Raw genomic sequence first — 227,560 nt, 5'->3', positions numbered from 1 at the left:
TGGTGCACCGGGGGCCGTACCGGGTGGCGGTCAACCTGGGCCCCGGGGCCGCCGAGGTGCCGCTGGGCGCCGCCGGGCGGGAGACGGTGGCGTCGTTCGGCGGGTGCGGGCTCGACGGCACGGTGGCACGGCTGGCCGCCGGGTCGGTCGCGGTCGTCCGGACCTGAGCCGTCCGGCCGACCGAAGGAACCGGCTCACCGGGGAAACCGGCTCACCAGAGGAAGGTGCCGATCCGCTCCCGCAGGGAGGCGGCGTCCAGGCCGTAGGCGGCCAGGTGCTCGGGGATCGAGCCGTAGTGCCGGTGCTCCTCGCGCGGCACCCCGAGGCCCAGCACCTGGTGCGGCCGGTCGTTCAGCGCGGCGTGCGCCTCGCTGGCGGAGGTCCCGGCCAGGTAGGGCTCGACCAGCACCACGTCCGCCCGCCCGGCGGCGGCCGCGCGCAGCCCGGCCGCGTCGAACGGCCGCACCGTCGCCGCGTACAGCACCGTGACGTCCAGGCCCTCGGTGGCCGCCAGCGCGGCGTCCAGCATCGGCCCGACCGCGACCACCACGCCCGCCGAGCCCCGGCGGACGGTGCTGAAGCGGCCCGCCTCGACCGGGACCGCCGCCGCGTTCTGGTGCGCGGAGAGCCGGACGTACACATTGCGGTCGCCGTCGGCGACGGCGTGGCGCAGCAACCGCTCGGCCTCGTCGGGGTGTCCGGGCACATGGACGGTCCAGTCCGGCAGGGTGTCCAGCAGGGCGACGTCGCCGGGCGACATGTGGGTGCGGCCACCGGCCGGCCAGTCGTACGAGCCGGCGGCGCTCACCAGCACCGCGCCGACGCCCTGGTGCACGAGGTCCAACTTGACCTGCTCAAAGGGGCGTTCGACCAGGAAGCCGGCGAAGGTGTGGGCGATCGGCCGCATCCCGGCGAGCGCCAGGCCGCCGGCGGCGCCGATCAGCAGCTGCTCGCGGATGCCCACGTTGATCACCCGGTCGGGGTGGCGCCCGGCGGCCGTGGCGAAGCCGGCGGCGCTGATGTCGGCGAGCACGACGGCCAGCCGGGGGTCGTCGTCGAGCAGGCGGGTGGTGACGTCGAAGAAGCGTTCGCGCATGGTGTCCACGGGAGGTTCCCTCTCACTGGGCGGGTCGGGCCGGGCTGGGCGTTCAGGGGTGGGCGGGGCCGCTACCCCCGCGTGGAGCCGTCCTCCTTGGGCTCGACGCGGGCCACCACGACCCGCGGCCGTCCCGGGTGCCCGGCGGTGAACGCCGCGTACAGCGCCTCGTGGTCGCGGCCGTCCACGGTCTCGGCCGACCAGCCCTCGGCGGCGAACCGGGCCGCGATGCCACCCTGCCAGCCGTGCGTGGCCGAGGAGTTGTCGATCACCACGGTGTGCAGCCGGTCCAGCCCGTACGCGCCGGCGAAGGCCACCGCCTCGTGGTTGGAGCCCTCGTCGAACTCGGCGTCCCCGACCAGCACCCAGACGGCCGGGTCGGTGAGCCCCTGGGCACGCAGACCGAGGGCGGTGCCGACGGCCAGCGGCAGCCCGTGCCCGAGCGAGCCGGAGCCGATCTCGACGCCCGGGATCAGCGTGCGGTCCGGGTGGTGGCCGAGCGGCGAGTCGTAGGCGCCGAAGCCGGACAGCAGACGCGGCTCGATGAAGCCCTTGGCTGCCAGCACGGCGTAGTAGGCCATCGGGCCATGACCCTTGGAGAGCAGGAAGCGGTCACGGTCCTGCACCTCGGCGGTGGCGGGGGTGACCCGCAGCACGCGGTCGTAGAGCACCCAGAGGGCGTCCAGGGTGGAGGTGGCGGCGGGGCCGTGCTTCTCGTCGCCGGTCATCAGGGCCATCAGGCCCGGGAGGTCTTCGAAGGCGGCTTCAGCCGTTTCAGCGCTCATGCGCACGATGCTGCAACTTAAAGCCAGCTTGAAGTCAAGCGGTTACAGTGGGCGCCATGACCGCCACCGGACCGAGCCGGCACGACCTGCTCACCATCGGCCGGCTCGCCGAGCGCAGCGGCCTCGCCGCCTCCGCCCTGCGCTACTACGAGAAGCTCGGCCTGATCCACGCCACCCGCACCACCGGCGGCCAGCGCCGCTACACCCGCGCCACGCTGCGCCGGGTCGCCTTCGTCCGGGCCGCCCAGCGCGTCGGCCTCTCCCTCGACGAGGCCAAGGTCGCCCTCGACCGGCTCCCCGAACTCCGCGCGCCCACCCCCGCCGAGTGGGACGGCGTCGCCCGGTCCTGGCAGAGCCTCATCGACGACCAGATCGCCGAACTCCAGCGCCTCAAGGCCAAGCTCACCGGCTGCATCGGCTGCGGCTGCCTCTCGCTCTCCCGCTGCACCCTCTACAACGCCGCCGACCGCGCCGCCGCCACCGGCCCCGGCGCCCGCTACCTCCTCACCCGCGACCCGGACACCGGCCCCGAACCCGCCCCGGCCGAGGCCCACTCCTGCGGCGCCCCGGACGCGCCCTGAGCCCCCACCCCCGCGGAGGCCCCCACGGGCCGCGCCGTCGTCAGGCCTTGCGGGCCGCCATCCAGGCGTAGACCAGGATCCCGGCGAAGAGGAAGAGCACGCCCTGGTAGACCGCCGTGTAGCCGGCGCCGGCGACCAGCCACAGGGAGAAGGCGAAGGCGCCGAGACCGAGGGCCGCGTCCCTGGCCAGCCGGCCGGGGGCCACCCGGTCCCGCTCGCCGGCCACCAGCCAGTACAACTGCGCGGCGGCGGACAGCAGGTACGGCACGGCGGCGGTGAAGGTGGTGATCAGCACCAGGGTGTTGAACGCACCCCGGGATCCGGCGGTGAAGTTGAGGACGGTCAGCAGCGAGGCCAGGGTGACGCTGATCAGGACGCCGAAGACCGGGACGCCGCGGCGCTTCGTGGCGAAGGCGGCCGGGAAGAGCCCGTCCCGCGCGGCCGCGTACGGTGCCTGGGCCGACAGCAGGGTCCAGCCGTTGAGCGCGCCGACCATCGACACCAGCGCGGCGACCGCGATGACCGTGCCGCCCCACGAGCCGCCGAACATGACGTCGACGGCGTCGGAGAAGGGCGCGGTGGAGTGGACGAGCCGGTCGTGCGCGACCGTGCCGAAGACCGCGAGCGTCCCGAGCAGGTAGACCACAGCCGCGCCCAGTGTCCCGAGCACGCTGGCCCGGCCGACGTTGCGCTCCGGGTCGCGGACCTCGCCGGCGCTCATCGCGGCGGACTCCACGCCCAGGTAGCTGAAGAGCAGGATCGCCGCAGCGGCCGTCACCCCGCCGACCACGCCCTTGCCGGAGGCGTCGAAGGGGCCGAGGTTGGCCGGCTCGAAGAAGCCCAGCCCACCGATCGCGACCAGCGCCAGCGGGACGAGCTTCAGCACGGTGGAGACCACCTGGACGACACCCACGTAGCGGGTGCCCGCCAGGTTGGCGAGCGCGGGCAGCCACTGGACGGCCAGCGCGGCGGCGAGCGTCAGCCCGGTGGAGTGCTGGATGGGCAGCAGCACGTCGAGGTAGCCGACGGCGGCCACGGCGAGCGCCGCGTTGCTGACCACGGTGGTGATCCAGTACGACCACGCCGCGAGGAACCCGGCGAAGTCCCCGAAGGCGGCGCGGGCGTAGACGTACGGGCCACCGGTCCGCGGATCGCGCCGGGCGAGCCGCCCGAAGACCAGCGCCAGCGCGACGGCCCCCGCCGTCACCACCCCCAGGGCGACCAGGCTGACCGTCCCGTAGGGCGCGACGGCGGCGGGGAGCATGAAGATGCCGCCCCCGATGATGTTCCCCATGACCAGCGCGGTGGCGGCCACCAGGCCGAAGCGCCCGCCCCGGCGCGGGGACGGGGTGGGCACCGCGCCCCCGCCCGCCCCGGTCGTGACCGGCGCACTCGAATCGGGTGTCCGCCGGAGGGCGGCCGGGCTGGCTTGCATCAGGGTGGTGCGCCTTTCGTGGTCCTGCTCGCGCTCTGTGGAGCAGGTGCCATGGTCGCCCAGGCGGCACTTCGTACCAAAACGGAACGATTTGTTCCCGTCCGCCCGGCACCCCGCCGCAAAAACGGCGGCCGTACCGGCTCCGCACCGGCACTCGTCCTGCGACCCCGTCAGCGGCCACCACGTCCGGAACCGGGCGGAATCGGGCGAAACGCCCCCCGATCACCGGCGTGCGATCACCGGCGTGCGATCACCGCCGTCCGGTCACCGCCGTCCGGCCGGCCTGACCGGAGCCGGAGCCGAGGCCGGGCGGAAGGTGCGGCGGTAGGTGTCCGGCGGGACACCGACCACGCGGTTGAAGTGGCGGCGCAGGGTGGCCGCGCTGCCCATCCCGACCCGGGCGGCCACCTGGTCGACGCTCTCGTCGGTGCTCTCCAGCAGCTCCTGGGCGCGGTGCATCCGCTGGGTCAGCAGCCACTGCAGCGGCGTCGTCCCGGTGGCGGCGGTGAAGTGCCGGCCGAGGTTGCGCGTGCTCATGTGGACGCGGCGGGCGAGGTCGGTGACGGTCAGCGGCTGGTCCAGATGCTCCAGCGCCCAGGCCAGCAGGTCCGCGAGGGCGGGGCCGTCGTCGGCCGGCACCGGCGCGGCGATGAACTGGGCCTGGCCGCCCGACCGGTGCGGCGGCACGACGAGCCGGCGGGCCAGCGCGTTGGCGACGGCGCTGCCGTGGTCGGTGCGGACCAGGTGCAGGCACAGGTCTATCCCGGCGGCCTTCCCGGCCGAGGTCAGGACGCTCCCCTCGTCGACGTAGAGGACCCCGGGGTCGACCTGGACGCGGGGGTAGCGCTCGGCCAGCAGCCCGGTGTGCATCCAGTGGGTGGTGGCCCGGCGGCCGTCGAGCAGGCCGGCGGCGGCCAGGACGAACGCCCCGGTGCAGATGGAGGCGACCCTGGCCCCGGCCTCGTGCGCGGCGCGCACGGCCTCGACCAGGTCGGCGGGCGGCGGCTCGGTGACGTCGGAGCAGGCCGGGACGATGACCGTGTCCGCCGCGACGAGCTCGTCGAGCCCGTGCGGCGTGACGGCCTGGAGCCAGCCCCCGACCCGCACGCCGGGCGGGGCACAGACGGTGAACTCGTACCAGGGGTCGACGAGGTCGGGGCGGTCGATGCCGAAGATCGTGCAGGGAGCCGCGAGCTCGAACAGCGGCATTCCGTCGATGACGGCCAGCGCAACAGAAGCCATGTCCTTAACTGTACGCATGATGGCGTTCCGGACGCTCGTGCTCGGCGGAACCGGTCGCCAGCATGGAGGACATGACCAAGCACGTGATGACGTCCGCCGACACCTCGGCGCGTCCGCTCGACCGCCCGGCCGTCGGCGACGACCGGGCGTGGCTGCGGGCCGGGGTGGCCGTGGCGGCGGTGGGCTGGGGGGCCAATCAGTTCGCGCCGTTACTCCTGCTCTATCAGGCCAAACTGGGCCTCTCGGCCGCCACGGTCCAGGCCACCTTCGGCATGTACGCCATCGGGCTGATCCCCGGCCTGCTGCTCGGCGGCCCGGTCTCGGACCGGTACGGCCGCCGCAGGCTGATGCTTCCGGCGCTGATCACCTCCCTGCTCGCCACCGTGGCACTGATCGCCGGCGGAACGGGGCTCGGCTGGCTGTTCGCCGGGCGGGTGATCTCCGGCATCGCCAGCGGCGCGGCCTTCAGTTCCGGTACCGCCTGGATCAAGGAACTCTCGCTGGGCGGCTCCCCCCGCGAGGCCAACCCCGGCCCCCGGCGGGCGACCGTGGCGATGACCACGGGCTTCGCCGCGGGCCCCCTGGTCGCCGGGCTGCTGGCCCAGTGGGCGCCGTCCCCCACCGTGGTGGCGTATCTGCCGCACCTCGTCCTGACGGCCGTCGCCGTCCCGCTGGTCCTGGGCGCCCCGGAGACGGTGACCGGGCAGCAGGGGGGCAGCCTGTTGCGCCGGCTGCGGGTGCCGGCGGTGCGCGAACGCCGGTTCCGTACCGTGGTGGCGCCCCTGGCGCCCTGGGTGTTCGGCTCCGCCTCGATCGCGCTGGCCTATCTGCCCGCGCTGGTCAGGGAGCGCATGGGCGGCAACGCGCTGGTGTTCGGCGCCGTGGTCACCATGCTGACCGGGCTGGCCGGCATCCTGGTCCAGCCGCTGGCCCGCAGGATGGACGACGCCCGCAGGCCCCGCCTGCTCGTCATGGCGATGGCGATCGTCGTGGCCGGTCTGCTGATCTCCTCGGCGGCCGCGCAGACGACGCAGCCGGCGCTCGTCGTCGTGGCGACCCTGGTGCTCGGCGCGGGCTATGGCTGCTGCCAGGTGTGCGGGCTGCTGGAGGTGCAGCGCCTGGCCCGTACCGAGGACCTGGCCCGGCTCACCGCCGTCTACCAGGCGCTCTCCTACCTGGGCTTCGCCGTCCCGTTCGTGCTGTCCGCGCTCCAGCACTCGGTGTCGCCGAGCGTGCTGCTGCTCGCCGTGGCCGCGCTCGCCGTCCTGACGCTGGCGTGGACGGCGGCCGGGGCCACGCGCGGCCGCCGGGCCGACTCCGGCGCCCCGACCGCCCCGTGACCGCACGATGGCCGGCCCGCGACCGCGCGTCGACCGCACGACTCCCTCCTGATGACCCGTCAGCGCTGTCAACCGGACACGGTGGAGCAGTCAATTCGCCCCGGGCTACGGGACGGTGAGCGCGCGCCCGGCCTGACGCCCCGTAGCGTCCGAGAGCACGCCCCGACGCGCACCGACCACCGAAGGAGCCACCCGATGACCACCCCCGCCTCCTGGACCGTCACCCCGCCCGCCGAGGCCGACTTCGCCTCCTGGCGCGAGCTCTACCTGGGCTACGCCGAGTTCTACCGGGTCGACATGCCCGAGGAGCGGCTCAAGACGGTCTGGTCGTGGCTCCACGACCCGGCGCACGAGCTGAACGGCCTGCTGGCCCGCGACGCGGACGGCACGCCGGTCGGCCTGGCCCACTACCGGCCCTTCGCCCGGCCGCTCTCCGGGACGGTGGGCGGCTACCTGGACGACCTGTTCGTCGCGCCCGCGGCCCGGGGCGGCGGCGCCGCGGACGCGCTGTTCGACCGGCTGGGCCGGATCGCGGCCGAGCGCGGCTGGAGCGTGGTCCGCTGGATCACGGCCGACGACAACCACCGGGCGCGCTCCAAGTACGACCGGGTGGCGAAGCGCACCATGTGGGTGACGTACGACATGCCGCCGGTCGGCCAGGCGTAGCGGCACGCCCCGCCGCGCGCGGACCGACCGCGCCGGACCCGGCCCGCCCAGGGCCGGAGCCGGCGCGGTCGCCGCTTTTCGAGCGTACACAGAATTCGGAATGCCCCCCTCCGAAACACATTTTGGAAGATCACCGATATCTTCGCTGGTAGACCCCGTAATGCCCGCCCGCGCAAATCCAGGGTTGACCCATACCAATCTTTCATGGAGGATCGTCTATGTCCCCGGGCACTCCCGGGGCAGAACATCGGCGGACCGGTGCATCCGGTACGGCAACAGCGATCCGGCGCCACCAGATGTCATTTACCAGCTCCTGAGCTGTGACACCAGGGGGTATATAAATTGGCCAACTGTCAGGCCCGTTGACGCTGGCTGACCAGCCGCCAAGCGCACCGATCGGCAGCCCACCCGGGCCGGAGGACCATACTCCGGACACGGGTGACAGCCATGTCCAGCTTCTCCTCGATCCCGCCGAACAATCCGGCGCGGTCGATCCAGCCACCACCCAGGCAATTCCCTGGAATTTTGGCGGCATTCACCCGGGCGCCATTCCTGGCACCCTGCGGCGATTTCCTGCGGCCTGCCCGCCGACGCAGCAGAGGCCTGTCGTCGGCGGAGCCCGCCCCGCCGGTCCCACCATGAAAGGAATCAGAATGTACGTACGCAGTGCGGTCAAGGACGGCCAGACCCGGGAGAACAACTGCGACCTGCGGCGCATCTACCCCTGGCAGGGTGTCGTCGTTCCGCCGTGGAACAGCTCCCTGGTGTCCATCCGGCCGCAGGAATCGAGCCAGCAGCACGCCCACGCCACCGACGAGACGTTCATCTTCACCGGCGGCGAGGGTGTCGTGCGGGTCGGTGACGAGGAGCGGGTGGTCGCCGAGGGCGACGTCATCTACATCCCGCACGACAACCAGCACATCGTCACCAACACCAGCGACCGCGACCCGCTGACCTTCGTCAGCATCTACTGGCTCCAGCCGGCCCCGGCCGAGGAGTCGGCGCATGCCTGAGCCGGACAGCGCGGCCGTACGCGCCCCGCGCCAGGTCAACGTCTCGTTCTCGCCGCCGACCCCCAACGGCGACCTGCACCTGGGCCACCTGGCGGGCCCCGTGCTGGGCAGCGACGTGTGCGCGCGGTCGCAGAAGATCCTGGGCAACGACGTGGTGTACGCGTGCAGCACCGACGACAACCAGACCTACGTGGTCACGACCGCGCAGCGGCTCGGGGTGACCCCCGAGGCGCTGATCCAGGAGGCGCTCGACAGCGTCCGGGTGTCGCTGGACCTCGCCGGGGTCGACGTCGACCTCTTCGAACGGCCCGACGAGGACTACAACCGCTTCGTCCGGGACTTCTTCACCCACCTGTGGCGGCACGGCGCGTTCGACCGGCGCGAGGTCGAGCTGCCGTACGACGCCGAAACCGGGCAGTACCTGGCCGAGGCGTTCGTGACGGGCCGTTGCCCGGTCTGCCTGGCGCACGCCAGGGCGGGCGTCTGCGAGGCGTGCGGCCTGTACAACCTGCCCGGCTCGCTGCTGCCGGGCGACACGGCCACGGCGCTGCCGAGGAAGCCGGTCTCCATCTGGGTCCTCGACCTGGAGCGCTACCGGTCGCTGATCAGCAACTGGTACCGGACCTCCGACGTGCCGCTGAGGCCCGATCTGCAGAACGTCGTCACCCGGACGCTCGCCGGCCGGCTGCCCTACATCCCGGTCACCTACCCGAGCACCTGGGGCATCCCGGTGGACTGGGACGGCCCGGGCGCGCAGCCGCAGGCCATCAACGCCTGGCCGGAGATCTACGTCGGCCACCTGTACTGGCCGCAGCGGGTCCGGGCCGGACGGCAGGCCGGCTGCGACGAGTTCGTGCAGTTCATCGGGATCGACAACGGGTTCTACAACGCGTTCGTCTATCCGGCCCTCAAGCTCCTCGCGGTCAGGCACGGGCTGCCGGTCGAACTGCCGGTGACCCGCACGCTCACCAACCAGTACTTCCTCCTGGAGGGCCGGAAGTTCTCCACCAGCAAGGGGGACGTGGTCTGGGCGCGGGACTTCCTGGAGAAGGCCGGCCGGGACCGGGCGCGGTTCGTCCTCGCGCTCACCAGCCCGGAGCTCCAGCAGTCCGAGTTCACCGAGCAGGTGGCCGCCGCCACCCTGGAGTCCCGCTTCGACGCACCGCTCGCCACGATCACGGCGAGGTTCGGCGAGCAGCTGGCCGGCCGGTCCGTCGACGCCCCGCCCTCCCTGTGGTGGACGACCGCCATCGAGGCGTCCGTGCGGCGCTTCGAGGCCGCCTACGCCCTGGAGACGTTCTCCATCCGCAAGGCGGCCGAGGCGCTCGCGCTGCACCTGGAGGTGCTGGCCCTGCGCGGCGGGCACCTCCGGACCGACGACGCGGGCGACGTGTCCGGCGCGCTGCTCTTCCTGTGGACCCTGCGCACGCTCGCGTGGCCCGTCACCCCGGACCTCGCACGGCAGGTGGCCCTGGCGTTCGGCGCCGAGGCCGCCCCCGGCGACGTCCCGCTGCTGCGGGACGTCCGCACCCCGCCCGCCGGGCACTTCCGGGGCCTCTCGGGCTGATCCACCCGGCCCGGTGAGAGCCACCCGCCGGAGCCGGTGAGAACCGTCCACCGAATGAATCCAGACAGGGATACCGACATGCTGCGTACCTTCATGCGTTCGAAGATCCACCGTGCCACCGTCACCGACAGCAACCTGAACTACATCGGGTCGATCACGATCTCGCCGGAGCTGCTGGACACCGCCGACATCGGCATCCACGAGCTGGTGCACGTCGTCAACATCAACAACGGCGCGCGGTTCGAGACCTACACCATCCTCGGCGCCCCCGGCGCCAACGAGGTGATCGTGAACGGCGCCGCCGCGCGGCTCGTGGCGACCGGCGACAAGGTCATCATCATCGCGTACGGGCAGCTCAGCGATGACGAGGTGGAGAAGCACGAGCCCCGCGTCGTCCACGTGGACGACCAGAACCGGGTGCTCGAAACGGCCCCGGCCGGCGCGTGACCCATGGCAGACCAGCAGATCCACTCAGTCCTCGGGATCGGCTTCGGGCCCGCCAACCTCGCGCTGGCGGTGACCCTGGAGGAGTTCGGCTACAGCGGCACGACCCGGTTCATCGAGCGGGCCGACGGCTTCCAGTGGCAGAGCGAGCAACTGCTGCCCGGGGCCGACATCCAGAACAACCCCTTCCGTGACCTGGTGATGCCGCGCAACACGGGCAGTCCGTACACCTTCGTCAACTACCTCGCCGGCCAGGGCCGGCTGACCGACTACCTGCATCTCAACAGCAAGTTCCCGCTGCGGCGGGAGTACGCCGGCTACCTCCGGTGGGTCGCCGACTCGTTCCGCGGGTCGGTCGACTACGGGCAGTCGGCGACCCGGCTCTCCCTGGTGGACCTCGGCGGCCGGGAGGTGTTCCGGGTGGAGACGGCCGGCGGACGGCAGTACTTCGGCGAGACCGTCGCCGTGGGTACGGGCCGCTCGCCCCGGATCCCGGCCCCGTTCCAACGGAGCCTGGGGCCCACCGTGTTCCACTCCACCAGGTACCTCAGCTCCCTGCGGCGCCAGACCGGCAAGGGGCTGCGGGTGGTGGTGGTCGGTGCGAGCCAGAGCGCGATCGAGATCGTGCTCGACCTCCTCGACCGGCCCGAGGTCCACCAGGTGGTGTCGCTCCAGCGGGGCATCGGGTTCCGGCTGAAGGACACCAGCCCGTACAGCCGGCGGGTCTTCCTGCCCGACTTCATCGACTACTTCTACCCGCTTCCGAACGAGGCCAAGAACCGCATCCGGCGGGAGCTCAGGTCGATCAACTACGCGGCCTGCGACCAGGACGTGATCGACCGGCTCGCGGGCGTGCAGCACGAGTACGAGATCACCGGCTCGGACCGGTTCCGGCTCATGCCGTACTCCGAGGTGGTCCAGGTCACCCCGCACGCCCAGGGGTCGGCGAACCGGCTCACGGTGCGGGACGTCAACTACGGGACGGAGAGCGCCTACGACGCCGACCTCGTCGTCCTGGCGACGGGCTTCCGCGACTTCGGCGAGGGCCCGGACGACGAACGGCGCCACCCCCTGCTGGAAGAGGTGGCCGACCGGCTCGCCGTCAACGAGCACGGGCTGCTGGACGTGGCACGCGACTACTCGGTGCCCGTCACCGGGCAGACGTACCAGCCGCGTCCGCTCCGGCTGTACCTCAACGGCCTGTGCGAGGCGAGCCACGGCATGGGCGACGCGGGAGCCCTGGCGGTGCTGTCCGCCCGGTCGACCGACATCGCCGAGTCCATCCTGGGCAAGCCGGGTGAGTCCACCGGCCCGGAACGCCTCCCCGTCGAGGCCGTTCGGTGACCACGGGCACCCGTACCACCGTTGATGCCGCCGCCGACGTCGTCATCGTCGGCGGCGGCATCATCGGCCTGGCAACCGCCGAACGCCTCGCCGCGCACCGGCTGTCCGTGGTCGTGATCGACGAACACGGGGTCGCGGGCGGGGCGACCGGCGCCTCCGGCGGGCTGATCCGCGCGTTCGACCCCGCCGCCGGCACCGACGGCCACCCCTGGGCGGCCGAGGGACTCTCCTGCTACCTGCGGCGGGGCCCGAGCGGCCGCTGGCCCGCGGTGCGCGAGGACGGCAGCCTGGTGCTGTTCGACGCCGACGGCACCGAACGCGCGCTGGCGGGCGCGGACCAGGTCCTGGCCGCCGGGCACACCGCGCTGGTCCTCTCCGCACCGGAGATCACCGCCGCGTTCCCCGGTCTGACCGTGCCCGAGGACTTCGTCGGGGTGTACGAGCCGCGCGCCGGCTGGCTGCCGGCGCGGGAGGTCGCCGAGGCGATGCTCGGGGACGCCGACGGCGTCACCTTCCTCGGCTCGGCACGGGCCACCGAGGTGGTGACCTCGCGCGGGCGGGTGACCGGCGTCCGCACCACGGCCGGGCTCGTGTCGGCGCGCGCGGTCCTGCTCGCCGCCGGGGTCCACAGCACCGGGCTCGCACGGACGGCGGGCGTGGAACTGCCTTTGCGCACACGGGCGGTGAGCTACTGCGTCTTCACCCCGCGCGGCCGCCCCGGCGCGGGTCCGGGCACAGGCCCCGGCGCAGTCCACGGCGCAGGCCCCGGCGGGCCGTACGGGCTGCCGACCGTCGTCGACTCGACGACGGGTGCCTGGCTGCGCCGCTGGAACTCCGGCACCGGCGTGCTGGCCGGTGTGTCGTCGTCGGCGTGCGACGTCCCGCCGACCGTGACCGCGGGGGTGCCGATCGCCGAACAGCGGCGCATCCGCGAGGTCGTCCGGCACCGCCGGCCGCCGCTGGCCGACGCGAACGCCACCGGCGGGGTCACCGCCTACGACGTCCTCGGGCCCGGCGGGAAGGGCGCCGTGACCGTCTGGCCGGAGCCGTACGGGCTGGTCACCGCCACCGGGTGGAACGGCGGCGGCTTCAAACTGGCCCCGGCCGTCGGACGGCACACGGCGGCCCGGATCCGCGAGGTGATCGCATGACGCACCGGGAGGCCACCGCACGCCTCAACTCCACCGACGAGATGCTCTACAGCGCCGAACGGGAGCTCGGGTCCTCCCGGATCGTCCAGGTCCTCTGGCGGTTCCCGGTCGAGCTGTCCCCGGCCGCGCTGCGCGAGGAGTGGGAGCGGCTGGACCGCGGCAGGCTCAGCCGCCGGCCGGTACCGGCCCTGGTGCCCGGGGCCCGGCGGAAGTGGGTCGGCGCGCACAACGGGGAACCCCTGCGGGAGTACCCGGGGCGGCTGACCGACGACACGGTGACGGACTGGCTCGACGAGCAGGTCCGCGCCCCGCTCCCGGCCGACTCGACCGCGCTGTGGCGCCTCGCGGCCGCCCGGTACGGGAACGGCACGCTGCTGTCACTGACCGTGCCGCACTTCCGCTCCGACGGGCTCGGGGTGTTCACCGCGCTCGACCGGCGGGATTCCCCGGCCGCCCGCCGGGGCACCCCGGCGGGCGGCCCGATCGGCGAGGACCTCGGCGAGCTGCTGGAGCAGGGCGCACTCGCCGTCGCCGGTTCGGTCGCCCTGGCGGAACGCATCTTGACGAATCGTCAGGAGTTCGACCGGATCAGGTCGGCACTGGCCGGCCCGGCGAAGTCCCCCCGGAGCGAGGCGACTTCGGAGCCCAGGTTCTTCACCACCGCGCTCTTCACCCTCGACGCCGCGTCGTGGGAGGAGCGGGCGACGGCGTACGGCGGCACCGCGAACAGCCTGTTCGTGGAGATCGCCGCCAACCTGGTCCGCGCCAGGGTGCCGCTGGTCGACCGCGCGTCGGTCAGGGTCGGCATCCCGATGAACCTGCGTCGGCCGGACGGCGACGCCCGCGCCAACGCCCTCGTCGTCGTCCCGCTGGAGGTCCCGGCGGGCGCACCCCAGCACGAGGACCTGCGGCAGACCCGCCGGAGCACCAAGGCCACCCTGCGGGAGTCCGGCGAGCACAGCGGCACACTCGTGCCGGAGCCGCTGTGGCACCTGCTGCCCCGCCGGTACGCCGACCGTCTCAAGGCGCCCGGGGCGCAGCAGACCGACGTCGTCGCGTCCAACTTCGGCGTCGTACCGGAGGCCGCTGCGCGCTTCGCCGGCGAACAGGCGGACAGCGTCGCCCTGCGCACGATGAACGTACCGGGCCTGGTGCCGGAGAAGGCCGCCCTGCGCGCCTCACTGTGCATGGTGCGGTCGGGCGAGCGGGTGACCGTGACCGTCACCGGGATGCCCGACCACTTCGGCGGCACCGAGTCCCTGCGCCGGCTCGTCACCGACGAGTTCGCCGCGTGGGGGCTGCGGGCGCAGCGGTGGTAGCCGCCGGGTGAACGGGAATCACAGCCCAGTCGGAAGAGGGAGCACAGCACCATGACAGGAAGCACCGCATCACCGTCCGGTCTCTCCGGCCCGCCCGGGCTCTCGGAGCGCTGGTTCCGGACCACCCCCGACTCGTCCGTCCTGGACCGGCCACGCCTGCTCGCCCGGTCGCTGATCGACCTGGCCGACCTCGACGACCGGATCGCGTTCTACGAGCGGCTGCTCGGGGTGCGCGCGGATCTGCGGATGCCGATCCCCGACTTCGGCGGCCTCGAACTGGCCGCCGTGGGCACCGTTCTGCTGATCGCGAGCGAGCGGCCGTTCACCCCCGTCCAGCGGCGGACGGCGTACTCGCTGATCGTGCCCTCGCTGGCCGGCCAGCTCGATCTGCTGGGCCGCACCGGCACGACCGTGCTGGAGCCCCGCGAGGCGATCGTGCCCGGCGCGCGGGCCCGGGTGCGCTACCCGGACGGCTCGCTCGCCGAGCTGGTCGAGCACCGGCCCCGGCCCGGGGAACGGCCCGCACCTCGCCAAGTCGGGCCCGGGGACGGGGGCGTGCGCCTCCTGGTCCGGCGGGCCGTGCCGGCCGCTTCGCTCGGCGGGGCCGTCCGGTTCTACGAGACGGCGCTGGAGACGGCGTCGGCGGATCCGGGGACGGCGGCCGCGACCGGTGCCGTGCCGCCCGCCCCGGGCCGGGCGGGCGGCGCCGGATTCGCGATCGTGGGCAACCTGCTGCTGGTCGGCTCGGACGAGGCCGCCCACGAGGACGCGTCGCCGGTCCCGTTCGCCCTGCTGGCGCCGTCGGTCGAGGCGGCGGCCGCCCGGGCGGGCGCCGCCATCCGCCCGGGCTCCGGGGTGGACGGCCGTCCCGTCGTGCCGCTCCCCGGCGGGGAGTCGGCCGAGATCTGGGCCGGTCCGCCCGCCGCGTACCGGGCATGACCGGCTCCGGCCCGGAACAGCTGGGGCACCGCCTGGTCCTGACCCGCCCTCCGTCCGAAACCGCGCGGGAGAATGGCGGCCGGGCCACTCCCGGCCGGGCCCGGACGACCGGTATACCTTCTCGTGGATCTCGATGAGGGGAGTCGGCGGATGACGCCGGATTCGGCGGAGTTGCCCGGGTCCTTCTACCGGGCCGTGGGCCACGGGCGCTACGAGAGCACGGCCGCCACGGCGGGGCCGTGGAGTCCGAAGGCGCAGCACGCGGGCCCCCCGTCCGCCCTGCTCGGCCGCGCCCTGGAACGGCACGGGGCGCGGGAGGGCTTCCGGATCGCCCGCATCACGCTGGAGATCCCCCGCCCGGTGCCCGTCGGCGATCTCCAGGTCGAGGTCCGCGCCATCCGCTCCGGCGGCCGCGCCGAACTCCTGGAGGGTGAGCTCACCTCCGGCGGTCGGCCCGTCCTGCTGGCCCGGGCGTGGCGCATCGCGGCGAGCCCTCGGGAGACCCCGCCGCTCCGCCCGGAGGCGGCCCCACCGCCGCTTCCGGGCCCGCAGCCGCCGCCCGTCATGGCCGGCGCGCACCTCGGCGGGTACGTCTCGGCGATGGAGTGGCGCTTCCCGCCCGGCGGCGGCTTCGACACCCCCGGCCCCGGCACGGTGTGGGCCCGGCAGCGGATCCCCCTCGTCGACGGCGAGCCGGACACCCCGCTGACCCGCGCCCTCACCCTCGCCGACAGCAACTGGGCGGTCGCCTTCGAGCTCGACCACGTGGGCCGGCTCGTCATCAACACCGATGTCACGCTGGCCCTCCACCGCGACCCGGTCGGCTCCTGGCTCCATCTGACCGCCGCCACGGCCGCCAGCCCGGACGGCTCCGGGCTGGCCTCCGGCCGCCTCGACGACGCGGCCGGCGACTGCGGCCGGATCCTCCAGACCCTGCTCGTCGCCGACCGCTGACGCGGGAGCCCGGGCCGCCCTCGTCAGGGGGCCGGCCGCTCGCCCCGCTTCTCCCCGGCGTCCTGGCCCGGGCCGTGCGCCGGGCCGCCGGTCGAGTCGCCTGCCGGTCCTTCGGCCCGGTCGTCGGCCCGGTCGGGTGTCACCGTGGGCGGCAGCACCAGGGTGGCCACCGCGCCGCCGTCCGGGTGGTTGGCGAACGTCAGGGCCGCGCCGATCACCCGCGCGTGGCCGGTGGCTATCGTCAGGCCCAGGCCGTGGCCGCGCCCGCGCTCGCGCACGCTCGTCCGGAAGCGCTTGGGCCCGTGCCGCAACAGGTCGTCCGGGAAACCGGGCCCGTGGTCGCGGACGGTGATCCGCAGTCCGTCCACGCCCAGCCGGACCGGACCGCCGCCGTGCCGGTCGGCGTTGACGAGCAGATTGCCCAGGATGCGGTCCAGCCGGCGCAGATCGGTGCGGACCGACGTGTCGGCGGCGCCCGGCGCCACCTCGACCTCCACGTCCAGGCCGGTGAGCGTGACGGTACGGCGCACCGCCCGGTCCAGCGGCACGGCCGACAGGTACGGCGTCTCGACGTTCGCGTCCAGCCGGGACACCTCCAGCAGGTCCTCGACCAGCGAACGCAGCACCTGCACCCGGTTCTGGACGAGCTGGGTGGGCCGGCCCGGCGGCAGCAGCTCGGCCGCGGTGACCAGCCCGGTCAGCGGGGTCCGCAGCTCGTGGGCGACGTCCGCGGTGAACTGCTGCTCGTCCTCCAGTCGGCGGTGCAGCGCCCGCGACATCAGGTCGACGGCCGCCGCGAGGTCGGCCACCTCGTCCCGCCCGTCGACCAGCTCTCCGATCCGGGTGTCCGTGCGCCCGGCGGCGATCCCCCGGGCGGCCGTCGCCGCGGTGCGCAGCCGGCGGCTGATCCGGTCCGCGACCAGCACCCCGACCAGCACCGTCGTGAAGACCGACGCGACGACGGTGATCAGGATGATCCGGTCCAGGTCGGCGATCGCCGCCCGGTCCGGCTCGAAGTCGACCCGGACGGAGACCACTCCGCCCTGGACCGGGCCGGCCGCCCACATCGCCTCGCCCTGCGGACCGCCGGCCAGCAGCGATCCCCGCCGGCCGTCCGCCACGAGGGCGCGCAGCCGGGGCGGCAGCGCCGGGTCGTCCAGGCCGGCGACCTTGCCGTCGCGCGCGTAGGCGCCCAGCGCCGAGTCCAGCGCGGTCAGCGCGGAGGCCCGGGCCTGGTCGACGTGCTGGCGGATCATCGCCTGGTGGACCAGCAGGCCGACGGCCACGGCGACCAGGACGGAGATGGCGGCGACGGCGGTGGCGATCTGGCGGCGCAGGGTCATGCCGAGCGCCGCAGCTTGTAGCCGAACCCGCGGACGGTCTCGATCCGGCCGGCGCCGATCTTGGCGCGCAGCCGCTGCACGTGGACGTCCACCACCCGGGTGTCGGCGCCCCAGTCGTAGTCCCAGACCCGCTCCAGCAGGACGGAGCGCTCCAGCACGATGCCGGGCGCGGCGGTGAACTCCAGCAGCAGCCGCAGCTCGGTCGGGGTCAGCGGGACGAGCCGGCCGTGCACCCGTACCTCCATGCTCTCGGTGTCCACCTCCATCCCGTCGAAGCTGCGCACGGTCCGCGGCGCCGGTGCGGCCGGAACGGTCGGGGCCGTCTGCACGGCCGGGGCGGTCGGGGCGGTCGGGCCCGTCGGAACGGCCCGCACGGGAACCGGCGCGAGGGCCGGCGGGGCGTCCGCGGCGGGCGGCGGGGTCTCGGCCGCCGGGACCACGCGGACCCGGCGCAGCACCGTCCGGATCCGGGCGACCAGCACCGCGCTCTCGAACGGCTTGACCACGTAGTCGTCCGCACCGGCCTCCAGGCCGGACACCACGTCGACCGGATCGGTGCGCGCCGACATCATCAGGATCGGGAGCTGGCTCTCCTCGCGGATCCGGCGGCAGAGGCCGACCCCGTCGAGGAGCGGCAGCATGACGTCCAGCAGCAGCAGATCGGGGCGGACGGCGTGGAACGCCTCCAGCCCTTCCAGCCCGTCGGCGGCGGTGGAGACCGGGAAGCCGTAGCGCTCCAGGGCCATCCGGGTGGCCTCCCGGATCACCTCGTCGTCCTCGACGATCAGGATGTGCGGGTGGGTGGGTGCGGCTGCGGGGTTCATGGCTTCGCTTCCGAGAGCGCCGGGGTCGGTCGGGCGGTTGGACGGCTCGTGGGGGTGCCGGGGGCCGGTCCGGGAGGGACGGGGCTGGCCTCGCCGGCCGCCCCGGGGGTGCGGCTGACGCCCATGCCGGGGCTGACCGCCGGTCCGGTCACGCCGGCGGAGGGGCCCGTCTGTCCGGTGCCGTCGCCGGGCACCGGGACGATGCCCTCGACCTTCTGCTCCACCAGGCCGAGCCGGACCCCGTCCCAGTGGTAGTGGCTGCTGGTCCGGGCGGAGGCGGTGGTCAGCTCGTACAGCCACAGGTCGCAGCCGACGGTCTCGGCGCTGAACCCCTCCCGTGCCGTGACCTGGAGGACGGACAGGACCCGGTCGTCGGCCAGGGTGTAGACGTGCAGTACCACCGCCCCGGGGGTGGCGACGGCGACGAGCAGCTCGGAGCGCCCGTCACCGGTGAGGTCGCGGTACTCGGGGCTGCGGACCTTGCACTCGGGGCAGGAGTCGAGGGCGCGCCGCTCCTCCGGGCCCACCATGGGGTCCTTGGCGAGGACGGAGCGGACGTCGACCGCGGTGATGTCGTTCCCGGGGACGGTCACGTCGGGGACGGGGCGCGGCGTCGGCTGAGCGGTGGCGGTGGCGGGTGAGGCCGGCGACGGAGAGGCATCCAGGCCGGGCCAGAGCGGCTGGGGCTTCAGCGGCGGTGTCACCGGCTGGGACGCGCCGTGGTCCTGCAGCCCGCCGGGGGTGACACGGCCGACCGCCATGGCCACGAGGGCGGCGATGGCGATGAGGACGGCGAGTCCGGCCGCCGACACGGCGCCGGTCCGGCGGCGGGGAGTAAACGGTGCCACGGTCGGTGCTCATCCTCCTGGTCTGCGGCGATGCGCCGGGTCCGCTCCGTACCCGCCCCGGTAGTAGGTCGCGTGGACGGCTGCCGGTGGTTCCGCCCGGGCGGGTTGCCGGGCGGAACCACCGGCACCCGCCCGGCCGCCTCAGCCGGACGCGCCGTCCGGACCGGCCAGGTCCGCCAGGACGATGATGTTGTCGGTCCAGTGGCCGTCCGAGCCGATCCGCCCGCCACAGGTGATGAGCCTGAGCGTAGGCGTCGGGGTGTCACCGTAGACCGTCTGGGTCGGGAAGCGGTCCTTGGCGGCCTGCAGCAGCGTGCGGACCCTGAAGTCCACCGTGCTTCCGTCCGCGCGCTGCACCTGGATCAGCTCGCCCGGCCGCAGTTTCGGCAGACCGTGGAAGACCGCCGGGCCGTGCACGGTGTCGTAGTGCCCGATGAGGACGGCGGGGCCGGTCTCCCCCGGGGTCGGGCCGTTGCGGTACCAGCCGGTCTCCCCGGCCCGGTCGGCCGGCGGCACCTCGACCGTCCCGTCGGCGTTCAGGCCGAGGCTGGTCACCGGGGCGTCCACCCCGGCGGCCGGGATCAGCAGGCGGGTCGGCACCGAGGCCGCGAAGGGTCGCGGAGCGGTGGCCGGGGCAGCGGAGGCCGGGGCGGGCCCGGACACCGGGTTCGCCGCGGGCCCCGTGGCCTTCGCCGGGGTGTCCGCGCCGCCGTGCACCGAGGGCTCGATGCGCACCACCGGGGTGCGCTGGCCGGACAGCGCCACGGAGGCGCCGATCACCAGGCAGAGCAGACCTGCGGCACCGAAGGCGCTCCGCCGCAGTGCGCTCGGGCCGGGTCCGGCGGTGCGGGACCGCCGGTGACCGCTGCCGCGCGCGTGGCGGCGGCCGGTCGCCCGGGCGCCCCGGTCGCCGGATGCGGCCGTGTCGTCGGCGCCGGGTCTCCCGCTCTCCGGCGGGACCCCGGCGCCGCTCCCCTGCCTGGCCAGGTGCGGGGGAGCGGCGCCGGGGTGCCCGTTGGACCCGGGGCCGGTGTCAGCCGCGCGCACCGGAGCCGCGGCGCAGCAGGGCGAAGCCCAGCGCACCGGCGCCGAGGGCCGCGACGGTGCCGCCGCCGACCAGCAGCGGGCCGGAGACGGAGGTCGAACCGGATCCGTCACCGGCCTGGGCGGCACCCGCGGGCACCTCCCGGACCTGGGGCCCGGTGCCACCGGCGGTGGGCGTGGCGGTGGGGGTCCCGCCGGCGGGCGCGGCGGCGGGGGTGGCGGGGGTCGGGCGGGTGGGCGTGGCGGTGGGAGTCCCGCCGGCCGGTGCGGCGGTGGGGGCCGCGCTCGGGGCAGCCGGGGCCGAGACGCCGGCGACGCTCGGGGCAGCCGGGGCGGGGGCTCCGTCGGCCCATGCGTTTCCGCCGGTGACGGCGGTCATCAGCGCGGCCCCGGTCAGGGCACAGACGGCCAGGACCCGGCGGGCGGGCGAGCGGTGGGTACGGCTCCTGCTCATACGGTGTCTCTTCCTTCGTCGCGGACGCGGCCCGGCCGGTGCGGCCGGTGCGTTGACAGCGACGGTAGGAGGGCCGTGTCGCGGTCCCCGGCCGGTCGTGTCACGGCCACCCATCGGCTGCGTAACGACCGTGGGGTCAGCGCTCGGCACGGTCCGAACGCAGCAGGCTGTAGCGGACGATGTCGCGCCACTGCCCGTCGCGGAACACCAGGCTGCGCAGCACGCCCTCCTCGGTGAAGCCGCACTTCTCCAGCGCGCGCCGCTCGGCGAGGTTGACGACCTCGGTGTCCGCCTCCAGCCGGACCACCGGCGAATGCGCGAACAGGTAGTCCGCCAGGAGGCGTTGGGCCTCGGTGCCGATCCCCCGGCCGCGGGCCCGCGGGAGCAGCTGGATGCCGATGACCCAGTACGAGGACGCGGGCACGAGCCCCGCCCGGCGCCACTGGACGAAGCCGCACAGCTCCCCCGCGACGACCACCGCGAGCACTGAAATGTCCTCCCCCAGCAGGCCGTTCTCCGCCCACCGCCGCCGGCTTCGGCCCGGGTCCGACCACCCGAACCACTGGAGCGGCCCCACCGCCTCCGGGTCGAGCAGGAGTTGTTCGACGGTCACCAGATCGGCCTCGGAGAGAGGGCGGAGTATCACCGGTTCATCACTCATCCCGGCACTGTAACGGGCGGGTGCCGGAAGGGCTCCCGCCTCATCTCCACCGGCTGCCGGGCACCCCGGCACCCGGTCGACACCGGGTAGCGGCCGGCACGACCACGGTCAGTGATCGTCGCTGGTTCGTTTGCCAGTGCGACCAGCGGGAAGCAGAGTTAAGCGGAGGGGCCTTACCGACTCTGGAGGTCACCGTGATTATTCTCGGAGTGATTCTGCTCATCATTGGCTTCGTCGCCCACATCTCCATCCTGTGGACGATCGGTATCATCCTGGCCGTCATCGGACTGGTCCTGTGGATTCTCGGTTCCGTCGGGCACGCGGTCGGAGGCCGCCACCACTACTGGTGAGTGACCCGACGCGGGCACGGAACCGCGACCGGTCACGGTCGGTGAGCGTAGTAACAGCCCGCAGCACACGGCTGTTCTGAAAGGGCTCCGCTCCCCGGACGGGGCGGGGGCGCCCCAGGGTGCCCCCGCCCCTGCGCCACGCGACACGCGCGACACCCCGACACGGGCGACACGCCGGGCCCGGCCGCCACGACTGATCAGCACGGATGAATTACCGGCCCCTGCGGGCCCCATCCGGTATAAGCGGGCCGCCGGTCGGGTACCCGTGTCCCGTTCACCCCCAGCCCCACCCCCACACATAATCCCGCCCTCCGAACCATGTCCTGGAGATCCGCATGACCACCGGCTCCAACGCGCGCACATGCCCCTTCGACTTCGCCGACGCCCTCGAGTTCGACCCGACCCTCAGGGAGCTCCAGACACAGGAGTCAGTCTCCCGAATCCGACTGCCCTACGGCGAAGGGGAAGCGTGGCTGGTCACCGGCTACGACGACGTTCGCACCGTGACCACCGACCGGTGTTTCAGCCGCGCCGGCGTCATCGGCAAGGACTTCCCCCGGATGACCCCCGAGCCGATCGTCCAGGCCGAGGCGATCAACGTCATGGATCCGCCGGACAGCAGCCGGCTGCGAAGCCTGGTGTCCAAGGCGTTCCAGCCCGAACGCATCGAGCGGATGCGCGCCCACACCCAGCACGTGGTGGACGGGCTGCTGGACCGGATGGCTCAACAGGGCCACCCGGCCGACCTCATGGAGCACCTCGCCCACCCGCTGCCGCTGATCACGATCTGCGAGGTCCTGGAGATCCCCGAGGCCGACAGCCCGCAACTGCGCGCCCACGCCCGGACGATGATGAACGTCACGGCCCAGAACCGCCCCGACGCGGTACGGGCCAAGTCCGACCTGCGCGCCTACTTCGCCGAACTGACCGCGCGGCGCCGCCGCGACCCCGGCGAGGACCTGATCAGCGCGCTGGCCACGGCCCGGGACGGCGACATGGTCCTGGACGACAAGGAACTGACCGTCATGGCCATGGTTCTGCTGATCACCGGCCAGGACACCACGACCTACGAGATCGGCAACCTCGCCTACGCCCTCCTCACCCGGCCCGACGTGCTCGCCCTGCTGCGCGAGCGGCCCGAGATGCTCCCGCAGGTCCTCCAGGAGCTGCTGCGCTTCATCCCCTTCCGCAAGGGCGTCGGCATCCCCCGAACGGCCCTGGAGGACGTCGAGCTGGGCGGGGTGACCATCCGGGCGGGCGACATTGTGCACGTCTCCTACCTGACCGCCAACCGCGACGGCCGCAAGTTCGACCGGCCCGACGAGCTGGACTTCGAACGCACCGGCCCGCCCCACATGACCTTCGGCTGGGGCGCCCACCACTGCCTCGGCGCCCCGCTCGCGACCGCCGAACTGGAGGTCGCCATCGGAACGCTCCTGGAGCGCTTCCCCCGCCTCGCGCTGGCGAAGCCCGCCGACGAGGTGCAGTGGAACACCACCTCGATCTGGCGGTACCCCCTCGCCCTCCCCGTCGTCTGGTGACGGCCGCACCCCCGGGCGCACCGAGCCCGGGGGTACGCGCCGAACTCGCGGACGCATGCCGCCCGGCATGCGTCCGCGAGCCGTCTCCCGTAGATTGACTAAGGTGCCCAGGACCGGCCCCACCGCGGCACAGACGGCCCGTACGACGGGAACGCGGCCCTCCGGACGGCCGGCCCTCCGCCCCTCGGCTCACGCGAGGTCCACCACGCACAGGCGCGGCCGCGCAGCGTACCTCCGCAGCGGCTTCCGCCCATCGGTGGACACCGGAAGCGGTCAGGGCCGCGCCGGGACAATCGTCCGCCAGGAGGACATCTCATGGCAGTTCTGTGCAAACCGGCGATCGCCGTCCCCGAATACGTCATCACCAACGAGGAAACCCTCGAACTCGCCCGCAGGATCCACCGCGGCCACCCCCAACTCGACCTGGCCCTGCGCCTGATCGAGCACACCGGTGTACAGAAGCGGCACCTGATCCAGCCCATCGAGACGGTCCTGCGCCACCCCGGACTCGACGAGCGCAGCACCGTCTACGAAGCCCAGTCCAAGGCCCGCGTGCCCGCCGTGGTCTCCCGCGCCCTGGAGACCGCTCAACTCGAGCCGACGCAGATCGACTTGATTATTTATGTGTCCTGCACGGGCTTCATGATGCCCGCCCTGACAGCCTGGCTCATCAACAAGATGGGCTTCCGCCCGCAGACCCGCCAGATACCCATCGCCCAACTCGGCTGCGCGGCAGGCGGTGCGGCGATCAACCGCGCCCACGACTACTGCACCGCCCACCCCGACGACAATGTGCTGATCGTGGCCTGCGAGTTCTGCTCGCTGTGCTACCAGCCCACCGACCTCGGCGTGGGCTCACTCCTGTCCAACGGCCTGTTCGGGGACGGAATCGCCGCCGCCGTGGTCAAGGGCACCGGCGGCCACGGGGTCCGTCTGGAACGCAACGGCTCCTACCTCATCCCCAATACCGAGGACTGGATCTCCTACGCCGTCCGCTCCACCGGCTTCCACTTCCTGCTCGACAAGCGGGTACCGGGCACGATGGAGGACCTCAGCCCGGCCCTGCGCGCCCTCGCGGAGGAACACCACTGGAACGTCGGCAAGCTCGACTTCTACATCGTCCACGCGGGCGGCCCCCGGATCCTGGACGACCTCAGCCGCTTCCTCGACGTGCCGCGCGAGGCGTTCCGCTTCAGCCGCGCCACGCTCACCGAGTACGGCAACATCGCCAGCGCCGTCGTCCTCGACGCCCTGTCCCGCATGTTCGACGAACAGTCCGCCTTCGAAGGCCACCGCGGCCTGCTCGCCGGCTTCGGCCCCGGCATCACCGCCGAAATCGCCCTCGGCACCTGGTCGGCCCCCGGCAGCTAGGCCGCCCGCTCCGGGGCGCGGCCCCGGCGTCCTCCACGGGGTCACCACTCCACAAGTAGGCAGGCTACCTGCTAATCTTTGTCAGGTGGCCTGCCTACTTCCGCCGGGATCTCCACGGTGGGCCCGCCTGTCGCGGAGGTCCCGGAGGACGGAGTCGTGTCGTGTCTGTCGCCGGTGACACCAGTGTTCCGCAGCGAGCGGTCGGGGGCGGTCCGGCCGTGGGCGATCCCTTCGGCAGGCGCTTCGTGGCGCCGCTGTACCTGGGGGCCGCGCTCAATCCGGTCAACAGCTCGATCATCGCGACGGCGCTGGTCCCGCTTGCCGCGGCCCTGCACATCCCCGTCGGGGACACCGCGATCCTGATCTCCTGCCTCTACCTCACCAGTGCGCTGGCCCAGCCCGCCGCCGGGCGTCTCGCCGAGGTGTTCGGGCCCCGCCGGGTATTCCTCGCGGGCATCGTGCTGGTGCTCGCGGCCGGGGTCGTCGGGTCGCTGGCCCACTCGCTGCCGGCGCTGATCGGCGCCCGGGTGCTGATCGGCGCGGGCACCTCGGCGGGCTACCCGTCCGCGATGCTGCTGATCAGCCGCCGCGCACAGGGCGCCGGCCAGGACGGCCCCCCGCGCGGGGTGCTCGGCGGCCTGGCGGTCACCGGATCCGCCACCGTCGCCGTCGGCCCCGCCATCGGCGGGTTACTGGTCGGGTCGTTCGGCTGGCAGACCGCCTTCTGGATCAACATCCCGTTCGCGGCGGTGGCCCTCGTCCTGGCGCTGGCCGGGATCGCGCCGGACCCCGCTCCCGTGCGTACCGGATCGGTGCGCGCCCTGGCCACCCGCCTCGACCTGCTCGGCATGGTGGGCTTCGGCGGCGTGCTCACCGCCCTGGTGGTCCTCCTCTCCGCCCTGCCGCGCCCGGACTGGCCGGCGCTCGCCGCCACCCTCCTTCTCGCCGCGGCACTCACCGGGTGGGAGCTGCGCGCCCGCCACCCGTTCCTCGACGTCCGCCTGCTCGCCGCCAACGGCGCCCTGACCCGCACCTATGTGCGCAACGGCCTGACGCTGCTGGGCACGTACGTGATCCTGTACGGACTCACCCAGTGGCTGGAGGCCGCCCGCGGGCTGTCCGCCTACCAGGCCGGGCTGGTCCTGCTGCCGATGGGCGTGCTGTCCGCGCTGACCGCCCGGGTGGTGTCGCGGCGGGCGGGGGTGCGGTTGCCGCTGATCGCCTGCGCGGTGCTGCTGCTCGTCGGGGCGGGGGCCGTGCTCTTCGTGGACGGCGGCACCCCGATGGCCGCGGTCGTCGCCGCGAGCGCGGTGTTCGGCCTGACCTCCGGCGCCGGGTCGGTCGCCAACCAGACCGTCCTCTACCAGGAGGCCCCCGCCGCCACGGTCGGCACCGCCTCCGGACTGCTCCGCACCTTCGGCTACGTCGGGTCCATCGCCTCGGCCGCGATCACCGGCACCGCCTTCCACCGCGGCGTGGACGACAGCGGGCTGCACCACATCGCGTGGGTGCTGGTACTGATCGCCGTCCTCGTCCTCGTCCTGACCGTGTGCGACCGTCGGCTGGCCCGGGCCGACCGGCAGCAGGCGGATTGACTCCGCACCGGCCAGGGCCCGAATCCCGCCGTGCCAAGAGAAAGCAGGTTCACCGAGATGACCACCGACATGACCGCCGCCGCGAACACCGCCGCGGCAATGGACCCGGCCCGTACCGCGTTGTTGCTGATGGACTTCCAGCCCCTCGTGCTGGGCGCCGTCCCCGACCCGGAGGGTGTGCTCGCCCGCGCGGGCGAGGCGCTGGCCTGGGCCCGCACCCACGGTGTGCAGGTCGTCTTCGTACGCGTCGCGCTCACCGAGGAGGACGCCGCTGCCGTGCCCGCCCGCAACAAGACCTTCGCCCAGGTCGCCGCGGCCGGATCCCTCACTGACGGCACCTCCACGACGGCGGTGCACCCGTCCCTGGAGATCCGGGAGCAGGACCTGGCCGTGCGCAAGATCCGGTTCAGCGCGTTCGCCGGCGACACCGATCTGCGCGCCGAGCTGGGCGCGCGGGGCGTGGACACCCTGGTGCTCGCCGGGCTCTCCACCAGTGGCGTGGTGCTGTCGACCCTTCGGCAGGCGGCCGACGAGGACTACCGCCTCTTCGTGCTGGCCGACGCCACCGCCGACCCCGACCCGGAGGTGCACCGGGTGCTCACCGAGAAGGTCTTCCCGCGCCAGGCCGAGGTCGTCGCCACCGCGGAACTCGCCGCACTGAGCACGGCCGCTGAGCCGGTTTAGCGTTCGGAGTCCGCCAGCCGGTTCATGATCTCCGCAGCCCGCTGGAGCGTCCTGCGCTCCTCGGCCCGGAGCATGGAGCCGATCGCGCCGGACAGCCAGGCCTCCCGCGCCGCCGGGATCCGCTCGCACAGCTCCTGCCCGGCACGGGTCGCGCTGACCAGGGACTTGCGCCCGTCGTTCGGATCCTTGGCGGTGGCGACCAGCCCGCCGTCGCGGAGCGCGGCCAGCGTCTCCGCCATCGACTGCCGCCGGACGTGCTCGGCCTGGGCGAGCTCGCTCGCGGTCATCGGACCGTTCTGCACGATCCGGTGCAGGGTGGTCAGGTGGGACCAGTTCCACGGCAGGTCGTCGATCGGGGCCTCGGTGCGCAGCCGTGCCCGCAACCGCGTCATGGCCCGCATCAGCTCGACGGCGGTGCCCTCGGGCGGAACCGGTTCGCTACTCACCGGGCCAGCATAGGACAGGGCCCAGGCCGCCTGAGCAGGGCCGCGACCCGGGTGCCCACCCGGCCGGCCTCTCGACCGGTCACGCGACCGTGGCGAAATCTCGGGAACCGAAGTGATCGTTTCTTCGGTCGACACGACTGAAGGTGAGCTCGGTGGCAGCGCCAGAAGTCGGCCGGTCCGACTTCTGGCGCAGCGGCGCAGCGGCGCAGCGGCGCACTGCCTCGGTGGTTGCCGGCGGGGAGGCAAGGGGATGCGGGAGTCACAGGCACGGGGCGCGTCGGCTTCCTCCGCGTCGGGGTGTGGGTGGTACCTGCTGGCTCCCGCCCTCTCGGGCGTCGGTGTGTGCGTCGGCACGGTGTGGACCGTCAGGTCGTGGGCGGGCTGCCCGCTCGGAAACAACTTCAGCAACAACATCGGGCTGCAGATGATGACGATGCCTGCGGTCTGGCTCTGCATGACCCTGCTGCTGTCCCTCCTCCAACTCGCCCTGCGGAGGCGGCCCCTCCCGGGCGGGCAGGCCACCAGGTGGCTCGCGCCCTTCGCCGCCGCCGTCCTGCTGACCCTGGTGTACCGGATCGGCATGGACTGGCCGTACTTCCCGCCGGACAGCGCGTGCCTGGAGGGCTATCCGCTCTTCCCGTTCACCGGCAAGACCGGCCCGCGCTTCAGCCTGTGATACCGGGCCCGCACTTTCGGCCGTCAGGGCCGCCCGAGGGCCCGGTAGGTCCATCCGGCGGCCCGCCGGCGGACGGGGTCGAGGGTGGCCACGGCCGTCGACGATGCGGGGGACGGCGGCGTGGGCGGCGACGGCCTCCAGGACGCGTTGGCGGACGCGGGCCGAGGCTTCGGGGAGCCACTGCGCGAACTCGGCTTCGAGGCAGCGGCGTTCGGCCCGGAGGAGGCGGGTGACCGGGCCCCGAGACGGGGCCCGGGAGTCTCAGTGCCAGGTCGCCGTGACGATGCCGTGGCGTCGCAGGACGGCGTTCTGGGGCAGGGGGGTGGGCGCGGGGCCCGGCAGGTAGCGGAAGGTTGCGGCTCCCCGGTGGCGGTGGTCGCGGGCCCAACGCCGCAGCAGCGCTACGTACTCGTCCGCGAGCGCTTCGGCCCCGGGCCCGTGGGCGATCACGCCGCTCTCGAAGCCGCCGGTGTCCTCGTTCTCCCGGCGGGTGCGGTAGGCGATGCTGTCATCGCTCACCAGGGCGGGCACCCTGAACAGCGCGGACGCCTCCACCACGCCGCGCTCCACCACGTCGTTGGAAGCGTGCAGGCGGGCCGGGCTGGAAAGGTTGAGCGTGAGGTACAGCTCCAGCTCGTCGGGCAGGTCGTACGCCGCTCCGGACCAGCGCTCCAACCTGGGCGTATCCAGTGCGCGGTTCAGCGCCTGGCCGTTGAGCGGCACCCGTACCTCGTCGGTCTGCAAGGCCACGCCCTCCCGCAGCATCGCCTTGCGTTCCTCGGCTGCCCCTTCGCCCTGCATGGGCACGAACCGGGCCAGGCTGTACGAACGGCTGACCAGGCCGTCGCCATCGGGGTCGCGGTCGAAGGCGATCGAGCGGGTCGTGCCGCACAGTGTCAGCGGCACGACGAGGCGCCCGGCCGCCGTCAGCCCACGGATCCACGACGGGGGGATGTCCCACGCGGCTGCCGTCACCATGATCCGGTCGTACGGGGCGCCGCCGGGCACACCGCTCTCACCGTCGGCCAGGACCGTCCGCACCTGCGGGTATCCCGCGTCGTCCAGGCACCGCCGGGCCTGGTCGATGACGTCGCGGTCGATGTCGACGGTGGTGACCTCGCCCTGCTTGCCGACGAGTTCCTGCAGATAGGCGGCGTTGACGCCGCCGGAGCCGATTTCCAGGACCTTCATGCCGGGTTCGATGCCGGCCTGCTCCAGCATCACGGCTTGCAGGTGGGCCGCGGACATGACGCTGAGCTCCAGGCCGTTTTCGTCCTTCTTGACCGGCACGGTGCGGTGCAGGTCGTAGGCGACCTCCACGGGCGCGTCCGGCGCGAACCGGTGACGGGGCACCGTCGCGAAGGCGGCGGCGACAGGCTCGGACTTGATCCCGTCCTGGTCGCGGAGTGCACGGACCATGTCCGCGCGCAGCGCGTCGGGATCGCGGGCCGGTGAGTCATCAATGGCAGTCATCCGATTACCTGTTTCTGTCGGGAGGTTGGTGCTTGCGGCAGCCCGGCTCGACGCGGTGCTCAGCGAGGACGCTAGCCAGGGCGCCAGGCCTTGCGGGCGGATACGCGACGCCTGAAGGGGTGGCCTTCGGAGTTCGGCTGAAAAGCAGTCCCGGGATCGGGGCCCGTTCGCGTCGGGGGTGGTCGCATCCGGGTGGAACCTCGTCCCGTGCCGTGCGCCGTCAGCGCTCGGGGGCCGGCACGGGAGTGTGCCGGCCACAGCTGGTCGGGGCTCGGCGGCCTCCCGCGTCAGCGGGGGTCGTCGGCGACGGTCTCCAGGACGCGTTGGCGGACGCGGGCCGAGGCTTCGGGGAGCCACTGCGCGAACTCGGCTTCGAGGCGGCGCCGTTCGGCCCGGAGGAGGCGGGCGACCGGGGCACGGGAGCAGTGGAGGAACCACCAGTCGCCCGGGGCGTGGAGCAGCCGGAACGGTCTGCCGCGGATCATCGGTCACCTTCCGGGGCGGTCCAGCGGATGCGCAGGTGGTGAACGCTCTCGGGGAGGACCACCGGCAGCGACAGCGGGCCGGTGTGGTTGAGGTACTCGACGACGAAGCGTTCGGCGCTGGGGCCGGTGAGGTAGCGCTCGAACCACTCCCACTGGGGCCTGCCGAGAGAGCGGAACTGGAGGGAGAACCAGAGCGCGGAGAGCGCCTTGGGGAGGAGGAAGTAGATCGTCGGCGGCATGATGCCGGTGATCTCGGCCGTGACCAGGCGGTTGTCCCTCACGCGACGGCCTCCGCGCGGTCGGCCGGCGGAGCGCACTCGCACCAGACGATCTTCCCGATGGGGAAGCGGGGGCAGCATCCCCAGCGCTGGGAGAGGGACTTGACCAGCAGCAGGCCGCGCCCCGACTCGTCGTCCGCGCCGGTTGCAGCGCGAATCACCGGTTCGCGCTCCCCTCGGGCGTCGTGCACCTCGATGCGGAGGCGGAGGTCGTTCACGTCGAGCGCGAGCCAGATCTTGTTGTCGACGGGCGTGCCGTGGAGGACGGCGTTGGTCACCAACTCGCTGACCAGCAACAGCCCGTCCTCGGCGAAGCGCTGACCGCCGGGGAAGCCCGCGAGCAGCTTCTCCAGGTGACGACGGGCCCCCTCGGGCGAACGCCGGCTGCGGGGCAGCCAGCAGCTACTGCTCGCGGCGGAGGGAGTGGAGGTGGGGGTGGGGAGCTTGTGGGGGGTTTGAGGCATGGCGGAGCCACCTTCCGAAGTACAGGGAGTTGAAGGCGTGGTGAGGCCAAGCAGCAGCCCGGCCGGGGCAAAGGGATGCCCGGTCGGCGATACGCATGATCACTCAGGCGAACCGTCGGACTACTCCGTGTAGCATGCTCCGCGATGGCGTCTCCGCGCAAGCGCAGCAACGCGCAATTGCGCGACATCGCAAGACTCTTGTGATCGCAGAAGGAGGTGGCAGACTGTGACTCGACGTCAACCAAGAGGGAGCACCCAGAGTGGACAGTCCGACTGTGCTGCGGCGTAGGCTCGGCTCCGAGCTGCGACGATTGCGCGAGCGGACCGGGCTTCAGGCGAAAACGGCAGCCGACACCCTTCGGTTCAGCCCGACGAAGATCTCAAGGATCGAGTCCGGTCAAACGACGTTGAAGGAATCGGACGTTCGCGCACTGCTCGAACTGTATGGCGTCACCGATGAGGCAGAGCTACGGCAGTTCGTCGCGTTGACCCGCAGGAGCACGCAGCGCGGCTGGTGGCATGACTACGGGGACACCCTCCCCGACTGGTTCCAGACCTATGTCGGCCTGGAGGCGGACGCAGCACGTATCCGCACATACGAGACCGAGTTGATCCCCGGCCTCTTTCAGACACTGGACTACGCTCGTGCCACGTTTCTGATTTCGCTGTCGGGGCGCCACGAGGACGTTGAACCCATCGTCTCGCGTCGCGCCAAGCTGCGAATGCAGCGGCAAGAGGTCTTTCACCGGCAAGCCCCGCCAACCGTCTGGGCAATCCTCAGCGAGGCAGTACTGCGGCGTCCAGTTGGTGGCCCCGCTGTTATGCGCGAGCAGATCGCGCATCTCATCGAGCTGGCCCAGAAGCCGACGGTCACGATCCAGGTACTGCCATTCAGCGCCGGTGCTCACCCTGCGATGAGCATGGCCTTCCACGTTCTCTCCTTCTCCGATGTGCCAGGCCAGATCGTCTATGTCGAAGCGCTGACAAGCAGCCTGTACATAGAGAAGGAGTCGGACATCGCCCGCCACGAGTTCGTTTTTGAACAGTTGACGGCTTCTGCGATGAGTCCGGAGACGTCTCTGTCTTGGATGCACAAGCTAGCAACAGAGGAGTATGGCAATCATGGTTGACCTGACATGGCGCAAGAGCAGCTTCAGCGGCGGCGAAGGCGGAAACTGCATCGAGGTCGCTGACAACGTCCCGAACAACGTGCCAGTGCGAGACAGCAAGGACCCCCACGGGCCTATCTTGGTCTTCAGCGCCGACAGCTGGCAGGCCTTCGTGACTGACGTGCGAGCTGGCGAGTTCCCCATCGCCTGAGCCTTGACGCAAAGGAGCGCAGATGTTGGAGCCCAACACCCCAATCACTCAGTGGCGCAAGAGCAGCCACAGCAACGGCCAGGGCGACTGTATCGAGGTCGCCGACGGCGTCCCGAACACCGTCCCGGTCCGCGACAGCAAGGACCCCGACGGGCCCGCCCTGGCCTTCAGCACCGACAGCTGGCAGTCGTTCGTCGCCGGCATCCGCGCCGGGGACTTCCCCGGCCACCTCTGATCAGCCACCGTTCCGCAGCCCCGCGCCACGGTGGCGCGGGGCTGCTGCATGCCCTGGCCGCCCGAGGGTGAGATGATCGGCCCGACCCGGCGTGGGGCGAGGTGGAAGAGGCCTCACCCCGCGCCGGGTCGCCGCCGTCCGGACGAGGAGAGCCGAACGCGCCCGCTCTCAGCAGTTGATGTACCTCATCGAGAGCGAGGTGAAGTGCGTGCCCGACGGCGCGTAGAGGGTGAACGCGCGGGACTTCCCCTTGCCGCCCGCCCAGCCGCTGTCGACGTGGCCGTGGTTCGAGAGGTTGCCCTGCACGTAGGGACAGCGGCCGTCCGCCTTGGTGTCGTGCACGGTGCCGATGACCTTGGTGTTGTTGTTGCACCACTTTCCGCTGGCGTAGCCCTCGCCCGAGCTGATGGTCCAGTTGTTGGTGCAGGAGTCGGCGGGCGTGGCCGCCGAGGCGGCGGGGGCGCCGGCGACCGGCACCAGCAGGGCGGCCAGGGCCACGGCCCCGGTTCCGAACCTCACGAGAACAGCACGGCTCTTGGACACGAGTTCCCTCCACAGGTAGGTCGGCACGAGGCCCGACCGGCCGCGGCAGTCCCCCCGCGGATTCGTCCTCGGCACTCTTCGAGAGTGACGAGACCGACAAATGGCGTCAACACCGAAATAGAGCGGATATCCGTTTCGCGGCAACGGGCGGAAGCACCCGTTTCCCACGCAAGCCGGGAAAGTGCTCCGCACTCTCTTCGGCGCGCTCCTGTGCGATTCCGAGACGACTGGTAAAACCCAGCCCTACGCCGGGAAAAGGAACGTTCGACCGCCCGACGGGGGATGTCAGGACCCGAACAGCAGGGCCCCGGCGCATGGCCGCGCACGCTGCGGACCGCGCCGTCGGCCCATGTCGTGCGGATCATCCAGTCCGGCCTGTACTGCAAGGGCTACAGCGGCGGTGACACCGACGGCGTCTACCGCGAACGGGGCTCGGCCGCGGTGCGCCATCCAGCAGTGGATGAACGCGAAGTACGTGGGCCGGCGCAACCACTTCATCGTCCCGTGCGACGGCACCATCTCCCCAGCACCGGCGCGGCACGGCCCGCCCGTAAGCCCCCACCGGCCCTGTCCGACGCACCCGCGCGGGACAGGGCCTCGGGAGAGGTCGCTCTCAACCACCGCCGGCCCGTGCGGCCGTGAGGATCGACTCGGCTTCAGTGCTGGGAGTTGAGGCCTTGCTAGAATCATCAAGCACAACCTGGTGACATGGTCTCCCATCACGCCACCCACTGACCGCCCTGCCGCAAAGGCACTGGTCAGGAGGATAGATGGTAAGACTTGATCACCGCTTCGGAAGCCCTCGGAAGAGGGCCGGCCCTCTGCTCTCGGAGGGTGACTCCGGTAGGTGGGTTCGTCCGCATCCGGTCAAGGCGCTTGGACGATCCGCGAGTTGGCACGCCCTCGGGCTGCCGCGACGCTCAGTGGGATGGCAGTCCCGCTGAGCGTCTCGCACATCTGGACGCTTCGGAAAGACCGCCGCCGTCGACGGCAGTCGACTCGTAGGGAGAGGTGCACAAGGTCGTCTCCTGCCCTGTTCTCCTCATCACCAGTTCCTCCCGCACGGCAGGCATCGCGCGCGGCCCACGAAGACAGCCGAGGCCACACCCAGGGCCGATCAGGGGCAAGGCATGCCTCCGGCCATACCGCCTGAGTGTGCGTCATCAATCGTCCGTTACATCATAGATGACTGTTTCACCGAAGCGAGACAATCCGAGAACAGACGCGATGGCACCCGCCTGTCGAGCAAGGAGAAGTGCATGGGCCGCCCCCACTCACTCAACGAAATCTCGGGCCCTCTCGCAGAGTTCGCGAGCGAGCTGCGGGCCCTGAGAGAGGCCGCACGCCTCACGGTGGCCGAGACTCATCAGGCCACCGGCATCCCCGTCTCGACGATCTACGCCGCACTCAGCGGAACCCGAAAGCCGTCCCGGGAAGTGCTGGCAGCCCTTGTCACCGCATGGAACGGTGACCGCCAGGCATGGACGGAGCGCCGTCGCGAGCTCAATCTCGAACTCCGGATCGAATCAGGCCTGCGCGGCCTCATCGCAGCCGTGTCGGACACCTGCGAGGGCTGTGGAGGCCGGTTCGGCACGCGGAGGCCCGCCGACCGGAAGGGGAGCCGCTGCCCCGGTTGCCACGATCCCGCGCTTCGCGATCGCCGCCCGGACGGCACCACACTCGGCGACCCCGCTTCGGAGCAGCAAGCCCCTGTCCGACACGAGACCCTTACGGCGCTCCTGCTCGCGCTTCGCGAGGCCGCCGGGCAGCCACCCCTCCGCAAGCTCGCCGCAGACACCGGCATCAGCACCTCCACCCTGAGCCGCGTCCTGAGGGGCAGAGGATCACCACCCTGGCGCGTAGTTGACGCGATGGCCAGGGCACTTGACGCAAGCGCCGATGACCTGAAGGCCCTTCGGCGACTGTGGGAGGCCGACCTTGCCGAGTCGATCGGCGCGCCCGAGAGCGACGCCGATGAAACCGTGGACGCCCTCCAGGCCCGGATAACCGAGCTCAGGCATCAGCTAAGCACCGCCGAAGAGGAGTTGAAACACCTTCAGGAGAAGCCGACTGTTCCGGCGGGAGGCCTCGGCACGGCAACAGGGCCGACCCACCACTCCGCGACCGCTCCACCCCTTCCTCACGGGCCGGCAGCGGAAGCCGGGACCACGAATCCCACAGTGGCGGCGATGCTCCTGGGCGCACGCCTGCGCAGACTCCGTCTGAACCTCGATCTGAAAGCGGCCGCCGACGCTGCCGGTATGTCCGCTTCCAAACTGAGCCGTTTGGAACGCGGCCAGAGCCGCCCGCAGCTGAGCGATGTCCACAGGCTTGCCACGTTCTACCGGCTCCCTCCCGAGGAGGCCGCGGAGCTGGAATCGCTCACCGCGCAGGCGAACCAGCCCGCCTGGTGGCACGACTATCTCGACGTGACACCAGGCTGGCTGACCCGGCTCATGTCACTGGAGACCGTGGCATCCGAGCTGCGGGCCTACGAGGCGCGCGCGGTGCCCGGTCTGCTGCAGACCGAGGACTACGCAAAGGCCGTCCTGGCGCAGAGCCTCGGCGAAGCAGGCCGGACCAGGGCCAACCGCCTGGTCGAGTTGCGCATGGAACGCCAGAGGCGATTCTCGGCAGGCACCACACAGTCGGTGTTCATGCTGGACGAGAGCGTGCTGCACCGTCGGGTCGGGAATGCCGAGGTGATGGCCTCGCAGCTGCAACGGCTGATCGACACGTTCGACAGACCGGGTACGAATGTCCGGATCATCCCTCTCGACAGTGTGGTCGCTCCCTCACTGGCCTCACTCACACACCTAGTGTTCCAAGAGGCCGAACTGGCGGAGATGTTCTATCTGGAACAACCCGACTCGGCGGATTACATCATGGAGTCGGATCCGACACCGGGCCCCTATCGGGATCTCACGGCTCGAACGACACGGCCGGACTTCTACCGGGAGATCCACGTCCGGCTTCTCATGCAGGCCAGGACCAGACAGGAGAGCCTGGCCGCGCTGACGGAGGCCCGCGACCGGTTCTCCCACCAGCCGCCCTGAGCACCGCCCGAGCCGTTCGCCCCGACGGCAGGAGAGAAAGGAGTCGCCCCTCCTCCTGAGGGGCGACTCCGGTAGGGAGATCACTTACATCCGGTCAAGGCGCTTACGTGATCTCGGAGTTGGTCGACCTTCGAACTGCCGCGACGCCCGGGCCGGCTGGCAGACCGGCCGAACGCCCCGCAGCCCGCAGACGGGTCAGAGCTCGTCGAAGAACTCCGCGACGGGCGAGCGCTCATCGGTCGAGGAAGGATCATCGAGTCCGAACACGCTCTCGACGGCTCGCCAGGCCTTGTGGACCTTGTAGAGGCCGATGCCGACCCCCAGGGCTCGCCGCCCCCACCTGACCCACGCGGGCCTGGCAGATTTCGGTCCACCCGGCTTCTGCCCGGCCCCGGGGTCCGGCGCCTTCCGGCTCTCTTCGCCTTCGGGCTGCTGGTCCTCGCGTTCCGCGCGATCTGCCACGGTGGTCCCCCTTGCTATGTCGGCGGTGTACATGACTCCGACCGGCGAACGGCCGGGCCGACCGCCAGGACCGGGGTACTGGCGACCGGCTCGACCGTCCGACCGAGCAAGGACCCGGGCATCCCACAGGGGCCCCGAGGACCCCCACTCTACCGCCGCCACCGGGCTGCTTCCGCGCGCCCGGCGAGCACCGACGCAGCGATCAGCGACTTTGCTGGTCAAGATATTTGACGGTCAATCAGTTTGCCCACAACCCAGTGCGGGGGCTCACACCCGGTCCCCGTCCAGCAGTCGGGCCAGCAGGGCGGCCGGGCCCTCGGGGAGGCTGCCGTGGACGAGTTCCGTGCGGTGGACCAGACGGGGGCTGCGGACCGGGACGGCGGTGATGCCGGGGGCGGCGTCCAGGGCGGAGACGGGGAGGACGGCGAGGCCGTGGCCGGCGGCGACCAGGGTGAGCAGGCCGCGCAGGTCGGTGCCCTGGTAGCGGGTGGCGGGGCGGAAGCCGTCGATGCCGGTGGCGGCGCGCAGGCGGGCGGCGGCGGGCGCGAGGTCCGGGGCGTCGAGCCAGCGGGCGGAGGAGAGGTCGGCGAGGGCGAGCCCGGGGCGGCCGGCCAGCGGGTGGCCGGTGGGGAGCGCGACGGCGAGCGGCTGCTCGGCGACCGCCACCGTGGCGAGCGGGCCGACGTCCGGGAGCGGCAGGGGGTCGCTGGGCGCGGCCAGGCCGTCGATCAGGGCGAGGTCCACCTCGCCGGTGGCCGCCTGGGCGGGCAGCGCGCCCTGGGACAGCACCCGGACCACGAGGTCCACCCGCGGGTACACCCGGCGCACTTCGGCGAGTGCGCTCCCCAGGGCGGCGCCCATCGCGAGCGGGGTGGTGCCGAGCACCAGCCGGGCGCTCGGAGCACCCGCCAGGCGTGCGACATCGGCGCGCGCCGCGTCCAGCCGCACCAGCAGCGGACCGGCGTGCTCCAGCAGCCGCCCGCCCGCCTCGGTGGGGCCGACCGGGCGGCGGTTCAACAGGGCGACCCCGAGGTCGGCCTCCAGCACGGCGATCTGCTGGGAGACCGCGGACTGGGTGTAGCCCAGCTCCCGGGCCGCCTCGGAGAACGAGCCGAGACGGGTCACGGTGACGAAGGTGCGCAGCAGATGCGGATCCATGGCTATCAGATCCTCTGATCAGAGAGTAAGGAATCATCGTTGGCACTGATGTCGGCCCGGGAGTGAGGATAGCCGCATGGCCTACCTGACCCCCCGCATCGCCCTGGTCGGCGACCGCTCCCCCGCCGTCCGCTCGCACGCCCGCGTCCCCGGCCTGCTCGACGCGCTCGCCGAGCACGACCAGCTCGTCCTGGACGCCTACTGGATCCCCACCGAGGACGCCGGAACGCCCACCGCGCTCGACGGCTTCGACGCCATCTGGCTGCTCCCCGGCAGCCCGTACCGCAGCGAGGCGGGTGCCCTGGCCGCCGTCCGGACCGCCCGGGAGCGCGGCATCCCGTTCCTCGGCACCTGTGCGGGCTTCCAGCACGCGGTGCTGGAGTACGCGCGCGACGTCTGCGGGATCGGCGGCGCCGCACACGGCGAGTCGCACCCCGAGCGGGACGAGCTGCTGATCGTGCCGCTCACCTGTTCGCTGGTCGGGCACGAGGGCGCGGTGGAGATCACTCCCGGCTCACTCGCCGAGCGGGTCTTCGAAACCACCCGCACCCTGGAGCGGTACCACTGCGCGTACGGACTGAACGCCGACTACCTGGCGCGACTGCGCGGGCGCGGGCTGCGGTTCAGCGGTGTGGACGGCACCGGCGAGGTGCGGGTGCTCGAACTGCCCGGCCACCCGTTCTTCCTGGCCTCGCTGTTCCAGCCCGAACTCGCCGGGGACGGCACCCGCGCCCACCCCGCGATCCGCGCGCTCGCCGCAGCCGCGGTCGAGCACGCGTCCGCCGTCGGGCACGCGTCCGCCGTCGGGCACGGAACCGGCGTCGAGCACGGAACCGGCGTCGGCGTCTGACCGGAAAAGCAGGAAAACCGGAAACCCGAAACGAGCCGAAGAACCGAGGAGAGACCCGCATGACCACCGAGATCGCCGGGGTGAAGATCCCCGACAGCAAGCTCGCCACCGAGGCCACCGAACTCGTCCGCGATGCCACCACCGAACTGCTGTACCACCACTCGCGCCGGGTCCACCTCTTCGGCGCCCTCCAGGGGCAGCGGCGCGGCCTCACCTTCGACCCCGAACTGCTCTACCTCGCCGCGATGTTCCACGACCTCGGCCTCGGGCCCGAACACCGCGCCTCCGGGCGGCGGTTCGAGGTCGACGGCGCCGAGGCGGCGGCCGCCTTCCTGCGCGGGCACGGGGTGGACGAGCGACGGGTCCGCCTCGTCTGGGAGGCCATCGCCCTGCACACCACGCCCGGGATCCCGGAGTACCTGGAGCCCGAGATCGCCCTCACCACCGCCGGTGTCGAGCTGGACGTGCTCGGCATCGGCTACCACGACATCGACGCCGGCGCCCGGGACGCGGTCGTCGCCGCCCACCCCCGGCCGGACTTCAAGCGCGGCATCCTGCGCGCCTTCCACGAGGGCATCGCGCCCAAGCCGGAGACCACCTTCGGCAACGTCAAGGCCGATGTGCTGGCCCGGTTCAGCCCCGGTTTCAAACGGACCGACTTCGTCGAGGTGATCGAGCGCTCCGACTGGCCGGAGTGATCGCGGAGGCGGACAGTGCGCCACCGCGGGTGGCGCGAAAGTGCCGTGACCGTCCGTCCGCAGTCCCCGCCGCGGAGGAGTCCGGCCGGATCAGGCCCGACGCGCCTTCAGCCCGTCCCAGACCTCGGCGACCCGGGGAGCCAGGGCGTCCAGCGGGCCGCTGTTGTCGATCACCACGTCCGCGACGGCGAGCCGGCCGGCCCGGGTGGCCTGGGCGGCCATCCGGGCCCGGGCCTCCTCCTCGGCCATGCCGCGCAGGCGGACCAGCCGGTCGACCCGGACGTCGTCCTCGGCGTCGACCACGATCACCAGGTCGTACAGCGGGGCGAGACCGTTCTCGGCGAGCAGCGGGACGTCGTGCACCACCACCGCGTCCGGCGCGGCGGCCTCCTCCAGTTCGGCGGAGCGGGCCCGGACCAGCGGGTGGACGATGGCGTTCAGCGCCTTGAGCCGCTCCGGGTCGGCGAAGACCACGGCGCCCAGCGCGGGGCGGTCCAGCGAGCCGTCCGGCCGCAGGATCTCCGGGCCGAACTCGCCGACCACGGCCGCCAGGCCCGGCGTGCCGGGGGCGACCACCTCGCGGGCGATCACATCGGAGTCCACGATCACCGCGCCATGGGCGGCGAGCAGCCGCGACACCTCGCTCTTGCCCGCGCCGATGCCACCCGTCAGTCCGATCTTCAGCATGGCGCCAGGCTACCGGCGCGGGCGAGGCGGCGTCAGGCCGCCCACCGCGACGTCGGCCCGCCCACAACGGCGTCAGGCCAGATCGAGGCTCTCGCCCTCCCCCAGGGTCCGCAGCTCCGCGCCCGTCCCCGGGCCGCCGGGCCCCACCAGCCGGGTGTGCAACGCCAGGCCCACCGGGCTGAGCACCGCGTCATGGATCGGGAGCGCCTGCCGCGGGCCCGCCTCCCGGACGTAGTCGATCAGCTCGGAGATCTTGGTCCACGGCGCGGCGATCGGCAGCAGCAGCGTCTCCACGGTGTGCGGCGGCACGGTGAGCGCGTCGCCGGGGTGGAAGAGCCGGCCGTCGAAGAGAAAGCCGATGTTCTTCACCAGCGGGATGTCCGGGTGGATCACCGCGTGCCACTCGCCGTGCACCGAGACGTCGATCCCGCCGACCTGGAAGGCGTCGCCCTCGCCGACCACCGTCACCCGCTGCGCCGCACCGTCCAGCTGCGCGGCCACCGCGCTGTTGGTCCACACCCGCAGCGCCGGGTCGGCCTCCAGCGCGGCGCGCAGCCGGGCCTCCTCGAAGTGGTCCACGTGCTCATGGGTGATCAGGACGGCATCCGCCCCCGCGAGGGCGGCCGGATCGGTGAACACCCCGGGGTCGACGACGACGGTGGTGCCGCCGTGCTCCAGGCGTACGCAGGCATGTCCGAACTTGGTGATTCGCATGGCGAAAACAGTACAGCAAGGCTGTGCAGTTTTGCTGTACAACCTGACGATAGACTTCTCCTATGAGCAGCCCCCAGCCCACCGACGGCCCCGCCCCCCGCCCCGACACGCTGGAACTCGCCGCCGACCTCCGCGCCGCCATCGGCGACCTGGTCCGCGCGCTGCGCCCCGGCGACACCCTGCCGCAGAACCAGGCCGGCGTCCTCGGTCTGCTGGTCCGTGACGAGCGCGCCTGCACCGTCAGCGAACTGGCCGCCCTCCAGCGGGTCCGCCACCAGTCGATGGCCCGGACGGTCGCCCTGCTGATCGAGGCCGGCCTGGTCACCCAGCAGCCGCACGCCACCGACGGCCGCAAGCTCCTGATCACCGCCACCGACGCCGGCCGCGCCGCCCTGCACGACCAGCGTGCCCGCCGCGAGGCCTGGATCGCCGACGCCATCGAGACCCGCCTCACCCCCGCCGAGCAGCAGACCCTCCGCGACAGCGTCACGCTGCTGCGCCGGCTCCGCTGAGCGGCCGGGTCGGGGCAGCCGAGTCAGGACAACAGGATCAGGGCGTCGAGCCGACCAGCGTCTTCTTCGGCTCCGGCCGCGGCGCCGGGAGCGCGGCGGGCTCGATGGCGGGCTCGATCGCGGGCAGGTCGACGTGCTCGCTGAGCCCGAAGCGGCGGTGGAGGCGGCGCAGCGGGGCCGGGGCCCACCAGTTGAACTCGCCGAAGAGGCTCATCGCGGCGGGGACGAGCAGGCAGCGGACCAGGGTGGCGTCGACGGCCACGGCGACGGCGAGCGCGATGCCCATCTGCTTGACCATCAGCATGTCCCCGGCGGCGAAGCCGGCGAAGACGATCACCATCAGCAGGGCCGCCGAGGTGATGATCTTCCCGCTGCGCTGGACGCCCAGTTCGACGGCGCGGGTGCAGCTGTGTCCCTTGTCACGCAGCTCCTTGATCCGCGCGAGCAGGAAGACCTCGTAGTCCATGGAGAGCCCGAAGGCGAAGGCGAAGACCAGGACCGGGATGAAGGTCTCCAGTCCGCCGGTGGGGCTGAAGCCGAGCAGGCCGCTGAAGTAGCCGTCCTGGAAGATCAGCGTGAGCGCGCCCAGCGAGGCGCCGAGCGAGAGCAGGTTCATCAGCAGGGCCTTGACCGGCATCACCACCGAGCCGGTCATCAGGAACAGCAGGATCAGGGTCCCGACCGCGACCAGGCCGAGCGCCCAGGGGCCGCGGGTCAGCAGCTCGTGCTGGAAGTCGACCACGGAGGCGGCTCCGCCGGTGACGTAGGTGGTGAGCCCGCCGCGGTCGGCGCGCAGCTCCTCGACCACCTGCTTGGCCGGTCCGCCCTGGGGGTCGCCGTGCACCAGCACGTCGATGGTGGAGAGGGTGTCGGTGACCGGGGTCACCGCCCGGACCCCGCTGACACCGGGGAGCTTGGCGACCACGCTGTCCGCGTACGCCTGGGCGGCGGGCGCGCCGCTCTCGACCACCACGGTGACCGCCGCCGGCGAGACCTGCGGGAAGCGCTGGTCGATGGTGTCGGCGACCTGCCGGCCGGCCGAGGCGGCCGGCAGCACGGCGGCGCCGGAGTTGCGCATCTCGGCGTGGAGGAACGGTGCCCCGGCGGCCATCAGCAACGCGGTGCAGGCGAGTGCGACGGGCACCGCGCGCTTGCGCACCCGCCGGACGGTGCGGCTGAAGAAGCCCTCGTCGGGGACGGGCGCGGCGGGCGCCTTGATCCGGCGGCCGGCGAAGCCGAGCAGGGCGGGGATGAGGGTGAGCGCGGCGGCGACGGCGATCACCACCACGCTCACCCCGGCGGCGGCGACCGCCCCGAGCACCGGGCTGGTGAAGATGAAGAGGCCGGAGAGCGCGACGGCGACGGTCAGCCCGGAGAAGGCGACGGTCCGGCCGGCGGTGGCGGCGGTCCGTTCGACGGCGGCGTCGATGGACGCGCCCTGGCCGCGTTCCTCGCGGAAACGATTCACCATGAGCAGCGCGTAGTCGATCGACAGGCCCAGGCCCAGGACGGTGGCGATCGGCAGCACGCTGGTGTCGATGTCCATGAGCTTGCTGAAGCCGAACATGGCCAGAAGTGCGCCCCCCACCGAGGCCACCGCGCCGATCACGGGCAGGCTGGCGGCGGCCAGCCCGCCGAAGACCAGCACCATGACGATCAGGGTGAGCGGCAGGGTGACGATCTCGCCGAAGCGGGTGTCCCGCTCGGTCTGCTTCTTGACCTCGTCCTGGAGCACCAGGTCCCCGCCGACGGTGACGTGGGCGCCGTCGGCCTTGAGGTCCGCCAGCCGCTGGGTGACGGCGCCGGTCTGGGCGTCGGTGCTGGTCTCGGCCATCCGGACGGAGATCAGGCTCGCGTTCCCGTCGGCGGAGCGCAGGGCGGCGGCGGCCGGGTCGGTGCCGTAGGCGTCGGTGACCGAGGAGACCCCGGGCAGCGCGGCGATCTCGGCGGTGGCGCGGGTGACGGCGTCCCGTACCGCCTGGTCGTCGACGGGCCTGCCGTCCACCACGGCGGTGACGGTGCCCCTGACCGGATCGGCCGCGGCGACCACCGCCCCGCCGCGGTCCGCCTCGGAGCTGGCCGAGGAGGCGCCGGCCACCGAACCCGCGAAGACCCGGCCGCCGATCAGCACCCCGACCACCAGGACCACGGCCCAGAACCCGAGCACCCAGCGCCGGTGCCGGAAGCAGAACCGGCCGAGGGCGGCGAGCCGCCCGTCGACCTTGTTGTCGGCGGAGGCGGAAACAGCGGCGGAGGCGGCGGCGGGGAGGGGGGTCACTGCGGTGCTACGGCGCATATACAGGGTGCCTAGCGTGCGGGGCCGGTGAGCAGCCCGATCGGGCAACTCATCCCAAGGTAGGTCCTAGGTCCCGAACGGCACATAGTGAACAGATGAGCCCCTTATCACAAAAATCCTTCACATAAGGGACAAATAAGTGAAGAGGAAAAACAATGCGCCCCACCCGGAAATCCGGGTGGGGCGCATCGCTCAAGCGGTGTCGCTATGCGCTAGCGACCGGCAGGGTCAGAGCCTCAGCTCTGGCCACCCGCCAGCTTCTCGCGCAGGGCGGCCAGGGCCTCGTCCGAAGCGAGAGCGCCGGAGCCCTCGTCGCTGCTGGAGGAGTACGAGCCACCGGCGGCGGCGGCAACAGCGTCGCCACCCTCGGCAGCGGCCTCGGCGTCGGCCTCACGGCTCTTGATGACCTGGGCCTGGTGCTGCTCGAAGCGGGACTGCGCCTCGGCGTACTGGCGCTCCCACTCCTCACGCTGCTTCTCGAAGCCGGGCAGCCAGTCGTTCGCCTCGGGGTCGAAGCCCTCCGGGTAGATGTAGTTGCCCTGGTCGTCGTACGAAGCGGCCATGCCGTACAGGGTCGGGTCGAACTCGACCTCGGCCGGGTTGGCACCGAGGGCCTCGTTGGCCTGCTTCAGCGAGAGGCTGATGCGACGACGCTCGAGGTCGATGTCGATGACCTTGACGAAGATCTCGTCGCCGACCTGGACGACCTGCTCCGGGATCTCGACGTGGCGCTCGGCCAGCTCGGAGATGTGGACCAGACCCTCGATGCCCTCGTCCACGCGGACGAACGCACCGAACGGAACCAGCTTGGTGACCTTACCCGGGACGACCTGGCCGATCTGGTGGGTACGGGCGAACTGCTGCCACGGGTCCTCCTGGGTCGCCTTCAGCGACAGGGAGACGCGCTCGCGGTCCATGTCGACGTCGAGAACCTCGACGGTGACCTCCTGGCCGACCTCGACAACCTCGGACGGGTGGTCGATGTGCTTCCAGGACAGCTCGGAGACGTGAACCAGACCGTCGACGCCGCCGAGGTCCACGAACGCACCGAAGTTGACGATCGAGGAAACGACGCCGGAGCGCACCTGGCCCTTCTGCAGGGTGGTGAGGAAGGTCTGGCGGACCTCGCTCTGGGTCTGCTCCAGCCAGGCACGGCGGGACAGGACCACGTTGTTGCGGTTCTTGTCCAGCTCGATGATCTTGGCCTCGAGCTCCTTGCCCACGTAGGGCTGGAGGTCGCGGACACGGCGCATCTCGACGAGCGAGGCCGGCAGGAAGCCACGGAGGCCGATGTCGAGGATGAGACCACCCTTGACGACCTCGATGACGGTACCGGTGACGATGCCGTCCTCTTCCTTGATCTTCTCGATCGTGCCCCAGGCACGCTCGTACTGAGCGCGCTTCTTGGACAGGATGAGACGACCCTCCTTGTCCTCCTTCTGGAGAACCAGGGCCTCGATGTTGTCACCGACGGAGACGACCTCGTGCGGGTCAACGTCGTGCTTGATCGAGAGCTCACGGGACGGGATGACGCCCTCGGTCTTGTAACCGATGTCGAGGAGCACCTCGTCACGGTCGACCTTCACGATGACGCCCTCGACGATGTCGCCATCGTTGAAGTACTTGATGGTCTCGTCGATCGCGGCGAGGAACGCCTCAGCGTCGCCGATGTCGTTGACCGCGACCTGCGGGGTGGTGCTGAGGGAGGAGTCGGTGGGGCTCGTCATTAGGAAAAGGGCTCCGGTACGGACATGAAGTCGTAGGTAATGCCACGCGGAGGGCCCGTATCGCTCCCACCGAAAGCCGGACAGCCAAGAACACGGCGCACCGGAGGTTCCCGCACAGCGAGAAAACCGGTGTCCGTCTTGCGACCGTGGGGTCTTCGACAGATGCGAGCGCGACCTGCTCCGTCCGAGGCGCGCAGGCCCGCAGCGCAACTTGTAGCATACGGGGACGGCCAGGCACGGTCAACGCCAAGGGCGCCAAGACGGTGGAGGCCGGTATGGATCAGGCCATATCCTCCGATTGCGCACCTCATGGGTGGCGGCCGCAGGAAGCCTTCCCCGGATGCCACCGCCAGGATCCGGGCCTTTCGGGCCGGGTTCGCGGCAGCGGCGCTTCCGCAGACCACACCCTACGCGATGGGCATTATCACCGTGGCCACCACCCCCCAGTCCGACCTGCATGATCTTGACGACGACGGCGACGACGCGGTAAGGCGCGCGGCCGAGGCCGGCGAGAGCAGCCGGGCCAGCCGGCACTGGTGGGACCGCAACGCGGACGAGTACCAGGACGAGCACGGGGAGTTCCTCGGCGACGACCGGTTCGTCTGGTGCCCGGAGGGCCTGGACGAGGCCGACGCCCGGCTGCTCGGGGACGTCCGGGGGCTGGCCGTGCTGGAGCTCGGCGCCGGCGCCGCCCAGTGCTCGCGCTGGCTGGCCGGACAGGGCGCCCGCCCGGTGGCCCTGGACATCTCCTTCCGCCAGCTCCAGCACTCCCGCCGGATCGACCTCGCGCGCGGCGCCTCCCCCGTGCCGGTGGTGCAGGCCGACGCCGCCGTGCTGCCGTTCGCGGACGGCTCGTTCGACCTGGCCTGCTCCGCGTACGGGGCGGTGCCGTTCAGCGCCGACACCGCCGCGCTGATGCGCGAGGTGCACCGGGTGCTGCGGCCGGGCGGGCGCTGGGTGTTCTCGGTCACCCACCCGATCCGCTGGGCCTTCCCGGACGAGCCCGGGGTCGAGGGGCTGACCGCCGTCGCCTCCTACTTCGACCGCACCCCCTACGTGGAGGAGGACGAGCACGGCCGGGCCACCTACGTCGAGCACCACCGCACGCTCGGGGACCGGGTGCGCGAACTGACCGGCGCAGGCTTCCGGCTGCTGGACCTGGTCGAGCCGGAGTGGCCGCAGGGGCACGAGCAGGAGTGGGGCGGCTGGTCGCCGCTGCGCGGGCGGCTGATCCCGGGCACCGCGGTCTTCGTCGCCGAGCGGGACTGACGCATCGGGGAAACTGTCCGGGTGAACCCCGTCTGGCGCGAACTGCCCGTCCGTACCGCCCTGCCCGCGCTGCACCGCGCGCTCGACGAGCGCGGCACCGCCGTGCTGGCCGCCCCGCCCGGCACCGGCAAGACCACCCTGGTACCGCTGGCGCTGGCCGGGCTGGCCGGGGACGGCGGCGAGGGCGGCGGCCCGGTGCGCCGCGTGCTGGTCGCCGAGCCGCGCCGACTGGCGGTACGGGCGGCGGCCCGGCGGATGGCCTGGCTGCTCGGCTCGTCCGTCGGCGCCGAGGTCGGCTACACCGTGCGCGGCGAGCGCCGGGTCGGCCCGGACACGGTGGTCGAGGTGGTCACCACCGGCGTGCTGCTCCAGCGGCTCCAGCGCGACCAGGAACTCCCGGGCGTGGACGTGGTGGTGCTGGACGAGTGCCACGAGCGGCACCTGGACGCCGACACCGCGCTCGCCTTCCTGCTGGACGTCCGGGCGGCGCTGCGGCCGGAGCTGCGGCTGGTCTGCGCCTCGGCGACCTCCGACACCGCGGCCTGGGCCGAACTGCTGGGCGGCGGCGGGGCGGTGCCCGCGCCGGTGGTCGAGGCGCACGGGGTGTCCCACCCGGTCGAGGTGGTCTGGGCACCGCCACCGCGCGCCGTCCGGCCCGCGCACGGCACCCGGGTCGACCCGGCGCTGCTGGAGCATGTCGCGGCCACCGTCCGGCGGGCGCTGGCCGAGCGGTCCGGGGACGTGCTCTGCTTCCTGCCCGGCGTCGGCGAGATCGCCCGGGTGGCCGGACTGCTCGCGGGCGCCCCGGCGGAGGTGCTGCAACTGCACGGCCGGGCACCGCAGTCGGTGCAGGACGCGGCGCTCACCCCGGCCGCCGGGCGCCGGGTGGTGCTGGCCACCTCGGTCGCCGAGTCCTCGCTGACCGTGCCGGGCGTACGGGTCGTGGTGGACGGCGGGCTGGCCCGCGAGCCGCGGACCGACCACGCCCGCGGCCTGGCCGCCCTGGTGACCGTCCGGGCCTCGCTGGCCGCCGCCCGGCAGCGGGCCGGCCGGGCCGGGCGCGAGGCGCCGGGCGCCGTCTACCGGTGCTGGGCGGAGGCCGAGGACGCCCGGGCGGCGCGCTTCCCGACCCCGGAGCTCGCGCTCGCCGACCTCACCCCGTTCGCCCTCCAGGCCGCCTGCTGGGGCGACCCGGACGCGGCCGGGCTGGCGCTGCCCGACCCGCCGCCGGCCGGGGCGATGGCCGCCGCCCGGCAGACCCTGCTGGCGCTGGGCGCGGTGGACGCCGACGGGCGGGCCACCGCGCGCGGTGTCCGGCTGGCCCGCACCGGGCTGCACCCGCGGCTCGCCCGCGCGCTGGTGGACGGCGCCCCGGCGGTCGGTGCCCGGCGGGCCGCCGAGGTGGTGGCGCTGCTGTCGGAGGAGCCCCCGCGGGCGCTCGGGGACGACCTCGGCGCCGTCCTGCGGACCGTCCGGGAGGGGCGCGATCCCTACGCCGGCCGCTGGCGCGAGGAGGTCCGGCGGCTGCTGCGCGGGGCGGGCGACGCCCCGGCGACACCACTGCCGGACACCGCGGCGGTCGGCCTGGTGGTGGCGCTGGCCTTCCCGGAGCGGATCGCCCGCGCCCGGGTCGAGAAGCCCGAACCGGGCGCGCGCAGCCCGTATCTGATGGTCTCCGGCACGGCCGCCGAACTGGCCCCCGGCACCACGCTGGGCGCCCTGCCGTGGCTGGCCGTCGCGGTGGCGGACCGCCCGGCCGGGTCGCCGTCCGCGCGGGTGCTGCACGCGGCCGCGCTGGACGAGGAGACCGCGCGGCTGGCGGGCGCGCCGCTGCTGGCCGCCCGGGAGGAGGTGCGCTGGGACGCCCGGCGCGGCGAGGTCGCGGCCCGGCGGGTGGAGTCGCTGGGCGCCGTCGAGCTGGCCGCGGCGCCGCTGGACCGGCCGGACCGGGCGCTGCTGCGCGCCGCGCTGCTGGACGGCCTGGCCCGCGAGGGCGTGAGCGGTCTGCTCTCCTGGCCGGCCGGCGCGGCCGGGCTGCGGGAGCGGCTGGCCTTCCTGCACGCGGCGCTCGGCGAGCCGTGGCCGGACGTGGGCGACGAGGCGCTGCTGGCGGCGGCCGACGACTGGCTGGAGCCGGAACTCTCCCGGGCCCGGCGGCGGTCCGACCTGGCGCGGATCGACACCGCGTCGGCCCTCCAGCGGCTGCTGCCGTGGGCGGGCGGCGAGGCCGGCCGGCTGGACGAACTGGCCCCGGAGCGGATCACCGTCCCGTCGGGTTCGCGGGTCCGGGTCGACTACAGCGGCGAACGGCCGGTGCTGGCGGTGAAGTTGCAGGAGCTGTTCGGCTGGGCGGCGGCCCCCGCGCTGGCCGGCGGGCGGGTGCCGCTCACCGTCCACCTGCTCTCCCCGGCCGGCCGCCCGGCCGCCGTCACCGGGGACCTCGCCTCCTTCTGGCGCGACGGCTACCGCGCCGTCCGCGCCGATCTGCGCGGCCGCTACCCCCGCCACCCCTGGCCGGAGGACCCGACCACGGCGGAGGCCACCCGGCGCACCAACACGCGCAGATGAGGGCCGGGCCGCCCTGCCCCACCCGGAAGACGGCCGCGGGCGCGGACCGAGGCCCGCGCCCGCCGCCGTCCGGACGCGTGTCAGTGCGCGGCGGCCTCCCAGTCGGCGCCGACGCCGACCGAGACGTCGAGCGGGGCGCGCAGCGGGTAGGCGCCGGCCATCTGCTCGCGGACGACCGCCTCGACCCGCTCGCGCTCGCCGGGGGCCAGCTCCAGCACGATTTCGTCGTGCACCTGGAGCAGCATCCGGGAGCCCAGGCCGGCCGCGCGCAGCGCCTCGTCCACCCGCAGCATGGCGATCTTGACGATGTCGGCGGCCGAGCCCTGGATCGGGGCGTTGAGGGCCATCCGCTCGGCCATCTCGCGGCGCTGGCGGTTGTCGCTGTTGAGGTCCGGCAGGTAGCGGCGGCGGCCGAGCAGGGTCTCGGTGTAGCCGGTGGCGCGGGCCTCGTCGACGACCCGGCGCAGGTAGTCGCGGACGCCGCCGAAGCGCTCGAAGTAGGTGTCCATCAGGCCCTGCGCCTCGGCGGGCTTGATGCCCAGCTGCTGCGAGAGCCCGTACGCGGAGAGCCCGTACGCCAGACCGTAGGACATGGCCTTGATCTTGCGGCGCATCTCGGCGTCGACGGAGCCGCCCGGGACCTCGAAGACCTGGGAGGCGACGGTGGTGTGCAGGTCCTCTCCGGTGGCGAAGGCCTCCAGCAGGGCCTCGTCCTCGGACAGGTGCGCCATGATGCGCAGTTCGATCTGCGAGTAGTCGGCGGTGAGCAGCGACTCGTAGCCCGCGCCGACGACGAAGGCGCGGCGGATGGCGCGCCCCTCCTCGGTGCGGACCGGGATGTTCTGCAGGTTCGGGTCCTGCGAGGAGAGCCGGCCGGTGGCGGCGACCATCTGGTTGAAGGTGGTGTGGATGCGGCCCTGCGGGGAGACCGTCTTGAGCAGGCCCTCGACGGTGGTGCGCAGCTTGGCCTGGTCGCGGTGGCGGAGCAGGATGACCGGCAGCTCGTTGTCGGTCTGGGTGGCGAGCCAGGTGAGCGCGTCGGCGTCGGTGGTGTAGCCGGTCTTGATCTTCTTGGTCTTGGGCAGGGCCAGCTCGCCGAAGAGGATCTCCTGGAGCTGCTTGGGCGAGCCGAGGTTGAACTCGCGGCCGGCCGCGGCGTGCGCCTCCTCGACCACGCGCTGGATCTCGGCGGCGAACTGGGCCTCCAGGCCGGTGAGCCAGGCCCGGTCGGCGGCGATGCCGGTGCGCTCCATCCGGGCCAGCAGGGCGGCGATGGGCAGCTCCATGTCGCGCAGCAGTTCGGTGGCGCCGACCTCGGCGAGGCGGGTGTCGAAGAGCGCGGCGAGGTCGAGCACGGCGCGGGCCTGGAGCATCAGCGCCTGGGCGCGGGCGGCCGTGCCGTCGGTGCCGTCCTCCTCCTCGGGGGCGTCGAAGGCGAGTTGGCCGGTCTCGGCGACGGGGGCCGGGGTGAGCGAGCGGCCGAGGTACTCCTCGGCGAGCACCTCCAGGCCGAAGGTGCGCCGGCCGGGCTTCTCCAGGTAGGCGGCGAGGGCGGTGTCGGCGACGACGCCCTCGATCCGCCAGCCGCGCTCGGCGAAGGCGCGCATGACCTGCTTGGCGATGTGCAGGGCCTTGGGGGCGGCCGGGTCGGCCAGCCAGGCGGCGAAGGCGCGTTCGTCCTCCTCCGCGAGCAGGGCCGGGTCGAACCAGGCGGCGCCCTCGCCGACGGCGAGCGCGACCTCGGTGACCTCGCCGGTGCCGAGCGCCCACTGGTAGACGGCGGCGAGGGCGACCGGGGTCTTCCCCGCGGCGTGCTGCCGGAGCCAGGCGGCGAGCGTGCCCGGGTCGGTGAGCAGTTCGCCGTCGACCTCGACGCCGGGGGCGAGTTCGGCCTCGGCGGCGGGCTGCTCGGCGCCCGGGTCGATGCCGAAGACGCGGTCTCGGAAGTTGGCGTTGCGGAACTCCAGCGACTCCATCAGGGTGCCGACGGCCTCGCGGTCGAACGCGGCGCGGCCCAGGTCGTCGACGCCGAGCGGGAGTTCGACGTCGCGGACCAGCTCGGTGAGGACGCGGTTGCGCTTGACCGAGTCCAGGTGCTCGCGCAGCTTCTCGCCGATCTTGCCCTTGACCTCGTCGGCGCGGGAGACCAGTTCGTCGAAGGAGCCGAACTGGTTGACCCACTTGGCGGCGGTCTTCTCGCCGACGCCGGGGATGCCGGGCAGGTTGTCCGACGGGTCGCCGCGCAGGGCGGCGAGGTCGGGGTACTGGCGGGGGGTGACGCCGTACTTCTCGGCGACCTTCTCCGGGGTGTAGCGGGTCAGCTCGGAGACGCCCTTGGTCGGGTAGAGGACGGTGATGTGCTCGGTGACCAGCTGGAGGGAGTCGCGGTCGCCGGTGACGATGTCGACGTCGTAGCCGGCCGCCTCGGCGGCGGTGGCCAGGGTGGCGATGATGTCGTCGGCCTCGAAGCCCTCGGCGGTCAGCCGCGGGACGCGCATGGCGTCCAGCAGTTCGCCGATCAGCGGGACCTGGCTGCGGAACTCGTCCGGTGTCTTGGCACGGTTGGCCTTGTAGTCGGGGAACTCGACGGAGCGGAAGGTCTGCCGGGAGAGGTCGAAGGCCACCGCGACATGGGTGGGCCGCTCGTCCCGCACCGTGTTGGCGAGCATCGAGGCGAAGCCGTACACCGCGTTGGTGGGCTGGCCGGTGGAGGTGTTGAAGTTCTCCACGGGCAGCGCGTAGAACGCCCGGTAGGCCATCGAGTGCCCGTCGAGCAGCATCAGCCGGGGCCGCGATCCGGCCCCGCCGCCACCCGTCGCGCCCTTGTCCGTACTCTGCGTAGCCACGTCAACGTCCGTTCCTGCCGATTCCACTACCGGCCCCCGATCCTATGGCCCGGCACCGACAAAAGGGACGCCGCGCGGGGCTGGGCCGGGCGGGCGACGCGCCTGCCCGCCGCCGCGGTCGCTACCGCCCAGTAGCACGGTCGTACGATCGCAGGCAGCACGACGACGTGACCCCGAGCGGCAGGAGCTTCCCCATGACCGGCGCGACCCCCGACGCGTCCACCGTCCTGAAGGTCCCCCAGGACGTGCTGGACCACTTCGCCAAGCTGGGCGTGGAACCGGCCACCTTCTCCGGTGGCCACCTCGGCGAGAAGCTCGGCATCCGGATCGTCGAGGCCTCGGGCGACCGGGTGGTCGGCACCATGCCGGTCGAGGGCAACCAGCAGCCGTACGGGCTGCTGCACGGCGGCGCCTCGGCCGCGCTCGCCGAGACCCTCGGCTCGATCGGCGCGATGCTGCACGCCGGCCCGGGGCGGTACGCGGTGGGCGTGGACCTGAACGCCACCCACCACCGCTCGGCCACCTCCGGACTGGTCACCGGGGTCGCGACCGCCGTCTTCAAGGGGCGCACCGCCGCCACCTACGAGATCGCGATCACCGACGACACCGGCAAGCGGATCACCAGCTGCCGCCTGACCTGCATGCTGCGCGACCTCTGAAGCTGGGGAACTTTGTGATCACCGACACGCCCGCGCTCCGCCCGTTCCACGGCCTTCTGGGGCCCATCGCGGCTCATCGTCGAACGGAGCCCGATCTCATACCGCGTCGCGCGCTCATATAACTGCGCCTTGGTCAGCTGCGCCTTGGTCAGTTGTGACAGATCCTTGCGGGTGGCAAAGACCCGCCTCTTCGCCGTCGGCTTGCCGCCAGCGATGCTGGGTCGGGAGGTGCTCTTCTTTCCTCCGACCGACTTGGGGCGAAGCGGTGATGCTGGGGAGCGGTGCGGTCTCGGGCGAGGAAGCCGGGATAGTCGGCTCCCTCGCCCTACGACTGCTAGTAGAAGGCTGATGAAGATCTTGGTGTGATCGGGGCTGCCGTCATCAGGCGGCAGCCCCGATCTGCCAGGCGGTGCCCGTTGTGGGTGAGTCCGAGGTTGGTCAGGGTCCGGAGGTTGAGGGCTGCGCCCCGGATGTGGAGCCAGGCGTTGTTCTTGATCGTTCCCCGGTAGCGCAGGCGGCGGTTTCCGTGGCCGACGAGCCAGGCGACGGCGCGTTCGACCGGTGGACGCCAGCGGCGGTATGCGTCCTGCCATGCCGGTTCGGCGGCTTGCCGGCGGGCGGTTCGTCGGAGGTCGTAGCCGGGTTGGATCCGCAGGTTCCTGCCGGTCTGCGAGGTGGTGCGGCGTTCACGCAGCGGGCAGCCGGTGCAGTGGCGGCCGAAGTTCGCCGTGCGGGCGAGCGCCAGACCGCGGTCGGGTGAGAGCGGGACGGTGTGGACGGCCGGGCAGGTGGCCGTGCCCGCGATGGTGTCGATGCGGAAGTCGTCCAGGACGAAGCCGCCCGCGACGGCGGGCCGTTGGGGGACGGGCTTGAAGAACAGCCGGTGTCCGGCCCCGCCGAGGACGTGGCGGGCGGTTCCGGTGGAGCAGGCGGTGTCGCCGAACGCCTCGACGGGCTGCTCCTCCTCGGCGAGGAGGTCGAGCGCGACGGCGGCCTCGTGGTGTTCCTCTCCGGAGCCGGGCGTGAGCTCGACGTCGGTGCAGATCGTGGTCTCGGGCTCGACGGCGAGGTGGGCCTTGTAGCCGTCCTGCCGGTGGGTGCGGGTCTTGTGGATGTGCCGGGTCTCGGGGTCGACCGTGGACACGACGCGGTCGGGGGCGGTGCCCCGGGTGATGCGCCGGCGTCCGTCGCGGCCGTCGGAGCCGTCAGCGGGTTCGACGTCCTGTCCGGCGACCAGGGCCAGCAGGCCGACCGCGTTCGCAGCCCGTTCGCCCAGCGGCTGCTCGGGCAGGTGCCCGAGCAGCCGCAGCGCGTCGCCGACCAGGGCGTCCACCGGGTCGGCCCGGGTCTGCTCGTCGTTCCAGGCGATCCGGGGCTTGCCCGGATCGCGGTAGTCGTGCGCGGTGCAGCGCGCGGCCGCGACCGCACCGGCGCCGGGAACCTCGCGGATCACCGTCCGGGCGGAGCTGCCCGACCTGCTCGGTCAGTGTCCAGCCGTTCTTGCGCTCCAATGGAGCGAGCAGCCCGGTCAGGTAGTCCAGCGCCCGCGAACGGGGCTCCGACCTGCCGAAACGATGGGCGAACCGGGTATGGAACCCGGCTATTCCCTCGGACCACGACTCGACCTGCTCGACCGTCAGCTCATCAGCACACAGTCACACCAACGAGCCCAACACCACATCCGTCACGCACATGCGGTTGCAGTACTAGCCGGGCCACGGAAGGCCGCCCATGAGATGTGGAATCGGTTCCGATCTCCCACGCTTCAAGCACGGGATCGATCGGGTGGTGAACATCTGTCTGCTCAGACGGGTGGGGCCCACAGCGCACTTCGCGCCGTGGGCCCTACTGGGTTGTTCGGCAGGTCAGGGATTGACGGGGAGGGTGGGGGTCTTCAGGGCGGGGATGCTCCAGGTCTGGGCGGGGGTGGCGTTGCAGGTGAAAGCGATGAGGCGGGTGCCTGGGGTGATGTCGTTGCCGGGCAGGTCGAGGCAGTGGTTGGAGCCGGGGTTGTAGAGGCTGCCGTCGGCGCGGGGGATCCAGACCTGGTTCCAGGATCCGGGGGTGCAGTTCCAGAGGCCGACGGCGGCGCCGTTGGCGGTGCTGGCTCCGCCGATGTCCAGGCACATGCCGCGCAGGCTGACGGTGGCGTTGGCGGGGTTGACGGTGAGGCTCTGGGCGGGGCCGTTGTTGCAGGTCCAGATGGCGACGCCCTGGCCGGTGTCGTTGTTGGGGACGTCGAGGCAGCGGTCGCTGGCGGCGTGGCGGACGGCGGTGGCGGTGGCGGGGGGGTTGACGGCGGTGTTGTAGGCGGCGAAGTTGCTGACGCTGCCGTTGAAGCTGGTGGTCTGCTGGCCCTGGTACTGGTAGCGGCCGAGGACGAGGTTTCCGCTGGGGGCGGGGCTGCTGGCGGCGTTGTGGTGGGCGCTGCCGGCGAGGGTGCCGTTGACGTAGAGGCTCATCTGGCCGGTGGCGGCGTTGTAGCTGGCGGTGAGCTGGGTCCAGACGTCGCTCTTCACGAGTGCGGCGCTGTTGGTGACGGTGGTGTAGTCGTAGGGCCAGTTGTTGTCGTCGGCGTGGGCGAGGGCGAAGCGCCAGGCGCCGCCGTTGCCTTCGCTCCAGAGGAGGAAGCTGCTGGCGCGGGTGGTGTTCTGGCTGGCGATGACGTTGCCGGTGCCGGTGGACTTGGCCCAGGTGCTGAGGGTAAAGCTCTGGCGGGTGTCGACGACGGGCTTGTCGGTGGTGGCAGAGGTGGTGCCGTTGAAGACGGCGACCTTGGTGGCGCGGCCGTCGACGGTGTCGTTCGCGAAGGTGAGGTTGCTGGGCGTGGCGTTGTAGGTGGTGGGGTTGGCGGTGGTGTCGCCCTGGAGCTTCCACTGGGCCTGCGGGGCCTGGGTGTTGCCGCGGTAGTGGTCGCCGTTGAAGCCGGTGACGACCTTGTTGGTGACGCTGCCGGGCCAGGTGCGCAGGTTGCCGGAGCTGTCGAGGGCCCACAGGTCGGGCACGCCGTCGCCGGTCACGTCGCCGTCTGCGCCGACGGTCGGGAAGTCGGTGGTGGTGACGCCGGCGCCGATCTTGGGTGTGCCGGCGGGGGTGACGGCGGTGACGGTGGTGTATGAGTCCGTTCCGTCGGTGCGGGTCTGGGTGGTGAGGGCGTACTGGAGGATGTCGCCGGCGGTGCGGCCGCCCGTGGTGGTGCGGGCGCGGGCCCACAGGGCGGGGGTGACCGGGGTGGTGCCGGCGGGGTCGACGGCCAGGGTGTTGCCCGGGACCATCAGGTCGAGAGTGTCCCAGCCACCGGTGGCGACGAGGTTCGGCGCGCGCAGGGTCTTGTTGGAGTCGGCGGGATAGTACCAGAGGTTGCCGGACTCCACGGCGAGGATTCCGGTGGCGTTCTTGACCTCGCGATTGGGGGTACGGGTGTCCTTGGCTGAACCGATCGGGGTGATCTGGCTGGTGTAGCGCCAGTCCTCGTCCTGGTGGTAGCCGGGGCAAGTGGTCGCGTCGCCCTCGCAGTTGGGCCGGTTCAGCGACCATTTCTGGTTCGCGGTGAACCGTCCGGGGTCGGAGAGCTTGTTGGCATAGTAGTAAAGCGTGCTTCCACCGTCGCGGTGGACGAACAGGTCGTCGGTGTTCAGCCCCGGGTCCAGGGAGCCGCGATGGGTGACCTTGTAATCCTTCCAGCTCCTCCCGGTCTCGGGTGCCTGGTTGGCGGGGGCTGCGGTGCCGGTGGGCGGGACGCTGGTGTTGCCCGGGTCGGTGGCGCGGCCGTGGGTGATCAGGTTGCCGGCGCTGTCGGGGACGAGGATGTCCGGGTTGGCGTCGCCGGTGGTGTCGCCGTAGGCGACCGGTCCGGGGGCCCAGGGGACGTAGAAGGAGTACGACATCGTCTGGGACATGTTCCCGGCGTCGTCGAAGACCTGGGCGTACAGGATGTTGGTGCCCCAGTGAGTGGGCGTGGTCCTGAGTTCACTGATGCCGGCGACGCCGTTGCAGTCCTGGGTGTAGGTGGCCAGCTGGGGGTCGTACCCGTAGCGGACGCAGACCACGCCCGAGGCGCGCAGGCCGGAGGGGTTGGGGTCGTAGGCCGCGAAGGGGATCGAACCCGTCTCGCCGAGGCGCAGGTTGGTGGTCTGGCCGTTGCCGGAGGGGGGGAACTGGGTGGCGGGGTTGGTGAAGGTGCCGAACGCGGCGACCGGCGGGGTGGTGTCGACCGTGAAGTGGCAGACGGCGGTCGCCGGGCCGCGCAAAAGGCCGTCGTCGCCCTGGGCGGCCCAGCCGTAGGTGTGGCCGTCCTTCAGCGTGGAACGGGGGACGTTGTAGGAGGCGCGACTGCCGTTGGGCACGAAGCCCGACCAGCCGTTGCTGACACTCGGGGAACCCGGGGAGGAGTCGTCCCAGATGTTGACGTACTCGGTCAGCTGGGACTGGTTGTGGCTGCTGACCACCGAGGTGAGGTTGACGGTGGTGTCGGTGATCCAACGATAGGAGGAGACCGGCACGTTGCCACAGCTGTCGTTCTCGCCGTAGGTGACGCTGCGCGGGGCGGGTGAGGTGCGCGGGTCGCCCGGCTGCAACGGCATGTGGTCGTACTCGGTGGACAGGACGGCGTCGTAGCCGAAGCGCTTGAAGCCCATCTTGTCGCCGGAGCCCTCGCTGCCGACCAGGGCGAACGCCAGCGGCGTCCCGGTGTCGGCGAGCGCGTTGCGCATCGGTGCGGTGATGTTGAAGTCGACGGGGATGTCCGGCTTGCACGCGGCGTTGGTGCCGTTGCCCGGGACGGACTTGCCGTCGACCCACTCGTACGTCTTGTGGCTGTTCCAGGAGATGGAGCCGTCGAACGCGCCGGCCCGGTAGAGGTTCACCGGATACGGGGTGGTGCAGGAGTAGTCGGCCGACACGTACTGCGACACCCGCAGGTTCGCGTAGTTGATGTGGGTGTTCGACATGTAGCCGTTGATGTTGAACTCGTACAGCGCCCGCTCGACCCCCTTGGTGGTCTCCCAGCCCTGGTAGCCGACACCCAGGCGGTCGCGGTCGGCGGAGCCGGTGCGGTCGAAGTTGCCGACGCCCGGGTAGGCGGACTGCACCCAGGCGTGGTGGCTCTTGCCCCGGGCGTCGTTCGACCAGGACGGGTCGACGTAGACCGGGTAGACGGTGTCCGGACCGTCCAGCAACTCGGGGCTGGGCGACAACCGGATCGCCCCGACGCCCTGCGCATCCGTGTCCGCGGTCACCGGGACGTCGGCTACGGTGGCCTTCGGACCAGGGCCATCCGCGCTGCTCGGCGCGTCCGGCTCCTGGCGGGTCGCGCCAGCGCCCTCGCCCGAGGGAGACGGCGCGGGAGCCGCCTCCTGCCCCGTGAAAGAGGCCTTCACGGCCGAGTTCCTGGCGGTCGGCGCGGCGGCCTCGCCCGCCGCCGCGGGGGCCGCGGCGGACCACATCTGCGGCTTCGGCGCCGTGAACACCTCCCGACCGTCGCTGGTGGCCCTCAGGCTGCCGTCCGCGTTGGCCGACAGCTCCACACCCCTGGCCGCGGCGGGAAAGTTCAGCGAACGCACCGCCGGGTTGCCGGCCGCCAGCGGGGTGTGCAGCACCAGCACGGTGCTGTACCCACCGAACCGGTCCGCCGTCACCCTCAGGTCCGTATCCGGTGCCACCGACGCGAACAAAGCACTGTTGCCACTCACCACCGGAACCGGCAGCGCACCACCGAACGGCGACCCCACCGCCAGCTCCTTGCCGTCCCCGGTGGTCATCGTCGCCAGCGGACCACCGCCACCGCCCGAGATCACCAGACCCTCACTCGCCGCCGCAGGCGCGAACGAACCATCAGCACGACGCACCAGCGTGTCATCCAGCGCCGTCCACGAACCGTCAGCCCGCTTCACCCGCTGCGCGTCCATGTGCTGCTCCTGACGGAGCCGGCCGACGGGCGTGGCGACGGTGGTGCTGAACTCGTCGGTCAGCGAAGGGATCGGCACATCCTTGCCGGTCCGCTTCGCCTCCGCGATCGCCAGCTCCGCCGGCCGCGGGTTCAGAAGCTCGCCCATGTGCTTAGCGTCGCCCGCCCGCACCGCCGCCTGCGGATCCGTCGCGTCGGCCCTGGCTGCGACCGGGGCGAGGGCGATCACACCCGCGGTGAGGGACAGGATTGCAGCTGCGGAGACTGCCTTGAACCGGAGTGAAAACAGGCGGGGGCTCCGCCCCAAAGGTATTTGATGGTCCGTCAAAAATTCTGATGTGATACGCACACGATTTCCTGGATTCCGAGCCCTGAGCGCCGTTTGCGCAGAGGTCAGGCGCACGATTCCAGGAGCCCTGGCGACCGTCAAGATCCTCTTTTCAAATCCCGGCCGACTGGCGGGATGAAGCATCACATATCCACCAATGTGATATGCGTCACATGTATTTGACGGCTTACATCCATGCGAGTTCTTGATCTTCACCCCATAGAATCCATCAGCCCGTATCCAGTCCACATCTAGGTAATGGATCGTCAAACTTGAGAACTCCATTGCTTCACAGAAGCGCAAGACCCCCGGTTGGCCGCCGCCGAATAGCCGGCGCCGTCGGCATGGCCGTGATCGCCTCGCTGCTGGGGCCGGTGGCCTCGCAGGCCGTGGCGGCCACCCCTGACTTCTCCCGGGTGTGGTCACCGCCCGGCACCCCGCTGCCCCGTACCCCGTCGGTGAAGGCCGAAGCTGCGGCGAAGCCGGTCGAGACGGCCCCGCACAGCCCTGTGCCCGCGAGCTCGAAGGCGGCGCCCGCACGCAAGCCGGCCAAGCAGGAAACCGCCACGGCCGAGCTCACCGAGACCGCGGCACAGGTCGGCGCGCTGCCGGTCTGGGTCAGTGCCGCTCAGGAAAAGGAAGAAACCGCACGCTCGGTCACCGTGGTGAAGCCCGAGACACAGATCGCCGACGCCGCAGGTGTCGACGGGCTCCTGCTGTCCCTGAGCGCGGGTCCGTCGGCCGACACCGCCACACAGGCCGATAGTTCTGTCAGCGCACCGGCCGTCGCAACGGCGGTGAAGGTCGGCATTGACACCGCCGCACTCGACGCCGAGACCGGCACGGACTTTGCCGCGCGCGGCCGCCTGGTGACCATGCCAGCCTGTGCGCTAACCACCCCGCAGGTGCCATCCTGTCTGGTCCGCACCCCGGTCGCGACCGGCTACGACCCCATCGGGAAGCGCCTGGTCGCGAGCATCGACCTGTCGGCGACCCACCAGAGCGCAGCGCAGGACTCCCCCCCGAACGCCCCCGAAACATCGCTCTCGCCCCTCTCACACAAGGCCGCAGCTGTCGCGGCTCCCTCCGGCGCCTCTGTGGTGCTGGCAGCGGAGAGCAGCCCGTCCGGCGGCGGCGGCACCTACAGTGCCACCAGCCTCACGCCTTCATCGGCCTGGGCCTCCGGGGGACCCTCGGGAGCACTGACCTACAACTACAACGTGCAGGTCCCGGCAGCGCTGGGCGGCTCGGCTCCTGGTGTCTCCCTCGGCTACAACTCGTCGTCAGTGGACGGCAGGACTTCGGCGACGAATGCGCAGGCGTCCTGGATCGGGGACGGCTGGGACTTCAACCCCGGTTTCATCGAGCGCAGCTACACACCGTGTGGCAAGGCCGGGATCACCGGCTCCGGCGACCTGTGCTGGGCCGGATTCAACGCCACCCTCTCGCTGGGTTCGCACTCCGGGCAACTGGTCCGGGTGTCGAGCGACGCGGTGTCCTCGGACGATGCCACCGGCGTGTGGCGGCTGAAGAACGATGACGGCACGAAGGTCGAGTTCGGCACCGGCGCGACCAACGGCACCGACAACGGCGCCTACGCGAAGATCACCGACACCTCTGGGACGGTCTACTACTTCGGGCTGAACCACCTGCCCGGCGGTGACAAGAGCGACCCGGCCACCAACTCCGCCTCCACCGTTCCGGTCTACGCGCCGAACAGCGGGGACCGGTGCTACGACGCGGCCAAGGGCAAGGCGTCCTGGTGCCAGATGTGGCAGCGCCTCTCGCTGGACTACGTGGTCGACGTGCACGGCAACCTGACCACCTACACCTGGGCGCCGGAGACCAACCACTACTCCCGCGGCGGCGTCCAGAACAACGGCAACGGCACGCTGACCGCCTACACCCGGGCCAACACCGTCACGCGGATCGACTACGGCCAGCGCCTCAGCGAGCAGGTAGCGGCGAAGGGCACCCTGCAGCCCGCCGCCCGGGTCACCTTCACCACCGCCGAGCGCTGTCTGGAGGCCGGCTCGGCCTGCGACCCCGTCAACCGCACGGTGGCCAACAAGAACAACTGGCCCGACGTCCCCGTCGACCAGGAGTGCAAGGCCACCGGCACCTGCACCAACTACGGTCCCAGCTACTTCACCACCAAGCGGCTGACCTCCATCAGCACCCAGGTACGGGTCAACAACGCCTGGCAGGACGTCGACGCCTACGAACTCAAGCACTCCTTCCCCGACCCCAACCGCTCCGCGAACCAACAGCCCCCGCCGGACCCTGTCGAAACCACGAGCCAGAAGGCGCTGTGGCTGGACTCGGTGCAGCGCACCGGCAAGACCGCCAGCCCCACCGTCAGCACCCCTCCGGTGAGTTTCACGCCGGTGATGCTGCCCAACCGGGTCGACGGCACCGACCTCGTGCCGGCACCGCCGCGGATGAACCGCGCGCGCATCCAGCAGATCCGCAACGAGACCGGTGGTGTCCTCAACGTCGACTACAACCTCCCGGACTGCTCCCGCGTCAAGAACGTGATGCCAGCCGGCGAGGACGACAACACCCGCGCCTGCTACCCCGTCCGCTGGTCCCCGCCCGGCTCCGTGGCCGATGCCGACCCGGTCCTCGACTGGTTCAACCACTACACCGTCGCCTCGCTCACTGAGAACGACTTCGCCACCGGAGCCCCCGCCAAAACCACCAACTACGCTTATGGCCCAGCTGGCTGGCACCGGGACGACAACCAGTTCACCGAGGCCAAGGCCCGTACCTGGGGCGACTTCCGCGGCTTCGCCACCGTCACCACCACCGTGGGAAGCGGCAACGACGGCCCCAAGGGCCAGACCCGCGCCACCTACCGCCAGGGCATGAACGGCGACACCCGTAAGAACGGCACCATCCGCAGCGTTCACCTCACCGACGCCCTCGGCCGCGACACCACCGACACTGACTGGCTCGCCGGACAGACCCTGCAGACCGAGAGCTTCGACCAAGCCGGCGGCACCGTCGTGGCCCAGGTGATCAACAGCTCCAGCGGCGAATTCACCACCGCTACCCAGGCCCGCGGCAATGGACTGCCCGACCTCATCGCCCGCTACCCCGCCACAATCAGCACTACCACCACGCGTGCACGCAAAACCGACAACACCTGGCGCACCACTACCAAGACCACTACGGGCGACCCGGCCCACGCCGACCGAACCCTCACCGTGCTCGACCAGGCCGACGGCCTGCCCGACCTGTGCACCCGCACCGGCTACGCCACCGGCCCCGACCCGCAGCGTACGGACCTGGTCGCCGAGACCCTGATTGTCTCCGGAAGCAATGCCTGTGGCGCCTCCGCCACCTCGGCCAACACGGTCTCATGGACCCGGGTGCTGTACGACGGCCTTCCCTACGAGCAGGCCGGTGCCACGGCGGACCCAACCGGCAACCTGACCCTGGACCGCTACGACAGCGTCGGAGCCGCGGTCTTCGCCACCATCTCCACCAGCACCTACGACGCGTACGGCCGCGTGGTGTCGAACACCGATCCCAACAGCACGGACTCGCAGCACCCCGGCGGCGTCACCACCAATACCGTCTACACGGCATCTGCCCCGAGAGAGCTACCAACCACGGTGACGACCTCGGCCCCGGCTCCCGGCACGTCCGGAAGCTGGGACACCGTCACCGCACTGGAGCCGCGCCGTTCACTGCCCCTCACTATCAAGGACCCCAATGGCAAGACCGTCACCGAGACCTACGACGCGCTCGGCCGGCTGACCGGCGTCTGGGCGTCCGGACGGACTCCGGCCATCAAGCCCAACGCCAATCAGACCTTCACCTACACCGTCTCCAACACCACCGGCGTTCCGTCGACCATCACCAGTTCCACCTTGATGGTGGACGGCGACACCGCCGTCTACAAGCGCTCGGTGGCGTTGCTCGACGGCTTCGCCCGTACCCGCCAGACCCAGACCTCGCCAGCCGGTCCTGGCGACGCTGGCCGTCTGATCACCGACACCCAGTACGACTCCCAGGGACGGACCTGGGCGAGCAGCGCCGCCTGGTACAACAGGGACGCCGCGCCGTCGACCACTCTGGTCACCGCGCCCGACAGCACCATTCCCGCCCAGACCCGGATCACCTTCGACGGCCTGGGCCGCCCGACCGTCTCCGCGCTCTGGTCCCTCGGGGCTCTCCAGAGCCAGGCCACCGCCAGTTACCCCGGGGCCGACCGCACCGACGTGGTCCCGCCGCAGGGATCCTGGCCCACCGGCACGATCACCGACGCCCGCGGGCGCACGACCGAGCTGTGGCAGTACCGCACCGCCACGGCTACCAGCCAGGCCGCGGACGCCGCCGTCACCCGCTACACCTACAACCCCGCCGGCCAGCGAGCGGGGATGACGGACAGTGTCGGGAACACCTGGTCGTACAGGTATGACCTGCGAGGCCGCCAGATCAGCGCCAGCGATCCGGACACCGGCACCAGCAGCCGCACCTACGACGCCGCGTCACGGCTGGCCACCACCACCGACGCCAAGGGTCAGGTCCTCACCTACACCTACGACCTGGCAGGACGAAAGACCGGCCTCTACGAGGGCTCTGCTGCTCCGAACAACCAGCTGGCTGCCTGGACGTTCGACACCGTGATGAAGGCCAAGCCCGCTACCTCCACCCGCTACGTCGGCGGAAGCAGCGGCCAGGCATACACCAGCACTGTCACCGGCTACGACAACAGCTACCGGCCCACCTCCAGCACGCTCACCATCCCGGGCACCGAGGCCGGGCTCGCCTCAGGAACCTTCACCTACACCACCAGCAGCCAGTACGACCAGATCACCGGCAACCCCAAACTCGTCACGCTGCCCGCCGCCGGCGGCCTCCCGCAGGACAGACTCGCCTACGCGTACAACGACTACGGCCAGATGATCTCCTACGCCGGCGCGACGACGTACGACGTACAGAGCGAGTACGACGTCTTCGGCCGGACCTTGCGGTCCACCGTCAACCCCTGGGCCAGCCAGGTGGTCACCACCACCGACTACGACCAGGCCACCGGCCGCGTCCGCGCCCAGTACCTCGACAAGCAGACCTCCGTCACCGGCGCGGTGCAGCAGACCAACTACACCTACAACCCCGCCGGTTCGATCACCTCGATCACCAACATCCCCGACAACAGCCCGCCCGCGACCGACCGGCAGTGCTTCACCTACGACTACCTCGGCCGCCTCACCACCGCCTGGACCGACACCGGCGGCATCACCACCCCCGACCCGCTCCAGCACAAAACCCTCGACCAGGGGGCCTGCGCCAACACCACCCCCACCAGCGGTGCCGTCGCGCCCGCCAAGACCACTGTGGGCGGCGGCAACCCCTACTGGCAGGACTACACCTACGACCTGACCGGCAACCGCACCTCGCTGATCCAGCACGACCAGTTCGGTGACCCAGCCAAGGACGTCACCACCACCCAGCAGTTCCCGGCACCCGGCACCGTCAACACACCGACCACCGCGGCCAACACCGGCGGCGGCACCGGCGGCGCCCACGCCCTGCTCATCTCCACGGTCAAGACCGGCACCACCACGACCGCCAACGGCGCCACCCAGTACGACGCCAACGGCAACACCACCGCCATCCGCACCGGTGTCTCCGGCACCGGCACCGCCGCCCTCACCTGGAACAGCGAAGGCAAACTCGCCAGTCACACGGCACCCGGCCAGATCACCGGCAACGGCGGCAAGTGCATCGCCACCGCCGGCGGCAGCAACGCCAACGGCACCAACCTGCAGATCAACGCCTGCACCAGCGGCGGCAGCCAGCTCTACACCGTCGCCAACAACCGCCTCGTCGTCCTCGGCAAGTGCGTTCAGGCCATGGGCACCACCGCCGGCTCGGCCGTCCAGACCCAGAACTGCGACAACTCCGCCGCACAGACCTGGACCCCCCGCGCCGACGGCACCCTCCACAACCCCGCCGCCAACCGCTGCCTCGCCATCCCCGGCAACGTCACCACCAGCAACACCGCCCTCGTCCTCGGCGACTGCGCCAGCACCGTCCCGGCCGGGCAGAAGTGGACCACCCCCAACACCACCACCACCTACCTCTACGACGCCGACGGCAACCAGCTCATCCGCCGCAACCCCGGCACCACCACCCTCACCCTCGGCACCGACGAACTGACCGTCGACACCGTCACCAAGGCCCAGACCGGCACCCGCTACTACCCCATCCCCAGCGGGATGACCATGATCCGCAAAGGCGCCGGAACCGCTCCCGGATCGTTCACCGTCCAGGTCGCCGACCACCACGGCACCAACACCGTCAGCCTCGACCTCACCACCCTGACCACCGCACGCCGCCCCGTTGATCCGTTCGGCAACCCCCGCGGCACCCAGCCCGCCCCAGGCGGCTGGCTCGGCTCCAAGGGCTTCGTCGGCGGAACCGAGGACGAGACCACCGGCCTCACCAACCTCGGCGCCCGCCAATACCAGCCAATCACCGGCCGGTTCATCTCCGTCGACCCCATCCTCGACGGCAGTGACCCCCAACAGATCAACGGCTACGCCTACAGCAACAACAACCCAATCAACCTCGCCGATCCGACTGGACTCAAATCCGAGGAATGCGGCACGCTCTACGACTGCGGGCCGGCCGGCACTATCACGATGAACAACACGGCCGAGACCAGTACCTACGTCTCGGAATCGGCGCTCAACCGACTTTTTGACAGCGCACCCTCATATAGGCCGCTCAAGCCAATTCCGCCTCTTAAGCCCACGAAGCCGGGGAAAGCCGATGGCTGCATCTACGCCATGGGCATGAACTACAACTGCACTTCAAAGGAGCCCAACCCTCAGTCGCCGCACACTGTTGCAGGTAGCTACAACGTAAATAACCCTGACGCTAGAGGCTGCGATAGCACAGTAACCTGCGCCATTATCTACTCCGTCTCCTTCGCCAGCCTGGCCGTAGTTGCGGCGCCAATCTGCGGAATGAATCCCATTCTTTGCGGCCAAGCGGTGGCCGAGGAAATCATATACGGGGCGGCAGATATCGGCCCATTTGGGGGGGTGAGGGGATGTCGACCCAATTCATTCACCGGTGAAACGCAGGTCCTTCTGGCAGACGGCACCACTAAGGAAATCTCTGAAATTCAGCTCGGGGACGAGGTTCTTGCGACCGACCCGGAGTCTGGTGCGACAGCTGCACGCCCGGTCATCGCCCTAATTAGAGGCGAGGGCGAGAAGAACCTGGTTGAGGTCGCTATCGACGATGACGCAACCACCTCCGCCGGAAAAATCACGGCAACGGATCATCACCCCTTCTGGGTCGAGAACCAGGAGCGCTGGGTCGACGCCACAGACCTCCAGCCCGGCGACACTCTGCACACCTCTACTGGTATTATCGTAAAGGTTGCCGCAGTAAAGCGGTGGACGCAGAAGCAAGCCGTGTACAATCTTACGATTGCCGACCTTCACACGTACTATGTACTCGCCGGAAATACGCCGGTGCTCGTTCATAACACCGGGCCAGGTTGCGGCGAGGTTCTGTACGGGGCCTCAAAGGGCGCCGGTCAGGATCTAAAGCGCTCGGCCACAGTTGGTAATGACCAGTGGCAGTTTAATACTGGCCACGGGTTTGACCGTGCACATACTGGACCGGGTGGCGTGGCAAACGACCTGAGGACCACTGGACTTACGCCGGACGAAATTGAGCAGGGTATCGTCTCGGATGCCTATGGTCACATGGCGAATGGAGGTGTCGTGCCACGCGTAGGATCGCCGGGATTTTCCGGCCCATTGGAGAGGCAGATTCAGGTGGGCGGATTCAACGTCGGCTATCGGCTTTCCCAGACTCCCGATAACGTGTATCGCGTTGCAACCTACTGGCTCAATCCCTAAGAAGTGAGGTGAGGGCTGTGTCTGAACTGACCCAGTCGACGAGGGAGTTGATCCTCTCGGTTTACGAGGATGGCACCCCGAAAATCCCAGATGCCGTCCGAGACTTCATCGAAAAAATCACGTTCGCTGACCCTGAGGAGATCTTGTCGGCATTGCATGACGTGCTGGCGGATGACTGGATGGCTCTCCCGGTTTGGGCTCGCAATCTGGCATATCGGCTCGCCTGCTTGCAGCGTCCCGATGATCCGGCCTTGCTGCGGGAGGCCGCAAGTGACCTTCTCTGCTTTGGCCCCGATTGGGACGAGGCTGCAGAATCCTTGAAGGCGCGCGCCGCACAATTGGAGCCATGAGCGCTGCTGCGGTGGCGCGAGCCATCGTAAATTAGCCCAGCGCAGGAGCGACTCTGGGTATAGCTGAATAAACTCAGCGGCCCCACCGGATGGTTTCCGATGGGGCCGCTGAGCCGTCTGACGGCAACGGCTGACGGCAACATCAGCGGACGGGTGCTGCACAAAGTGGCGGATCGTCGCCGCCGTCGGGCTCGGCGGTGTCGTCTGCGGGGTGGCGGAGGACGTTGCTGAGGGTGTCGATGGCTTGGCGCTGGAGGCGGAGTCGGACGTGGGCGTACACCGTAGCGGTCACCCCGATGTGGGCATGGCCCAACAGTTCCTTGATGACGACGAGTTCGACGCCCTGTTCCAGGAGGAGGGTCGCCGCCGAGTGCCGGAGGTCGTGGAAGCGGATGCGGCGGAGCCTGGCCTGGCGGAGCAGGGCGGTGAAGTGCCGGGTGAGCGTGGCTCCCTCGATCGGGGCGCCGTCGGGCCGAGTGAAGACGTAGCCGCTGTCCTTCCAGGTCGCCCCCGCCGCTTGGCGTTCCTGGCGCTGCCGGTCGCGGTGCTGTTCGATGGAGCGCAGGCATGGAGTGGGCAGGGCGATGCGGCGCTCGGAACTCTGGGTCTTGGTCGGCAGGGCGGCCAAGCCGCCGGTGTTGGTGCGCTGGAGGGTGCGGCGGATGCTGGCGGTTCCGCCGGCCAGGTCGAGGTCTTCCCAGCGCAGGCCGAGGAGTTCGCCCTTGCGGAGCCCAGTGCGCAGGGCGAGTTCGAACAGCGCGTGGAGGCGATGGCCGCTGGTGGCGGCGAGGAACGCGCGGGCCTCAGCGGCTGTGAGGGGTTCGAAGCGTCGGGGGCGGGGTGTGCCCATTCGGACGTTGCGGGCGACGTTGCGGGGGATCTCCTCTTCGCGGACAGCGTGCTCCAGGGCGGACTTGAGTACGGAGTGGACGTAGGCCAGCGTCAGTGGGGACAGGCGCTTGGAGCAGCACTTCCCGACGGCGCAGCACTGGGGGTGGTTGCGGGCGGTGTCGAGGCCGCGTGCGCAGCACTGGCAGGTGGTGCAGAGTTGATCGAGCCAGGTGCGGACGTCCTTGGCGGTGAGCTTGGCGAGCTTCTTCCGTCCGAGACCGGGGATGAGGTAGAGACGGGTGCAGGCGGTGTAGCGGGTGTGGGTGTTCTCGCGCAGCCGGTGGACGGCGACGGTCTCCAGCCAGTAGGCCAGGTATGCGCCAACGCTGCCCTGCGCGGAGGGGGCGGGGACACCGCGATTGCTGGTGGCGATCTTCTCGGTGAGCTTGGCGAGTGCGTCTTTGCGGGTGGTGCCGTAGACGCGGATGCGCTTGCGGGTGTCGCCGACGGCCAGGACGTATCCGGCGGCTTCCCAGCGGCCGTCCTTGCGCTGGTAGATAGTGCCGTCCCCGTTGGCGCGGACCCTGCGCGAGCCGGTGCTGGGGGTCGGGGTGGGGTTGGTGTCGGGGGTGGTCATCAGGCTGCCTCGACCTGCGAGAAAGCAGGTGGGGAGGGGTCGCGTAGCACACGTACTATGTACTGGCCGGAACCACACCAGTCCTAGTACACAATGATGTTTGCGGAGTTCGAGTATCCCCTGTTGCTTCCGACTGGGCCACCAAGGGGGCGCATTTGCACGTGGGTGCTGATGAGGTCCGGATCTTTCCCACAGGAGACGGCGGAATTGGCGCAGAGGGGATTCGACTTCGCACTGGAATGGCGTCGGATCGAAGTGTTCAGCAGGTTCTCGACACGCTCAGAAAGAGCCCCGAACTTCGACAGGATGTGATCACTAAGGCTCGGTCCGCCATGGAGCATATGAATGATCACAATTGGGGTAATGATAAGAGTCGAGCTGCTGAGATGAACTTCCTTATCAAGGCATTGGAGGGAATGGGATGATCGGAGCCGAATTCATTGCTGAAACCCTGTCGTCGGGTACGGTATTCGGGCTTGGCGTGGGCGCGCGACTGCGCGATGTTGAGTCGGCCATCCATCTCGATCATGTAGATGACGTGCAGGGCAGGCGGGGGAAGCGGCTGATGCGGCGCGACTACGGGCTTCTCGAAGTCACATTCGGCGGTGAGCCGGACTGGGAGTGCCGCTGGATTTCAGTCGAAGTCCATAGGTTCTCGACGTCTCCTGACCTCATTGGGGAGGCTCGGGAGCTGATGGGCGTAGAGTTTTCCCAGTACACGGCGTGGTCAGATGTACAGTGCGAGTTTAATCGACTTGCGGATGGCGCGCTGATCCAGTCTCCGATTGTCCAACACGGGTATAAGGTATTTCGGTCGAGGGGTCTTGGATTGACCGTTCAGGTGGTCGACGACCGCGAGTGTATCCGTGGCGATTTTCCCGGATTTGGGGACGTATGGAGCATTGAGGTTGCTCTGCCAGCGGATAGCTGACCTCGTTGAAATGAGTTTGTGAGTGTGCAGAAGCCCCGCCGGAGAATGCAATCCGGTGGGGCTTCTGGGCGTGTTGACGGCAACGGTTGACGGCAACGTCAGCGGACGGGCGCTGCACGAAGTGGCGGGTCGCGCCCGTCGTCGGGCTTGGCACTGCCCGCAGCCGGCTCTCGGAGGGCCTGGCTGAGGGTGTCGATGGCTTGGCGCTGGAGTCGCATGCGGACGTGGGCGTAGACGGTGGCCGTGACGCCGATGTGGGCATGACCCAACAGTTCCTTGATGACGACGAGTTCGACGCCCTGTTCCAGGAGGAGGGTGGCCGCCGAGTGGCGGAGGTCGTGGAACCGGATGCGTCGGAGCCTGGCCTGGCGGAGCAGGGCGGTGAAGTGCCACGTTACACGCGGGACGGACAAGAGACATGGGCGTGTTCTGGTCGAAGCGCCCGGTGCCGTCGTTGGGAATTACGTACAGCACGCTCTTCAACTCGGCTGCTGCGCCTGTGTAGTGGACGACGAGTTGGTCGACGGACTGCCCGGCAATGAGGCTGCCGTGGTGGCTGATCTGGTAGTCGGCCCAGGTGGCACCGTACTTGAGATTGCCGGGTGCGGCGGCGGCGGGAGCGGCCGTGGAGGCGGTGGGGTCGGAGGTTCCTCCGATGATCCGCAGGTCGCCGTTCTTGTCGGTGAGGACGAGGTCGGCCTTCTGGTCGTTGTCGATGTCGCCGAACAGGGGCTGGGTGCCGGGCTTCCAGGGCACGTAGAAGTTGTACACGGCCGGTTGGCTGTAGTTGCCGGCATTGTCCATGGCCCAGGCGTACAGGGTGTTGGTGCCCCACTGGTGCGGCTGGTAGTCGTAGGGCTTGCCGGGTGCCAGGGTGCCGTTGTCACCGCACTTCCATCCGACGACCGCGGTCGGGTCCGTGGACACACGCACGCAGGCAACGCCGGAGGCCTGAAGGCCCGGGCCGGGGGCCGGGTCCTCAGTGTTGATGGTGAAGGTGCCCTGGTCGTTCATGTACTTGGTCGGGCTGGGGTTGGGGGTGCCGGACGGCGGAAAGTCGGTGGAGCTGATGCTGACCCGGGGATTGGTCTTGTCGACGCGGAAGTAGCACCAGGCGCTCATCGGCGAGTGGAGCAGGCCGTCGTCGGACGCGGCTAGACGAAGCCGAGTATGTAGGTGACGGAATTATCGCATCGTCACGTCCAGCGTGTGGTGTAGACCGTCAGAATTGTGCAGGAAGAGCCACTCAGTATCCAGGCGTTCAGCTCCGGGATATGAACAGATAGTCACAGGGCTATTTCATGGCCAAACTTGATTGATTTGTGCGTCGCAGCTCGGACTCCGAGCTGCGACGCACACTACTGAAAGGTGAGGGACATGCTACTGCTTTGGGATTGTTCCATCGATCCTTATGGGTCAAGTCTAGAGAGACTGGAGAGTCGTGAGCTTCTTAGCCTGTCCCTTGACGTAATCGAGGCCACGCTCCGTCTATTGACCCGCCATTTCCCGAATTTTTCCCGCCGGAGCATGCCGAATTCATTAGTCATGTAATTCGAGCGTACTCCCCTGGCTCGGGCGAGTGGAAATTTAGCCAGGAGTTCCCCGAAGAGGCTCTGGCACGGTATGAATCATTGCCTGATGTTGCAGTTCGGCCCGCATTTGGACCGTTTCTCACGGGCATTGTTCGGCTTTGCGAGGCAAATCCTGGATCGCTGTGCACAGATGATGTGGTGGAGATCCTGTCCTCCTGCTACGAATCGATTCTCATGTCACAGCTGACCGGTCGCGTCACTCTCGAGGATCAAGAGAATAATGCGCGATGCTGCGAAGCTATCCGCTTGCAAGTCAAAGCAATTTCCAAGTACCAAGTTGCTTCGGAAGTCGACGGTTCACCTGACCTTGCGTGATCATCGGAGTTTCGTCGACACGGCGACGGCCCTCCGCATTCCCGACAGCAAGGTGCTGGTGGATGAGGCTGGACTTGGAAGGTAGATGAGGGTCATATTCTTCAGTGAATAGCTGATCGGCGGCTACCAAGAGGCCCTGCCAGGATTGCCCTGGCAAGGCCTCTTGCCAGGCGGGAAGGTTCCGGATTTCATCCAAGCGAAAATCGACGCAAAAATGGATGATGAGTTCTCCCGATACGCTGCAGTCATCAATGATCCAGGGAATCCGCTTGTGGGACTCCGTGCCATCACCAATGAATCAGGCGCCGTGCCATACTTTACGGGCCTGTGCAGAAGCACGGCATCCCTGGCCGTGTAGTCATGATCCCATAGGAAAGGACCAGGTCAGTGACGTATCTAGCCATCTTCGAGGGCCAGAGTCGTAGGGTTCGGCGCTCGGACCTGATCACAGCCTTGGAGCGAGACTGGCCGACTGCCGTGATTCGCGAGCGACAGGGATCTCAGGAATCCAGGGATGTTGTTTGGACCTATTCGGAGGGTGGCCGGGAGCTTGAGGGCTACTCCCACATGGACGGGACCTGCATCTATCTCGATTCTCCCCTTGATTTGGCTGCGAGGTTCGCGCTCTGGTTCAGGCGGCTGGTGCCGTCTGATGTGGAGTTGGTCTTTTGTGATGACGGCTACAACTTCAATGGAATCATCGAGCCAGGAATGGGTCTCGGTGGCGTGATGGCCATCGCCTCTGACGCGTAATATCTCCCCGCCGGCGCGAGTTGAAACGAATTCGCCGCCATCTGGCTAATGACAGTGGGCCCCATCGAAATTAATTCCGATGGGGCCCACTGTGGCGTCTGACGGCAGTAGTTGACGGCAACGTCAACGGACGATTGCTGCACAATGCGGCGGATCATCGCCATCGTCGGGCTCGGTGGCTGCCTCGGAGGGCTTGCCGAGCGCGCAGCCGAGGAGGTCGATGGCGTCGCGCTGGAGGCGGACATGGGCCTAGACCGTAGCGGTGACGCCGATGTGCGCGTGGCCCAGCAACTCCTTGATGACGACGAGTTCGACGCCCTATTCCAGGAGGAGGATCGTGGTTGAGTGCCTCAGGTCGTGAAACCGGATCGGCCGCAGGTGCGCGTCGCGGAGCTGCGCGTTGAAGTGGCGGGTGAGCGTGGCGGGCTCGATCGGGTGCCCGTCCGGCCGCGTGAAGACGTACCCGCTGTCCTGCCAATCCGAGCCCGCCCGGTCTCGTTCCCCGGCCTGCAGCTCGCGGTGGGCGCGTAGCCCGCGACGTCGCGCAGGAAGTCAGCCTCGGCCTTGGCCCCGGCGCGACTGGCGAGCATGTAGCCGATCTCGGTCAGCAGCGGGCCGGGCAGCAGGAGCGGGCCAGGGAAGTTCTGCAGCAGGTCGACGCACTGCAGGTGGTAGTCGTCCTTGCGGTTGGCGGCTGCCACCACGGGGCCGGTGTCGATGACGATCACGCGCTCCGGGGCTCCTCACTGGCCCAGGCGTCGCGGACGATCTCCTTGGAGCGGACCGCGAGGTCGGGTTCGCCGTCGAAGACGCCGGTCGTGCGGTTGACGGCTCGGGTGTGTGGAACAGCCATGTATACCAAGGGCTGGCTGATTTTGGCTAAGAAAGGATACGTACGATGGCAACCGATAATCGGCTAGAGGCGCGTTATCGTCGCACTGACATGCAGAACCCCGTTCTGCTTTCCACGTCGGGTGACGTAGATTGCCTCATCGATGCCCTGTTGACGGGGCCCGGCACTCCACGATGCAGTGCATATCCTGTCAAGGGCTCGATCTCGAATGTCGGAAGAATTCCCGGATCACGGGCTATATGTCGGAGTCAGCAGGGATATCAATGTGGGTGCGCTAGCTCTAACGGCGCCCGAGGTCGGACATATCGCTTCAGTGGGTGCCCCTGGCTCTCGTAGTGGCGTCGCATATCATGTCGCCGGGCACTGGACTGAGTTTCCAGATGATTCGGAGATTCCAGTCGTTCTCGTTCGAGAGGCGGTCAAGGAGTTCCTGCACTCCGGAGGAAGCATTCCGACCTGCATAGAATGGAAGCCCTTTGAAATCGCCGATGAAGGTGTAGAGGATGACCCTTGGGGGTCCCCCTCCTGGCCAGTAAACCTCGGCGCGATGCCCAAGCCGTACCGGCAAAGGCGCTGACTTGGTCGATCTCTACGCCAAGTACCCGACGTCACGTTCCCCACAGGGATGACGACAACCGAGCAGTAAGTCGTACTGGCCTCACCGGATCTACTCCGGTGAGGCCAGTACGTTTCTAGCCTGCGCGCTTCACTCGGGGCGACGTCCGGATCATGATCGGGAACGCAAAAGTACCCTTGTGCACTGCGAGATGAGGCTTGCCGAAGGTCCCCGTCAGCCCGGCCGAAAGGCGCGTGCTATGTATTGGCTGATTTTACGCCGGTCCTGGTGCATAATTCGAACTGCGATCTTCTGACTAATACTCCAACCGTAGATCGTGATCACGGATGCAGAGAGACCGCTGGTCGGTAGCCTGTCGACGTGGCTGAGACCTGGGACGAGCAGCAGTTGTATGAAGCATGACGCGTTCTGCGGTCACTTTTCGCTGAGTCTTCGGGTGGTTGATCTTCTCCAGCAGCGCGGCTACCGCGTGGTCGTCCTGTCGGCACTCAAGGCCGAGCACGCCCGCACCCACGGCGGGCAGCATCTCGTCCATGCTGAGCACGTACCCGGGACGGTCGATCCCGAGACGGCCCAGACCGGCAGCCGCAAGGATCATGGCGTCCGGCGTCACGCCGTCGAGCTTCTTCTTCCCGTCCAGCTTCAGGAGACGGGTGTCGATCCCCCCGCGCACCCTGACGACCTTGAGATCGGGGCGGGCGCGCAGGACCTGGGCCTTCCGGCGGACAGCAGACGAGAGGATGATCGAACCGGACGGCAGATCGGCCAGCGACTGATACTCGGAGCCGTCCGGGAACAGCAGCACGTCCCGTACGTCCGGCCGCGCCATGTAGGCGGCGAACACCAACCCTCGCGGCAACGGCACATCTCCGGGTACGTCCTTGACGCAGTGCACGGCCATGTCGACGTCGCCGCGCTGGAGCATGGTGTCGATCTGCTTCGTTTAGAGCCCCTTGCCGCCCAGCTGGGCCAAGTCGCCCTGCCACAGGTCGGCTTCGGTGGTGACCGGCACCACCTCCACCTGAAGCTCCGGCTCGTGCTCCTTCAGGGCGGCGATCACCATGTCCGTCTGCGCGAGAGCGAGCGGGGAGCTTCGCGTCCCGATCCGGAGAAGCCGCTTCGGGAAGTCCGACCGCCACGCCGACTGGAAGACCTCTTCCTACAGCCAAGGTGACGGCGGAAACTGCGTCGAAGTTGCGACCAACGTCGCCCGGGTCGAGCAGCTGGTTCCCGTGCGGGACAGCAAGGACCGGTCCGGCCCGGAGCTGTCGTTCAGCGCGGTCGGGTGGGCATCGTTCGTCGCTGCCGTCCAGGCAGGCGAGTTCGGCACTGTCTGACCCACCGACGCAAAGAGGCCCCCGCCCCGACCACCCGCTGAGGGAGGACAGGACGGGGGCCCTTGTGATGCCACCGAGGATCAGCCGGCGAGGACGATCGTCAGACGCGCGGCGCGCCATTCTGCCCATTGATACCGCGAACCTGCGCGGTCAGGGCGGCGAGCGCATCAAAGAAGTCGCACTCGGGGCGGACGGTCGGCCGGTCTCGGGGCCGTAGTGGCCGGCCTGGCGGGCGATCCAGGCGTATTCGGTGGTGCCGTCGGGGAGTTGGCGCAGTTCCCAGCGGCCGTGGCGGGTGATCGGGGGTGGCGGCGGGGTGGTTGCCCGTTCGCCGGGGTGCGGCATCCTCAGGGTCGCGAGGGCGCCGAGGGCGACGGTGGCGATCGCGAGGGCGAGGAGGGCCACGAACGCCGCGCCGATCAGGAAGTTGACGGTGCCGGGTGTCATCGGCGGATTCCGAGGACGCGGGTGCCGAGGTGGGCGGCGAGGCCGTGGAGGAGTTCCTCGGCCTGGTCGCGGGTGAGGGGGAAGGCGAGCTGTTCGCCGGGGCCGGCGGCCACGTCGAGGTCGACGGCGAGGCGGAGCTGGACGGTGGCGTCGGGGACGTGTTCGACGGTGAGGTAGGGGACGGTGGTGCGCTCGACGTGCACGGCCTGGGTGGAGCTGGTGGCGAGGGGGATCACGACTCCCACGGGTCACCGCCCCGCCCGGCTTCGTGGAGCAGGTGGAGGAGGTTGAGGAGCGTGCTGACGGGCGCGTTGCCGAAGTCGATCAGGACGCGGCCGTCGACGGTGCCGTTGTGGGTGGTGGCGGAGCCCCAGAGGATGCCGTGGGGGCGGCCTCGCTCGCGGAGTTCGCCGAGGAGCGCGGTGACCTGGGCCTCGGTGTACTCGCGCATCCGGGGGTCGTCCGGAGCGAGGGGCCGGTGGCGGGCACTCACGCGGCCGCGTCCAGGGCCGCGGCGTGCAACTCGAACCAGACGCATTTGCCGTGCTTGCGGGGGACGGTGCCGAAGCGGTGGGTGAGCTCGCGGACCAGCTGCAGGCCCCGGCCGGACTGCGCGTAGGGGTCGGCGCACTCGCGCGGCTCGGGCAGGACGGGGCTGTCGTCGCTGACGCAGACGCGCACGGTGCGGCCGGCAAGGACGACGACCACGGTCGGCGCGGGGCTCCCGCCGTGCTTCCACGCGTTGAAGTACAGCTCACGGAAGGCGAGTTCGGCGTCGTAGATGGCGTCGTCCGGCCATCCGGCGAGGGACATCGCGTCACTCAGCTCCGCACGGGCAGCGGACCAGTCGGGGATTTCGGGCAGGCTGAAGGCACACATAAGGGGAACCTCCGTGAGGGTGCGGGTGTGGGGTTCGTCGTTCACCGGCGGAAACATCGCCGTGAGCCAGGCCAGAACGGGACTGGTGACGCCACGCATGGCTGCTCTGCGGTGCGGGGACAGCAGGCGCCTACTGCCCGGGAAACAGGCGTTACTGACGATCCGTCAGACTGACCGGGATGACGACCATAGCGCACGGTCACTTAAATTTAAGCCCGCTGCGAGAAGGTTCCCTCTCAAGTGGGACGCTGGTCGTACGAGGCGACACCCCGGCACCCAAATGGACCCATTCGCAAGCAGCGCGGCACACTGACCTCAGCACCCTCAGAGAGGACGCCATGGCCCTTCGTCCCAACCCCACCCTTCGTCAACGCCGCCTCGGCGCCGAACTGCGAAGAATGCGAGAGCAAGCCGGCTTCGGCGGCAGCCACCTCGCCCGCATGCTCGGCGTGACCCCTGCCCAGGTGACTCAGATGGAGAACGGGAAGACCGGCGTCAGCGTGGAGCGCCTGCGGACGATCGCCGCAGCATGTAAGTGCGTCAATCAGCCTCTTATCGACGCGCTCGCCGACATCATCGCGATACGAGGGAAGGGCTGGTGGGAGGAGCATCGAGGAGTCCTGCCAACTGACTTCCTTGAGGTGGCGGAGATGGAGGCCCACGCTCACAAGCTCTACACCTGGGCCACCACCTACATGCCCGGGCTCCAGCAGACCAGCGCCTACGCCTCTGCGGTGTTCACACGAATCACACCGCCGCTACCTCGTCACGACATCGATGTCAGAACTGCGTTCCGTGTGCAGCGCCAGCACGTCATCCACTCCGGCAGAAAGCCCTACGTCTCCTTCATTCACGAGGCCGCCCTGCGGATGCAGTTCGGCGGGCCTAAAGTACTCGCAGACCAGCTCGATGCCCTCATCGAAGACTCCGAAAAGCAAGAGATCTCGGTGCGGGTGGTGCCGTTCGACATGGATACCTTCCCCGGCGCGGGCGAGAACATCATGTTCGCCGAAGGAGCAGTGCCAGAGCTCGCCACGCTTCAGATGGACACCGCACAGGGCGTACTGTTCTTCGATTCTCCGGCAGACCTCGCCAGCCACCGGGCAACCTTCGCGAGCCTGAACGCCCTCGCGCTGCCGGATGATGAGTCGCGAAAGTTCGTTCGATCCGTCAGGGATGAAATGAAGGGCAAGTATGAGTAGGCCTGAGTGGCAGAAATCCAGCTACAGCGGAGCATCCAACGAGTGCGTCGAGGTGCGTACCGTCAACGGGCTGGTCGAACTCCGCGAGTCGGACAGCGGTGACATCATCGTCCGCACCACCCCTGTCAAGTTCGCCACGTTCCTCCAGGGCGCCAAGGCGGGCGAGTTCGACCACCATGCCAGCCCCACCACCTGACCCAGACCGACCAGCAACACACCTCACGACCCGGGGCTGAAATGTCCAACACCAACTGGCAGAAGTCCAGCTACTGCGCCTCGAACGACGAGTGCGTCGAGGTACGTACCGCCAACGGGCTGGTCGAACTCCGCGAGTCCGACACCGACGGCATCATCGTCCGCACCACCCCGACCAAGTTCGCCACGTTCCTCTAGGGCGCCAAGGCCGGCGAGTTCGACCACCACGCCAACTCCACCGCCTGATAGCCCATGGCGGCCCTCGCTCACCCGAGCGAGGGCCGCCATGCATCAGGCAGCAGGCGTCGGCCCGCAGCGCCGTCCGGAATGTCGAGCGGCGGCCGGTCACGGCACCTCGGGGAGCAGCGGAGGCCGCAGGCGCAGCAGAAGATGCCGTTCGCCGCGAGCGCGGGGCTTCCGGTTCCGACTGATCGTCACATCCCTTGTCCGCCCCCTTGTTTGACCTCCATCTGCCCTGGGCAGGCGTTGGAACAGACAAGGGGGCGGTGACATGTTCACACACTTGCAAAGATGTAACAGTACGTAACAAGTAGGAAATCCAAGCATTCGGCGGCTCCAGGGCCTCTCGGCCACCTCGGAGCCCCTCTCCAGCCCCTCCACTGTCCGATATTCGGACACCTGCGTTCGGCGCCAGTGCGGCGGACAGGCATGTCCGATTATCGAACAGGCCAGTAGTCACAAGCATTTCTGGGCCTTACAGTCGGCTACTGTCGAGTAGATCCCCGGCAGTTCCGGGTCGATCGAGCCAGAACGACCACATAATGAGACAGCTGCTCTGTGTGCTCATAACAAGAGAATCACAGCCTCGCCACATCACTGCCCGAGTAGCCCAGAGGCATCTAGAGTCACGGCCAGTCACCGCGCCACCGGATTGGGCCAGGCCCATCGCGCACCCCGGCTCCCGCCACTCAGGCGCGGCGCCTTCCTGAACCGAAGGGGACCCTCGTGCGTCATCGTTCAGCAGTTGTCGTGAGCATTGCCGTGATCGGCGCTCTCAGCCTCAGCGCCTGCGGCTCCCGCGACGATAAGAAGTCCGGTGACGGCAACAACACCGGCGGGGCCACCACCACCGTCACCATCGGCATCGACGCCCCGCTCACCGGCGACCTCTCCGCCCTCGGCCTCGGCATCAGGAACTCCGCCGAACTCGCCGTCAAGCAGGCCAACGAGAAGAACGAAGTCCCCGGCGTCACGTTCCAGATCAAGGCCCTCGACGACACCGGCAAGCCCGGCCCCGGCCAGCAGAACGCCACCCAGCTGGTCGCCGACAAGAGCGTCGTCGGCGTCGTCGGACCGCTCAACTCCAGCGTCGCCCAGTCGATGCAGCAGATCTTCAACGACGCCAACCTGGTCGAGGTCTCCCCCGCCAACACCGGCGTCGCCCTCAGCCAGGGCGAGAACTGGGCCACCGGCACGAAGGTCCGCCCCTTCAAGTCCTACTTCCGCACCGCCACCACCGACGCCGTCCAGGGCCCCTTCGCCGCCCAGTTCCTGGTCAACGACGCCAAGAAGACCAAGGTCTTCCTCATCGACGACCAGAAGACCTACGGCGCCGGCCTCGCCGCCACCTTCAAGGGCGAATTCACCAAGCTCAAGGGCACCATCGTCGGCGAGGAGCACGTCAACCCCGACGACCGCGACTTCTCCGCCATCGCCACCAAGGTCAAGAGCTCCGGCGCCGAAGCCGTCTACTACGGCGGCGAATACCCCGCCGCCGGCCCCCTCTCCCTCCAGCTCAAGGAAGCCGGCGTCAACATCCCCCTGATGGGCGGCGACGGCATCCAGAGCGGCGACTTCATCAAGCTCAACCCCAAGAGCCAGGGCGACTACGCCACCGCCGTCGGCCTCCCCGTCGACCAGCTCCCCACCGCCGCCAAGTTCATCGCCGACTACAAGGCCGCCGGCTACAAGGACGCCTACGAGACCTACGGCGGCTACGCCTACGACAGCAGCTGGGCCATCATCCAGGGCGTCAAGAACGTCGTGACCGCCAACGGCGGCAAGCTCCCCGCCAACCCCCGCGCCAAGGTTGTCGAAGCCGTCCAGAAGGTCACCTTCGACGGCGTCACCGGCAAGGTCTCCTTCGACGAGTTCGGCGACACCACCAACAAGCAGCTCACCGTCTACACCGTCAAGGACGGCAAGTGGGCCGTGGAGAAGTCCGGCACCTTCAACGGCTGAGCCTGACCAACCGTCAAGCCGCCCACCACACACAGGAACAACCCGCGCGGGGGCACCACCAGTGCCCCCGCGCGCACCCACATCCCACCACCCACGCGGACCCACGCGACACGCACAACGGAGGCCCAGCGGTGCACGATCTACCGCAACAGCTGGCCAACGGCCTGATCCTCGGCGCCCTCTACGGGCTCGTCGCGATCGGCTACACGATGGTCTACGGCATCGTCCAGCTCATCAACTTCGCCCACGGCGAGATCGTCATGGTCGGCGGCTTCGGCGCCCTGACCGCCTACCTCGCCCTCCCCGGCGGCACCACACTCTGGCTGGCCCTACCGCTGATGCTGCTCACCGGCATCCTGGTCTCCACGCTCACCGCCGTCGCCGCCGAGCGCTTCGCCTACCGGCCGCTGCGCACCGCACCCCGACTCGCCCCGCTGATCACCGCGATCGGCCTGTCGATCGTCCTCCAGCAACTCGTCTTCTCCTTCTACCCCGACGCCAAGAAGGCCCGGGTCTTCCCCAAGATCCCCGGCGACCCCTTCGAACTCGGCTCCGTCACCATCCAGCGCAGCGACATCTTCCTGATCATCGCCGCCCCGCTCTGCATGCTCGCCCTCGGCTGGTTCGTCACCCGCACCCGCTCCGGCCGCGCCATGCAGGCCACCAGCCAGGACCCCGACACCGCCAAGCTCATGGGCATCGACACCGACCGGATCATCGTCATGGCCTTCGCCATCGGCGCCGCCTTCGCCGCCGTCGCCGCCGTCGCCTACGGACTGCGCAGCGGCCAGGTCGACTTCCGGATGGGCTTCATCCTCGGCCTCAAGGCCTTCACCGCCGCCGTCCTCGGCGGCATCGGCAACATCTACGGCGCCATGCTCGGCGGCCTCGCCCTCGGCCTCGCCGAAAGCCTCGCCACCGGCTACATCCAGCACCTCCCCGGCATGCACCTCTTCGGAGGCGGCGCCTGGAAGGACGTCTGGGCCTTCGTACTCCTCATCGTCGTCCTGCTCGTCCGACCCCAGGGCCTGCTCGGCGAGCGCGTCGCGGACAGGGCGTGACCACCATGACCACCACCCCGGGCACCGAGACCACCCCGGTCATCCCGCTCCCCGCCCGCGCCGCCGCCCTCCTCACCGGCCTCGGCGCCACCACCACCGCCGCCTCCGCCCTGATGTCCTGGACCTGGACCTCCGACTTCCCCGGCGACCTCACCTACTACGGCTCCCCCGCCGGCCTCCAATGGCTCGCCCTCACCGGCGGCCTGCTCACCCTCACCCTGCTGCTCGCCACCCACGGCACCCCCGGCCTGCGCTGGGCCGCCCCCGCCCGCAGCCACAACGCCGTCCTGCTCGCCGCCGTCGGCGCCTTCGCCGTCAGCTGGTTCTCCGTCATCGCCATCGCGGCCCACCTCGGCGGCCTCGCCAACCTCGACCCCGGCGGCTGGGTCGCCGCCCTCGGCTCCCTGCTCGCCCTCGCCGGCAGCCTCGCCCTCCCCCTCGACCGGCGCGACCGGGTGCCGCTGCGCCTCCTCGACCGCAGGCTCTTCCTGCTCGTCCCCGCCGCCCCGATCGCCTGGTTCGGCGCCCACGCCGTCCCCGGCGACAAGCCGGTCGCCCCCGTCCTCACCGCCCTCGCCGGCGCCCTGCTGATCGCCGCCGGTCTCGTCGTCCTCATCCAGCTCGGCCACCTCGCCCACACCTGGCTGCGCCCGGGCACCGTCCGGCGCCCGCTCCCCGCCGCCCGTGAACTCCCCTCCTGGGCCGAGGTGCTGCTCATCGTCGCCGCCTTCGCGGTCGGCCTGTTCGCGATCACCTTCGGCATCGACACCGAGTACGGCGAACTGTTCACCGGCTACCTGCTGCTGGCCGCCGGCGTGGTCGCCGCGCTCGGCAAGGCCGGCCTGCTGGCCCGGCTGCGCGCGCTCACCGTCAAGCACCGCCCGGTCACCACCGGCGCCGCCTTCGCCGCCGCCGCCGGCTTCCCGTTCACCCAGACCAGCGACCAGTACACCTCCGTCGCCGCCAACATCCTGATCTTCGCCACCGTCGCCCTCGGCCTGAACATCGTCGTCGGCCTGGCCGGCCTGCTCGACCTCGGGTACGTCGCCTTCCTCGGCGTCGGCGCCTACGCCGCCGCCCTGGTCTCCGGCTCCCCCGCCTCGCCGATCCACGTCCAGTTCCCGTTCTGGGCCGCCATGCTGACCGGCGCCGCCGTCTCCATGGTCTTCGGCGTCCTCATCGGCGCCCCCACCCTGCGGCTGCGCGGCGACTACCTCGCCATCGTCACCCTCGGCTTCGGCGAGATCTTCCGCATCACCATGCTCAACCTCAACGGCACCACCGGACCCAAGGTCACCAACGGCTCCAACGGCATCCCGCGCATCCCCAACCTGGAGATCTTCGGCTTCGACCTGGGCAAGCCGCACACCGTCGCCGGCGTCGAACTCGGCCGGTTCTCCAACTACTACCTGCTGATGCTGCTGGTCACCGCCTTCGTCGTGCTCGTCTTCGCCCGGGTCGGCAACTCCCGGATCGGCCGCGCCTGGGTCGCCATCCGCGAGGACGAGACCGCCGCCGAGGCCATGGGCATCAACGGCTTCCGGCTCAAGCTGCTCGCCTTCGCCCTCGGCGCCTGCCTGGCCGGCCTCGCCGGCACCGTCCAGGCCCACGTCAGCTACACCGTCACCCCCGACCAGTACACCTTCGCCGAAGCCCTGCCGCCGAACTCCGCCTTCCTGCTCGCCGCCGTCATCCTCGGCGGCATGGGCACCATCAGCGGCCCGCTGGCCGGCGCCACCCTGCTCTTCCTCATCCCCAAGAAGCTCGAATTCCTCTCCAACTACCAGCTGCTCGCCTTCGGCATCGCGCTCATCGTGCTGATGCGGGTCCGCCCCGAGGGCCTCATCCCCAACCGGCGGCGGCAGCTGGAGTTCCACGAGGCCGACATCCCGGCGCAGGCGTCCGGCGACGCGGTCGCACTCACCAAGGCAGGGGCGTGACCAGCCAGATGACCACCACCGACGCCCCCGCCGCGGCCGGTACTCCGGCCGCCCCCGCCAAGCCGCTGCTGGAGGTCTCCGGCGTCACCATGCGCTTCGGCGGCCTCACCGCCGTCAACAACGTCTCCCTCACCGTCGGCGAAGGCGAGATCATCGGCCTCATCGGCCCCAACGGCGCCGGCAAGACCACCTTCTTCAACTGCCTCACCGGCCTCTACGTCCCCACCGAGGGCCGGGTCGCGTACCGGGGCACCGTGCTCCCGCCCAAACCCCACCTGGTCACCCAGGCGGGCATCGCCCGCACCTTCCAGAACATCCGGCTCTTCGCCAACATGACCGTCCTGGAGAACGTCCTGGTCGGCCGGCACACCAGGACCCGCGAGGGCCTCTTCTCCGCCATCCTGCGCGGCCCCGGCTACCACCGCGCCGAGGCCGAGAGCCGGGCCCGGGCCATGGAGCTGCTGGAGTTCACCGGGCTGGCCGACAAGGCCGAACACCTCGCCCGCAACCTCCCCTACGGCGAGCAGCGGAAGCTGGAGATCGCCCGGGCCCTCGCCTCCGACCCCGGGCTGCTGCTGCTCGACGAGCCGACCGCCGGCATGAACCCGCAGGAGACCCGGGCCGCCGAGGAACTCGTCTTCGCCATCCGCGACCAGGGCATCTCCGTCCTCGTCATCGAGCACGACATGCGGTTCATCTTCAACCTCTGCGACCGCACCGCCGTACTCGTCCAGGGGCAGAAGATCGTCGAGGGCGACCGCGAGACCGTCCAGAGCGACGAACGCGTCATCACCGCCTACCTCGGCGCCCCGCTCGAAGGCACCACCGCCGCTACGGAGACCGACCAGTGACCGCACTCCTCGAGGTCCAGGACCTCCGCGTCGCCTACGGCAAGATCGAAGCCGTCAAGGGCATCAGCTTTACCGTGAACCAGGGCGAGGTCACCACCCTGATCGGCACCAACGGCGCCGGCAAGACCACCACCCTGCGCACCCTGTCCGGGCTGCTCAAGCCCACCGGCGGGACGATCACCTTCGACGGGCAGGACCTCACCGCCGTCCCCGCCCACAAGATCGTCGCCCTCGGCCTCGCCCACTCCCCCGAAGGCCGGCACATCTTCCCCCGCATGACCATCGAGGAGAACCTCCTCCTCGGCGCCTTCCTGCGCAGCGACACCGCCGGCATCACGGCCGACGTCGAACGCGCCTACGGCCTCTTCCCCATCCTCGGCGAACGGCGCGGGCAGGCCGCGGGCACGCTCTCCGGCGGCGAACAGCAGATGCTCGCCATGGGGCGGGCGCTGATGTCCCGGCCCAAGCTGCTGATGCTGGACGAGCCGTCGATGGGCCTCTCGCCGCTGATGATGCAGAAGATCATGGCGACGATCGTGGAGCTGAAGGCCTCCGGCACCACCATCCTGCTGGTCGAACAGAACGCCCAGGCGGCGCTCTCGCTCTCCGACCACGGCTATGTGATGGAGACCGGCCGGATCGTCCTCAAGGGCACGGGGGCGGACCTGCTGCACGACGAGTCCGTGCGGAAGGCCTACCTCGGCGAGGACTGAGCACCACGACGCGCCAGGGCCCGGCAGGCGTACCTGCCGGGCCCTGGACCTGTCTCAGCCCTCGGACCCGGCCTCCTCGGCCTTCTTCTTGTCCTGGGCCTCGCCCTCCTCGATCACGGCCTCGGCGACCGCCGCCATCGTCATCCGGCGGTCCATCGAGGTCTTCTGGATCCACCGGAACGCGGCCGGCTCGTTCAGGCCGAACTTCGTCTGCAGCACGCTCTTCGCCCGGTCCACCAGCTTCCGGGTCTCCAGCCGCTGGGTGAGATCCGCGATCTCCTCCTCCAGCGTCCGCATCTCGGTGTACCGGGAGACGGCCATCTCGATCGCGGGCACCAGGTCGCTCTTGCTGAACGGCTTCACGATGTACGCCATCGCGCCCGCGTCCCGCGCCCGGTCCACCAGCTCCCGCTGCGAGAACGCCGTCAGCATGAGGACCGGCGCCAGGTGCGCCTCGTGGATCCGCTCGGCCGCCGAGAGGCCGTCCAGCACGGGCATCTTCACGTCCAGGATCGCCAGATCCGGGCGGAGCTCCTCGACCAGCCGGAACGCCGTCTCGCCGTCACCGGCCTCGCCGACGACGGTGTACCCCTCCTCTTCGAGCATCTCCTTCAGGTCGAGGCGGATCAGCGCCTCGTCCTCGGCGATCACAATTCGGGTGATCTGGGGCATTTCGGTCTCAAGCGGCTCGGGCTGCTCGTCGGCGGTGCTCACGGGGCTCCTCGTTCCGGCGGGGTACTGCATGCACGAGGGTACCTAGACACGGTATGTTTGAACTCAAGCAGGGTCGGGGGCAACCTTCGAATCTGTGGGCGCCCCGGTAGCCCAGCGGAAGAGGCAATGGTCTCAAACACCATCCAGCGTGGGTTCGAATCCCACTCGGGGTACTTTTCCTTTAATTCAAAGGCGGCCCAGGGCGGCCTGACGGTTGGCGATCTTCATCATTTCGAATGAAGATTCGCACGTCTCTTTTATCGTCGAGCGCGGCAACTCAAGGCCGCCGCCACGTCCACGCCCTCCGCATCGCCTGCGGCGACGCGCGGCCCGGGCTCATCGAGAAATGCTCACGGGCGATCACCGCCGTCGGCGTGCGGTGGAAGGCCGTCGCCCGTCCCTGTGGCGCCGTCAACGTCTCCGTCGCCCGCAAGCCCTGCGTCGCCCTCATGGACGCCCGCATCGGGCCCAAGTACTGACGGGGGCGCGGCCCCGCCCCCGGGGGAGGGAGGCCGCGCCGGCGTCAGGGGCGGTCAGGTGTCCAGCGTCCCCACGTGGTGGACGCGGACGAGGTTGGTGGAGCCGGTGAGGCCGGGCGGGGAGCCGGCCGTGATGACGACGATGTCGCCCTTCTGGCAGCGGCCCAGGGAGAGGAGGGCCGCGTCGACCTGCTCGACCATCTCGTCGGTGGTGGGGGCGAACGGGCCGAGGAAGGTCTCCACGCCCCAGGTGAGGGCGAGTTGGCTGCGGACGGCGGGTTCGTAGGTGAAGGCGAGGACGGGGATGGGCGAGCGGTAGCGGGTGAGACGGCGGGCGGTGTCGCCGGACTGGGTGAAGGCGACGAGGTACTTGGCGCCCAGGAAGTCGCCGATCTCGGCCGCCGCGCGGGCCACCGCGCCGCCCTGGGTGCGGGGCTTGCTGCCCGCGGTGAGCGGGGGGAGGCCGACGGCGAGGACGTCCTGTTCGGCGGCCTCGATGATCCGGCCCATGGTCTTGACCGTCTCGACCGGGAACTTGCCGACCGAGGTCTCACCCGAGAGCATCACCGCGTCGGTGCCGTCGAGGACGGCGTTGGCGACGTCGGAGGCCTCGGCCCGGGTGGGGCGGGAGGTGTTGATCATCGAGTCGAGCATCTGGGTGGCGACGATGACCGGCTTGGCGTTGCGCCGGGCCAGCTTGACGGCGCGTTTCTGAACCATCGGGACCTGTTCGAGGGGCATCTCCACGCCCAGGTCGCCGCGGGCCACCATGATGCCGTCGAAGGCGTCCACGATGGATTCCAGGTTCTCGACCGCCTGCGGCTTCTCCACCTTGGCGATGACCGGGACGAAGCGCCCCTCCTCCGCCATCACCCGGTGGACGTCCTCGATGTCGCGGCCGCTGCGGACGAAGGAGAGCGCGATCAGGTCGGCACCGGCCCGCAGGCCCCAGCGCAGGTCGGCGACGTCCTTGTCGCTGAGCGCGGGTACGGAGACGGCGACGCCGGGGAGGTTGAGGCCCTTGTGGTCGGAGACCAGGCCGCCCTCGATGACGATGCAGTGGACGCGCGGCCCGTCGACGTGGGTGACCTCCAGGGTGACCCGGCCGTCGTCGACGAGGATCCGCTCACCGCGCGACACGTCCGCGGCGAGGCCCGGATAGGTGGTGCCGCAGATGTCCTTGTCCCCCACGACGCCGTTGTCGGTGGAGATGGTGAACTCGTCGCCGCGTTCGAGAAGTACGGGCCCGTCCGCGAAGGTGTCGAGCCGGATCTTCGGGCCTTGAAGGTCGACGAGCACGCCGACACTGCGGCCCGTCTCGTCGGCGGCCTTGCGGACCCGGTGGTACCGCTCCTCGTGCTCAGCGTGGGAGCCGTGGCTCAGATTGAATCGGGCGATGTCCATCCCGGCGTCGACCAGGGACTTGATCTGGTCGTACGAGTCGGTGGCGGGCCCGAGAGTACAGACGATTTTTGCTCGGCGCATACTGCTGAGGGTAGGCATTACCCGCGCGTAACAACGACGTTCGTCCGGTCAGCGGGATGACCTTTGCCGGAAGGTGAGTTGAACAATCTGACACATCCTCGGACCGGTGTGCGACCCGGGGTGGCGTCACGGCCGGCGAACCCTCCGTCGATGCGATTCCGTGAAGGGGTGTTCACCTCCGGTTCATCGTGACTTCGACCGCCGCTCGCGGCCCGGCGGGACGCTCGTCACCCGGGTGGACACCCGGGCGACGGATCGGACGAGGGGGAAACGTTCGGTATGAAGCGTGCATTCGGGGTGCTCGCGGCACTGCTGCTGCTCGGCGGGGTGGCGTATGCGCTGCTGAAGCCGTCCGACTCCGACCCGGCCGACGGGGCCGTCACGGTCACCGGCGTGATCGGGTCGGAGAAGCGTGCCTTCTTCCAGGATCCCGACGTGATCGCCGAGTTGGCCAAGCAGGGCCTCAAGGTGAACACCGAGACCACCGGTTCATGGCTGATGGGAGAGGTCAAGCTCAACACGATGGACTTCGCCTTCCCGGCCAGCATCTCGGCGGCCGAGGCACTCCGGAACCAGCTGACGATCAAGGACGCGCCGGTGCGCCCGTTCTACTCACCCCTGGTGATCCTGGCCCACGGGCCGGTGGCGGAGGTCCTGGCGCAGAACGGGCTGGCCAGCATGGACCCGGCCACCAGGGTGTGGACGTTCAAGATGGACGCCTATCTCGACGCGGTCAAGGCCGGGCGCAAGTGGCAGGAGCTGAAGGGGGCGGACGCGCATCCGGAGCTCTCCGGGTCCGTCTACCTGACCACCACCGACCCCGCCTCGTCCTCCTCGGGGGCGCTGTACCTCGCGGTCCTCTCCTACCTTCAGAACAACCACCAGGTGGTGTCGGACCCGGCCGGGGTGGCCGCCACCAAGGACGTGCTGCGCACGGTGACCAGCATGCAGGGCGACCAGAAGAGCAGCAGTGACGAGCCGTTCAAGGACTTCGTCTCCGGCTTCGGCAACCCGCTGGTGCTCGCCTACGAGTCCCAGGCGGCCGAGCTGGCCGTGAAGGGGACGCCGACGGGCGACATGGTGGTGCTGTACCCGGACACCACCGTCTCCTCCGACCACACCATCGTCGGGCGCACCGAGGGCGGGCGGAAGCTGGCCAACCTGCTGCGCGACAACGCCCGGCTGCGTGAGCTGGAGGCCCGGTACGGCTTCCGTCCGCAGGCCGACCCGGCCGCGTTCGCCACGGCGGTGAAGGGCAGGACGAACCCGACCTTCGCCCCCGATCTCGCGGCGGCGAAGCTGAAGCAGGCCCCGGTGCCGTCGTCCGAGGTGCTGACCATGCTGACCGACGCGGCCAAGGGGAAGTGAGGGTGAAGAGCCTGATGAAGCACAGGGGTTGGAAGGGTTCCGGGCAACTGCTCGCGGCGGGGCTGACGCTGCTGCTGGTGACGGCGTGCACGTCCGGCGGGGACGGCCCGCCGAGCCCCCGGCCGAGCGACCCGCCCGCGCCGACCGCGAAGGCGGGGGTGCTGCGGATCCTGGCCGGCAGTGAACTCCAGGACATGGCACCGGTGCTGGAGGAGGCGCGGAAGGCCACCGGGGTGACCGTCCAGTTCTCCTGGACCGGTTCGCTGGACGGTGCGGACACCGTCTCCTCCGGCCGGGCGGACGGCAAGTACGACGCGGTCTGGTTCCCGTCCAACCACTATCTGCGGCTCGACGACGGCGGGAGGTCCAAGCTGCTCTCCGAGACCCCGGTGATGGCCTCGCCGGTGGCGGTGGGCGTGCGCGCCTCGGTGCTGGGCGAGTTGGGCTGGGGCGACGGTTCGAAGGTCACCTGGGCGCAGCTCGGGGACGCGGCCTCGGCGGGCAAGCTGTCGTACGGGATGGCCGATCCGTCCCGTTCGAACTCGGGTTTCTCGGCGCTGGTGGCGGTGGCGTCGGCGTTCTCGGGCGCCGGCTCCGCGCTCACCGAGGCGGATGTGCGGAAGGCGACGCCTTCGCTGAAGCAGTTCTTCACCGGGCAGAAGCTCACCTCCGGGTCCTCGGGCTGGCTGGCGCAGGCGTACGGCCGGGCGGAGCCGGGCCGGGTCGGGGCGCTGGTCAACTACGAGTCGGTGCTGCTGTCGTTGAACAAGTCGCTCGCCCCGGAGCAGCAGTTGACGGTGGTGCGGCCGCTGGACGGGGTGGTGTCGGCGGACTATCCGCTGTCGTTGCTGGGTTCGGCCGCGCAGGGTGAGCGGGATTCGTTCAAGCGGCTCACCTCGTATCTGCTGAAGGAGGACGTGCAGCGCCGGATCTCGGAGCTGACGCTGCGCCGTCCGGTGACGCCGGGTGCGGCGGCGGCGCCGTCGCTGCCCTCGGACCGGCGGCGTGAACTGCCGTTCCCGGGCAGCAAGGTGGTCGCGGACGGGCTGTTGGCCTCGTACCAGAACGAGCTGCGCCGCCCGTCCCGGACGGTGTACGTGCTGGACACCTCGGGTTCGATGGCGGGTGACCGGCTGGCCGCGCTGAAGGCGGCGCTGGGGCGGCTGACGGGGGCGGACGACACCCGGTCGGTGCGGCGGTTCCGGGACCGGGAGGAGGTCACGCTGATCTCGTTCGCGTCCAAGGTGAAGTACGCGAAGACGCACGCGGTGCCGGCGACGGGTACCCAGCCGGGCCCGCAGGCCGAGCTGGCGGCGATCAACGCGGATGTGCAGGCGCTGTCGGCGGACGGCGGGACGGCGGTCTACAGCTCGCTGGAGGAGGCGTACCGGGTGATCGAGCGGCAGCAGGCGGCGGCCGCGGACGACCGGTTCACGTCGATCGTGCTGATGACGGACGGGGAGAGCAACGAGGGCGCCACGGACGGCGACTTCAGGAAGTTCCATCAGGAGCTGTCCTCGGCGCAGAAGGCGGTGCCGGTGTTCCCGATCCTGTTCGGGGACGCGGCGAAGAGCCAGTTGCAGGGGATCGCGGATCAGACCGGCGGCAAGCTGTTCGACGGCACGGGTTCGCTGGACGGGGCGTTCGAGGAGATCCGTGGCTACCAGTAGCGGTGGCGGTTCGGGCGGCCGGCGGGTGCTGGGGTATCTGGAGTCCACCCGCAATCTGGTCGGCTGCGCGGCCGGTGCGGGCGGGCTGGGGCTGCACTTCGCCGGGCTGGGCGGTTCGTGGTGGCCGGGGGTGGTGGTCGCGCTGTACGGCGCGGGCGCGCTGCTGACGCCGGGGGGCCGCCGTGCCGAGGGCCTGGACGCGGGCCGGGGTGCGGGCCGGGGCGGGGTCGAGGAGTCGGCCGGTCCCGGTCCCCTGGAGCGGGTCGTCCCGCCGTCCTCCGTGCCCGCGCTGGCGGCGGAGGTGGACGCGCTGGCCGAGGTGCTGCGCGGGGTGCCGCTGCCGGACTCGGCGAAGCTCCCCGAGCTGCTGGAGCAGTTGCGGGCCGCGGCGCCGGGGCCGGAGGCGGAGCGGATCGTCCGGTACCGGCTGCCGGTGGCGGTGGACGGCTACCTCCGGGCCCGGACCTGGCAGCGCTGGACGCCGGGCGCTCCCGATCCGGGGGCGGAGCTGGACCGCGAGATCGAGCGGATGACGTCCGGGCTGGCCGGCTGAGCCGTCGGCCGGGCCGGTGCCTGGCTGTGCCGGCCCGTCGTGGGTCGTGCGGGGGGGGGGCTGCTGGGGCCCCCCCACCAAGCCCCCACCCGAGAGGCTGAAGACGCCCGCGGGCCGGGGCGGGGCGGGGGCGGGGGGGGTCAGCCCGGCCGGCCCTGGGCTCCGGGGCCGTGGGGGGGGGGGGGGGGGGGGGGGGGGGGGGGGGGGGGCGGGGGGGGGGGGGGGGGGGGGGGGGGCGGGGGGGGCCCCCCGCCCCGCCCCCCCCCCCCCCCCCACGACGGCGTCCGGAGGTCCCTGGCGGCGGGCGGGGGGCAGCGGGGAGGCTGTTGCCCGGCAGCGGCTCGGCCCGGAGCGCGCGGGCCGCGGCCGCTGACGAAGACGCACGCCCCTGTCTCCGAGAGAGCCCGCCCGTGACCCTCCCCCACTCCGGTACCGCCGTCCATTTCCAGCTGCAGATCGGCGGCATCGATCTGGGCGACTTCTCCACCTGCAGCGGCCTCGGCGCCCAGGTGGAGGTCGAGCAGCGTCAGGAGGACGGCAACGAATCCTTCGTCTGGCAGCAGCCGGCCCGGATCACGTACCCGAATGTGACGCTGTCGCGCGGGCTGACGCCGGACACGGCCAAGGTGGCGAGGTTCCTGGCCACCCTGTCGACCAGGGTGACCAGGGGAATGGCGCAGATCACCGCGCTGACGCCGGCCCTGGCCACCGGGCCGGTACTGGCGACGTGGGCGCTGCGCGAGGCGGTGCTGGTCCGCTGGACGGGCCCGTCCTTCGAGCCGGGGCGCTCCGGGGTCGCGACCGAGAGCATCGAGCTGGCCCACCACGGCTTCCTCTGAGCCCGTCGGCCCCGGCTGCCGACCACCGGGCCCGCCGCCCGTCGGCCCGCCGACCGCCCGGCCCGCTCACCCCTCCAGGGCCCCGGCCAGTTCGGCCCGCCGCCGCACCCCCAGCTTGCGGAAGCTGTTCGTCAGATGCGTCTCCACCGTGCGCACCGCCACATGCAGGATCCCGGCGATCTCCGCGTTGGAGTGCCCGGCCGCGGCCAGTCGGCAGATCCGCAGCTCGCTGTCGGTGAGCGCCTCCGTGCCGGCCTGCCCGCCCCGGGCGATCCGGGCGCCGGAGGCCCGCAGGAACTCCAGCGCGACCCCTCGCAGCCGCTGGGCGCCGAGCCGTTCGGCCCGGCCGGCGGCCTCCCGGAGGGTCCGGCGGGCGGCGCCGCGCCGGCCGCTCTCGCCGAGCAGCCGCCCGTGGGTGATCAGCGCGGGGATCAGCTCGGTCTCCACCTCGGCGCCGCGCAGGAGTCCGACCGACTCGGCGGCGAGGTCCAGCCCGTGCCGGCCGCCGGTGGCGGCGGCGAGGGCGCGCAGGGCCCGGCCGACGGTGCGCGGGGTGCCCCAGACCCGGGCGAGCCGCAGCTCCTCCTCGGCGAGGGCGACGGCCGGGCCGGGCTCGCCGAGCAGCGTGTGGCAGTCGGCGGCGGCGGAGCGCCAGGGGGTGACGATCGGGCTCCAGACCTGCCGCTCGTCCTGTCGGCGCCCGCACTCCAGGAGGTCGGCGAGCGCGTCGGCCGGGGCGCCGGAGGCGAGGTGGAGCAGGCCGCGGGCGTACAGGAACTCGTTCCACTCCCAGGAGCCGCGCACCCGGTCCTCGCCGACGGCGCGGGCGAGCCCGTGGGCCTGCCAGAGCCGCCCGGTCTCGGTGAGGGCGATGACGGCCTGCGCGACCAGGTGGGCGTTCTCCTTGCCGAACAGCCCGGCGCAGCGGACGGGGGCCGGCCCGGTGTCCGCCGGGTCGCCGTGCCACCAGGACGGCTCGCCGTCCGCGCGGCCACCCGCGAGACCTCCCGCGCGGCCGCCCGCGTTGCCGCCCGGGTGACCGCCCCCGCCGCCCTGCCCCGCCGGCGGGACGGGGGCGGTGAGCGCGAACTCGTCCAGCAGGGCCTGGTATTCGCCGCGCATCACCAGCAGTTCGGCGTGGACGCTCAGCAGGCACTGGTAGCCGGGCTCCAGGGAGGACGACGGGTAGGCGGCCATGCCGCGCTCCACCAGCCGTTCCGCCTCGGGGAGCAGGTCCGCCCACTGGGCCAGGGTGGCGGCGGAGACCAGGACGTACGAGCGGCCGAGCGGGTCGAGCCGGCAGTCGGCCAGCTCCCGGACGCGCTCGGCCACCTCGGCGGCGGAGAGCACGCCGCTGGTCGAGTCGAACTCGGTGAGCAGCGCGTACGCGGGCGGGGCGAGGCGGTGCGGGGAGCGGACGGCGATCCGGCGCAGGCCCTCAACCACCTGGAGCCAGCTCTGGCCGTCGTGCGCGGCGATCAGCGCGGCGGCGCCCTGGACGGCGTGGACCAGGTCCTCGTGGCCCGCGAAGCGCTCGGCCAGCTCCTCCATCACCTCCAGCGCGGCGGGGGTGTCGCCGCGGGCGGCCAGCGCGGCCCCGAGCGTGTTGGCGGTGTGGAAGACCCCCTCGTCGGACTGCTGGAGGTGGACGGCCTCGGCGAGGTGCCGCACGCCCGCGGTGCGCTCGGCCCGGCCCAGGGTGACTTCCAGCCGACCGAGTTCGGTGAGGACGAGGCCGCGCCGGCGCTCGCCCAGCGGCTCGGCGAGGACGCGGCGCAGCAGGGCGACGGCCTCTGCGGGGCGGTCGGCCCGCGCGGCCGAGCGGGCGGCGCGGCGCAGGGCGTCGACGGCCCAGCGGGGGGCCGGGGCCAGGGTGAACAGCAGGTGCCCGGCGACGAGTTCGTCGGGTTCGCCGTTGCGGTGGAGGAAGTCGGCGGCGGCGAGGTGGACCGTGGCGCGGTGGTCGGGGCCGCTGCCGGCGAGGACGGCGTGGGCGAGGAGCGGGTGCGCGAACCGGGGCCAGTGGCCGGGCCCGGGGGTGTCCAGCAGTCCCTGGGCGGTGAGTTCGGCCAGCCAGCCGGTGATCTGCTCGGGGTCGGTGCCGGCGAGTTCGGCGAGCATCGACGCGGGGTCGCAGTGGCCGGTCACCGGTTGCCGCGGGGCCTGGGCGGCGGGGTGTTCCTGGAGCCGGGCGAGGGCCCGGGCGGCGGTGACGGCCCGGTCGCCGCCGCCGCGCAGCCACTCTTCGACGGCCTCGGGGAAGGCTCCGCCGGGCAGTCCGGCGCAGCTGGCGGGCAGCGCCGGGAGGCCGGGTCCGCCGGGGTGCTCGCCGAGGTCGTCGAGCAGGGCGCCGAGCAGCAGGGGGTTGCCGCCGGTGGCGCGGACGCAGTCGGCGGCGAGTCCGGGGGGTGCGGCGGGCCCGAGCCGGTGGCCGGCCAGCCGGACGGCGGCGGGTGTGCCGAGCGGTTCGAGCCGGCAGGTCTCGGCCAGTTCGGGGGACAGGCCGTGGCCGAACCGCGCGGGCACCGCGCCGAGGCCGCGCTGTCGGCGTTCGGTGACCAGCAGCAGGACGGGCAGGCGGTCGATCCGCCGGCTGACCTGGAGCAGCCAGCGCCGGGAGGGCTCGTCGGCGAACTGGATGTCGTCGATCGCCAGCAGCAGCGGGCTGTGCGCGGTGTGCAGGCGCAGCAGCGACCAGAGGGCGGCCTCGGTGTCCGGCCCCCGGGAGGCCGCCGCCGGGGCGGTCTGCGCCCGGTAGGGGTGGGGGCCGGTCTCGAACAGCTGGCGGGCGGCGGCGTGGGCGGTGGCCGACTCGTCGGCCGAGCAGCGGGCCCACAGGACGGTGCTGCCGCGGGCGGCCTCCTGGCGGGCGGCCTCGCCGAGCAGGGCGCTGCGGCCGGTGCCGGCGGCGCCGGTGAGCCGCAGGACGCTGCCGGTGCCGGCCCTGGCGCGTTCGGCGAGGTCGGCGATCAGCTGCAACCGTGCTTGGCGTTCGACAAGTTGACGGGTCGCGGGCGCGGACCGACCGGGCTGCCGCCCGCGCGTGCTGACGGTACTCATCTGCTGTTCCTTCCCCCGGGCCCGCGCCTGGGGTGACCGATCGGGCACTTATCGCTAAGACGCCGGGAAGCGGCTTGACGGTTCGTCAATGTGTCGGTTACGGGTGTGATTCTCGTCGCATCCCGGCCGCTCGCGAGCGTCGCCCGGTCGGCGGCGGCGGATCCGTTGGCTCTCCCTCCCCCGCCGGGGCCCGGAGCGCGGCCGTCCGTTCCGGCACCGGGGCGGGTCGGCCCGGTCCGTCCGGCGCGACGCCGCCGCCGCGGCGCCCGTCCCGCGGTCGGCGGCGGCCCGATCTCGTGGGGCACCACGATGGCCGGGGGGCGCCTGGGGCGGGGAGCATGGGGTCCTGACCGGGCGACCATCGAGCCCGGCCACATACCGCCGCACGGCCCACCACCTGTCGGATACATGCCACGCCCCCCAGTGCGGAGGCCCGACCACCCCGGTGGCGGGCCCGACTCTCCAGGAGGGGGCCAGATTGACTGTCCTGCACACCGGACACGACCCGCGCGGTACCACCCGGCGCACCGCCGCCGGGCCGGCCGCGTCCGGCAAACCACTCGCACCGGCTCCACTGCGCGAGACGGCACGCGTCGTCCCGCCGCAGCGCCCCGCACCCGCCCAGCACGCCACCGCGCACACCGCACCCCCGCGCGCCGGCGCCGGCACCGGCGCCCGGACCAGTGTCGCGGTCCACGCCGCCGATCCGATCTCGCGGGCCGGCGCCGAGGCCCAGCTGCGCCAGTGTCCCGGCCTGGAACTGGCCGAACAGGAGACGGCCGGCACTCCCGGCGCGGTCACCGTGGTGATCGCGGAGGCCGTCGACGCCACCACCACCGCCAGTCTGCGCCGCCTGGTCCGCGGCGACCAGCGGGTCGTCCTGGTGGTCGAGCGGATGCGCGAGGGGGAGCTGCTGGACGCCGTGGAGTGCGGGGTCGCGGCGATCCTCTGGCGCCGCGAGGCGACCGCCGCCCGGCTGGGCCAGGCGGTGCTCGCCGCGGCGCGCGGCGACGGCGACCTGCCGGCCGACCTGCTCGGCCGGCTGATCGCCCAGATGGGGCGGCTGCAGCGCAGCGTCCAGAAGCTGCCCGGCTACACCCCGCCGGGCCTGTCCGAACGCGAGTCCGACGTCCTGCGCCTGGTCGCCGAGGGGTGGGACACCGCGGAGATCGCGGCGAAGCTGTCGTACTCCGAACGCACGGTCAAGAACGTGCTGCACGGTCTGACCACCCGTCTCCACCTGCGCAACCGGGCGCACGCCGTGGCCCACGCCCTGCGCGAGGGCTACATCTAGGCCGCCGGACCGCCGACGCCCGGTACGGCCCCGTCCGCCCCCACTCCCCCATCGCCCCGCCGCGCCCTCCCCACGGGCCGGCGGGTGCCGCCGTCCCTGCCCCGGGACACCCCGCGCCCGCCCGTCTCGGCGTCACGAACGAGTCGCCAAGATCTCACTTGCCGGAAACGTCGGGGGGCTATCAATCCGGCAGGTCGCGCGGCACACTTCTACGCGCGTCCTTCTACGCGCGTCGCTGCGTCACACCCACCAGTTGACGGTCCATTCGCAGTCCCACCCGGGAGAGTCGTCCATGCCCCTGAACCGCCGTGACTTCGTCACCCGGTCCGCCGCCACCGCCGCCGGCGCCGCCCTGGCCGGCAGCGCCGGCCTCGCCGCCGCCTCCCCCGCCGCGGCCGCCGGGCCGGACGACGCCCGCGCCAAGGGCAAGAGCCCCAAGAAGCAGGCCTTCACCGTCATGGGCACCACCGACCTGCACGGCCGGGTGCTCAACTGGGACTACTTCACCGACGCGGTCTACGCCGACAAGGCGCACAACGAGGTCGGCCTCGCCAAGATCTCCACGCTGGCCAAGCAGGTCCGCGAGGAGAAGGGCTGGGACCGCACCCTGCTGATCGACGCCGGCGACACCATCCAGGGCACCCAGCTGACGTACTACTACGCCCGGGTCGACCCGATCGCCACCGACGCCGACACCGCGCCCGAGCACCCGATGGCGCTCGCCATGAACACCATGGAGTACACCGCCGCCGCGCTCGGCAACCACGAGTTCAACTACGGCATCGACACCCTGCGCGCCTACGAGGAGCAGCTGGACTTCCCGCTGCTGGGCGCCAACGCGCTGCACGCCAAGAACGACAAGCCGGCCTTCCCGCCGTACGTGATCCGCAAGATCAAGCTGAGCGGCGGCCCGGCCGTCAAGGTCGGCATCCTGGGCCTGACCAACCCGGGCATCGCGATCTGGGACAAGGCGAACGTCTCCGGCAAGATGACCTTCCCCGGCATCGTGGAGACCGCCCGGATCTGGGTCCCCAAGCTGAAGGCGGCCGGCGCGGACGTCGTCGTGGTGGCCTGCCACTCGGGCATGGACGAGGCGACCTCGTACGGCGACCAGCTGCCCTGGGCCGAGAACGCCTCGGTCGCCCTGGCCGAGCAGGTCGCGGGCATCGACGCGGTGCTGGTCGGCCACGCGCACAAGGAGATCGCGCAGCGGCTGGTCGTCAACAAGGAGACCGGCAGGACCGTCGTGCTCTCCGAGCCGCTCTGCTGGGGCCAGCGGCTGACCTGCTTCGACTTCGAGATGGAGCTCGACAACGGCGCCTGGAAGGTCGCCTCGCTCTCCTCCCGGGTGCTGAACTCCAACACCGTCCCGGAGGACCCGGAGATCGTCGACCTGATGACCGACCAGCACAAGAAGGTGGTCGAGTACGTCAACCAGGTCATCGGCACCGCGAAGACCGAGCTGTCGATCGCCGAGGCCCCGTTCAAGGACGTCCCGATCATCGACCTGATCGGCCGGGTCCAGGCCGACGTGGTGAAGGCCGCGCTGGCCGGCGGCCAGTACGCCAAGCTGCCGGTACTGGCCCAGGCCGCGCCGTTCAACCGCACCGCGGTCATCCCGGCCGGCCAGGTCAAGCTGCGCGACGCGGCCGGCCTCTACATCTACGAGAACACCCTGGAGGCCCGTGTCCTGACGGGCGCCCAGCTCAAGGACTACCTGGAGTTCTCAGCCCGGTACTACAACCAGCTCGCCCCGGGCGCGCCGGTCGACAAGGCCACCCTCACCAACGCGCAGAACACCCCGGACTACAACTACGACTCGGTGTACGGCCTGAGCTACGACATCGACATCGCCCAGCCGATCGGCTCGCGGATCGTCAACCTCTCCTTCGAGGGCAAGCCGATCGACCCGACCGCCCAGTTCGTGCTCGCGGTCAACAACTACCGGGCCAACGGCGGCGGCAACTTCCCGCACGTCGCGGCCGCGCAGAAGATCTGGGCGAACTCGGACGAGATCCGCAACGCGATGATCGCCTGGGTCAAGGCCAAGGGTGTCATCGACCCGGCCGACTTCGCCACCGAGTCCTGGCGCCTGGTCCGCGCCGGCCGGCCGGTGTTCTGAGTCCAGCCGTTCCGACGGGCAGCCCCGGGCCGCACGGCCCGGGGCTGCCCGGTTTCCACGCCACCCCGGCCCTCACCCGCCACCGGAACGGCGCTCACCCCGTGCGCGGGCCCGGCGGTGCGAGGATGACGGCATGACCGAGTTCGACGTCCCCGAACGGCATGCCCAGCTCCTGGCGTACGCGCGGAGCCTGACCCCGCCGTCGGGATGGAAGATCGAGGTGTCCGGTGACGAGATCATCATGACGGCCGGTCCATCGGTGATCCATCAGCGGAACCTGCTGATCGTCCGGGAGCAGTTCGACGCACACCGGCCCGCCGACCTGATGCCGAGCGAGAACACCGGCCTCGCGTCGCCGAACGTCGGCAAGCTCCGCAACCCGGACCTGACCTACATCCCGGTCTCGGTGGTCGAGTTCGGCGGCAACGACGTGCCGGCCGAGCTGGCCACGATCGCCGTCGAGATCGTCTCGCCGCCGAACCCGGAGAACGACCTGGTCGGCAAGGTTCGCGACTACCCGCTGACGCACATCCCGCTATATCTGCTGATCGACCCGCGCGATGGCGTGCTCGTCCTCTACTCGGCCCCCTCCGGAGGCGTCTACCACCAGCGGTGGAGCGGCAGGTTCGGCGACCGGGTGCCGATCCCGGAGCCGTTCGCGTTCGACCTCGCCACCGACGCACTGATCCGCTACCCGGCCTGACCGCCGTACCCGCTCACCCGAAGCTGACCCGCTCCAGCCAGAAGTCGAGCAGGGCCGCGTCGCCGGCCACCTCGACGGCCCCGCCCCCGGCGGGGCGCCGCTTGTAGACCAGCAGCAGCAGGTCGGTCAGCGGAGCCCGCACGGTGACGGCGGCCGGCTCCCCGGAGCGGCGCCAGGCGAGGGCGTCGCCGGTGAGGTCCACCAGCCAGCCGGCCGCCGGCCCGGGCGGCAGATCGGTGGCCCGGAAGGCCAGGGTGCGGCCGGGGCCGAGCAGTTCGCGCATCCCGGGGCGGATCTCCAGGAGTACCGGCAGCGCACCGAGCTCCATCCACTCGTCAAGACCGTCCAGGGCCACCTCCCGGTCGACGGCGAACTCCGCGCCGAGGGCCAGGGTCGCGTCGGCCCGGTGGATGACGGTCTCGTGCAGGAACCGGCGCGCGTAGAAGGGCGCGCCGCCGCCCGGGACGGGCGACCACAACGCCGCCCCCGGGTCGGCGGCCCGCAGGGTGGCGGCGAGCCGCTCGGCGCCCTCGGCGAGCCAGGGGCCGAGTACGGCCGGGTCCTCGTCCGTGTAGGCGGAGAGGTCGCGGAGGTCGCCGTCGGGGACGGGCGCGGTGGCCCGGGTCCGCACGATCGTCTCGGCCCAGCGCTGGGCCCCGCCGAGGTGACGCAGCAGCTGGCCGACGTTCCAGTCGGGGCAGGAGGGGACCGGGACGGTGAGATCGGCGCCCTCGATCCGGGCCGCCAACAGCCCGGTCTGCGCGGCGATTTCGGAACAGAAGCGGTCATAGTCCAGAGAGCTCATGACGCCACGGTAGATCGAACAGCGGAAGCGCGACACCACCGGCGGCCCCGGCCGGGTCCGGAACGGCAACGGCCCGCCGCCCCAGGAGGGGTGACGGGCCCTTGGACGCCCCGGCGCACCGGTGCGCAAGGCCGCTCGGGACGGGAAGCGGCTCAGAACGGGAAGCGGCTGCGCCCGTGCTGGACGGAGATCCACTTCACCGTGGTGAACGCGTCCACCGTCGACTCGCCGTTCAGCCGGCCCACGCCCGAGTTCTTCTCGCCGCCGAAGGGGACGATCGCCTCGTCGGCGATGGTGCCGTCGTTGACGTGGATCATGCCGGTCTCGATCCGCTTGGCCACCCGGACGCCACGCTCGACGTCCGCGGTGTGCACCGCGCCGCTGAGGCCGAACGGGGTGTCGTTGGCGAGCCGGACCGCCTCGTCCTCCCCGTCGAACGGGACCACCAGCACGACCGGGCCGAACAGTTCGCGCTGGAGGATCGGCGCGCCGGCCGGCAGGCCACCGAGCACGACCGGGTCCATCAGGCTGCCGCTGGTCCCGCCGCGCAGCAGCGCGGTGGCGCCGGAGGCGATCGCCTGGTCGACCTGGACGGTGAGGGAGTCGGCCTGGACGGGGTTGATCAGCGGGCCGATCTGGGTGGCCGGGTCCTTCGGGTCGCCGACCTTCAGCGAGGCGACCTTGCGGACGAACTTCTCGGTGAACTCGGCCTCGATGCCGCGGTCCACCAGCACCCGGTTGGCGGCCATGCAGACCTGGCCCTGGTGGGCGAAGCGGCTGAACACCGCCGCGTCCACCGCGTAGTCGATGTCGGCGTCGTCCAGCACGATCAGCGCGCTGTTCCCGCCGAGTTCCAGTACCGTCCGCTTGAAGTGCGAGGCGGCGACGGTGGCGACGTGCCGGCCCACCTTGTCGGAGCCGGTGAAGGAGATCACCTTGGGCACGGGGTGCTCGATGAAGGCGTCGCCGATCTCGGCGATGTCGGTGACCACGACGTTCAGCAGGCCGGCCGGCAGGCCCGCCTCCTCGAAGATCCTGGCGATCAGGGTGCCGCCGACCACCGGGGTCTCCTGGTGCGGCTTGAGCACCACGCCGTTGCCGAGGGCCAGGGCCGGGGCGACGGCCTTCAGCGACAGGAACAGCGGGAAGTTGAACGGGCTGATCACACCGACCACGCCGACCGGGAGGCGGTAGAGGCGGTTCTCCTTGCCGTCCACCGGCGAGGGCAGCAGCCGGCCCTCGGCGCGCAGTGACAGCTGCATCGACTCGCGCAGCATGTCCTTGGTGAGGGCGAGTTCGAACCCGGCCTTGAGCGCGGTGCCGCCCAGCTCGGCCATGATGGCCTCGGTGATCTCCTGCTCGCGCTCCTCGACGATGCGCAGCGCGCGCTCGAAGACCAGCCGGCGGGCGTAGGGGTTGGTGGCGGCCCACTCCTTCTGCGCCCGCTCGGCGGCCCGGTACGCCTGGTCGATCTCCTCGACGGTGGCGACGGTGATGGCGGCGATCTTGTCGCCGGTGAAGGGATCCACGTCGACGATGTCCCAGGATCCGCTGCCGGCCCGCCACTCGCCGTCGATGTACTGCAGCGCCAACTCGGAAAGGTACGACATCTGATCCCTCTCGTGCCGATTGGGGAAAACCCTACGATCAGATCTGATCGGCACTCATCGTACTGACGCTTTACAGTTCTTGGCGTACGGAGCGAAGAAGTTCCCGTGTCCGCTCGGGGGACAGGCCGTCGCCCAGCAGGCCGTTCATCGCGTCCGTGTACTCGGCCACCTCGGCGGGCTTGTCCAGATAGAGCGCGGTGGTGAACTGCTCCAGGTAGACCACGTCGGAGAGCTCCGGCTCGGCGAAGCTCAGCACCGAGAACGCGCCGCCCTCCGCGCGCAGGCCGCCGAAGCCCAGCGGCATCACCTGCAGCACCACGTGCGGCAGTTCGGTCAGCTCCAGCAGCCGGTCGATCTGCGCCCGCATCACCCCGGATCCGCCCCAGGGGCGGCGCAGCGCGGCCTCGTCCAGGACGGCCAGCAGCCGGGGCGCCCGCTCGGCGGTGAGCACCTCCTGGCGCTTGAGCCGGACCTCCACCCGCCGTTCGATCTCCTCGGCCTCGGTGACATGGCCGCCGACGGCGATCACCGCCCGCGCGTAGTCGGCGGTCTGCAGCAGGCCGTGGACGAACTGGACCTCGTAGCTGCGGATCTCGGCGGCGGCCTCCTCCAGTCCGACGTAGGTCTGGAACCAGCCCGGCAGGACGTCGCCGTACCCGTGCCACCAGGACGTCGCGTTGGCGTCCCGGACCAGCCCGAGGACGGAGGCCCGCTCCTGCTCGGCCTCGACGCCGTACAGGGTGAGCAGGTCGGCGACGTCGCGCTCCTTGAAGCCGACCCGGCCGAGCTCCATCCGGCTGATCTTCGACTCGGAGGCCCTGATCGAATAACCGGCCTCCTCCCGGCTGACACCCCGGGCCTCGCGCAGCCGGCGCAGCTGGGATCCCAGCAGCAGGCGCCGTACCGTGGCACCCCCGCCTGCCTGAGTCGTGCTCATCGCGTGAACCTCCGCACCTCGCGCAGCCCCCCGGCCGTCGGCGGCAGTCTGCCACCTGGCACCGACAAACAACAGCCCGTGAGCACAGGCGCTCACGGTGTGCTAGTCCCCCGCACCACCGCACCCCGGTGACCTGGCCCGCAGCACAGAACGGCGCCTGCCCTCCACTGGTCGGGGAGAGGGCAGGCGCCAGGGACCGCGTTGGCCCGGCGACGCTGACGGGAGAGCGGCTCATGTTGCCCGGCGATGCGGCGCCGGACGTTCAGGGGGTGTCAGACCACCAGGGGGCGGTCGGTCGGGCGGATCGGGGCGGGCAGCGGGGTCTTGCCGCCGAGGTACCGGTCCACCGCGGCCGCGGCCGAGCGGCCCTCCGCGATGGCCCAGACGATCAGCGACTGTCCGCGCCCTGCATCACCGCAAACGTACACGCCGTCCACGGTGGTGGCGAACTTGCCGTCCCGCGCGACGTTGCCACGGGCGTCCAGCTCGACGCCGAGCTGCTCGACCAGGCCGTTGCGGACGTCCGTGCCGGTGAAGCCCATGGCCAGGGTGACCAGCTGCGCCGGGATGGCCCGCTCGGTGCCGGGGACGGGCTCGAACCGGCCGTCCTTGAACTCGACCTCGACGAGGTGGAGCTCCTGGACGTTGCCGTCCTCGTCGCCGGTGAAGCGGGTGGTGTTCACGGCGTAGATCCGGTCACCGCCCTCCTCGTGCGCGGAGGTGACCTTGTAGGTCATCGGCATGGTCGGCCAGGGCTGGTGGCCGGGGCGCTCGTCGGCCGGCCGGGGCATGATCTCCAGCTGGGTGACGGAGGCCGCGCCCTGGCGCAGCGCGGTGCCGAGGCAGTCGGCGCCGGTGTCGCCGCCGCCGATGACGACGACGTGCTTGCCCTTGGCGCTGATCGGGGACTCGACGAAGTCGCCCTCCTGCACCTTGTTGGCCAGCGGCAGGTACTCCATGGCCTGGTGGATGCCCTTGAGCTCGCGCCCGGGCACCGGCAGGTCGCGGGCGGTGGTCGCACCCGCCGCGACCACGACGGCGTCGAAGCGCTCGCGCAGCTGCTGGCCGGTGATGTCCTCGCCGACGTGGACACCGGTGCGGAACCGGGTGCCCTCCGCGCGCATCTGCTCGACGCGGCGGTTGATGTGGCGCTTCTCCATCTTGAACTCGGGGATGCCGTAGCGCAGCAGGCCGCCGATGCGGTCGGCGCGCTCGTACACCACCACGGTGTGCCCGGCCCGGGTGAGCTGCTGGGCGGCGGCGAGTCCGGCCGGGCCCGAGCCCACCACGGCGACGGTCTTGCCGGAGAGCCGCTCGGGGATCTGCGCGGCGACGCCGCCCCGGTCCCAGGCCTTGTCGATGATGGTGACCTCGACGTTCTTGATGGTCACCGCGTCCTGGTTGATGCCGAGGACGCACGCGGACTCACAGGGCGCGGGGCAGAGCCGCCCGGTGAACTCCGGGAAGTTGTTGGTCGCGTGCAGGCGCTCGATGGCGCCGGACCAGTCGTCCCGGTAGGCGAGGTCGTTCCACTCGGGGATGAGGTTCCCGAGCGGGCAGCCGTTGTGGCAGAACGGGATGCCGCAGTCCATGCAGCGGCCGGCCTGCTTGGTGATGATCGGCAGGAGGCTGCGCTCGACGTAGACCTCGTTCCAGTCCCGCAGACGCACGTCCACGGGCCGGCGCTCGGCCAGCTGCTTGCCGGTGGTCAGGAAGCCCTTGGGGTCAGCCACGTGCCGCCTCCATCATCTTGCGAGTGGTCTCGGACTCGGAGAGTCCATCGCGCTCAGCGGCGTCCTTGGCGGCGAGCACAGCCTTGTAGTCGGTCGGCATGATCGTGGAGAAGCGGGAGACCCCGCTGCCCCAGTCGGCCAGGAGCTCGGCGGCCACGGTGGAGCCGGTCTCCTCGTAGTGCTGCTGCACGGTCGCGCGCAGCCAGTCGCGGTCGTCGGCGCTCGGGGCCTCGATGCCCACCATGCCGTCGTTGACGTTCGCGGGGCGCAGGTCCAGCACGTAGGCGACACCGCCGGACATGCCCGCCGCGAGGTTGCGTCCGGTCTCGCCGAGGATGACGACCCGGCCGCCGGTCATGTACTCCAGGCCGTGGTCGCCCACGCCCTCGACGACCAGGGTGGCGCCGGAGTTGCGGACGGCGAAGCGCTCGCCGGCCTTGCCGCGCAGGTGGATCCGGCCGCTGGTGGCGCCGTAGCCGATGGTGTTGCCGGCGATGACGTGGTTCTGGGCGTCGTTGCCGATGGCGGCGGCGTCGCGGGCCGGGCGGACGATCACCACACCGCCGGAGAGGCCCTTGCCGACGTAGTCGTTGGCGTCGCCCTCCAGGCGCAGGGTGATGCCGCTCGGCACGAAGGCGCCGAAGGACTGCCCGGCCGAGCCGGTGAAGGTGACGTCGATGGTCCCCTCCGGCAGGCCCTCGCCGCGGTACCGCTTGGTCACCTCGTGGCCGAGCATGGTGCCGACGGTGCGGTTGACGTTGCGGATCGGCAGCTGGATGCGGACGGCGTCGCCGTTCTCCAGCGCGTCCTGGGCGAGCACGATCAGCTGGTTGTCGAGGGCCTTGTCGAGTGCGTGGTCCTGCGTGGTGGTGCGGTGCAGGGCCGCGCCCTCGGGCAGCTCGGGGACGTGGAAGAGCGGGGCCAGGTCGAGCCCGGCGGCCTTCCAGTGGTCGATCGCGGACTCGGCGTTGATGTGCTCGGCGTGGCCGACGGCCTCCTCGATCGTGCGGAAGCCCAGCCCGGCGAGGATCTCGCGGACCTCCTCGGCGATGAACTCGAAGAAGTTGACCACGAACTCGGGCTTGCCGGAGAAGCGTTCGCGCAGCACCGGGTTCTGGGTGGCGACGCCGACCGGGCAGGTGTCGAGGTGGCAGACGCGCATCATGATGCAGCCGGAGACGACCAGCGGCGCGGTGGCGAAGCCGAACTCCTCGGCGCCGAGCAGCGCGGCGATGACCACGTCGCGGCCGGTCTTCAGCTGGCCGTCGGTCTGCACCACGATGCGGTCGCGCAGGCCGTTGAGCAGCAGGGTCTGCTGGGTCTCGGCGAGGCCGAGCTCCCAGGGGCCGCCGGCGTGCTTGAGCGAGGTGAGCGGCGAGGCGCCGGTGCCGCCGTCGTGGCCGGAGACCAGCACCACGTCCGCGTGCGCCTTGGAGACGCCCGCCGCGACCGTGCCGACGCCGACCTCGGAGACCAGCTTCACGTGGACGCGGGCCGCCGGGTTGGCGTTCTTGAGGTCGTGGATCAGCTGGGCCAGATCCTCGATGGAGTAGATGTCGTGGTGCGGCGGCGGGGAGATCAGGCCGACGCCCGGGGTGGAGTGCCTGGTCCTGGCGACCCACGGGTAGACCTTGTGGCCGGGCAGCTGGCCGCCCTCGCCGGGCTTGGCGCCCTGGGCCATCTTGATCTGGATGTCGTCCGCGTTGACCAGGTACTCGGAGGTGACGCCGAACCGGCCGGAGGCGACCTGCTTGATCGCCGAGCGGCGCTCCGGGTCGTACAGGCGGTCCGGGTCCTCGCCGCCCTCACCGGTGTTGGACTTGCCGCCGAGGCGGTTCATCGCGATGGCGAGGGTCTCGTGCGCCTCACGGGAGATGGAGCCGTACGACATGGCGCCGGTGGAGAAGCGCTTGACGATCTCGGAGACCGGCTCGACCTCCTCGACCGGGACGGGGGTGCGGCCGAGGGCGTCCAGCCGGAACAGGCCGCGCAGCGTCATCAGGCGCTCGGACTGCTCGTTCACCCGGTCCGTGTACTGCTTGAAGATGTCGTACCGGCGGTTGCGGGTGGAGTGCTGGAGCCGGAAGACGGTGTCCGGGTCGAACAGGTGCGGCTCGCCCTCGCGGCGCCACTGGTACTCGCCGCCGATGTCCAGCGCGCGGTGCGCGGCGGGGATGCCGGAGGCCGGGTAGGCCTTGGCGTGCCGGGCGGCGGTCTCCTTGGCGATCTCGTCCAGGCCGATGCCGCCGAGCTTGGTGGTGGTGCCGGCGAAGTAGGCGCGGACCAGCTGCTCGGAGAGGCCGATCGCCTCGAAGACCTGCGCGCCGCGGTAGGAGGCGACGGTGGAGATGCCCATCTTGGACATGACCTTGAGCACGCCCTTGCCGAGCGCCTTGATCAGGTTCCGGATGGCCTTCTCGGGCTCGATGCCGGTCAGGAAGGTCCCCTGGGCGACCAGGTCCTCGACGGACTCCATGGCCAGGTACGGGTTGACCGCGCCGGCGCCGTAGCCGATCAGCAGGGCGACGTGGTGGACCTCGCGGACGTCGCCGGCCTCGACCAGCAGCGACACCTGGGTGCGCTGCTTGGTGCGGATCAGGTGGTGGTGGATCGCCGAGGTGAGCAGCAGCGAGGGGATCGGGGCGTGCTCGGCGTCGGAGTGCCGGTCGGAGAGGACGACGATCCGGGCGCCCTCGGCGATCGCCGCGTCGGCCTCGGCGGCGATCCCGGCCAGGCGGGCGGCCAGTCCCTCGCCGCCGGTGGCGACCTTGTAGAGGCCGGAGAGCGTGACGGCCTTGAGGCCGGGCTGGTCGCCGTCGGCGTTGACGTGGACGAGCTTGGCCAGCTCGTCGTTGTCGATCACCGGGAAGGTGATGCCGACCGAGCGACAGGAGGCGGCCTCGGCGGCCAGCAGGTTGCCCTCCGGGCCGAGGTTGCTCAGCAGCGAGGTGACGAGCTCCTCGCGGATGGCGTCCAGCGGCGGGTTGGTGACCTGTGCGAAGAGCTGCACGAAGTAGTCGAAGAGCAGTCGCGGCTTCTCGGAGAGCGCGGCGATCGGGCTGTCGGTGCCCATCGAGCCGAGCGCCTCGCCGCCGGTCTTCGCCATCGGGGCGAGGATGACCCGCAGCTCCTCCTCGGTGTAGCCGAAGGTCTGCTGACGGCGCGTCACCGAGGCGTGGGTGTGGGCGATGTGCTCGCGCTCGGGGAGCTTGGCGAGCTGGATCTGGCCGGCCGCGACCCACTCCGCGTAGGGGTGCTCGGAGGCCAGCGCGGACTTGAGCTCCTCGTCCTCGACGATGCGGTGCTCCGCGGTGTCGACGAGGAACATCCTGCCGGGCTGGAGCCGGCCCTTCCTGACGACCTTCTCCTGCTCGATGTCGAGGACGCCGACCTCGGAGGAGAGGACGACCAGGCCGTCCTCGGTGATCCAGTAGCGGGCCGGACGCAGGCCGTTGCGGTCCAGGACGGCGCCGATCTGGGTGCCGTCGGTGAAGGTGACGCAGGCCGGGCCGTCCCAGGGCTCCATCAGGTTGGAGTGGTACTGGTAGAACGCGCGGCGGGCCGGGTCCATGGTGGCGTGGTTCTCCCACGCCTCCGGGATCATCATCAGCACCGAGTGCGGCAGCGAGCGGCCGCCGAGGTGGAGCAGCTCCAGGACCTCGTCGAAGGAGGCCGAGTCGGAGTGGTCCGGGGTGCAGACCGGGAAGATCCGCTCCAGGCCCCGCCCGTCGGCGGAGGCCGGGATGAGGTCGGTGGCGAGCTGGGACTCGCGGGCGGTCATCCAGTTCCGGTTGCCCTTGACCGTGTTGATCTCGCCGTTGTGCGCGACGAAGCGGTACGGGTGGGCGAGCGGCCAGCTCGGGAAGGTGTTGGTGGAGAAGCGCGAGTGCACCAGGCCGAGCGCGGAGGCGTAGAGCCGGTCCGACAGGTCGGGGAAGAAGGGCTCCAGCTGGCCGGTGGTCAGCATGCCCTTGTAGACGATGGTGCGGGCGGAGAGCGACGGGAAGTAGACGCCCGCTTCGCGCTCGGCGCGCTTGCGGACGACGAAGGCGACCCGGTCCAGCTCGATGCCGGCCTTCTCCGGGTGCGACAGGAAGACCTGGCGGAAGCGCGGCATCACGCTGCGGGCGGTCGTGCCCAGCAGGTCCGGGGTGACCGGGACGTCGCGCCAGCCGAGGACGGTCAGGCCCTCCTCGGCGGCGATCGCGGCGATCCGGGCGACGGCGGCCGCGTCGGCGTCCGGGAGGAAGGCGATGCCGACGGCGTAGGAGCCGGCCGCGGGCAGCTCGAAGGGGACCTTGGCGCGCAGGAAGGCGTCCGGGATCTGGGTGAGGATGCCCGCGCCGTCACCGGAGTCCGGCTCGGCGCCGGTGGCACCGCGGTGCTCCAGGTTGCGCAGGACGGTCAGCGCCTGCTCGACGATCTTGTGATCGGCGATGCCGGTCAGCGTGGCGACGAAGCCGACGCCACAGGCGTCGTGCTCGTTCCGCGGGTCGTACAGGCCCTGAGCAGCAGGTCGCGCATCCGGAACGAGCGCGTACGGCGGGCGGACCGCGCCGGCCTGGGGCTCGTTGGCGGAGTGCATGGATGCAGACAGCATCGGCTCTCCCGTCGTCGTCTTGAGCAATGAGCTTGGGCAATAGGGACGACGTTGGCCCTCTGCGAGTTGGTGCAGGTTACATGATGCCGGAGATCCCGGGGAGTGGGACATCACGTCCATATAGCGGACATGACCCCAGGTCAGAGGCTATTACCTGCTAGTAGTCCGGGTGGCGGGAGACAGCTGTCCGGCCACGCGCTCCCTCAAGTGTGCCCCCACCCCCGGGGACCGAAACAGGGGCGAAATCCCCCGTCGGCACGACCGCCCCTAGAGCGCCTTCGATTCGATCCCCCGAAACCGGCCCGGCGATGGAAACCCTCGAAAGGGCGGGCTCGCGACCCACGACCAAAAAAGCGGGCCGTCCGACCCGTGTGCGGAACGTCACGCAGTACACGGCATAACCATGCAGTCACCGCGCGCCGGTCCCGCACCCCTCCGCGCCCCCGCCGGCCCGTCCACCACCTCCACCGCCCCCGGCCCCCGCCCCCGGCCCCCGCCGCCGGCCCGCCGCCCGCCGGCCTCAGCCGACGTGCCCGCCGATCAGCCAGCCCAGCAGATACGTCACCCCGGCCGCCGCACCGCCCAGCACCAGCTGCCGCAGCCCGCTGTACCACCAGTTGCGCGCCGTCACCCGGGCCACCACCGCACCGCAGGCGAACAGGCCGACCACCGCGATCAGCAGCGCCGGCAGCAGCGAGGTCGCGCCCAGCAGGTACGGCAGCAGCGGCAGCAGCGCGCCGACCGCGAAGCAGACGAACGAGGACCCGGCCGCCACCCACGGCGAGGGCAGGTCGTTGGGGTCTATGCCCAGCTCCTCCCGGGCGTGGATCTCCAGCGTCTGGTCCGGATCGGCGGAGAGCTGCCGCGCCACCTCGTGCGCCAGCGCCGGCTCCACCCCGCGGGCCACGTACAGCTGTGCCAGCTCGGCCAGCTCGCCGTGCGGGTTGCGGTGCAGCTCCAGCCGCTCGGCCTCGATCTCGGCCTGCACCAGCTCGCGCTGCGAGGCCACCGAGGTGTACTCCCCCGCGGCCATCGAGCAGGCGCCGGCCGCCAGGCCCGCGAGGCCGGTCAGCACCACCGTGCCGCTGGAGACCGCACCGCCGACCACACCGGTCATCAGCGCGAAATTGGAGACCAGCCCGTCCATCGCGCCGAACACGGCGGGCCGCAGCCAGCCGCCGTTCACATCGCGGTGGTGCCCCGCAGCAGGGATGCGGGGGTGGTTCCCGGCCTCGGGCTCAAGGGTGGTCGCACTCACTTTTTCGGGCCTCCGTTCGATCGTCTGACCTGAACGTAGCCCGCCCGACCTGGGCATTTCCAGCAAAGTAAGGCTGTCCGAACAGCGCTCCGGCCGCCCTGCGCACGCGGTGCGGGGGCGGCCGGAGAGAGAAGAGGTCGCAGGTCAGGTGAGGTTCTTGGCGTCCTTGCCGGCCTTGTCGGCGGCCGCACCGGCGGGCGCCGCGTCCACCTTTTCGTCCGAGGAACGGGACGGCTTGCCCGCCGAGGCCTTCGCGGCCTTCGGCTCCGAGCCTTCCGCGGCCTTCGCCTTCGAGTCCTCGACGGCCGCGACGGAGGCGGCGGAAGCACCCGCGCCCTCGGCGTCGTTCGCCGCCGGGTCGATGCTCGCCGGGTCCTCCCGGCCGGGCCGCTTCCGGCCGACGATCACGAGGTAGGCGACGGCGCCCAGGAAGACCGCGATCGCGGTCCAGTCGTTGATCCGCAGACCCAGGACGTGGTGGGCTTCGTCGATCCGCAGGTACTCGGTCCAGAACCGGCCCGCCGTGTACGCGGCCGCGTACAGCGCGAAGGCCCGGCCGTGCCCGAGGGTGAACCGGCGGTCCGCCCAGATCACCAGCAGCGCGACTCCCACGCACCAGAGCGACTCGTACAGGAAGGTCGGGTGGTAGATGCCCTTGACCACCTCGCCGCCGGGCAGGGTCTTGTCGATCTCCAGCCCCCACGGCAGCGTGGTCTCCCGGCCGTACAGCTCCTGGTTGAACCAGTTGCCCCAGCGGCCGAACGCCTGGGCGAGCGCGATACCGGGCGCGATGGCGTCGGCGTACGCGGGCAGCGGCACGCCCCGGCGGCGGGCGCCGATCCAGGCACCGACCGCGCCGAGCGCGACGGCACCCCAGATACCGAGGCCGCCCTCCCAGATCTTGAAGGCGTTCCAGGGGTTCTTGCCGTCACCGAAGTAGAGCTGGTGATCGGTGATCACGTGGTACAGCCGACCGCCGACCAGGCCGAACGGCACGGCCCAGACGGCGATGTCGCCGACCGTGTGCTTGGCACCGCCCCGGGCGACCCAGCGCTTGCTGCCGAGCCAGACGGCCACGACGACACCGAGGATGATGCAGAAGGCGTAGGCGCGCAGCGGGATCGGTCCGAGGTACAGGACGCCCCGCGACGGGCTGGGAATGTAGGCGATATCCATGGCAGCTCCGACGCTACAGGGTCGACAGCCCGCGCCGGGCACCCCCGGGGTCACAGATGCCGAACAACGGGGTGCGGAAGGCGCCGCCGCCCCCTCCGGACGGGAAGGGGACGACGGTGGCCGACGAGCGGGGCGGGTGCCTCAGCCGGCGTTCGGCGACGGGTTGTTGGCCTCCGAGGCGGTACTGCTCGGCGCCGGGGACTGCCCGTGCGATCCGGGTGTCCCCAGCTGCTTGCCCTGGTTGGCGGCGTCCACCCACTTCACCAGGTTCTCCGGGGTGATCTCCTCGTTGCCGTTCTTCGGGTAGATCGGCTGGCCGTTGAGCAGCACCGTCGGCGTGGACTTGTAGCTGGACTTGTCGAAGTCCTGCTGCACGGCGGAGACCCAGCCGCCGAACTTGTTCTCGTTGACACAGGCCTCGAAGGCCGGCGTGTCCAGGCCGTTGACCTGCTTGGCCAGGTTGATCAGGGTGGCCTTGTTGCCGAAGGCGTCGTTGGTCTCTTCCGGCTGGTTGCGGTAGAGCACGTCGTGGAAGTCGCGGTAGTGCCCGGCGTCCTGGGCGCAGGCCAGCGCGTTGGCGCCGTACTTGGAGCCCTTGCCCGACACGGCCCGGTCGATGAACGAGACGACGTGGGCGTTGGTGTAGATCTTGCCCTGGTCCTCGAGCTGGTCGATGGTGGGGGCGAGCTCGCGCTCGAAGATGCCGCAGGCGGGGCAGCGCGGGTCCTCGTAGACGGTGAGGACGGACGGGGCGTCGGCCGCGCCGACCGGGATGACCAGGTTCTTGTCGCCGATCGTGCCGGCCGGGGCGGCGGTCGGGGTCTCCGGCTTGGAGCGCTCGTTCTGTACGACCACGCCGGTGACCACGGCGGCGGCGATCACCGCCAGGACCACCCCGCCGATCACCAGCTTCTTCTTCTTCCTGGTGCGGGCCTCGTCGGCCACCCGCTCCGCCTGCATCCGCTCGCGGGCGGTGCGCTTGCCTTCTCGGTTCTTCTCGCTCATTGCCTTGGGTCCAGGGTCGGGGTGCGGATGGGGTGGGGGTGGGATGTGCCGGTCAGCTCGCCAGCCAGCCGTCCACCGAGAGCCTGGTCCGGGGCCGCCGGAGCAGCCACCCGGCCAGCAGCAGGAACCCGGTGTCGCGCAGGATCTCCTGCAGGTACTCGGTCTGCGAGGCGTCCACCGCTCCGCCGCCGCCGAAGCAGCCGCAGTCGATGGAGATGCCGCGCGCCCAGGCGGAGGCGATCCCGGCGATGAAGGCGAGCAGCAGCAGGGCGGAGACGCCCGCGACCAGCCGGACACCGAAGCCGATGACCAGCAGCAGGGCGAGCGCCAGCTCCAGGAACGGCAGGGCGTAGCCGACCGGCTTGACCAGCGCCTCCGGCAGGATCTCGTAGGCGCGCACCGCCTGGGCGGCCTCGGCCGGGTCGGCGATCTTGGCCAGACCGGCCCAGCCCCAGACCACGGCGAGGCCCAGCCGGGCGGCCGTACCGAGCCATTCGGTCCAGGCCGGCCAGACCCGCCGTACCGTGGGCGCGGTGCCGCTCCGCTGCGCTGCCGAGCCGGCCATCGGGAAACCCCCCTCGGGAAACTCGTTCACTTCCTGATGAACCGTAAGGGATGAAGGACGGTTCCTCCATTTTCAGGAATTAAGCCGGATGAGTGACACCTGATGACGGTGTGTCCGAATCCGTTCTAACGCCCGTTCGGCTCGCACTCCGGCGGCCGTCCCGGCTCGTCCGCGGCGGGCCGCCCCCGCGGGTACGAGCGCGCCGCCCTGACCACCACGTCCGCCCGGGCCACCGCGTCCGCCCGGGCCGCCCCGGCGCAGACGGACGCGTCCCGCTCGGCCCGCTCCGCACCCCGCCTGGCCAGCGCCTGCCCGACCTCGGTGTCGGCCCCGACGGCGGCGCTCAGCGCCAGCACGGCCGCGGCCGCCCGCAACAGGACGGCTCGCTGGAGACCAGGCACCGGCAGACCCCTTCGCTCGCTCCGTGCCCGCCGCAAGCCGCCGGGCACGTCGTTCGTGCACTCGTCCCTCCACTCAACGCCGGTCAACCCCGCCTGATGCGTCTCCCCCGCACTGTTCACCCGTTCGGGGTCCGACCGGCCCCGGCGGGACCGCCCCGGAAACGCCCGACGGCCCGCCACCCCGGGCGGGGTGGCGGGCCGTCGGGCACGAATGCCGTCGGCGGGTGCCGTCAGCGGCGGCGGACGCCCTCGGCCAGCTCGCCGGCCAGCGCGCGCACGGCCGCCAGCGCGGTCGGCTCGTCGCCGTCGGCGTCCAGGATGCGCTGGACGAACGCGGAGCCCACGATCACGCCGTCCGCGAAGCCGGCCACCTCGGCGGCCTGGTCGGCGGTCGAGACGCCGAGGCCGACGCAGACCGGCAGCTCGGTGGTGGCCCGGGTCCGGGCGACCAGGTCCTCGGCGAGGTTGCCGACCTGGGCCCGGGTGCCGGTCACGCCCATCACGGCGGCCGCGTAGACGAAGCCGCTGCCGGCCGCGGTCACCTCGGCGAGGCGCTTGTCCTTGCTGCTGGGGGCGACCACGAACACGGTGTCCAGACCGTGCTCGTCCGCCGCCTTGCGCCACTCCTCGGACTCCTCCACCGGCAGGTCCGGCAGGATGCAGCCCGCGCCGCCCGCGGCGGCCAGGTCCGCGGCGAAGCGCGCGGTGCCGTAGCGGTCGACCGGGTTCCAGTACGTCATGACCAGCACCGCCGCCTCGGGGTGCGCGGTGGCGACCTCCTGGACGGTGTGCAGCACGTCCTTGATCCGCACCCCGCCCCGCAGCGCGATGTCGTCGGCGGTCTGGATGGTCGGGCCGTCCAGCACCGGGTCGGAGTGCGGCAGGCCGACCTCGACGATGTCGCAGCCGCCCTCGATCAGCGCGTTGACGGCGCGTACGCCGCCCTCCACGCTGGGGAAGCCGGCCGGCAGGTAGCCGATCAGCGCGGCGCGGTGCTCCGCCCCGGCCGCCGCCAGAATGCCACTGAGCTTCGAAGCCATGGTCACTTACCCCCGTTGGCGGCGCCGTCGGCAGCCTCGTCGTACAGGCCGAAGTACTGGGCCGCGGTGTGCATGTCCTTGTCGCCACGCCCGGAGAGCGAGACCAGGATGGTGGCCTCGGGGCCGAGCTCGCGGCCCAGCTCCAGGGCGCCGGCGAGCGCGTGGGCGCTCTCGATGGCCGGGATGATGCCCTCGGTGCGGGACAGCAGCCGCAGCGCCTGCATGGCGGCGTCGTCGGTGACCGGGCGGTACTCGGCCCGGCCGGTGTCCTTCAGCCAGGCGTGCTCCGGGCCGACGCCCGGGTAGTCGAGGCCGGCCGAGATGGAGTGCGACTCGATGGTCTGCCCGTCCTCGTCCTGCAGGACGTAGGTGCGCGAGCCGTGCAGCACACCGGGGTCGCCCTTGGTGAGGGTGGCGGCGTGCCGGGGGGTCTCGGCGCCCTCGCCGGCCGCCTCGCAGCCGATCAGGCGCACACCGGCGTCCGGGATGAACTCGTGGAAGATGCCCATCGCGTTGGAGCCGCCGCCGACGCAGGCGACCACGGCGTCCGGGAGCCTGCCGGTGCGGTCGAGGACCTGCTGGCGGGCCTCGACGCCGATGACCCGGTGGAAGTCCCGGACCATCATCGGGAACGGGTGCGGGCCGGCCACGGTGCCGAACAGGTAGTGGGTGGAGTCGACGTTGGCGACCCAGTCGCGGAACGCCTCGTTGATGGCGTCCTTGAGGGTGCGGCTGCCGGACTTGACGGCCACCACCTCGGCGCCGAGCATCCGCATCCGGGCGACGTTCAGCGCCTGGCGCTCGGTATCGACCTCGCCCATGTAGACGGTGCAGTCGAAGCCGAACAGCGCGCAGGCGGTGGCGGTGGCCACGCCGTGCTGGCCGGCGCCGGTCTCGGCGATGATCCGGGTCTTGCCCATCCGGCGGGTGAGCAGGGCCTGGCCCAGCACGTTGTTGATCTTGTGCGAGCCGGTGTGGTTGAGGTCCTCGCGCTTGAGCAGGACGCGCGCGCCGCCCGCCTCGGCGGAGAAGCGGTGCACGTCGGTCAGCGGGCTGGGACGGCCGGTGTAGTCCTTGAGCAGCGCGTTCAGCTCGGCGGCGAAGGCAGGGTCGGCCTTCGCCTTCTCGTACTCCTCGGCGACCTGTTCGACGGCGGCGACCAGCGCCTCCGGGATGAAGCGGCCGCCGTAGGCGCCGAAGTAGCCGCGGGCGTCCGGTACCTCGGCACCGGGCAGGTAGTCCTTCTCGGACATGGTGAAGTCCTTCTGGAAGATGACGGCAGTGACGTCGGAACGGCTGGGATCAGCCGGGCGTCCTGCGCCATCGGCGGCCCTGCACCTGCCCGGGCTCGCAGCCGATCACATAGCGCACCCGCCTGCCCAGCACCCGGCGTGCGGGCGCGCGGCAGCCGCGCGGGCGGCAACCGGGGGCGAGACGGGAGGCGAGTTTCATGGCGGCGGGGTCAGTCCTTGTGCCGCAGGGCGGGGTGGGCGCCGGCCGCGACCAGGTCGGCCACGGCGGCCCGCGGGTCCTTGCCGGTCACCAGGGACTCGCCGACCAGCACCGCGTCGGCGCCCAGGTTGGCGTACGAGATCACGTCCAGCGGGCCGCGCACGCCGGACTCGGCGACCTTGACGACACCGTCCGGGATGGCGTGGACGACGTTGCCGAAGGTGTTGCGGTCCACCTCAAGGGTCTTGAGGTTGCGGGCGTTGACGCCGATGATCCGCGCGCCGGCGTCCACCGCGCGGGCGATCTCCTCCTCGTCGTGCACCTCGATCAGCGGGGTGAGGCCGATCGACTCGGCGCGCTCGATCAGCGACACCAGGGCCGGCTGCTCCAGCGCGGCGACGATCAGCAGGGCCAGGTCGGCGCCGTGGGCGCGGGCCTCCCAGAGCTGGTAGGCGGTGACGATGAAGTCCTTGCGCAGCAGCGGGGTGTCCACCGCGGCCCGGACGGCGTCCAGGTCGGCCAGCGACCCGCCGAAGCGGCGCTGCTCGGTCAGCACGCTGATCGCGGCGGCCCCGCCGGCCGCGTAGTCGGTGGCCAGGGCGGCCGGGTCCGCGATCGCGGCCAGGGCGCCCTTGGACGGGCTGGAGCGCTTGACCTCGCAGATCACGCGTACACCGTCGCCCTTGAGGGCGGCGACGCCGTCCTTGGCGTCCGGGGCCTTGGCCGCGAGCTCCTTGAGCTCGTCCAGCGAGACCAGGGCCTGCCGCTCGGCGAGGTCCTCACGGACACCTTCGATGATCTTGTCGAGCACACTCACTCTTGCGCCCCCATCATGTTCTGCTAGTTCGGCTGGCGAAGAGCCGGACGGCCAGTGGGTCGGCCGGCTCTTCGATGGTATCGGCACCGGGGAGCGCGGGGCGCGGCAGCCCGGCGCGCGTCTCGCGGGCCGGACGCCCCCCACCTCGGCCGATCCCTCACGAACACCCCGGACGCGACGCCGGTACCGGGCCTCAGACCAGCGGTGGCGCCAGTCCCGCCCCGACCGGCAGATTGCGCACCACCGTGAAGACCAGCACCAGCAGGGCGATCAGCGCCCAGCGCCGCGCCCCGACCGAGACCCGGGGCGCCGGGCCGCCGCTCACCGCGGCCCACACCCAGCGGAGCCACAGCACTGCCAGGACGGCGAACAGCAGGACGGCGGGCGCGTTGTCGTGCAGCGCGCCGGTCAGGTCCCCGTGGCTGAGCGCGTGGACGCAGCGCAGACCGCCGCAGCCCGGGCACCACCAGCCGGTGGCGGCCAGGAACGGGCAGGTCGGGTAGTGACCGGGGGCGTTGGGATCCACCACCGCGATGTACACGGTGGGGAGGGCCACCGCGGCCAGGGCGGCCAGCGGAGGGCCCAGCCGGCGCACTGCGGGCGGCCGGGCGGAGGCGGTGGGGGCGGCGTTCACGCCCCTGATTGTGCCCGTTCGGTGCAAGCGGGGAGCAGAACGAAACGGCGGGCGTGGCGCCCGCCGTTCAGCCGTGCGAACTCCGGGGTCAGGCGGTGACGGCGGCGGCCGCGCGGTCCTCGGCGGTCTCCACGTTGACGCTCGGCTGCTTGCCCATGCCCGCCATCGACATGGCCTTGCCGACCACGCCGCCGAGCAGGATGACCGCCAGGCCGCCCCAGACCACCGGCACGGACGGGAGGATCATGGCGACGCCCGCGATCGCGAAGCCGATGAAGGAGATGGTCACGCCGGTCCAGGCGGCGGGGGTGTGGCCGTGTGCTGCTGCCGACATCTGATGGTGCTCCTTGCTTCTCCGGGCCCCGGCCGGGCCTGCGGGCCCCTCGCGGGTTGACGTGTTCCATTGTGCCGGGCCACACACCGGCACCCCAAAGGGGGTGGCGGGTCTATCGCGTCACAGCGCCCGGCCCGCCCCGGACGCCCCGGGCGGGCCGCTCAGACGGCCGTCGGGTCCTCGCCCCGGTCCAGCGCCTTCCACAGGTCGGCCGGCGTCTCGGCGGCCTTCGCCGGGGCCTTGCGGGTCGGCGCCTCGTAACGGCTGCCCATGGCCGGCCAGGACCGGCCGAAGCGGACGGTGAGCAGCCCGGCCGCGGCCAGCAGCAGCCCGCCGAACAGGGCGAGCCACGGCCAGGCCGAGCGGCTGACCTCGGTGGCCGTCGTCCCGGAGAGCGCGAGGATCCGGGCCGCCTCGCTGTCCAGCGCGGCGCTGTCGCCGGCGCCCGCCGCCGCGCTCGCGGCCGCGCCGAGACCGGCCAGCAGCGTGAGCACGCCGACCGCGACCCGCCCTGCGCCGCGGACCGCGAACACCGCGACCGCCGCCGCCAGCGCCACCAGCGCCAGCCCGCCGGGCAGTTCGGAGATCCGGCCGCCGGTGACGGACACCGCCAGCGTCCCGGCCCGGCCCTCGGCCCAGACCCGGCTCACCGCGGTCAGCACCAGGACGGCGCCCAGCGCGGTCAGCAGCAGCATCAGGCCGAGCGTCCGCCGCCCGGCCTTGGCGGGGGCGGCGGCGGGGGCGGGGGCGGGCCCGGCGTCGGGGCGGGGCTGGGGAGAGGCGCTCACCCGTCCACTATCCCCCGGCCGCCGCCCGGCTCCGCATCCGGGGTGGCCGGCCCGACCGGGAAGTCGTCGGTCCGCAGCACCAGCGTCCGCTCCGCCAGCGGCAGGAAGAGGTCGTTGCCGAACGGCACCCGCTCCGCCTCCCGGTACGTCCCGCCCGGCTGCGGCGCGCTGTGCACGGTGCAGACCGCCGCCACCGGGTCGACCACCACGTACAGCGGGATCCCGCACTCGGCGAGGAAGCGGTGCCGGCCGGCCGGGTCACCGGCCCGCCGCGACCGGTCGGTGACCTCCAGCACCGCCTCCAGGTCGGCGGCCCGGTAGCCGCCTCCGGCGGTGTGTTCCGCACCCGGCGCGACCACCGCGAGCTCGGCGGCCCGCCCGCTCCGCCCGGACGGCGCCCGGACGACGACGTCCTGGCGGACCGCGCCCCGGCCGGCCAGCTGGCCGTCGATCTGGGCCCTGGCCGCGGTGACGATCTGCTGCCGTTCGTCCGGCATCCTGCTGCTCCTTCGGCCCCGCGCCGCCGGTCCTACACCGTCGGCGTGCGCAGCGTATTGGCGGTGGCGACGGCGCGCAGGACGGCGGCCGCCTTGTTGCGGCACTCGGTGTCCTCGCCGTGCGGGTCGGAGTCGGCGACCACTCCCGCGCCCGCCTGGACGTAGGCGGTGCCGTCGCGCAGGACGGCGGTGCGGATGGCGATCGCGGTGTCGGAGTCCCCGGCGAAGTCCAGATAGCCGACGCAGCCGCCGTACAGGCCCCGGCGGGTGGGCTCCAGCTCTTCGATGATCCGCATCGCGCGCGGCTTCGGCGCGCCGGACAGGGTACCGGCCGGGAAGCAGGCGGTCAGCACGTCGAAGGCGGTCCGCCCGGGCGCCACCCGGCCGGTGACGGTCGAGACGATGTGCATGACGTGGCTGTAGCGCTCGACCTGCATGAAGTCGACCACCTCGACGCTGCCCGGCTCGCAGACCCGCCCGAGGTCGTTGCGGCCCAGGTCCACCAGCATCAGGTGCTCGGCCCGCTCCTTCGGGTCGGCGAGCAGCTCGGCGGCCAGCTCGGCGTCCTCGTGCGGGGTGGCGCCGCGGTGCCGGGTGCCGGCGATCGGGTGCACCATCGCCTCGCCCTCGGTGACCTTGACCAGCGCCTCCGGGCTGGAGCCGACCACGTCGAAGCCGCCCTCGGCGGTGCCGTCCGGGCCGGGGAAGCGGAACAGGTACATGTACGGGCTGGGGTTGGTGGTCCGCAGCACCCGGTAGACGTCCAGCGCGGAGGCCGGGCAGGGCGCCTCGAACCGCTGCGAGGGCACGACCTGGAAGGCCTCGCCCGCCCGGATCCGCTCCTTGACCTCCTCGACGGCGGCCCGGTACGGCGCCCCGCCGAACGGCGAGCGGACGTCACCGGGGCCGGACGGGGTGAAGGTGGCGAGCCCCGGGTCGACCGGCTTGAGCAGGTCGGTCTCCATCGCGTCGAGCCGGGCCACCGCGTCCGCGTAGGCCTCGTCGACGCCGCTGGCCAGGTCGTTGTGGTTGACCGCGTTGGCGATCAGCAGCACCGTGCCGTCGACGTGGTCGAGCACGGCCAGGTCGGTGGCGAGCAGCATGGTCAGCTCGGGGAGCTTCAGGTCGTCCGGGTTGAGGTCGGGCAGCTTCTCCAGCCGGCGGACGATGTCGTACCCGAGGTAGCCGACCAGGCCGCCGGTGAGCGGGGGCAGGCCGTCGTCGGTACGGCGCGGGGTGTGCAGGGCCTCCAGCGCGGCGCGCAGCACCTGGAGCGGGTCGCCGGTGGTGGGGATGCCGACCGGCGGGGTGCCGAGCCAGCGGGCGGTGCCGTCCGGCCCCGCGGTCAGGGTGGCGCCGCTGCGGACGCCGACGAAGGAGTAGCGGGACCAGCTGCGGCCCTGCTCGGCGGACTCCAGCAGGAAGGTGCCGGTGCGCTCGGCCGCGAGGCTGCGGTAGAGGCCGATGGGGGTGAGACCGTCCGCGAGGAGCCTGCGGGTGACCGGGATGACCCGGGTGTCGACGGCGAGCTTGCGGAAGGTTTCGAGATCCATGGGGAGCGGCACCGTTTCTGGTCGTTTCGGCGGGGCGGGGTCAGGCGAGCGGGAGCACGTCGGCGTCGAAGCAGGTGCGGTCGCCGGTGTGGCAGGCGGCGCCGGTCTGGTCGACCCGGACCAGCAGGGTGTCGCCGTCGCAGTCCAGCGCGACGGACTTGACCTGCTGGACGTGGCCCGAGGTGTCGCCCTTCACCCAGTACTCCCGGCGGCTGCGGCTCCAGTAGGTGCAGCGGCCGGTGGTGAGGGTACGGTGCAGCGCCTCGTCGTCCATCCAGCCGAGCATCAGCACCTCGCCGGTGTCGTACTGCTGCGCGATGGCCGGGAGCAGACCGTCCTCGGTCCGCTTGAGGCGGGCGACGATCGCGGGAGCCAGGGCGGTGGTGCCGGGGGCGGCGGGTGTGGAGGACATGGGTCCCATTGTGTCAGCCCGGCGCGCCGGGCTCCCGGTCCGGGCCTGCCGGGCGCACCCGGCCCCTCCGGTGCTATCTGTCCGACCGATCCGCTCGTACGAGTTGTGCCAACCGCCTGCCGGAAAGCCCCGGCGTGGGTCATTCTCGTGGCCATGACCTCCGAGCCGCCGCCCGAACCCGCCGCCACCCGCCCGTCGCGGGGCCTGGTCCTCGCCGTCGTGGCCGTGCTGGCCGTGCTGCTCGCGGTGGTGGCCACCGTGCTGCTCTGGCCCGAGAAGAAGCCGGCCGCGCTGCCACCCCCGCCCTCCCCCACCGCGACCCCGACGCCGACCCCCACCCCCACGCCGAGCCCGACGCCCAGCCGGGTGGTGCCGTACACCTTCCTCCCGGTCGGCTCCTGCTTCGACCACCCGCAGCTGAGCAAGACGATCACCAAGCCCGAACCGCGGCCCTGCGAGGGCGAGCACGACGGCGAGGTGATCGCCGACCAGCTGCTGCCGGACGGCCTGACCGGCGACAACCAGCTCGCCAAGGCGATGCGGGAGGGCTGCAAGGAGACGCTGGCCGCCGCCGAGGCCCGCCAGGGCGGCGGCGGACCGTACTACGGCTACCCGTTCGGCCCGTCCATGACCTACTACCAGCAGGGCTGGCGGGACTACACCTGCACCATGACGGCGAGCAACCGTCAGGGCTCCACCAAACTCAGCGGCCACCTGCGCTGACGGCCCGTGGGAGAAACCCGGGGCGTGTCCGACGATTCGCGCGCGCGGCGGGAGCCGTCAGGCACGCCCTAGGCTGAGCGGCATGTCGAACCATGCCCTCGCCGAGCGCCACCGGCTGACCGAACTCCTGGCCGCCGCCGGGCCGGACGCCCCCACCCTCTGCGCCGGGTGGTCCACCCGGGACCTCGCCGCCCACCTGGTGGTCCGGGAGCACCGGCCGGACGCGGCGGCCGGCATCCGCGTCGGCGCCCTCGCCGACTGGACCCACCGGGTGCAGGCCGGCTACGCCGAGCGCCCGTACGAGGAGCTGCTGCGGCTGTTCCGGGCCGGCCCGCCGCTGCTCTCCCCGTTCGCGCTGCCCGGCGCCGACGAGGCCGCCAACACCGTCGAGTACTTCGTGCACGCCGAGGACGTCCGCCGGGCGGGCGAGGAGTGGCCGCCGCAGCCGGTGCCGCCCGGGCGGGCCGAGGCGCTCTGGCGCCGGCTGCCGCTGCTCGCCCGGCTGGAGGCGGGCCGCCGCTCCCCCGTCCGGCTGGAGCTGCGCCGCCCGGACGGGCAGAGCCTGACGGTCGGCCCCGCCGGGTCGCCGACCGTGCGGATCACCGGCGAGCCGGGCGAGCTGGTGCTCTTCGTCTACGGCCGCGGCGCCCGCGCCGAGCTGGCCGTGGACGGCCCGCCGGACGCCGTCACCGCGCTGCGTCACGTGCTGCCGCTGCCGTAGGGCGGCGCCGTCCTACGGGGCCCGCCTCCCACACCGGGGGCGGGCCCTGCCGCGGTCGGTGGACGCGGTCAGCGGACGGGGTGCCCGGCCTCCCGCAGCGCGTTCTTGACCTCGCCGATCCGCAGATCGCCGAAGTGGAAGACGCTGGCGGCGAGCACCGCGTCCGCGCCGGCCGCCACGGCGGGGGCGAAGTCGGCGAGCTTCCCGGCGCCGCCGGAGGCGATCACCGGGATGGAGACGGTCTTGCGGACGGCCCGGATCAGCTCCAGGTCGTAGCCGTCCTTGGTGCCGTCCGCGTCCATCGAGTTGAGCAGGATCTCACCGGCCCCCAACTCGGCCGCGCGGCCCGCCCATTCGACGGCGTCCAGGCCGGTGCCCTGGCGCCCGCCGTGGGTGGTGACCTCGAAGCCGGAGGCCGTCTCGGTGCCCTCCGGGCAGCGCCGGGCGTCCACCGAGAGCACCAGCACCTGGCGGCCGAAGCGCCGGGCGATCTCCCGGATCAGCTCCGGGCGGGCGATCGCCGCGGTGTTGACGCCGACCTTGTCGGCGCCGGCCCGCAGCAGCTTGTCGACGTCCTCGACGGCCCGGACGCCGCCGCCGACGGTGAGCGGGATGAAGACCTGCTCGGCGGTGCGGCGGACGACGTCGTAGGTGGTCTCGCGGTCCCCGGAGGAGGCGGTGATGTCGAGGAAGGTCAGCTCGTCGGCGCCCTCGGCGTCATAGAGCTTGGCCATCTCCACCGGGTCGCCGGCGTCCCGCAGGTTCTGGAAGTTGACGCCCTTGACCACCCGGCCGGCATCGACGTCCAGGCAGGGGATGACACGTACTGCGAGGGTCACGGCTGTTTGCCTTCCAGAGTGCTAGCGAGCCCGGCACGGTAGGCGTCGAGTTCGACCTCGACCATCATCCGGGAGTCGATCAGGCCCTCGACCACCACCATGGTGGCCGCCGGGCGCGCGACGTCGAAGAGCGCGTGGTGGGCACGGCCCACCTCGTCGGCGTCGCGGACGTGGGTGATGTACATCCGGGTGCGGACCACGTCGTCCGCCGTCAGACCGTACGCGGCCAGGGCCTTGAGGCCGACGCCGAAGGCGGCGAGGGTCTGGTGGTACGGGTCGCCCTCGTGCTCGATCTTCCCGTCCACCCAGGCCGTGGAGCCGGCCACGTGCACGTGGTCCCCGGCGGCGACCGCCCGCGAGTAGCCGAACTGCTCCTCCCAGGGGGAACATCCGGCGACCCGACCGCGCACGATCCGACGTTCCGTCATCCTGAAACCGCCTCCAGGGCCTCTTCGAGGGTGAACTTCTGCTCGTAGAGTGCCTTGCCCACGATCGCGCCTTCGACACCCTCGCCGACGAGCGTGGCGATGGCCCGCAGGTCGTCGAGCGAAGAAACACCGCCGGAGGCGACGACCGGGCGGTCGGTGGCGGCGCAGACGTCGCGCAGCAGCTGGAGGTTGGGGCCGGTCAGGGTGCCGTCCCGGTTGACGTCGGTGACGACGTAGCGGGCGCAGCCCTCGGCGTCGAGGCGGGCCAGCACGTCGAAGAGCTGGCCGCCGTCGCGGGTCCAGCCGCGGCCGCGCAGGGTGGTGCCGACCACGTCCAGACCGACGGCGATCTTGTCCCCGTGCTCGGCGATGACCTTGGCGACCCACTCGGGGCTCTCCAGGGCGGCGGTGCCGAGGTTGACCCGGGTGCAGCCGGTGGCGAGGGCGGCGGCCAGCGACTCGTCGTCACGGATACCGCCGGACAGCTCGACCTTGATGTCCAGCGCGCCGGTGACCTCGCGGAGCAGGTCACGGTTGCTGCCGGTGCCGAAGGCGGCGTCGAGGTCGACCAGGTGCAGCCACTCGGCGCCGGCACTCTGCCAGGCGAGGGCGGCGGCGAGGGGCTCGCCGAAGGAGGTCTCGGTACCGGACGCGCCCTTGACCAGGCGGACGGCCCGGCCGTCCCGGACGTCGACGGCGGGGAGGAGTTCGAGGCGGCTCATCGTGTTGGCAACTCTCAGCTAGTCAGAGGGTGTTGACCCAGTTGGTCAGCAGGGCGGCGCCGGCGTCGCCGGACTTCTCGGGGTGGAACTGGGTGGCCCAGAGCGGGCCGTTCTCGACGGCCGCGACGAACGGCTGCCCGTGGGTGGCCCAGGTGACGAGCGGGGCGTGCATCCGCGCGCTGTGGACCTCCAGCTCCCAGTGGCGCACCCCGTAGGAGTGCACGAAGTAGAAGCGGGTGTCGGGGTCGAGGCCGGCGAAGAGCCGGCTGCCCTCCGGGGCCTGGACCGTGTTCCAGCCCATGTGCGGGACGACCGGGGCGTCCAGCGGCTCGACGGTGCCCGGCCACTCGTCGCAGCCGGCCGTCTCCACCCCGTGCTCGACCCCGCGCTCGAACAGGATCTGCATCCCGACGCAGATGCCCAGCACCGGGCGGCCCCCGGCGAGCCGGCGGCCGATGATCTGCTCGCCGCGGACGGCCTTCAGCCCGCGCATGCAGGCCTCGAAGGCGCCGACGCCGGGCACCAGCAGGCCGTCCGCGTCCAGCGCGGCCTGGAAGTCGGAGGTGACGGTGACGTTCGCCCCGGTGCGCTCGACGGCGCGCTGGGCGGAGCGGAGGTTGCCCGACCCGTAGTCGAGTACGACGACGTTCTTGCCCATGTTCAGGTGTCCATGTCTGTGGGGTCTCTCGACGGGTTCAGATGCGCATGACGCCGGAGGCCAGGCAGAGCACCGAGCCTATGGCGAGCACCGCGATGACGCCCTTCGGGATCTTCTGCTTCCAGAACGAGATCACGCCGCCGGCCAGGAAGAGCCCGACGAAGATGAGGACGATCGCGGCCTTGCTCACAGCGCACCCTTGGTCGACGGGAGGATGCCGGCCGCGCGCGGGTCGCGCTCGGAGGCGTAGCGCAGGGCCCGGGCCAGCGCCTTGAACTGGCACTCCACGATGTGGTGCGCGTTGCGCCCGTACGGCACGTGGACGTGCAGGGCGATCTGCGCCTGGGCCACGAAGGACTCCAGGATGTGCCGGGTCATCGTGGTGTCGTAGCTGCCGATCATCGGCGCGATCCGCTCCGGCTCGGTGTGCACCAGGTAGGGGCGGCCGGAGAGGTCCACGGTGACCTGGGCGAGCGACTCGTCCAGCGGGACGGTGCAGTTGCCGAAGCGGTAGATGCCGACCTTGTCGCCGAGCGCCTGCTTGAAGGCGGCGCCCAGGGCGAGGGCGGTGTCCTCGATGGTGTGGTGGGTGTCGATGTGCAGGTCGCCGTCGGTCTTCACGGTGAGGTCGAAGAGGCCGTGGCGGCCGAGCTGGTCGAGCATGTGGTCGTAGAACCCGACGCCCGTGGAGATGTCGGTCTTGCCGGTGCCGTCGAGATCGATCTCGACGAGGACCGAGGTCTCCTTGGTGGTGCGCTCAACGCGTCCGATACGGGACATGGCGGATCTACAGCTCCTTGATCACGGTGCGGACGGCGTCCAGGAAGGCGTCGTTCTCGGCGGGGGTGCCGGCGGTCACCCGCAGCCACCCGGGGACGCCGTTGTCCCGGACCAGGACGCCCTGGTCGAGGATGGCCTGCCAGACGGCGTGGGTGTCGGCGAAGCGGCCGAACTGGACAAAGTTGGCGTCCGAGTCGGTGACGTCCAGCCCGAGGCCGCGCAGCGCGTCCACCAGCCGGTCGCGTTCGTCCTTGAGCCGGCCGACGTACCCGAGCAGGGTGTCGGTGTGCTCCAGGCAGGCCAGCGCGGTGGCCTGGGTGACGGCCGACAGGTGGTACGGCAGCCGGACCAGCTGCACGGCGTCCACCACGGCGGCGTCGGCCGCCAGGTAGCCCAGACGCAGCCCGGCCGCGCCGAAGGCCTTGGACATGGTGCGGCTGACCACCAGGTTGGGGCGGCCCTCCAGCAGCGGCAGCAGCGAGGCGCGGTGCGAGAACTCGACGTACGCCTCGTCCACGACCACCAGGCTGGGCCCGGCGGCCTGCGCGGCCCCGTACAGCCGCAGCACGGCGGCGGCGGCGACGGCGGTGCCGGTCGGGTTGTTCGGCGAGCAGATGAAGACCACGTTCGGCCGGTGCTCGGCGATGGCCTTCTCGGCGGCCGCCAGGTCGATGGTGAAGTCCTCGTTGCGCGGGCCGGAGATCCACTCGGTGCCGGTGCCCCGGGAGATCAGGGCGTGCATCGAGTAGGAGGGCTCGAAGCCGAGCGCGCTGCGGCCGGGCCCGCCGAAGGTCTGGAGCAGCTGCTGCAGCACCTCGTTGGAGCCGTTGGCCGCCCAGACCTGCTCGCGGGTGCGGGCGAACCCGGTGGTCCGGGTCAGGTAGCCGGCCAGGCCCTCGCGCAGCTCGACCGCGTCCCGGTCGGGGTAGCGGTTGAGGTGGCGGGCGGCCTCGGCGACGCGCTCGGCGATCCGGGCCACCAGCTCCTCGGGCAGCTGGTACGGGTTCTCGTTGGTGTTCAGCTGGACGGGCACGTCGAGCTGCGGCGCACCGTACGGGGACTGCCCGCGCAGCTCGTCACGGATGGGGAGATCGTCAATCCTCATGAACCGGGAACCGTCCACTCGAAGCGGGCCTTGATCGCGTCGCCGTGACCCGGCAGGTCCTCGGCCTCGGAGAGGTTGACCACGTGCGCGGCGATGCCGGCCAGGGCCTCGCGGTCGTACTCGACGACCTGGACGCCGCGCAGGAAGGTCTGCACGGACAGCCCCGAGGAGTGGCAGGCGCAACCGCCGGTCGGCAGCACGTGGTTGGAGCCGGCCGCGTAGTCGCCGAGCGAGACCGGGGTGTACCGGCCGATGAAGATCGCGCCGGCGTTGCGGACCCGGGCGGCGACCGCGTGGGCGTCGCGGGTCTGGATCTCCAGGTGTTCGGCGGCGTAGGCGTTGACCACCGCGAGGCCCTGGTCGAGGTCGTCGACCAGGATGATGCCGGACTGCCGGCCGCCCAGCGCCTCGGCCACCCGCTCGCTGTGCCTGGTCCGGGCGACCTGCGTCTTCAGCTCGGCCTCGACGGCCTCGGCCAGCGCGGGCGAGTCGGTGACCAGCACCGAGCCCGAGGTCGGGCCGTGCTCGGCCTGGCTGATCAGGTCGGCGGCGACCTCCGCCGGGTCGGCGCTGTCGTCCGCGAGGACGGCGATCTCGGTCGGCCCGGCCTCCGAGTCGATGCCGATCCGGCCGGCGAAGTAGCGCTTGGCGGCGGCCACGTAGATGTTGCCCGGGCCGGTGACCAGGTTGACCCGCTCGCACTCCTCGGTGCCGAGGGCGAACATGGCGACCGCCTGGGCCCCGCCGACCGCGTACACCTCGGTGACGCCCAGCAGCGCGCAGGCCGCCAGGATGGTCGGGTGCACCCGGCCGCCGAACGCCTTCTGCGGCGGCGAGGTCACCGCGATGCCGGTGACGCCGGCCTCCTGCGCGGGCACCACGTTCATCACCACGGACGACGGGTAGACGGCGAGGCCGCCCGGCACGTACAGGCCGACCCGGTCCACCGGCACCCAGCGCTGGGTGACGGTACCGCCCGGCACGACCTGGGTGGTGTGCCCGGCGCGGCGCTGGTCGGCGTGGACCAGGCGGGCGCGGCGGATCGACTCCTCCAGCGCGGCGCGCACCTTCGGGTCCAGCGTCTCCAGGGCCTCGGCGATCTGCTCGGCCGGCACCCGGGTGGACTCCAGCCGCACACCGTCGAACCGCTCGGTGATCTCGATCAGCGCCGCGACCCCACGATGGCTCACGTCCTCGGCGATCGGCCGCACCTTCTCCAGGGCGGCCGCCACGTCGAACTCGGCACGGGGCAGCAGGTCACGCGGGTCGTCGAGCGAGCCGCGCAGGTCGATTCGAGAGATCACGCCACCCAGTGTAAGGAGTGGCCGGAACCACCGGCCCCGCATTTCAGTCCGTGATACGAAAGGCGAGACGACCGGGGGAAGCGGGGGGACCATGGCAGAACCGGCACCGGACGGCTGGAGTCCGGTCGAACAGGGCCTCTGGGAGGCGTTCCGGCAGGGCGAGGTGTACGACCTGAGCACCGGCGACGCCGAGCTGGACGCCCCCTTCGGCACCGCCGTCTGGGGGCCCGGGCGCAGCGTACGCGCCGAGGTCCTGGCCCACCTGCTGCTGGACGGCCCCGCCCCCGCCCCGGGCCGGGTCGCCTCGCTCCGGCTCACCGGCGTCCGGATCACCGGCCCGCTGAACCTGGCCGGCGGCACCATCCGGCAGTACGTCGAACTGCGCGACTGCCGCTTCGAGCGGAAGGTGCTGATCTCCGAGGCCGACGCCGCCACCCTGCGCCTGGTCCGGTGCCTGATCCCGCGGCTGGAGGCCTCCCGCCTCGTCACCTCGGGCGATCTGCACCTCGCCCGCTGCCGGCTCCCGCAGGGCCTGCGGCTCACCGACGCCCGGATCGGCACCGACCTGCTGCTCAACCAGGCCGTCCTGGGCGGTGACCGGTTCGGCCGGGCGCTGTCCGCCGACGGCATGGCGGTCCACCAGGACTTCGAGGCCGACCGGCTGGAGTCCCGCGGCGAGATCAGCCTGCGCACCGCGCGGATCGGCGGCCGGCTCTCCCTGCGCGGCGCCCAGCTGCACGCCGTCCCGGAGAACCGCAACGCCCTCAACGCGGTCCGAATAACCGTCGGCCACACCCTGTACCTCAGCGGCTCGGCGGACGGCGGCTGGTACGGCTCGCAGTCCTACTACGGCTCCGGCTACGGCGAACTCCCGCCACCCGGCTCGCCCAGCACCCCGTTCCGCGCCTTCGGCCAGGTCCGGCTCTCCGACGGCCGGTTCGAGAACGCCTGTCTGCTCTCCGACGCCGAGTTCCACCTCGGCCCGGACGACGAGGTCACACTGCGCCGCATCCAGACCCCCGAACTGCGCTTCACCTGCCGCTTCCCGAACGAGGGCGCCGTCTCGCTCTCCCGCGCCCGGATCGGCAACCTGGTCGACGCCCCCGGCTCCTGGCCGCACGGCCGCAGCCTCGGTCTGACCGGCTTCACCTACGAGTGCCTGCGCCCGGCCGTCCCGTTCACCGTCCAGCAGCGGATCGCCTGGCTGGAGGGCTCCTCGGTGGAGTTCCAGCCCGAGTCGTACGAGCAGCTGGCCACCGCCCTGCGCCGGGACGGCGCCGACGACGACGCCCGCGAGGTGCTCTACGCCAAGCAGCGCCGCCGCCGGCAGAGCCTGCCGCTGCCCGCCCGGGTCTGGGGCCGGATCCAGGACGTCACCGTCGGCTACGGCTTCCGCCCCGGGCGGGCCGCGCTCTGGCTGCTGCTCGCCTGGGCGCTGGGCAGCCTCTACTTCGCCACCCACCGGCTCGAACCGCTGAAGGCCGACGAGCGCCCGCACTGGAACCCGGTCCTCTACGCGCTCGGCCAGCTGCTCCCGGTCGTCGACCTCGGCCAGCAGGGCTGGAACCCCGGCGGCACCGCCCAGTGGGTCTCCTCCGGTCTGGTGATCGTCGGCTGGGTGCTCGCCACCACGGTCGCCGCCGGCGCCACCCGGATGCTCCAGCGCGGATGACCCCGGATGCGCCGGTGGAGAACCCGGGAGCACTCGCCCGCTCCGGGGAACTACGCTGTCCGCCGTGACAGAACGGCTGCCGCTCTTCCCGCTGAACACCGTGCTCTACCCGGGCCTGGTGATGCCCCTCAACGTCTTCGAGGAGCGCTACCGCCGTCTGGTCGCCGACCTGCTCGCCCTCCCCGAGGACCAGCCGCGCCGGTTCGGCGTGCTCGCCATCAAGGACGGCCGTGAGGTCGCGCCGGTCCGCGCCGACGACGGCCCGGCCGGGCCGCTGGACGGCCTGGGCACCGCCACCGGCGACCCGCTGGAGGCGCTGTACCACATCGGCTGCGTGGCCGACCTCGCCTCGGCGCAGGAGCAGCCGGACGGGCAGTACGAGCTGCTGGTCACCGGCACCACCCGGTTCCGGCTGCGCTCGGTGGACACCGGCGGCCCCTACCTGACGGGCGAGACCGAAACGGTCGAGGAGCAGTCCGGCGAGGGGGCGGGGGCCCTGGCCGCGGGCGTCGAGCGGGCCTTCCGGACGTACCAGAAGCGGCTCGCCGGGGCCAACGAGGCCAGCACCGTCGGCCGGCAGGAGCTGCCGGCCGACCCGCAGGTGCTCTCCTACCTGGTGGCCGCGGCCACCGTGTTCGAGACCCCGGTCAAGCAGCAGCTGCTGGCCTGCCCGGACACCGCGCAGCGGCTGCGCTCCGAACTGGAGCTGCTGCGCCGCGAGACGGCGGTGCTCAGCTGGCTCCCGTCGCTGCCGGCGGTGGATCTCACCCGCCAGTCCTTCAGCCCCAACTGACCGGCCCGAACGACCAACCCGACCCGAGCACCCGACCGACCCGGCGGGCCCGTCGCGGCCCGCCCACCCCTGGAGAACCGGTATGGCCAAGAAGCCGAAGAAGGGCGGCCAGGGCACGCCCGCCACCGTGGCCCTGGAGAACGCCGCCGTGGCGTTCACCGTGCACGCGTACGAGCACGACCCGGCCGCCGCCTCCTACGGCGGCGAGGCCGCCGAGGTGCTGGGCGTCCCGGCCGACCGGGTGTTCAAGACCCTGGTCGCCGACGTGGACGGCGTCCTCACGGTGGGCGTCGTCCCGGTGGCCGGCCAGCTGGACCTCAAGGCCCTCGCCGCCGCCGTCGGCGGCAAGCGGGCCGCGATGGCCGACCCGGCCGCCGCCGAGCGCAGCAGCGGCTACGTCCTGGGCGGCATCTCGCCGCTCGGCCAGCGCCGCCCGCTGCGCACCGTCGTGGACGACAGCGCCCTGGCCCACCCCACGGTGTACGTCTCGGCCGGCCGGCGCGGCCTGGAGGTCGAACTCGCCCCCGCCGACCTGATCACCCTCACCGGCGCCCGGACCGCCCCGATCGGCCGCTAGGGCTGCTCAGGGCTGCTCAGGGCTTCCGCCCGTCGAACGGCTGCTCCACGGGGTGCGCCTGCGCCCCGTGGAGGGGCTGCTCCACGCCGCCGGGCCGGTCCACCGGGTGCGGCTGGTCCACCGGCGCACCGCCGGCCACCGCGGGCGGGCCACCCGCTCCGGGTGCCCCGTCCGTGGCCGCGGGCAGTCCGTACGGCCCGGCCCAGTACGGCGGCGGGTCCTCCTCGCGCTTGCCGAATGCGGCCGACAGGGCCAGCAGCACCACCATCGCGGCCATCGGCCAGACCAGCACGGCGCCGTACGCCCCGAGGTCCAGGTCGGCGCTGAAGTGCCCGCCGTCGCCGACCTTCCGGGCCTGCGCGACCAGGTCACGGCTGGGGCCGAGCCAGCGGCCCAGCCCCCAGGCGCCCAGCGAGGCCAGCAGGCCGCCGACCGTCAGCCCGACCGCGACCGCGATGCCGCCGCCGCGCCGCCGGGTCACCAGGAACGCCCCGAGCGCGGTCAGGATGCCCAGGCCCAGCCCGATCAGCACGAAGACGCTGTCGGCCCCGGCCCGCTGCTCGCCCTCCGGGTCCCCGTAGAGGATCCGGTTGCCGTCCACCACCAGCGGCACCTTCGGCGCCAGCCAGACCCAGAGCCCGGCCATCGCCAGGCCCAGCAGCAGACAGACCAGCACCATGATCGCCCCGACCTGGAGCTCGGGCAGCAGCCGCCGCAGCGACGCCCGCGGGTCGGCCTTGCGGACGGGCGCGAACTCCAGGCCCGGCGGCGGCCCGTACGCGGGCGGCGCCCCGTACGGGTTCGCCGCGGCGGCCGGGGCCCGGTCGACGGGTGCGTCCGCGGCGGTTCCGGCGGTCGCGTCCGCGGCGGCCCGCGAGGGATCCGGAGGTGTGTTCGGTACGGTCACGGGGCCCATCGTTTCACGATCGCCGCCCGAACGGCCCCGGCACCCGTACCGCAGGATCGTTCCGCTACCGGGTGGTGGCCCGCCGGTACGCCCAGGTGGCGACGGCCAGCGACACCACGCCCACGCCGGCGCAGACCGCCAGGTCGCCCGCGACCAGCGCCCAGTCCGGATCGGCCGTGAACGTACGGGCGAACGCCTCGACGCCGTACGTGGACGGCAGCAGGTCGCGCAGCCAGAGCACCGGCTGCGGCAGGTGGTCCACCGGGAGCACGCCCAGCAGCAGCGCCGCCGACATGCCGAGCTGGCCCAGCATGGTGGCGATCTCCTGCCGGGGCGCGAGCAGCCCGCAGGCCGCGCCGAGCCCGGACAGCGCCGCGCCGGAGAGCGGCACCACGGCGAGCAGCACCCACAGGTGGGTCACCGGGAGCCCGAACATCCAGGCCCCGGCGGCGGCCGTCACCAGCGTGCCGGGCAGCGTGAACGAGGCGTACGCGGCGGCCGCCCCGAGCACCACCGAGGCGGCCGGGACGGGCAGCGTCGCGTAGTGGTCGAGGCCGCCGGTGGCCCGCAGCCGGCCGAAGTACTGGGCGAGCAGGTTGAGCGCGACGAACGCCACCACCAGCACGCTGGAACCGGCCACCACCGAGCGCGCGGCCGAGGTCTGCCCCGGGTCCACGACGCCGCGCATCATCACCAGGATGCCGAGCGACTGGAAGGTGGCCACGAACAGCAGCGGGATCCGCGCCACCTTGGCCCGGGCCAGCTGCGCCCGGTAGACGGCGGCCAGCGCGGGCAGCAGCCGGGCGGCGGGCGCCAGCGGGGCGGGCCCGCCGTCGGCGACGGCGGCGGCCTGCGGCGGCACCGAGAGCAGCGTCATCGGCGGCCATCTCCCCACACGCCGCCGGTGGCGCACCGGCGGCTCTCTCGCAGCATCACTTGGCCAGCCCTCCGTGGCGGCCGCCCAGCTTGAGGTAGGCGTCCTCAAGGCTCGGGGTGGCCAGGGTGAAGTCGTCCAGGGCGGCGAAGGCGGGGCCGGTGGTGACGGCCGCGACCAGTTCGCGGGCCTGCTCGGGGCTGGTGCGCACGGTCCAGCGGCGGCCGGTGCGCTCGGCCCGCTCGGCGAGGGCCGCGACGGCGGGCACGTCCAGCGGGGCCTCCGTCCGCCAGACCAGGTCCAGCCGGACGTCGCCGTCGACGAGTGCCTTGAGCCCGCCCGGGGTGTCGCAGGCGATGACCCGGCCCTCGTCCATCACCGCGACCCGGTCCAGGACGGTCTCCGCCTCGATCACGTTGTGGGTGACCAGCAGCACCGTCGTGCCGCGCTCGGCCCGGCGCCGGTCGACGGCGCTCCAGACGGAGCGGCGGGCGACCGGGTCCATGCCGGTGGTCGGCTCGTCCAGCACGAGCAGCGGCCGCTCCCCCACCAGCGTGGCGGCGAAGCAGGCGAGCCGGCGCTGCCCGCCGGACAGCTTGGCCAGCGGCCGGTGGGCGAGCGGTTCGAGGGCGAGCTCGGTGAGCACCTCGGCGGTCTCGGCGCGGGCGTGCGCCCGGCTGAGCCCGCGCAGCCGGCCGGTGGTCTCGGCGGCGAGCGCGACGGTCAGCTCGTCCAGCGCGGTGGACTCCTGACCCAGGTAGCCGAGCAGCCGGGCGGCCCGCTCGGGGTGGCGGACCACGTCGTGGCCGAGGAGTTCGATCGAGCCCGAGTCCGGGCGCAGCAGCCCGGTGAGCTGGCGGACCAGGGTGGACTTGCCGGCCCCGTTGGGCCCCAGCAGCCCGAAGATCTCGCCCCGCCGGACGGTCAGGCCGACGCCGTCATTGGCCCGGACCTCGGTGGCGGCGCCGCCGCGCCCGGCGCGGTACGTCTTGACCAGGTCCCGTACGGCACAGCACGGCGAGGTCTCCCGGGGTGCCCGCCTGGCCGTCTCACTCACGAGCGAAGACTCTACGCGGTGGAGCGCCCGAACCCGACGACGGGTCCTGATCACCGGAGGCGGGGCGGCCGTCCCTAGCCGTCCCTAGTCGTCCGCGACCAGGTCGCCGCCGGGGACGCGGGCAGCCAGTTCCTTCCAGAAGCCGGCCCGGATCGCGTACCGGTCGTGCTCGTCGATCTGGTCGTCCTTGTGCGCGAGCAGGCCGAAACGGGCGGCGTAGCGCAGCAGTTCGCCGTCCACCCGGTGCGGGATGCGCGGATAGTCGGGCCAGAGCACGGTGAGCCGTTCGACGTCGCCGAGCCGCTCGGTCCAGCGGCGGGCGAAGACCTGGCCGACCTCGTGGGCGTCGCCGCCGACGGAGGTGATGTCCTCCTCGCGGTCGGCCCAGCGCTGTTCGGAGGTGGTGAGCTGGGCGAGGGTGGGCAGGCCGTCGCCCGCGGTGACGGCGGGTTCGGCGGTGGGCCGCTCGACCCAGCCCCGGTCGGAGGACCAGCGCAGCACCGGGCCGGTCTGGCTCGCCAGGGTCGCGGTCTGGGCGGGGGCCGCCCGCCCGGCGAGGTCCTTGGGGGTCGGGACGACCTTGAGGGCGGTGGCGGCCGGCTGCGCGTGCCCGTTCGCCGCGGGGACGGCCGCGACGGCGGGCTCGGGCAGGGCGGCGGGCCGCACGCCGGGCACCGGGGCGGCCGCGGGCGGGGCGGCGAGGATCTTGGCGATCTCGTGGCGCGGCCCCGGGGCGGGGAAGACGGCCGCGCTCTCGCGCGGGCTGAACGAGCCCTCGATCCACTCGCGGTCCAGCACCCGGCGTTCGTCGGCCTCGCCGACCAGGTCCTCGGACTGGTTGAAGTCCCCGTCGGCGGCCTGGAGCGCCCACAGGTGGACGACCACGCCGTGCTCCTTGGCGGACATCATGCCCGGCAGCAGGTCGCCGTCGCCGGTGATCAGCACGACGTCGGCGCAGGCCCGGTTGCGGGCGAGTTCGGAGAGTTCGGCGTGCATGGCGGCGTCCACGCCCTTCTGCACCCAGCGGCCCTCGGCGCGGGTGAGGGCGCCGAGCCGGACGGTCACCCTGGGCAGCACCCTGAGCCGGCGGTGCTCGGGCATCGGGCGGCGGTCGGGGGCGGCGTCGAACCAGTAGATCCGCAGCAGCGGCAGGCCGGTCTCGGCCTCGGCCCGCTCACGCAGTGCGGTGATCAGCGCGGTGTGGTCGACCGTCACCCGGGAGCGGGACGCGTCCCCGGCGAGGAGGCTGGCGGCGGCGCCCAGCAGGTATCCGGCATCCACCAGGACGACACAGCGATCCATCGCGCACCTCTTTTCGCTCGCCCTCGGGTCAGGCCGCCGGGGGATCGGCGGTACGGGGTGGGCACGACCGGCCCGGCGCCGCGGCGGCGGCGGGGGTGAGGGGGGTGCCCGCAGCCGCCCGATCGTTGGGTCACCTTTACCCCTGGTTCGCGCGCCGAACCTCGGCGGATGTCGCGGTCCCGCAACAGGCGTCCCAACGAAACGCAAAGCGGGCCCCGTCCAACGACGGGGCCCGCCAGGGGTTACGGGGGCGTCAGCCCCGCAGCTCGGCGGCGACCAGCTCGGCCAGCTGGACGGCGTTGAGCGCGGCACCCTTGCGCAGGTTGTCGTTGGAGACGAACAGCGACAGCCCGTGCTCCACCGTCTCGTCCACCCGGATGCGGCCGACGTAGCTCGGGTCCTGGCCGGCGGCCTGGAGCGGGGTGGGGATGTCGCTCAGCTCGACGCCGGGGGCGGCGGCCAGCAGCTCGACCGCGCGCTCGACGCCGATCGGGCGCTCGAAGCGGGCGTTGATCTGCAGCGAGTGGCCGGAGAAGACCGGGACGCGCACGCAGGTGCCGGCGACCTTGAGCTCCGGGATGCCGAGGATCTTGCGGCTCTCGTTGCGGAGCTTCTGCTCCTCGTCGGTCTCGTTGGAGCCGTCGTCGACGACGGAGCCGGCCAGCGGCAGCACGTTGAAGGCGATCGGCCGGGCGTACACCTTGGGCGCGGGGAACTCGACGGCCGAGCCGTCGTGGGCCAGCGCGGCGGCGCCGTCCACGACCTTGGCGGCCTGCTCCTGGAGCTCGGCCACACCGGCCACGCCGCTGCCGGAGACGGCCTGGTAGGTGGAGACGACCAGGGCGGCGAGGCCGGCCTCCTCGTGCAGCGGGCGCAGCACCGGCATCGCGGCCATGGTGGTGCAGTTCGGGTTGGCGATGATGCCCTTGGGGCGGTCGGCGATCGCCTCGGGGTTGACCTCGGAGACGACCAGCGGGACCTCGGGGTCGCGGCGCCAGGCGGAGGAGTTGTCGATCACGACCGCACCGGCCGCGGCGGCCTTGGGGGCGAGGGCCTTGGAGGTGGAGCCCCCGGCCGAGAAGATCACGATGTCCAGGCCGGTGTAGTCGGCCGTGGCCGCGTCCTCGACGGTGACCTCGGTGCCCTGCCAGGGCAGGGTGCGCCCGGCCGAACGGGCCGAGGCGAACAGCCGCAGCTGCTCCACCGGGAAGTTGCGCTCCGCAAGGATCTCGCGGACGACGCCGCCGACCTGGCCGGTGGCACCGACAATGCCGATCTTCATTCCGACTACTCCTCTTTGATGTCGCTGTTCACAGCCGCACTCTGCCCATCATGCCTTGTCACGGGGGTGGGGCGACCTGTCATTCCACGGTGTGAGAGGGCGGACCAGCCCTAGTGGTCCAGACCACTGGCGAACTCCGGACCAGTAACGAGGTCCAGCGCCGCCGCGACCTCCGCCGCGCCGGCCGGCAGCAGCGGCAGCCGCACGTCCGGGGTGGGGATCCGCCCCTGGGCGTGCAGCACCCCCTTGACCACGGCCGGGTTGGGCGCGGCGAAGACGGCGCCCGCCAGCGCGGCGAGCCGGTGGCCCAGCGCCCGGGCCCGCGGCACGTCCCCGTCCTCCCAGGCGGCGGCCAGTTCGGCGAACCGGGCGGTGGCCAGCTGGGCGGAGGCCAGGATGCCGCCGGCCGCGCCGAGCGCCAGCATCGGCGAGAGGAAGGCGTCCTCCCCGGTCAGCACCGCGAAGCCGGCCGGTGCGGCGGCGAGCAGCTCCACGGCGTCCTGGTCGAGCCCGCCGGTCGCGTACTTGACGCCCACCACGCCCGGTACGGCGGCGAGCCGGAGCAGCGCGGCGGCGGAGAGCGCCTGCCCGGTGCGGTAGGGGATGTGGTAGACGACCAGCGGCAGCGGGCTCACCTCGGCGAGCCGGCGGAAGTGCTCGACCGTCCCGGCCTCGCCGGGCCGCAGGAAGGCGGGGACGGTGACCAGCGCCGCCGCGGCCTGCGGCACCTGCTTGCCGAGGACGGCCAGTGCCTCCCCGACGCTCCGGGTGTCGCCGCCGTGGGCGCCGACCACCAGCTGCCCGCCGCGCTCGGCGCAGGCCGCCGCGCAGACCTCGACCACCGCCTGCCGCTCCGGCGCGCTCAGCGCGGCGGGCTCGCCGGTGGTGCCGAGCGCGACCAGGCCGGCCGCGCCGTCGTCGAGCACCGAGCGGGCGAGGCGGTCGAGTGCGTCCAGGGCCACCGAACCGTCCTCGGCGAACGGGGTGACCAGCGGGACGTGGATGCCCTTGAGTTCCATGACCACGATCCTGCGATCCATCGATCCCCCAGGTCCAGTTCAGATTTCCGAGGCTTCTCGTAAGCTGATCCGATGCTTGATGTACGACGCCTGCGTCTGCTGCGCGAACTGGCCCATCTCGGCACCATCGCCGCCGTCGCCGAGGCGCTGTCGTTCAGCCCTTCGGCGGTCTCCCAGCAGTTGTCCGTGCTGGAGAAGGAGGCCGGTGTCCCGCTGCTGGAGCGCACCGGGCGGCGGGTCGCCCTGACGCCCGCCGGGTGGAACCTGGTCCGGCACGCCGAGGCGGTGCTGGCCCGGCTGGAACAGGCCGGCGCCGAACTCGCCCACGCCAGGCAGGGGCTGGCCGGTCCGCTGCGGATCGGCACCTACCCCTCGGCGGCCCGCGCGATCATCCCGGCGGTGCTGGCCGAGCTGGCGGCCTGGCACCCCGGCCTGGAGCCGATGGTGACGGAGGTGGACCCGGCGGGCGTGGCGGCGGCGCTGCGCGCGGGCGAGCTGGACGTGGCACTGGTGCACGAGTACGACCTGGTGCCGGTCGAACCGGAGCCGGGCCTGGCGCTCACCCGGCCGGTGTTCACCGAGCCGATGTACCTGGCGGCCCGCGCGGCGGGCACGGTCGCCGAGCAGCGTGCCGCCCCGTGGATCATGGCGCCGCCGGGCACGCTCTGCCACGGCATGGCCGTCCGGGCCTGCGAGGGCGCCGGCTTCACGCCCAGGATCCGGCATCAGATCGACGACTTCACCACCGTGCTGGCCCTGGTGGCGGCCGGTCAGGGGGTGGCGCTGGTGCCGCAGCTGGGCGCCGCGCAGCCACCGCCGGGCGTGGTGCTCACCCGGCTGCCGATGTACCGGCGCACCCGGGCCGCCTTCCGCGCGGGCGCGGGCTCGCACCCGGCGATCTCGGCCTTCGTCTCGGCCCTGCACACGGCCGTCCCGCCGGGCCTCGGCGGCGGGTCGTGAGTCCTCGACGACCCGCCGCCGCGGCCTGGTTCAGCTGGCCAGGCAGCTCGGCCCGAGCAGCTGCTTGAGGTCCCCGAACAGCGCCGGGTCGGACTTCACCCGGTGCCGGTCGAGCCGCAGCACGGTGGTGCGCCGGTGACCCTCCAGCCGCAGCCGGACCTCGGTGGTGCCCTTGTGGTGGGTCAGCACCTCGCCGAGCCGGGCGACCAGCGGCGGGGTGATCCTCACGCTGGGGATGTTGATGATGATCGGCGCCTCGGCGTGCGCGTTGGAGAGGTCCGGGACGGACAGCTCCATCCCCATCAGCCGTGGCACGTCCTCCCGCTTGTCGAGCTTGCCGCGGACGAACACCACGGTGTCCTCGACGAGTTGGGAGGAGACCAGCTGGTAGCTGGCGGGGAAGAACATGCAGTCGATGGAGCCGGCCAGGTCCTCCACGGTGGCGATCGCCCACGCGTTGCCCTGCTTGGTCATCTTCCGCTGGAGGCCCGAGATGATGCCGCCGATGGTGATGATGGTGCCGTCCGGCCGATCGGCGAGGTCGGCCACCGCGCAGTCCGCCTTGTCGGCGAGCACGTGCTCGATGCCGTGCAGCGGGTGCGAGGAGACGTACAGGCCGAGCATCTCCCGCTCCTGGGTGAGCAGGAAGGACTTCTCCCACTCCTCCTCGGAGAAGACCACGTCCAGCCCGAAGCTCGGCTCGTCGCTCACCGTGTCGCCGCCGAAGAGGTCGAACTGCCCCTCGGCCTCCTTGCGCTTGACCCCGACGACGTTGTCGATCATCGGCTCGAACTGCGCGGTCAGGCCCTTGCGGGTGTGCCCGAGCGAGTCGAACGCGCCCGCCTTGATGAGGGATTCGACGGTCCGCTTGTTGCAGACCACCGACTCGACCTTGTCCAGGAAGTCGGGGAAGGAGCTGAACTTCCCCTTGGTCTTCCGGGTGCGGATCATCGAGTCCACCACCGGCCCGCCGACGTTGCGGATGGCCGTCAGACCGAACCGCACCAGCTCGTCACCGTGCGGGGTGAAGTCCGAGTCCGACTCGTTGACGTCCGGCGGGAGCACCTGGATGCCCATCTTGCGGCACTCGTTGAGGTACACCGCCGACTTGTCCTTGTCGTCCTTGACGGACGTGAGCAGGCCGGACATGTACTCGGCCGGGTAGTTGGCCTTGAGGTACGCCGTCCAGTACGAGACCAGCCCGTACCCGGCGGTGTGCGCTTTGTTGAACGCGTAGCCGGAGAAGGGGACGAGCACGTCCCAGACCGCCTGGATCGCCGCGTCGGAGTAGCCGTGCTCGCGGCAGCCCTTCTGGAACGGGACGAACTCCGCCTCCAGGATCTCCTTCTTCTTCTTGCCCATCGCGCGGCGCAGCAGGTCGGCCTGGCCGAGCGAGTAGCCGGCCAGGATCTGCGCGGCCTTCTGCACCTGCTCCTGGTAGACGATCAGGCCGTAGGTCGGCTTGAGGATCTCCTCCAGGGGCTTCTCCAGCTCCGGGTGGATCGGGGTGATCTCCTGCTGGCCGTTCTTGCGCAGCGCGTAGTTGGTGTGCGAGTTGACGCCCATCGGGCCCGGTCGGTACAGCGCGAGAACGGCGGAGATGTCCTCGAAGTTGTCGGGCTTCATCAGGCGCAGCAGCGAACGCATCGGCCCGCCGTCGAGCTGGAAGACGCCGAGCGTGTCACCGCGGGCGAGCAGTTCGTAGGTCGGCTTGTCGTCGAGGGGCAGATCAAGCAGGTTGATCTTGATGCCCTTGTTCTTCTCGATCGCCTTGACGGCGTCGTCCATGATCGTCAGGTTGCGCAGGCCGAGGAAGTCCATCTTGAGAAGGCCGAGGCCCTCACAGGTGGGGTAGTCGAACTGCGTGATGGTGACGCCGTCGGTGTGCCGGGTCCAGACCGGGATGTGGTCGGTCAGCGGCTCGGCGGACATGATGACACCGGCCGCGTGCACACCGGGCTGGCGGATCAGGCCCTCGATACCGCGCGCGGTGTCGATCACCTTGCGGACGTCCGGGTCGGTCTCGTACAGCCCGCGGATCTCGCCGGCCTCGCTGTACCGCGGGTGCGAGGAGTCGGTGATGCCCGACAGCGGGATGCCCTTGCCCATGACGTCCGGCGGCATCGCCTTGGTGATCCGGTCGCCCATCGCGTACGGGTAGCCGAGGACCCGCGAGGAGTCCTTGATGGCGGCCTTCGCCTTGATGGTGCCGTACGTGACGATCATGGCGACCTTGTCGGAGCCCCACTTCTCCGTCACGTACCGGATCACGTCACCGCGCCGGCGCTCGTCGAAGTCGATGTCGACATCGGGCATGGAGATGCGCTCGGGGTTGAGGAAGCGCTCGAAGATCAGACCGTGCGGGATGGGGTCGAGGTCGGTGATGCCCATCGCGTAGGCGACCAGCGAACCGGCCGCCGAGCCACGGCCGGGGCCTACCGCGATGCCCTGCTCCTTGGCCCACATGATGAAGTCGGCGACCACGAGGAAGTACGCCGGGAACCCCATCTGGATGATGGTGTCCATCTCGTACTCGGCGAGCTTCTTGTGCTCCTCGTCGTACCCGTTCGGGAAGCGCCAGTCCATGCCCTTCCACACCTGGGACTTGAAGAAGTCCGCCTCGGACTCGAAGCCCTCCGGGATCGGGAAGCGCGGCATGAGGTTCTTGAACTCGAACATGCCGGCGGTGTCGACCCGGGAGGCGACCAGCAGCTGGCTGTTCCGGCAGCCCTCCTGCCAGGCGTCCGAGGAGTCCAGCGCGTACATCTCGGCGGCCGACTTGATGTAGTAGCCGGTGCCGTCGAAGCGGAAGCGGTCCGGGTCCGAGAGGTTCTTGCCGGTCTGCACGCAGAGCAGCAGGTCGTGGGCGCCGGCGTCGCCCTCGGTGGTGTAGTGCGAGTCGTTGGTGACCACCGGCGGGATGCTCAGCTTCTTGCTGATCTCGATCAGCCCGTCGCGGACCCGCTTCTCGATGTCCAGGCCGTGGTCCATCAGCTCCAGGAAGTAGTTCTCCTTGCCGAAGATCTCCTGGTAGTCGGCGGCGGACTTCAGCGCCTCGTCGAACTGCCCGAGCCGCAGCCGGGTCTGCACCTCGCCGGAGGGACAGCCGGTGGTGGCCATCAGGCCGGCCGCGTGCTCGGAGATGATCTCCTTGTCCATCCGGGGCCACTTCACCAGCCAGCCCTCGGCGTAGGAGCGCGAGGTCAGCTTGAAGAGGTTGTGCAGCCCCTGCTTGTTGCGGGCCCAGATGGTCTTGTGGGTGTAGGCACCGGACGCCGAGACGTCGTCCCGCTTCTGGTGCGGCTGCCCCCACAGGATGCGCTTGGTGTTGGAGCGCGAATCCGGCGCGACGTACGCCTCGATGCCGATCACCGGCGTGATCCCGGCGGCCGTGGCCTGCTTGTGGAACTCCGCGGCGCCGTACATGTTGCCGTGGTCGGTCATCGCGACATGGGTCTGCCCCAGCCGTTCGACTTCCTTGAACAACTGCTTCAGCCGGGCGGCACCGTCCAGCATCGAGTACTCGGTGTGGACGTGCAGATGCGCGTACGGCTGATCGCTCACGGCGGGGCCTCCGGAGGCTCGTGCTGTCTGGTTGGCCGGCGAACGCGCAGGTCACAGCGGATGATCACGCCACGCTGAAACAACTGAGGCCCGAGCCTGCACCAGCGCCCGGACCGACCTCACACGTTCACCCCCCTACTCTAGCCCCCCGCAAACACCGCCAGCCGCACCCGCGCGGCCGCCCGCACCGCGGCCTCCTCCATCGGATCGTCGCGCAGATACGCCAGCCGCTCACGCACCACCGGCCCGTCCGGCGCCCGCTCCACGCCCAGCAGCCGGGCGCTCTCCTCGCAGTCCCAGAGGCACTCCGCGTACGCGTCGGCCAGCCCGGCCGGGCCGATCGCGGCCAGCGCCTCCAGGTACGCGGTCCGCTCGTACGAGTGCGGCGTCCAGAGCCAGAACCGGCGCAGCAGCGACACCGCCCCACCCGCCCCGGCCCCGAACCTCGCCAGCCCGAGCGCCGTACCGTCCGGGCCGCACCACTGCCGCTCCACCCAGCACCGTTCGAGCTCCGCCACCAGCGCCGGCACCCCGGGGTCGAGGTCGGGCCCAGGGTCGGGCCGGTGGTCGCCCCGTGGCGGTGCTTGCGGACCGAGGCCGTGCCCGCCCTCCCGGACGTGCTCGCGCAGCGCCTCCCGGGCCTGCGCCGAGCCGCCGAGCGCCAGCAGCTCCAGCACCCGGGTGGCCCGCTCGCAGGTGTCCCGGTCCGCCGTCAGCAGCGCGGTCACCGGTTCCGGGGACAGTCCCAGGTCCCGGATCAGCCGGGCCAGGTACAGGTGCCGGCTGTCCGCCTGGCCGTCCCACCGCCAGTCCCACCGCCAGTCCCACCGCCAGTCCCACCGGACGCAGCCGTACACCAGCCCGGCGGCGGCCGACGGATCCTCCGCGGCCATCCGGGCGCCCAGCCCCCGGCCGCGCTGGAGCAGCCCGGGCAGCGTCCCGGCCGGCGCGTAGTCGAGTCCGCACCGCGCCCTGTCGCCTGTCACCACTCCCCCGCCCCGGCCCTCAGCCGTCCAGCTCGGCCAGGAAGTCCAGCGCGACGGCCCAGGTCCGCTCGGCGGCCTCGGCGTCGTAGTCGGCCAGGTCGGGGTCGGTGAAGAGGTGCCCGGCACCCCGGTAGCGGTGGATCTCGACGTCCGCGCCGGCCTTGCGCATCCGCAGGTACCAGGCGTTCAGCCAGTCCTCGGTCTCGAACGGGTCGGGCTCGGCCACGTGCAACTGGACCGGGATCGAGGTGGCCGCGTCCTCCCGCAGGTCGGAGGTGCCGTGCAGAAGCAGCAGCCCGCACGCCTGCTCGTCGGCGAGGGCGAGGTTCTGGGCGAGCGAGCCGCCGAGCGAGAAGCCCGCGTAGACCAGGCCCTCGGCGACCGGGGCCTCGCCGTTGACCGGGGTGAGCAGCGGGGCGGCGGCGCCGACGGCCCGGCGCAGCAGCTCGTCGCTGCCGACCTCCTCCTTGTACGCCATGCCCGCCTCGACGTCGTCGAAGGTCCGGCCGTCGAAGAGGTCGGGGGTGTGCACGGTGTGCCCGGCGGCGCGCAGCCGGTCGGCGGCGGCGTGGACGGCGGGGCGCAGCCCGTAGACGGAGTGGAAGAGGACGATCTGGGCCACGGTTCGGCTTCCTTAGAGCTTCAGGTCAGGACCTCCATGATCCCGCACCCCGCGCTGCCCGCTACGACACCACGTCCTTGCGGGCGAAGCCGCGGAACGCCAGCGCCAGCAGCACCGCCGCGTACGACAGCGAGAGCGAGACGCCCTGGATCATGCCGCCCCACTCCAACTGCGGCTGCAGGGCGTCCGCCCAGGCGTACTGCCAGTGGGCGGGCAGCCACTCCCGCAGGTCCCCGAGCGCGGTGACGGCGTCCAGCACCCCGGTGACGATCGAGGCGAACACCGCCCCGCCGACCGCGCCCAGCGGCGCGTCGGTCGCGGTGGAGAGCCAGAACGCCAGCGCGGCGATCACGACCTCGCTCAGCAGGACGAAGGCCACCGCGATCGCCAGCCGGGGCAGCGCCTCCCCCGCCGGGAGGCTCACCCCGGCGGGCAGCTTGAGGTCGCCCCAGCCGTACGCGGCGGTGCCGACCAGCAGCCCGATCGCCGGCAGCAGCACCACGGCCGCCGCCGAGAACGCCAGCCCCACCGCGAACTTGCGGGCCAGCAGCCGGGCCCGGGGCACCGGCGCGGCCAGAAGGTACCGCAGCGAGGACCAGCTCGCCTCGGAGGCCACGGTGTCCCCGCAGAACAGCGCGACCGGGATCACCAGCAGGAAGCCGGTGCCCATGAAGAGCATCGTGGTCGCGAAGTTGGGCCCGGAGGCGGTGGCCAGTTCGATGAAGGTGGTCCGGTCGGTACGGCCGGGGGTGCCGCCGATCTGGAACGCCGCCAGGATGACGAACGGCATCGCGGCCAGCACCCCGCCGATCACCAGGGTGCGCCGGCGCCGCAGTTGGCGCATGGCCTCGATCCGCAGCGGCAGCGTCCGCCCGGCCCGGTAACCGGGCGCGTGGTCCGGCGACACCCCTCCGGACCGGGTGGCCCCCGGCGAAACACCATCCGGCGAAACAACGGCGGTCATGCCGCACCTCCGATCAGCGACAGGAACGCGTCCTCCAGCCGGCGGTGCGGCCCGGCCCGTTCCACCGGCACACCCAACCGCACCAGCTCGGCGATCAGCCGGCCGGCCGCCATGCCGTCCAGCCGCACCAGCAGCCCGCCCTCGACCGCCTCCGCCGAGCCGACACCGGCCAGCGCGCCCGTCTTCTCGGCGGCCACCGCCAGCTCGTCCGGCCCGTACGAGGCGGGCGTGCCGACCAGCAGCAGCTCGCCCCCGCCGACGATCTCGGCGACGGCACCGGTGGTGACCAGCCGGCCCCGGTCCATGACCACCAGGTCGGTGCAGCTCTGCTCCACCTCCGCCAGCAGATGGCTGGAGACGATGACGGTCCGTCCTGCGGCCGCGTAGCGGATCATCACCTCGCGCATCTCGCGGATCTGCGGCGGGTCGAGCCCGTTGGTCGGCTCGTCCAGGATCAGCAGGTCCGGCAGGCCGAGCATGGCCTGGGCGATGGCGAGGCGCTGGCGCATGCCCTGCGAGTAGGTGCGCACCGCGCGGTCCAGCGCCTCGCCGAGTCCGGCGATGGCGAGCGCCTCGTCCAGGTGGGCGTCCTCGTCCGGGCGGCCGGTGGCCTGCCAGTAGAGCCGCAGGTTGGCCCGGCCGCTGAGGTGCGGCAGGAAGCCCGCGCCCTCGACGAAGGCGCCGACCCGGGAGAGCACCGGCGCACCGGGGCGCACCAGGTGGCCGAAGATCCTGATCTCGCCCTCGTCCGGCCGGATCAGACCCATCAGCATCCGCAGCGTGGTGGTCTTGCCTGCGCCGTTGGGCCCGAGCAGGCCCAGCACCTGGCCCTGCTCGACCCGGAAGCCCAGCTCCCGGACGGCGTACCGGTCGGTGGATCCCCGGTAGCGCTTGCTGAGGCCGGTGATCTGCAGCGGCACCCCGGCCAGCGCCGGGTCGTAGGCCGGTGCCCGGCCCGCGCGGCGGCGCCGCCGCAGCCGGGGCGCCAGGAGCAGCGCGGCCGCCGCGGCGACGGCCACCAGCGGCAGTACCCAGGTCCGCACGGGCAGCGGCGCGGCCTCGGTGACCAGGCCGTCGACGGTCGGCGCGGTGAGCGCCCCGGCCATCGCGACCCGGTAGGTGGCGGGCTCGGCCGGCGAGGCGTAGGCGAGGTCGGTGCTGGCCAGCACGAGCCGCAGCCGGTGTCCGGCGGCGAAGGTGTGGTCGACGGCGGGCAGCGCGACGGTGACGGTCCGGCCACCGGCCGCGTCCGCGCCGGTGACCCGCAGCGGGGCGACCAGCTGCTGCGGCAGGCTCGCCTTGCCGTCCGGGCCGACGTCGTACAGCTTCGCGAAGAGCACCGCGTCCGGCCGGTCCGCCTGCACCCGGACGGCGACGGTGGGCTGCCCGGTCAGGTGCAGCGGGCCGTCCAGCGGCGCGGATTCGAAGGAGGCGTGCTGCCCGGGGAAGTCCAGGGAGAGCCCGGCGCCCAGCGCGGCGGCCTGGCCGAGCGCGCCGATGCCGGGCAGTGAGGAGATGTTGGGCGGGGCGCCGCCGGGCGGGTTGGCGAAGGTCTGCTCGGCGCCGGCCGGTCCGCCGGTCAGCTCGACGTCGCGCGAGCCGGTCCCGGCCAGGCCGGGGTAGGCGTCGGCGGAGGCGCCGCGCAGCACGGCCTGGAAGCCGGTGGAGTCGACGCCGCCGGTGCGGGTGACCCGGAAGGCGGGCCCGGTGCCGGCGCCCGCGTCCTTGGGGTCGTCACCTTTCAGGCTGCCGCTCTTCGAGCTGCCACCCTTCAAGAAGTGATCGAACCAGGCGCCGACCCGGTCGTCCACCCGCGCGCTGGTGTCGGTGCCGCCGTCGTGGCCGCCGGCGAACCAGTCCACCGCCACCGGCGCGCCGTTGGCGGCGACGGCCCGGGCGATGGCGTCGCCCTGGTCGAGCGGGAACAGTGAGTCCTGCTGGCCTTGGACGACCAGGGTGGGCGCCTTGAGCTGCCCGGCCACCGAGGAGGGGCTGGAGCGGTCCAGCAGCGCCACGGCCTCGGGGTCGGCGTGCCCGGTGGTGGCGACCCGGTCGTACATCTGGCAGAGCGTGTCGAGGAACCGCCCGCAACCGACCGGCGCGTCCTCGGCCGCCCCCGGCCCGGAGGTGGCGCGCGGCGCGCCGCCCGAGGGGCCGAGGTCCCCGGCCGAACCGGTGGTGAAGAAGATCCCGGCCCAGAGCTTCTTGAACACCCCGTCGACGGCGCCGGAGCCCCGCACCCCCTGCGGGAACAGCGCGTCGGCCAGGTTCCACCAGGTGATCTGGCTGGCCACGGCGTCGATGCGGTGGTCGTACGCGGAGCCGAGCAGTGCCACCGCGCCGCCGTACGAGGCGCCGGTGATGCCGACCCTCGGGTCTCCGGGGGCGTCCTGCTGCACCTCGGGCCGCTGGGCGAGCCAGTCGACCAGGTGCCTGACGTCCTCCACCTCGCGGTCGGGTGCGTTGAGGCCGATCTTCCCGCCGGAGTGGCCGAAGCCGCGCGCCGACCAGGTCAGCACCGCGTAGCCCTGCCGGGAGAGCTGCTGGGCGCGCTCGCGCTCGCCCTCCTTGGAGCCGCCGAAGCCGTGGGCGAGCAGGATCGCCGGCCGGGGGTCGGATCCGGTGGTGAAGTACGAGGTGTCGAGCTGGATCTGCCGGCTGCTGCCAGGGGTCTCCGGCATGCTGAGGAAACGATCCTCCTGCCGGACCGCCTGTTCCCCGCCGGCCGCCACGGCCACCGCCGTCCCGACTCCGGCCACCGCCACCAGGGCCACGGCACCGGCCAGCACCCTCCGTCCGGCCGCCGTCCCGCGGCCGCGCCACCGGCGCCATGCGCCACCGAGCTCCATGGTCGGTGATCGTATCCGCCGGGCGGGTAGGCGTCCGGTAAAGCCGCTGGAGAGACCCGCGCCCCGCCCCCACTGGACGACCCAGCCCTCCCCCGCGCACGGGAGAGGGCTCACAGGGCGGTCAGAGCACCCGGGTCATGGTCCGGTGCGGAATCCCCGCGTCGTCGTAGACCGGGCCCTCGGCGGTGTAACCGAGCCGCTCGTAGAAGCCCAGCGCCTGGACCTGCGCGTGCAGCTCGACCTCGCGGGCACCGCGCCCACGCCCGGCCGCCTCCACCGCGCGCACCAGCCCGGCGCCCAGCCCGGTCCCGCGCGCCGCGCGCACCACCGCGAGCCGGCCGAGCAGCACCCGGCCCTCGATCCCGTCGGTGAGCCCGCGCGCCTGCTCGCCGTGGATCAGCCGGGCGGTGCCGAGCGGCTGGTCCTCCGGACCGACCGCGAGCAGGTGCTCGGAGGTGGCGTCGAGGTCGTCGTACTCCAGCTCCTCCGGCACGCCCTGCTCGACGATGAACACCTCGCGCCGCACCGCGCGGACCAGCGCCAGGTCGTCCGCGCTCCCGGCGACCCTGATCCGTACCGCGAAAGCGCTCATCCCGCCGTCCCTCAGCTCTCGGAGGAGATGATGTCGAGCGCCTTGCGCAGGTCCGCCGGGTACTCGCTGGAGAACTGCACCCACTCGCCGTCCGCCGGGTGCTCGAAGCCGAGCGAGACCGCGTGCAGCCACTGCCGGGTCAGCCCGAGCCGCTTGGCCAGCGTCGGGTCGGCGCCGTAGGTCAGGTCGCCCACGCAGGGGTGGCGCAGCGCCGACATGTGCACCCGGATCTGGTGGGTGCGGCCGGTCTCCAGCTTGATGTCCAGCAGCGAGGCGGCGCGGTAGGCCTCGATCAGGTCGTAGTGGGTGACGGACGCCTTGCCGTCCTTGGTCACCGCCCACTTCCAGTCCGAGCTGGGGTGGCGCCCGATCGGCGCGTCCACCGTGCCGCTCATCGGGTCCGGGTGGCCCTGCACCAGCGTGTGGTACTTCTTCTCGGTCACCCGGTCGTGGAACTGCCGCTTGAGGTCGGTGTAGGCGCGCTCGGACTTGGCGACCACCATCAGGCCGGAGGTGCCGACGTCGAGGCGGTGCACGACGCCCTGGCGCTCGGCGGCGCCCGAGGTGGAGATCCGGTAGCCCGCCGCGGCGAGGCCGCCGATCACGGTCGGGCCGGTCCAGCCGGGGCTGGGGTGCGCGGCGACGCCGACCGGCTTGTCGACGAGCACGATGTCCTCGTCGTCGTGGACGATGTGCATGCCCTCGACGTGCTCGGCGACGATCCGCACCGGCGCGGCGGGGGCGGGGATCTCGACCTCCAGCCAGGAGCCGGCGGTCACCCGGTCCGACTTTCCGGCCACGGCGCCGTCGAGCGTCACCTTGCCCTCGGCGGCCAACTCGGCGGCCTTGGTCCGGGAGAAGCCGAACATCCGGGCGAGGGCGGCGTCGAGACGCTCACCCTCCAGGCCGTCGGGTACGGGAAGGCTGCGGATCTGCGCTGCGGTACTCACCCGTACGAGTATGCCGGACGCGGAGCCCGCCCCTACTCGCTCTTGTCCGCCTGCTGGTGGACGGTGCCGTCCGGGTTGCTGCCGCGGAAGGAGAGCAGGACGACCAGGATGCCGCCGCAGACGATCGCCGAGTCGGCGAGGTTGAAGACCGCGAAGTGCTGTACCGAGATGAAGTCGACCACGTGGCCGCGGAAGACGCCCGGCGAGCGGAACAGCCGGTCGGTGAGGTTGCCGAGCGCCCCGCCGAGCAGCAGCCCGAGCGCGATCGCCCAGGGCAGGCTGTAGAGCTTGCGGGCGATCCGCCAGATCACCACGATGACGGACGAGGCGATCATGGTGAAGACGACGGTCAGGGCCTGGCCCATACCGAACGCGGCGCCGGAGTTGCGGATCACCTGGAAGGTCACCACGTCGCCGATCACCTTGATCGCCGCGTGGTTCTCCAGCCGGGCCACCACCAGCAGCTTGCTGCCGAGGTCGATCAGGAAGGCGAACAGTGCGATCACCAGCAGCACGCCGATCCGCCGGCGCCCCTTCGGCGTCGTCTCCTCGGCCGGTGCGGCCACCTCGCCGGGCTCGGCCACGGCCTCCTCCACAGCGTCGGCGGGAGTCGGGACGGACTCGTCCCGCATCTGGGGGGAACCTTGCGTACTGATGATCCGCTCCGCTGCCGATGGAGGTCCCCCCGGACCGAAAGGCGGGGGGAGAGTGGGCCGGTGATCGCCGACCGGGACGAGTCGGGCGACGTTACGGGGTTGAGCGTACGGCAAGCCCGCACGCCCTCGCCGCCCCGGTCGGCCCGATCAGCGACGCTCCTGCTTGGCCTTGCACTGGACGCAGAGCGTGGCCCGGGGGAAGGCCTGCATCCGGGCCTTGCCGATGGCCTGGCCGCAGGACTCGCAGACGCCGAAACCGACGGTCTCCAGGCGGGCCAGGGCGTGTTCGGTCTGGGCGAGGCTGTCGCGGGCGTTGTTGGCCAGGGCCAGCTCGCTCTCCCGCGAGATGTTCTTCGTACCGGCGTCCACCTGGTCGTCACCGGCTCCGTCGTTGGAGTCACGCATCAGCCCGGAGATGGTGGCCTCGGAGGCGTCGATCTCGTTCTGCAGCCGCTCCAGGTCGCTGATCAGCTCGGCGTGCAGCTCGCGCACCTCCTCCCCGGTCCACGGCTCCTCGCCCGGACGGACGGGCAGCTCGGCCGGGTCCACCGACTCGGCGCCCCCGCGGGCGCCGGGGGCGGCCGGCGTCCGGGTGCGGCCGGCGGCGACGCGAGCGGTGTCGTTACTGGTCTTGTGCCGTGCGGTAGTGGTCACGGTCCCCTCCCCTGGATCGCCTGCCACAGCCTTGCGCGCCCGCTTGGTGGCGGTACCCGCGACGGTTGTCTTCTCAGCCATGGCTTCGACCCCATCTACGAACGAATCGAGCCGCCGGTTCCCGGCGGCCTCCAGTGCCGGAACGATAATCCCCATCAAAACCGGTCACAACATGACATACCGGCACCTCACCATGTTCCCACCCAGGCAGCCGCCCCAGCCGCCACGCCCCGCACGCTGACCAGATGTGTGCCCAGAACACCCCCGCCTAACCACCCCTCGCGCGCCGGACAAACCGACTTGCGACGGCCGATACACTGGGCCTGCAAGGCGCAGATGGGACGAGTACCGACGTACGCAGCCACCAGCGACCCGGGGACGGTGCGAGCCCGGGGGTGTGCACGACGGGAAGATCACCCCGGAGCCGCCGGAAGAACGGCCAGCGACGCAGGTCGCAGCGGCCCACTAGACCCGGCAGCAAGCCCAAACAAGAGGGCCGCAGTCAGCACCGCGGCCAAGGAGGGTGGTACCGCGGGGCGGCATGCCGTCTCGTCCCTCCGTCGGATCCCGTCCATGTCCGCCGGAGGTATGACACCCGCGATGAGCTCCTACAACTCCGTCCCCGCGCAGGTCGACCTGCCCGCCCTCGAACACCAGATCCTGTCCTTCTGGCAGGACAACAAGATCTTCCAGCGCAGCCTGGAGCAGTCCGAGGGCCGCCCCGAGTGGGTGTTCTACGAGGGCCCGCCGACCGCCAACGGCATGCCCGGCGCCCACCACATCGAGGCCCGCGTCTTCAAGGACGTCTTCCCGCGTTACCGGACGATGAAGGGCTACCACGTCGCCCGCAAGGCCGGCTGGGACTGCCACGGCCTCCCGGTCGAGCTGGCCGTCGAGAAGGAGCTGGGCTTCTCCGGCAAGCAGGACATCGAGGCGTACGGCATCGCCGAGTTCAACGCCAGGTGCCGTGAGTCGGTGACCCGCCACACCGACGCCTTCACCGAGCTCACCACCCGTATGGGCTACTGGGTGGACCTCGACGAGGCCTACCGGACGATGGACCCGTCCTATGTCCAGTCCGTCTGGTGGTCGCTCAAGCAGATCTTCGACAAGGGCCTGCTGGTCCAGGACCACCGGGTCGCCCCCTGGTGCCCGCGCTGCGGCACCGGCCTGTCCGACCACGAGCTGGCCCAGGGCTACGAGACCGTGGTCGACCCCTCGGTCTTCGTCCGCTTCCCGCTGACCAGCGGCCCGCTGGCCGGCGAGGCCGCGCTGCTGGTCTGGACGACCACCCCGTGGACCCTGGTCTCCAACACCGCCGCCGCCGTCCACCCCGGCGTCACCTACGTCGTGGCCACCGACGGCACCGAGAAGCTGGTGGTCGCCGAGCCGCTGCTGGCCAAGGCGCTCGGCGAGGGCTGGGAGGCCACCGGCCAGTCCTTCACCGGCGCCGAGATGGAGCGCTGGGCCTACCGGCGCCCGTTCGACCTGGTCGAGATCGAGAACGCGCACTACGTCCTCAACGCCGACTACGTCACCACCGAGGACGGCACCGGCATCGTCCACCAGTCCCCCGCCTTCGGCGCGGACGACCTGGCGACCTGCCGCCGCTACGGCCTGCCGGTGGTCAACCCGGTGCTCGCCGACGGCACCTTCGCGCCCGAGGTCCCGCTGATCGGCGGCCAGTTCTTCAAGAAGGCCGACGAGGCCCTGGTCCAGGACCTCGACGAGCGCGGCCTGCTCTTCCGCCACCTGCCGTACGAGCACAGCTACCCGCACTGCTGGCGCTGCCACACCGCGCTGCTCTACTACGCGCAGCCCTCCTGGTACATCCGGACCACCGCCGTCAAGGACGCGATGATCCGTGAGAACGAGGCCACCAACTGGTACCCGGAGACGGTCAAGCACGGCCGCTTCGGCGACTGGCTGAACAACAACATCGACTGGGCGCTCAGCCGCAACCGCTACTGGGGCACCCCGCTGCCGATCTGGCGCTGCGAGGAGGGCCACCTGACCTGCGTCGGCTCGCTGGCCGAGCTGTCCACGCTCACCGGCACCGACCAGAGCGACCTCGACCCGCACCGCCCGTACATCGACGACGTCACCTTCGCCTGCCGCGAGTGCGGCGGCACCGCCACCCGGGTGCCCGAGGTGATCGACGCCTGGTACGACTCGGGCTCCATGCCCTTCGCCCAGTACGGCTACCCGTACCAGAACAAGGAGCTGTTCGAGAAGCGCTACCCGGCGCAGTTCATCTCGGAGGCGATCGACCAGACCCGCGGCTGGTTCTACACGCTGATGGCCGTCGGCACCCTGGTCTTCGACAGGAGCAGCTACGAGAACGTCGTCTGCCTGGGCCACATCCTGGCCGAGGACGGCCGCAAGATGTCCAAGCACCTGGGCAACATCCTGCAGCCGATCCCGCTGATGGACCAGCACGGCGCGGACGCGGTGCGCTGGTTCATGGCGGCCGGCGGCTCGCCCTGGTCGGCCCGCCGGGTCGGCCACGGCACCATCCAGGAGGTGGTCCGCAAGACCCTCCTCACCTACTGGAACACCGTCGCCTTCCAGGCCCTGTACGCCCGCACCTCCGGCTGGGCCCCCTCGGCGAACGACCCGGCCCCGGCCGACCGCCCCCAGCTGGACCGCTGGGTGCTCTCCGAGCTGAACACCCTGGTCCGCGAGGTCGACGCGGCCTTCGAGGCGTACGACACCCAGCGGGCCGGCAAGCTGCTCTCCGGCTTCGTCGACGACCTGTCCAACTGGTACGTCCGCCGCGGCCGCCGCCGCTTCTGGCAGGGCGACGCCGCCGCACTCGCCACCCTGCACGAGGCGCTGGAGACGGTCACCCGGCTGATGGCCCCGCTGACCCCGTTCATCACCGAGCGGGTCTGGCAGGACCTGGTCGTCCCGGTCGCCCCGGACGCCCCGGCCTCGGTCCACCTGGCCGCCTGGCCGGAGGCCGACGAGTCGCTGGTCGACGCCGACCTCTCACGCCACATGGCGCTGGTCCGCCGACTGGTCGAGCTCGGCCGGGCCACCCGCGCCGAGTCCGGTGTGAAGACCCGCCAGCCGCTCTCCCGGGCGCTGATCGCCGCCCAGGGCTGGGAGGAACTGCCGGCCGACCTGCGCGCGCAGATCGCCGAGGAGCTCAACGTCGCCACCCTGGAGTCCCTGGCGGAGGTGGGAAGTTCGCTGGTCGACACCACCGCCAAGGCCAACTTCCGCGCGCTGGGCAAGCGTTTCGGCAAGGGCGTGCAGGACGTGGCCAAGGCCGTCGCCGCCGCCGACGCCGCCCGGCTGGCCACCGAACTGCGGGCCGACGGCAGCACCGGCGTCGAGCTGAACGGCGAGACCGTCACGCTGAGCCCGGACGAGGTGATCATCACCGAGACCCCGCGCGAGGGCTGGGCGGTCGCCAACGAGTCCGGCGCCACCGTCGCGCTCGACCTGGCCATCACCCCGGAGCTCAAGCGCCTCGGCGTCGCCCGCGACGCGATCCGCCAGATCCAGGAGGCCCGGAAGAACTCCGGCCTGGACGTGGCCGACCGGATCGTGCTCCGCTGGCGGGCCACCGACGAGGAGACCGCCGAGGCGATCGCCGAGCACGGCCCGCTGGTCGCCGAGGAGGTGCTGGCCACCGACTTCGCGGCCGGCGCCGCCGACTGGGAGTCGGAGACCTTCTCCGACGACTCCCTCGGCCTCGCCTTCCAGCTCCGCAAGGCCTGACCGACCGAAGCGGCCGCCGTCTCCCCGGGGAGACGGCGGCCGCTTCGCCGTACCCGCGTCGCGGTCTCGGGACCGCCGTGGAAAACGAGGGCGCCCCCGCCATGACCGCAAGGTCACGGAGGGGGCGCCCTCGATGTACTGCCCGGCTACAACCTCAGTTGTCGCCGTCCTCGTCGATCAGGAACCCGCGCATCGGCGCCGGCGCCTGCTGCATCGGCTGCGGAGGCTGCGGCCGGACGGCGGCCATCGGCTGCGTCATCCCGGCCGGCTGCATCTGCGGGGCACCGGAGTTGCCACCGGAGGACTGCCCGCCGAAGCTCGGCGCACCGTTGTTGCCGCCGCCGAAGGAGCTCTGCCCGCCGAACGACGGCTGGTTCCCGCCGAAGGACGGCTGGTTGCCACCGAAGCCCGGCGCACCGCTGCTCATCGCGGACGCACCGGCCGGAGCCATCGACGACGCGGCCGGCGGCAGCGAGGCGGTGGCCGGAATGCGCGGCGGGGCGAGCGAGTCGTCCGCCTGCGACTCCAGCTGGCGCAGCTGGGTCTCCAGGTACGACTTCAGACGCGTCCGGTACTCACGCTCGAACGCCCGCAGGTCCTCGACCTTGCGCTCCAGCGTGGCCCGCGCGGACTCCAGCGAGCCCATCGCGACCCGGTGCTTCTCCTGCGCGTCCCGCTCCAGGGCGTCGGCCTTGGCCCGGGCGTCGCGCTCCAGACCCTCGGCCCGGCTGCGCGCCTCGCCGACGATCTTGTTGGCCTCGGAACGGGCCTCGGAGATCGCCTGGTCGGCGGTCTGCTGAGCGAGCGCCAGAACGCGGGCGGCACTGTCGCCACCGGGCTGCTGCTGTTGCTGCATCGGGCCGCCCATCGGGCCGCCCATCTGCTGCGGGCCGCCCATCGGGCCACCCATCTGCTGCATCTGCTGCTGGCCCATGCCCTGGCCCATCGGGTTGCCCTGGCCGGGGACCTGCTGGCCCATCGGGCCGCCCATCGGCTGGAGCATCTGACCGCCCATCGGCTGGACCAGCTGCTGCTGGCCGCCCATGGTCTGGTTCATCTGCTGCTGCTGGCCGCCCATCTGCTGCGGGCCACCGGGACCGGCCGGGAGCTGCGGGGCACCGGACGGCAGGCCGAGCGGCTGGTTGCCCATCTGCTGCTGCGGGCCACCCATCTGCTGCTGCTGCGGGCCGCCGGGGCCGCCCATCTGCTGCGGACCAGGGCCCTGCTGCTGCCCGGGCACCGGCGGACCGGATATGGCGGCCGGCACGGGCGCACCGGGACGCGAGTCCTGCGGCGGCTCCTTGCGCATGTTGGCCTGGTTCTGCGCGGCGGCACGGGTCGCGGCGGCCAGCTTGGCACGCAGGTCCTCGTTCTCGCGCAGAAGGCGGGTCAGCTCCGCCTCGACCTCGTCGAGGAAGGCATCGACCTCGTCCTCGTCATAGCCTTCGCGCAGGCGGACGGTCGTGAACTGCTTGTTCCGAACGTCCTCGGGGGTCAATGGCATCTCTTCACCTCAACGTGATCGTCGGCACACCGGCATCCTGTCGCATCGCTCACCTACGACTAGGGCCGCACAAGCGAGATCAGGACATACACAATGATCATCAGTACGAAGAAGGACAGGTCGAGCGCCACGCCCCCGAGACGCAACGGCGGAATAAACCGCCGAAGAAGCTTGAGCGGCGGATCCGTGACAGTGTACGTGGCCTCCAGGACCAGGACCATGGCCTTGCCGGGCCGCCACGAACGCGCGAACTGGAAGACCCAGTCCATCACCAGCCGCACAAGCAGAAACACCAGGAAGACGGTCAGCGCGTAATAGAGCACCGCCCATACGATCCCCACGCGCTTCCCTCTCCCCGGTCCTCGGCCCCTTGGGCCTGCCGCCTGTCGCTAACTCACTGTTGATCAGATCCACACGTAAAGTCGTGGCCGGGTCAGCTCTGGTTGAAGAACCCACCCTCGGCGATCCGAGCCTTGTCCTCCGCCGTGACATCGACGTTAGCAGGCGACAGCAGGAACACCTTCTGTGTCACGCGCTCGATACTGCCGTGCAGACCGAAGACGAGTCCAGCGGCGAAGTCTACGAGCCGCTTCGCGTCGGTGTCGTCCATCTCGGTCAGATTCATGATCACCGGGGTCCCGCCACGGAACTGTTCCCCGATGGTACGGGCCTCGTTGTAGGTCCGGGGGTGCAACGTGGTGATGCGGTAGGGCTCTCGTTCGTTCACTACCTTGGGCATGATCACCGGTGCACTCTTCTCCAGGTTGTGGCGGCGTTCGGGTGTGATGGACGACACTGGGGCCATCCTCGGGGATTCCTGGCGGATCGGGACCGCGGCCGGCACCGGCTGCGGGGTGATCGAGGAGACCGGCGAAGGCGCGGCGGCCGGCCGGGGGATGTCCTCCGTCCGCCCCGTGCGAATCGGCTCGGGGTCCGCGTCGTAGTCGTCGTCGGGGTCGTACCCCTGGCCGTCGTACGTCTCGTCCTCCACGAGGCCGAGGTAGACCGCCATCTTGCGCATTGCGCCGGCCATGCTCCTGTCTCCTCCGCTCATTCCCACCTCGCTGCGCTCGGTGGGCGCTTCACGGGCGCGCGCCCTTCGCTGGTCGCTCGCTCCGCTCGCTCCGTGGTGAATCGGCTCCGTCACCGGCGGTCAGGCCGTACGGCCCTGCCTGCGGATTCCGCGGTCCGCCCACGACGGTCCGTCAGGCCGACGGCCGGTCAGAAATTGTGGGTGGGGGCCGCGGAGTTGCGATCCACGGTTCGCTAGCGTTCTGGAAAGCTGCTAGCTTCTGTCCTATTTTGTCCTGCAGTCTGATCTACTACCCGGTGACGTTACCTGAGGGGTGACCGCACTCCGAGTACCGCCGTTCCGACGCGCACATGTGTCGCCCCGGCAGCCACGGCCTGCTCCAGGTCACCGCTCATTCCTGCGGAAACCATGGTGGCAGCAGGATGAGCCGTCCGTACGGAGGTTGCGATTTCCGCCACCCGCGCGAATGCTTCGGCCGGGTTCCCGGCGAGCGGTCCGGCCAGCGGAGCGACGGTCATCACACCGTCCAGGCGCAGCCCGGGCGTGTCGGCGATCGCGTCGGCCAGCGCCTCGACGTCCTCCGGCGCCACCCCGGCCCGGCCCTCGCCCGCGCCGTGCTCCTTCTCCAGCGCGACCTGCACCAGGCAGCCGAGTTCCGGGCGTTCGGCCTTGAGCACCGCGGCGGAGAGCGACTCCACCAGCCGCAGCCGGTCCACCGAGTGCACGTGGTTCGCGTACCGGACCACCGAGCGGACCTTGTTGGTCTGAAGCTGGCCGACGAAGTGCCAGTCCAGCGGAAGGTTTCTGCACTGCTCCGCCTTGGGCGCGGCGTCCTGGTCGCGGTTCTCGGCGACATCGGTGACGCCCAGTGCCGCCAGCAGCGCGGTGTCCTCGGCCGGGTAGGTCTTGGTGACGACCACCAGCCTGACCTCCTCGCGCGGCCGCCCGGCGGCGGCGCAGGCGTCGGCGATCCGGCGCTCCACCACCTCCAGGTTGGTCCCCAGTTCTTCGTACCGGGCGCGCTGGCCCTCCGTCAGCGCGGCCAGCCAGGCCGCGTCGGGGAAACCGGGGGCGTCCCCGGGGAACGGTCCGTAGATGTCATTCGTCATCAGAGTTCAGAGCCCAACCAGACGTAGCTCGCGAGCCGGCCGGTGCGCTGCTCGCGGCGATAGGAGTAGTGATCGGCGGATTCGAGGGTGCAGACCGATGATCGCACCACCTCGGTGACGCCTGCGGCGGCCAGCTGGGCCGCCACTCCCTCCGCCACGTCCAGGGCCGGGGTCCCCCAGGAGGTCTCGGCGTACGCGGCCGGCACCAGCGCGGCCACCTCGGCGCGCAACGCGGCCGGCACCTCGTAGCAGCGACCGCAGACCGCCGGGCCGGTGGCGGCGGTGATCCGCCCGGGCTCGGCCCCCAGCTCCGTCATCGCCCGGACCACCGCGGGCACCACCCCGGCCGCGAGCCCGGGCCGGCCCGCGTGGGCCGCGCCCACCACACCCGCCACCGGGTCGGCCAGCAGCACCGGGGTGCAGTCGGCGGTCAGCACCGCCAGCGCCAGCGGCCGGGCGGTGACCACCGCGTCCACCGTCGGGGCCTCCCCCACCGGCTGGCGACCGGTCACCACCGCGACGTCGGCGCCGTGCACCTGGTTCATCCAGACCACGTCCGCCGGGTCCAGCCCCAGCGAGCGGGCCGCGAGCGTCCGGTTCTCCCGGACGGCGGCCGGGTCGTCCCCCACCGCACCGCCGAGGTTGAGCTCCCCGTACGGCGAAGTGCTCACCCCGCCCCACCGGTCGGTGAAGGCGAAGTGAGCACCGTTGCGAACTGCGTGATCCACCACTGCCTGTTTCAGTCCGCGCTTACTTCAGGAAGTCCGGCACGTCGAGCTCCTCCGCGGGGCTCTCGACGTACGGCTGACGGGCCGGCTGCACCTGCGGCGGCACCGGGGCGGCGGTCACGGTGGGCGTCTCGGCCGGACGCCGCTCGGCGTGCGACTCGTTCTCCGAACGCGACGTCACCGAGCCGATGCTCCCGTACGAGGGCCGGCTCGCCGGACGCTCGGGGGCGGCCGGCGGCGTGGCCGGGGCGGTCGGGGTGGACTTGACCACCGGGTCGCGGACGATGGCCGGCGGCTGGCCGCCGTCGAAGCCGGCGGCGATCACGGTGACCCGGACCTCGTCGCCGAGCGCGTCGTCGATGACCGCGCCGAAGATGATGTTCGCCTCGGGGTGCGCGGCCTCGCTGACCAGCTGGGCCGACTCGTTGATCTCGAACAGGCCGAGGTCGGAGCCGCCGGAGATGGAGAGCAGTACACCGCGGGCGCCGTCGATGGACGCCTCCAGCAGCGGCGAGGAGATCGCCATCACGGCGGCCGCCTTGGCGCGGTCCTCGCCCCGGGCCGAGCCGATGCCCATCAGCGCCGAACCGGCGTCCGACATGACGGACTTGACGTCGGCGAAGTCGAGGTTGATCAGACCCGGGGTGGTGATCAGGTCGGTGATGCCCTGGACGCCGGAGAGCAGCACCTGGTCGGCGGAGCGGAACGCGTCCAGCACGCTGACCTGGCGGTCCGAGATGGACAGCAGCCGGTCGTTGGGGATGACGATGAGGGTGTCGACCTCTTCCCGCAGGCCGGCGATGCCGTCCTCGGCCTGGTTGGCGCGACGGCGGCCCTCGAAGGTGAAGGGGCGGGTGACCACGCCGATGGTCAGCGCGCCGAGCGAGCGTGCGATGTTGGCCACGACGGGCGCGCCGCCGGTGCCGGTGCCGCCGCCCTCGCCTGCGGTGACGAAGACCATGTCGGCCCCCTTGAGGACCTCCTCGATCTCCTCACGGTGGTCCTCGGCGGCCTTGCGGCCGACCTCGGGGTTGGCGCCGGCGCCGAGGCCCCGGGTGAGTTCACGGCCCACATCGAGCTTGACGTCGGCGTCGCTCATCAGGAGGGCCTGCGCATCGGTGTTGATCGCGATGAACTCGACGCCCTTGAGACCGACCTCGATCATCCGGTTGATGGCGTTGACACCACCGCCGCCGATACCGACGACCTTGATGACTGCGAGGTAGTTCTGCGGTGCTGCCACGTCGAAGGCCTCTCGCCTCGAATTTCCGGGTCGGCCCGGACCCCGTGGGGTGCCGTACCGACGGATGTCGATGGGTAGGGAGCCTGGTTTCTGACTGAATGTCCGAAATGCCGACCGCCGACCCCAACCCTAAACTTGACCTTTAGGGTTAGTCCTGTGTCTCCGTCACATCACCAAGGGACACAGTCTGGTGACACAGGACACTAGGTGGCTCCAGGCACGTGTTTCAACGAACACGCCGAGCTTCCCTTTTTCTTTTGAGCCTATGTGATCATCGGCCGGCTAACGAAACCGGGGGTGACCACCAAGGGTCGGGCCGACACCGAAAAGCGTCAAGCCCGCCCGTCGCCCACCGCCACCTTTTCGGCGGCGCGCTCCGCGCACCCTTGTGGCAGAGAACCTACCGGATCATCCCGACACCGCCGGCGCCTCAGGAGCGCTGACGTCGTAGTTCGTACCCTTCTGGTTCATCAGCGCCACCAGCACCCGGGCCTTTCGGTCGGTCTGCTCCGGGCTCCCCCAGCGAACCGTGGCACCCCCGCTGAGCTGCAGCTGGATGTCGTCGTAGGAGTGCACCAGCACCGCGCCGGCCCGGGCCGCCACCTCGGCCGGCAGGCCGGCCGCCACCGTCACCGCGCCCTGCACCAACTGCGGACGGGTGATCACCCCGCCCGCGTCCAGGGCCGGCTGACCGAGCTGGAGTTCCACCACCGGTACCCCCTCGGGGGCGGCCGGCTCGGTGGCGAAGCTCACTCCGGTGGCGTCGACCTGGGTGAACTGGCCGTCTTCCCCCTTGACAGCGGCGACCGCCTTGCGCTGGGTGACCTTCACCCGCAGGGTGTGCGGCCAGCCCCGCCAGACCTCGGCCCTGGCCACCCGAGGGATAGCCTCGACCCGTTGCCTGACGTCGTCCAGGTCCACCCGGGCCAGCGGGCCGTCACCGACCCCGCCGATCACTGCCCGCACCTGGTCGACCGTCAGTTTTTCGTCCTCCGCCCCCTGGACCGAGACGTTGCGCACGTCCAGCACCGAGGAGAAGAACACCAGCCAGGCCAGCACGCCCAGCACCGTGGCGCCGAGCACGCCCAGCACCACGATGCCCCGCCGGGAGAGCCGGAGCCGGGGAGCGGACTCCTCGGCCTCCAGCTCCTCGTCCAGCGGATCGGCGAGCCGGCCGTCAGCCACGGCGGCGACCACCTCGGGCGGCCTCGATCGCCTCGTACACCATGCCCACCAGCAGCTCGTCGGCGTCCCGGCGGCCGAACTCGGCGGCGGCCCGGCTCATGTCCCAGAGCTTCTGCGGGTCGGTGAGCACCGGCAGCACGTTCTGCAGCACCCAGTCCGGGGTCAGCTCGGCATCGTCCACCAGCAGACCGCCACCCGCCTTGACCATCGGCTGGGCGTTCAGCCGCTGCTCGCCGTTGCCGATCGGCAGCGGGACGAAGGCGGCGGGCAGACCGACCGCCGCCAGCTCGGCCACCGTCATGGCGCCGGCCCGGCAGAGCATCAGGTCGGCGGCGGCATAGGCCAGATCCATCCGGTCCACGTAGGGCACCGCGCGGTACGGCGGCATCCCGGGGATGTCGTCCACCTGCGGCAGCTCGTTCTTCGGGCCGACCGCGTGCAGGATCTGCACGCCGTACTGCTGGAGGCGCGGCGCGATGGTCTGCACGGTCTCGTTGAGCCGGCGCGCGCCCTGCGAGCCGCCGGAGACCAGCAGGGTGGGCAGCCGCTGGTCGAGGCCGAAGTAGTGCCGGGCCTCCGGGCGCGCCGCGTTGCGGTCCAGAGTGGCGATGGTCCGGCGCAGCGGGATGCCGATGTACCGGGAGTCGCGCAGCTTGCTGTCCGGCGTGGAGACGGCGACGAAGTCGCTGTAGCGGGCCCCGATCTTGTTGGCCAGACCGGGCCGGGCGTTGGCCTCGTGCACCACGATCGGCACCCCGGCCCGCTTGGCGGCCAGGTAGGCGGGCATCGCGACATAGCCGCCGAAGCCGACCACGGCGTCGGCGTTGACCCGCTCGATGATCTCCTGGGCGGCCCGGACGGTGCCGCGCAGCCGGCCCGGGACGGTGATCAGCTCGGGAGTGGGCTTGCGGGGCAGCGGGACGGCCGGGATCAGCTCCAGATGGTAGCCGCGCTCGGGTACCAGCCGCGTCTCCAGACCGCGCTCGGTACCCAGGGCGGTGATCCCGATGGACGGGTCGTGCCTGCGGAGGGCGTCCGCGAGGGCGAGGGCCGGCTCGATGTGACCGGCGGTCCCCCCGCCGGCGAGTACGACATGCACCGAAATTCACCGCTCCCTGCGTGCCGGCCGCGGGGCCGGGCGCGCTGTGGTTCGTCGTCGTGGCAGCACCCGGGCCAGTCGTCTCCTGATCCGGGAGTTCTTGCTCCGGGCGGCCAGGGCCGCCTTCGCGCCCGAGGTGCTGCGTGCGAGGCAGAGCAGCACACCGATCGCGGACATGGCCGACAGCATGGCGGAACCGCCGTAGGAGAACAGCGGGAGCGGGACGCCCGCGATGGGCAGCAGTCCCAGCGCCGACCCCAGGTTGATCATGGCCTGCGCCATGATCCAGGTGGTGGCGGCTCCCGCGGCGTACCTGACGAAGGGATCCTTCGTACCGATGGCCACACGGATACCCGCGTAGCCTAGTGCCGAGAAGAGACCGATCACCGACAGCGTCCCCACCAGACCGAGTTCCTCGCCCGTCGCGGCGAAGATGAAGTCGGTGTGCGCCTCGGGCAGCTGGCCCCATTTCTCGACGCCGGCACCGAGGCCGGAACCGAACGGACCGCCGAGCGCGAACGAGTAGACGCCGTGCAGGGCCTGGAAGCAGGCCCCCTCGGGATCGAGTTTGGTGACGCCGATGCAGCCGAGCCGCTCGGCCCGGTGCGGCACGGTGACCACCAGCGCGGTGCAGACCACGACGGCGACGCCGACGGTGGCGACGAACAGCCGCAGCGGGGCGCCGACCATCCAGAGCATCGCGAACAGCATGGCGACCAGGATCATCGAGGTGCCCATGTCCCCGCCGACCATGATCAGCGCGAGCAGCAGCAGCGCACCCGGCACCAGCGGCACCAACAGGTGCTTCCACTGGCTCAGGGTGCCGGCCTTCTGCTTGCGGGCCAGCAGGTCCGCGCCCCAGAGCACCAGGGCCAGCTTGGCGAACTCGGACGGCTGGAACTGGAAGAAGCCGAAATCCAGCCAGTTCCGGTTGCCGTTGATCTCCATCCCGATCCCGGGGATGGCGACCAGGGCCAGCGCGCCGATCACACCGAACATCACGGGGTAGACGATCACCCGCAGCACCGCCAGCGGCACGGAGGCGAAGCCGATCAGCAGCACCAGGCCCAGCAGGGCGGCGATCAGCTGCTTGAGGAAGTAGTACTGGGCCGAGTGGTGCTGGCCCAGGGCGAGGATCTGCGAGGCCGAGAAGACCATCAGCAGGCCGAGCACGACCAGCAGCAGCGTCGAGCCGATGATCAGCAGATAGGGCGTGAGCGGGCGGTCCAGGGCGTACCGGAGCCGGGCCCGGAAGGCCTGCACCCGGGCCACCGGGCCGGCGGACTTGTACGCGGTCGTAGTGGCCGAGATCACCCGCCACGGGTTGGCGGCGCCCTGCTCCGGCGCACCGGAGCCGCCCTCCCTGCCCTGACCCGCCACCACGCCCTGCTCTCCTTCTTCTACGGCTCGCTCGCCTCCGGGCCGCTCGGATCCGGTGCCGACGGTCGTCGCTCCAAGACCCCTCGTACCTCAGGGCCTCCTCGCTCCATCCCTCTCGACACCGGCGCGGCCCTTCGACTCACGAGCCATGCACCGCTCCAAGACCCCTCGTACCTCAGGGCCTCCTCGCTCCATCCCTCTCGACACCGGCGCGGCCCTTCGGCTCACGAGCCATGCACCGCTCCAAGACCCCCCGTACCTCAGGGCCTCCTCGCTCCATCCCTCTCGACACCGGCGCGGCCCTTCGGCTCACGAGCCATGCGCTCAGCTGTCCGCCAGCTCCCGGACGGCGGCGGCGAAGAGGTCGCCGCGCTCGCCGTAGTTGGTGAACATGTCCATCGAGGCGCAGGCCGGGGCCAGCAGCACCGTGTCACCCGATTGGGCGAGTGACGCGGCCGTACGAACCACTTCGGCCATCGCCACCGCGCCAGTCTGGCCCTCGGCCGCCTCGATCACCGGGACATCCGGCGCGTGTCGCGCCAGCGCCTCGCGGATCAGCGCGCGGTCCTCACCGATCAGCACGGCGGCGCGTAGCCGCTCGGCCGCGCCCTGGACCAGGTCGTCGAAGGTGGCGCCCTTGGCCAGTCCGCCGGCGATCCAGACGATCGGCCGGTAGGCGGCCAGCGAGGCCGCCGCGGCGTGGGTGTTGGTGGCCTTGGAGTCGTCGATGTACGTGACCCCGCCGACCACGCCGACCTCGGCGATCCGGTGGGCGTCCGGCCGGAAGGCCCGCAGGCCCTCACGGACGGCCGCCGGCTCGACGCCGTACGCCCGGGCGAGCGCGGCGGCGGCGAGCGCGTTGGCGACGTTGTGCGGGGCCGGCGGGTTCACGTCCTCGACGGAGCCCAGCTCGGCGGCGCTCTTGGCGCGGTCCGGCACGAAGGCCCGGTCCACCAGCAGGCCGTCCACCACGCCGAAGTTCGACGGGCCGGGCGAGCCGAGGCCGAAACCGATCGCCCGGCAGCCCTCCTCGACGTCGGCCTCGCGGACCAGCGCCTCGGTGGCCGGGTCGGCCAGGTTGTAGACGCAGGCGACGACGTTGCCCTCGTAGATCCGGCCCTTGTCGGCGGCGTACGCCTCCATCGAGCCGTGCCAGTCGAGGTGGTCGGGCGCCAGGTTGAGCACGGCCGCCGAGTACGGGCGCAGCGAGGGAGCCCAGTGCAGCTGGTAGCTGGAGAGCTCGACGGCGAGCACGTCGTACGGCTCCTCGGCGAGCACCGCGTCCAGCACCGAGACCCCGACGTTGCCGACGGCGGCGGTGCGCCTGCCGGCGGCGGTGAGGATCGAGGCGAGCATCTGGACGGTGGTGGTCTTGCCGTTGGTGCCGGTGACGGCCAGCCAGGGGGCGGGCTCGCCGGTGGACTCCAGCGGCTTGCGCAGCCGCCAGGCCAGTTCGACGTCGCCCCAGACCTCCACGCCGGCCGCCTCGGCGGCGGCGAACAGCGGGCTGCTGGGCGGCCAGCCGGGCGAGGTGACGACCAGCCGGGTGCCCTCGGGCAGAGTGTCGCCGTCGCCGAGGCGGACGGTGACGCCCTGCTGCTCCAGCTCGTCCGCGCGGGCCTTCAGGCCCTCGCCGGAGCCGCCGTCCACGACGGTGACCCGGGCGCCGAGGCCGCGCAGCACGCGGGCGGCGCTGATGCCGGAGACGCCGAGCCCGGCGACGGTGACCGGCAGTCCGGCCCAGGCGAGGTCGGTCATCCGGTCACCCATCCCGCGTAGAAGAGGCCGAGACCGACGGCCACGCAGAGGCCCTGGATGATCCAGAACCGGACCACGATCAGGACCTCGCTCCAGCCCTTGAGTTCGAAGTGGTGCTGCAGTGGCGCCATCTTGAAGACGCGCTTTCCGGTCATCCGGAACGAGCCGACCTGGATGATCACCGACAGGGTGATGATCACGAAGAGGCCGCCGAGCAGCGCGAGCAGCATCTCGGTGCGCGAGCAGATCGCGAGGCCGGCCAGGGCGCCGCCGAGGGCCAGCGAGCCGGTGTCGCCCATGAAGATCTTGGCCGGCGAGGTGTTCCACCAGAGGAAGCCGAAGCACGAGCCCATCAGGGCGGCGGCGACCACCGCGAGGTCCAGCGGGTCGCGGACGTCGTAGCAGTTGGCGGTGGCGGAGATCGAGTAGGCGCAGCTCTGGCCGTACTCCCAGACGCCGATGAAGGTGTAGGCGCCGAAGACCATCACCGAGGCGCCGGTGGCCAGGCCGTCCAGACCGTCCGTCAGGTTCACGCCGTTCGACATCGCGGCGATCATGAAGTAGGCCCAGATGACGAACAGCACCGGGCCGACGGACCAGCTGAAGTCCCGTACGAAGGAGAGGTGCTGGGACGCCGGGGTGAGCCCGCGGTCGTCGGCGAACTGCAGCGAGAGGATCGCGAAGGCGAGGCCGACGAAGGACTGGCCGAACAGCTTCGCCTTGGCCCGCAGGCCGAGCGAACGGCGCTTGACGACCTTGATGTAGTCGTCCAGGAAGCCGACCAGGCCCAGACCCACCGTCAGGAACAGCACCAGCAGACCGGAGGCGGTCGGGGTCTCGCCCGTTATCGCCTTGGTCGCGAAGTAGGCGATCAGCGTCGCCAGGATGAAGGCGATACCGCCCATCGTGGGCGTGCCGCGCTTGCTGTGGTGGGCCTTGGGGCCGTCGTCACGGATGTACTGGCCGTAGCCGTGCTTGGCGAGCAGCTTGATCAGGGCCGGGGTGCCGAGCAGCGACAGGACCAGGCCGATCATGCCGGAGAAGAGGATCTGCTTCATCAGTTGGCCGCACCGTCCGCGAGCAGCGTTTCGGCCACCTTCTCCAGCCCCACCGAACGGGACGCCTTCACCAGGACCACATCCCCCGGCCGCAGCTGACTGCGCAGCAACTCGACCGCCGCGTCCGCGTCGGACACCAGCACCGACTCCTCACCCCACGAACCTTCGTTCCTAGCGCCCAGTTCCATACAGGCCGCCTCACGCCCGCCGACCGCCACCAGCTTGGTGACGTCGAGCCGGACCGCGAGCCGCCCGATGGCGTCGTGCTCGGCCAGGCTTTCCTCGCCGAGCTCCCGCATCTCGCCGAGCACCGCCCAGGTACGGCGGCGCTCCGGGCCGCGCCCTCCCATCGAGACCAGCGCCCGCAGCGCGGCCCGCATCGAGTCGGGGTTCGCGTTGTAGGCGTCATTGACGACGGTGACACCATCGGCCCGGTCGACGACCTCCATGCGCCAGCGGGACAGCGCACCCGCCTCGCTCAGCGCTTCGGCGGCGTCGTCGACGGACATCCCGAGCTCCACCGCCACCGCTGCGGCGGCGAGGGCGTTCGAGACGTGGTGCTCACCGTACAGGCGCAGCTGCACGGGTGCGGAACCGGCCGGGGTGGTCAGCGTGAACGATGGCCGCCCGGTGGAGTCCAGGCGAACATCCTGTGCGCGGACGTGGGCGTCCGGCGACTCCCCGAACAGCACCACCCTGGCCCTGGTCCGGGCCGCCATCGCGCGCACCAGCCGGTCGTCGGCGTTGAGGATCGCGGCGCCGTCCGCGGGCAGTGCCTCGACCAGCTCGCCCTTGGCCTCGGCGATCGCCTCCTGGGAGCCGAACTCGCCGACGTGCGCGGTGCCGACGTTCAGCACCAGGCCGATCCGGGGCGGGGTGATCGAGGTGAGGTACTCGATGTCGCCCTTGTGCCGGGCGCCCATCTCCATCACCAGGTGCCGGGTGCCGGGCTCGACCCGCAGCGCGGTCATCGGGTGCCCGATCTCGTTGTTGAGCGAGCCGGGCGGGTAGACGGTGTCGCCCAGGCGCTGGAGCAGCTGGGCGATCAGGTCCTTGGTGCTGGTCTTGCCGGCCGAGCCGGTCAGCGCCACCACGGTGGTCGCCTCGGCCCGGGCGACCACGGTCCGGGCCAGCTTGCCCAGCGCGTCCACCACGCTGTCGACCAGCACGGCGGGCACACCGACCGGCCGGGAGGCCAGCACCGCGACGGCGCCGGCCGCGACGGCCCGCTCCGCGTAGTCGTGTCCGTCCACGTGCTCGCCGGCGAAGGCCGCGAACAGGCAGCCGGGGCGCACCTTGCGGGAGTCGACCTCGACCGGGCCGGTCACCGGGGTCGCGGGGTCGGCGCCGTCCAGGGTGCCTCCGACTGCTGCGGCCACCTCGGCCAGGGTCAGTGCGATCACGGCTGCTCTACTCCTCCGGTGCCCCGGGCGGCCGTGGTCTGCGTGATGGATTCGCGCAGCACCTCCCGGTCGTCGAAGGGGCGGATCTCGTCTCGTACGTACTGGCCGAGCTCATGGCCCTTGCCGGCCACCAGCACGGTGTCCCCGGCCTGGGCGCGGGCCACCGCGAGGTGGATCGCCTCGGCGCGGTCGGGGACGACCAGGACGGCCCCGCGCTCGGCCTCCGGCACCGAGGCGGCGCCGGTCAGCATGGTGGCGAGGATCGCCACCGGGTCCTCGCTGCGCGGGTTGTCGCTGGTCAGCAGGGCGGTGTCGGCCAGCCTGGCGGCGATGGCGCCCATCGGGGCGCGCTTGTGCGGGTCGCGGTCGCCGCCGCAGCCGACCACCACGTGCAGCCGGCCCTTGGTGACCTCGCGCAGCGAGGCGAGGACGGCCTGCAGCGCGTCGGGCTTGTGCGCGTAGTCGACCACCGCGACGAACGGCTGTCCGGCGTCCACCCGCTCCAGCCGGCCCGGTACCCCGGGCACCGCGGCGATCCCGGCGACGGCCTGCTCCAGCGGCAGCCCGGCGGTGACCAGCACGGTGATCGCGGCCAGCGCGTTGGCGACGTTGAACGGACCGGGCAGCGGGACGGCGGCGTCGGCCTCGGCGCCGTCGGGGCCCAGCACCCGGAAGGTCGAGCCCACCGGGCCGAGCTGGACGTCCACGGCCCGCCAGTCGGCCTCGGGCGCGCCGTTGGCGGAGAACGAGGCCACCGGGATCTTCGCCTCGGCGGCCAGCCTGCGCCCGTACTGGTCGTCCAGGTTGACCACGCCGCGCCGGGACTTGCCGGGCTGGAAGAGCCGGGCCTTGGCCTGGAAGTAGTCCTCCATGTCCGGGTGGAAGTCGAGGTGCTCGGGGGTGAGGTTGTTGAACAGGGCGACGTCGTACGTCACCCCGTCGGTGCGGCCGAAGACCAGCGCGTGGCTGGAGACCTCCATGGTCACCGCGTCCGCGCCGCGCTCGCCCATCACGCCGAGGATCGCGTGCAGGTCGGTGGCCTCGGGGGTGGTCCGCTCGCTCTTGATCCGCTCGCTGCCGACCCGCATCTCGACCGTGCCGATCACCCCGGGGTTGCGCCCGGCGCCACGCAGGCCGCCCTCGACCAGGTAGCACGTGGTGGTCTTGCCGTTGGTACCGGTCAGCCCGAGCATCAGCAGCCGCTCGGAGGGCCGGCCGTAGACGGCGGCCGCCAGCTCGCCCATCCGGGCCCGCGGCCGGTCGACCACCAGCAGCGGCAGGCCGGTGCCGGCCGCCAGCTCGGCGCCGGGCGGGTCGGTGAGCAGCGCCACCGCGCCCGCCGCGGCGGCCTGGGCCGCGAAGGCCGCGCCGTGGTGGTTGGCGCCCGGGAAGGCCACGTACACGTCGCCCGGGCGCACCGCGCGGGAGTCGTGGGTGACGCCGGTGACCGGGCCTCCCTCGACGGGCGCGAGGCCCAGCAGACGGGCCAGCTCGGCGAGCGGCAGGGCGGCCGTCTCGGCCGGGCGGGGCGGGCTCACGGTGATTTGATCGGGTTTCGGCACGGCGGGAAGGCTATCCGCCGAAGGGTGTCCAGGGCCAAACCGGGCCCTCGCCGCGCCGTCGTCCCACCCCGCCCGCTCGTTGCTCATGGTCGATCACGGCTTCCACTCGACGGCCAGGTTGGGCGCCTCGCTACCGCTCGGCGGCACCTGCAGGGTCTTCAGGGTGAACTCCATCACCTGCTTGAACACCGGACCGCAGAGCTGGCCGCCGAAGTGGCCGTTGACCGGGCCCTGGAGCACGCAGGAGACGGTCACCCGGGGAGCGTCGGCGGGGGCGAAGCCGATGAAGGACGCGGTGTAGCCGTCGTAGCCCTTGCCGTTCGCCGCCCCCCGGTTGGCCGTACCGGTCTTGCCCGCGATGCGGTAGCCGGGGATGGCCGCCTTGCCGCCGGTGCCCTGCTCGTCGGAGACGACCGACTCCAGCATCTCGGTGAGGGTCTTGGCGGTCTGCTCGCTGACCACCCGGGACTCCGCGCCGGGCGCGGCCGGGGTGTACTTCCCGTCGGGCGCGGTGGTGCCCTGGACGACGCTGGGCGCCACCCGCACGCCCCCGTTGGCGATCGTGGAGTAGACGGAGGTGGCCTGCAGCGCGTTGACCGTCAGCGGGCCCTGGCCGAACGAGATGTTGTACTTCTCCGACGCGACCAGGTCCTCCGGCTTCTTGAGCCCTCCGGCGGTCTCCCCGGGGAAGCCGAGACCGGTGGGCTCGCCGACGCCGAACTTGCGCATGTAGCCGTCGAGGATCCGGTTGGCCTCGGCCTGGTCGGCGCCGAGCGTCTCGGCGGCCTCGATGGTACCGATGTTGGAGGACTTGGCGAGCACCCCGGCCAGCGTCAGGTACCAGGTGCTGTGGTCGATGTCGTCCTTGAACTCCTGGCCGGCCCGGACCAGCCGGTTGGGGACGGTGACCTTGGTGTCCCAGGTCGCCTTGCCGGAGTCCAGCACGGCGGCCATGGTCATCAGCTTGGCGGTGCTGCCGGGCTCGTACGCGTCCTGCAGCGCGGGGTTGCCGAGCTGGGAGGACCTGGCCGTGCTCAGGTCGTTGGGGTTGAAGCCGGGCGAGGAGGCCATCGCCAGCACCTGACCGGTCTTCACGTCCTGGACGATCACATAGCCCTTCTCCGCCCCGGAGTTGGCGACCTGGTCGGTGATGGCCCGCTGGGCGGCCCACTGGATGTCCCGGTTGATGGTCAGCCGCAGGTCGGTGCCGGGCACGGCCGGGTCCAGCGAGCCCCCGGCGGTGGGCACCAGCCGGCCGCCCGCCTGGGCGTAGCTGCTGTGGCCCTCCTTGCCGGCCAGCTGCTTCTGGTACTGCTGCTCCAGGCCGCCGGCGCCCTCGCCCTCGGCGTTGACGAAGCCGACCAGGTTGGCGGCGAGGCCGTCCGAGGGGTAGACCCGCTTCTGGGTGTCCCGGTTGAAGACCCCGGCCAGCGGGTTGGCGCACTCGTTGTCCACCCTGGTCCGCCCGCCCTCCTCGGCCGGCTTGTTCAGCAGCCGCTTCTGGGCCAGGCAGGCCTTGGAGTTCGCCTTCTTCTCCAGGCTCGACTTGAGGTCGCTGATCTGGTTCTTGGTGTCCGGGGTCTGCTGGGCGGCGAGCCGCTTGTAGCGCGTCTTGGGGGTGTGCAGGTCGGCGGCGATCTTCTCCTTGGGCAGGCCGAGGATCGGTGCCAGCAGCGCGGCCGCCTGTTCCGGCGCGTCCGGGATCCCGGAGGACGCCGGGGTGAACATGGCCGGGTCGGCGGTGATGTCGTACGCGTCGACGGTGGTGGCCAGCGCCACGCCGTCGGCGGACGTTATCGAGCCGCGCTCGGCGGTGATCGGGATGCTCTGGTAGCGGTTGGTGTTGGCGTCGGCGGCCAGCGCGTCCGAGTCCAGCAGCTGGAGCTGGACCAGGCGGCCGGCGAACACCGAGAACACCAGCGACATCACGACGGTGATCACCCGCAGCCGGCGGCGCGGGTCGGCCAGCCGGATCCCCTTCGGCCGCTGCGGCGGGCGGGGCCTGGGGCGCGGCTTGGCGCCCGCCTGACCCCGGGCCGTCGGGCGGCCCTCCGGGCGGCGCTGCTGCGGGGCCCGGGGCGTCCTCGCGGCGGACGGCTGCTGCGCCCTGGGGGGCTGCCCCTTGGGCGCCTGGGTCTTCGGGGGCTGCTTCGACCGCGCGGACTGGGGCTTGGCCGGCTGCGCCTTGCCGGGCTGGGCCTTGCCGGACTGGCCGCGCGGGGCGGGCGGCCGCCGGCCGCCCGTGCCGCCGGTGGGCTGTCGGGGCGTGCTCATCGGCCCGCACCTCCGCTCGCGGGCGGCGCCGGGTTGATCTGGACGGTGCCGTCACCGACGGTGGCCGCCGGCGCCGGGGCGCTCTGCTGCGCACTCGGCGCGGGCTGCCTGCCCGGCCACGGTTCGGCGGTGGACCGCTTCACCGGGGGGCTGTCCTGGGCCGGACCGGGTTTGCCGATCACCGTGCCGCCGTTCTGGAGATCGAGGAAGGCCATCCCGCCGGCCGGCACCATGCCCAGCTCGCCGGCCCGGCGCGCGAGCGCGTCCGGCGCGGAGCTCTGGTCGATCTGGTGCTGGAGGCCCTGCTGCTCGTCGGTGAGCACCGTGGTCTGCCGCTGCAGCTTGGACAGCTCGAAGGAGCCTTCGTTGAGCGCGGTGTTCAGCGCGAGCAGCCCGAGCATCCCCGCCGCCAGCAGGACCACCACCAGGACGGCGAACGGCGTCCGCCCCCGGGAGCGCCGCCCCGGCCGGACCGTGATCCGCGCCCTGCCGCCCTGTCCGGGGAGCACTGCTCTCCCCGCCCCGCCTCCGGCCACCGGCCCCACGCTCTTCCTCCGCCCTTCGGACCGCCCCGGAGCCTGGTCAGCCCCGGGTGCTTCGGTCCCTGATCCTCTCCGCCACCCGCAGCCGCACGGGCGCGGCACGCCGGTTCTCCTCGATCTCCTCCTCGGTAGCCAGTTCGGCACCGCGAGTGATCAGCTTCAGCCAGGGCTGGTGCTCCTCCGGGATGAACGGCAGCCCGGGCGGGGCGCTGCTGGTCGCCCCGGCCGCGAAGTACTGCTTGACCAGACGGTCCTCCAGCGACTGGTAGGACATCACGGCGATCCGCCCGCCCAGCGCCAGCACGTCCAGCGCCCCCGGGATCGCGCGGTCCAGCACCTCCAGCTCGCCGTTGACCTCGATCCGCAGCGCCTGGAAGGTGCGCTTGGCCGGGTTCCCGCCGGTGCGCCGGGTGGCGGCCGGGATGGCGTTGCGTACCAGATCGACCAGACGCGCGCTGGTGGTGAACGGTTCCTTCTCGCGCTCCCGCACGATCACCGAGGCGATCTTGCCCGCGAACCGCTCCTCACCGTAGACCTTGAGGATCCGGGCCAGCTGCCCGTGACTGTAGGTGTTCAGCACCTCGGCCGCGCTCAGGCCGCGGGTCTGGTCCATCCGCATGTCCAGCGGGGCGTCCTGGGCGTACGCGAAGCCGCGCTCCGCCTCGTCCAGCTGCATCGAGGAGACGCCGAGGTCGAACAGAATGCCCTGCACCTCGGCGATGCCGAGCCGCTCCAGCACCTCGGGGATCTCGTCGTAGACGGCGTGCACCAGGGTGGCCCGGTCGCCGAACGGGGCGAGGCGCTCGCCGGAGAGCTTCAGCGCGGCCGGGTCACGGTCCACCGCGACCAGCCGGACGTCCGGGAACTGGGTCAGCAGGGCCTCGCTGTGCCCGCCGAGGCCGAGGGTGGCGTCCACCACCACGGCGCCCGGCCGCGAGATCGCCGGGGCCAGCGCGTCCATGCACCGCTGCAGCATCACAGGGACGTGCTTGGGGGCCGGATCGTTGGTGCTCATGCGCGGTGGCGCCCTTCCTCGGTGCGAAGCAGCCCGATGTCCGGGAGCTCCGACCATTTTGGCCCACCGCGCACCGGAGCCGACGCATGGGGCCGTGACGCGGCCCGTGGTCCCCGCCCGCTCAAGGGGAAGGTCGTGACCGCCCGGCGCCGGGGAAGGTGCGCCAGGTGACACGGAGCGGGTGGAGGCCACGGGCCGCGTCGACCGCGGCACCGGCCGGAAAGGCCCGGTTGACGGGGTCCGGCGGGTGTGCTCCACTGCGCGGCAACTCTATCGCGCGCACCCGGTCAGTCAATGGCCCGCTCCGGCGCACCACCCGGGCGGCGGTACGGATCGCCGCAGGTCGCGAGCGCCGGGGCGGACCGCCGTCGGCGCAGCCCCGGAGGCGCGTGGGACTGCCCCGCACACCGGCCCGCCGGGCCTCCGAGAATCCGGACGAATGGGGTCAGAACGCCCTGACCAGCACCTCCGGGACCTGCCGCGTTGTGGATATGCGCTCGGTCACAGCCGCCCGCTCTGTAGCCCCCCACCCCACCACGAGCGCGGAAATCGCACTAACGTCTCCAGCATGACAGTGACCCCCGACCGGCCCACGCCGACCGCCGCTGCCGGCTCCGCCAAGCCGACCATCATCGACCGCTTCGTGGCGGCGAACCGCGAGTACGCGGTGACCTTCCGCGACGGGGGCATGGACGCCCGTCCGGTCCAGAAGATCGCCGTGGTGGCGTGCATGGACGCCCGGCTCGACCTGTTCGCGGCGCTCGGCCTCGAACTCGGCGACGCCCACGTCATCCGCAACGCCGGCGGCGTCGTCACCGACGACACCATCCGCTCGCTCACCATCAGTCAGCGCGCCCTGGGCACCCGCTCGATCGCGCTGATCCACCACACCGGCTGCGGCCTGCTGGGCCTCACCGAGGACTTCCGCCGCGAGCTGGCGCAGGAGGTCGGCCAGCGCCCGCAGTGGGCGGTGGAGGCCTTCACCGACCTCGACAGCGACGTCCGGCAGTCCATGCAGCGGGTCCGCACCTCGCCGTTCCTGCTCCACACGGACGACGTGCGCGGCTTCGTCTTCGACGTCCACACCGGGCTGCTCCGCGAGATCGGCTGACCCCTCCCGTCCCACCGGCCACGTCCAGGCCCGGCCAGCGTCGCCCGGGCCCCGCCGGGCGTCCGCCCGTACCGTCTCGGAGCGCTTCCGCTCCGCCCCTGACCGCTTCCCCGGTGCTTCCCGGCCGGATGGTGACTTCTGGCCACCGCCCGGGGGAGAATGCGCCTGCCGGTCTGACCCCGAACCACCTGGGGCGGCCAGGCCGCAGGCCGTACCCCGGCACCGGCTCCCTGTTCGGAACCGCTCCCGGAGGGGCCGCGTCAAGCATGGGGTGGGGGCCGGTCTCGGGGTGAGGCGGGCACAGCGTGCCAGGGAGCGAACGGGTGACGAGCTACAACGATCAGGCCGGTCTCGAAGGTCGTGCGGGAGGCGGCCGGCGGACCGGGGAAGCCCACCCGGCCGGTCTGCCCGAGCTCGGCGCGGTCGTCGACCGGGTGCGCGCCAACATCGAGAGCGTGATCGAGGGCAAGCCGGAGGCCGTCCGGATCGCGCTGACCGTCCTGCTCGCCGAGGGCCACCTGCTGCTGGAGGACGTCCCCGGCGTCGGCAAGACCATGCTCGCCAAGGCGCTGGCCCGGTCCGTCGACTGCACCGTGCGGCGCATCCAGTTCACTCCGGACCTGCTGCCCTCCGACGTCACCGGCACCAACATCTACGACCAGCACCAGCGCGACTTCGAGTTCCGCCCGGGCGCGATCTTCGCCCAGATCGTGGTCGGCGACGAGATCAACCGGGCCTCGCCGAAGACCCAGTCCGCGCTGCTGGAGTCGATGGAGGAGCGGCAGGTCACCATCGACGGCACCAGCTACGAACTGCCCTCGCCGTTCATGGTGGTGGCCACGCAGAACCCGGTCGAGATGGAGGGCACCTACCCCCTCCCGGAGGCCCAGCGGGACCGCTTCATGGCCCGGATCTCGATCGGCTACCCGAGCACCGAGGCCGAGCTCGCGATGCTCGACGTGCACGCCGGTGCCAGCCCGCTGGAGGACCTCCAGCCGGTGGCGCACGCCGCCGACATCCTCAAGCTGATCGAGCTGGTGCGCACCGTGCACATCGCCGAGCCGGTCCGCCGCTACGCCGTCGACCTGGTCGCCGCCACCCGCAGCAGCCACGAGCTGCGGCTCGGCGCCTCGCCGCGCGCCACCCTGCACCTGGTGCGGGCCGCCCGCGCCGCCGCCGCCCTGGACGGACGCGACTACGTCACCCCGGACGACATCCAGCGGCTCGCCGTCCCGGTGCTCGCCCACCGTCTGATGCCGACCGCGGAGACCCAGCTCAGCCGCCGTACCGCCGAGCAGATCGTGGTCGACCTGGTCGCCCGGCTGCCGCTGCCGCGCCCGCAGGGCAGCCCGGCCGTCCGGAGGGGCTGAGGTGGGGCCGTCCGACGCACCGTCAGGCCTGCGCGCCGGCCTGCGCGGCCTCACCACCCGGGGCCGCTCCTTCCTCGCCGCCGGGCTGACCGCGGTGGTCTGCGCCTACCTCCTCGACCAGGACGCGCTGCTGCGCGTGGGCGTGCTGCTCGCCGCGCTGCCGCTGGCGGCCGCGCTGCTGCTGGCCAGCACCCGCTACCGGGTGGCCAGCGGCCGCCGGCTCAGCCCGCGCCGCGCCACCGCGGGCCAGGAGGCCCGGGTCCATCTGCGGGTCGACAACGTCTCCCGGGTGCCCACCGGCCTGCTGCTGCTGGAGGACAAGGTCCCGTACGTACTCGGGCCGCGCCCGCGCTTCGTCCTGGACCGGGTCGAGCCGCGCGGCAACCGCGAGGTCTCCTACCGGGTCCGCTCCGACCTGCGCGGCCGCTACCCGCTCGGCCCGCTCCAGCTGCGCCTCTCCGACCCGTTCGGGATGTGCGAGCTGAACCGTTCCTTCACCGCCTCCGACACCCTGACCGTCGTCCCGCAGGCGCAGCCCCTGCCGCACGTGCGGCTGAGCGGCGAGTGGGCCGGCCAGGGCGAGAGCCACACCCGCACCCTCGCGCTGGCCGGGGACGACGACGTGATCCTGCGCGAGTACCGGCCCGGTGACGACCTGCGCCGGGTGCACTGGAAGTCCACCGCCCGGTACGGCGAACTGATGGTGCGGCGCGAGGAGCAGCCGCAGAAGGCCCGGGCCAGCGTCCTGCTGGACACCCGGGAGGTCGGCCACCGGGGCAACGGCCCCGCGTCCTCCTTCGAGTGGGCGGTCGGCTGCGCCGCCTCGGTCGCCGTCCACCTGCTGGAACGCGGCTACCAGACCCGGCTGCTCACCGACACCGGCCACTGCGTGCCCGGCCCGGCCGCCGGCGGCAACACCGCGGCCGACGCCTCCGGTCTGATCCTGGACGCGCTCGCGGTGGTCGACCTCTCCGACGGCGGCGGGCTCTCCCGCGCCGAGGAACCGCTGCGGGCCTCCGGCGAGGGCCTGCTGGTCGCCGTCCTCGGCGAGCTGGACGAGGCCCAGACCGCCCGGCTGGCCCGGCTGCGCGGCCGGACCGGCGGCGCCGTGGTCTTCCTGCTCGACACCGACACCTGGGCCGGCCTGCGGCTGCTCGCCCCCGAGACCGGCGGTGACGAGTTCCGCGCCCGCGTCCAGCAGCTGCGCGAGGCCGGCTGGACGGTGCTGCCGGTCCGCGCCGGGGACTCCGCCCCCGACCTCTGGCAGGCCGCCGACCGGGCCAAGGCGTCCTCCCCCTACCGAGAAGAGGCCGGCGCGTGACCACCCGGGCCAAACTGACCGTGTACTCGGCGCTGGCCACCGCACTGGCCGCGCTCTGCCTGACCCCGCTGCTCACCACCAAGAGCTGGATCATCAACGCCTTCGTGGTGATCGCGGCGGTCGCGGCGGTCGGCGCAGGCCTGCGCCGGACGCCCTTCTACCGCTGGACGGTGCCGCTCGGGCAGCTCCTCGTCCTGTTCGTCCTGCTGCTGGTCGGCTTCGCCGGCTCCACCGCCGTGTGGGGCGGCGTCGTGCCCGGGCCGCGGTCGGTGCACACCCTCGGCCAGGTCCTCGGCACCGGGCTGGACGACATCCAGGAGTACGCCATCCCGGCGCCGCCCAACCCGGGCCTGCGGCTCATCCTGGTCGCCTCCGTCGGGCTGATCGCCGTCGTGGTGGACACCGTCGCGGTGACCTACCGGCGCTCGGCGCTGGCCGGGCTGCCCCTGCTGGCCCTGTACTCGGTCGGCAACGGCCTGGCCGGCAGCGGCGGCAGCTGGATCTGGTTCGCACTGGCGGCCGGCGGCTACCTGGTGCTGCTCTTCGCCGAGGGCCAGGACCGGGTCTCCCGCTGGGGCCGGGTCTTCCGCGGCAGCTCGCGCGGCACCGGGGGCACCGGCGCGCTCAGCCAGGGCGGCCAGCGGGTCGGTGTACTGGCCCTCGCGCTGGCCCTGCTGCTGCCGGTCTTCCTGCCGCGCTGGGACGCCGGCCTGATCCACGGCACGTCCGGCCCGGGCTCGGGCAAGGGCTCCGGCTCCGGGGGCGCGGCCAGCCTGGACCCGCTGGTCACGCTGGAGGCCGCGTTCAACAGCCCCAGCGACGAGGTGCTGCTCAACTACCGCATGGACGGCGACCAGGCCCAGTCCACCTACCTGCGCACCGGCTCGCTGGACACCTTCGACGGCGCCTCGTGGAAGCTCGTGAGCACCGGGCTGGGTGACCTCAAGAACCTCCCCCGCCCCGCAGGGCTCACCGACGCCGACCTCCCCACGATCGACGGCGACTTCGAGGTCACCGACCGGCTGGAGTCGGCCTGGCTGCCGGTGCCCTACCCGGCCAGGAGCATCACCGTCCCCAACCCCGACAGCTGGCAGGTGGACGCCCTCACCGGCACCGTGCAGCCCACCAAGGACAAGGCGATCAAGGGCCTGAAGTACCAGGTCAGCGCCCTGGACGTACGGCCGACCGCCGCGGAGCTGCGCACCGCGCCCGCCGCCCCGGCCCAGATCGTCGAGCACTACACCGAGCTGCCCAGGGAACTGCCCCCGGTCGTCGCGGAGAAGGCGCTGGCCGTCACCGCGAAGGCGCGCACCCCGTACGACAAGGCGCTGGCCCTGCAGTCGTGGTTCACCGGTCCCGAGTTCACCTACGACACCAAGATCCAGCCGGGCACCGGAAGCTCCGCGATCGAGACCTTCCTGCGGGACCGCAGGGGCTTCTGCGTCCACTTCGCCTCCACCATGGCGGCGATGGCCCGCACACTGAAGATCCCCGCCCGGGTCGCGGTCGGCTTCACCCCCGGCGACGCCAAGGGCGGCAACCAGTTCTCGGTGACCGGGCAGAAGTACCACGCCTGGCCCGAGCTGTACTTCGAGGGCTTCGGCTGGACGCGCTTCGAGCCCACCAAGAGCCGCGGCGTGCAGCCCAGTTACGCCGACCCGGTCTCCGCCCCCGCCACCGCTCCGACCCAGCAGCCGACCGCCGCCGCGCAGAGCACGGCCCCGGTGGCCGCGCCCTCCGTCGGCAGCGACTGCGACCCCAGGCTGCGTCGGCTGGGCGAGTGCGAGGACCGGAAGAAGACCGCCGCCGGCGCCCACGAGGAGTCCTGGCTGCTGTCCTGGCAGGTGCTGGGCACCCTCGCCGGGGTCCTGGTACTGATCGCGCTGCTGCTCACCCCGATGTTCTGGCGGACGATGCTGCGCCGGCGCCGGATCGGTCCGGGCGGGCGCCGCCGGCCGGGCGGCAGCGGGCCCGCGGAGCTGACCGACGAACAGGTGCTGGCCGCCTGGGACGAGTTGGTCGACTCGGCCTGGGACCTCGGCATCCCGCCGGACGAGTCGCGCACCCCGAGGTCCGCCGCCCGCCGGATCTCCGAGACCGCCGAGCTGGACGAGGCCTCGGCGGCGGCCGCCGGGCGGGTGGCGCTGGCCGCCGAGCGGGTGCTCTACGCCCGCGACGCCCGGATCGCCGCGCCGCTGGCGGCGGACGTCCGGACCGCCCGGGACGGCCTGTGGGCCGGAGCCGGCCGGACCGGCCGGACCAGGGCGATGCTGTTGCCGCCGTCCTCGGCCCAGTTGTCGTGGCGGATCTCCGACGCCGTGCTGGCCGCCCGGCTCGCCGTCCGTGGCCGGGTCTCCCGGGTGACCGGGGCGGTCACCGGGCCGGTACGCCGGGCCTGGGGCGGGCTGCGGCGCCGGAAGGGCGGCGGGGAGTCCGGGGAGTCCTGAGGGACGCCCCCGGGACGGAACGCAGAGGGCGGGCAGTCGGTCCGACTGCCCGCCCTCTGCGGCTGTTCCAGGTGTGGCCGTTCAACCGTGGACCCCGACGGCTCCGGCCCTTCGGCTCAGAGCCCGCTCTGCTCGTCCCGGCGGCGCTGCCAGCGCTGCTCGACCCGGTCCATCATCCCGGCCTTGCGGCGCGGCGCGGCGGCCGGCCGGGGGCCGGAGCCCTGGCTCGCCGGACCACGGCGCCAGCCCGTCACGGCGAAGACCGCGCACCCCAGCATCACCAGGAACCCGACGATGCTGACCCAGATCTGGTCGGGGACGACCATTCCGCCCATCAGCAGGCCGATGCCCACCACGAATCCCCCGACGGCCAGGTAGACCCGCCGACGGGTGTAGGTGCGCAGCCCGGTTCCCTCAAGCGCCGACGCGAATTTGGGATCTTCGGCATACAGCGCTCGCTCCATCTGGTCGAGCAGTCGCTGCTCGTGCTCCGAGAGCGGCACGGAGTCCTCCTACTCGTCGGTCGCGGGTGCGACCGGTCCGCCGCCCCGGTCGGGGAGGCAAGTCCAATCAGCCATCAGGGCACGCGGTCGGACGCCTGTGCGGGGGGACCCGACCCGTGTCGTCCATATGCCCCATGCGTCCGGCTGTCATGCTTTCCGGCTTTACCCAGATCATACGGTCCACGGACCTGTTACGGGGTGGTCGGCTTCGCGTGGGCCGGGCCACCCCGACCGGTCCCGGCCGCACTGTGCCCAACGCCGCACACCCCGGACAAGTGCCCGATCCGATGGAATCGGCCGAGACCTGGGGACCTTCGGAGACGACCGGCAGGAGACCGGTGGGCGAACCGCCGCCGGACACCCGGCGGACGGTGTGCGAAACCTCTGCGGAGCGGGTGTGTGGGGCGGGTGTGCGAAACGTCTCCGCCGGGGGTCAGGCCAGCGTCGCCAGGACGTGCAGCTGGGTCGCCACGGCGTGGAAGGCGGGCTGCCCGGCGGCGGCCTCCTCCAGCTTCAGCAGCGCCTCCAGCGCGCCCGGCTCGGTGTCCACCAGCACACCGGGCACCAGGTCGGCGAAGACCCGGACACCGTGCACCGACTCCACCCGCAGACCGGCGCCGTCGGCCAGCCGGCCCAGCTCCTCGCCGGTGAAGCGGCGCGGCATCGGGTCGTTCTCGCCCCAGCGGCCGTCCGCGGCGCCCAGCACCGTCCGGGCCTCGGTGAAGTGGCCGGCGAGCGCGCGGGCCAGCACCGCGCCGTTGCGGTTGGCGGCCAGCAGGCTGACCAGGCCACCCCGGCGCAGGGTGCCGGCCAGGCTGCCGAGCGCCTCGGCCGGGTCGTCCACGACCTCCAGCACGCCGTGGCAGAGCACCGCGTCGACCGTCCCCGGCGCGACCAGCTCGGGGAGCGTCTGGGTGTCGCCCTGGACGGCGCGGACCAGGTCGGTGACACCGGCCTCGGCGGCCCGCCGCTCCAGCGCGAACAGGGCGTCGGGGCTCGGGTCGACCACGGTGACCCGGTGGCCGAGCCGGGCGACCGGCACGGCGAAGTTGCCGGTGCCGCCGCCGGTGTCGACCACGTCGAGCACGGGCTGGTCCAGCTCGGCCGCCCGCTTCTCCAGGGCGGTGCGGACCACCTCCCACACCACGGCGGTACGCAGGGCGCTGCGGGGACGCGTCGGGTACAAGGCGGGGCTCCTCGGCACATGCAGATCGATCAGGATGCCTCCACCTTAGTCCGGGCCGACGGGCCGGGCCGCGCCGCCGGCCGTCGGCCGCGGACCGGGCCGCGCCGCCGGTCACCGGCGGCGGGCCGGGCGGTCACCGTCGCCGTCGTCGGCACCGCCGTCAGCACCGCCGTTGTCGCTGCCGCCGCCGTCGTCGTCCAGCGGCAGCCTCGGGGCGGGCGGCGCGGGGCGCAGGCCGAGCAGGCGCTCGACCAGGCGCAGGAAGAGGGCCGAGTTGCGGATCAGGTCGTCGGCGTCGCGGGCGGAGGCGGCGCCCCTGATCCCGGCCTCGGCGGCGGCCCGGCGGCGGGCGCCGGCCGCGAAGTAGACCGCCCACTCGGCGAGCTCCGGCGCCACCTCGGGCAGCACCTCCCAGGCGCTGCGGATGGCCTTGCGCCGCCGGGGGCTCTTCTCCGGCCGCCCGCGCACCGCGAGCACGGCCGCGACGGTGCGCAGCGCGGCGAGATGCGCGGCGGCGTACCGCTCCAGCGGGTCCTCCAGGGCGCGGGCGCGGTCGAGCGTGCGGTGGGCGTCGGCGAGCAGGTCCAGCGCGGCCGGCGGGGCGGCGGCCCGGCGCGGCACGGGGTGGACGTCCCCGCGGCCCGGACGGGCGGCGGGCTGGGGGGAGGCCGGTGGGTGGGAGGCGGGGTGGAGGCGGGCGGTGACGGGCTCAGGGTGGCTGATGGTCATGGTCTCCCCCGGTCCGAGGCAGCGCGCGAGCCGGGTGGCCCGTGCTCCTCCATCGTGAACCGGACCACTGACAACGCGGTCGCGAGCGATGGCGCGGCCACTCGCCGTGCGGGCGCACAGGTGTGCGCGCGGGCGTACGTCCGGGCGTGCGGGTGGGCGTGATTCGGGTGGGCGTGCGTATTTGCGTATGAACGGGCCCGGTTCCGGATAGCCGCCCTCGGGCGTGCGGGCGTGCGTGTGGGCGGCGGGCATCGGCCGGTCCTCCCGGCCCCGCACCACCGCCCCGCACCGGCCGAAGCGCCGTCCCCCCACGGACGGCGTTCCGGCTCTCCCCCGTCGCCGCCCCCCCCGGCCGTGCTCCGCCGCCCCGTGTCGGCGGTGCGCGGCCTCCGGCCGGCTCCCGTACGGACCCGCCGGTGCCGTCCCGCCGGCCTCTCACTGCCGGTGGACGGCACCTGTCCGCCTCCCGGTCCGGCGCGCCCGACGCGCTCTCCGTCCCGGTGCCCCTACTGTCCCGTCCCCGCAGGTCGGAGGCCATCCGCTCAGATACTCAACCGCTTTTCTGAGTATCCGTACTCAGTCCCTTCCGGGCCGGGAACCGGCCGCCCCCGGCCGGCGTCCCGGGTACGGTACGGCGAGACCGGGTGGACCCGGCAGGCGCTCCGAGGAGGGAGACCGATGACGATCGTGCCGCTGATCTTCACCAGCGGGCTGGCCAGTGGGATCAACGCGTACGCGGTGGTGCTGCTGCTCGGGCTGCTGGGCCGGTTCGCCGGGACCGACTCGGTGCCGTCGGCGCTGGAGCGCACCGATGTGCTGATCGCCGCCGCCGCGCTGTTCCTGCTGGAGGCGGTGGCCGACAAGATCCCCTACGTGGACAGCGTCTGGGACGCCGTCCACACCGTGATCCGCCCGGTCGCGGGCGCCACCGTCGGCGCGCTCCTCGCGAGCGCCGACCCGGGCTCGCTCGGCGAGGTCGCGGCGGGCGCCATGGGCGGCACCACCGCACTGGTCAGCCATCTGGTGAAGGCCTCGCTGCGGATGGCGGTCAACACCTCGCCCGAACCGGCCAGCAACATCGTGGTCAGCCTGGCCGAGGACGTCTCGGTCGCCGGGCTGGTCACCCTGGCGATCTTCCACCCGTGGCTGGCCGCGTCGGTCGCCGCCGTGCTGCTGGCCGTCGGCCTGCTGCTGGTCTGGTTCGCGATCAGCCGGATCCGCCGCTTCCGGGCCCGCCGCCGCGAGCGCAGGGCCGCCCGCGCGGCCGGCCCGCGACCGGCGGAGGCCGCGGCCGGTGAGGCGGGGGAAGGATCGTGGGCGGCGCGGTCATAGGATCGGGTGCCATGGCACGGATCGTCATCATCGGCGCAGGAATGAGCGGGCTCGCGGCGGCTTCCCGGCTGGCGACCCTCGGACATCGGGTGACGGTCTGCGAGGCCGGGGGCACGTACGGGGGCATGGTCGGCCGGTACGAGCGGGCCGGCTTCGCCTTCGACACCGGCCCCGGTCTGCTCACCCTCCCGGCCGTCTACCGCGACCTCGCGCTGAAGACCGGCAAGGAGCCGCTGGAGCAGCTGGTCGAGCTGGTCCCGGTGGACCCGGAGAGCCTGCACCTCTTCCCGGACGGCACCGTCCTCACCCTGCCCAACGCCTCCCGGGCCGGTTACATCCAGGCCCTGGACGCCGCGTTCGGCCCTGGCTCGGGCGCCCGCTGGAGCGAGGTGATGAACCACGGCCGCACCGTCTGGGAGACCACCCGCCGCCCGCTGCTGGAGGAGCCCCTCCCGGCCGACCCGGCCCCGCTGCACGGCGACCCCTACCCCACCCCGCCCCGCCAGGGCCTGGCCCGGCTGCGCCGGCCCCGCCCGTGGACCCTCGCCGACGTCGCCGCCCGCGAACTCGGCGGCCACCCCGGCCCGACCGCCCTGCTGCACGAGCACGCGCTGCGCTTCGGCCTCGACCCGCGCACCGCCCCGGCGAGCGCCACCGTGCTGCCGTACATGGAGCAGTCCTTCGGCGTCTGGTACGTGCGCGGTGGCATCCGCGCGCTGGCCGAGGCGGTGTACCGGCGGTGCGAGCAGCGCGGGGTGACGTTCCGCTTCGACACGCCGGTGACCAAGGTGGCGACCCGGGACGGCCGGGTCTGCGGCGTCCAGACCAAGGGCGACCGGCTCGACGCGGATCTGGTGGTCTCCTCGATGGACGCCAGGGTGCTGCACACCGGCTGGACGGGCCCGGCCGAGTCGTCCGACGACTGGCCCGCCGCCGCCCAGCGGCTGCACGGCGTGCCCGGGCGGGTCAGCGTGCTGCTCGCGCTGCGCGGCGCCCGTCCGGCCGGCACCGCGCACCGCACGGTGGTGCACGCGGCGGACCCGGCCGCCGAACTCGCCGGGATCTTCACCCCCGGAGCCCCGCTCGCGGACCGGCCGACCGTCCAGGTGCTGCGGCCCGACGACCCGTCGCTCCACCCCGAGGGCCACGAGAGCGTGGTGCTCACCGCGACCACGCCCTCACTGGACTTCGACTGGGGCGCGCCCGGCGCGGCCGACCGCTTCGCCGACCGGATGCTCGCCCACGTCGACGCGGCCGGCCTGGGCCTCGGCGAGCGGGTGCTGTGGCGGGTGGTGCGCACGCCCGAGGAGACCGAGCGGGAGACCGCCTCCTTCTTCGGCTCGGTGCCCCCGCCCGCCCTGGCCGGCGCCGACGGCGCGCTGCTCCAGGCGCCGAACGAGGACTTCCCCGGTCTCTACCTGGTGGGCGGCGCCGCCCACCCCGGCGGCGGGCTGGCCAGGGTGGGCATGTCCGCCTGCATCGTGGCCAACCTGGTCGGTCCCGCCTAGGGCCTGCCCGCCCAGGGCCACGCCCGGCGGCCGTCAGCCCTGCTGCCAGGTGTTCTGCTGCTGGTAGCCGTAGTCGTAGGACGGCTGCTGGGGGATGACCGGCTGCTGCTGCGGGTGCTGCTCGGGCTGCCACTGCTGCTGGGCGTTCGGGTCCCAGGCGGGCTGCTGCTGGTAGCCCGCGTACTGCTCCTGCTGCTGATAGCCCGCGTACGGGTCCGGCTGCTGCTGGTAGCCGCCGTAGCCCTGGTCGTAGGTGAACGCCGGCTGCTGCTGGGTCTGCCACTGCTGCTGGTCGTAGCCCGGCTGCGGCTGCTGCTGGACGTCGTAGCCGGACTGGTAGGCCCCGGCGTACGGGTCCGGCTGGACGGCCTGCTGCTGCTCGTGCTGCTGCTCGTAGTAGGCGGGGGCGTAGACGCCGTCCGCGGCGAGCTCCTGCATCTCGAAGGCGGCGGTCTGCTCGACGGCCGGGACGGCCTCGGCCGCCACCGGGGCTGGCCCGGGGGGCTCCTCGACCGCGCCGACCTCGCCGATCCTGGCCGCCGCCGCGGTGGCCGCGGCCACCGCGGCGCCGCCGGTCAGCGCCCCGAGCAGCGGGACCTTGGCCAGCGGTCCGGGCAGGCCGCCGTCGGCCTTGCGCAGCGACCAGCCGGACGTGTAGCCGCGCTTGACCGAGAGGGTGACGAAGGTCTGGCCGACCGCGAACAGCGCGGCGCCCGCACCGATCACCACGACCGAGCCGATCGCCATCCCGGCGGCCACCCCGAGGAAGCCGCCCAGGGCCAGACCGCGCCAGTGGATCGGGGCCCGGTTCTGCAGCAGCAGCTCGGCCACCAGCCAGAGCGCCACCACCGCCAACGCGGCGTACAGCAGCAGGTATCCGACACCCATCCGCCCGCTACCTCCAGTCGCGTGCCCGCGCGCGCCGCGCGTGTGCGGCGACTGTACCGGTTCAACGGCCCGGGTACCGCATCGCGTTCCCGGCCGCCCCCGGCACTTCTCCGGCCGGGGCGGCCGGGCCGCTCAGCGCTGGTGCAGACCGAGGTTCTGGTAGATCTCCAGCGTCGCGGTCGAGTGGTTGAGCGTGATGAAGTGCAGGCCGGGGGCGCCCTCGGCGAGCAGCCGCTCGGACATCGCGGTGGCGTGGTCCATGCCGACCTCGCGCAGCGCCACCGGGTCGTCGATCACGGCCCGCAGCCGCTCCTCCAGGTCGGCCGGGAAGGCCGAGCCGCTCAGCTGGGGGAAGCGGTCCAGCTGCTTGGCGTTGGTGACCGGCATGATCTCCGGGATGATCGGCGCCTCGCAGCCGGCCGCCGTGACCCTGTCGCGCAGCCGCAGGTAGTCGTCGACCTCGAAGAACATCTGGGTGATCGCGTAGTCGGCGCCCGCGCGGATCTTCCCGACGAAGTGCCGGATGTCCTCGTCCCAGTCGGTCGAGCGCGGGTGCATGTTCGGGGAGGCGGCGACGCCGACGCAGAAGTCGCCGATCCCCTTGATCAGCTCCACCAGCTCGTACGCGTAGGTGACCCCCTGCGGGTGGCTCACCCACTCGCCCGTCGGGTCGCCGGGCGGGTCGCCGCGCACCGCGAGGACGTTGCGTACGCCCTGGTCGGCGTAGTGGCCGATGATGTTGCGCAGCTCGGCGATCGAGTGGTCGACCGCGGTCAGGTGGGCGACCGGCGTCAGCGTGGTCTCGGTGGCGATCCGGCCGACCATGTTGACCGTGCGCTCGCGCGAGGAGCCGCCGGCCCCGTAGGTCATGCAGACGAAGTTCGGGTCGAGCGGTTCGAGCCGCCGGATGGCGTCCCAGAGCCGCTGTTCACCGACCTCGGTGCGCGGCGGCATGAACTCGAAGGAGAAGGACCGCTTGCCAGCCGCCAGGAGCTCGCGAACCGTCTGCGCGCGGTCTGTTCTGGTGGAAGCGACGCCGAGTGCCATGCTGGCAGGTTAACCGTCGGGCAAAGGACCCGGACAACCGAGGTCCACGGATTGAGACAATCGGTGGACGGCGTTCCGGATCCCGGCCGGCCGTCGTCCGTACAGGCGTTCCCAGCCGCCCGGCTAGGCTTGCCGCACCCCAGCGAACCTCCGGAGCCTCATCGTGACCTCGCCCACCAGCCGCCCGGCCAGCCCCATTGACGTGGAGGACGTGCGCGAGCGGGTGAACGCCGCGCTCGCCGGGTTCATGGACGGCCAGTCGGCGCTGCTGGGGAAGATCTCCCCGCGGCTGGCACCCGCCGCCGACGCCCTGCGCGACTTCCTGCTCGACGGCGGCAAGCGGCTGCGCCCGGCGTTCTGCTACTGGGGCTGGCGCGGCGCCGGCGGCCCGGCCGGGGGCGACGGCATCGCGCACGCGGCGGCCGCCCTGGAGCTGCTCCAGGCCAGCGCGCTGGTCCACGACGACCTGATGGACCGCAGCGACACCCGGCGCGGCCTGCCCTCCGTCCACCGCCGCTTCGAGGCCCTGCACCGCGAGAGCGGCTGGCGCGGCGACCGCGAGCAGTACGGCGCCTCCGCGGCGGTGCTGCTCGGCGACCTGCTGCTGATCTGGTGCGACGAGCTGTTCCTGCGCTCGGGCCTGGAGCCGGCCGCGGTGCTGTCCGCCAAGCCGGTGTTCGACCTGATGCGGACCGAGGTCATGGTCGGCCAGTACCTGGACGTCCTGGAGCCGGTCGCCGGCGACTCCGCCGACGCGGGCGCGCTGGAGCGGGCCCAGACCGTCCTGCACTACAAGTCGGCCAAATACACCATCGAGCGCCCGCTCCAGATCGGCGCGCTGCTCGCCGGCGCCGGGCCCGGGCTGGTCGAGGCGTACGGGGCGTTCGGCCTGCCGCTGGGCGAGGCGTTCCAGCTCCGGGACGACCTGCTGGGCGTCTTCGGCGACCCGGCCGTCACCGGCAAGCCGGCCGGGGACGACCTGCGCGAGGGCAAGCGCACCCTGCTGGTGGCGCACGCCATGCGCGGGCTGTCCGCGGCCGACGCCCGCCACCTGGACGAGCGGCTCGGGGCACCGGACCTGGCGACCGAGGAGGTCACCCGGCTGCGCGCGCTGGTGGAGCGCAGCGGCGCGCCCGGGCTGGTGGAGCAGCGGATCGAGGAGCTGATGCGCCAGGCGCTCGGCGCGCTGGAGGCGGCGCCGCTGGCGGACGAGCGGGCCCGCGAGGTGCTGCTGGCGCTGGCCGAGGCCGCCACCGTCCGCAAGTACTGACCGGTACCGGGGGTACGGCGGGCGGGTACGGGCGGACGGCGGCGGGCCCGGCGGGGTCAGGCCCGCAGCCGCCGGGACAGCTCGGCGGCGGCCGCCCGCGGGTCGTCCGCGCCGGTGATGGCGCGCACCACCACGATCCGGCGGGCGCCGGCCGCCAGCACCTGGTCCAGGTTGCCGAGGTCGATGCCGCCGATGGCGAACCACGGCCGGTCGGTGTCCCGCGCGGCCGCGTACGAGACCAGGCCGAGGCCCGGCGCGTGGCGGCCGGGCTTGGTCGGGGTCGGCCAGACCGGCCCGGTGCAGAAGTAGTCCACGCCGGGCTCGGCGATCGCCGCGTCCACCTCGGACTCGGCGTGGCAGGACCGTCCGATGATCACGTCCTCGCCGAGGATCGCCCGGGCGGCCGGCACCGGCAGGTCGTCCTGCCCGAGGTGCAGCACGTCGGGGCGGGCGGCGTGCGCGACGTCGGCGCGGTCGTTGACGGCCAGCAGCCTGCCGTGGCGGCGGCAGGCGTCGGCGAAGACCTCCAGGGCCGCCAGCTCCTGCCTGGCCTCCAGGCCCTTGTCCCGCAGCTGGACGATGTCCACCCCGCCGGCCAGCGCCTCGTCCAGGAACTCGGCGAGGTCGCCCTGCTCGCGGCGGGCGTCGGTGCACAGGTAGAGCCGGGCGTCGGCGAGCCGCCGGCGCGGGGTGTCCGCCGCCATCAGATCAGCATCGCCTGGGCGCGGCGCTTCACCTCGGTGCCGCGGTTCTCACACAGCGCCTGGATGGGGCTGCCGGGCAGCGACGGGTCCTCGGTGAAGAGCCACTCCAGGATCTCCATGTCGTTGTACCCGCAGTCGCGCAGGACGGTCAGGGTGCCCGACAGGTGCTTGACCAGGCCCTGGCCGTCGATGAACGCGGCAGGCACCTGCAGCGACTTGTTCGGGCCGCGCCGGACCGCGATCAGCCCGCCGCTGCGGACCAGGTCGCGGACCTCGGTGACCCGCACGCCCCACTGCTCCGAGATGTCGGGCAGGTACATCCACTCGGAAACGAGGGTTTCAATCTTGCTTTCGATCTCACTCACGCCACCAGACTGCCACCTCCACGGCCCGCCGCGCACCACTCACCACCCGCCGCACACCCGTCACAGGTCCGTCGAGCACCGGGGCGGCCGCCTGCGGGCCCCGCCGCGCTACCCGGCGAGCGCCGACTTCAGCGGCACCGCGGGGTCCGCCGCCAGGGCCGGGTCCAGCGCCGTACCGCGCTCGATCAGCCGGCGGCCCTGGGCGAGGTCGCGCGGACGGTCCACCGCGAGCAGGGCGCGCGGCACACCGTCGCGCAGCCAGAGCACCGACCAGGACGGCTCCCCGGGTGAACCGCGCCACAGCGGCTCGTCACCGGCCCCGTGCCGCCCGGCGTACTGGACCATGCGGCCGAACTGCTCCGACCAGAAGTACGGCACCGGATCGTAGGGCGCCTGCGCGCCGAGGACGGCGGCGGCCGCCGCCGCGCCGGACTGCAGCGCGTGGTCCCAGTGCTGGACGGCCAGCCGGACGCCGGAGCGCGCCGACGGATAGCTGACGCAGTCCCCCGCGGCGAAGACGCCGGGCAGGCTGGTGCGCAGCCGCTCGTCCACCAGGACGGCACCGGCCGCGTCCAGTTCGACGCCGGAGCCGGCCAGCCAGCCGGTGGCCGGCCGGGCGCCGATCCCGACCAGCACCTCGTCGGCCGGCAGGTGCGAGCCGTCCGCCAGCAGCACCGCGCCGGGCTCCACCGCCGCGACCCCGACGCCGCAGCGCAGGTCCACCCCGGCCTCGGCGTACCAGGCGGCCATCGCCCGGCCGATCCCGGCGGGCAGCGCGCCGGGGACGGGCGCCGGGCCCATCTCGACGACCGTGACCTCGCACCCCGCCGCCCGGGCGGCGGTGGACACCTCGGCGCCGATCCAGCCCGCGCCGACCAGCACCAGGCGCAGGCCCGGCCGGAGCAGGGCACGCAGCGCCAGCGCGTCGTCCAGGGTGTGCAGCAGGTGCGCGCGCTCGGCGCCGGGCAGGGCCCGCGGGGCGGCACCGGTGGCGATCACCAGCGTGCCGTACGGCAGATCGCCGGCGTCGGTGTGCAGCACCCCGGGGGTGAGGCCGGTGGCGCGGCGGCCGGTGAGCAGTTCGACGCCCAGGTCCGCGAAGTCGAGGTCGAGGGTGGTGGCATCGGCCTTGCCGAGCAGCACCTCCTTGGAGAGCGGCGGCCGGTCGTACGGCGCGTGGGGCTCCTCGCCGACCAGCACGATCCGCCCCTGCCAGCCGCCCTGCCGCAGCCCCGCGGCGCACTGCGCCCCGGCCAGCCCGGCCCCGACCACGACCACCTGATCCGTCCCGCTCAGCTCTGCCACGCCGTCACTGTACTCAGCGGCGGCCGTCCGTCCGGGCCCCACCCGGGCTCGGGTCCACCCCTCGTACGCGCCTTCGGCCGGGGCGGGACGCGGAGTTAAGGTGGTGGCACCAATTCACGGGAGCCCGGCGGACCGGGCTGAGAGGCGGGCTGACACGGCCTGCGACCGTCCGAACCTGATCCGGGTCATACCGGCGAAGGGAGAGCAGCGACTTTGACACGCTTGGCCAAGGGCGCGCATGCCGACGTCCTGGTGATCGGCGGGGGCATCATCGGCCTCGCCGTCGCCTGGCGCGCGGCCCGGCGCGGGCTGGGGAACATCGTGGTGATCGACCCGGCGCACGGCGGCGGCGCCGCCCGGGTCGCGGCCGGCATGCTCGCCCCCGTCACCGAACTCCAGTACGGCGAGGAGCCGTTGCTCCGCCTCGGGATGGCATCCAACGAGCGCTATGCCGCCTTCGCCGCCGAACTCACCGAGGCGAGCGGCGGCCAGGACACCGGCTACCGCCAGTGCGGCACCGTCGCCGTCGCCCTGGACTCCGACGACCGCGCGGAACTGCGTGAACTGCACGCCTTCCACCAGCGGCTCGGCCTGGACTCGCACTGGCTCACCGGCCGCGAGGCCCGCAGGCTCGAACCCATGCTCGCCCCCGGCGTCCGGGGCGGTCTGCACGTCACCGACGACCACCAGGTGGACGGCCGCCGGCTGGCCAGGGCGCTGGTCCTCGCCTGCGAGCGGGCCGGCGTCCTGCTGCACCGCGCCGAGGCCACCGAACTGCTGGTCGAGAACGACCGCGCGGTCGGCGCCCGGCTGGACACACTGGAGACCGTCACCGCCGACCGGATCGTGCTCGCCGCCGGTCCGCACAGCCACCGGCTGCCCGGCCTGCCCGAGGGCGTGCTCCCCGCGATCCGCCCGGTGAAGGGGCAGATCCTGCGGCTGCGGGTGCCCGAGCCGTACCGGCCGTTCCTCTCCCGCAACGTGCGCGCGGTGGTGCGCGGCCGGCACCTCTATCTGGTGCCCCGGGAGAACGGCGAGCTGGTGATCGGTGCCACCAGCGAGGAGCAGGGGTACGACACCACCGTCACCGCCGGCGGGGTGTACGAGCTGCTGCGCGACGCGCACGAGCTCGTCCCCGGCATCACCGAGCTGCCCCTGGTGGAGACCTCCGCCGGACTGCGCCCCGGCTCCCCGGACAACGCCCCGCTGATCGGTCCGACCGCCCTGCCCGGCCTCGTCGCCGCCACCGGCCACTACCGCAACGGCGTGCTGCTCACCCCGGTGACGGCCGATCTGGTCGCCGAGTACCTGGCCACCGGCGAGACGCCCGCCCTGGCGGCGCCGTTCACCCCCACCCGCTTCTCCCCCGCCCGCTCCACCACGAAGGCCCCCGCATGAGCGAGATCGCACTGACCGTCAACGGCGAGCCCCGGCAGGTGCCCGCCACCACCACCCTCGCCGAGGTGGTGGCCGCGCTGAGCGCCGCCAACTCCGGCGTCGCCGCCGCGCTCAACGAGACCGTGGTGCCGCGTGGTTCGTGGCCGCGGACCCGGCTCGCCGCGGGTGACCGGGTCGAGATCCTCACCGCCGTCCAGGGAGGCTGACCATGGCGGACGACCTGCTGGACATCGCCGGGACCACGTTCGGCTCCCGGCTGATCATGGGCACCGGTGGCGCGCCCAGCCTGGAGATCCTGGAGCAGGCGCTGCGGTTCTCCGGCACCGAGCTCACCACGGTGGCGATGCGCCGGGTCGACGCCACCACCCAGGGCTCCGTCCTGGACGTGCTGGTCCGCAACGGCATCCGGGTGCTGCCCAACACGGCCGGCTGCTTCACGGCCGGCGAGGCGGTGCTGACCGCCAGGCTGGCCCGCGAGGCGCTCGGCACCGACTGGGTGAAGCTGGAGGTCATCGCGGACGAGCGGACCCTGCTGCCCGATCCGATCGAGCTGCTGGACGCCGCCGAGACCCTGGTCGACGACGGCTTCACCGTGCTGCCCTACACCAACGACGACCCGGTGCTGGCACGGAAGCTGGAGGACGTCGGCTGCGCGGCGATCATGCCGCTGGGTTCCCCGATCGGCTCCGGCCTGGGCATCCGCAACCCGCACAACTTCCAGCTGATCGTGGAGAGCGCCCGGGTCCCGGTGATCCTGGACGCGGGTGCCGGCACCGCCTCGGACGTGGCGCTGGCGATGGAGCTGGGCTGCGCCGCGGTGATGCTGGCCTCGGCGGTGACCCGCGCCCAGGACCCGGTGCTGATGGCCGACGCGATGCGGCACGCCGCCGAGGCCGGCCGGCTGGCGTACCGGGCGGGCCGGATCCCGCGCCGCTTCCACGCCGAGGCCTCCTCGGCCATGGCCGGCCGGGCCGACCTGGACACCCGCGAGCACCCGGCGTTCTGACCCGGGCGCGCCGGGGCGTGTCACAAGCCGGGCACAGAGGCCCCGGGCGCGGTGTCGCCCGGGGTCCCGCCCCGGCCCGCGCCACTAGAATCACCGGGTGGACATGGCATTGCACGACCCGCTGATCGGTACCCTGCTCGACGGCCGGTACCGGGTCGAGCAGCGCATCGCGGCCGGCGGGATGTCCACCGTGTACCGGGGTACCGACACCAGGCTCGACCGGGTCGTGGCCCTCAAGGTGATGCACCCCTCGCTCGCCGGGGACGACGGCTTCACCGGCCGGTTCATCCGCGAGGCCAAGGCGGTGGCCCGGCTGGCGCACCCCAATGTGGTCAACGTCTTCGACCAGGGCGCGGACGGCGGCACCGTCTTCCTCGCGATGGAGTACGTGCCCGGCCGCACCCTGCGCGACCTGCTGCGCGACCGCGGCGCGCTCTCCATCCGGGCCGCCCTGGACATCCTGGAGCCGGTGCTGGCCGCGCTCGGCGCCGCCCACCGGGCCGGTCTGGTCCACCGGGACGTCAAGCCGGAGAACGTGCTGATCACCGACGACGGCCTGGTCAAGGTCGCCGACTTCGGCCTGGTCCGGGTGCTGAACACCGCCGACGGCGCGGCCACCTCCACCACCGCGACCGCCGGCACCGTCCTGGGCACCGTCTCCTACCTGGCCCCCGAGCAGATCCGCCCCGGCGCCGGGACCGACCAGCGGGTGGACGTCTACGCGGCCGGCATCCTGCTGTACGAGATGCTCACCGGCCACCGACCGCACACCGGCGAGAACCCCGTCCAGGTCATGTACCGCCACCTGCACGAGGACGTCCCCGCGCCGTCCCTGGCCGTCCCCGGGGTCGGCCCCGAGCTCGACGCCATAGTGGCCGGCGCCTGCGCGCGCGACCCGAAGGCCCGCCCGTACGACGCGGTCGAGCTGCTGGCCGCCCTCCAGCGGGTACGCCGCACGCTCACCCCGGCCCGGCTGGACGCCGAGCCGCCCGCCTCCACCCGGCCCAGCCCGCAGTACCCGACCAGCGAGCCGACCTCGGTGATCCGCCCCGCGGCCGGTCCCGCCGCCCCGGAGACCGAGCGCACCAGCGTGCTGGACGTCCCGCCGGAGCTGATGGACCAGTTGCTCACCGAGCCCCGCCCGTACGACGAGCCGGCGCCGGTGCGCACCCGGCGCCCGGGTCCGCTGCGCCGGCTGCCGCGCACCCCGCTGATCTGGGCCTCCGTGCTGGCGGTCCTGGCGCTGCTGGTCGGCGGCACCACGTACGCGCTCTCCGGGGCGCTGTACGGGACGGTGCCGAGCGTGCTCGGCAAGGACCGCGCGGAGGCGCAGCGCATCCTGGACGGCGTCGGCATGCACGGGCGCTTCACCGAGGTGTACAGCGAGACCGTCCCGGCCGGGCAGATCATCTCCTCCGATCCGGGGGTGGGGGCGCGGGCCCGCAAGAGCGACGCCGTCGCCGTCTCCGTCTCCCGGGGTCCCAAACGGATCGCCGTGCCGGACGTCACCGGGAAGTCCGCCGAGCAGGCCGCGGCCGCCCTCTCCGGCGTCCAGCTGGCCCGGGGCGGCGTGACCGAGACGTACGACGACACCGTGCCGGAGGGCTCGGTGATCAGCAGTTCACCGGCGGCCGGGCAGCGGCTGCCGGAGAACACCCCGGTCTCGCTGGTGGTGAGCAAGGGCATGGTGCCCGTTCCGGACGTGACCGGGATGTCCAAGGACGACGCCGCCAAGGCGCTCCAGGCCGCCGGGTTCGCCATGCAGAGCAGCGGCGTCAACCTGTTCGGCACCGGCAAGGTCTCCAGCCAGTCCCCCGCCGCCGGCGAGCGCCGCCCGCAGCACACGGTGGTGACGGTCAGCTTCCCGTTCCTCTAGAGGATGTCCGTCAGCGCAGCGGGCCGTCGCCCGGCTCCTCCTGGTGGGAGTAGCGCTGCTGCCGCCAGGGGTCGGCGAGGTTGTGGTAGCCGCGTTCCTCCCAGAAACCGCGGCGGTCGGCCCGCATGTACTCCACCGCCCTGACCCATTTGGGCCCCTTCCAGGCGTACAGCTGCGGGACGACCAGACGGACCGGGAAGCCGTGCTCGGCGGTGAGCGACTCGCCGTTGCGGTGGGTGGCGAAGACCGTCCGGGGGTCGGCGAAGTCGGCGAGCCGGAGGTTGGCGCTGTAGCCGTACTCGGCCCAGACCATGACATGGGTGACGCCGGGTGCCGGGGGCACCTCGTCGAGGACGACCGAGGCCGACACGCCCGTCCAGTCGCTGTCGAGCACCGAGAACTTGGTGACGCAGTGGAAGTCGGCCCGCACGGTGGTGCGCGGCAGCGCGTTGAAGCCGGCGAAGTCCCACCTGTGCTTCTCCGCCGAGGCGGTCGCCCCGAACACCTGGAAGTCCCAGGTCAGCGGCTTGAAACGGGGCACGGGTCCGTAGTGCAGGGCGGGCCAGCCGCGCTGCGGGCGCTGCCCGGGGGGGAGTCTCGGGTCAGACGGCGGGAGCTTTTCGTATTCGGACTGACCCATGAGTCCATGGTGACAGACGGCGGACAACCATCTGCGCGCGCCCCTTTCCGAGGTCGCGCGCCCGCCCACACAGGCCAATAGGTGCCTAAATGGGATATTCCGACACATGTCCTAGTGAGTGTGAACTTACTGGAATTTCCTCCCATAGCGGTGCCAGGATGCGTGCAGCCGGACGGTACGGCCGTGGTTCCCGGACGCAGAGCAGGAAGGCAGCCGCCATGAAGGGCGACGCAGAGGTCATCGAATTCCTCAACGAGCAGCTCACCGCCGAGCTGACCGCGATCAACCAGTACTTCCTGCACGCCAAGATGCAGGAGAACTTCGGCTGGACGAAGCTCGCCAAGTACACCCGCCACGAGTCCTTCGACGAGATGAAGCACGCCGAGGTGCTCACCGACCGCATCCTCTTCCTGGACGGGCTCCCGAACTACCAGCGGCTCTTCCACGTCCGGATCGGCCAGACCGTCAAGGAGATGTTCGAGGCGGACCGCCAGGTCGAGGTCGAGGCGATCGACCGGCTCAAGCGCGGGATCGTGGTGATGCGGGCCAAGAACGACGTGACCTCGGCGAACATCTTCGAGTCGATCCTGGCGGACGAGGAGCACCACATCGACTACCTCGACACCCAGCTGGAACTGGTGGAGAAGCTCGGCGAGGCGCTCTACATCGCCCAGCTGATCGAGCAGCCGGACTCCTGAGCCACGGCGGAGCGGGAAGGCGGCGGCTCAGGCCGCGCGCAGCGGAGCCGGCCGGTCCGGCACCGCGGCCGGGGCCCGATCGACGGTCTCCGGGTCCGCCAGCCCCAGCTTCGCCGCCAGCCGGGCGGTCGGACAGGGCCGGGCGCCGTACTCGCCGAGCAGCGCCTGGATCCGGCGGACGCAGGAGCCGCAGTCGGTGCCGGCCTTGCAGCCCTTGGCGATCCGGCGCGGGGTGTCGGCACCGGCGTCGATCGCCTTCTTCACCTGGTCCTCGGTGACCGCATGGCACATGCACACGTACATCGAGGACTCTCCCGGGGTGGTGCGGAACGATCTTGACTAAGGGTTGCCTTAGTTCACTAAGCCTCACCTTACCTGGCGATCCGGGTACGAAAAAGCCCCTCCGGGCTCGGAAGAACCGAATCCGGAGGGGCCTTCGTCACATCAGGCCGTTACGGCGGGACCGGTCACTGGCCGCCGCGGTACATCTCCGCCACCAGGAACGCCAGGTCCAGCGACTGGCTGCGATTGAGGCGCGGGTCGCAGGCCGTCTCGTAGCGCTGGTGCAGGTCGTCGACCAGCACCTCGTCGCCACCGCCGACGCACTCGGTGACGTCGTCGCCGGTCAGCTCCACGTGGATGCCGCCCGGGTGGGTGCCGAGCGCGCGGTGCACCTCGAAGAAGCCCTTGACCTCGTCGAGCACGTCGTCGAAGCTGCGGGTCTTGTGACCGCTGGACGCCTCGAAGGTGTTGCCGTGCATCGGGTCGCAGATCCAGACCGGCTGGGCGCCGGACGCGGTGACCTTCTCCACCAGGGTGGGCAGGTGCTCGCGGATCTTGCCCGCGCCCATCCGGGTGATGAAGGTGAGCCGGCCGGGCTCGCGCTCCGGGTCGAGCTTCTCGATCAGGGTGAGCGCCTCGTCGACCGAGGTGGTCGGGCCGAGCTTCACCCCGATCGGGTTACGGACCTTCGACGCGAACTCGATGTGCGCGTGGTCCAGCTGGCGGGTGCGCTCGCCGATCCAGACCATGTGGCCGGAGACGTCGTACAGCTCGCCGGTGCGCGAGTCCACGCGGGTCAGCGCGGTCTCGTAGTCGAGGATCAGCGCCTCGTGCGAGGAGTAGAACTCGACCGTCCTGAACTCCTCCGGCGCCACGCCACAGGCGTTCATGAACGCCAGCGCGTTGTCGATCTCGCGGGCGAGCTGCTCGTAGCGCTGGCCGGCCGGCGAGTTGCGCACGAAGTCCTGGTTCCAGGCGTGCACCTGGCGCAGGTCGGCGTAGCCACCGGTGGTGAAGGCGCGCACCAGGTTCAGCGTCGCGGCGGAGGCGTTGTACATCCGCTTCAGGCGCTCCGGGTCCGGGATCCGGGACTCGGGGGTGAAGTCGAAGCCGTTCACCGAGTCGCCCCGGTAGACCGGCAGGGTCACCCCGTCGCGGGTCTCGGTCGACTTGGACCGCGGCTTGGAGTACTGACCGGCGATCCGGCCGACCTTCACCACGGGCACCGAGGCGGCGTACGTCAGCACGGCCGCCATCTGGAGCAGGGTCTTCAGCTTGTTGCGGATGTGCTCGGCCGAGACGCCGTCGAAGGCCTCGGCGCAGTCGCCGCCCTGCAGGAGGAACGCCTCACCACGCGCGACGGCAGCGAGCCGGGCGCGCAGCTGGTCGCACTCGCCCGCGAAGACGAGCGGCGGATAGGAGGCAAGCTCCGCAAGGGTCTTGCGCAGAGCCTCTTGGTCCGGCCATTCAGGCTGCTGCGCCGCGGGCAGGGACTGCCAGGAGTGGGGATTCGTCACGGTCACACCGCAAGGCTACGGGGTGCGGCAGCCAATTCGTGACCGCTGCCCGGTGGGTGAGACACATCTCGGACAATCACGTGATCCGCCTCACCCCATCGGGCCATCCGCTACTCTCAAAGCATGAACGCGCCGCACAGCCACTCCTGGTGGTGGGCCAACCCCAAGGGTGGCCCACCGATCACGCGTTCCTAGACGAACACGACGGCCGCCCCTCGGGGCGGCCGTCGACGTCTGGACAGACGGCCTTCCCGGGAGCGGAACCCAGCACCGCACCCCGCAGTTCCCCCGGAAGGAAGCCGCCACCGTGACCACCGCCGCCGACCTGATCGCCCGACTCACCAGCCCCGACGCCCCCGCGTTCGCGCTGCTGCACCGCCGCACCCCCCGGCTCGCCCCGGACACCGTCGAGGTGCTGCTGGGCACCGTCGGCAGCTACGAGCACCTGGCCGACCTGCCGGTCCGCGACGGGGTGCCGTCCGGCGGGCCGGTGCACGACCTGCTCGCGCTCGTCCCGTACCGGCAGATCCGCGAACGCGGCTTCGAGGCGCACGACGACGCGACCCCGTTGCAGGCGCTCTCGGTCACCGAGCAGTACGCCCTTCCGCTGGCCGACGTGGCCCCCGTGCTGCCGCGATTGCCGGTCTCGCTGTCCGGCGGCTCGTTCGACATCGACGACCGGCAGTACGCCGGGATCGTCCGCCGGGTCATCGAGGACGAGATCGGGCGCGGCGAGGGCGCCAACTTCGTGATCCGGCGCGACTTCGGCGCCACCCTGGACGACTTCTCCCCCGCCCTCGCGCTCTCGCTGTTCCGCCGGCTGCTGGAGCAGGAGCGCGGCGCCTACTGGACGTTCCTGGTGCACACCGGGGACCGCGTACTGGTCGGCGCCTCGCCCGAGGTGCACGTCCGGCAGAGCGGCGGGACGGTCGTGATGAACCCGATCTCCGGCACCTACCGCTACCCGGCCGGCGGCGCGGACATCGACTCGCTGCTCTCCTTCCTGCACGACCCCAAGGAGCTGGAGGAGCTCACCATGGTGGTCGACGAGGAACTCAAGATGATGTGCACCGTCGGCGACCTCGGCGGCCAGGTGCTCGGCCCGCGGCTCAAGGAGATGGCCCACCTCGCCCACACCGAGTACGAGCTGCGCGGGCGCACCTCGCTGGACGTCCGCGAGGTGCTCAAGGAGACGATGTTCGCCGCCACCGTCACCGGCAGCCCGGTCCAGAACGCCACCCGGGTGATCAAGCGCTACGAGCCCGGCGGACGCGGCTACTACTCCGGCGCGCTCGCCCTGATCGGCCGCTCGGCCAGCGGCGGACAGCTGATGGACTCCCCGATCTGCATCCGCACCGCCGACATCGACCCGGCCACCGGGCGCCTGGTGGTCCGCGTCGGCGCGACCCTGGTCCGCCACTCCGACCCGGACTCCGAGGTCGCCGAGACCCACGCCAAGGCCGCCGGGGTGCTCACCGCGATCGGCGCCCGCCCCGCCTCCGGCCGGGTGCCGAACCCGGCCGGCCCCCGGCTGGCCGACGACCACCGGGTCCAGGCCGCGCTGGACGACCGGCGCGCCGGCCTCGCCCCGTTCTGGCTGCGGATGCAGGCGCCGGCCGAGATCACCGAGGTCGAGCCGACCCTGGTGGTGGACGGCGAGGACACCTTCACCGCGATGCTCGCCCACCTGCTGACCTCGCTCGGCCACCAGGTCTCCGTGGTCCGCTACGACGAGCCGGGCCTGCGCGAGCGGGTCGCCGCCCACCGGGGCCCGTTGGTGCTCGGCCCCGGCCCGGGCGACCCGGCCGTGGCCGACGACCCCAAGATGGCCGTCCTGCGCCCGGTCGTCGCCGACGCGCTGGCCGCCGTCCGCTCCGGCGCCCGGACCGCGCCGCTGCTCGCCGTCTGCCTCAGCCACCAGCTGCTCGCGGACGCGCTCGGCCTGCCGCTGGCCCGCAAGAACGTCCCGTACCAGGGCGCGCAGGAGACGGTGGACCTCTTCGGCACCCGGCGCACGGTGGGCTTCTACAACACCTTCACCGCGCGCTGCTCCGACGAGGACGCGGCCCGGCTGGCCGCCGAGGGCATCGAGGTCTCCCGCGACGCGCTGACCGGCGACGTGCACGCGCTGCGCGGCGCCGGCTTCGCCGGGCTCCAGTTCCACCCGGAGTCGGTGCTCACCCGCGACGGCGTGGACATCGTCGCCGGGCTGCTGCGCGAGGCGGCGGCGCTGCGCGGCTGAACCGCGTCCGCGAGCGGGCGTGCCGTCCGGCGCGCCCGCTCAGATCCCGTCGTCCAGGCCCTGCTCGATCGCGTACCTGACCAGCTCGACCCGGTTGTGCAGCTGAAGCTTGCCGAGGGTGTTCTGGACGTGGTTCTGCACCGTGCGGTGGGAGAGCACCAGCCGGTCCGCGATCTGCCGGTACGACAGTCCCTTGGCCACCAGCCGCAGCACCTCCGTCTCCCGGGCGGTCAGCTGCGGGGCGGCCGGCGCGGAGGCCCGGGCGGGCTCGGCGGCCAGCCGGCGGAACTCGCCGAGCACCAGGCCGGCCAGGCCCGGGGTGAAGACGGCGTCGCCGACGGCGGTGCGGCGCACCGCGTCCAGCAGTTCCTCCCGGCCGGCCGACTTGACCAGGTAGCCGGTCGCGCCGGACTTCACCGCCTCCAGCACGTCCTGGTGCTCGCCGCTCGCGGAGAGCACCAGGACCCGCACCGACGGGTCCTGGGCGACCACCTGGCGGCAGACCTCGGCGCCGGGCAGGCCCGGCAGGTTGAGGTCCAGCACCACCACCTGCGGGCCGCAGGCGCGGGCCCGGCGGACGGCCTCCTCGCCGTCGCCCGCCGTGGCCACCACGTCCAGCCCGGCCTCGGCGAGGTCCCGCGAGACGGCGTCGCGCCACATCGGGTGGTCGTCCACGACCATGACCCGCACCGGCTGGTCGGCCAGCTGGTCGACCGGACGGTCAGCTGGCCGGACCGGCGGCCGGTCGGTGCCCGGCCGGTCGGTCATCGGCTGGTCGGTCATCGGCTGGTCGGTCATCGGAACCCCTCCTCGGGAAGCGCAGTTCGACCTCGACGCCGTCGCCGGGCGCCGAGTACAGCTCGGCCGTGCCGCCGAGGTCCAGCAGCCGGCCGCGGATCGACTGGGAGACGCCGAGCCGCCCGGCCCGCTCCGCCTCGCCGAGCCGCCCGGGGGCGAAACCCGGGCCGTCGTCGCGGATGCTGACCGTGACGGCCTCCGGCTCGTCCTCCACCAGGATCCAGGCCCGGGCCCCGTCCCCCGCGTGCTTGCGGACGTTGTCCACCGCCGCGCCGACGGCGGCGGCCAGCTCGGCGGCGGCCGGGGCGGGCAGCAGCACCGGGGTGCCGGGGGCGGAGAGCGTGATCCGCTCGTCCGCGTACGGGCCGAGCAGGGTGCGCAGGTCCTGCGGGGCCAGCGGCTCGCGCTGGGCCGGCAGCGGGCCGCCGCTCATCAGCGCACGCAGCGCGCGCTCCTGCTCCCCGGCCAGCCGGCCGAGTTCGGCGAAGTCCGCGCCGCCGGGCCCGCCGGCCTCGCCGCCACGGCGCTGGACCAGGGCGAGCACCTGCAGCACCCCGTCGTGGATGTCCCGGGAGAGCCGCTCGCGCTCCCGGGTGGCCGCCTCCACCTGGAGCGCCCGGGTGAGCGTCGCCTCGCTGGCGCGGGCCAGCTCGATGACGTAGCCGATGGCGCAGCCGGCCACCATCAGCAGCACGATGTTGTGGATGTTGTCGCCGGTGGGGCCGCCGTGGCCGAGGATGTTGGCCAGGCCGATCACCGAACCGGCCGCCGCCGCCCAGCGCCAGCCGCCCTTGCCGGCGAAACCGAGCACCGTGCCGGCCGCCCAGATGGTGGGGAGGGTGGGCGCGCCGTGGCCGATCCGGACCGGGTCGTCGGTCATCCCGCTCATCACGATGCCGGTGACGGCCAGGGTGAGGTCGGTGCCGAGCACGTACCAGGTGCAGCGCTGCGGGCCGGCGAAGGCGCGGGTGCTGGCCAGCGTCCAGAGGGTGAGCGCGCCGAGGTAGATCCAGCCGGCGACGGGGTGCAGGAACCCCAGGTACGCGTTGAAGTAGCGCAGGACGGCGTAGCAGAGCGCGAGCACCCGGAACAAGGAGATGGCTCGCCAGAGGGGCAGTTCGACCGACATGCCGCCGGCCGCGAGAGTCCCCCCGACCGCCCCGGTTCTGCCGCCGTCCGTCATCTGCGCTGCCCCTCCCCCGGGCGGCCGGATCAGGCCGACCCGGTCTCCTTCTCGTCCCGCTCCGCCTTGGCGGCCTCGGTCTTCGCGGACCCGGCCTGCTCTGCCTCGGCGGCCTTCTCGGCCTGCTCGGCTTCGGCCTTCTCGGCCCTGGCGGCGGCCTGCTCGGCCTTCTGGACGGCCTTGCGCTCGGCGTCGGCGCGCTTCTTGTCGTCGGCGATCTGCCGCTTGGCGGCGGTCGCGTAGATGTCCACGTACTCCTGGCCGGAGAGCCGCATGATCTCGTACATCACCTCGTCCGTCACCGAACGGAGGATGAAACGGTCGTTCTCCATGCCGTGGTAGCGGGAGAAGTCCAGCGGGCGGCCGATCCGGATGCCCGGGCGGATACCGAAGTTGGGGACCACCTGGCCGGGCGGCTGCACCTTCTCGGTGTCGATCATGGCGACCGGGATGACCGGCGCGCCGGTGGCCAGCGCGACGCGGGCCAGGCCGCCGACCTTGCCGCGGTAGAGCTTGCCGTCGGGCGAACGGGTGCCCTCCGGGTAGACCCCGAACAGCTCGCCGCGATCCAGCACCGCGATCGCGCTGCGGATCGCCGCCTCGCCGGCGCCACGCACACCCGAGCGGTCCACCGGCAGCTGGCCGACGCCCTTGAAGAAGGCGGCCGTCAGCTTGCCCTTCACGCCCGGGGTGTTGAAGTACTCCGCCTTGGCGATGAAGGTCACCCGTCGCTTGATCAGCGCGGGGAAGAAGAAGGAGTCCGAAAAGGAGAGGTGGTTGCTCGCGATGATCGCGGCACCCTCGGCGGGGATGTTCTCCTCGCCCTCGATCCACGGCCGGAAGAAGATCCGTAGCAGTGGCGCGACGATCATCTTCATCAGTCGGTAGAACAACCCGGGCCTCCTGTTATGCGGACCGGTCGATCCTAATGCCCCGCGGCCACCGCCCGCGCCCCGCCCCGCCCCGCCGGGCCGTCGGCCGGGTCTCCGGCGGCGTGCCGGACAGGGCTGTACGGCACGGGCGGGCCCGTGGGACGATGCGGTTTCCGCAGCCTCTCCGTTGCCAGCCAGCTCCGCCCAGCTTCCGCTTCCCCGCAGTCCCTGCCCGCGAAGGAGCCCGCCATGCCGCCGCTGCCCGGTGCCGAACCGTACCGCCACCGGGGTGGGCCGGTCGGCGTACTGCTCTGCCACGGCTTCACCGGTTCGCCGCAGTCGCTGCGCCCGTGGGCCGAGGAGCTGGCCGCGGCGGGGTTCACGGTCTCCTTGCCGCTGCTGCCCGGGCACGGCACCCGCTGGCAGGACATGCAGGTCACCCGCTGGGAGGACTGGTACGCCGAGGTCGAGCGGGAGCTGCTGGCGCTGGCCGCCGAGTGCGAGCAGGTCTTCGTCTGCGCGCTGTCGATGGGCGGCTCGTTGGCGCTGCGGCTGGCCGCGCTGCACGGGCCGGTGGTCTCCGGGCTGGTGCTGGTCAACCCGTCGGTGCGCTCCGACAACCCCGCGAGTGTGCTGCTCCCTGCACTGCGGCACGTGGTGCCGAGCCTGCCCGGGATCGCCAACGACATCGCCCGCCCCGGCGCGGTCGAGCTCGGCTACGACCGGACGCCGCTGCACGCGGCCTGGTCGCTGTCCCTGCTCTGGAAGGACGTCCAGCGGCGGCTGCCGGAGGTGACCCAGCCGGTGCTGCTGTTCCACAGCCCGCAGGACCATGTCGTCTCGCCGGCCAACTCGGAACTGGTGCTGGCCCGGATATCCTCGACCGATGTGACGGAGCGGCTGTGCCAGCGCAGCTACCACGTCGCGACGCTGGACCACGACGCGGCGGAAATATTCGCGGCCTGCCTGGCCTTCATCCGGCGGCTGGCTCCCGCGCACGCGGCGGGCGTCACCCGGGTCGAATCCGACGATCACCAAGGCTGAAGGGCCGGAAGTGCACGAGAGCAGCACGGCGGGCGGCGAGGACGAGGCACCCCGCGAGGACGGCGTGGCAAAGGACGGCGGCACGGCGGGCGGGGGGACGGCGGACGGCGCGAAGGCGCTTCCCGCGGCGGACGGCGCCGGCCCGGCGACGCCCGAGGAGCCCCGGGCGCGGCGTGCGCCCGAGCGCAGCCAGGCCGAGCAGGACGAGATCTTCGCCGCGCTGGTCGCCCAGTTCGACGATCCCGTCGACCTCAACAACCCGAACTGGCCGGAAATCGAGGACCTTCGGGCGCGCGGCGAGCTCAAGGGCGGTTTCAAGGACGGCACCGAGAACCGCACCGGCCCGGGTGACCTCGCGGACCTGGCGCCGCAGCCCCGCCCCCGCTCGACCCGGCCGGTGATGCCGGCGGCCGGGTCCGGCCCGCGCGACTTCGAGCTGGCCGAGGAGACGGACGAGGGGCACTTCGTCCCGCCGGAGCCGCCGCCGCTGCCGCCCGCCGACGTCACCGCCAAGTTCGCCTGGCTCGCGGTGCTCGGCGGCCCGGCGCTGCTGCTGTTCGACGCGGTGGTCTGGCGCGAGGTCTCCGGCTGGCCCGCCTGGGTCGGCGTCACGGCCTTCCTGGGCGGTTTCGCCACTCTGGTGGTCCGGATGAAGGACCGGGACGACGACGAGCCCGAGGACCCGCACGGCGGCGCGGTCGTCTGAGTTCCACCCGTCTGAGTTCCGCCCGTCGGGGCGGGAGCGGGCCTCCCGCCCCCGACGGCGGCTCAGCCGGCCGGGAGCTCCAGCACGGCGAGCACCGGCAGATGGTCGGTGGCGGCCCGCAGGTCGGCCTCGCCGACGCCGGGCAGGCCGTGCGGGACGCCGCAGGCGAGGACCTGGATGCCGGGGGTGGTGAAGACCGCGTCGATCCGCTGGTAGGGGTTCTCCGGTACCGAGGTGAAGGTGCCGCCCCAGGGCGCGGCGAGGTGGCCGTCCCGCAGCCGGGCGGCCAGCAGCCGCCAGCCCCGACCGTCCGGGTGTTCGTTGAAGTCTCCCGCCACGACGCCGAGTTCGGCGATCCCGGCCTGGTCGAGCAGCAGCTCGAACTGGGCCAGGCGCTCATCGGCGTCCAGGCTCAGATGACAGCTCGTGACGGTGAACGGCGCCGACCCGGCCACCCGGACCAGGGCGGAGGCGAAGCCGCGCGCATGCAGGCCGCGGGTCTTGGGCAACAGCCGGTCATGGACGGCGAGGACGTCCGTGCCGGGCCGGCCGAGCAGCAGCGGGCCCGCCGCGATCCGGCCGCCGCCCGCCAGGATCACCAGGCCGGTGCGCCGGGCGAGCCAGGCGGCCTGGCCCTGCGGCCGCCAGTAGCGCGGCGACTCCTGGACGCAGACCAGATCGGGCTCGCAGGCCCGGATCACCCGCACCAGGGCCTGCCGGTCGTCGCGCAGCGAACGGATGTTGTAGCTGAGCAGCCGCACCCGGCGGGAGCCGTCCGGCCCAGGGCCGGAGGGCGGCAGTCCGGTCGAGCCGGTGGTCATGGTCCTCCCCTTTCGTCCGGTGACGACCGTACGGCAGCGGGGGAACACGCCGGTGGCGGCACGGCCGGGAGCCCTTCGGCCCCGGTCCGCGCCGCCACCGGCGGAGAAGGTCGGGTCAGCGGGTGCGGGCCAGGTCGGCCGCCCCGGCGATGCCCGCGGCGGAGCCCATCGAGGCGAGCACGACCTCGGCGCGCGGGCGGTGCACCCCACCCGTCAGATAGTGCTCGAAGGCCTTGGCTACCGGGTCCAGCAGCAGCCGGCCGGAGTCGGAGACGCCGCCGCCGAGGACGAAGACGCCCGGGTCGAAGAGCGCGGCGAGGTCGGCCATGCCCCGGCCCAGCCAGTCGGCCAGCTCCGCGTAGCACTCCAGGGCGAGCGGGTCGCCCTCCTCGGCGGCCTGGGTGATGTGGATGCCGCGGATGGTCTCGGCGACGCCGTCGTTGAGCTCCAGCATCCGCTTGCCGCGGATCTGGTCGGCGGCGGACTTCTCCCGGCCGTAGCGGCGCAGCGCCCGGCCGGAGCCGTACTGCTCCCAGCAGCCCTTGCCGCCGCAGCCGCAGGTCAGGCCGTCGGGGACCATGTTGAGGTGGCCGATCTCGCCGGCCACCCCGAACCGGCCGCGGTGCAGCCGCCCGTCCAGGACGATGCCGCCGCCGATGCCGGTGCCGACGGTGATCAGCACCATGTCCTCGTACGCGGCGCCCGCGCCGAAGCGGAACTCGGCCCAGGCTGCGCAGTTGGCGTCGTTCTCGACGACGGTGCCGAGGCCGGTGAGCTCCTCGATCCGGGAGCGCAGCGGCTCGTCCTCCCAGTCGATGTTGGGGGCGAAGATCACCGTGGAGCGGTCGCGGTCGACGAAGCCGGGCGCGCCGACACCGGCCGCCGCCACGTCGGGGTACTCCTCCTTGAGCTCGCGCACGGCCTGCGCGATGGCGTCGACCGCCCACTGCGGGTCGGCCGGGGTGGGCACCCTGGTCCGGGCCAGGATCTCGCCGGCCTCGTTCACCACGCCTGCCGCGATCTTGGTCCCGCCGACATCGACGCCAATGGTCAGAGCCATGTGTCCCTCAGCTATTCACTCGTTCCCGCTGGACGGAACGGTACCGCCCAACCCTGCCCCCCGTACACACCGTCGCATACATTAACCGAAGACAATCATTCGCCAACCCGGCCGAATTCTTCAAAAGTCGTACAGTCGCATCCGTTCCGTCAGGCACCTGAAGCACAGTGTCACCACAGGACACTCGCGACTTCACTCCTTGTCGGACGGCCCGTCAGGCGTGTCGAGGTCGATCCGCTCGCTGCCGGCGCTCCGGCCGGCGGTCCAGCGGTGCTCGTGGCCGGCGACGGCGGCCCGGTAGGCGGCCAGCAGCTCACCCCCGGCGGCGGCCAGATGGCCGTAGACCTCGGGCTGCTTCTCACGCAGCTGGTCCGCGAGGCTGGCCAGCGAGATCAGGGTCTCGGCGCCCGCCTCCTGGGCCTTCTGCCCGACCGCGGTGGCGAGCCGGCGCACCTCGTCCACCAGCGGGCCCAGCTCCGGCCCGAACGGGTGCCCCTCCTGGCCGCCCTGCTCGGCGGTCGGCTCGGTCCGGTCGGTGGTGGTCATCGCGGGCGCCTCCTCAGCTGTGGCCGCACCCGCGGCCACCTGCCCCGACGCTACCGGACCGGCCGGGCGGCCCCGTGCGGGCGCGGAGCCGGGCGCGGAACCCGCGCGGGCACGGCTCAGGACCGGCTCGGACGGGCTCTCGGACCGGCCGGGCGGATCTCAGCCCCGGGGCCAGAGCGCCGGGTCGGGGGCGAAGCGCACCGCGAGCACCCCGTCGTACAGACCGGCGCCCGCGACGGTGCAGCGGCGCAGCGCCGAGGGCAGGGTGAGGACCCTGCGGTGGGCGCCGAGACCGACCACGAGTTCGTCGCCGCGCCGGACCAGGTCCAGGTCGGCCCGCTCGGCGCCGGGCAGAACGAGGTGCCAGACCAGCAGGCCGTCCTCGGCGAGCCGGTCCTCGACCGTCCACGGCTCGGGGGCGAGCCGCGCGGGGCCGGGGCCGGCCCCGTAGAGCCGGTCGGCGACGGCCTCCAGGGTGACCTCGGCAAGGCCGGTGACCAGCACCGGGACGTCGCTCGCGGCGACGAGGGCGGCCAGCTCCTCCCGCCGCCGCCGGGCCAGCCCGGCCAGCCAGGGGTCGGGCGAGTCGGCCGCGCCGTCCGGCAGCGCGCCGTGCACCACCACGGCGTCCGGCCGGTGCCCGTGCAGGGCGAGCCCCGCGCGCACCCGGCGCAGTTCCTCGTACGGGTGGCCGTCGGCGGCGGTGACCAGGCGGACGCTGGTGCCCGGCGCGGTGATCGCCGCGCGGGCCTCGGCCAGCGCGGCGACCGCCTTGGCCCGGGCCTCGTACAGCCAGTCGGCCGGCATCGGCACCCCGGCGAGGCCGGCCAGCAGCGGGCGCAGCGCCCGGGCGGCCTGGCGCTGCTCGGGAGCGAGCCGGGCGAGGTAGCGCTCCAGCTGCTCGGGCAGGGCGAGGGTGGCGACGAGTTCGGCGGGCGGCGGGGCGAGCACCACCAGGACGTCCGCGTCGACGGCGGACAGGGCGCGCAGCAGGGCGAGCCGGGCGGTGCCGGGGAGGGCGGTGAGCTCCTCGGGGTCGAGCGGTTCGGCACCGAGCAGGTCCAGGGCGGGCTTCAGCCGGCCGCCGATCTCGCCGAGGGCGTGCCGGAAGGCGGCCTGCTCGTCGATCCGGGCGACGGTGAGCCCGGGCGCGTACGGGGTCCCTTCCGGTTCCAGCCGGGTGCCGAGGACGGTGTCCAGGGTGCGGTGCGGGTCGTCGGCGGCCAGCAGAAGGGTGCGCCGACCCTGTCCGGCGGCGTGCAGGGCGGTGGCGGCGGCCACCGTGGGGGCCGCCGCGTCGCCGCTGACCAGGATGGTGCGCTGTGCCGTCATACCGAACAGCCCCCCGTTTCCTCGGCGTCAGCCCTCGACGCGCTTCTTCAGGCCGGCCAGGGCCCGGTCGATGATGACCTTCTCGGCCTTGCGCTTGATCATCCCGAGCATCGGGATCTTGACGTCCACGGCGAGCTGGTAGGTGACCTCGGTGCGGCCGCCGTCGAGCGGGGCGAGCGTGTAGGAGCCGTCCAGCGAGCGGAGCATCTGGCTGCGGACCAGCGTCCAGGAGACCTCGCGGTCACCGTCCCAGGTGTAGGCGAGGACGTGCTCGTCGCGGATGGCGCCGGCGTCGAGGAGCAGGCGCACCTCGGCGGCGCGGCCGTCCTCCGCGGTGCCCAGCACCTCGATCTCCTTGACCTCGCCGGTCCAGGCCGGGTAGGCGGCGAAGTCCGCGATCACGGCCATGACCGTGGCCGGGGTCGCGTCGATGGTGATGCTCGACCTGGTGTGCTCCGCCATGGAATGGCCCTCCGCGTCGTCCCTAACCTGCTGGTCCGGCCGAGGGTGCTCGGTCGGGTGCGCCCGGAGCAGGCTATCGCGACCGGCGATCCGCTCGGCTCCCCGGGCGACCGGCGGCGGTGCGGGCTACCGGCCGGTCACGTCGGTGCTGCCGTAGGGTGCCATTCGAACGACCCGGTCACGGCCTGGTCGGACCCGGTAAAGGTGTGACACTTCGAACACCGGAGCCGACCCCCCTGGTCGAAGCTGCCTACCGAGCAGTAACGTCCTGCCGTCCCGCAGCGTCGCGAACGAGGAGCAGTCTTGCTCGACTTCAGCCTTCCGGCCCTCTACCAGGTACCGAGCGGCGGTAACCTCTCCGACCTCGTGCACCAGAACGCCGAGCGGCACCCGGACGTCGTGGTGCTCAGCCGCAAGGTGGACGGCCGCTGGCAGGAGTTGACCGCCGCCCAGTTCCTGGTCGAGGTGCACGCCGCGGCCAAGGGCCTGATCGCCTCGGGCATCCGGCCCGGCGACCGAGTGGGCATCATGTCCCGTACCCGGTACGAGTGGACGCTGCTGGACTTCGCGATCTGGTCGGCCGGCGCGATCACCGTGCCGGTGTACGAGACCTCCTCCGCCGAGCAGGTCGAGTGGATCCTCGGTGACTCCGGCGCGGTCGCCGTGCTCGCCGAGACCGACCGGCACGTCGCGGTGGTCGGCGAGGTCCGGGACCGGCTGCCGGAGCTGCGGCACGTCTGGCAGATCGAGGCCGGCGCGCTGGCCACGCTGGCCGAGGCGGGACGGAAGGTCGCCGACACCACCGTCGCCGAGCGCCGCTCGGTCGCCACCGCCGACTCGATCGCCACCATCGTCTACACCTCGGGCACCACCGGCCGCCCCAAGGGCTGCCAGCTGACCCACGGCAACTTCCTGGCCGAGTGCGGCAACGTGGTGGAGCGTCTGGCGCCGCTCTTCCGCACCGGTGAGAGCTCCGTACTGCTGTTCCTGCCGCTGGCCCACGTGCTCGGCCGGATCGCCGAGATCGCCCCCGCGATGGCCCCGATCAAGCTCGGCCACGTCTCGGACATCAAGGACGTCACCGCGGAGCTGGCGGCCTTCCGGCCGACCCTGATCCTGGGGGTGCCCCGGGTCTTCGAGAAGGTCTACAACACCGCCCGCGCCAAGGCCCAGGCCGACGGCAAGGGCAAGATCTTCGACAAGGCCGCCGACACCGCCGTCGCCTACAGCCGGGCGCTGGACGGCGCCGGCGCGGGCCCGGTGCTGCGGATCAAGCACAAGATCTTCGACAAGCTGGTCTACAGCAAGCTGCGCGCCGCGCTCGGCGGCCGGGCCACCCACGCGATCTCCGGGGGCGCGCCGCTCGGCGAGCGGCTCGGCCACTTCTACCGGGGCATCGGCTTCACCGTGCTGGAGGGCTACGGCCTGACCGAGACCTGCGCGGCCACCGCCTTCAACCCGTGGGACAAGCCGAAGATCGGCACGGTCGGCCAGCCGCTGCCCGGCTCGGCCGTCCGGATCGCCGAGGACGGCGAGGTCCTCTTCAAGGGCCCGCAGGTGTTCACCGGCTACTGGAACAACCCGGAGGCCACCGCCGAGGCGCTGAAGGACGGCTGGATCTCCACCGGTGACCTCGGCTCGCTCGACTCCGACGGCTATCTGACGATCACCGGCCGCAAGAAGGAGATCATCGTCACCGCGGGCGGCAAGAACGTCGCCCCGGCGGTGATCGAGGACCGGATCCGGGCGCACGCCCTGATCGGCGAGGTCATGGTGGTCGGCGACCGCAAGCCGTTCGTCGCCTGTCTGGTCACCGTGGACGAGGACTTCTTCCCCAAGTGGAAGGAGCTGAACGGCAAGCCGGCCACCGCCACGCTGGCCGAACTGAGCGAGGACCCGGACCTGCTGGCCGCCGTCCAGGCCGCCGTGGACGACGGCAACGCGGCCGTCTCGCACGCCGAGGCGGTCAAGAAGTTCCGGCTGCTGGACACCGTGTTCTCCGAGGAGAGCGGGCACCTCACGCCCTCGCTCAAGCTGAAGCGCACCCTCGTGCTGAAGGACTTCGCGGCCGACATCGAGGCGCTCTACCAGCGTTGACCTCCCGCTGTCTCCGGGCCCCCGCCCCGGCGGGGGCCCGCGCGCGCCGTCAGCCCGCCAGCAGCGCGGTCAGCCGCCCGGCCAGCAGGTCCCAGCGCCAGGAGCGGTCCACCCAGCGCCGTCCGGCCTCGCCGAGGCGGCGGCGCAGCTCCTCGTCGTTCAGCAGCCGGACGATCCGCTCGGCCGCGGCCTGCGCCGATCCGCCGGGCACCACGTAGCCGGTCTCACCCTCCAGCACGGCGTCCGGCGCGCCGCCGGAGTCCCCCGCCACCACCGGCAGGCCGGTCGCCGAGGCCTCCAGGTAGACGATGCCCAGGCCCTCCACGTCCAGCCCGCCCCGCCTGGTCCGGCAGGGCATCGCGAAGACGTCCCCGGCGCCGTAGTGCGCGGGCAGCTCCGACCACGGCACCGCGCCGGTGAAGCGCACCGCGGCCCGCACCCCCCGGGCGTCGGCGAGCTTCTCCAGGTCCGCCTGGTACGGGCCGCCGCCGACGATCAGCAGCACGGTGTCCGGCACGTCGGCGAGGATCTGCGGCATCGCCTCGATCAGGGTGTCCTGGCCCTTGCGCGGCACCAGCCGGGAGACGCAGACCACCACCGGACGGTTCGCCAGGCCCAGCCGCCGGCGCAGCTCGGCGCCGCCGGAGTCGGGGTGGAAGGTCCGCTCGTCGACGCCCGGCGGCAGCTGGACCATCCGCGCGGCCGCCTCGGGCCCGACCGCGTCGGCGATCCGGGAGCGGGTGTACTCGCCGAGGTAGGTGAGGGTGTCGGTGCCCGCGCCGATCCGGCGCAGCAGCTGCCGGGCCACCGGCAGCTGGGCCCAGGCGGCCTCGTGCCCGTGGGTCATGCCGAGCAGCCGGCCGGCCCCGGCGCGGCGCAGCGCCGGCGCCATCAGCCCGAGCGGCGCGGCGGCGCCGAACCAGACCGAGTCGCACTTCTCGGCCTTCAGGATCTCGGCCGCCCGCCGGATGACCCGGGGTGTGGGAACCATCACCTTCGTCCGGTCGCGGATCACCGGGAACGGCTGCTCGGCGTCGAAGCGGGCCACCTCGGTGCCGTCGCGCCAGGTCGAGGCGTACACCACGATGCTCCCGGCGGGCTGACGCACAGCCATGTTGTGCACAAAGGCCTGGATGCCGCCGGGGCGCGGCGGGAAGTCATTGGTGACGATCAAGGTTCTGTGCATCAGGCCACGGCTCGCTCGGTCGGGGGGTGCTCGGTGTACCGCTGGGTGATCCGTACGATAGGTCAACACCATGGCCCACCGGGAACGGATCCGCGCACGGCAACCGTTTCACCCCAGGGCCTGTCCTAGTACCTAGGCAGCCGGTGGGGCCCGGCCGAACGCGCCGTGCCCACCACCGACGGCCCGGGCGTCCGTCGCGAGACGCCTCCGGTAGGACGTCCGAGACGAACGAGGGAGCGCAGTGGAGTTGGCCCCGGCCACCGAGTCCGGTACACCCAGCGGCGCCGAAGGCCCCGGCACGGCGCTGGCCGTCCGCCAGGAGCCCCCGCAGGCACCCGCGCGCCCCTCCGGGCGCGCCGGGGCGCTCTGCGCGCTCGGCGCGAGCTGGCTGGCCACCCGGGCGCTGCTGGTGCTGCTGATGACCGGCGTCCTGAAGATGGCCGGCGGGGACATCACCACCGACGTCTGGCTGATCTACCACGGCTGGTACGGCGTGCTGCAGACCGGCACCTTCCCGCTGGACGACGTGACCTGGCAGTACCCGCCCGGCGCCGCCCTGGTCATCCTGCTGCCCGGGCTGCTGCCCTGGTCCTACCTGGTCTCGTTCTGGGTGATCTGCGGGGTCGCCGACGCGGTCGCGATGGCGCTGCTGGTGCGGACCGGTCTGCGCAAGGGACGGGCGCTGACCGGCGCCTGGGTCTGGGTGGCCGGCGTGCCGCTGCTCGGCCCGATGATCTACAACCGGTACGACGTGGTGGTGACCGCGATCGCGGTGGCCGGCCTGCTGGCGCTGATCCGCCGCCCGGCGATCGGCGGACTGCTGCTGGGCCTGGGCGGGATCATCAAGATCTGGCCGCTGCTCGCCCTGATCGGCACACCGTCCGGCCGGCGCACCCGGCGGGCCTGGACGACCGCGGCGGCCACCGCCGTCGCGGTGGGCTTCCTGCTCGCGGCCGGGATGAACGGCGCGTTCGAGTTCCTGACGTTCCAGAAGGACCGCGGCGTCGAGGTCGAGTCGGTCGGCGCGCTGCCGCTGCACTTCGCCCGGATCGCGGGGGCCTGGGACGGCCGGGTGATGATGAACTACGGCTCGGTCGAGATGCTCGGGCCGTGGGTGGACGTGGTCGGCAAGGTCATGATGGCCGGTACCGTGCTGGGCTTCGCCTGGCTGCTGCTCTGGCGTTTCACCGCCAAGCGCCGCAACGCGGCCACCATGTACGACGCCGCGCTGACCGCGCTGCTGATCTTCACCGTGACCAGCCGGGTGATCAGCCCGCAGTACCTGGTCTGGCTGGTCGGCGTGGCGGCGGTCTGCCTGACCGTGCGCGGCAGCAGCCAGCGGCCGGTGGTGCTGCTGGTCCTGGCCGCCACTCCGCTGACCCTGCTGGAGTTCCCGCTGATGTTCACCGAGGTGGTCGGCAGCGACCCGCTGGCGGTCACCGTCCTGACCCTGCGCAACCTGCTGCTGCTGGTCGCCACGGTGCTCTCCTGCGTCCGGCTCTGGCGCTCCACCCGCGGTCCGGCGCAGCTGCCGCCCACCGTCGTGCTGGCCTCCTCGGTGCCCCTTCCGACGACCGCCTCCTACCCGGTACGGCCCGGCATCGCGTACGAGCAGGACCTGCTGGACGGCATCGACCGGCCCGGCGCACGGGCCGAACGGCGCTAGCGGGGCTCGGGACGCCCCGAGTGCTAGGGCTCCAGCCGCCGGACCGTCTCGGCCGTCCAGAGCCCGGTGAACTCGGCCAGGCCGAGGCCCAGTTGATCCCGGAGCACCCGGTCCAGCCGCTGGTCCCGGTCGGCGCCCGGGCCCGCCGCGCCGACCGCCCGGTAGAACGCGACCAGCCGCTCGGGCCCGTACCGGCGGGCGATCAGGTCACAGGCCAGCCAGGACTGTTCGTAGGCCTGGGCGATGCCGGTGGCGCCGGCGGTGAAGTCCCTGTCGGCGGGCAGCGCGGCCGGCACCTTCCCGGCGGCGACGTCACGGGCCAGCTCGGGGGCGATCTGCCGCGGGAGGCGCCCGGAGCCCTGGTAGCCGGTCCAGTCGGCGACGCCCTCGGAGAGCCAGAGCGGCGTCCAGGCCCGGGTTTCCGCCCGGGTCGCGACATGCGTCGCCTCATGGGTGGTGACCACCTGGCGGCCGAAGTCGCTGAGCCGCTGGTACGCCCCGGGGTTGACCAGCACCCGGTCCGCCGGGGTGTGCCAGGGCGCCCCGGGCGCCGCGGTGGTGACGGCCGCCATCCCCGTCCAGTCGGCCGGCTCGCCCTCCAGCAGCCGGACGAACTGGGCCTCGGTGGCGGGCAGTTCCAGTAGCAGGCGGCCCGCCCACCCGGTGCCCCAGACCGCGCTGACCGCCGGTACGGCCCGGTCCGCCACGGCCGCGAGCTCCGCCGGATCGGGGCCGTCGGCCAGACCGAGCACCAGGCAGTGGTCGCCCCGTACGGCCCGGAGGGTGCCGAGGTCCCACAGCGGCGGCGGGCCGCCGGCGCTCTCCTCCCGCTCGACCTGCCAGCCGGCCGCGGTCCGCAGCAGGGTGAGCCGGCGCGGGTACACCACCGGCTGGTCGTCGTAGCCGGCCACCCGGACGGCCAGTTCGGCCCCGGCGGTGAGCCGGCCCGGCCCGGCACCGGCGCCGAGCACCAGGTTCCGGTAGCCCGGGTCGACCAACGACAGGCCCGTCGACCCCGCCAGCGCCTGGGCCCGCTCGGTCAGCAGGGCCGCCACCGCGGCCCCGTCATCCGCCACCCGGCCCGCGACCGGCGCCGCCGGGGCGGCCCTGGGCAGCGAGAGCTGGGCCAGTCCGCCCACCGCGAGCAGCAGCGCACCGCGCCGGGACAGCACGCCACAGCGGGCTCCGGCGTCGGTGGCAGAGGTCCGGCCGGTCCGCCTCAGAGCCGGACCACCCCCGCGACGGGCATCGCGCTGACGCTCTCGAAGCGGACCTTGGCACCCGGGTAGGGGGCGTGCACGATCACCCCGCCGCCGGCGTACATGCCGACGTGGTGCATGTCCCGGTAGAAGATCACCAGGTCTCCCGGTCGCGCGTCTGAGAGGCTGACCCGCCGGCCGGCGAACGCCTGGGCCTGCGAGGTCCGCGGCAGGGTCACTCCGGCCTGCTGCCAGCTCCAGTACATCAGACCGGAGCAGTCGAACGCTCGCGGTCCGGCGGATCCGTACACATAGGGCGAGCCGATCATCTTCACGGCGGCGGCCAGCGCGGCGGCACCGCGCTCCGAGGCGGGCGGGACGGTCCCGAGGTCGAGCCGGTCGGTACCGCGGGTGGCACGCTGCTCGGCCTCCCGGGCGTCCTGGGCCGCCATCCTGGCCCGCTCGGTGGCGCTCAGACCGTTGAGCAGCTTCTGCGCCCCGGCCAGCCGCTGCTGGATCTGTTGCTTGCTGTCGGCGAGGGCACGGCGGATCTGCTCCAGTTCGGAGAGCTTGGCGGAGGTCTCGGCCCGGCGCTGGTCGAGCCGGCGCTGGCGCGACACCACCTCGTGCAGCGTGTCGTTCTGCCGCTCGGCGGCCTGGTCGAGGGAGCGCGCCCGGGACAGATAGCCCTCGGGGTCGGTGGAGAGCATCAGCTGGACGGTCTGCGCCAGGCCGCCGGCCCGGTACTCGGCGCCGGCGACGGTGGCGAGGTCGCCGCGCAGCCGGTTGAGCTCGTCCTGGCCGACGGCGATCTGCTGCTGGAGCGTGCCGGCCTCGCTCTGCAGCCGCTGCTGCGCGTCCAGCGCCGCGTTGTACTTCTCCGACGCCTGTTCGGCCTCGTCGTACAGCTGGTCGATCCGCACCTTGACGTCCTTGCGGTTCTGCGGCCCGTCCGGTGAGCCCGGGGCGGCATGGGCGCTGCCGCCCACGGCCACGCCCAGGACGGTGGTGGCCGCCGCGGTCAGCACCAGCGCGCGGGCGAGGGTGTGCGCACCCGACTGTGGGGAACGGCGGTGCACGGCCATCCGACTGCGGCTCCAATTCTGCGTCCCGGCCTGTGGCCGCTCCGGTGCGGGCGGCTCTGGAAGCGGGTGTCCGGTGGCAGACGTTAGCGAGTCCGGGCGAGCGAGTCCAAACCCCTACCAACCCGAATATTTGACCCTGAATCGGACAGGCGTCCGGCCGGCCGGAAAAGCCGCAGGCCCGGCCTCCCGCGAGGGAGACCGGGCCTGCGAGAAAGCCTGACTCGGGGTCAGAGCCGCACGATGGTGGAGACCGGCATGTTGGAGGCCGACTCGTAGCGGACCGAGGCGCCGGGCTTGGGCGCGTGGATGACCTGGCCGCCACCGACGTAGATGCCCACGTGGTGGTTGTCGCCGTAGAAGATCACCAGGTCGCCGGGCTGGGCGTTGGCGATGTTCGAGCCGATCCGGGTGCCGGCGTTGGCCTGGGCCTGCGAGGTGCGCGGCAGCGACACGTTCGCCTGGGCGTACGCCCAGCTGGTGAGGCCGGAGCAGTCGAAGGAGTTCGGGCCGGTGGCGCCGTAGACGTACGGCGCGCCGAGCTTGCTCTCGGCGGCCGCGATCGCGGCGGCGGCCCGCGAGCCGTTGGCGGCCGGGGCGCTGGGCGCGGACGACGTGGACGGCGTGGACGACGCCGACGGCTTGGTGACGGGCGAGGAGGACGGGGTGCCCAGGTCGCCGCGGCCGTTGTCGCGGGATGCCCGGTCGGCCTCGGCCTTCGCGGTCGCCTTGGCGGCGTCCGCCTTGGCCTTGGCCTCGGCGGCGGCCTTCTCCTCGGCCGCGCGCAGCGCCTCGCGCTCCTGCTCGGTCAGCGTGTTGAGCAGTTCCTGGGCCTTGGCCAGCTTGCCCTGGATCTCCTCCTTGGACGCCTTCAGCTGCTGGGTGGTGGCCTCCAGCTCGCCGAGCTTGTTCTGGGCCTCGGTGCGGTCCTGGTCGAGCCTGCGCTGCTGCTCCTGGAGCTCCTTCAGCTGGCCCGACTGCGAGCTGCCGGCCTGCGTCAGGGTGCCGGCCTGGGTGAGGAAGTTGTCCGGGCTGGAGGAGAGCATCAGCTGAACGGTCGGCGATATGCCGCCGTTGCGGTACTGCTCGCCGGCGATCTCGGCGAGGCCGCCCTGCAGATCGGTCACCTGCGACTGCTGGCGGGCCACCTTGTCCTGGAGCTCGCCGACCTGCTTCTGCAGCTCCTGCTGCTTGGCCTGGGCGCCGTTGTACTGCTCGGTGGCGACCTCGGCCTGCTCGTTGAGCTTGTCGACCTGCTCCTTGACCTGATCCTTGGTCGGCGTCGGGTCGGCGTGCGCGCCCGACTGCGCGGAGAGGGCCACGGCCGCTGCGGCGGCCGCGGTCAGGATGGAGACGCGGGCACGGCCGGCGGGCTTGGGACGACGATGGGACGCCACGAAGGCGGACTCCTTCTTCCTACGTCCGCCTACCGGGTGAGCTGACGGGTTCGGGCCGGAAGCGTGCCCTACGGCGCCTCACCGACCGTTCCACCGGTCGACCTGGCGCCGATTCACCCCGGAGGAACTTGGTTCCCCGGCTCCGCTCCACAGCGTCCCCGACTGCTGGACTCCCCGTCGGGCAGTCACCTGCCCCGCTGCTTCACGAACTCGACGGTAACCCCCGCCGTCACCCGGGATGGGTGATCGACTGCACGGTGGTTCGAGGCATGACCCTAGTAACAGAACCGTGATCCGTTCAAATCCTTGTCAGAAAAAAGACGGAAGAATACCCAAGTTCATTTGTGAATATGACCGAATGTGATCACAACCGCACGCGGGGCTGATCATTACTCACAATGCGGGTCGAGAGCGCCCGACCGGGGCGTGTCCCACATCACAGCAGCGGGCCGGCCCGGCCGGGCGTGTCGACCTATCAGGGAATGTCTGGATCGGGGGCTTCTGCCCCCAATCGACGAACCGTCAGACCCGGCGGATGGCGTTGATCTTCATCGCGTCGGCCTTCATCACCTTCACCACGTCACCGGTGTGCGGCGCGTGCACCACCATGCCGTTGCCGATGTACATCGCGACATGGCTGCGGTCGTCGCGGTAGATGATCAGGTCACCGGGCTGCGCCTGGTCCAGCGAGGGGACCCGGGTGCCGACGCCGGCCTGCGCCTGCGAGGTGCGCGGCAACGAGACATTGGCCTGCTTGTACGCCCAGACCATCAGACCGGAGCAGTCGAAGGTGCTCGGCCCGATGGCACCCCAGACGTACGGCGAGCCCTGCTTGCTCATCGCCTTGGCGACGGCCACCCCGGCGTACCCGCCGGCCTGCGGCAGGCTGCTCAGGTCGGTGCGCTCGCTGCCGCGCGAGGCCCGGTCGTCCTGCTGCTGCTGCGCCTTCAGGGCGGCCCGGTCGGCCGCGCTGAGCGAGTTCAGCAGCGTCTGGGCCTCCTTGAGCTTCTGGTTGACGTCCGCCTTGGCCTGGTTCAGATCCTTGGTGGTGCTGTCCAGGGAGGCGAGGACGGCGGCCGCCTCGGCCTTCTGCTGGTCCAGGCGGCGCTGCTGGTCCTGCAGGCCCTTGAGCGCCTCGGACTGGCTGGAGCTGGCCTGCTGGACGCTGGAGGCCTTGTCCAGGTAACCCGACGGGTCGGAGGAGAGCATCAGCTGCACGGACGGGTCGATGCCGCCGGTGCGGTACTGCTCGCCCGCCACCTCGGCCAGCCCGGCCTGAAGCTGCGTCATCTGGTCCTGGCCGCGGGCCACCTGGTCCTGGAGCTGGTCCGCCTGCTTGCGCAGCTGGTCGGCCCGCTCCTTGGCGCCGTTGTACTTCTCGGCCGCCTGCTCCTGCTCCTCGTTCAGCTGGTCGATCTGCGCCTTCACGTCCTCCTTCTTGGGGGAGGGCGCGGCGTGGGCGCCGACCTGGGCGGAGAGGGCGACCGCGGTCGCAGCGGCAGCGGTGAGCACGGAGACCCGCGCGCGGCTCGGCTGCTTGGGACGGCGGTGGGAGGCCAAAGTGATCGGTTCCTTCTTCCAACGGACTCACCCGTTTGAGTGAGGATCCGGAAAATAGGTTTGACGCCAGACCCTAGTGAAGATCCACGCTTTCCGCCACTCCCCCGATGGCGTGAACCTCCACCGGCGGCCTGACTTCACGGGATCCACACACTGCCGCAAACCGGGCGCTGACCAGCGGTCACTCCGGTCCCTCCGGCATCAGGGCCGGGCCAGCCGGTTCAGCAGCAGGACGGAGGCGACGGGGCGCGCGCCCGCCTTGCGCACGCCCTCCGCGACCTCCCGGTCGGTGGAGACCACCACCACCGGACGGCCCTGCGGCTCGGCCCGCACCAGACGGCGGATCAGCTCGTCCGCCGTCTCCCCGGTCCGGCTGAAGCGCACCCGCACCCCGCGCGGCGGCGCCATGATCACCGGCACGTCCAGGTCCTGCCCGTCGAACACACAGGTGACCTCCGCCTGGGTGCGCTGGGCCAGCATCGCCAGCCCGCCCAGCAACCGGATCCGCTGCTGCTCCAGCGGCAGCGCCGGATAACCGGTCTTGGTCACGTTGTAGCCGTCCACCACCAGATGCACCTGCGGGATCGCCAGCAGCTGGTCCAGCAGCGCCGGATCGTCCTCCGCCAGCCCGCGCCGGGCCACGTCGTGCGGCGAGGCCGAGCCCGGCACCACCGCCTCCACCAGGTCCGCCGGGCGGATCTGGGAGACCGGCAGCGCCAGCTCCCGCTGCAGGCCCTGCGCCGACTGCAGCACGGTGTCCAGCAGCAGCCGCAGCCGCATGTCCTCGACGCTGCGCCCCTCGCGGGCCGAACGGCGGCCCTGCTCGGCGGCGGTCTCCAGTTCGGAGATCCGGTGCCGCAGCCGCCGGGCCTCGCTCTCACCCGCGCCGCGCTCGGCGGCCGCCTGCGTCCTCAGCGCCTCCAGCTCGGCGGTGACCCGGCGGGTCTCCGCCTGCGCCCGGCGGGTGTCGCTCTCCAGCGACCGCACCTTCTTGCGCAGCGACTCGGCCTCCTTGCGGACGTCCTCCGACTCGGCCCGCTGCCGGTCCAGGTCCGCCCGGGCGGAGGCCCGTACCTCCGCCAGCTCCGCCTGCAGCTTCTCCGCCAGCCGGGCCGCCTCGGCGGCGGCGCCCTCGGCGCCGGCCCGCTCGGCCTGCTCCCCCGCCTCGGCGACCAGCCGGCTCCAGCCCGCCGACCGCACCAGATAGGCGGCGGCCGCCACGTCCATCGGGTCGGCGGCGCCGGGCACGTGGCCCGCCTCCAGCGCCTTCACCAGGTCCGGCTGGCCCAGCCGCAGCCGCTCCGCTATCCGGAGCCGGAAGGCCGGCTCCGACTCCAGTGCGGCGGCCAGCGCGGTGGCCGCGTACTTGGCCCGCCGGGCCGGCGTGAACTTGGCGTACTGCCGCAGGCTCTGCGGCAGTTCGGCGGGCGGCAGCCCCCCGAGCGCGTCGGCGGCGAGGCCCACCACCCGGCGGCGCACACCCTCGGGCAGCGGCCGGTCGAGCGTCTCGACGGCCCGGTCTGCCGCCGGCTCGTCACCGCCCGACTCCTCGGCGGGGGCCCCGGTACCGGACGGGGCGGCCTCGGCCGCGTCCGGCGCCTGCCCGTCCACAGCGGGCTGCCGCCCCTGCGGCCCGGCGGGCTCCTTCGCTGCGTCCACCACGTCCTCGGCTCCGATCCTCGTCCAGCGGGGTACGGCCCGCGGCCGTCGCCCTCGTCGTCACGCTCCGTGCGTTCTGTCTGTATTGTCCCCGTGCGGTGAACGGCCGCGCACCGTCCACCCCACGGACCGGGCGTCAGCCCTGCTCAGCGGCGGCCTCTCCGGCCTCGGCCCCGGGACGGGCCACCAGTTCGACCTGGTCCACCGCGTTGCACCAGCGGCAGCGCACCGACTCGATGGTCTCGCTGAGCACCTCGGTCTCCTCCACCTTGGACTCGCCGGCCAGGTCGAAGTGCAGGTACTCGGTCACCCGGGCGGAGCGGGTCACGTCGAAGCGGGTCAGGTTGCCGCACAGGGTGCAGCGCCAGCGCGTCTCAGCGGTCAGGGCGGGGACGGTCATCGGGGGTCCTCTCGGGTGGTCCCTGGGTGGGCTCAGGCGCTCCCCCCGGAGCCCCGGCGTCGGCGGCGGGAGGCGGGAATGCCCGCCCCAAGCCTATTGCCTGAGGCAACCGTCCCGACCACCGGTCGCGGCGATCGGGACGGTAGCCCACCTGCCGTACAGCGCGGTGTCGCCCGCGCCGGGCGGAGGGATGCTTGGCCGCATGGCGATCACGGTCCTCGACCACACCGGCGCACGCGGCGGGCCCCCGGCCGCGCCCGCCCCGGCCGTCACCTACGCCCTGATCGCGCTCAACACGGTGGTCTTCCTGCTCGGCCCGGCCGCCGGGCTCAACCCGCTCTACGGCCGCGGCCAGGCCAGGGTCTGCGCGGAGCAGCGGTACGAGCAGCGCTGGGGCGCGGTACCGGCCGAGCTGCTGGCCGGCCGCCCGCTGACCGCCGGACAGCTGGCCGAGGCCCCCGACCCGGCGCCCGGCTGCCCGGCCGCCCCGACCCCGGGCAAGCACCCGGCCCTGTCCGTGCTCAGCGCGCTCTTCCTGCACGCCGGCTGGCTTCACCTGCTGGGCAACCTGCTCTTCCTCTACGTCTTCGGCCCCACCGTGGAGAAGCGGATGGGCCGGGCCCGCTTCGCCGTCTTCTATCTGGCGGCCGGCAGCCTGGCCACCTACGGCTTCGCACTGGCCCAGGCGCACTCGCCCGGCTCGACCACGGTGCTGATCGGCGCCTCGGGGGCGATCTCGGCGGCGCTGGGCTGCTATCTGCGGCTCCACCCGCGGGCCCGGGTGACCACGCTCGTCCCGCTGCTGCTCTTCCTGCCGCTGCGGTTCCCGGCCTGGCTGGTGCTCGGGCTCTGGTTCGCCCTGCAGTGGTGGTCGGTCCACTCGGCCGGCCCCGGCGTCGCCTACCTGGTCCATGTCATCGGGTTCTCGGCCGGCTTCCTGTACGCCTGCACACCGGCCGGCCGCCCCCCGCGACGGCCCGTCTGACGCCCGATACCCTGGCGGCACCCCACAAAGGAGCCCGAACAGTGATCACCGCCATCGTCCTGATCAAGACCAGCGTCGACCGCATCCCGGAGATCGCCGAGGCGATCGCGGCCATCGAAGGCGTCAGCGAGGTCTACTCGGTCACCGGCGGCTACGACCTGGTGGCGATGGTGCGGGTGCGGCGGCACGACGACCTGGCCGAGGTCATCCCCGGCCGGCTGAACAAGGTCCCGGGGGTGGCCCACACCGAGACCCAGATCGCCTTCCGCACCTACTCCCAGCACGACCTGGAAGCCGCCTTCGCCCTCGGCCTGGACGAATAGCGGGACGATCAGCCCGCGCGGCGCGTGTCCGCGACGCAGCGGCCGCCCTCGTTGCGGTAGTTCCAGGCCGCCCCGTCCGTGACCAGCTCGCGGACGGCGGTCAGAAAGCGGTCGATGTGCTCGTCCGGGGTGCCGGCGCCGAAGCTGACCCGGATCGCGTTGAGGCTTCGCTCGCCCGGCAGCGACGGCTCGGGCGCACCGCACTCGGACGGCGCGACGTCCTCGTCGCCGAGCAGGGTGCGGACCAGCGGGTGCGCGCAGAACAGGCCGTCCCGCACGCCGATGCCGTACTCGGCGGAGAGCGCGGCCGAGAAGTGCGAGCTGTTCCAGCCCTGGACCACGAAGGAGAGCACGCCCACCCGGGCCGAGTCGGCGCCGAACAGGTTCAGCACCTTCACCTGCGGGACGTCCGCCAGGCCCGCCTTCAGCCGGGCGATCAGCTGCTGCTCCCGGGCCTCCAGCGCGTCGAAACCGGCCTCGGTCAGCGCCCGGCAGGCCGAGGCGATGGAGTAGACACCGATCACGTTCGGCGAACCGGCCTCGTGGCGGGCCGGGCCGGTGTGCCACTGGACGGCCACCGAGCCGTCGGTCTCCCGGGCCACGGTCCGGGTGGCGCCGCCGCCGGCCAGGTACGGCTCGGCCGCGTCCAGCCAGTCGGCACGGCCGGCCAGCACCCCGGCGCCGAACGGCGCGTACAGCTTGTGGCCGGAGAAGGCGATCCAGTCCACGCCCAGCTCGCGCACCGAGACCCGGTGGTGCGGGGCGAGCTGGGCGGCGTCCAGCACCACCCGGGCGCCGTGCCGGTGGGCGGTCGCGGTGAGCTCGGCGACCGGCCACAGCTCACCGGTGACGTTGGAGGCGCCGGTGACACAGAGCAGCTTGGGGCCCTCGGGCGCCTCGGCCAGCGCGGCGTCCAGGGCGGCGACCGCCTCGGCGTGCGAGCGCGGGGCGCGCAGGTAGCTGACCGCCAGGCCGGCGTGGCGCCAGGGCAGCAGCGAGGCGTGGTGCTCGGTCTCGAAGGCGAACACCCGGGTGCTGGCCGGGACGGCCCCGGCGAGCAGGTTGAGCGAGTCGGTGGTGGCCCGGGTGAAGACCACCTGGTCACCCTCGCGCAGGTCGAGGAACTCGCCGACGGTGCGGCGGCTCTGCTCGAACAGGTCGGTGGAGAGCTGGGAGAGGTAGCCGGCGCCGCGGTGGACGCTGCCGTAGTAGGGGGCGTAGGCGGCGACGTCGTCCCAGACCCGCTGGAGCGCCGGGGAGCTGGCCGCGTAGTCGAGCGCCGCGTAGGTGACCTTCTCGCCACTGACCAGCGGGACCTGAACGTCCTGACCGAGGACGGCGAGCGGGGCGCAGATTTCGGTGGAGAGGGACATGGGAATGCACTCCTTCTGGGTCCAGGACCCCGGGAGTGCGTGTCGTCCGGGTGTCCGCGCTTGCCACCCGGACGGTTTGCCGCGTGACCCGGTCCTCACCCAGGGCACCCCGCCACGGACGGAGGGTTGCCGGACAGCCAGCTGGGGCTTTGCGCTGTCACTCATGACCTGGCGAAGACTCTAGGTGGCGCCCGCCGGGCGGTCAAACACGGTTTCACCATCCGGACACCCCGCGAAGACGCCGAAGGGCCGGTGGCGACCCGCCGCCACCGGCCCCAACTGCCTTCTCACGCCCGGGCGGTGGCCTCCGACCAGCGCTTCAGGACGTCCTGCGCCGCGCCCGAGTCGATGGCCTCGGCGGCCCGTTCGATCCCGGCCGCCAGCTGCTCGGCGAGCGGGGCACCGGTCAGCTCCAGCGCCACCAGCGCGGCCGCCGTGTTGAGCAGGACGGCGTCCCGCACCGGCCCGCGCTCCCCCGCCAGCAGCCGACGGGCGACCTCCGCGTTGTACGCCGCGTCCGCCCCGCGCAGCGCCTCGATGCCGACCAGTTCGATGCCGACCTGGCGCGGGTCGAAGGACTCCTCGGTGACGACACCGTCGCGCACGATCCAGACCTGCGAGGTGGTGGAGATGGTCAGCTCGTCCAGACCGTCGTCGCCCCGGAAGACCAGGGCGTTCGAGCCGCGCTGCGCCAGCACCCCGGCGATCAGCCCGGCCAGCCGGGTGTCGAAGCAGCCGATCGCGTGCGAGGTCACCCTGGCCGGGTTGGTCAGCGGGCCGAGGATGTTGAACGCCGTCGGCACCCCGAGGTCGCGCCGCGCCGGGGCGGCGTGCCGCATCGCCGGGTGGAACTTGGCGGCGAAACAGAAGGTGAGCCCGACCTCCTCCGCCACCTCGGCGACCCGGCGCGCGGAGAGGTCGAGGCCGATGCCGAGCTTCTCCAGCACGTCGGAGGAGCCGCTGGCCGAGGAGGAGGCCCGGTTGCCGTGCTTCACCACCTTGGCGCCGGCCGCGGCCGCGACGATCGCCGACATGGTGGAGATGTTGACGGTCTTGGCGCGGTCGCCGCCGGTGCCGACGATGTCGACGGCCGGGCCGGGGATGTCCAGCGGCTCGGCGTGCGCGTACATCGAGTCCACCAGGCCGGAGATCTCGTCGACCGTCTCGCCCTTGGCCCGCAGCGCCACCATGAAGCCGGCCACCTGGACCGGGGAGGCCTCGCCGCTCATGATCCGGTCCATCGCCCAGGCGGTGGCCGACCGGCTCAGGTGCTCGCCCCTCAGCAGCGCCGACAGGATGTCCGGCCAGGTGCGGACCACCTGCGCGGGGTCGTTGCCGCCGTTCGCAGGGTGCACGTTCACCATGGCTGACTCCAGCTCTTGTCGGTTCCCCGGGGTCGGGGACATCCGTAGGAATGGAATCAGCCTATCGAGCGGCGAGGTCCCCCGGTCCGCCCCGGCACCCGCCTTCTCTAGGAGTGAGACGGCACCGCTCAGCGGGCGACCGGCGCCCGCTTCTCCAGCCGGGCGCGGAGCAGGGTGGCGGCGGACTCCGCCAGCGCCACCGGGTCCACCGGGCGGGAGATCGCCGCGTCCGCCCGGCTCCAGGCGGCGAGCCAGGAGTCCTGCGGCCGTCCGATCAGCACCAGCACCGGCGGGCAGCCGTAGATCTCGTCCTTCAGCTGCCGCCCGAGGCCGAGCCCGCCGGCCGGCACCGCCTCGCCGTCCAGGACGCAGAGGTCCACCCCGCCCTTCTCCAGCGCCTTGAGCACGGCAGGGGTCGTCGCGCACTCCAGGTAGGACAGCTCCTGCAGATCCTCGGCGGGCCGACGGCCGAGCGCCGTCAGCACCTGCTCGCGGGTGTTGCGGTCGTGGCTGTAGACGAGAACGGTGAGCGTCTCGTCGGTCTTGTACGCCATGGGCCCTGCTCCCTCAAGTGTGATCCGGACCACGTTCGCCTGATCCGGATGCTACTCCCGATCACCTGCCGCCGGTCCCTGCCGCGCGATCCCTTCTCAAGCCGCCGCGCCCACGACTCACCCAGTCGGAGGACGGCCCGTCACCCCAGACCTCGCAGTCACCCGTACGGTCGACACGGCGGCCCCTCCTTTACTCCCCACCCACCCCCGAACCATGCAGCGACACGCAGGGCAACAGGGTCGAAGGGGCCTTCGAAGAACCGTCAGAAAAGGGACACGCCGCTGCTCAGCCGCCATCCGGACGCCCCGTCGGCCCCCGGGGGGGCATACCGCACGCACCGGACACTCCGAGGGACACCCCCCGGCGTGAAGACGGAATAAGGGACCGACATAATGTCCGTCGTGGCGACAGCAACAGCAGTAGAAACCGGGCACGCGCACGGATCGGTCAACCGGCCGAACATGGTCAGCGTCGGAACGATCGTCTGGCTCAGTTCCGAGTTGATGTTCTTCGCGGCCCTCTTCGCGATGTACTTCACGCTCCGCTCCGTCAAGGGAGCCGAGTTCTGGAGCGAGAAGGCGCACGCCCTCAACGTGCCCTTCTCCTCGGTCAACACCACGATCCTGGTGCTCTCCTCGCTGACCTGCCAGCTCGGCGTGTTCGCCGCCGAGCGCGGGGACGTGAAGAAGCTCCGCTCGTGGTTCGTCATCACCTTCGTGATGGGCGCGATCTTCATCGGCGGCCAGATCTTCGAGTACACCGAGCTGGTCAAGAAGGACGGCCTCTCGCTGTCCTCGGACCCGTACGGCACGGTGTTCTACCTGACCACCGGCTTCCACGGTCTGCACGTGACGGGTGGTCTGATCGCCTTCCTGCTGGTCCTGGGACGGACGTACGCAGCCAAGCGCTTCACGCACGAGCAGGCCACCGCAGCCATCGTGGTGTCGTACTACTGGCACTTCGTCGATGTCGTGTGGATCGGCCTGTTCGCGACCATCTACCTGATCAAGTAACCAGCTGATCAGGTCACTGGCCACCGGCTCCGGTCCCCGCCCTCACCGGCGACGGGCCTCTTTGCCGGTGCCGACGCTCCCACCGACCGACCGCGCGCGCAGCCCTAGAACAGGCAGCCTCGTGCCGGCCAGACCGGCCGCCGGGTGCACCCACCAGTCGACCAGATCCTGACACCGGGGTTATTCCGTGAAAAAGCTCTCCGCACGACGGCGCCACCCATTGGCGGCGCTGGTCGTCCTACTTCTCGCCCTGGCGGCAACCGGGGGGCTGTACGCCGCGTTCGCGCCCGCCGACAAGGCGCAGGCCGACGTCGCCGCGCAGTCGCTCGCGATCGATGAGGGCAAGAAGCTCTTCGCCGTGGGCTGCTCCTCCTGCCACGGCCTGAACGGTCAGGGCAGCAGCGACGGTCCCAGCCTGGTCGGCGTCGGCTCCGCCGCGGTCGACTTCCAGGTCGGCACCGGCCGCATGCCGGCCCAGCAGCCCGGCGCCCAGGTGCCGCGCAAGAAGAACATCTACTCGCAGTCGGAGATCGACCAGCTGGCCGCCTTCGTGGCCTCGCTCGGCCCCGGCCCGGTGCGGCCGGACCCGGAGCAGTACACCTCGACCAACCCGGACGACGTGTCCAAGGGTGGCGAGCTGTTCCGCACCAACTGCGCCCAGTGCCACAACTTCGCCGGTCAGGGCGGTGCCCTGACCCAGGGCAAGTACGCCCCGTCGCTGGAGGGCGTGGACGCCAAGCACATCTACGAGGCCATGCAGACCGGCCCGCAGAACATGCCGTCGTTCCCGGACACCACCATGCCCGAGGAGCAGAAGAAGCAGATCGTGGCCTTCGTTCGCCACGCCACCAACGATGAGCCCAACCCCGGCGGTCTCACGCTCGGCAGCCTCGGTCCGGTGACCGAGGGCCTGTTCGGCTGGATCTTCGGTCTCGGCGCGCTCATCGCGGTCGCGATCTGGGTCGCCGCCCACACCACCAAGGCCAAGAAGTCATGAGCCACGACATGTCAGAAGAGAAGCTGCCGGAGCCGCACGGCTCCGCCGGGCACCACGAGGTGGCCGCCCACGGCGACCCGTTCGCCGACCCGGGCCTGCCGGCCCACGAACCCCGCCGGACCGACATCGACGAGCGGGCCGCCAAGCGGGCCGAGCGCCAGGTCTCGCTGATGTTCGTGGTCTCGATGCTCGCCACCGTGGGCTTCATCGCCTCCTACGTGGCCATCGACCCGGACAAAATCGTCTACGTCTTCCCGCTGGGTCACATCAGCGCGCTGAACTTCGCGCTGGGCCTGACCCTGGGTGTGGCGCTGTTCTGCATCGGCGCGGGCGCGGTCCACTGGGCCCGCACCCTGATGTCCGACCACGAGGTGCCGGCCGAGCGTCACCCGATCGAGGCTGACGACGAGGTCCGCGCGGACGTCATCGACCAGTTCAAGACCGGTGCCGCCGAGTCCGGCTTCGGCCGCCGCAAGATGATCCGCAACACCCTCATCGGTTCGATGGCGCTGGTCCCGCTCTCCGGCGTGGTCCTGCTCCGCGACCTGGGCCCGCTGCCCGAGGACAAGCTGGCGCACACCGGCTGGCGCGAGGCCACCGAGGCCAAGCCGCTGCAGCTCATCAACATGAACACCAACACGCCGATGAAGGCCGAGGACATCATCGTCGGCTCGCTGACCTTCGCCATGCCGGAGGGTCTGCACGTCCACGACGAGGACTTCCAGCAGCAGATCGCCAAGGACGCCCTGATGCTGGTGCGCATCGCGCCGGAGGACATCAAGGACGACCGCTCCCGGGAGCAGGGCTTCGAGGGCATCCTCGCCTACTCGAAGATCTGCACCCACGTCGGCTGCCCGATCAGCCTCTACGAGCAGCAGACCCACCACGCGCTCTGCCCCTGCCACCAGTCGACCTTCGACCTGGCGGACGGCGCACGCGTCATCTTCGGCCCGGCCGGCCACCCGCTGCCGCAGCTGAAGATCACCACTGACGAGAAGGGCTTCCTGGTCGCCACCGGCGACTTCGACGAGCCCGTCGGCCCGAGCTACTGGGAGCGTGCTCGATGAGTAGCGCGAGCAGCACCACGTCCGGTGCCGCCAAGCCCGCCAGTACGCGCGCCAAGCCCGCCAACAAGTGGGAGCAGGCCGCTGACTGGACGGACGGCCGGCTGGGGATCTACTCCCTGGCCAGGGCCAACCTCCGCAAGATCTTCCCGGACCACTGGTCCTTCATGCTGGGCGAGAT

General features: G+C 72.2%; 202 protein-coding genes, 1 tRNA gene, 4 pseudogenes and 3 riboswitches (1 of these 210 cut by a window edge). Of the genes and pseudogenes, 81 read left to right on the top strand and 126 right to left on the bottom strand.

From position 1 onward, the window contains the following. Positions 1 to 167, top strand: the 3' end of a protein-coding gene (gene treZ / locus ACIO5D_RS15480) for a malto-oligosyltrehalose trehalohydrolase (protein WP_400760607.1). The gene continues 1,564 nt to the left of window position 1, outside the view; only the last 167 of its 1,731 coding nucleotides appear in the window; its start codon lies beyond the left edge, outside the window; the stop codon is at positions 165 to 167. A 44-nt stretch (positions 168 to 211) separates the two neighbouring features. Here the strand turns inward: treZ and ACIO5D_RS15475 are convergent, their stop codons facing one another. Both ACIO5D_RS15475 and ACIO5D_RS15470 read right to left on the bottom strand, forming a co-directional pair. After that, positions 212 to 1,105, bottom strand: coding sequence for a transketolase family protein (locus ACIO5D_RS15475; RefSeq protein ID WP_400795471.1), 894 nt, complete (start codon positions 1,103 to 1,105; stop codon positions 212 to 214). A gap of 62 nt (positions 1,106 to 1,167) precedes the next feature. Beyond that, the gene (locus ACIO5D_RS15470; protein WP_400657996.1) at positions 1,168 to 1,881 is read right to left on the bottom strand and encodes a thiamine pyrophosphate-dependent enzyme; all 714 of its coding nucleotides are present in this window, start codon (positions 1,879 to 1,881) and stop codon (positions 1,168 to 1,170) included. A 56-nt stretch (positions 1,882 to 1,937) separates the two neighbouring features. On the opposite strand from ACIO5D_RS15470, the gene soxR reads away from it, so the two are divergent. Beyond that, positions 1,938 to 2,462 (top strand): redox-sensitive transcriptional activator SoxR, encoded by a 525-nt coding sequence (soxR, locus tag ACIO5D_RS15465; protein ID WP_400795469.1) that lies wholly within the window; start codon positions 1,938 to 1,940, stop codon positions 2,460 to 2,462. A 40-nt stretch (positions 2,463 to 2,502) separates the two neighbouring features. Here soxR and ACIO5D_RS15460 read toward each other — a convergent pair whose 3' ends face one another. Together ACIO5D_RS15460 and ACIO5D_RS15455 are read right to left on the bottom strand one after the other, a co-directional pair. Next, positions 2,503 to 3,897 (bottom strand): amino acid permease, encoded by a 1,395-nt coding sequence (locus ACIO5D_RS15460; RefSeq protein ID WP_363609244.1) that lies wholly within the window; start codon positions 3,895 to 3,897, stop codon positions 2,503 to 2,505. A gap of 264 nt (positions 3,898 to 4,161) precedes the next feature. After that, positions 4,162 to 5,139, bottom strand: a complete 978-nt coding sequence (locus ACIO5D_RS15455) for a helix-turn-helix domain-containing protein (RefSeq protein WP_363609246.1) — start codon at positions 5,137 to 5,139, stop codon at positions 4,162 to 4,164. A 71-nt stretch (positions 5,140 to 5,210) separates the two neighbouring features. On the opposite strand from ACIO5D_RS15455, the gene ACIO5D_RS15450 reads away from it, so the two are divergent. From ACIO5D_RS15450 to ACIO5D_RS15405, 10 genes are all read left to right on the top strand, one after another. Beyond that, positions 5,211 to 6,479, top strand: a complete 1,269-nt coding sequence (locus ACIO5D_RS15450) for an MFS transporter (RefSeq protein ID WP_363609248.1) — start codon at positions 5,211 to 5,213, stop codon at positions 6,477 to 6,479. Between the two features lie 195 nt (positions 6,480 to 6,674). Then, positions 6,675 to 7,145, top strand: coding sequence for a GNAT family N-acetyltransferase (locus ACIO5D_RS15445; protein WP_363609250.1), 471 nt, complete (start codon positions 6,675 to 6,677; stop codon positions 7,143 to 7,145). Between the two features lie 653 nt (positions 7,146 to 7,798). Then, positions 7,799 to 8,158 (top strand): cupin domain-containing protein, encoded by a 360-nt coding sequence (locus ACIO5D_RS15440; RefSeq protein ID WP_363609252.1) that lies wholly within the window; start codon positions 7,799 to 7,801, stop codon positions 8,156 to 8,158. Then, complete coding sequence (locus ACIO5D_RS15435) at positions 8,151 to 9,725, top strand: class I tRNA ligase family protein (RefSeq protein WP_363609254.1); 1,575 nt, start codon at positions 8,151 to 8,153, stop codon at positions 9,723 to 9,725. Before ACIO5D_RS15440 ends, ACIO5D_RS15435 begins: the two co-directional genes overlap by 8 nt. A gap of 78 nt (positions 9,726 to 9,803) precedes the next feature. After that, positions 9,804 to 10,172: an aspartate 1-decarboxylase gene (panD, locus tag ACIO5D_RS15430; RefSeq protein WP_363609256.1), complete on the top strand. Its 369-nt coding sequence runs from the start codon at positions 9,804 to 9,806 to the stop codon at positions 10,170 to 10,172. A gap of 3 nt (positions 10,173 to 10,175) precedes the next feature. Beyond that, positions 10,176 to 11,513: a SidA/IucD/PvdA family monooxygenase gene (locus tag ACIO5D_RS15425; RefSeq protein ID WP_400795464.1), complete on the top strand. Its 1,338-nt coding sequence runs from the start codon at positions 10,176 to 10,178 to the stop codon at positions 11,511 to 11,513. After that, a complete protein-coding gene (locus ACIO5D_RS15420; RefSeq protein WP_400795461.1) occupies positions 11,510 to 12,664 on the top strand; it encodes an NAD(P)/FAD-dependent oxidoreductase in 1,155 nt (384 codons plus the stop codon). Before ACIO5D_RS15425 ends, ACIO5D_RS15420 begins: the two co-directional genes overlap by 4 nt. Next, positions 12,661 to 13,983 (top strand): hypothetical protein, encoded by a 1,323-nt coding sequence (locus ACIO5D_RS15415; protein ID WP_400795458.1) that lies wholly within the window; start codon positions 12,661 to 12,663, stop codon positions 13,981 to 13,983. Before ACIO5D_RS15420 ends, ACIO5D_RS15415 begins: the two co-directional genes overlap by 4 nt. Positions 13,984 to 14,034: 51 nt before the next feature. Next, on the top strand, positions 14,035 to 14,922 hold the full coding sequence (locus tag ACIO5D_RS15410) for a VOC family protein (RefSeq protein ID WP_400795455.1): 888 nt from the start codon (positions 14,035 to 14,037) through the stop codon (positions 14,920 to 14,922). A gap of 150 nt (positions 14,923 to 15,072) precedes the next feature. Further along, a complete protein-coding gene (locus ACIO5D_RS15405; protein WP_363609266.1) occupies positions 15,073 to 15,876 on the top strand; it encodes a thioesterase family protein in 804 nt (267 codons plus the stop codon). Positions 15,877 to 15,899: 23 nt separating this feature from the next. Here the strand turns inward: ACIO5D_RS15405 and ACIO5D_RS15400 are convergent, their stop codons facing one another. From ACIO5D_RS15400 to ACIO5D_RS15375, 6 genes are all read right to left on the bottom strand, one after another. Next, entirely contained in the window at positions 15,900 to 17,219 is a 1,320-nt protein-coding gene (locus ACIO5D_RS15400; protein WP_363609268.1) for a HAMP domain-containing sensor histidine kinase, read from the bottom strand. After that, complete coding sequence (locus ACIO5D_RS15395; protein ID WP_363609269.1) at positions 17,216 to 18,043, bottom strand: response regulator transcription factor; 828 nt, start codon at positions 18,041 to 18,043, stop codon at positions 17,216 to 17,218. Before ACIO5D_RS15395 ends, ACIO5D_RS15400 begins: the two co-directional genes overlap by 4 nt. Beyond that, entirely contained in the window at positions 18,040 to 18,891 is an 852-nt protein-coding gene (locus ACIO5D_RS15390; RefSeq protein ID WP_400760591.1) for a hypothetical protein, read from the bottom strand. The genes ACIO5D_RS15395 and ACIO5D_RS15390 overlap by 4 nt, the downstream gene beginning before the upstream one ends. Before the next feature lie 141 nt (positions 18,892 to 19,032). Continuing rightward, on the bottom strand, positions 19,033 to 19,671 hold the full coding sequence (locus ACIO5D_RS15385; protein WP_400795451.1) for a class F sortase: 639 nt from the start codon (positions 19,669 to 19,671) through the stop codon (positions 19,033 to 19,035). Positions 19,672 to 19,924: 253 nt separating this feature from the next. Then, entirely contained in the window at positions 19,925 to 20,389 is a 465-nt protein-coding gene (locus ACIO5D_RS15380; protein ID WP_363609274.1) for a hypothetical protein, read from the bottom strand. Between the two features lie 136 nt (positions 20,390 to 20,525). Continuing rightward, positions 20,526 to 21,050, bottom strand: coding sequence for a GNAT family protein (locus ACIO5D_RS15375; protein ID WP_363609276.1), 525 nt, complete (start codon positions 21,048 to 21,050; stop codon positions 20,526 to 20,528). Positions 21,051 to 21,244: 194 nt separating this feature from the next. On the opposite strand from ACIO5D_RS15375, the gene ACIO5D_RS15370 reads away from it, so the two are divergent. The 5 genes from ACIO5D_RS15370 (at position 21,245) to ACIO5D_RS15350 (ending at position 26,591) form a co-directional block, all read left to right on the top strand. Continuing rightward, a complete protein-coding gene (locus tag ACIO5D_RS15370; protein WP_400658026.1) occupies positions 21,245 to 21,400 on the top strand; it encodes a DUF6131 family protein in 156 nt (51 codons plus the stop codon). A 335-nt stretch (positions 21,401 to 21,735) separates the two neighbouring features. After that, positions 21,736 to 22,941: a cytochrome P450 gene (locus ACIO5D_RS15365; RefSeq protein ID WP_400795448.1), complete on the top strand. Its 1,206-nt coding sequence runs from the start codon at positions 21,736 to 21,738 to the stop codon at positions 22,939 to 22,941. A gap of 315 nt (positions 22,942 to 23,256) precedes the next feature. Then, the gene (locus ACIO5D_RS15360) at positions 23,257 to 24,312 is read left to right on the top strand and encodes a type III polyketide synthase (RefSeq protein ID WP_363609282.1); all 1,056 of its coding nucleotides are present in this window, start codon (positions 23,257 to 23,259) and stop codon (positions 24,310 to 24,312) included. A gap of 218 nt (positions 24,313 to 24,530) precedes the next feature. After that, positions 24,531 to 25,907, top strand: a complete 1,377-nt coding sequence (locus ACIO5D_RS15355; protein WP_400795446.1) for an MFS transporter — start codon at positions 24,531 to 24,533, stop codon at positions 25,905 to 25,907. A 57-nt stretch (positions 25,908 to 25,964) separates the two neighbouring features. After that, entirely contained in the window at positions 25,965 to 26,591 is a 627-nt protein-coding gene (locus ACIO5D_RS15350) for a cysteine hydrolase (protein ID WP_363609286.1), read from the top strand. Here the strand turns inward: ACIO5D_RS15350 and ACIO5D_RS15345 are convergent. Further along, positions 26,588 to 27,037 (bottom strand): MarR family transcriptional regulator, encoded by a 450-nt coding sequence (locus ACIO5D_RS15345; RefSeq protein WP_363609288.1) that lies wholly within the window; start codon positions 27,035 to 27,037, stop codon positions 26,588 to 26,590. The two genes, ACIO5D_RS15350 and ACIO5D_RS15345, sit on opposite strands and share 4 nt — an antisense overlap. A 424-nt stretch (positions 27,038 to 27,461) precedes the next feature. On the opposite strand from ACIO5D_RS15345, the gene ACIO5D_RS15340 reads away from it, so the two are divergent. After that, positions 27,462 to 27,713: a hypothetical protein gene (locus ACIO5D_RS15340; protein WP_400795444.1), complete on the top strand. Its 252-nt coding sequence runs from the start codon at positions 27,462 to 27,464 to the stop codon at positions 27,711 to 27,713. 261 nt (positions 27,714 to 27,974) lie between these two features. Here the strand turns inward: ACIO5D_RS15340 and fxlM are convergent, their stop codons facing one another. The 4 genes from fxlM to ACIO5D_RS15320 form a co-directional block, all read right to left on the bottom strand. Next, positions 27,975 to 29,186 carry a methyltransferase, FxLD system gene (gene fxlM, locus ACIO5D_RS15335; protein WP_400795441.1) on the bottom strand — a complete coding sequence of 404 codons (1,212 nt, stop codon included), beginning with the start codon at positions 29,184 to 29,186 and terminating at the stop codon, positions 27,975 to 27,977. Between the two features lie 287 nt (positions 29,187 to 29,473). Beyond that, complete coding sequence (locus tag ACIO5D_RS15330) at positions 29,474 to 29,671, bottom strand: hypothetical protein (protein WP_400795439.1); 198 nt, start codon at positions 29,669 to 29,671, stop codon at positions 29,474 to 29,476. Beyond that, entirely contained in the window at positions 29,668 to 29,952 is a 285-nt protein-coding gene (locus tag ACIO5D_RS15325) for a hypothetical protein (protein WP_363609296.1), read from the bottom strand. The genes ACIO5D_RS15330 and ACIO5D_RS15325 overlap by 4 nt, the downstream gene beginning before the upstream one ends. Next, positions 29,949 to 30,413: an ATP-binding protein gene (locus ACIO5D_RS15320; RefSeq protein WP_363609298.1), complete on the bottom strand. Its 465-nt coding sequence runs from the start codon at positions 30,411 to 30,413 to the stop codon at positions 29,949 to 29,951. Before ACIO5D_RS15320 ends, ACIO5D_RS15325 begins: the two co-directional genes overlap by 4 nt. Positions 30,414 to 30,673: 260 nt before the next feature. Here ACIO5D_RS15320 and ACIO5D_RS15315 point away from each other — a divergent pair, with 260 nt between their 5' ends. Genes ACIO5D_RS15315 through ACIO5D_RS15305 form a run of 3 tightly spaced genes read left to right on the top strand, consistent with a single transcriptional unit; the run spans position 30,674 to position 31,968 of the window. Continuing rightward, positions 30,674 to 31,543, top strand: coding sequence for a helix-turn-helix domain-containing protein (locus ACIO5D_RS15315; RefSeq protein WP_400795436.1), 870 nt, complete (start codon positions 30,674 to 30,676; stop codon positions 31,541 to 31,543). Then, a complete protein-coding gene (locus tag ACIO5D_RS15310) occupies positions 31,536 to 31,733 on the top strand; it encodes a DUF397 domain-containing protein (protein ID WP_400795433.1) in 198 nt (65 codons plus the stop codon). Before ACIO5D_RS15315 ends, ACIO5D_RS15310 begins: the two co-directional genes overlap by 8 nt. 22 nt (positions 31,734 to 31,755) lie before the next feature. After that, complete coding sequence (locus ACIO5D_RS15305) at positions 31,756 to 31,968, top strand: DUF397 domain-containing protein (RefSeq protein WP_400795430.1); 213 nt, start codon at positions 31,756 to 31,758, stop codon at positions 31,966 to 31,968. A gap of 168 nt (positions 31,969 to 32,136) precedes the next feature. On the opposite strand, the gene ACIO5D_RS15300 is transcribed toward ACIO5D_RS15305, so the two are convergent. Next, positions 32,137 to 32,487 (bottom strand): hypothetical protein, encoded by a 351-nt coding sequence (locus ACIO5D_RS15300; RefSeq protein WP_363609306.1) that lies wholly within the window; start codon positions 32,485 to 32,487, stop codon positions 32,137 to 32,139. 1,283 nt (positions 32,488 to 33,770) lie between these two features. Here ACIO5D_RS15300 and ACIO5D_RS15295 point away from each other — a divergent pair. Then, positions 33,771 to 35,567: a Scr1 family TA system antitoxin-like transcriptional regulator gene (locus ACIO5D_RS15295; protein WP_400795427.1), complete on the top strand. Its 1,797-nt coding sequence runs from the start codon at positions 33,771 to 33,773 to the stop codon at positions 35,565 to 35,567. A 195-nt stretch (positions 35,568 to 35,762) separates the two neighbouring features. On the opposite strand, the gene ACIO5D_RS15290 is transcribed toward ACIO5D_RS15295, so the two are convergent. Together ACIO5D_RS15290 and ACIO5D_RS15285 are read right to left on the bottom strand one after the other, a co-directional pair. Continuing rightward, positions 35,763 to 36,062 carry a hypothetical protein gene (locus ACIO5D_RS15290; protein ID WP_400658059.1) on the bottom strand — a complete coding sequence of 100 codons (300 nt, stop codon included), beginning with the start codon at positions 36,060 to 36,062 and terminating at the stop codon, positions 35,763 to 35,765. Positions 36,063 to 36,296: 234 nt separating this feature from the next. Further along, positions 36,297 to 37,187 (bottom strand): LysR family transcriptional regulator, encoded by an 891-nt coding sequence (locus ACIO5D_RS15285; protein WP_400658061.1) that lies wholly within the window; start codon positions 37,185 to 37,187, stop codon positions 36,297 to 36,299. A 76-nt stretch (positions 37,188 to 37,263) separates the two neighbouring features. On the opposite strand from ACIO5D_RS15285, the gene ACIO5D_RS15280 reads away from it, so the two are divergent. After that, positions 37,264 to 38,037, top strand: a complete 774-nt coding sequence (locus ACIO5D_RS15280; protein ID WP_400795424.1) for a hypothetical protein — start codon at positions 37,264 to 37,266, stop codon at positions 38,035 to 38,037. A gap of 59 nt (positions 38,038 to 38,096) precedes the next feature. Further along, positions 38,097 to 38,735 (top strand): HD domain-containing protein, encoded by a 639-nt coding sequence (locus ACIO5D_RS15275; RefSeq protein WP_400658065.1) that lies wholly within the window; start codon positions 38,097 to 38,099, stop codon positions 38,733 to 38,735. 90 nt (positions 38,736 to 38,825) lie between these two features. On the opposite strand, the gene coaE is transcribed toward ACIO5D_RS15275, so the two are convergent. Together coaE and ACIO5D_RS15265 are read right to left on the bottom strand one after the other, a co-directional pair. Further along, complete coding sequence (gene coaE, locus ACIO5D_RS15270; protein ID WP_400795421.1) at positions 38,826 to 39,422, bottom strand: dephospho-CoA kinase; 597 nt, start codon at positions 39,420 to 39,422, stop codon at positions 38,826 to 38,828. A 72-nt stretch (positions 39,423 to 39,494) separates the two neighbouring features. Next, on the bottom strand, positions 39,495 to 40,136 hold the full coding sequence (locus tag ACIO5D_RS15265; protein WP_363609324.1) for an MBL fold metallo-hydrolase: 642 nt from the start codon (positions 40,134 to 40,136) through the stop codon (positions 39,495 to 39,497). Between the two features lie 62 nt (positions 40,137 to 40,198). Between ACIO5D_RS15265 and ACIO5D_RS15260 the strand changes: the two genes are divergently transcribed. Then, positions 40,199 to 40,648 carry a MarR family winged helix-turn-helix transcriptional regulator gene (locus ACIO5D_RS15260; protein ID WP_400795418.1) on the top strand — a complete coding sequence of 150 codons (450 nt, stop codon included), beginning with the start codon at positions 40,199 to 40,201 and terminating at the stop codon, positions 40,646 to 40,648. A 37-nt stretch (positions 40,649 to 40,685) separates the two neighbouring features. Here ACIO5D_RS15260 and ACIO5D_RS15255 read toward each other — a convergent pair whose 3' ends face one another. Together ACIO5D_RS15255 and rpsA are read right to left on the bottom strand one after the other, a co-directional pair. After that, positions 40,686 to 42,944: an MMPL family transporter gene (locus ACIO5D_RS15255; protein ID WP_400795415.1), complete on the bottom strand. Its 2,259-nt coding sequence runs from the start codon at positions 42,942 to 42,944 to the stop codon at positions 40,686 to 40,688. A 236-nt stretch (positions 42,945 to 43,180) separates the two neighbouring features. After that, complete coding sequence (gene rpsA, locus ACIO5D_RS15250; protein WP_329487183.1) at positions 43,181 to 44,671, bottom strand: 30S ribosomal protein S1; 1,491 nt, start codon at positions 44,669 to 44,671, stop codon at positions 43,181 to 43,183. 414 nt (positions 44,672 to 45,085) lie between these two features. Here rpsA and ACIO5D_RS15245 point away from each other — a divergent pair, with 414 nt between their 5' ends. Together ACIO5D_RS15245 and hrpB are read left to right on the top strand one after the other, a co-directional pair. Then, positions 45,086 to 45,940 (top strand): class I SAM-dependent methyltransferase, encoded by an 855-nt coding sequence (locus ACIO5D_RS15245; protein WP_400795413.1) that lies wholly within the window; start codon positions 45,086 to 45,088, stop codon positions 45,938 to 45,940. 21 nt (positions 45,941 to 45,961) lie between these two features. After that, positions 45,962 to 48,508, top strand: a complete 2,547-nt coding sequence (gene hrpB / locus ACIO5D_RS15240; protein ID WP_400795410.1) for an ATP-dependent helicase HrpB — start codon at positions 45,962 to 45,964, stop codon at positions 48,506 to 48,508. Positions 48,509 to 48,588: 80 nt separating this feature from the next. On the opposite strand, the gene polA is transcribed toward hrpB, so the two are convergent. Further along, the gene (gene polA / locus ACIO5D_RS15235) at positions 48,589 to 51,288 is read right to left on the bottom strand and encodes a DNA polymerase I (RefSeq protein ID WP_400795537.1); all 2,700 of its coding nucleotides are present in this window, start codon (positions 51,286 to 51,288) and stop codon (positions 48,589 to 48,591) included. 260 nt (positions 51,289 to 51,548) lie between these two features. Here polA and ACIO5D_RS15230 point away from each other — a divergent pair, with 260 nt between their 5' ends. After that, positions 51,549 to 52,013, top strand: coding sequence for a hotdog fold thioesterase (locus ACIO5D_RS15230; RefSeq protein WP_363609334.1), 465 nt, complete (start codon positions 51,549 to 51,551; stop codon positions 52,011 to 52,013). Between the two features lie 334 nt (positions 52,014 to 52,347). On the opposite strand, the gene ACIO5D_RS15225 is transcribed toward ACIO5D_RS15230, so the two are convergent. The 3 genes and pseudogenes from ACIO5D_RS15225 to ACIO5D_RS15215 all read right to left on the bottom strand — a co-directional run bounded on the left by ACIO5D_RS15225 (position 52,348) and on the right by ACIO5D_RS15215 (position 58,066). Next, positions 52,348 to 53,157, bottom strand: a complete 810-nt coding sequence (locus ACIO5D_RS15225) for a transposase (RefSeq protein ID WP_400795534.1) — start codon at positions 53,155 to 53,157, stop codon at positions 52,348 to 52,350. Positions 53,158 to 53,443: 286 nt separating this feature from the next. Then, positions 53,444 to 53,617: pseudogene (locus ACIO5D_RS15220) on the bottom strand (IS701 family transposase); the annotation flags it as partial. A 261-nt stretch (positions 53,618 to 53,878) separates the two neighbouring features. Next, entirely contained in the window at positions 53,879 to 58,066 is a 4,188-nt protein-coding gene (locus ACIO5D_RS15215; protein WP_400795407.1) for a ricin-type beta-trefoil lectin domain protein, read from the bottom strand. Between the two features lie 524 nt (positions 58,067 to 58,590). Here ACIO5D_RS15215 and ACIO5D_RS15210 point away from each other — a divergent pair. After that, positions 58,591 to 66,138, top strand: coding sequence for a polymorphic toxin-type HINT domain-containing protein (locus tag ACIO5D_RS15210; protein ID WP_400795404.1), 7,548 nt, complete (start codon positions 58,591 to 58,593; stop codon positions 66,136 to 66,138). Positions 66,139 to 66,155: 17 nt separating this feature from the next. Next, positions 66,156 to 66,488, top strand: coding sequence for a hypothetical protein (locus tag ACIO5D_RS15205; RefSeq protein WP_400795401.1), 333 nt, complete (start codon positions 66,156 to 66,158; stop codon positions 66,486 to 66,488). A gap of 142 nt (positions 66,489 to 66,630) precedes the next feature. Here the strand turns inward: ACIO5D_RS15205 and ACIO5D_RS15200 are convergent, their stop codons facing one another. Continuing rightward, the gene (locus ACIO5D_RS15200) at positions 66,631 to 67,956 is read right to left on the bottom strand and encodes a tyrosine-type recombinase/integrase (RefSeq protein ID WP_400795399.1); all 1,326 of its coding nucleotides are present in this window, start codon (positions 67,954 to 67,956) and stop codon (positions 66,631 to 66,633) included. A 421-nt stretch (positions 67,957 to 68,377) separates the two neighbouring features. Here ACIO5D_RS15200 and ACIO5D_RS15195 point away from each other — a divergent pair, with 421 nt between their 5' ends. Beyond that, positions 68,378 to 68,887, top strand: coding sequence for a hypothetical protein (locus ACIO5D_RS15195; protein WP_400795396.1), 510 nt, complete (start codon positions 68,378 to 68,380; stop codon positions 68,885 to 68,887). A gap of 98 nt (positions 68,888 to 68,985) precedes the next feature. Here the strand turns inward: ACIO5D_RS15195 and ACIO5D_RS15190 are convergent, their stop codons facing one another. After that, positions 68,986 to 69,300: a tyrosine-type recombinase/integrase gene (locus tag ACIO5D_RS15190; protein ID WP_400795393.1), complete on the bottom strand. Its 315-nt coding sequence runs from the start codon at positions 69,298 to 69,300 to the stop codon at positions 68,986 to 68,988. 1,881 nt (positions 69,301 to 71,181) lie between these two features. Between ACIO5D_RS15190 and ACIO5D_RS15185 the strand changes: the two genes are divergently transcribed. Further along, positions 71,182 to 71,547, top strand: a complete 366-nt coding sequence (locus ACIO5D_RS15185; protein ID WP_400795390.1) for a hypothetical protein — start codon at positions 71,182 to 71,184, stop codon at positions 71,545 to 71,547. 123 nt (positions 71,548 to 71,670) lie between these two features. Here the strand turns inward: ACIO5D_RS15185 and ACIO5D_RS15180 are convergent. Further along, positions 71,671 to 72,084 (bottom strand): annotated as a pseudogene (locus ACIO5D_RS15180) (tyrosine-type recombinase/integrase); the annotation flags it as partial. Positions 72,085 to 72,271: 187 nt separating this feature from the next. Then, complete coding sequence (locus ACIO5D_RS15175; protein WP_400795387.1) at positions 72,272 to 72,400, bottom strand: hypothetical protein; 129 nt, start codon at positions 72,398 to 72,400, stop codon at positions 72,272 to 72,274. Between the two features lie 208 nt (positions 72,401 to 72,608). Between ACIO5D_RS15175 and ACIO5D_RS15170 the strand changes: the two genes are divergently transcribed. Beyond that, entirely contained in the window at positions 72,609 to 72,977 is a 369-nt protein-coding gene (locus tag ACIO5D_RS15170; RefSeq protein ID WP_400795384.1) for an Imm1 family immunity protein, read from the top strand. A 295-nt stretch (positions 72,978 to 73,272) separates the two neighbouring features. Here the strand turns inward: ACIO5D_RS15170 and hemC are convergent. Continuing rightward, a pseudogene (hemC, locus tag ACIO5D_RS15165) lies at positions 73,273 to 74,040 on the bottom strand (hydroxymethylbilane synthase). On the opposite strand from hemC, the gene ACIO5D_RS15160 reads away from it, so the two are divergent. Then, positions 74,039 to 74,314: a DUF397 domain-containing protein gene (locus ACIO5D_RS15160; RefSeq protein ID WP_400795381.1), complete on the top strand. Its 276-nt coding sequence runs from the start codon at positions 74,039 to 74,041 to the stop codon at positions 74,312 to 74,314. The pseudogene hemC and the gene ACIO5D_RS15160 sit on opposite strands and share 2 nt — an antisense overlap. A 150-nt stretch (positions 74,315 to 74,464) precedes the next feature. Here ACIO5D_RS15160 and ACIO5D_RS15155 read toward each other — a convergent pair whose 3' ends face one another. Genes ACIO5D_RS15155 through ACIO5D_RS15140 form a run of 4 tightly spaced genes read right to left on the bottom strand, consistent with a single transcriptional unit; the run spans position 74,465 to position 75,685 of the window. After that, the gene (locus tag ACIO5D_RS15155; protein ID WP_400795378.1) at positions 74,465 to 74,761 is read right to left on the bottom strand and encodes a hypothetical protein; all 297 of its coding nucleotides are present in this window, start codon (positions 74,759 to 74,761) and stop codon (positions 74,465 to 74,467) included. Next, the gene (locus ACIO5D_RS15150) at positions 74,758 to 75,006 is read right to left on the bottom strand and encodes a hypothetical protein (RefSeq protein ID WP_400794256.1); all 249 of its coding nucleotides are present in this window, start codon (positions 75,004 to 75,006) and stop codon (positions 74,758 to 74,760) included. The genes ACIO5D_RS15155 and ACIO5D_RS15150 overlap by 4 nt, the downstream gene beginning before the upstream one ends. Further along, the gene (locus tag ACIO5D_RS15145) at positions 74,994 to 75,254 is read right to left on the bottom strand and encodes a hypothetical protein (protein ID WP_400795376.1); all 261 of its coding nucleotides are present in this window, start codon (positions 75,252 to 75,254) and stop codon (positions 74,994 to 74,996) included. The genes ACIO5D_RS15150 and ACIO5D_RS15145 overlap by 13 nt, the downstream gene beginning before the upstream one ends. Further along, positions 75,251 to 75,685, bottom strand: coding sequence for an ATP-binding protein (locus ACIO5D_RS15140; protein WP_400795373.1), 435 nt, complete (start codon positions 75,683 to 75,685; stop codon positions 75,251 to 75,253). Before ACIO5D_RS15140 ends, ACIO5D_RS15145 begins: the two co-directional genes overlap by 4 nt. Positions 75,686 to 75,978: 293 nt before the next feature. On the opposite strand from ACIO5D_RS15140, the gene ACIO5D_RS15135 reads away from it, so the two are divergent. The 8 genes from ACIO5D_RS15135 (at position 75,979) to ACIO5D_RS15100 (ending at position 83,804) form a co-directional block, all read left to right on the top strand. Next, complete coding sequence (locus ACIO5D_RS15135) at positions 75,979 to 76,842, top strand: helix-turn-helix transcriptional regulator (protein ID WP_363607381.1); 864 nt, start codon at positions 75,979 to 75,981, stop codon at positions 76,840 to 76,842. After that, positions 76,835 to 77,038 (top strand): DUF397 domain-containing protein, encoded by a 204-nt coding sequence (locus ACIO5D_RS15130; RefSeq protein WP_400795370.1) that lies wholly within the window; start codon positions 76,835 to 76,837, stop codon positions 77,036 to 77,038. Before ACIO5D_RS15135 ends, ACIO5D_RS15130 begins: the two co-directional genes overlap by 8 nt. Positions 77,039 to 77,079: 41 nt before the next feature. Beyond that, the gene (locus ACIO5D_RS15125) at positions 77,080 to 77,235 is read left to right on the top strand and encodes a DUF397 domain-containing protein (RefSeq protein WP_400795367.1); all 156 of its coding nucleotides are present in this window, start codon (positions 77,080 to 77,082) and stop codon (positions 77,233 to 77,235) included. Between the two features lie 768 nt (positions 77,236 to 78,003). Next, positions 78,004 to 79,239: a branched-chain amino acid ABC transporter substrate-binding protein gene (locus tag ACIO5D_RS15120; protein ID WP_363607378.1), complete on the top strand. Its 1,236-nt coding sequence runs from the start codon at positions 78,004 to 78,006 to the stop codon at positions 79,237 to 79,239. Positions 79,240 to 79,370: 131 nt separating this feature from the next. Further along, a complete protein-coding gene (locus tag ACIO5D_RS15115; protein ID WP_363607377.1) occupies positions 79,371 to 80,300 on the top strand; it encodes a branched-chain amino acid ABC transporter permease in 930 nt (309 codons plus the stop codon). Positions 80,301 to 80,305: 5 nt separating this feature from the next. Beyond that, the gene (locus ACIO5D_RS15110) at positions 80,306 to 82,240 is read left to right on the top strand and encodes a branched-chain amino acid ABC transporter permease (RefSeq protein WP_400795364.1); all 1,935 of its coding nucleotides are present in this window, start codon (positions 80,306 to 80,308) and stop codon (positions 82,238 to 82,240) included. A gap of 8 nt (positions 82,241 to 82,248) precedes the next feature. Then, complete coding sequence (locus ACIO5D_RS15105; RefSeq protein ID WP_400656738.1) at positions 82,249 to 83,091, top strand: ABC transporter ATP-binding protein; 843 nt, start codon at positions 82,249 to 82,251, stop codon at positions 83,089 to 83,091. After that, positions 83,088 to 83,804 (top strand): ABC transporter ATP-binding protein, encoded by a 717-nt coding sequence (locus tag ACIO5D_RS15100; RefSeq protein ID WP_363607375.1) that lies wholly within the window; start codon positions 83,088 to 83,090, stop codon positions 83,802 to 83,804. The genes ACIO5D_RS15105 and ACIO5D_RS15100 overlap by 4 nt, the downstream gene beginning before the upstream one ends. 54 nt (positions 83,805 to 83,858) lie before the next feature. Here the strand turns inward: ACIO5D_RS15100 and ACIO5D_RS15095 are convergent, their stop codons facing one another. Next, positions 83,859 to 84,518 (bottom strand): ANTAR domain-containing response regulator, encoded by a 660-nt coding sequence (locus ACIO5D_RS15095; RefSeq protein ID WP_400656714.1) that lies wholly within the window; start codon positions 84,516 to 84,518, stop codon positions 83,859 to 83,861. 100 nt (positions 84,519 to 84,618) lie between these two features. Here ACIO5D_RS15095 and ACIO5D_RS15090 point away from each other — a divergent pair. Both ACIO5D_RS15090 and ACIO5D_RS15085 read left to right on the top strand, forming a co-directional pair. Continuing rightward, positions 84,619 to 84,691 (top strand) — tRNA-Leu (locus ACIO5D_RS15090). 63 nt (positions 84,692 to 84,754) lie between these two features. Beyond that, complete coding sequence (locus ACIO5D_RS15085) at positions 84,755 to 84,997, top strand: hypothetical protein (protein ID WP_400656711.1); 243 nt, start codon at positions 84,755 to 84,757, stop codon at positions 84,995 to 84,997. A 54-nt stretch (positions 84,998 to 85,051) separates the two neighbouring features. On the opposite strand, the gene pyk is transcribed toward ACIO5D_RS15085, so the two are convergent. After that, on the bottom strand, positions 85,052 to 86,482 hold the full coding sequence (pyk, locus tag ACIO5D_RS15080; RefSeq protein WP_363607373.1) for a pyruvate kinase: 1,431 nt from the start codon (positions 86,480 to 86,482) through the stop codon (positions 85,052 to 85,054). A 279-nt stretch (positions 86,483 to 86,761) separates the two neighbouring features. Between pyk and ACIO5D_RS15075 the strand changes: the two genes are divergently transcribed. From ACIO5D_RS15075 to ACIO5D_RS15060, 4 genes are all read left to right on the top strand, one after another. Further along, complete coding sequence (locus tag ACIO5D_RS15075) at positions 86,762 to 87,850, top strand: hypothetical protein (protein WP_400795359.1); 1,089 nt, start codon at positions 86,762 to 86,764, stop codon at positions 87,848 to 87,850. Positions 87,851 to 87,864: 14 nt separating this feature from the next. Further along, on the top strand, positions 87,865 to 89,520 hold the full coding sequence (locus ACIO5D_RS15070) for a VWA domain-containing protein (protein ID WP_363607371.1): 1,656 nt from the start codon (positions 87,865 to 87,867) through the stop codon (positions 89,518 to 89,520). After that, entirely contained in the window at positions 89,507 to 90,073 is a 567-nt protein-coding gene (locus ACIO5D_RS15065) for a hypothetical protein (protein ID WP_400795355.1), read from the top strand. Before ACIO5D_RS15070 ends, ACIO5D_RS15065 begins: the two co-directional genes overlap by 14 nt. A 410-nt stretch (positions 90,074 to 90,483) precedes the next feature. Further along, positions 90,484 to 90,912, top strand: a complete 429-nt coding sequence (locus ACIO5D_RS15060) for a phage tail protein (RefSeq protein ID WP_400795352.1) — start codon at positions 90,484 to 90,486, stop codon at positions 90,910 to 90,912. Positions 90,913 to 90,978: 66 nt separating this feature from the next. Here ACIO5D_RS15060 and ACIO5D_RS15055 read toward each other — a convergent pair whose 3' ends face one another. Further along, positions 90,979 to 93,972: an AAA family ATPase gene (locus tag ACIO5D_RS15055; protein ID WP_400795349.1), complete on the bottom strand. Its 2,994-nt coding sequence runs from the start codon at positions 93,970 to 93,972 to the stop codon at positions 90,979 to 90,981. A gap of 574 nt (positions 93,973 to 94,546) precedes the next feature. On the opposite strand from ACIO5D_RS15055, the gene ACIO5D_RS15050 reads away from it, so the two are divergent. The 3 genes from ACIO5D_RS15050 to ACIO5D_RS15040 all read left to right on the top strand — a co-directional run bounded on the left by ACIO5D_RS15050 (position 94,547) and on the right by ACIO5D_RS15040 (position 98,091). Continuing rightward, entirely contained in the window at positions 94,547 to 95,266 is a 720-nt protein-coding gene (locus ACIO5D_RS15050; RefSeq protein WP_400762683.1) for a LuxR C-terminal-related transcriptional regulator, read from the top strand. A gap of 292 nt (positions 95,267 to 95,558) precedes the next feature. Continuing rightward, the gene (locus tag ACIO5D_RS15045) at positions 95,559 to 97,388 is read left to right on the top strand and encodes a bifunctional metallophosphatase/5'-nucleotidase (RefSeq protein ID WP_400795347.1); all 1,830 of its coding nucleotides are present in this window, start codon (positions 95,559 to 95,561) and stop codon (positions 97,386 to 97,388) included. 133 nt (positions 97,389 to 97,521) lie between these two features. After that, positions 97,522 to 98,091, top strand: coding sequence for a Uma2 family endonuclease (locus ACIO5D_RS15040; protein ID WP_400795345.1), 570 nt, complete (start codon positions 97,522 to 97,524; stop codon positions 98,089 to 98,091). 13 nt (positions 98,092 to 98,104) lie between these two features. Here the strand turns inward: ACIO5D_RS15040 and ACIO5D_RS15035 are convergent, their stop codons facing one another. From ACIO5D_RS15035 to hisI, 20 genes are all read right to left on the bottom strand, one after another. After that, the gene (locus ACIO5D_RS15035) at positions 98,105 to 98,896 is read right to left on the bottom strand and encodes a maleylpyruvate isomerase family mycothiol-dependent enzyme (RefSeq protein WP_363607364.1); all 792 of its coding nucleotides are present in this window, start codon (positions 98,894 to 98,896) and stop codon (positions 98,105 to 98,107) included. Positions 98,897 to 99,048: 152 nt separating this feature from the next. Further along, complete coding sequence (locus ACIO5D_RS15030) at positions 99,049 to 100,506, bottom strand: aldehyde dehydrogenase family protein (protein ID WP_363607363.1); 1,458 nt, start codon at positions 100,504 to 100,506, stop codon at positions 99,049 to 99,051. A gap of 70 nt (positions 100,507 to 100,576) precedes the next feature. After that, the gene (locus tag ACIO5D_RS15025; RefSeq protein ID WP_363607362.1) at positions 100,577 to 101,443 is read right to left on the bottom strand and encodes a helix-turn-helix transcriptional regulator; all 867 of its coding nucleotides are present in this window, start codon (positions 101,441 to 101,443) and stop codon (positions 100,577 to 100,579) included. Between the two features lie 272 nt (positions 101,444 to 101,715). Further along, a complete protein-coding gene (locus tag ACIO5D_RS15020) occupies positions 101,716 to 103,176 on the bottom strand; it encodes a glutamate synthase subunit beta (protein ID WP_363607361.1) in 1,461 nt (486 codons plus the stop codon). After that, positions 103,169 to 107,761, bottom strand: coding sequence for a glutamate synthase large subunit (gene gltB / locus ACIO5D_RS15015; RefSeq protein ID WP_400795531.1), 4,593 nt, complete (start codon positions 107,759 to 107,761; stop codon positions 103,169 to 103,171). Before gltB ends, ACIO5D_RS15020 begins: the two co-directional genes overlap by 8 nt. A 535-nt stretch (positions 107,762 to 108,296) precedes the next feature. After that, on the bottom strand, positions 108,297 to 109,034 hold the full coding sequence (locus ACIO5D_RS15010) for a VIT1/CCC1 transporter family protein (RefSeq protein ID WP_363607360.1): 738 nt from the start codon (positions 109,032 to 109,034) through the stop codon (positions 108,297 to 108,299). Between the two features lie 144 nt (positions 109,035 to 109,178). After that, positions 109,179 to 110,210 carry a prolipoprotein diacylglyceryl transferase gene (gene lgt, locus ACIO5D_RS15005; protein ID WP_400795342.1) on the bottom strand — a complete coding sequence of 344 codons (1,032 nt, stop codon included), beginning with the start codon at positions 110,208 to 110,210 and terminating at the stop codon, positions 109,179 to 109,181. 141 nt (positions 110,211 to 110,351) lie between these two features. Then, on the bottom strand, positions 110,352 to 111,215 hold the full coding sequence (locus ACIO5D_RS15000) for a thioredoxin domain-containing protein (protein ID WP_363607358.1): 864 nt from the start codon (positions 111,213 to 111,215) through the stop codon (positions 110,352 to 110,354). A 52-nt stretch (positions 111,216 to 111,267) separates the two neighbouring features. Then, the gene (locus ACIO5D_RS14995; protein ID WP_363607357.1) at positions 111,268 to 111,780 is read right to left on the bottom strand and encodes a MauE/DoxX family redox-associated membrane protein; all 513 of its coding nucleotides are present in this window, start codon (positions 111,778 to 111,780) and stop codon (positions 111,268 to 111,270) included. A gap of 125 nt (positions 111,781 to 111,905) precedes the next feature. Next, entirely contained in the window at positions 111,906 to 112,181 is a 276-nt protein-coding gene (locus ACIO5D_RS14990; protein ID WP_363607356.1) for a hypothetical protein, read from the bottom strand. Positions 112,182 to 112,411: 230 nt separating this feature from the next. Next, positions 112,412 to 113,221, bottom strand: a complete 810-nt coding sequence (gene trpA / locus ACIO5D_RS14985) for a tryptophan synthase subunit alpha (protein ID WP_400656686.1) — start codon at positions 113,219 to 113,221, stop codon at positions 112,412 to 112,414. Between the two features lie 2 nt (positions 113,222 to 113,223). After that, positions 113,224 to 114,474: a tryptophan synthase subunit beta gene (gene trpB / locus ACIO5D_RS14980; RefSeq protein WP_363607354.1), complete on the bottom strand. Its 1,251-nt coding sequence runs from the start codon at positions 114,472 to 114,474 to the stop codon at positions 113,224 to 113,226. Positions 114,475 to 114,523: 49 nt separating this feature from the next. Continuing rightward, on the bottom strand, positions 114,524 to 114,673 hold the full coding sequence (trpM, locus tag ACIO5D_RS14975) for a tryptophan biosynthesis modulator TrpM (protein ID WP_400656683.1): 150 nt from the start codon (positions 114,671 to 114,673) through the stop codon (positions 114,524 to 114,526). Between the two features lie 10 nt (positions 114,674 to 114,683). Next, complete coding sequence (gene trpC / locus ACIO5D_RS14970; RefSeq protein WP_363607353.1) at positions 114,684 to 115,490, bottom strand: indole-3-glycerol phosphate synthase TrpC; 807 nt, start codon at positions 115,488 to 115,490, stop codon at positions 114,684 to 114,686. A gap of 193 nt (positions 115,491 to 115,683) precedes the next feature. Then, positions 115,684 to 116,124: a DUF2752 domain-containing protein gene (locus ACIO5D_RS14965; protein WP_363607352.1), complete on the bottom strand. Its 441-nt coding sequence runs from the start codon at positions 116,122 to 116,124 to the stop codon at positions 115,684 to 115,686. 88 nt (positions 116,125 to 116,212) lie between these two features. After that, positions 116,213 to 116,458: an HGxxPAAW family protein gene (locus tag ACIO5D_RS14960; protein ID WP_363607351.1), complete on the bottom strand. Its 246-nt coding sequence runs from the start codon at positions 116,456 to 116,458 to the stop codon at positions 116,213 to 116,215. Between the two features lie 161 nt (positions 116,459 to 116,619). Beyond that, on the bottom strand, positions 116,620 to 117,246 hold the full coding sequence (locus ACIO5D_RS14955) for a TIGR02234 family membrane protein (RefSeq protein WP_363607350.1): 627 nt from the start codon (positions 117,244 to 117,246) through the stop codon (positions 116,620 to 116,622). Further along, positions 117,243 to 117,743, bottom strand: a complete 501-nt coding sequence (locus ACIO5D_RS14950) for a Uma2 family endonuclease (protein ID WP_400795339.1) — start codon at positions 117,741 to 117,743, stop codon at positions 117,243 to 117,245. The genes ACIO5D_RS14955 and ACIO5D_RS14950 overlap by 4 nt, the downstream gene beginning before the upstream one ends. Positions 117,744 to 117,775: 32 nt before the next feature. Then, a complete protein-coding gene (locus ACIO5D_RS14945; protein ID WP_363607348.1) occupies positions 117,776 to 119,296 on the bottom strand; it encodes an anthranilate synthase component I in 1,521 nt (506 codons plus the stop codon). Between the two features lie 40 nt (positions 119,297 to 119,336). Beyond that, positions 119,337 to 119,708, bottom strand: coding sequence for a phosphoribosyl-AMP cyclohydrolase (gene hisI, locus ACIO5D_RS14940; RefSeq protein WP_400795337.1), 372 nt, complete (start codon positions 119,706 to 119,708; stop codon positions 119,337 to 119,339). 153 nt (positions 119,709 to 119,861) lie between these two features. On the opposite strand from hisI, the gene ACIO5D_RS14935 reads away from it, so the two are divergent. Continuing rightward, positions 119,862 to 120,431 carry a hypothetical protein gene (locus ACIO5D_RS14935; protein ID WP_400656671.1) on the top strand — a complete coding sequence of 190 codons (570 nt, stop codon included), beginning with the start codon at positions 119,862 to 119,864 and terminating at the stop codon, positions 120,429 to 120,431. An 82-nt stretch (positions 120,432 to 120,513) separates the two neighbouring features. Next, positions 120,514 to 121,152 (top strand): TIGR03085 family metal-binding protein, encoded by a 639-nt coding sequence (locus tag ACIO5D_RS14930; RefSeq protein WP_400656669.1) that lies wholly within the window; start codon positions 120,514 to 120,516, stop codon positions 121,150 to 121,152. Positions 121,153 to 121,220: 68 nt separating this feature from the next. Here the strand turns inward: ACIO5D_RS14930 and hisF are convergent, their stop codons facing one another. Genes hisF through hisD form a run of 8 tightly spaced genes read right to left on the bottom strand, consistent with a single transcriptional unit; the run spans position 121,221 to position 126,988 of the window. Then, entirely contained in the window at positions 121,221 to 121,991 is a 771-nt protein-coding gene (gene hisF / locus ACIO5D_RS14925) for an imidazole glycerol phosphate synthase subunit HisF (protein WP_363607344.1), read from the bottom strand. Beyond that, on the bottom strand, positions 121,988 to 122,419 hold the full coding sequence (locus ACIO5D_RS14920; RefSeq protein WP_363607343.1) for a RidA family protein: 432 nt from the start codon (positions 122,417 to 122,419) through the stop codon (positions 121,988 to 121,990). The genes hisF and ACIO5D_RS14920 overlap by 4 nt, the downstream gene beginning before the upstream one ends. After that, a complete protein-coding gene (priA, locus tag ACIO5D_RS14915) occupies positions 122,416 to 123,141 on the bottom strand; it encodes a bifunctional 1-(5-phosphoribosyl)-5-((5-phosphoribosylamino)methylideneamino)imidazole-4-carboxamide isomerase/phosphoribosylanthranilate isomerase PriA (protein WP_363607342.1) in 726 nt (241 codons plus the stop codon). Before priA ends, ACIO5D_RS14920 begins: the two co-directional genes overlap by 4 nt. 22 nt (positions 123,142 to 123,163) lie before the next feature. Further along, complete coding sequence (gene hisH, locus ACIO5D_RS14910; protein ID WP_363607341.1) at positions 123,164 to 123,799, bottom strand: imidazole glycerol phosphate synthase subunit HisH; 636 nt, start codon at positions 123,797 to 123,799, stop codon at positions 123,164 to 123,166. A 37-nt stretch (positions 123,800 to 123,836) separates the two neighbouring features. Continuing rightward, on the bottom strand, positions 123,837 to 123,989 hold the full coding sequence (locus ACIO5D_RS14905) for a hypothetical protein (RefSeq protein WP_363607340.1): 153 nt from the start codon (positions 123,987 to 123,989) through the stop codon (positions 123,837 to 123,839). Further along, a complete protein-coding gene (gene hisB, locus ACIO5D_RS14900; RefSeq protein ID WP_400795334.1) occupies positions 123,986 to 124,579 on the bottom strand; it encodes an imidazoleglycerol-phosphate dehydratase HisB in 594 nt (197 codons plus the stop codon). Before hisB ends, ACIO5D_RS14905 begins: the two co-directional genes overlap by 4 nt. Positions 124,580 to 124,586: 7 nt before the next feature. After that, positions 124,587 to 125,684, bottom strand: coding sequence for a histidinol-phosphate transaminase (locus ACIO5D_RS14895; protein ID WP_400795331.1), 1,098 nt, complete (start codon positions 125,682 to 125,684; stop codon positions 124,587 to 124,589). Continuing rightward, the gene (hisD, locus tag ACIO5D_RS14890; protein WP_363607337.1) at positions 125,681 to 126,988 is read right to left on the bottom strand and encodes a histidinol dehydrogenase; all 1,308 of its coding nucleotides are present in this window, start codon (positions 126,986 to 126,988) and stop codon (positions 125,681 to 125,683) included. The genes ACIO5D_RS14895 and hisD overlap by 4 nt, the downstream gene beginning before the upstream one ends. Before the next feature lie 91 nt (positions 126,989 to 127,079). Between hisD and ACIO5D_RS14885 the strand changes: the two genes are divergently transcribed. From ACIO5D_RS14885 to ybaK, 3 genes are all read left to right on the top strand, one after another. After that, entirely contained in the window at positions 127,080 to 128,660 is a 1,581-nt protein-coding gene (locus ACIO5D_RS14885) for an oxidoreductase (protein WP_363607336.1), read from the top strand. Positions 128,661 to 128,715: 55 nt separating this feature from the next. Further along, a complete protein-coding gene (locus tag ACIO5D_RS14880) occupies positions 128,716 to 129,453 on the top strand; it encodes an LON peptidase substrate-binding domain-containing protein (protein ID WP_400656734.1) in 738 nt (245 codons plus the stop codon). Positions 129,454 to 129,535: 82 nt separating this feature from the next. Further along, complete coding sequence (gene ybaK / locus ACIO5D_RS14875) at positions 129,536 to 130,030, top strand: Cys-tRNA(Pro) deacylase (protein WP_400656659.1); 495 nt, start codon at positions 129,536 to 129,538, stop codon at positions 130,028 to 130,030. Positions 130,031 to 130,046: 16 nt separating this feature from the next. On the opposite strand, the gene ACIO5D_RS14870 is transcribed toward ybaK, so the two are convergent. The 6 genes from ACIO5D_RS14870 to ACIO5D_RS14845 form a co-directional block, all read right to left on the bottom strand. Further along, positions 130,047 to 130,937, bottom strand: a complete 891-nt coding sequence (locus ACIO5D_RS14870) for a hypothetical protein (protein ID WP_363607333.1) — start codon at positions 130,935 to 130,937, stop codon at positions 130,047 to 130,049. A gap of 64 nt (positions 130,938 to 131,001) precedes the next feature. Beyond that, the gene (locus ACIO5D_RS14865; RefSeq protein WP_363607332.1) at positions 131,002 to 131,814 is read right to left on the bottom strand and encodes an ABC transporter permease; all 813 of its coding nucleotides are present in this window, start codon (positions 131,812 to 131,814) and stop codon (positions 131,002 to 131,004) included. A gap of 55 nt (positions 131,815 to 131,869) precedes the next feature. Next, positions 131,870 to 132,868, bottom strand: coding sequence for an ABC transporter ATP-binding protein (locus ACIO5D_RS14860; RefSeq protein WP_363607331.1), 999 nt, complete (start codon positions 132,866 to 132,868; stop codon positions 131,870 to 131,872). A gap of 84 nt (positions 132,869 to 132,952) precedes the next feature. Further along, positions 132,953 to 134,170, bottom strand: a complete 1,218-nt coding sequence (locus ACIO5D_RS14855; protein ID WP_363607330.1) for an NYN domain-containing protein — start codon at positions 134,168 to 134,170, stop codon at positions 132,953 to 132,955. A gap of 253 nt (positions 134,171 to 134,423) precedes the next feature. Continuing rightward, on the bottom strand, positions 134,424 to 135,452 hold the full coding sequence (locus ACIO5D_RS14850) for an aspartate-semialdehyde dehydrogenase (protein ID WP_400761533.1): 1,029 nt from the start codon (positions 135,450 to 135,452) through the stop codon (positions 134,424 to 134,426). 110 nt (positions 135,453 to 135,562) lie between these two features. Next, entirely contained in the window at positions 135,563 to 136,492 is a 930-nt protein-coding gene (locus tag ACIO5D_RS14845; protein ID WP_400656651.1) for a dihydrodipicolinate synthase family protein, read from the bottom strand. A gap of 51 nt (positions 136,493 to 136,543) precedes the next feature. On the opposite strand from ACIO5D_RS14845, the gene ACIO5D_RS14840 reads away from it, so the two are divergent. Then, positions 136,544 to 137,431 (top strand): LysR substrate-binding domain-containing protein, encoded by an 888-nt coding sequence (locus tag ACIO5D_RS14840; protein WP_400795327.1) that lies wholly within the window; start codon positions 136,544 to 136,546, stop codon positions 137,429 to 137,431. Positions 137,432 to 137,461: 30 nt separating this feature from the next. On the opposite strand, the gene dnaE is transcribed toward ACIO5D_RS14840, so the two are convergent. From dnaE to ACIO5D_RS14795, 9 genes are all read right to left on the bottom strand, one after another. Beyond that, entirely contained in the window at positions 137,462 to 140,995 is a 3,534-nt protein-coding gene (gene dnaE / locus ACIO5D_RS14835) for a DNA polymerase III subunit alpha (protein ID WP_400795325.1), read from the bottom strand. A gap of 140 nt (positions 140,996 to 141,135) precedes the next feature. Further along, positions 141,136 to 141,981: a hypothetical protein gene (locus ACIO5D_RS14830; protein ID WP_400795323.1), complete on the bottom strand. Its 846-nt coding sequence runs from the start codon at positions 141,979 to 141,981 to the stop codon at positions 141,136 to 141,138. Positions 141,982 to 142,000: 19 nt separating this feature from the next. Continuing rightward, positions 142,001 to 142,603: a dienelactone hydrolase family protein gene (locus tag ACIO5D_RS14825; protein WP_400656645.1), complete on the bottom strand. Its 603-nt coding sequence runs from the start codon at positions 142,601 to 142,603 to the stop codon at positions 142,001 to 142,003. Positions 142,604 to 142,664: 61 nt separating this feature from the next. After that, the gene (locus ACIO5D_RS14820) at positions 142,665 to 143,567 is read right to left on the bottom strand and encodes an ABC transporter permease (RefSeq protein ID WP_363607324.1); all 903 of its coding nucleotides are present in this window, start codon (positions 143,565 to 143,567) and stop codon (positions 142,665 to 142,667) included. Then, positions 143,564 to 146,416, bottom strand: a complete 2,853-nt coding sequence (locus tag ACIO5D_RS14815; RefSeq protein ID WP_363607323.1) for an alpha/beta fold hydrolase — start codon at positions 146,414 to 146,416, stop codon at positions 143,564 to 143,566. The genes ACIO5D_RS14820 and ACIO5D_RS14815 overlap by 4 nt, the downstream gene beginning before the upstream one ends. Positions 146,417 to 146,537: 121 nt before the next feature. Next, the gene (locus ACIO5D_RS14810; protein ID WP_363607322.1) at positions 146,538 to 147,008 is read right to left on the bottom strand and encodes a GNAT family N-acetyltransferase; all 471 of its coding nucleotides are present in this window, start codon (positions 147,006 to 147,008) and stop codon (positions 146,538 to 146,540) included. An 11-nt stretch (positions 147,009 to 147,019) separates the two neighbouring features. After that, positions 147,020 to 147,958, bottom strand: a complete 939-nt coding sequence (locus tag ACIO5D_RS14805; protein WP_363607321.1) for an RluA family pseudouridine synthase — start codon at positions 147,956 to 147,958, stop codon at positions 147,020 to 147,022. 32 nt (positions 147,959 to 147,990) lie between these two features. Beyond that, positions 147,991 to 148,590, bottom strand: coding sequence for a signal peptidase II (gene lspA, locus ACIO5D_RS14800; protein WP_363607320.1), 600 nt, complete (start codon positions 148,588 to 148,590; stop codon positions 147,991 to 147,993). Between the two features lie 171 nt (positions 148,591 to 148,761). Next, a complete protein-coding gene (locus tag ACIO5D_RS14795; RefSeq protein WP_363607319.1) occupies positions 148,762 to 149,268 on the bottom strand; it encodes a TraR/DksA family transcriptional regulator in 507 nt (168 codons plus the stop codon). Positions 149,269 to 149,868: 600 nt separating this feature from the next. Between ACIO5D_RS14795 and ileS the strand changes: the two genes are divergently transcribed. Then, on the top strand, positions 149,869 to 152,997 hold the full coding sequence (gene ileS, locus ACIO5D_RS14790) for an isoleucine--tRNA ligase (protein WP_400795320.1): 3,129 nt from the start codon (positions 149,869 to 149,871) through the stop codon (positions 152,995 to 152,997). Between the two features lie 154 nt (positions 152,998 to 153,151). Here the strand turns inward: ileS and ACIO5D_RS14785 are convergent, their stop codons facing one another. The 16 genes from ACIO5D_RS14785 to rsmH all read right to left on the bottom strand — a co-directional run bounded on the left by ACIO5D_RS14785 (position 153,152) and on the right by rsmH (position 171,890). Continuing rightward, the gene (locus ACIO5D_RS14785) at positions 153,152 to 154,501 is read right to left on the bottom strand and encodes a DivIVA domain-containing protein (protein ID WP_400795318.1); all 1,350 of its coding nucleotides are present in this window, start codon (positions 154,499 to 154,501) and stop codon (positions 153,152 to 153,154) included. 59 nt (positions 154,502 to 154,560) lie between these two features. Next, positions 154,561 to 154,842, bottom strand: a complete 282-nt coding sequence (locus ACIO5D_RS14780; RefSeq protein ID WP_148645520.1) for a YggT family protein — start codon at positions 154,840 to 154,842, stop codon at positions 154,561 to 154,563. Between the two features lie 92 nt (positions 154,843 to 154,934). Next, positions 154,935 to 155,534, bottom strand: coding sequence for a cell division protein SepF (locus ACIO5D_RS14775; protein WP_363607316.1), 600 nt, complete (start codon positions 155,532 to 155,534; stop codon positions 154,935 to 154,937). A gap of 302 nt (positions 155,535 to 155,836) precedes the next feature. Next, positions 155,837 to 156,643: a YggS family pyridoxal phosphate-dependent enzyme gene (locus tag ACIO5D_RS14770; protein WP_363607315.1), complete on the bottom strand. Its 807-nt coding sequence runs from the start codon at positions 156,641 to 156,643 to the stop codon at positions 155,837 to 155,839. Continuing rightward, on the bottom strand, positions 156,643 to 157,371 hold the full coding sequence (gene pgeF, locus ACIO5D_RS14765) for a peptidoglycan editing factor PgeF (RefSeq protein ID WP_400795315.1): 729 nt from the start codon (positions 157,369 to 157,371) through the stop codon (positions 156,643 to 156,645). Before pgeF ends, ACIO5D_RS14770 begins: the two co-directional genes overlap by 1 nt. Positions 157,372 to 157,393: 22 nt before the next feature. Beyond that, entirely contained in the window at positions 157,394 to 158,614 is a 1,221-nt protein-coding gene (gene ftsZ, locus ACIO5D_RS14760; RefSeq protein WP_363607313.1) for a cell division protein FtsZ, read from the bottom strand. A gap of 408 nt (positions 158,615 to 159,022) precedes the next feature. Further along, complete coding sequence (locus ACIO5D_RS14755; RefSeq protein ID WP_363607312.1) at positions 159,023 to 159,799, bottom strand: FtsQ-type POTRA domain-containing protein; 777 nt, start codon at positions 159,797 to 159,799, stop codon at positions 159,023 to 159,025. Further along, positions 159,792 to 160,898 carry an undecaprenyldiphospho-muramoylpentapeptide beta-N-acetylglucosaminyltransferase gene (murG, locus tag ACIO5D_RS14750; RefSeq protein WP_363607311.1) on the bottom strand — a complete coding sequence of 369 codons (1,107 nt, stop codon included), beginning with the start codon at positions 160,896 to 160,898 and terminating at the stop codon, positions 159,792 to 159,794. Before murG ends, ACIO5D_RS14755 begins: the two co-directional genes overlap by 8 nt. A gap of 6 nt (positions 160,899 to 160,904) precedes the next feature. Beyond that, the gene (gene ftsW / locus ACIO5D_RS14745) at positions 160,905 to 162,281 is read right to left on the bottom strand and encodes a putative lipid II flippase FtsW (RefSeq protein ID WP_400795313.1); all 1,377 of its coding nucleotides are present in this window, start codon (positions 162,279 to 162,281) and stop codon (positions 160,905 to 160,907) included. A 321-nt stretch (positions 162,282 to 162,602) separates the two neighbouring features. Beyond that, positions 162,603 to 164,036, bottom strand: a complete 1,434-nt coding sequence (murD, locus tag ACIO5D_RS14740; protein ID WP_400795529.1) for a UDP-N-acetylmuramoyl-L-alanine--D-glutamate ligase — start codon at positions 164,034 to 164,036, stop codon at positions 162,603 to 162,605. After that, positions 164,033 to 165,094, bottom strand: coding sequence for a phospho-N-acetylmuramoyl-pentapeptide-transferase (gene mraY, locus ACIO5D_RS14735; protein WP_363607310.1), 1,062 nt, complete (start codon positions 165,092 to 165,094; stop codon positions 164,033 to 164,035). The genes murD and mraY overlap by 4 nt, the downstream gene beginning before the upstream one ends. Further along, complete coding sequence (gene murF, locus ACIO5D_RS14730; RefSeq protein WP_400761552.1) at positions 165,094 to 166,497, bottom strand: UDP-N-acetylmuramoyl-tripeptide--D-alanyl-D-alanine ligase; 1,404 nt, start codon at positions 166,495 to 166,497, stop codon at positions 165,094 to 165,096. Before murF ends, mraY begins: the two co-directional genes overlap by 1 nt. Continuing rightward, on the bottom strand, positions 166,494 to 168,059 hold the full coding sequence (locus ACIO5D_RS14725) for a UDP-N-acetylmuramoyl-L-alanyl-D-glutamate--2,6-diaminopimelate ligase (protein WP_400795311.1): 1,566 nt from the start codon (positions 168,057 to 168,059) through the stop codon (positions 166,494 to 166,496). The genes murF and ACIO5D_RS14725 overlap by 4 nt, the downstream gene beginning before the upstream one ends. Before the next feature lie 93 nt (positions 168,060 to 168,152). Further along, positions 168,153 to 170,333 carry a penicillin-binding transpeptidase domain-containing protein gene (locus ACIO5D_RS14720; protein WP_400795309.1) on the bottom strand — a complete coding sequence of 727 codons (2,181 nt, stop codon included), beginning with the start codon at positions 170,331 to 170,333 and terminating at the stop codon, positions 168,153 to 168,155. After that, positions 170,330 to 170,842, bottom strand: coding sequence for a cell division protein FtsL (locus tag ACIO5D_RS14715; RefSeq protein WP_363607306.1), 513 nt, complete (start codon positions 170,840 to 170,842; stop codon positions 170,330 to 170,332). The genes ACIO5D_RS14720 and ACIO5D_RS14715 overlap by 4 nt, the downstream gene beginning before the upstream one ends. 73 nt (positions 170,843 to 170,915) lie before the next feature. Next, positions 170,916 to 171,890: a 16S rRNA (cytosine(1402)-N(4))-methyltransferase RsmH gene (gene rsmH, locus ACIO5D_RS14710; protein ID WP_363607305.1), complete on the bottom strand. Its 975-nt coding sequence runs from the start codon at positions 171,888 to 171,890 to the stop codon at positions 170,916 to 170,918. A 568-nt stretch (positions 171,891 to 172,458) separates the two neighbouring features. Between rsmH and ACIO5D_RS14705 the strand changes: the two genes are divergently transcribed. The 4 genes from ACIO5D_RS14705 (at position 172,459) to ACIO5D_RS14690 (ending at position 178,139) form a co-directional block, all read left to right on the top strand. Further along, the gene (locus ACIO5D_RS14705; RefSeq protein WP_363607304.1) at positions 172,459 to 173,001 is read left to right on the top strand and encodes a carbonic anhydrase; all 543 of its coding nucleotides are present in this window, start codon (positions 172,459 to 172,461) and stop codon (positions 172,999 to 173,001) included. A gap of 323 nt (positions 173,002 to 173,324) precedes the next feature. Beyond that, the gene (locus ACIO5D_RS14700) at positions 173,325 to 174,371 is read left to right on the top strand and encodes an AAA family ATPase (protein WP_400656616.1); all 1,047 of its coding nucleotides are present in this window, start codon (positions 173,325 to 173,327) and stop codon (positions 174,369 to 174,371) included. A gap of 1 nt (position 174,372) precedes the next feature. Next, positions 174,373 to 175,692, top strand: a complete 1,320-nt coding sequence (locus tag ACIO5D_RS14695) for a DUF58 domain-containing protein (RefSeq protein ID WP_400761559.1) — start codon at positions 174,373 to 174,375, stop codon at positions 175,690 to 175,692. After that, on the top strand, positions 175,689 to 178,139 hold the full coding sequence (locus ACIO5D_RS14690; protein ID WP_400795307.1) for a transglutaminaseTgpA domain-containing protein: 2,451 nt from the start codon (positions 175,689 to 175,691) through the stop codon (positions 178,137 to 178,139). The genes ACIO5D_RS14695 and ACIO5D_RS14690 overlap by 4 nt, the downstream gene beginning before the upstream one ends. Positions 178,140 to 178,255: 116 nt before the next feature. Here the strand turns inward: ACIO5D_RS14690 and ACIO5D_RS14685 are convergent, their stop codons facing one another. The 3 genes from ACIO5D_RS14685 to ACIO5D_RS14675 all read right to left on the bottom strand — a co-directional run bounded on the left by ACIO5D_RS14685 (position 178,256) and on the right by ACIO5D_RS14675 (position 180,557). Beyond that, positions 178,256 to 178,642, bottom strand: coding sequence for a DUF3040 domain-containing protein (locus ACIO5D_RS14685; RefSeq protein ID WP_363607301.1), 387 nt, complete (start codon positions 178,640 to 178,642; stop codon positions 178,256 to 178,258). Positions 178,643 to 179,075: 433 nt separating this feature from the next. Beyond that, positions 179,076 to 179,828: a methyltransferase domain-containing protein gene (locus tag ACIO5D_RS14680; protein ID WP_363607300.1), complete on the bottom strand. Its 753-nt coding sequence runs from the start codon at positions 179,826 to 179,828 to the stop codon at positions 179,076 to 179,078. A 111-nt stretch (positions 179,829 to 179,939) separates the two neighbouring features. Next, a complete protein-coding gene (locus ACIO5D_RS14675; RefSeq protein ID WP_400656608.1) occupies positions 179,940 to 180,557 on the bottom strand; it encodes an SAV_6107 family HEPN domain-containing protein in 618 nt (205 codons plus the stop codon). A gap of 678 nt (positions 180,558 to 181,235) precedes the next feature. Between ACIO5D_RS14675 and ACIO5D_RS14670 the strand changes: the two genes are divergently transcribed. Both ACIO5D_RS14670 and ACIO5D_RS14665 read left to right on the top strand, forming a co-directional pair. Then, on the top strand, positions 181,236 to 181,889 hold the full coding sequence (locus ACIO5D_RS14670; RefSeq protein WP_400761564.1) for a DUF4126 domain-containing protein: 654 nt from the start codon (positions 181,236 to 181,238) through the stop codon (positions 181,887 to 181,889). Between the two features lie 11 nt (positions 181,890 to 181,900). Beyond that, a complete protein-coding gene (locus ACIO5D_RS14665) occupies positions 181,901 to 183,397 on the top strand; it encodes an NAD(P)/FAD-dependent oxidoreductase (RefSeq protein ID WP_363607297.1) in 1,497 nt (498 codons plus the stop codon). A gap of 33 nt (positions 183,398 to 183,430) precedes the next feature. On the opposite strand, the gene ACIO5D_RS14660 is transcribed toward ACIO5D_RS14665, so the two are convergent. Both ACIO5D_RS14660 and metF read right to left on the bottom strand, forming a co-directional pair. Then, on the bottom strand, positions 183,431 to 184,285 hold the full coding sequence (locus ACIO5D_RS14660; RefSeq protein ID WP_400795305.1) for a hypothetical protein: 855 nt from the start codon (positions 184,283 to 184,285) through the stop codon (positions 183,431 to 183,433). 132 nt (positions 184,286 to 184,417) lie between these two features. Then, the gene (gene metF, locus ACIO5D_RS14655; protein ID WP_363607295.1) at positions 184,418 to 185,332 is read right to left on the bottom strand and encodes a methylenetetrahydrofolate reductase [NAD(P)H]; all 915 of its coding nucleotides are present in this window, start codon (positions 185,330 to 185,332) and stop codon (positions 184,418 to 184,420) included. 163 nt (positions 185,333 to 185,495) lie between these two features. On the opposite strand from metF, the gene ACIO5D_RS14650 reads away from it, so the two are divergent. After that, on the top strand, positions 185,496 to 186,602 hold the full coding sequence (locus ACIO5D_RS14650; protein ID WP_400795303.1) for a polyprenyl synthetase family protein: 1,107 nt from the start codon (positions 185,496 to 185,498) through the stop codon (positions 186,600 to 186,602). 56 nt (positions 186,603 to 186,658) lie between these two features. On the opposite strand, the gene thiE is transcribed toward ACIO5D_RS14650, so the two are convergent. The 3 genes from thiE to ACIO5D_RS14635 all read right to left on the bottom strand — a co-directional run bounded on the left by thiE (position 186,659) and on the right by ACIO5D_RS14635 (position 188,976). After that, the gene (gene thiE, locus ACIO5D_RS14645; RefSeq protein ID WP_363607293.1) at positions 186,659 to 187,306 is read right to left on the bottom strand and encodes a thiamine phosphate synthase; all 648 of its coding nucleotides are present in this window, start codon (positions 187,304 to 187,306) and stop codon (positions 186,659 to 186,661) included. Further along, positions 187,306 to 187,671, bottom strand: a complete 366-nt coding sequence (locus ACIO5D_RS14640; RefSeq protein WP_363607292.1) for an Rv2175c family DNA-binding protein — start codon at positions 187,669 to 187,671, stop codon at positions 187,306 to 187,308. The genes thiE and ACIO5D_RS14640 overlap by 1 nt, the downstream gene beginning before the upstream one ends. Before the next feature lie 108 nt (positions 187,672 to 187,779). Beyond that, entirely contained in the window at positions 187,780 to 188,976 is a 1,197-nt protein-coding gene (locus ACIO5D_RS14635; RefSeq protein ID WP_400795301.1) for an NAD(P)/FAD-dependent oxidoreductase, read from the bottom strand. A gap of 106 nt (positions 188,977 to 189,082) precedes the next feature. Next, positions 189,083 to 189,195, top strand: a riboswitch (TPP riboswitch). On the opposite strand from ACIO5D_RS14635, the gene thiO reads away from it, so the two are divergent. The 4 genes from thiO (at position 189,190) to pknB (ending at position 193,256) form a co-directional block, all read left to right on the top strand. Further along, entirely contained in the window at positions 189,190 to 190,374 is a 1,185-nt protein-coding gene (gene thiO / locus ACIO5D_RS14630; protein WP_400656598.1) for a glycine oxidase ThiO, read from the top strand. (Overlaps the previous riboswitch by 6 nt.) After that, entirely contained in the window at positions 190,371 to 190,580 is a 210-nt protein-coding gene (gene thiS / locus ACIO5D_RS14625) for a sulfur carrier protein ThiS (protein WP_400656595.1), read from the top strand. The genes thiO and thiS overlap by 4 nt, the downstream gene beginning before the upstream one ends. A gap of 2 nt (positions 190,581 to 190,582) precedes the next feature. Beyond that, a complete protein-coding gene (locus ACIO5D_RS14620) occupies positions 190,583 to 191,380 on the top strand; it encodes a thiazole synthase (protein WP_400795299.1) in 798 nt (265 codons plus the stop codon). 103 nt (positions 191,381 to 191,483) lie between these two features. Further along, a complete protein-coding gene (gene pknB / locus ACIO5D_RS14615; protein WP_363607287.1) occupies positions 191,484 to 193,256 on the top strand; it encodes a Stk1 family PASTA domain-containing Ser/Thr kinase in 1,773 nt (590 codons plus the stop codon). A gap of 10 nt (positions 193,257 to 193,266) precedes the next feature. Here the strand turns inward: pknB and ACIO5D_RS14610 are convergent, their stop codons facing one another. Then, the gene (locus tag ACIO5D_RS14610) at positions 193,267 to 193,896 is read right to left on the bottom strand and encodes a molybdopterin-dependent oxidoreductase (RefSeq protein ID WP_363607286.1); all 630 of its coding nucleotides are present in this window, start codon (positions 193,894 to 193,896) and stop codon (positions 193,267 to 193,269) included. Between the two features lie 218 nt (positions 193,897 to 194,114). Here ACIO5D_RS14610 and bfr point away from each other — a divergent pair, with 218 nt between their 5' ends. Continuing rightward, positions 194,115 to 194,594, top strand: a complete 480-nt coding sequence (gene bfr, locus ACIO5D_RS14605; protein ID WP_363607285.1) for a bacterioferritin — start codon at positions 194,115 to 194,117, stop codon at positions 194,592 to 194,594. Between the two features lie 27 nt (positions 194,595 to 194,621). Here the strand turns inward: bfr and ACIO5D_RS14600 are convergent, their stop codons facing one another. After that, entirely contained in the window at positions 194,622 to 194,897 is a 276-nt protein-coding gene (locus tag ACIO5D_RS14600; protein WP_363607284.1) for a (2Fe-2S)-binding protein, read from the bottom strand. 164 nt (positions 194,898 to 195,061) lie between these two features. Then, a complete protein-coding gene (locus ACIO5D_RS14595) occupies positions 195,062 to 196,399 on the bottom strand; it encodes a class II 3-deoxy-7-phosphoheptulonate synthase (RefSeq protein ID WP_363607283.1) in 1,338 nt (445 codons plus the stop codon). A 301-nt stretch (positions 196,400 to 196,700) separates the two neighbouring features. Here ACIO5D_RS14595 and ACIO5D_RS14590 point away from each other — a divergent pair, with 301 nt between their 5' ends. Beyond that, positions 196,701 to 198,635 (top strand): anthranilate synthase family protein, encoded by a 1,935-nt coding sequence (locus tag ACIO5D_RS14590; protein WP_400795297.1) that lies wholly within the window; start codon positions 196,701 to 196,703, stop codon positions 198,633 to 198,635. Between the two features lie 39 nt (positions 198,636 to 198,674). Here ACIO5D_RS14590 and ACIO5D_RS14585 read toward each other — a convergent pair whose 3' ends face one another. The 3 genes from ACIO5D_RS14585 to ACIO5D_RS14575 all read right to left on the bottom strand — a co-directional run bounded on the left by ACIO5D_RS14585 (position 198,675) and on the right by ACIO5D_RS14575 (position 201,494). Next, positions 198,675 to 199,316 carry a response regulator transcription factor gene (locus ACIO5D_RS14585; RefSeq protein ID WP_363607382.1) on the bottom strand — a complete coding sequence of 214 codons (642 nt, stop codon included), beginning with the start codon at positions 199,314 to 199,316 and terminating at the stop codon, positions 198,675 to 198,677. 40 nt (positions 199,317 to 199,356) lie between these two features. Continuing rightward, positions 199,357 to 200,562: a MacS family sensor histidine kinase gene (macS, locus tag ACIO5D_RS14580; protein WP_363607281.1), complete on the bottom strand. Its 1,206-nt coding sequence runs from the start codon at positions 200,560 to 200,562 to the stop codon at positions 199,357 to 199,359. Between the two features lie 83 nt (positions 200,563 to 200,645). Beyond that, positions 200,646 to 201,494, bottom strand: a complete 849-nt coding sequence (locus ACIO5D_RS14575; protein ID WP_400795525.1) for a lysophospholipid acyltransferase family protein — start codon at positions 201,492 to 201,494, stop codon at positions 200,646 to 200,648. Between the two features lie 243 nt (positions 201,495 to 201,737). Between ACIO5D_RS14575 and ACIO5D_RS14570 the strand changes: the two genes are divergently transcribed. Together ACIO5D_RS14570 and ACIO5D_RS14565 are read left to right on the top strand one after the other, a co-directional pair. Next, a complete protein-coding gene (locus ACIO5D_RS14570; protein ID WP_363607279.1) occupies positions 201,738 to 202,532 on the top strand; it encodes an alpha/beta fold hydrolase in 795 nt (264 codons plus the stop codon). A gap of 10 nt (positions 202,533 to 202,542) precedes the next feature. Further along, positions 202,543 to 203,238 carry a hypothetical protein gene (locus tag ACIO5D_RS14565; protein WP_363607278.1) on the top strand — a complete coding sequence of 232 codons (696 nt, stop codon included), beginning with the start codon at positions 202,543 to 202,545 and terminating at the stop codon, positions 203,236 to 203,238. 62 nt (positions 203,239 to 203,300) lie between these two features. On the opposite strand, the gene ACIO5D_RS14560 is transcribed toward ACIO5D_RS14565, so the two are convergent. The 5 genes from ACIO5D_RS14560 to ACIO5D_RS14540 form a co-directional block, all read right to left on the bottom strand. Next, the gene (locus ACIO5D_RS14560; RefSeq protein ID WP_363607277.1) at positions 203,301 to 204,059 is read right to left on the bottom strand and encodes an endonuclease/exonuclease/phosphatase family protein; all 759 of its coding nucleotides are present in this window, start codon (positions 204,057 to 204,059) and stop codon (positions 203,301 to 203,303) included. 115 nt (positions 204,060 to 204,174) lie between these two features. Then, complete coding sequence (locus tag ACIO5D_RS14555) at positions 204,175 to 205,119, bottom strand: ROK family glucokinase (protein WP_363607276.1); 945 nt, start codon at positions 205,117 to 205,119, stop codon at positions 204,175 to 204,177. A 192-nt stretch (positions 205,120 to 205,311) separates the two neighbouring features. Continuing rightward, the gene (locus tag ACIO5D_RS14550) at positions 205,312 to 205,665 is read right to left on the bottom strand and encodes a DUF5304 family protein (protein WP_400795294.1); all 354 of its coding nucleotides are present in this window, start codon (positions 205,663 to 205,665) and stop codon (positions 205,312 to 205,314) included. 159 nt (positions 205,666 to 205,824) lie between these two features. After that, a complete protein-coding gene (locus ACIO5D_RS14545) occupies positions 205,825 to 206,997 on the bottom strand; it encodes an ArsA-related P-loop ATPase (RefSeq protein WP_363607274.1) in 1,173 nt (390 codons plus the stop codon). A gap of 27 nt (positions 206,998 to 207,024) precedes the next feature. Further along, positions 207,025 to 207,459, bottom strand: a complete 435-nt coding sequence (locus ACIO5D_RS14540; protein WP_363607273.1) for an SRPBCC family protein — start codon at positions 207,457 to 207,459, stop codon at positions 207,025 to 207,027. Positions 207,460 to 207,762: 303 nt separating this feature from the next. On the opposite strand from ACIO5D_RS14540, the gene ACIO5D_RS14535 reads away from it, so the two are divergent. Then, the gene (locus tag ACIO5D_RS14535; RefSeq protein WP_400761577.1) at positions 207,763 to 209,556 is read left to right on the top strand and encodes an AMP-dependent synthetase/ligase; all 1,794 of its coding nucleotides are present in this window, start codon (positions 207,763 to 207,765) and stop codon (positions 209,554 to 209,556) included. A gap of 49 nt (positions 209,557 to 209,605) precedes the next feature. Here the strand turns inward: ACIO5D_RS14535 and ACIO5D_RS14530 are convergent, their stop codons facing one another. Next, a complete protein-coding gene (locus ACIO5D_RS14530) occupies positions 209,606 to 210,742 on the bottom strand; it encodes a glycosyltransferase family 4 protein (RefSeq protein WP_400656571.1) in 1,137 nt (378 codons plus the stop codon). A 241-nt stretch (positions 210,743 to 210,983) separates the two neighbouring features. Here ACIO5D_RS14530 and ACIO5D_RS14525 point away from each other — a divergent pair, with 241 nt between their 5' ends. Beyond that, positions 210,984 to 212,408 (top strand): glycosyltransferase 87 family protein, encoded by a 1,425-nt coding sequence (locus ACIO5D_RS14525; protein ID WP_363607270.1) that lies wholly within the window; start codon positions 210,984 to 210,986, stop codon positions 212,406 to 212,408. A gap of 23 nt (positions 212,409 to 212,431) precedes the next feature. On the opposite strand, the gene ACIO5D_RS14520 is transcribed toward ACIO5D_RS14525, so the two are convergent. From ACIO5D_RS14520 to ACIO5D_RS14495, 6 genes are all read right to left on the bottom strand, one after another. Continuing rightward, positions 212,432 to 213,580, bottom strand: a complete 1,149-nt coding sequence (locus tag ACIO5D_RS14520) for a hypothetical protein (protein ID WP_400795292.1) — start codon at positions 213,578 to 213,580, stop codon at positions 212,432 to 212,434. Positions 213,581 to 213,627: 47 nt separating this feature from the next. Then, positions 213,628 to 214,692: an NlpC/P60 family protein gene (locus ACIO5D_RS14515; protein WP_400656568.1), complete on the bottom strand. Its 1,065-nt coding sequence runs from the start codon at positions 214,690 to 214,692 to the stop codon at positions 213,628 to 213,630. A gap of 227 nt (positions 214,693 to 214,919) precedes the next feature. Then, entirely contained in the window at positions 214,920 to 216,086 is a 1,167-nt protein-coding gene (locus ACIO5D_RS14510; protein ID WP_363607267.1) for an NlpC/P60 family protein, read from the bottom strand. A 10-nt stretch (positions 216,087 to 216,096) separates the two neighbouring features. Next, positions 216,097 to 216,251, bottom strand: a riboswitch (cyclic di-AMP (ydaO/yuaA leader). A gap of 357 nt (positions 216,252 to 216,608) precedes the next feature. Beyond that, complete coding sequence (locus ACIO5D_RS14505; protein WP_363607265.1) at positions 216,609 to 217,646, bottom strand: NlpC/P60 family protein; 1,038 nt, start codon at positions 217,644 to 217,646, stop codon at positions 216,609 to 216,611. Positions 217,647 to 217,847: 201 nt separating this feature from the next. Beyond that, complete coding sequence (locus tag ACIO5D_RS14500) at positions 217,848 to 219,257, bottom strand: NYN domain-containing protein (RefSeq protein WP_400656728.1); 1,410 nt, start codon at positions 219,255 to 219,257, stop codon at positions 217,848 to 217,850. A gap of 184 nt (positions 219,258 to 219,441) precedes the next feature. Then, positions 219,442 to 219,705 (bottom strand): hypothetical protein, encoded by a 264-nt coding sequence (locus ACIO5D_RS14495; RefSeq protein WP_363607262.1) that lies wholly within the window; start codon positions 219,703 to 219,705, stop codon positions 219,442 to 219,444. A 202-nt stretch (positions 219,706 to 219,907) separates the two neighbouring features. Between ACIO5D_RS14495 and ACIO5D_RS14490 the strand changes: the two genes are divergently transcribed. After that, positions 219,908 to 220,690: a rhomboid family intramembrane serine protease gene (locus tag ACIO5D_RS14490; protein ID WP_363607260.1), complete on the top strand. Its 783-nt coding sequence runs from the start codon at positions 219,908 to 219,910 to the stop codon at positions 220,688 to 220,690. A 41-nt stretch (positions 220,691 to 220,731) separates the two neighbouring features. Next, positions 220,732 to 221,013: an Lrp/AsnC ligand binding domain-containing protein gene (locus ACIO5D_RS14485; RefSeq protein WP_030240061.1), complete on the top strand. Its 282-nt coding sequence runs from the start codon at positions 220,732 to 220,734 to the stop codon at positions 221,011 to 221,013. 8 nt (positions 221,014 to 221,021) lie between these two features. On the opposite strand, the gene ACIO5D_RS14480 is transcribed toward ACIO5D_RS14485, so the two are convergent. The 3 genes from ACIO5D_RS14480 to ACIO5D_RS14470 all read right to left on the bottom strand — a co-directional run bounded on the left by ACIO5D_RS14480 (position 221,022) and on the right by ACIO5D_RS14470 (position 224,304). After that, positions 221,022 to 222,386, bottom strand: coding sequence for an aminotransferase class V-fold PLP-dependent enzyme (locus tag ACIO5D_RS14480; RefSeq protein WP_400795290.1), 1,365 nt, complete (start codon positions 222,384 to 222,386; stop codon positions 221,022 to 221,024). 51 nt (positions 222,387 to 222,437) lie between these two features. Next, positions 222,438 to 222,555, bottom strand: a riboswitch (SAM riboswitch). Between the two features lie 118 nt (positions 222,556 to 222,673). After that, a complete protein-coding gene (gene trpD, locus ACIO5D_RS14475) occupies positions 222,674 to 223,750 on the bottom strand; it encodes an anthranilate phosphoribosyltransferase (protein ID WP_400761588.1) in 1,077 nt (358 codons plus the stop codon). 128 nt (positions 223,751 to 223,878) lie between these two features. Continuing rightward, entirely contained in the window at positions 223,879 to 224,304 is a 426-nt protein-coding gene (locus tag ACIO5D_RS14470; RefSeq protein WP_400795288.1) for a hypothetical protein, read from the bottom strand. Between the two features lie 393 nt (positions 224,305 to 224,697). Here ACIO5D_RS14470 and ACIO5D_RS14465 point away from each other — a divergent pair, with 393 nt between their 5' ends. The 4 genes and pseudogenes from ACIO5D_RS14465 to ACIO5D_RS14450 form a co-directional block, all read left to right on the top strand. Next, a complete protein-coding gene (locus ACIO5D_RS14465) occupies positions 224,698 to 225,318 on the top strand; it encodes a heme-copper oxidase subunit III (RefSeq protein ID WP_360184421.1) in 621 nt (206 codons plus the stop codon). 187 nt (positions 225,319 to 225,505) lie between these two features. Continuing rightward, entirely contained in the window at positions 225,506 to 226,315 is an 810-nt protein-coding gene (locus tag ACIO5D_RS14460) for a c-type cytochrome (RefSeq protein WP_363607253.1), read from the top strand. 8 nt (positions 226,316 to 226,323) lie between these two features. Beyond that, positions 226,324 to 227,382 carry a Rieske 2Fe-2S domain-containing protein gene (locus ACIO5D_RS14455; protein WP_363607252.1) on the top strand — a complete coding sequence of 353 codons (1,059 nt, stop codon included), beginning with the start codon at positions 226,324 to 226,326 and terminating at the stop codon, positions 227,380 to 227,382. Further along, a pseudogene (locus ACIO5D_RS14450) lies at positions 227,379 to 227,560 on the top strand (ubiquinol-cytochrome c reductase cytochrome b subunit); the annotation flags it as partial. The gene ACIO5D_RS14455 and the pseudogene ACIO5D_RS14450, both read left to right, overlap by 4 nt.

It is taken from the genome of Kitasatospora sp. NPDC087315 (assembly GCF_044744345.1).
Classification (GTDB): Bacteria; Actinomycetota; Actinomycetes; order Streptomycetales; family Streptomycetaceae; genus Kitasatospora.
The sequence above is the reverse complement of the archived record's forward strand: the minus strand, read 5'-3'. Positions and strand labels throughout refer to the sequence as shown.

Excerpts from the sequence above, each read along its gene's own strand:
- coaE (WP_400795421.1), bottom strand. The coding sequence starts at position 39,422 with ATGCTGAAGATCGGACTGACGGGTGGCATCGGCGCGGGCAAGAGCGAG.
- ACIO5D_RS15255 (WP_400795415.1), bottom strand. The coding sequence starts at position 42,944 with ATGCGCCGTAGCACCGCAGTGACCCCCCTCCCCGCCGCCGCCTCCGCC.
- ACIO5D_RS14585 (WP_363607382.1), bottom strand. The coding sequence starts at position 199,316 with ATGGTCGTGGACGACCACCCGATGTGGCGCGACGCCGTCTCGCGGGAC.
- ACIO5D_RS15435 (WP_363609254.1), top strand. The coding sequence starts at position 8,151 with ATGCCTGAGCCGGACAGCGCGGCCGTACGCGCCCCGCGCCAGGTCAAC.
- ACIO5D_RS15070 (WP_363607371.1), top strand. The coding sequence starts at position 87,865 with ATGAAGCACAGGGGTTGGAAGGGTTCCGGGCAACTGCTCGCGGCGGGG.
- trpA (WP_400656686.1), bottom strand. The coding sequence starts at position 113,221 with ATGGCTTCGAAGCTCAGTGGCATTCTGGCGGCGGCCGGGGCGGAGCAC.
- ACIO5D_RS14490 (WP_363607260.1), top strand. The coding sequence starts at position 219,908 with ATGGCGATCACGGTCCTCGACCACACCGGCGCACGCGGCGGGCCCCCG.
- ACIO5D_RS15105 (WP_400656738.1), top strand. The coding sequence starts at position 82,249 with ATGACCACCACCGACGCCCCCGCCGCGGCCGGTACTCCGGCCGCCCCC.
- ACIO5D_RS15230 (WP_363609334.1), top strand. The coding sequence starts at position 51,549 with ATGACCGGCGCGACCCCCGACGCGTCCACCGTCCTGAAGGTCCCCCAG.
- ACIO5D_RS14555 (WP_363607276.1), bottom strand. The coding sequence starts at position 205,119 with ATGGCTCTGACCATTGGCGTCGATGTCGGCGGGACCAAGATCGCGGCA.
- ACIO5D_RS15365 (WP_400795448.1), top strand. The coding sequence starts at position 21,736 with ATGACCACCGGCTCCAACGCGCGCACATGCCCCTTCGACTTCGCCGAC.
- ACIO5D_RS15285 (WP_400658061.1), bottom strand. The coding sequence starts at position 37,187 with ATGGATCCGCATCTGCTGCGCACCTTCGTCACCGTGACCCGTCTCGGC.
- ACIO5D_RS14470 (WP_400795288.1), bottom strand. The coding sequence starts at position 224,304 with ATGGCGTACAAGACCGACGAGACGCTCACCGTTCTCGTCTACAGCCAC.
- ACIO5D_RS14455 (WP_363607252.1), top strand. The coding sequence starts at position 226,324 with ATGTCAGAAGAGAAGCTGCCGGAGCCGCACGGCTCCGCCGGGCACCAC.
- ACIO5D_RS14855 (WP_363607330.1), bottom strand. The coding sequence starts at position 134,170 with ATGGATCGCTGTGTCGTCCTGGTGGATGCCGGATACCTGCTGGGCGCC.
- ACIO5D_RS15200 (WP_400795399.1), bottom strand. The coding sequence starts at position 67,956 with ATGACCACCCCCGACACCAACCCCACCCCGACCCCCAGCACCGGCTCG.
- ACIO5D_RS15425 (WP_400795464.1), top strand. The coding sequence starts at position 10,176 with ATGGCAGACCAGCAGATCCACTCAGTCCTCGGGATCGGCTTCGGGCCC.
- ACIO5D_RS15045 (WP_400795347.1), top strand. The coding sequence starts at position 95,559 with ATGCCCCTGAACCGCCGTGACTTCGTCACCCGGTCCGCCGCCACCGCC.
- ACIO5D_RS15160 (WP_400795381.1), top strand. The coding sequence starts at position 74,039 with ATGTCCGTCTGCGCGAGAGCGAGCGGGGAGCTTCGCGTCCCGATCCGG.
- ACIO5D_RS14820 (WP_363607324.1), bottom strand. The coding sequence starts at position 143,567 with ATGACCGCCGTTGTTTCGCCGGATGGTGTTTCGCCGGGGGCCACCCGG.
- ACIO5D_RS14815 (WP_363607323.1), bottom strand. The coding sequence starts at position 146,416 with ATGGAGCTCGGTGGCGCATGGCGCCGGTGGCGCGGCCGCGGGACGGCG.
- ACIO5D_RS15310 (WP_400795433.1), top strand. The coding sequence starts at position 31,536 with ATGGTTGACCTGACATGGCGCAAGAGCAGCTTCAGCGGCGGCGAAGGC.
- thiE (WP_363607293.1), bottom strand. The coding sequence starts at position 187,306 with ATGGCGGCGGACACCCCGCGCCGGCGGCTCGCCGACGCCCGGCTCTAC.
- ACIO5D_RS14810 (WP_363607322.1), bottom strand. The coding sequence starts at position 147,008 with ATGAGCGCTTTCGCGGTACGGATCAGGGTCGCCGGGAGCGCGGACGAC.
- ACIO5D_RS15280 (WP_400795424.1), top strand. The coding sequence starts at position 37,264 with ATGGCCTACCTGACCCCCCGCATCGCCCTGGTCGGCGACCGCTCCCCC.
- ACIO5D_RS15305 (WP_400795430.1), top strand. The coding sequence starts at position 31,756 with ATGTTGGAGCCCAACACCCCAATCACTCAGTGGCGCAAGAGCAGCCAC.
- ACIO5D_RS15320 (WP_363609298.1), bottom strand. The coding sequence starts at position 30,413 with ATGCCTCAAACCCCCCACAAGCTCCCCACCCCCACCTCCACTCCCTCC.
- ACIO5D_RS15455 (WP_363609246.1), bottom strand. The coding sequence starts at position 5,139 with ATGGCTTCTGTTGCGCTGGCCGTCATCGACGGAATGCCGCTGTTCGAG.
- ACIO5D_RS15410 (WP_400795455.1), top strand. The coding sequence starts at position 14,035 with ATGACAGGAAGCACCGCATCACCGTCCGGTCTCTCCGGCCCGCCCGGG.
- trpM (WP_400656683.1), bottom strand. The coding sequence starts at position 114,673 with ATGAAACTCGCCTCCCGTCTCGCCCCCGGTTGCCGCCCGCGCGGCTGC.
- metF (WP_363607295.1), bottom strand. The coding sequence starts at position 185,332 with ATGGCACTCGGCGTCGCTTCCACCAGAACAGACCGCGCGCAGACGGTT.
- ACIO5D_RS15000 (WP_363607358.1), bottom strand. The coding sequence starts at position 111,215 with ATGAGCGAGAAGAACCGAGAAGGCAAGCGCACCGCCCGCGAGCGGATG.
- ACIO5D_RS15400 (WP_363609268.1), bottom strand. The coding sequence starts at position 17,219 with ATGACCCTGCGCCGCCAGATCGCCACCGCCGTCGCCGCCATCTCCGTC.
- ACIO5D_RS15245 (WP_400795413.1), top strand. The coding sequence starts at position 45,086 with ATGGGCATTATCACCGTGGCCACCACCCCCCAGTCCGACCTGCATGAT.
- ACIO5D_RS15215 (WP_400795407.1), bottom strand. The coding sequence starts at position 58,066 with ATGGGCGAGCTTCTGAACCCGCGGCCGGCGGAGCTGGCGATCGCGGAG.
- hisB (WP_400795334.1), bottom strand. The coding sequence starts at position 124,579 with ATGTCCCGTATCGGACGCGTTGAGCGCACCACCAAGGAGACCTCGGTC.
- ACIO5D_RS15460 (WP_363609244.1), bottom strand. The coding sequence starts at position 3,897 with ATGCAAGCCAGCCCGGCCGCCCTCCGGCGGACACCCGATTCGAGTGCG.
- lgt (WP_400795342.1), bottom strand. The coding sequence starts at position 110,210 with ATGGATATCGCCTACATTCCCAGCCCGTCGCGGGGCGTCCTGTACCTC.
- ACIO5D_RS15125 (WP_400795367.1), top strand. The coding sequence starts at position 77,080 with ATGTCCAACACCAACTGGCAGAAGTCCAGCTACTGCGCCTCGAACGAC.
- soxR (WP_400795469.1), top strand. The coding sequence starts at position 1,938 with ATGACCGCCACCGGACCGAGCCGGCACGACCTGCTCACCATCGGCCGG.
- gltB (WP_400795531.1), bottom strand. The coding sequence starts at position 107,761 with ATGCACTCCGCCAACGAGCCCCAGGCCGGCGCGGTCCGCCCGCCGTAC.
- ACIO5D_RS14770 (WP_363607315.1), bottom strand. The coding sequence starts at position 156,643 with ATGACGAATGACATCTACGGACCGTTCCCCGGGGACGCCCCCGGTTTC.
- ACIO5D_RS15260 (WP_400795418.1), top strand. The coding sequence starts at position 40,199 with ATGAGCAGCCCCCAGCCCACCGACGGCCCCGCCCCCCGCCCCGACACG.
- ACIO5D_RS15340 (WP_400795444.1), top strand. The coding sequence starts at position 27,462 with ATGATGACGATGCCTGCGGTCTGGCTCTGCATGACCCTGCTGCTGTCC.
- macS (WP_363607281.1), bottom strand. The coding sequence starts at position 200,562 with ATGTCGGTCGAACTGCCCCTCTGGCGAGCCATCTCCTTGTTCCGGGTG.
- ACIO5D_RS15075 (WP_400795359.1), top strand. The coding sequence starts at position 86,762 with ATGAAGCGTGCATTCGGGGTGCTCGCGGCACTGCTGCTGCTCGGCGGG.
- ACIO5D_RS15210 (WP_400795404.1), top strand. The coding sequence starts at position 58,591 with ATGGCCGTGATCGCCTCGCTGCTGGGGCCGGTGGCCTCGCAGGCCGTG.
- ACIO5D_RS14575 (WP_400795525.1), bottom strand. The coding sequence starts at position 201,494 with ATGAAGATGATCGTCGCGCCACTGCTACGGATCTTCTTCCGGCCGTGG.
- ACIO5D_RS15470 (WP_400657996.1), bottom strand. The coding sequence starts at position 1,881 with ATGAGCGCTGAAACGGCTGAAGCCGCCTTCGAAGACCTCCCGGGCCTG.
- ACIO5D_RS14480 (WP_400795290.1), bottom strand. The coding sequence starts at position 222,386 with ATGTCCCTCTCCACCGAAATCTGCGCCCCGCTCGCCGTCCTCGGTCAG.
- ACIO5D_RS15030 (WP_363607363.1), bottom strand. The coding sequence starts at position 100,506 with ATGTCGTACCTTTCCGAGTTGGCGCTGCAGTACATCGACGGCGAGTGG.
- ACIO5D_RS15380 (WP_363609274.1), bottom strand. The coding sequence starts at position 20,389 with ATGAGCAGGAGCCGTACCCACCGCTCGCCCGCCCGCCGGGTCCTGGCC.
- ACIO5D_RS14960 (WP_363607351.1), bottom strand. The coding sequence starts at position 116,458 with ATGTCGGCAGCAGCACACGGCCACACCCCCGCCGCCTGGACCGGCGTG.
- ACIO5D_RS14560 (WP_363607277.1), bottom strand. The coding sequence starts at position 204,059 with ATGACCACCGGCTCGACCGGACTGCCGCCCTCCGGCCCTGGGCCGGAC.
- polA (WP_400795537.1), bottom strand. The coding sequence starts at position 51,288 with ATGCTGCTCGACGGGCACTCGATGGCCTACCGGGCGTTCTACGCGCTG.
- mraY (WP_363607310.1), bottom strand. The coding sequence starts at position 165,094 with ATGAAGCAGATCCTCTTCTCCGGCATGATCGGCCTGGTCCTGTCGCTG.
- ACIO5D_RS15360 (WP_363609282.1), top strand. The coding sequence starts at position 23,257 with ATGGCAGTTCTGTGCAAACCGGCGATCGCCGTCCCCGAATACGTCATC.
- rsmH (WP_363607305.1), bottom strand. The coding sequence starts at position 171,890 with ATGAGCACCAACGATCCGGCCCCCAAGCACGTCCCTGTGATGCTGCAG.
- ACIO5D_RS14675 (WP_400656608.1), bottom strand. The coding sequence starts at position 180,557 with ATGACCATCAGCCACCCTGAGCCCGTCACCGCCCGCCTCCACCCCGCC.
- trpB (WP_363607354.1), bottom strand. The coding sequence starts at position 114,474 with ATGTCCGAGAAGGACTACCTGCCCGGTGCCGAGGTACCGGACGCCCGC.
- ACIO5D_RS15415 (WP_400795458.1), top strand. The coding sequence starts at position 12,661 with ATGACGCACCGGGAGGCCACCGCACGCCTCAACTCCACCGACGAGATG.
- ACIO5D_RS15395 (WP_363609269.1), bottom strand. The coding sequence starts at position 18,043 with ATGAACCCCGCAGCCGCACCCACCCACCCGCACATCCTGATCGTCGAG.
- ACIO5D_RS14550 (WP_400795294.1), bottom strand. The coding sequence starts at position 205,665 with ATGACCACCACCGACCGGACCGAGCCGACCGCCGAGCAGGGCGGCCAG.
- ACIO5D_RS14935 (WP_400656671.1), top strand. The coding sequence starts at position 119,862 with ATGACCTCCGAGCCGCCGCCCGAACCCGCCGCCACCCGCCCGTCGCGG.
- ACIO5D_RS15290 (WP_400658059.1), bottom strand. The coding sequence starts at position 36,062 with ATGTACACCGCCGACATAGCAAGGGGGACCACCGTGGCAGATCGCGCG.
- ACIO5D_RS15055 (WP_400795349.1), bottom strand. The coding sequence starts at position 93,972 with ATGAGTACCGTCAGCACGCGCGGGCGGCAGCCCGGTCGGTCCGCGCCC.
- ACIO5D_RS14845 (WP_400656651.1), bottom strand. The coding sequence starts at position 136,492 with ATGGATCGCAGGATCGTGGTCATGGAACTCAAGGGCATCCACGTCCCG.
- fxlM (WP_400795441.1), bottom strand. The coding sequence starts at position 29,186 with ATGACTGCCATTGATGACTCACCGGCCCGCGATCCCGACGCGCTGCGC.
- ACIO5D_RS15170 (WP_400795384.1), top strand. The coding sequence starts at position 72,609 with ATGTCGGAAGAATTCCCGGATCACGGGCTATATGTCGGAGTCAGCAGG.
- ACIO5D_RS14775 (WP_363607316.1), bottom strand. The coding sequence starts at position 155,534 with ATGGCCGGCGCAATGCGCAAGATGGCGGTCTACCTCGGCCTCGTGGAG.
- ACIO5D_RS14665 (WP_363607297.1), top strand. The coding sequence starts at position 181,901 with ATGGCACGGATCGTCATCATCGGCGCAGGAATGAGCGGGCTCGCGGCG.
- panD (WP_363609256.1), top strand. The coding sequence starts at position 9,804 with ATGCTGCGTACCTTCATGCGTTCGAAGATCCACCGTGCCACCGTCACC.
- ACIO5D_RS14785 (WP_400795318.1), bottom strand. The coding sequence starts at position 154,501 with ATGCCATTGACCCCCGAGGACGTTCGGAACAAGCAGTTCACGACCGTC.
- pyk (WP_363607373.1), bottom strand. The coding sequence starts at position 86,482 with ATGCGCCGAGCAAAAATCGTCTGTACTCTCGGGCCCGCCACCGACTCG.
- ACIO5D_RS14620 (WP_400795299.1), top strand. The coding sequence starts at position 190,583 with ATGGCGGACGACCTGCTGGACATCGCCGGGACCACGTTCGGCTCCCGG.
- ACIO5D_RS14850 (WP_400761533.1), bottom strand. The coding sequence starts at position 135,452 with ATGAAGATCGGCATTGTCGGTGCCACCGGCCAGGTCGGCGGCGTCGTC.
- hisI (WP_400795337.1), bottom strand. The coding sequence starts at position 119,708 with ATGTCCTCCACACCCGCCGCCCCCGGCACCACCGCCCTGGCTCCCGCG.
- trpD (WP_400761588.1), bottom strand. The coding sequence starts at position 223,750 with ATGGTGAACGTGCACCCTGCGAACGGCGGCAACGACCCCGCGCAGGTG.
- lspA (WP_363607320.1), bottom strand. The coding sequence starts at position 148,590 with ATGCGGGACGAGTCCGTCCCGACTCCCGCCGACGCTGTGGAGGAGGCC.
- ACIO5D_RS14465 (WP_360184421.1), top strand. The coding sequence starts at position 224,698 with ATGTCCGTCGTGGCGACAGCAACAGCAGTAGAAACCGGGCACGCGCAC.
- ACIO5D_RS14885 (WP_363607336.1), top strand. The coding sequence starts at position 127,080 with ATGGCAGAACCGGCACCGGACGGCTGGAGTCCGGTCGAACAGGGCCTC.
- ACIO5D_RS15130 (WP_400795370.1), top strand. The coding sequence starts at position 76,835 with ATGAGTAGGCCTGAGTGGCAGAAATCCAGCTACAGCGGAGCATCCAAC.
- ACIO5D_RS15135 (WP_363607381.1), top strand. The coding sequence starts at position 75,979 with ATGGCCCTTCGTCCCAACCCCACCCTTCGTCAACGCCGCCTCGGCGCC.
- ACIO5D_RS14670 (WP_400761564.1), top strand. The coding sequence starts at position 181,236 with ATGACGATCGTGCCGCTGATCTTCACCAGCGGGCTGGCCAGTGGGATC.
- ACIO5D_RS15265 (WP_363609324.1), bottom strand. The coding sequence starts at position 40,136 with ATGCGAATCACCAAGTTCGGACATGCCTGCGTACGCCTGGAGCACGGC.
- ileS (WP_400795320.1), top strand. The coding sequence starts at position 149,869 with ATGAGCTCCTACAACTCCGTCCCCGCGCAGGTCGACCTGCCCGCCCTC.
- ACIO5D_RS15440 (WP_363609252.1), top strand. The coding sequence starts at position 7,799 with ATGTACGTACGCAGTGCGGTCAAGGACGGCCAGACCCGGGAGAACAAC.
- ACIO5D_RS14600 (WP_363607284.1), bottom strand. The coding sequence starts at position 194,897 with ATGTACGTGTGCATGTGCCATGCGGTCACCGAGGACCAGGTGAAGAAG.
- ACIO5D_RS14865 (WP_363607332.1), bottom strand. The coding sequence starts at position 131,814 with ATGACGCTGCTCTCGGTGCCGCCGCAGGCCGCCGCCGTCGCCGACGGC.
- ACIO5D_RS14495 (WP_363607262.1), bottom strand. The coding sequence starts at position 219,705 with ATGACCGTCCCCGCCCTGACCGCTGAGACGCGCTGGCGCTGCACCCTG.
- ACIO5D_RS15040 (WP_400795345.1), top strand. The coding sequence starts at position 97,522 with ATGACCGAGTTCGACGTCCCCGAACGGCATGCCCAGCTCCTGGCGTAC.
- ACIO5D_RS14540 (WP_363607273.1), bottom strand. The coding sequence starts at position 207,459 with ATGGCGGAGCACACCAGGTCGAGCATCACCATCGACGCGACCCCGGCC.
- priA (WP_363607342.1), bottom strand. The coding sequence starts at position 123,141 with ATGAGCCGCCTCGAACTCCTCCCCGCCGTCGACGTCCGGGACGGCCGG.
- ACIO5D_RS15405 (WP_363609266.1), top strand. The coding sequence starts at position 15,073 with ATGACGCCGGATTCGGCGGAGTTGCCCGGGTCCTTCTACCGGGCCGTG.
- ACIO5D_RS14950 (WP_400795339.1), bottom strand. The coding sequence starts at position 117,743 with ATGCCGGACGAACGGCAGCAGATCGTCACCGCGGCCAGGGCCCAGATC.
- ACIO5D_RS14610 (WP_363607286.1), bottom strand. The coding sequence starts at position 193,896 with ATGGGTCAGTCCGAATACGAAAAGCTCCCGCCGTCTGACCCGAGACTC.
- ACIO5D_RS14895 (WP_400795331.1), bottom strand. The coding sequence starts at position 125,684 with ATGAGGATTGACGATCTCCCCATCCGTGACGAGCTGCGCGGGCAGTCC.
- ACIO5D_RS15350 (WP_363609286.1), top strand. The coding sequence starts at position 25,965 with ATGACCACCGACATGACCGCCGCCGCGAACACCGCCGCGGCAATGGAC.
- murD (WP_400795529.1), bottom strand. The coding sequence starts at position 164,036 with ATGACCGACCTCGCCTGGGCCGGACTGCCGGTCACCGTCGCCGGGCTC.
- ACIO5D_RS15375 (WP_363609276.1), bottom strand. The coding sequence starts at position 21,050 with ATGAGTGATGAACCGGTGATACTCCGCCCTCTCTCCGAGGCCGATCTG.
- ACIO5D_RS15175 (WP_400795387.1), bottom strand. The coding sequence starts at position 72,400 with ATGGCTGTTCCACACACCCGAGCCGTCAACCGCACGACCGGCGTCTTC.
- ybaK (WP_400656659.1), top strand. The coding sequence starts at position 129,536 with ATGGCCAAGAAGCCGAAGAAGGGCGGCCAGGGCACGCCCGCCACCGTG.
- ACIO5D_RS14995 (WP_363607357.1), bottom strand. The coding sequence starts at position 111,780 with ATGGCCGGCTCGGCAGCGCAGCGGAGCGGCACCGCGCCCACGGTACGG.
- ACIO5D_RS15275 (WP_400658065.1), top strand. The coding sequence starts at position 38,097 with ATGACCACCGAGATCGCCGGGGTGAAGATCCCCGACAGCAAGCTCGCC.
- bfr (WP_363607285.1), top strand. The coding sequence starts at position 194,115 with ATGAAGGGCGACGCAGAGGTCATCGAATTCCTCAACGAGCAGCTCACC.
- ACIO5D_RS14660 (WP_400795305.1), bottom strand. The coding sequence starts at position 184,285 with ATGGGTGTCGGATACCTGCTGCTGTACGCCGCGTTGGCGGTGGTGGCG.
- thiS (WP_400656595.1), top strand. The coding sequence starts at position 190,371 with ATGAGCGAGATCGCACTGACCGTCAACGGCGAGCCCCGGCAGGTGCCC.
- ACIO5D_RS14515 (WP_400656568.1), bottom strand. The coding sequence starts at position 214,692 with ATGGCCGTGCACCGCCGTTCCCCACAGTCGGGTGCGCACACCCTCGCC.
- ACIO5D_RS15155 (WP_400795378.1), bottom strand. The coding sequence starts at position 74,761 with ATGACACCCGGCACCGTCAACTTCCTGATCGGCGCGGCGTTCGTGGCC.
- ACIO5D_RS14930 (WP_400656669.1), top strand. The coding sequence starts at position 120,514 with ATGTCGAACCATGCCCTCGCCGAGCGCCACCGGCTGACCGAACTCCTG.
- ACIO5D_RS14705 (WP_363607304.1), top strand. The coding sequence starts at position 172,459 with ATGACAGTGACCCCCGACCGGCCCACGCCGACCGCCGCTGCCGGCTCC.
- ACIO5D_RS14545 (WP_363607274.1), bottom strand. The coding sequence starts at position 206,997 with ATGACGGCACAGCGCACCATCCTGGTCAGCGGCGACGCGGCGGCCCCC.
- ACIO5D_RS15330 (WP_400795439.1), bottom strand. The coding sequence starts at position 29,671 with ATGATCCGCGGCAGACCGTTCCGGCTGCTCCACGCCCCGGGCGACTGG.
- ACIO5D_RS15295 (WP_400795427.1), top strand. The coding sequence starts at position 33,771 with ATGGGCCGCCCCCACTCACTCAACGAAATCTCGGGCCCTCTCGCAGAG.
- ACIO5D_RS15195 (WP_400795396.1), top strand. The coding sequence starts at position 68,378 with ATGATCGGAGCCGAATTCATTGCTGAAACCCTGTCGTCGGGTACGGTA.
- ACIO5D_RS14945 (WP_363607348.1), bottom strand. The coding sequence starts at position 119,296 with ATGGATCTCGAAACCTTCCGCAAGCTCGCCGTCGACACCCGGGTCATC.
- ACIO5D_RS14920 (WP_363607343.1), bottom strand. The coding sequence starts at position 122,419 with ATGACGGAACGTCGGATCGTGCGCGGTCGGGTCGCCGGATGTTCCCCC.
- hisH (WP_363607341.1), bottom strand. The coding sequence starts at position 123,799 with ATGGGCAAGAACGTCGTCGTACTCGACTACGGGTCGGGCAACCTCCGC.
- ACIO5D_RS14720 (WP_400795309.1), bottom strand. The coding sequence starts at position 170,333 with ATGAGCACGCCCCGACAGCCCACCGGCGGCACGGGCGGCCGGCGGCCG.
- ACIO5D_RS15445 (WP_363609250.1), top strand. The coding sequence starts at position 6,675 with ATGACCACCCCCGCCTCCTGGACCGTCACCCCGCCCGCCGAGGCCGAC.
- ACIO5D_RS15035 (WP_363607364.1), bottom strand. The coding sequence starts at position 98,896 with ATGAGCTCTCTGGACTATGACCGCTTCTGTTCCGAAATCGCCGCGCAG.
- ACIO5D_RS15085 (WP_400656711.1), top strand. The coding sequence starts at position 84,755 with ATGAAGATTCGCACGTCTCTTTTATCGTCGAGCGCGGCAACTCAAGGC.
- rpsA (WP_329487183.1), bottom strand. The coding sequence starts at position 44,671 with ATGACGAGCCCCACCGACTCCTCCCTCAGCACCACCCCGCAGGTCGCG.
- ACIO5D_RS14570 (WP_363607279.1), top strand. The coding sequence starts at position 201,738 with ATGCCGCCGCTGCCCGGTGCCGAACCGTACCGCCACCGGGGTGGGCCG.
- ACIO5D_RS14530 (WP_400656571.1), bottom strand. The coding sequence starts at position 210,742 with ATGCACAGAACCTTGATCGTCACCAATGACTTCCCGCCGCGCCCCGGC.
- ACIO5D_RS15450 (WP_363609248.1), top strand. The coding sequence starts at position 5,211 with ATGACCAAGCACGTGATGACGTCCGCCGACACCTCGGCGCGTCCGCTC.
- ACIO5D_RS15110 (WP_400795364.1), top strand. The coding sequence starts at position 80,306 with ATGACCACCACCCCGGGCACCGAGACCACCCCGGTCATCCCGCTCCCC.
- ACIO5D_RS15025 (WP_363607362.1), bottom strand. The coding sequence starts at position 101,443 with ATGAGCACGACTCAGGCAGGCGGGGGTGCCACGGTACGGCGCCTGCTG.
- pknB (WP_363607287.1), top strand. The coding sequence starts at position 191,484 with ATGGCATTGCACGACCCGCTGATCGGTACCCTGCTCGACGGCCGGTAC.
- ACIO5D_RS14840 (WP_400795327.1), top strand. The coding sequence starts at position 136,544 with ATGCTTGATGTACGACGCCTGCGTCTGCTGCGCGAACTGGCCCATCTC.